Source organism: Collimonas arenae (genome assembly GCF_001584165.1).
In the GTDB taxonomy this organism is placed as follows: domain Bacteria; phylum Pseudomonadota; class Gammaproteobacteria; order Burkholderiales; family Burkholderiaceae_D; genus Collimonas; species Collimonas arenae.
The window spans coordinates 2,931,352-3,162,037 of record NZ_CP013233.1; the positions used below are offsets into that span (position 1 = coordinate 2,931,352).

Annotated in this window: 188 protein-coding genes, 1 tRNA gene and 20 pseudogenes (2 of these 209 running past the window's edge); 83 read left to right on the top strand and 126 right to left on the bottom strand. The window is 56.0% G+C overall.

Annotated features, from left to right (window positions below):
- The 14 genes from CAter10_RS13535 to CAter10_RS13605 form a co-directional block, all read right to left on the bottom strand.
- Window positions 1-62, bottom strand: partial view of a TadE family protein gene (locus CAter10_RS13535; protein ID WP_061533813.1) — the beginning only. Its footprint begins 634 nt before the window's first position; only the first 62 of its 696 coding nucleotides appear in the window; its start codon is at window positions 60-62; its stop codon lies off the left edge, out of view.
- A gap of 10 nt (window positions 63-72) precedes the next feature.
- Window positions 73-480 carry a tetratricopeptide repeat protein gene (locus CAter10_RS13540; protein WP_164840450.1) on the bottom strand — a complete coding sequence of 136 codons (408 nt, stop codon included), beginning with the start codon at window positions 478-480 and terminating at the stop codon, window positions 73-75.
- 130 nt (window positions 481-610) lie between these two features.
- Complete coding sequence (locus CAter10_RS13545; RefSeq protein WP_061533815.1) at window positions 611-1,480, bottom strand: type II secretion system F family protein; 870 nt, start codon at window positions 1,478-1,480, stop codon at window positions 611-613.
- Window positions 1,481-1,504: 24 nt separating this feature from the next.
- A complete protein-coding gene (locus CAter10_RS13550; RefSeq protein ID WP_164840451.1) occupies window positions 1,505-2,446 on the bottom strand; it encodes a type II secretion system F family protein in 942 nt (313 codons plus the stop codon).
- Window positions 2,358-4,190 carry a TadA family conjugal transfer-associated ATPase gene (locus CAter10_RS24680; protein WP_061533817.1) on the bottom strand — a complete coding sequence of 611 codons (1,833 nt, stop codon included), beginning with the start codon at window positions 4,188-4,190 and terminating at the stop codon, window positions 2,358-2,360. The genes CAter10_RS13550 and CAter10_RS24680 overlap by 89 nt, the downstream gene beginning before the upstream one ends.
- A 3-nt stretch (window positions 4,191-4,193) precedes the next feature.
- A complete protein-coding gene (locus tag CAter10_RS13560; protein ID WP_128083077.1) occupies window positions 4,194-5,519 on the bottom strand; it encodes a type II and III secretion system protein family protein in 1,326 nt (441 codons plus the stop codon).
- A 15-nt stretch (window positions 5,520-5,534) separates the two neighbouring features.
- A complete protein-coding gene (gene cpaB, locus CAter10_RS13565; protein ID WP_061533819.1) occupies window positions 5,535-6,596 on the bottom strand; it encodes a Flp pilus assembly protein CpaB in 1,062 nt (353 codons plus the stop codon).
- A 21-nt stretch (window positions 6,597-6,617) separates the two neighbouring features.
- Window positions 6,618-6,800: a hypothetical protein gene (locus tag CAter10_RS13570; protein WP_061533820.1), complete on the bottom strand. Its 183-nt coding sequence runs from the start codon at window positions 6,798-6,800 to the stop codon at window positions 6,618-6,620.
- A 29-nt stretch (window positions 6,801-6,829) separates the two neighbouring features.
- A complete protein-coding gene (locus CAter10_RS13575; protein ID WP_061537294.1) occupies window positions 6,830-7,534 on the bottom strand; it encodes a hypothetical protein in 705 nt (234 codons plus the stop codon).
- Between the two features lie 8 nt (window positions 7,535-7,542).
- Window positions 7,543-8,379 carry a TadE/TadG family type IV pilus assembly protein gene (locus CAter10_RS13580; protein ID WP_061533822.1) on the bottom strand — a complete coding sequence of 279 codons (837 nt, stop codon included), beginning with the start codon at window positions 8,377-8,379 and terminating at the stop codon, window positions 7,543-7,545.
- A complete protein-coding gene (locus tag CAter10_RS13585) occupies window positions 8,376-9,059 on the bottom strand; it encodes a hypothetical protein (RefSeq protein WP_128083078.1) in 684 nt (227 codons plus the stop codon). Before CAter10_RS13585 ends, CAter10_RS13580 begins: the two co-directional genes overlap by 4 nt.
- A gap of 136 nt (window positions 9,060-9,195) precedes the next feature.
- Complete coding sequence (locus CAter10_RS13595; RefSeq protein WP_061533825.1) at window positions 9,196-10,611, bottom strand: pilus assembly protein TadG-related protein; 1,416 nt, start codon at window positions 10,609-10,611, stop codon at window positions 9,196-9,198.
- Between the two features lie 98 nt (window positions 10,612-10,709).
- The gene (locus CAter10_RS13600) at window positions 10,710-10,973 is read right to left on the bottom strand and encodes a hypothetical protein (protein WP_061533826.1); all 264 of its coding nucleotides are present in this window, start codon (window positions 10,971-10,973) and stop codon (window positions 10,710-10,712) included.
- 99 nt (window positions 10,974-11,072) lie between these two features.
- Window positions 11,073-11,327: a hypothetical protein gene (locus CAter10_RS13605; protein WP_061533827.1), complete on the bottom strand. Its 255-nt coding sequence runs from the start codon at window positions 11,325-11,327 to the stop codon at window positions 11,073-11,075.
- A gap of 480 nt (window positions 11,328-11,807) precedes the next feature.
- Here CAter10_RS13605 and CAter10_RS13610 point away from each other — a divergent pair, with 480 nt between their 5' ends.
- Together CAter10_RS13610 and CAter10_RS13615 are read left to right on the top strand one after the other, a co-directional pair.
- Complete coding sequence (locus tag CAter10_RS13610) at window positions 11,808-12,818, top strand: OmpA family protein (RefSeq protein ID WP_082797914.1); 1,011 nt, start codon at window positions 11,808-11,810, stop codon at window positions 12,816-12,818.
- 40 nt (window positions 12,819-12,858) lie between these two features.
- Window positions 12,859-13,263 carry a hypothetical protein gene (locus tag CAter10_RS13615; protein ID WP_061533829.1) on the top strand — a complete coding sequence of 135 codons (405 nt, stop codon included), beginning with the start codon at window positions 12,859-12,861 and terminating at the stop codon, window positions 13,261-13,263.
- A gap of 384 nt (window positions 13,264-13,647) precedes the next feature.
- Here CAter10_RS13615 and CAter10_RS13620 read toward each other — a convergent pair whose 3' ends face one another.
- Window positions 13,648-14,202: a CVNH domain-containing protein gene (locus tag CAter10_RS13620; RefSeq protein WP_164840452.1), complete on the bottom strand. Its 555-nt coding sequence runs from the start codon at window positions 14,200-14,202 to the stop codon at window positions 13,648-13,650.
- A 477-nt stretch (window positions 14,203-14,679) separates the two neighbouring features.
- Here CAter10_RS13620 and CAter10_RS13625 point away from each other — a divergent pair, with 477 nt between their 5' ends.
- Window positions 14,680-16,485, top strand: a complete 1,806-nt coding sequence (locus CAter10_RS13625; RefSeq protein WP_061533831.1) for a M4 family metallopeptidase — start codon at window positions 14,680-14,682, stop codon at window positions 16,483-16,485.
- 98 nt (window positions 16,486-16,583) lie between these two features.
- Here CAter10_RS13625 and CAter10_RS23965 read toward each other — a convergent pair whose 3' ends face one another.
- From CAter10_RS23965 to CAter10_RS13655, 7 genes are all read right to left on the bottom strand, one after another.
- Window positions 16,584-16,910 carry a tetratricopeptide repeat protein gene (locus CAter10_RS23965; protein WP_257722352.1) on the bottom strand — a complete coding sequence of 109 codons (327 nt, stop codon included), beginning with the start codon at window positions 16,908-16,910 and terminating at the stop codon, window positions 16,584-16,586.
- Window positions 16,907-17,047 (bottom strand): tetratricopeptide repeat protein, encoded by a 141-nt coding sequence (locus CAter10_RS23970; RefSeq protein ID WP_164840453.1) that lies wholly within the window; start codon window positions 17,045-17,047, stop codon window positions 16,907-16,909. The genes CAter10_RS23965 and CAter10_RS23970 overlap by 4 nt, the downstream gene beginning before the upstream one ends.
- Window positions 17,048-17,125: 78 nt before the next feature.
- Window positions 17,126-18,325, bottom strand: coding sequence for a trans-sulfuration enzyme family protein (locus tag CAter10_RS13635; RefSeq protein ID WP_061533833.1), 1,200 nt, complete (start codon window positions 18,323-18,325; stop codon window positions 17,126-17,128).
- Complete coding sequence (locus CAter10_RS13640; RefSeq protein WP_061533834.1) at window positions 18,322-19,698, bottom strand: pyridoxal-phosphate dependent enzyme; 1,377 nt, start codon at window positions 19,696-19,698, stop codon at window positions 18,322-18,324. Before CAter10_RS13640 ends, CAter10_RS13635 begins: the two co-directional genes overlap by 4 nt.
- Before the next feature lie 264 nt (window positions 19,699-19,962).
- Window positions 19,963-22,824, bottom strand: a complete 2,862-nt coding sequence (locus CAter10_RS13645; RefSeq protein WP_061533835.1) for a TonB-dependent receptor domain-containing protein — start codon at window positions 22,822-22,824, stop codon at window positions 19,963-19,965.
- A 544-nt stretch (window positions 22,825-23,368) separates the two neighbouring features.
- Window positions 23,369-24,757, bottom strand: a complete 1,389-nt coding sequence (locus tag CAter10_RS13650; RefSeq protein WP_335339673.1) for a sensor histidine kinase — start codon at window positions 24,755-24,757, stop codon at window positions 23,369-23,371.
- Window positions 24,754-25,422: a response regulator transcription factor gene (locus CAter10_RS13655; RefSeq protein ID WP_061533836.1), complete on the bottom strand. Its 669-nt coding sequence runs from the start codon at window positions 25,420-25,422 to the stop codon at window positions 24,754-24,756. Before CAter10_RS13655 ends, CAter10_RS13650 begins: the two co-directional genes overlap by 4 nt.
- A gap of 314 nt (window positions 25,423-25,736) precedes the next feature.
- Between CAter10_RS13655 and CAter10_RS13660 the strand changes: the two genes are divergently transcribed.
- Together CAter10_RS13660 and CAter10_RS13665 are read left to right on the top strand one after the other, a co-directional pair.
- Window positions 25,737-26,132 carry a MerR family transcriptional regulator gene (locus tag CAter10_RS13660; protein ID WP_061533837.1) on the top strand — a complete coding sequence of 132 codons (396 nt, stop codon included), beginning with the start codon at window positions 25,737-25,739 and terminating at the stop codon, window positions 26,130-26,132.
- Window positions 26,133-26,144: 12 nt separating this feature from the next.
- Entirely contained in the window at window positions 26,145-26,558 is a 414-nt protein-coding gene (locus tag CAter10_RS13665; RefSeq protein ID WP_061533838.1) for a carboxymuconolactone decarboxylase family protein, read from the top strand.
- Between the two features lie 506 nt (window positions 26,559-27,064).
- On the opposite strand, the gene CAter10_RS13670 is transcribed toward CAter10_RS13665, so the two are convergent.
- Window positions 27,065-28,003 carry a LysR substrate-binding domain-containing protein gene (locus CAter10_RS13670; RefSeq protein WP_061533839.1) on the bottom strand — a complete coding sequence of 313 codons (939 nt, stop codon included), beginning with the start codon at window positions 28,001-28,003 and terminating at the stop codon, window positions 27,065-27,067.
- A 171-nt stretch (window positions 28,004-28,174) separates the two neighbouring features.
- Here CAter10_RS13670 and CAter10_RS13675 point away from each other — a divergent pair, with 171 nt between their 5' ends.
- The 5 genes from CAter10_RS13675 to leuA all read left to right on the top strand — a co-directional run bounded on the left by CAter10_RS13675 (window position 28,175) and on the right by leuA (window position 33,194).
- The gene (locus CAter10_RS13675) at window positions 28,175-29,473 is read left to right on the top strand and encodes an MFS transporter (protein ID WP_061533840.1); all 1,299 of its coding nucleotides are present in this window, start codon (window positions 28,175-28,177) and stop codon (window positions 29,471-29,473) included.
- A 41-nt stretch (window positions 29,474-29,514) separates the two neighbouring features.
- The gene (locus tag CAter10_RS13680) at window positions 29,515-29,970 is read left to right on the top strand and encodes a GNAT family N-acetyltransferase (protein ID WP_061533841.1); all 456 of its coding nucleotides are present in this window, start codon (window positions 29,515-29,517) and stop codon (window positions 29,968-29,970) included.
- Window positions 29,971-30,063: 93 nt separating this feature from the next.
- Window positions 30,064-30,396: a hypothetical protein gene (locus tag CAter10_RS13685; protein ID WP_061533842.1), complete on the top strand. Its 333-nt coding sequence runs from the start codon at window positions 30,064-30,066 to the stop codon at window positions 30,394-30,396.
- 399 nt (window positions 30,397-30,795) lie between these two features.
- Window positions 30,796-30,936, top strand: a complete 141-nt coding sequence (locus tag CAter10_RS22025; RefSeq protein WP_082797916.1) for a DUF3096 domain-containing protein — start codon at window positions 30,796-30,798, stop codon at window positions 30,934-30,936.
- Window positions 30,937-31,487: 551 nt separating this feature from the next.
- Complete coding sequence (leuA, locus tag CAter10_RS13690) at window positions 31,488-33,194, top strand: 2-isopropylmalate synthase (RefSeq protein WP_061533843.1); 1,707 nt, start codon at window positions 31,488-31,490, stop codon at window positions 33,192-33,194.
- A 212-nt stretch (window positions 33,195-33,406) separates the two neighbouring features.
- Here the strand turns inward: leuA and CAter10_RS13695 are convergent, their stop codons facing one another.
- Complete coding sequence (locus tag CAter10_RS13695; RefSeq protein ID WP_061535353.1) at window positions 33,407-34,024, bottom strand: FMN-dependent NADH-azoreductase; 618 nt, start codon at window positions 34,022-34,024, stop codon at window positions 33,407-33,409.
- 186 nt (window positions 34,025-34,210) lie between these two features.
- On the opposite strand from CAter10_RS13695, the gene CAter10_RS13700 reads away from it, so the two are divergent.
- The gene (locus CAter10_RS13700) at window positions 34,211-35,119 is read left to right on the top strand and encodes a LysR substrate-binding domain-containing protein (protein WP_061533844.1); all 909 of its coding nucleotides are present in this window, start codon (window positions 34,211-34,213) and stop codon (window positions 35,117-35,119) included.
- A 7-nt stretch (window positions 35,120-35,126) separates the two neighbouring features.
- On the opposite strand, the gene egtB is transcribed toward CAter10_RS13700, so the two are convergent.
- Complete coding sequence (egtB, locus tag CAter10_RS13705) at window positions 35,127-36,341, bottom strand: ergothioneine biosynthesis protein EgtB (RefSeq protein ID WP_061533845.1); 1,215 nt, start codon at window positions 36,339-36,341, stop codon at window positions 35,127-35,129.
- A 54-nt stretch (window positions 36,342-36,395) separates the two neighbouring features.
- Entirely contained in the window at window positions 36,396-37,370 is a 975-nt protein-coding gene (gene egtD, locus CAter10_RS13710; RefSeq protein ID WP_061533846.1) for an L-histidine N(alpha)-methyltransferase, read from the bottom strand.
- Between the two features lie 321 nt (window positions 37,371-37,691).
- Between egtD and CAter10_RS13715 the strand changes: the two genes are divergently transcribed.
- Both CAter10_RS13715 and CAter10_RS13720 read left to right on the top strand, forming a co-directional pair.
- Entirely contained in the window at window positions 37,692-39,488 is a 1,797-nt protein-coding gene (locus CAter10_RS13715; RefSeq protein ID WP_061535354.1) for an ABC transporter transmembrane domain-containing protein, read from the top strand.
- Window positions 39,489-39,553: 65 nt separating this feature from the next.
- Window positions 39,554-40,660 carry an NADH:flavin oxidoreductase/NADH oxidase gene (locus CAter10_RS13720; RefSeq protein ID WP_061533847.1) on the top strand — a complete coding sequence of 369 codons (1,107 nt, stop codon included), beginning with the start codon at window positions 39,554-39,556 and terminating at the stop codon, window positions 40,658-40,660.
- An 81-nt stretch (window positions 40,661-40,741) separates the two neighbouring features.
- On the opposite strand, the gene CAter10_RS13725 is transcribed toward CAter10_RS13720, so the two are convergent.
- Window positions 40,742-41,680, bottom strand: a complete 939-nt coding sequence (locus tag CAter10_RS13725; protein WP_061533848.1) for a LysR family transcriptional regulator — start codon at window positions 41,678-41,680, stop codon at window positions 40,742-40,744.
- A gap of 231 nt (window positions 41,681-41,911) precedes the next feature.
- Here CAter10_RS13725 and CAter10_RS13730 point away from each other — a divergent pair, with 231 nt between their 5' ends.
- The 4 genes from CAter10_RS13730 (at window position 41,912) to CAter10_RS13745 (ending at window position 45,605) form a co-directional block, all read left to right on the top strand.
- Window positions 41,912-42,523, top strand: a complete 612-nt coding sequence (locus CAter10_RS13730; RefSeq protein WP_061535355.1) for a TetR/AcrR family transcriptional regulator — start codon at window positions 41,912-41,914, stop codon at window positions 42,521-42,523.
- 98 nt (window positions 42,524-42,621) lie between these two features.
- Window positions 42,622-43,779, top strand: coding sequence for an iron-containing alcohol dehydrogenase (locus CAter10_RS13735; RefSeq protein ID WP_061533849.1), 1,158 nt, complete (start codon window positions 42,622-42,624; stop codon window positions 43,777-43,779).
- A gap of 74 nt (window positions 43,780-43,853) precedes the next feature.
- Window positions 43,854-44,885 carry an NADP-dependent oxidoreductase gene (locus CAter10_RS13740; protein ID WP_061533850.1) on the top strand — a complete coding sequence of 344 codons (1,032 nt, stop codon included), beginning with the start codon at window positions 43,854-43,856 and terminating at the stop codon, window positions 44,883-44,885.
- 42 nt (window positions 44,886-44,927) lie between these two features.
- A complete protein-coding gene (locus CAter10_RS13745) occupies window positions 44,928-45,605 on the top strand; it encodes a type 1 glutamine amidotransferase domain-containing protein (RefSeq protein ID WP_061533851.1) in 678 nt (225 codons plus the stop codon).
- Window positions 45,606-46,254: 649 nt separating this feature from the next.
- On the opposite strand, the gene upp is transcribed toward CAter10_RS13745, so the two are convergent.
- The 9 genes and pseudogenes from upp to thrS form a co-directional block, all read right to left on the bottom strand.
- Window positions 46,255-46,905: a uracil phosphoribosyltransferase gene (gene upp / locus CAter10_RS13750; protein ID WP_061533852.1), complete on the bottom strand. Its 651-nt coding sequence runs from the start codon at window positions 46,903-46,905 to the stop codon at window positions 46,255-46,257.
- A 174-nt stretch (window positions 46,906-47,079) separates the two neighbouring features.
- Window positions 47,080-47,487, bottom strand: a complete 408-nt coding sequence (locus CAter10_RS13755; RefSeq protein WP_061533853.1) for a MerR family transcriptional regulator — start codon at window positions 47,485-47,487, stop codon at window positions 47,080-47,082.
- On the bottom strand, window positions 47,484-47,918 hold the full coding sequence (locus CAter10_RS13760; RefSeq protein ID WP_082797917.1) for an integration host factor subunit alpha: 435 nt from the start codon (window positions 47,916-47,918) through the stop codon (window positions 47,484-47,486). Before CAter10_RS13760 ends, CAter10_RS13755 begins: the two co-directional genes overlap by 4 nt.
- 107 nt (window positions 47,919-48,025) lie before the next feature.
- Entirely contained in the window at window positions 48,026-50,452 is a 2,427-nt protein-coding gene (pheT, locus tag CAter10_RS13765) for a phenylalanine--tRNA ligase subunit beta (RefSeq protein ID WP_061533854.1), read from the bottom strand.
- A gap of 137 nt (window positions 50,453-50,589) precedes the next feature.
- Window positions 50,590-51,605 (bottom strand): annotated as a pseudogene (gene pheS, locus CAter10_RS13770) (phenylalanine--tRNA ligase subunit alpha).
- A 211-nt stretch (window positions 51,606-51,816) separates the two neighbouring features.
- Complete coding sequence (rplT, locus tag CAter10_RS13775; protein WP_061533855.1) at window positions 51,817-52,176, bottom strand: 50S ribosomal protein L20; 360 nt, start codon at window positions 52,174-52,176, stop codon at window positions 51,817-51,819.
- A 23-nt stretch (window positions 52,177-52,199) separates the two neighbouring features.
- Window positions 52,200-52,397 (bottom strand): 50S ribosomal protein L35, encoded by a 198-nt coding sequence (gene rpmI / locus CAter10_RS13780; protein ID WP_061533856.1) that lies wholly within the window; start codon window positions 52,395-52,397, stop codon window positions 52,200-52,202.
- 257 nt (window positions 52,398-52,654) lie between these two features.
- Entirely contained in the window at window positions 52,655-53,179 is a 525-nt protein-coding gene (gene infC / locus CAter10_RS13785) for a translation initiation factor IF-3 (protein WP_082797918.1), read from the bottom strand.
- Between the two features lie 60 nt (window positions 53,180-53,239).
- Window positions 53,240-55,145: pseudogene (gene thrS / locus CAter10_RS13790) on the bottom strand (threonine--tRNA ligase).
- Window positions 55,146-55,642: 497 nt separating this feature from the next.
- Between thrS and CAter10_RS13800 the strand changes: the two are divergent.
- Window positions 55,643-56,035: a YXWGXW repeat-containing protein gene (locus tag CAter10_RS13800; protein WP_061535357.1), complete on the top strand. Its 393-nt coding sequence runs from the start codon at window positions 55,643-55,645 to the stop codon at window positions 56,033-56,035.
- A 56-nt stretch (window positions 56,036-56,091) separates the two neighbouring features.
- Window positions 56,092-56,592 carry a GNAT family N-acetyltransferase gene (locus tag CAter10_RS13805; protein WP_061533859.1) on the top strand — a complete coding sequence of 167 codons (501 nt, stop codon included), beginning with the start codon at window positions 56,092-56,094 and terminating at the stop codon, window positions 56,590-56,592.
- Here CAter10_RS13805 and CAter10_RS13810 read toward each other — a convergent pair.
- On the bottom strand, window positions 56,589-56,999 hold the full coding sequence (locus tag CAter10_RS13810) for a PH domain-containing protein (protein ID WP_061533860.1): 411 nt from the start codon (window positions 56,997-56,999) through the stop codon (window positions 56,589-56,591). The genes CAter10_RS13805 and CAter10_RS13810 overlap by 4 nt on opposite strands.
- A 367-nt stretch (window positions 57,000-57,366) precedes the next feature.
- Here CAter10_RS13810 and CAter10_RS13815 point away from each other — a divergent pair, with 367 nt between their 5' ends.
- Window positions 57,367-57,573, top strand: coding sequence for a cold-shock protein (locus tag CAter10_RS13815; protein WP_061533861.1), 207 nt, complete (start codon window positions 57,367-57,369; stop codon window positions 57,571-57,573).
- A gap of 208 nt (window positions 57,574-57,781) precedes the next feature.
- On the opposite strand, the gene CAter10_RS13820 is transcribed toward CAter10_RS13815, so the two are convergent.
- Window positions 57,782-58,066, bottom strand: a complete 285-nt coding sequence (locus CAter10_RS13820; protein ID WP_061533862.1) for a hypothetical protein — start codon at window positions 58,064-58,066, stop codon at window positions 57,782-57,784.
- A gap of 217 nt (window positions 58,067-58,283) precedes the next feature.
- Window positions 58,284-59,039, bottom strand: coding sequence for a DeoR/GlpR family DNA-binding transcription regulator (locus tag CAter10_RS13825; protein ID WP_061533863.1), 756 nt, complete (start codon window positions 59,037-59,039; stop codon window positions 58,284-58,286).
- Between the two features lie 96 nt (window positions 59,040-59,135).
- Between CAter10_RS13825 and CAter10_RS13830 the strand changes: the two genes are divergently transcribed.
- Window positions 59,136-59,753, top strand: coding sequence for an NUDIX domain-containing protein (locus CAter10_RS13830; protein ID WP_061533864.1), 618 nt, complete (start codon window positions 59,136-59,138; stop codon window positions 59,751-59,753).
- A 72-nt stretch (window positions 59,754-59,825) separates the two neighbouring features.
- On the opposite strand, the gene CAter10_RS13835 is transcribed toward CAter10_RS13830, so the two are convergent.
- A complete protein-coding gene (locus tag CAter10_RS13835) occupies window positions 59,826-60,698 on the bottom strand; it encodes a pirin family protein (RefSeq protein WP_061535358.1) in 873 nt (290 codons plus the stop codon).
- Window positions 60,699-60,819: 121 nt separating this feature from the next.
- Here CAter10_RS13835 and CAter10_RS13840 point away from each other — a divergent pair.
- A pseudogene (locus tag CAter10_RS13840) lies at window positions 60,820-61,736 on the top strand (LysR family transcriptional regulator).
- Window positions 61,737-61,870: 134 nt separating this feature from the next.
- Entirely contained in the window at window positions 61,871-62,488 is a 618-nt protein-coding gene (gene pssA / locus CAter10_RS13845) for a CDP-diacylglycerol--serine O-phosphatidyltransferase (RefSeq protein ID WP_061533865.1), read from the top strand.
- Window positions 62,489-62,603: 115 nt separating this feature from the next.
- Here the strand turns inward: pssA and CAter10_RS13850 are convergent, their stop codons facing one another.
- From CAter10_RS13850 to CAter10_RS13865, 4 genes are all read right to left on the bottom strand, one after another.
- Window positions 62,604-62,807: a Flp family type IVb pilin gene (locus CAter10_RS13850; RefSeq protein WP_061535359.1), complete on the bottom strand. Its 204-nt coding sequence runs from the start codon at window positions 62,805-62,807 to the stop codon at window positions 62,604-62,606.
- Between the two features lie 100 nt (window positions 62,808-62,907).
- Window positions 62,908-63,237: a DHCW motif cupin fold protein gene (locus tag CAter10_RS13855; protein ID WP_061535360.1), complete on the bottom strand. Its 330-nt coding sequence runs from the start codon at window positions 63,235-63,237 to the stop codon at window positions 62,908-62,910.
- 32 nt (window positions 63,238-63,269) lie between these two features.
- The gene (locus tag CAter10_RS13860) at window positions 63,270-63,959 is read right to left on the bottom strand and encodes an aspartate/glutamate racemase family protein (protein ID WP_061535361.1); all 690 of its coding nucleotides are present in this window, start codon (window positions 63,957-63,959) and stop codon (window positions 63,270-63,272) included.
- A 90-nt stretch (window positions 63,960-64,049) separates the two neighbouring features.
- On the bottom strand, window positions 64,050-64,229 hold the full coding sequence (locus tag CAter10_RS13865) for a hypothetical protein (RefSeq protein ID WP_236905355.1): 180 nt from the start codon (window positions 64,227-64,229) through the stop codon (window positions 64,050-64,052).
- 212 nt (window positions 64,230-64,441) lie between these two features.
- On the opposite strand from CAter10_RS13865, the gene CAter10_RS13870 reads away from it, so the two are divergent.
- Both CAter10_RS13870 and CAter10_RS13875 read left to right on the top strand, forming a co-directional pair.
- Window positions 64,442-65,926, top strand: coding sequence for a S41 family peptidase (locus CAter10_RS13870; protein WP_082797919.1), 1,485 nt, complete (start codon window positions 64,442-64,444; stop codon window positions 65,924-65,926).
- A 491-nt stretch (window positions 65,927-66,417) separates the two neighbouring features.
- Window positions 66,418-67,095 carry a methyltransferase family protein gene (locus CAter10_RS13875; protein WP_061535363.1) on the top strand — a complete coding sequence of 226 codons (678 nt, stop codon included), beginning with the start codon at window positions 66,418-66,420 and terminating at the stop codon, window positions 67,093-67,095.
- Between the two features lie 640 nt (window positions 67,096-67,735).
- Here the strand turns inward: CAter10_RS13875 and CAter10_RS13885 are convergent.
- Window positions 67,736-69,256: an FAD-dependent monooxygenase gene (locus CAter10_RS13885; RefSeq protein ID WP_061533868.1), complete on the bottom strand. Its 1,521-nt coding sequence runs from the start codon at window positions 69,254-69,256 to the stop codon at window positions 67,736-67,738.
- Window positions 69,257-69,566: 310 nt separating this feature from the next.
- Window positions 69,567-70,388 carry an alpha/beta fold hydrolase gene (locus CAter10_RS13890; protein ID WP_061533869.1) on the bottom strand — a complete coding sequence of 274 codons (822 nt, stop codon included), beginning with the start codon at window positions 70,386-70,388 and terminating at the stop codon, window positions 69,567-69,569.
- 508 nt (window positions 70,389-70,896) lie between these two features.
- Between CAter10_RS13890 and CAter10_RS22885 the strand changes: the two genes are divergently transcribed.
- The gene (locus CAter10_RS22885) at window positions 70,897-71,064 is read left to right on the top strand and encodes a hypothetical protein (protein WP_156477134.1); all 168 of its coding nucleotides are present in this window, start codon (window positions 70,897-70,899) and stop codon (window positions 71,062-71,064) included.
- Between the two features lie 50 nt (window positions 71,065-71,114).
- Here the strand turns inward: CAter10_RS22885 and CAter10_RS13895 are convergent.
- The 24 genes and pseudogenes from CAter10_RS13895 to epsL form a co-directional block, all read right to left on the bottom strand.
- Window positions 71,115-71,191: transfer RNA gene (locus CAter10_RS13895), tRNA-Val, on the bottom strand.
- A 66-nt stretch (window positions 71,192-71,257) separates the two neighbouring features.
- On the bottom strand, window positions 71,258-71,989 hold the full coding sequence (gene dnaQ / locus CAter10_RS13900) for a DNA polymerase III subunit epsilon (protein ID WP_128083083.1): 732 nt from the start codon (window positions 71,987-71,989) through the stop codon (window positions 71,258-71,260).
- Window positions 71,990-72,201: 212 nt separating this feature from the next.
- Complete coding sequence (locus tag CAter10_RS13905) at window positions 72,202-73,248, bottom strand: acyltransferase family protein (RefSeq protein ID WP_061533871.1); 1,047 nt, start codon at window positions 73,246-73,248, stop codon at window positions 72,202-72,204.
- Window positions 73,249-73,273: 25 nt separating this feature from the next.
- Window positions 73,274-74,224, bottom strand: a complete 951-nt coding sequence (locus CAter10_RS13910) for a DUF535 family protein (RefSeq protein WP_082797921.1) — start codon at window positions 74,222-74,224, stop codon at window positions 73,274-73,276.
- A gap of 30 nt (window positions 74,225-74,254) precedes the next feature.
- Complete coding sequence (locus CAter10_RS13915) at window positions 74,255-75,661, bottom strand: phosphomannomutase/phosphoglucomutase (RefSeq protein WP_061533873.1); 1,407 nt, start codon at window positions 75,659-75,661, stop codon at window positions 74,255-74,257.
- 127 nt (window positions 75,662-75,788) lie between these two features.
- On the bottom strand, window positions 75,789-77,219 hold the full coding sequence (locus tag CAter10_RS13920; RefSeq protein ID WP_061533874.1) for a mannose-1-phosphate guanylyltransferase/mannose-6-phosphate isomerase: 1,431 nt from the start codon (window positions 77,217-77,219) through the stop codon (window positions 75,789-75,791).
- Entirely contained in the window at window positions 77,216-78,370 is a 1,155-nt protein-coding gene (locus tag CAter10_RS13925; RefSeq protein ID WP_061533875.1) for a nucleotidyltransferase family protein, read from the bottom strand. Before CAter10_RS13925 ends, CAter10_RS13920 begins: the two co-directional genes overlap by 4 nt.
- A gap of 88 nt (window positions 78,371-78,458) precedes the next feature.
- A complete protein-coding gene (locus CAter10_RS13930) occupies window positions 78,459-79,205 on the bottom strand; it encodes a WecB/TagA/CpsF family glycosyltransferase (protein ID WP_061533876.1) in 747 nt (248 codons plus the stop codon).
- A gap of 99 nt (window positions 79,206-79,304) precedes the next feature.
- Entirely contained in the window at window positions 79,305-80,786 is a 1,482-nt protein-coding gene (locus CAter10_RS13935; RefSeq protein WP_061533877.1) for a lipopolysaccharide biosynthesis protein, read from the bottom strand.
- Between the two features lie 51 nt (window positions 80,787-80,837).
- Window positions 80,838-81,674 carry a glycosyltransferase family 2 protein gene (locus CAter10_RS13940; RefSeq protein WP_231878979.1) on the bottom strand — a complete coding sequence of 279 codons (837 nt, stop codon included), beginning with the start codon at window positions 81,672-81,674 and terminating at the stop codon, window positions 80,838-80,840.
- A 70-nt stretch (window positions 81,675-81,744) separates the two neighbouring features.
- Window positions 81,745-82,812 carry a glycoside hydrolase family 5 protein gene (locus CAter10_RS13945; protein WP_231878983.1) on the bottom strand — a complete coding sequence of 356 codons (1,068 nt, stop codon included), beginning with the start codon at window positions 82,810-82,812 and terminating at the stop codon, window positions 81,745-81,747.
- Window positions 82,809-83,747, bottom strand: a complete 939-nt coding sequence (locus CAter10_RS13950; RefSeq protein WP_236905356.1) for an acyltransferase family protein — start codon at window positions 83,745-83,747, stop codon at window positions 82,809-82,811. Before CAter10_RS13950 ends, CAter10_RS13945 begins: the two co-directional genes overlap by 4 nt.
- The gene (locus tag CAter10_RS23680; RefSeq protein ID WP_236905357.1) at window positions 83,744-83,890 is read right to left on the bottom strand and encodes a hypothetical protein; all 147 of its coding nucleotides are present in this window, start codon (window positions 83,888-83,890) and stop codon (window positions 83,744-83,746) included. Before CAter10_RS23680 ends, CAter10_RS13950 begins: the two co-directional genes overlap by 4 nt.
- A 61-nt stretch (window positions 83,891-83,951) precedes the next feature.
- The gene (locus CAter10_RS13955; RefSeq protein ID WP_061533879.1) at window positions 83,952-85,073 is read right to left on the bottom strand and encodes a glycosyltransferase family 4 protein; all 1,122 of its coding nucleotides are present in this window, start codon (window positions 85,071-85,073) and stop codon (window positions 83,952-83,954) included.
- A gap of 20 nt (window positions 85,074-85,093) precedes the next feature.
- Window positions 85,094-85,432, bottom strand: coding sequence for a hypothetical protein (locus tag CAter10_RS23685; protein ID WP_236905358.1), 339 nt, complete (start codon window positions 85,430-85,432; stop codon window positions 85,094-85,096).
- Window positions 85,433-85,443: 11 nt separating this feature from the next.
- Window positions 85,444-85,788 carry a hypothetical protein gene (locus CAter10_RS23690; protein WP_236905360.1) on the bottom strand — a complete coding sequence of 115 codons (345 nt, stop codon included), beginning with the start codon at window positions 85,786-85,788 and terminating at the stop codon, window positions 85,444-85,446.
- Window positions 85,789-85,829: 41 nt separating this feature from the next.
- Complete coding sequence (locus CAter10_RS23695; protein WP_236905363.1) at window positions 85,830-86,348, bottom strand: hypothetical protein; 519 nt, start codon at window positions 86,346-86,348, stop codon at window positions 85,830-85,832.
- Window position 86,349: 1 nt separating this feature from the next.
- Window positions 86,350-87,225: a chain length determinant protein tyrosine kinase EpsG gene (gene epsG, locus CAter10_RS13965; protein ID WP_061533880.1), complete on the bottom strand. Its 876-nt coding sequence runs from the start codon at window positions 87,223-87,225 to the stop codon at window positions 86,350-86,352.
- A 28-nt stretch (window positions 87,226-87,253) separates the two neighbouring features.
- Entirely contained in the window at window positions 87,254-88,645 is a 1,392-nt protein-coding gene (gene epsF, locus CAter10_RS13970) for a chain length determinant protein EpsF (protein WP_061533881.1), read from the bottom strand.
- 91 nt (window positions 88,646-88,736) lie between these two features.
- Window positions 88,737-89,525: a polysaccharide export protein EpsE gene (epsE, locus tag CAter10_RS13975; protein WP_061535365.1), complete on the bottom strand. Its 789-nt coding sequence runs from the start codon at window positions 89,523-89,525 to the stop codon at window positions 88,737-88,739.
- A 40-nt stretch (window positions 89,526-89,565) separates the two neighbouring features.
- Window positions 89,566-90,486, bottom strand: a complete 921-nt coding sequence (locus CAter10_RS13980) for an EpsD family peptidyl-prolyl cis-trans isomerase (RefSeq protein WP_164840454.1) — start codon at window positions 90,484-90,486, stop codon at window positions 89,566-89,568.
- A 110-nt stretch (window positions 90,487-90,596) separates the two neighbouring features.
- The gene (locus CAter10_RS22035; RefSeq protein WP_082797923.1) at window positions 90,597-91,124 is read right to left on the bottom strand and encodes a hypothetical protein; all 528 of its coding nucleotides are present in this window, start codon (window positions 91,122-91,124) and stop codon (window positions 90,597-90,599) included.
- 125 nt (window positions 91,125-91,249) lie between these two features.
- Window positions 91,250-92,631: pseudogene (locus CAter10_RS24090) on the bottom strand (undecaprenyl-phosphate glucose phosphotransferase).
- An 11-nt stretch (window positions 92,632-92,642) separates the two neighbouring features.
- Window positions 92,643-93,863, bottom strand: a complete 1,221-nt coding sequence (gene epsL / locus CAter10_RS13990) for an XrtB/PEP-CTERM-associated polysaccharide biosynthesis outer membrane protein EpsL (protein WP_061533883.1) — start codon at window positions 93,861-93,863, stop codon at window positions 92,643-92,645.
- 1,513 nt (window positions 93,864-95,376) lie between these two features.
- On the opposite strand from epsL, the gene CAter10_RS13995 reads away from it, so the two are divergent.
- Entirely contained in the window at window positions 95,377-96,090 is a 714-nt protein-coding gene (locus CAter10_RS13995) for a phosphatase PAP2 family protein (RefSeq protein WP_061533884.1), read from the top strand.
- 139 nt (window positions 96,091-96,229) lie between these two features.
- Here the strand turns inward: CAter10_RS13995 and rnhA are convergent, their stop codons facing one another.
- Window positions 96,230-96,664 (bottom strand): ribonuclease HI, encoded by a 435-nt coding sequence (gene rnhA / locus CAter10_RS14000; RefSeq protein ID WP_061533885.1) that lies wholly within the window; start codon window positions 96,662-96,664, stop codon window positions 96,230-96,232.
- Between the two features lie 117 nt (window positions 96,665-96,781).
- A complete protein-coding gene (locus tag CAter10_RS14005; protein WP_061533886.1) occupies window positions 96,782-97,570 on the bottom strand; it encodes a class I SAM-dependent methyltransferase in 789 nt (262 codons plus the stop codon).
- On the opposite strand from CAter10_RS14005, the gene gloB reads away from it, so the two are divergent.
- The 3 genes from gloB to fabI all read left to right on the top strand — a co-directional run bounded on the left by gloB (window position 97,569) and on the right by fabI (window position 101,164).
- Complete coding sequence (gene gloB, locus CAter10_RS14010) at window positions 97,569-98,387, top strand: hydroxyacylglutathione hydrolase (RefSeq protein ID WP_061533887.1); 819 nt, start codon at window positions 97,569-97,571, stop codon at window positions 98,385-98,387. The genes CAter10_RS14005 and gloB overlap by 2 nt on opposite strands.
- 212 nt (window positions 98,388-98,599) lie before the next feature.
- Window positions 98,600-100,114 (top strand): transglycosylase SLT domain-containing protein, encoded by a 1,515-nt coding sequence (locus CAter10_RS14015; protein WP_061533888.1) that lies wholly within the window; start codon window positions 98,600-98,602, stop codon window positions 100,112-100,114.
- A 267-nt stretch (window positions 100,115-100,381) separates the two neighbouring features.
- Window positions 100,382-101,164 (top strand): enoyl-ACP reductase FabI, encoded by a 783-nt coding sequence (gene fabI / locus CAter10_RS14020; RefSeq protein ID WP_061533889.1) that lies wholly within the window; start codon window positions 100,382-100,384, stop codon window positions 101,162-101,164.
- 95 nt (window positions 101,165-101,259) lie between these two features.
- Here fabI and CAter10_RS14025 read toward each other — a convergent pair whose 3' ends face one another.
- A complete protein-coding gene (locus tag CAter10_RS14025) occupies window positions 101,260-101,772 on the bottom strand; it encodes an OmpA family protein (protein ID WP_061533890.1) in 513 nt (170 codons plus the stop codon).
- 472 nt (window positions 101,773-102,244) lie between these two features.
- Between CAter10_RS14025 and CAter10_RS14030 the strand changes: the two genes are divergently transcribed.
- Window positions 102,245-103,645 carry a DEAD/DEAH box helicase gene (locus CAter10_RS14030; RefSeq protein WP_061533891.1) on the top strand — a complete coding sequence of 467 codons (1,401 nt, stop codon included), beginning with the start codon at window positions 102,245-102,247 and terminating at the stop codon, window positions 103,643-103,645.
- Window positions 103,646-103,793: 148 nt separating this feature from the next.
- Here the strand turns inward: CAter10_RS14030 and CAter10_RS14035 are convergent, their stop codons facing one another.
- The 7 genes and pseudogenes from CAter10_RS14035 to edd form a co-directional block, all read right to left on the bottom strand.
- Complete coding sequence (locus CAter10_RS14035; protein WP_061533892.1) at window positions 103,794-104,654, bottom strand: DMT family transporter; 861 nt, start codon at window positions 104,652-104,654, stop codon at window positions 103,794-103,796.
- A 147-nt stretch (window positions 104,655-104,801) separates the two neighbouring features.
- Window positions 104,802-105,923, bottom strand: a complete 1,122-nt coding sequence (locus tag CAter10_RS14040; protein WP_061533893.1) for an osmoprotectant ABC transporter ATP-binding protein OsmV — start codon at window positions 105,921-105,923, stop codon at window positions 104,802-104,804.
- Window positions 105,920-106,573, bottom strand: a complete 654-nt coding sequence (locus tag CAter10_RS14045; RefSeq protein WP_061533894.1) for an ABC transporter permease — start codon at window positions 106,571-106,573, stop codon at window positions 105,920-105,922. Before CAter10_RS14045 ends, CAter10_RS14040 begins: the two co-directional genes overlap by 4 nt.
- 16 nt (window positions 106,574-106,589) lie before the next feature.
- Window positions 106,590-107,498 carry a glycine betaine ABC transporter substrate-binding protein gene (locus CAter10_RS14050; RefSeq protein ID WP_128083084.1) on the bottom strand — a complete coding sequence of 303 codons (909 nt, stop codon included), beginning with the start codon at window positions 107,496-107,498 and terminating at the stop codon, window positions 106,590-106,592.
- 25 nt (window positions 107,499-107,523) lie between these two features.
- Window positions 107,524-108,240, bottom strand: coding sequence for an ABC transporter permease (locus tag CAter10_RS14055; RefSeq protein WP_061533895.1), 717 nt, complete (start codon window positions 108,238-108,240; stop codon window positions 107,524-107,526).
- A 620-nt stretch (window positions 108,241-108,860) separates the two neighbouring features.
- Window positions 108,861-109,517, bottom strand: a complete 657-nt coding sequence (gene eda, locus CAter10_RS14060) for a bifunctional 4-hydroxy-2-oxoglutarate aldolase/2-dehydro-3-deoxy-phosphogluconate aldolase (RefSeq protein WP_061533896.1) — start codon at window positions 109,515-109,517, stop codon at window positions 108,861-108,863.
- Window positions 109,514-111,404 (bottom strand): annotated as a pseudogene (gene edd, locus CAter10_RS14065) (phosphogluconate dehydratase). Before edd ends, eda begins: the two are co-directional and overlap by 4 nt.
- 318 nt (window positions 111,405-111,722) lie before the next feature.
- Between edd and pgi the strand changes: the two are divergent.
- The 7 genes and pseudogenes from pgi (at window position 111,723) to CAter10_RS14100 (ending at window position 120,474) form a co-directional block, all read left to right on the top strand.
- Window positions 111,723-113,373: pseudogene (gene pgi, locus CAter10_RS14070) on the top strand (glucose-6-phosphate isomerase).
- 145 nt (window positions 113,374-113,518) lie between these two features.
- A pseudogene (gene zwf, locus CAter10_RS14075) lies at window positions 113,519-114,989 on the top strand (glucose-6-phosphate dehydrogenase).
- Between the two features lie 40 nt (window positions 114,990-115,029).
- Window positions 115,030-115,884, top strand: coding sequence for an SIS domain-containing protein (locus CAter10_RS14080; RefSeq protein ID WP_061535366.1), 855 nt, complete (start codon window positions 115,030-115,032; stop codon window positions 115,882-115,884).
- A gap of 41 nt (window positions 115,885-115,925) precedes the next feature.
- Entirely contained in the window at window positions 115,926-117,146 is a 1,221-nt protein-coding gene (locus CAter10_RS14085) for an AGE family epimerase/isomerase (protein WP_061535367.1), read from the top strand.
- A gap of 70 nt (window positions 117,147-117,216) precedes the next feature.
- Window positions 117,217-118,143 (top strand): carbohydrate kinase family protein, encoded by a 927-nt coding sequence (locus CAter10_RS14090; protein ID WP_205630267.1) that lies wholly within the window; start codon window positions 117,217-117,219, stop codon window positions 118,141-118,143.
- A 422-nt stretch (window positions 118,144-118,565) separates the two neighbouring features.
- Window positions 118,566-119,665 (top strand): annotated as a pseudogene (locus CAter10_RS14095) (porin).
- 281 nt (window positions 119,666-119,946) lie between these two features.
- Window positions 119,947-120,474 carry a cytochrome b gene (locus CAter10_RS14100; RefSeq protein ID WP_061533897.1) on the top strand — a complete coding sequence of 176 codons (528 nt, stop codon included), beginning with the start codon at window positions 119,947-119,949 and terminating at the stop codon, window positions 120,472-120,474.
- A gap of 93 nt (window positions 120,475-120,567) precedes the next feature.
- Here CAter10_RS14100 and CAter10_RS14105 read toward each other — a convergent pair.
- Window positions 120,568-122,525, bottom strand: a pseudogene (locus tag CAter10_RS14105) (glucokinase).
- Between the two features lie 114 nt (window positions 122,526-122,639).
- Window positions 122,640-124,114 (bottom strand): annotated as a pseudogene (gene zwf, locus CAter10_RS14110) (glucose-6-phosphate dehydrogenase).
- Window positions 124,115-124,453: 339 nt separating this feature from the next.
- Here zwf (CAter10_RS14110) and CAter10_RS14115 point away from each other — a divergent pair.
- The 5 genes and pseudogenes from CAter10_RS14115 to tal all read left to right on the top strand — a co-directional run bounded on the left by CAter10_RS14115 (window position 124,454) and on the right by tal (window position 130,001).
- Window positions 124,454-125,707, top strand: coding sequence for an ABC transporter substrate-binding protein (locus CAter10_RS14115; RefSeq protein WP_061533898.1), 1,254 nt, complete (start codon window positions 124,454-124,456; stop codon window positions 125,705-125,707).
- Window positions 125,708-125,888: 181 nt separating this feature from the next.
- Window positions 125,889-126,841, top strand: a pseudogene (locus tag CAter10_RS14120) (carbohydrate ABC transporter permease).
- Window positions 126,831-127,724, top strand: a complete 894-nt coding sequence (locus tag CAter10_RS14125) for a carbohydrate ABC transporter permease (RefSeq protein ID WP_061533899.1) — start codon at window positions 126,831-126,833, stop codon at window positions 127,722-127,724. The pseudogene CAter10_RS14120 and the gene CAter10_RS14125 overlap by 11 nt, the downstream one beginning before the upstream one ends.
- Window positions 127,725-127,792: 68 nt before the next feature.
- On the top strand, window positions 127,793-128,938 hold the full coding sequence (locus tag CAter10_RS14130) for an ABC transporter ATP-binding protein (RefSeq protein WP_061533900.1): 1,146 nt from the start codon (window positions 127,793-127,795) through the stop codon (window positions 128,936-128,938).
- A 128-nt stretch (window positions 128,939-129,066) separates the two neighbouring features.
- Window positions 129,067-130,001: pseudogene (gene tal, locus CAter10_RS14135) on the top strand (transaldolase).
- Window positions 130,002-130,107: 106 nt separating this feature from the next.
- Here tal and purU read toward each other — a convergent pair.
- Together purU and CAter10_RS14145 are read right to left on the bottom strand one after the other, a co-directional pair.
- A complete protein-coding gene (purU, locus tag CAter10_RS14140) occupies window positions 130,108-130,977 on the bottom strand; it encodes a formyltetrahydrofolate deformylase (RefSeq protein ID WP_061535368.1) in 870 nt (289 codons plus the stop codon).
- A gap of 201 nt (window positions 130,978-131,178) precedes the next feature.
- Entirely contained in the window at window positions 131,179-131,721 is a 543-nt protein-coding gene (locus CAter10_RS14145; RefSeq protein WP_061533901.1) for a bactofilin family protein, read from the bottom strand.
- A gap of 325 nt (window positions 131,722-132,046) precedes the next feature.
- Between CAter10_RS14145 and CAter10_RS14150 the strand changes: the two genes are divergently transcribed.
- The 3 genes and pseudogenes from CAter10_RS14150 (at window position 132,047) to CAter10_RS14160 (ending at window position 135,010) form a co-directional block, all read left to right on the top strand.
- Window positions 132,047-133,138 carry a YjgN family protein gene (locus CAter10_RS14150; protein ID WP_061533902.1) on the top strand — a complete coding sequence of 364 codons (1,092 nt, stop codon included), beginning with the start codon at window positions 132,047-132,049 and terminating at the stop codon, window positions 133,136-133,138.
- Window positions 133,139-133,163: 25 nt separating this feature from the next.
- Window positions 133,164-134,162 carry a M48 family metallopeptidase gene (locus CAter10_RS14155; RefSeq protein WP_061533903.1) on the top strand — a complete coding sequence of 333 codons (999 nt, stop codon included), beginning with the start codon at window positions 133,164-133,166 and terminating at the stop codon, window positions 134,160-134,162.
- 55 nt (window positions 134,163-134,217) lie between these two features.
- Window positions 134,218-135,010, top strand: a pseudogene (locus CAter10_RS14160) (thymidylate synthase).
- Window positions 135,011-135,038: 28 nt separating this feature from the next.
- On the opposite strand, the gene CAter10_RS14165 reads toward CAter10_RS14160, so the two are convergent.
- The 7 genes and pseudogenes from CAter10_RS14165 to CAter10_RS14190 all read right to left on the bottom strand — a co-directional run bounded on the left by CAter10_RS14165 (window position 135,039) and on the right by CAter10_RS14190 (window position 145,783).
- The gene (locus tag CAter10_RS14165; RefSeq protein WP_236905375.1) at window positions 135,039-136,205 is read right to left on the bottom strand and encodes an efflux transporter outer membrane subunit; all 1,167 of its coding nucleotides are present in this window, start codon (window positions 136,203-136,205) and stop codon (window positions 135,039-135,041) included.
- Window positions 136,091-136,480, bottom strand: a complete 390-nt coding sequence (locus CAter10_RS23710) for a hypothetical protein (RefSeq protein ID WP_236905377.1) — start codon at window positions 136,478-136,480, stop codon at window positions 136,091-136,093. Before CAter10_RS23710 ends, CAter10_RS14165 begins: the two co-directional genes overlap by 115 nt.
- A gap of 11 nt (window positions 136,481-136,491) precedes the next feature.
- Entirely contained in the window at window positions 136,492-137,784 is a 1,293-nt protein-coding gene (locus CAter10_RS14170; protein WP_061533904.1) for an efflux RND transporter periplasmic adaptor subunit, read from the bottom strand.
- Window positions 137,785-137,924: 140 nt separating this feature from the next.
- Window positions 137,925-139,799 carry an ABC transporter ATP-binding protein gene (locus CAter10_RS14175; protein ID WP_197467129.1) on the bottom strand — a complete coding sequence of 625 codons (1,875 nt, stop codon included), beginning with the start codon at window positions 139,797-139,799 and terminating at the stop codon, window positions 137,925-137,927.
- A 218-nt stretch (window positions 139,800-140,017) separates the two neighbouring features.
- A pseudogene (locus CAter10_RS14180) lies at window positions 140,018-141,612 on the bottom strand (OpgD/OpgG family glucan biosynthesis protein).
- 21 nt (window positions 141,613-141,633) lie between these two features.
- Window positions 141,634-144,248, bottom strand: a pseudogene (gene mdoH, locus CAter10_RS14185) (glucans biosynthesis glucosyltransferase MdoH).
- Window positions 144,221-145,783, bottom strand: a complete 1,563-nt coding sequence (locus tag CAter10_RS14190; RefSeq protein WP_082797926.1) for a glucan biosynthesis protein G — start codon at window positions 145,781-145,783, stop codon at window positions 144,221-144,223. Before CAter10_RS14190 ends, mdoH begins: the two are co-directional and overlap by 28 nt.
- A gap of 384 nt (window positions 145,784-146,167) precedes the next feature.
- Here CAter10_RS14190 and CAter10_RS14195 point away from each other — a divergent pair, with 384 nt between their 5' ends.
- On the top strand, window positions 146,168-146,680 hold the full coding sequence (locus CAter10_RS14195; RefSeq protein WP_061533906.1) for a dihydrofolate reductase: 513 nt from the start codon (window positions 146,168-146,170) through the stop codon (window positions 146,678-146,680).
- A 276-nt stretch (window positions 146,681-146,956) separates the two neighbouring features.
- A pseudogene (locus tag CAter10_RS14200) lies at window positions 146,957-149,220 on the top strand (Orn/Lys/Arg family decarboxylase).
- Window positions 149,221-149,300: 80 nt separating this feature from the next.
- Here the strand turns inward: CAter10_RS14200 and CAter10_RS14205 are convergent.
- The 4 genes from CAter10_RS14205 to hrpA all read right to left on the bottom strand — a co-directional run bounded on the left by CAter10_RS14205 (window position 149,301) and on the right by hrpA (window position 155,381).
- Window positions 149,301-149,513, bottom strand: a complete 213-nt coding sequence (locus tag CAter10_RS14205) for a DUF1653 domain-containing protein (protein ID WP_061533907.1) — start codon at window positions 149,511-149,513, stop codon at window positions 149,301-149,303.
- A 37-nt stretch (window positions 149,514-149,550) separates the two neighbouring features.
- Window positions 149,551-150,780 carry a DUF2863 family protein gene (locus CAter10_RS14210; RefSeq protein WP_061533908.1) on the bottom strand — a complete coding sequence of 410 codons (1,230 nt, stop codon included), beginning with the start codon at window positions 150,778-150,780 and terminating at the stop codon, window positions 149,551-149,553.
- A 9-nt stretch (window positions 150,781-150,789) separates the two neighbouring features.
- The gene (dcd, locus tag CAter10_RS14215) at window positions 150,790-151,356 is read right to left on the bottom strand and encodes a dCTP deaminase (protein WP_061533909.1); all 567 of its coding nucleotides are present in this window, start codon (window positions 151,354-151,356) and stop codon (window positions 150,790-150,792) included.
- A 116-nt stretch (window positions 151,357-151,472) separates the two neighbouring features.
- Window positions 151,473-155,381, bottom strand: coding sequence for an ATP-dependent RNA helicase HrpA (hrpA, locus tag CAter10_RS14220; RefSeq protein ID WP_061533910.1), 3,909 nt, complete (start codon window positions 155,379-155,381; stop codon window positions 151,473-151,475).
- A 519-nt stretch (window positions 155,382-155,900) separates the two neighbouring features.
- Between hrpA and CAter10_RS14225 the strand changes: the two genes are divergently transcribed.
- On the top strand, window positions 155,901-157,571 hold the full coding sequence (locus CAter10_RS14225; protein ID WP_061533911.1) for a peptide chain release factor 3: 1,671 nt from the start codon (window positions 155,901-155,903) through the stop codon (window positions 157,569-157,571).
- Between the two features lie 111 nt (window positions 157,572-157,682).
- On the opposite strand, the gene CAter10_RS14230 is transcribed toward CAter10_RS14225, so the two are convergent.
- Window positions 157,683-159,011, bottom strand: a complete 1,329-nt coding sequence (locus CAter10_RS14230; protein WP_061533912.1) for a dicarboxylate/amino acid:cation symporter — start codon at window positions 159,009-159,011, stop codon at window positions 157,683-157,685.
- 600 nt (window positions 159,012-159,611) lie between these two features.
- Between CAter10_RS14230 and CAter10_RS14235 the strand changes: the two genes are divergently transcribed.
- The 4 genes from CAter10_RS14235 to CAter10_RS14250 all read left to right on the top strand — a co-directional run bounded on the left by CAter10_RS14235 (window position 159,612) and on the right by CAter10_RS14250 (window position 164,569).
- Window positions 159,612-160,352 (top strand): acetoacetate decarboxylase, encoded by a 741-nt coding sequence (locus CAter10_RS14235; protein WP_061533913.1) that lies wholly within the window; start codon window positions 159,612-159,614, stop codon window positions 160,350-160,352.
- Between the two features lie 17 nt (window positions 160,353-160,369).
- Window positions 160,370-161,152 (top strand): 3-hydroxybutyrate dehydrogenase, encoded by a 783-nt coding sequence (locus tag CAter10_RS14240; protein WP_061533914.1) that lies wholly within the window; start codon window positions 160,370-160,372, stop codon window positions 161,150-161,152.
- A 134-nt stretch (window positions 161,153-161,286) separates the two neighbouring features.
- On the top strand, window positions 161,287-162,237 hold the full coding sequence (locus CAter10_RS14245) for a hypothetical protein (RefSeq protein ID WP_128083085.1): 951 nt from the start codon (window positions 161,287-161,289) through the stop codon (window positions 162,235-162,237).
- Between the two features lie 43 nt (window positions 162,238-162,280).
- The gene (locus CAter10_RS14250; protein WP_128083086.1) at window positions 162,281-164,569 is read left to right on the top strand and encodes a hypothetical protein; all 2,289 of its coding nucleotides are present in this window, start codon (window positions 162,281-162,283) and stop codon (window positions 164,567-164,569) included.
- A 19-nt stretch (window positions 164,570-164,588) separates the two neighbouring features.
- Here the strand turns inward: CAter10_RS14250 and CAter10_RS14255 are convergent, their stop codons facing one another.
- From CAter10_RS14255 to hemC, 5 genes and pseudogenes are all read right to left on the bottom strand, one after another.
- The gene (locus tag CAter10_RS14255; RefSeq protein ID WP_061533917.1) at window positions 164,589-165,914 is read right to left on the bottom strand and encodes a hemolysin family protein; all 1,326 of its coding nucleotides are present in this window, start codon (window positions 165,912-165,914) and stop codon (window positions 164,589-164,591) included.
- 203 nt (window positions 165,915-166,117) lie between these two features.
- Window positions 166,118-167,313, bottom strand: a pseudogene (locus CAter10_RS14260) (heme biosynthesis HemY N-terminal domain-containing protein).
- A gap of 4 nt (window positions 167,314-167,317) precedes the next feature.
- Window positions 167,318-168,508, bottom strand: coding sequence for a uroporphyrinogen-III C-methyltransferase (locus CAter10_RS14265; RefSeq protein ID WP_061533918.1), 1,191 nt, complete (start codon window positions 168,506-168,508; stop codon window positions 167,318-167,320).
- Window positions 168,505-169,290, bottom strand: coding sequence for a uroporphyrinogen-III synthase (locus tag CAter10_RS14270; protein WP_061533919.1), 786 nt, complete (start codon window positions 169,288-169,290; stop codon window positions 168,505-168,507). Before CAter10_RS14270 ends, CAter10_RS14265 begins: the two co-directional genes overlap by 4 nt.
- A 57-nt stretch (window positions 169,291-169,347) precedes the next feature.
- Window positions 169,348-170,292, bottom strand: a complete 945-nt coding sequence (gene hemC, locus CAter10_RS14275; RefSeq protein ID WP_082797927.1) for a hydroxymethylbilane synthase — start codon at window positions 170,290-170,292, stop codon at window positions 169,348-169,350.
- A gap of 263 nt (window positions 170,293-170,555) precedes the next feature.
- Here hemC and ppc point away from each other — a divergent pair, with 263 nt between their 5' ends.
- Window positions 170,556-173,414 carry a phosphoenolpyruvate carboxylase gene (ppc, locus tag CAter10_RS14280; RefSeq protein ID WP_128083087.1) on the top strand — a complete coding sequence of 953 codons (2,859 nt, stop codon included), beginning with the start codon at window positions 170,556-170,558 and terminating at the stop codon, window positions 173,412-173,414.
- A gap of 97 nt (window positions 173,415-173,511) precedes the next feature.
- On the opposite strand, the gene CAter10_RS14285 is transcribed toward ppc, so the two are convergent.
- A complete protein-coding gene (locus tag CAter10_RS14285) occupies window positions 173,512-173,991 on the bottom strand; it encodes a GNAT family N-acetyltransferase (RefSeq protein WP_061535370.1) in 480 nt (159 codons plus the stop codon).
- A 245-nt stretch (window positions 173,992-174,236) separates the two neighbouring features.
- On the opposite strand from CAter10_RS14285, the gene CAter10_RS14290 reads away from it, so the two are divergent.
- The 7 genes from CAter10_RS14290 to CAter10_RS22890 all read left to right on the top strand — a co-directional run bounded on the left by CAter10_RS14290 (window position 174,237) and on the right by CAter10_RS22890 (window position 179,591).
- Window positions 174,237-174,977, top strand: coding sequence for a GntR family transcriptional regulator (locus tag CAter10_RS14290; protein WP_061533922.1), 741 nt, complete (start codon window positions 174,237-174,239; stop codon window positions 174,975-174,977).
- A 1-nt stretch (window position 174,978) separates the two neighbouring features.
- Window positions 174,979-175,758, top strand: a complete 780-nt coding sequence (locus CAter10_RS14295) for a transporter substrate-binding domain-containing protein (RefSeq protein ID WP_061533923.1) — start codon at window positions 174,979-174,981, stop codon at window positions 175,756-175,758.
- A gap of 31 nt (window positions 175,759-175,789) precedes the next feature.
- Window positions 175,790-176,470, top strand: a complete 681-nt coding sequence (locus tag CAter10_RS14300) for an amino acid ABC transporter permease (RefSeq protein WP_061533924.1) — start codon at window positions 175,790-175,792, stop codon at window positions 176,468-176,470.
- Window positions 176,467-177,123: an amino acid ABC transporter permease gene (locus CAter10_RS14305; RefSeq protein WP_061533925.1), complete on the top strand. Its 657-nt coding sequence runs from the start codon at window positions 176,467-176,469 to the stop codon at window positions 177,121-177,123. Before CAter10_RS14300 ends, CAter10_RS14305 begins: the two co-directional genes overlap by 4 nt.
- Window positions 177,104-177,832, top strand: a complete 729-nt coding sequence (locus CAter10_RS14310; RefSeq protein ID WP_061533926.1) for an amino acid ABC transporter ATP-binding protein — start codon at window positions 177,104-177,106, stop codon at window positions 177,830-177,832. Before CAter10_RS14305 ends, CAter10_RS14310 begins: the two co-directional genes overlap by 20 nt.
- A gap of 88 nt (window positions 177,833-177,920) precedes the next feature.
- Window positions 177,921-178,976, top strand: coding sequence for an adenosine deaminase (locus CAter10_RS14315; RefSeq protein ID WP_061535371.1), 1,056 nt, complete (start codon window positions 177,921-177,923; stop codon window positions 178,974-178,976).
- 360 nt (window positions 178,977-179,336) lie between these two features.
- A complete protein-coding gene (locus tag CAter10_RS22890) occupies window positions 179,337-179,591 on the top strand; it encodes a DUF1488 family protein (protein ID WP_061533927.1) in 255 nt (84 codons plus the stop codon).
- 59 nt (window positions 179,592-179,650) lie between these two features.
- Here CAter10_RS22890 and CAter10_RS14325 read toward each other — a convergent pair whose 3' ends face one another.
- Window positions 179,651-180,091 carry a multidrug/biocide efflux PACE transporter gene (locus CAter10_RS14325; protein ID WP_061535372.1) on the bottom strand — a complete coding sequence of 147 codons (441 nt, stop codon included), beginning with the start codon at window positions 180,089-180,091 and terminating at the stop codon, window positions 179,651-179,653.
- Between the two features lie 109 nt (window positions 180,092-180,200).
- Between CAter10_RS14325 and CAter10_RS14330 the strand changes: the two genes are divergently transcribed.
- Window positions 180,201-181,061: a LysR family transcriptional regulator gene (locus tag CAter10_RS14330; RefSeq protein WP_061535373.1), complete on the top strand. Its 861-nt coding sequence runs from the start codon at window positions 180,201-180,203 to the stop codon at window positions 181,059-181,061.
- 78 nt (window positions 181,062-181,139) lie between these two features.
- Window positions 181,140-181,298 (top strand): hypothetical protein, encoded by a 159-nt coding sequence (locus CAter10_RS22895; protein WP_156477138.1) that lies wholly within the window; start codon window positions 181,140-181,142, stop codon window positions 181,296-181,298.
- Window positions 181,299-181,950: 652 nt separating this feature from the next.
- On the opposite strand, the gene CAter10_RS14335 is transcribed toward CAter10_RS22895, so the two are convergent.
- From CAter10_RS14335 to CAter10_RS14345, 3 genes are all read right to left on the bottom strand, one after another.
- On the bottom strand, window positions 181,951-183,042 hold the full coding sequence (locus CAter10_RS14335; RefSeq protein WP_061533928.1) for an oxidoreductase: 1,092 nt from the start codon (window positions 183,040-183,042) through the stop codon (window positions 181,951-181,953).
- Window positions 183,043-183,217: 175 nt separating this feature from the next.
- Entirely contained in the window at window positions 183,218-183,583 is a 366-nt protein-coding gene (locus CAter10_RS14340; RefSeq protein WP_061533929.1) for a hypothetical protein, read from the bottom strand.
- 90 nt (window positions 183,584-183,673) lie between these two features.
- The gene (locus CAter10_RS14345) at window positions 183,674-184,375 is read right to left on the bottom strand and encodes an aspartate/glutamate racemase family protein (protein ID WP_061533930.1); all 702 of its coding nucleotides are present in this window, start codon (window positions 184,373-184,375) and stop codon (window positions 183,674-183,676) included.
- A 426-nt stretch (window positions 184,376-184,801) separates the two neighbouring features.
- On the opposite strand from CAter10_RS14345, the gene CAter10_RS14350 reads away from it, so the two are divergent.
- From CAter10_RS14350 to CAter10_RS14360, 3 genes are all read left to right on the top strand, one after another.
- Window positions 184,802-186,469 carry a secretin N-terminal domain-containing protein gene (locus tag CAter10_RS14350; RefSeq protein ID WP_128083088.1) on the top strand — a complete coding sequence of 556 codons (1,668 nt, stop codon included), beginning with the start codon at window positions 184,802-184,804 and terminating at the stop codon, window positions 186,467-186,469.
- A 51-nt stretch (window positions 186,470-186,520) separates the two neighbouring features.
- Window positions 186,521-186,901, top strand: a complete 381-nt coding sequence (locus tag CAter10_RS14355; protein WP_061533932.1) for a hypothetical protein — start codon at window positions 186,521-186,523, stop codon at window positions 186,899-186,901.
- A gap of 87 nt (window positions 186,902-186,988) precedes the next feature.
- Complete coding sequence (locus CAter10_RS14360; RefSeq protein ID WP_061533933.1) at window positions 186,989-187,207, top strand: hypothetical protein; 219 nt, start codon at window positions 186,989-186,991, stop codon at window positions 187,205-187,207.
- 122 nt (window positions 187,208-187,329) lie between these two features.
- On the opposite strand, the gene CAter10_RS14365 is transcribed toward CAter10_RS14360, so the two are convergent.
- The 7 genes from CAter10_RS14365 to xylA form a co-directional block, all read right to left on the bottom strand.
- Window positions 187,330-187,641, bottom strand: a complete 312-nt coding sequence (locus CAter10_RS14365) for a hypothetical protein (protein WP_061533934.1) — start codon at window positions 187,639-187,641, stop codon at window positions 187,330-187,332.
- 19 nt (window positions 187,642-187,660) lie between these two features.
- The gene (locus CAter10_RS14370; RefSeq protein WP_082797929.1) at window positions 187,661-188,401 is read right to left on the bottom strand and encodes a 4'-phosphopantetheinyl transferase family protein; all 741 of its coding nucleotides are present in this window, start codon (window positions 188,399-188,401) and stop codon (window positions 187,661-187,663) included.
- 509 nt (window positions 188,402-188,910) lie between these two features.
- Entirely contained in the window at window positions 188,911-190,053 is a 1,143-nt protein-coding gene (locus CAter10_RS14375) for a sugar ABC transporter permease (protein WP_061533936.1), read from the bottom strand.
- Complete coding sequence (gene xylG, locus CAter10_RS14380; RefSeq protein ID WP_061533937.1) at window positions 190,050-191,606, bottom strand: D-xylose ABC transporter ATP-binding protein; 1,557 nt, start codon at window positions 191,604-191,606, stop codon at window positions 190,050-190,052. Before xylG ends, CAter10_RS14375 begins: the two co-directional genes overlap by 4 nt.
- Before the next feature lie 94 nt (window positions 191,607-191,700).
- Window positions 191,701-192,705 (bottom strand): D-xylose ABC transporter substrate-binding protein, encoded by a 1,005-nt coding sequence (gene xylF, locus CAter10_RS14385; RefSeq protein WP_061533938.1) that lies wholly within the window; start codon window positions 192,703-192,705, stop codon window positions 191,701-191,703.
- A 49-nt stretch (window positions 192,706-192,754) separates the two neighbouring features.
- The gene (xylB, locus tag CAter10_RS14390; protein WP_061533939.1) at window positions 192,755-194,242 is read right to left on the bottom strand and encodes a xylulokinase; all 1,488 of its coding nucleotides are present in this window, start codon (window positions 194,240-194,242) and stop codon (window positions 192,755-192,757) included.
- A 13-nt stretch (window positions 194,243-194,255) separates the two neighbouring features.
- Complete coding sequence (xylA, locus tag CAter10_RS14395; RefSeq protein ID WP_061533940.1) at window positions 194,256-195,572, bottom strand: xylose isomerase; 1,317 nt, start codon at window positions 195,570-195,572, stop codon at window positions 194,256-194,258.
- 320 nt (window positions 195,573-195,892) lie between these two features.
- On the opposite strand from xylA, the gene CAter10_RS14400 reads away from it, so the two are divergent.
- The 13 genes and pseudogenes from CAter10_RS14400 (at window position 195,893) to CAter10_RS14460 (ending at window position 213,968) form a co-directional block, all read left to right on the top strand.
- Window positions 195,893-197,104 (top strand): XylR family transcriptional regulator, encoded by a 1,212-nt coding sequence (locus CAter10_RS14400; protein ID WP_061533941.1) that lies wholly within the window; start codon window positions 195,893-195,895, stop codon window positions 197,102-197,104.
- A 34-nt stretch (window positions 197,105-197,138) separates the two neighbouring features.
- On the top strand, window positions 197,139-198,185 hold the full coding sequence (locus CAter10_RS14405; protein WP_061533942.1) for an aldose epimerase family protein: 1,047 nt from the start codon (window positions 197,139-197,141) through the stop codon (window positions 198,183-198,185).
- 163 nt (window positions 198,186-198,348) lie between these two features.
- Window positions 198,349-200,033: pseudogene (locus CAter10_RS14410) on the top strand (MFS transporter).
- Window positions 200,034-200,423: 390 nt separating this feature from the next.
- The gene (purT, locus tag CAter10_RS14415) at window positions 200,424-201,635 is read left to right on the top strand and encodes a formate-dependent phosphoribosylglycinamide formyltransferase (protein ID WP_061533943.1); all 1,212 of its coding nucleotides are present in this window, start codon (window positions 200,424-200,426) and stop codon (window positions 201,633-201,635) included.
- A gap of 87 nt (window positions 201,636-201,722) precedes the next feature.
- On the top strand, window positions 201,723-203,324 hold the full coding sequence (gene nadB / locus CAter10_RS14420) for an L-aspartate oxidase (RefSeq protein ID WP_061533944.1): 1,602 nt from the start codon (window positions 201,723-201,725) through the stop codon (window positions 203,322-203,324).
- Window positions 203,325-203,600: 276 nt separating this feature from the next.
- Window positions 203,601-207,941, top strand: a complete 4,341-nt coding sequence (locus tag CAter10_RS14425; RefSeq protein ID WP_061533945.1) for an O-linked N-acetylglucosamine transferase family protein — start codon at window positions 203,601-203,603, stop codon at window positions 207,939-207,941.
- The gene (gene vioA / locus CAter10_RS14430) at window positions 207,938-209,065 is read left to right on the top strand and encodes a dTDP-4-amino-4,6-dideoxy-D-glucose aminotransferase VioA (protein WP_061533946.1); all 1,128 of its coding nucleotides are present in this window, start codon (window positions 207,938-207,940) and stop codon (window positions 209,063-209,065) included. Before CAter10_RS14425 ends, vioA begins: the two co-directional genes overlap by 4 nt.
- Window positions 209,065-209,808, top strand: a complete 744-nt coding sequence (locus CAter10_RS14435; protein WP_061533947.1) for a WbqC family protein — start codon at window positions 209,065-209,067, stop codon at window positions 209,806-209,808. The genes vioA and CAter10_RS14435 overlap by 1 nt, the downstream gene beginning before the upstream one ends.
- The gene (locus CAter10_RS14440) at window positions 209,801-210,787 is read left to right on the top strand and encodes a hypothetical protein (RefSeq protein WP_061533948.1); all 987 of its coding nucleotides are present in this window, start codon (window positions 209,801-209,803) and stop codon (window positions 210,785-210,787) included. The genes CAter10_RS14435 and CAter10_RS14440 overlap by 8 nt, the downstream gene beginning before the upstream one ends.
- Before the next feature lies 1 nt (window position 210,788).
- Complete coding sequence (locus tag CAter10_RS14445; RefSeq protein WP_061533949.1) at window positions 210,789-211,319, top strand: GNAT family N-acetyltransferase; 531 nt, start codon at window positions 210,789-210,791, stop codon at window positions 211,317-211,319.
- Window positions 211,316-212,101, top strand: coding sequence for a phytanoyl-CoA dioxygenase family protein (locus tag CAter10_RS14450; RefSeq protein ID WP_061533950.1), 786 nt, complete (start codon window positions 211,316-211,318; stop codon window positions 212,099-212,101). The genes CAter10_RS14445 and CAter10_RS14450 overlap by 4 nt, the downstream gene beginning before the upstream one ends.
- 2 nt (window positions 212,102-212,103) lie before the next feature.
- A complete protein-coding gene (locus tag CAter10_RS14455) occupies window positions 212,104-212,841 on the top strand; it encodes a class I SAM-dependent methyltransferase (RefSeq protein ID WP_061533951.1) in 738 nt (245 codons plus the stop codon).
- A complete protein-coding gene (locus CAter10_RS14460) occupies window positions 212,838-213,968 on the top strand; it encodes a class I SAM-dependent methyltransferase (RefSeq protein ID WP_128083089.1) in 1,131 nt (376 codons plus the stop codon). Before CAter10_RS14455 ends, CAter10_RS14460 begins: the two co-directional genes overlap by 4 nt.
- Before the next feature lie 45 nt (window positions 213,969-214,013).
- Here the strand turns inward: CAter10_RS14460 and nadC are convergent, their stop codons facing one another.
- Window positions 214,014-214,892 (bottom strand): carboxylating nicotinate-nucleotide diphosphorylase, encoded by an 879-nt coding sequence (gene nadC, locus CAter10_RS14465; RefSeq protein ID WP_061533953.1) that lies wholly within the window; start codon window positions 214,890-214,892, stop codon window positions 214,014-214,016.
- The gene (nadA, locus tag CAter10_RS14470; protein ID WP_061533954.1) at window positions 214,889-216,028 is read right to left on the bottom strand and encodes a quinolinate synthase NadA; all 1,140 of its coding nucleotides are present in this window, start codon (window positions 216,026-216,028) and stop codon (window positions 214,889-214,891) included. Before nadA ends, nadC begins: the two co-directional genes overlap by 4 nt.
- 288 nt (window positions 216,029-216,316) lie before the next feature.
- Here nadA and CAter10_RS14475 point away from each other — a divergent pair, with 288 nt between their 5' ends.
- Together CAter10_RS14475 and CAter10_RS14480 are read left to right on the top strand one after the other, a co-directional pair.
- On the top strand, window positions 216,317-216,721 hold the full coding sequence (locus CAter10_RS14475; RefSeq protein WP_061533955.1) for a hypothetical protein: 405 nt from the start codon (window positions 216,317-216,319) through the stop codon (window positions 216,719-216,721).
- Window positions 216,718-216,909: a hypothetical protein gene (locus CAter10_RS14480; protein WP_061533956.1), complete on the top strand. Its 192-nt coding sequence runs from the start codon at window positions 216,718-216,720 to the stop codon at window positions 216,907-216,909. Before CAter10_RS14475 ends, CAter10_RS14480 begins: the two co-directional genes overlap by 4 nt.
- Before the next feature lie 120 nt (window positions 216,910-217,029).
- Here the strand turns inward: CAter10_RS14480 and CAter10_RS14485 are convergent.
- Together CAter10_RS14485 and bla are read right to left on the bottom strand one after the other, a co-directional pair.
- A pseudogene (locus tag CAter10_RS14485) lies at window positions 217,030-218,630 on the bottom strand (ABC-F family ATPase).
- 245 nt (window positions 218,631-218,875) lie between these two features.
- Window positions 218,876-219,787, bottom strand: coding sequence for a class A beta-lactamase (gene bla / locus CAter10_RS14490; RefSeq protein WP_061533957.1), 912 nt, complete (start codon window positions 219,785-219,787; stop codon window positions 218,876-218,878).
- Window positions 219,788-219,903: 116 nt separating this feature from the next.
- Between bla and CAter10_RS14495 the strand changes: the two are divergent.
- Window positions 219,904-220,763, top strand: a pseudogene (locus tag CAter10_RS14495) (LysR family transcriptional regulator).
- A 106-nt stretch (window positions 220,764-220,869) separates the two neighbouring features.
- Here the strand turns inward: CAter10_RS14495 and ldcA are convergent.
- From ldcA to CAter10_RS14530, 7 genes are all read right to left on the bottom strand, one after another.
- Window positions 220,870-221,805, bottom strand: a complete 936-nt coding sequence (ldcA, locus tag CAter10_RS14500; RefSeq protein ID WP_061533958.1) for a muramoyltetrapeptide carboxypeptidase — start codon at window positions 221,803-221,805, stop codon at window positions 220,870-220,872.
- The gene (gene tadA, locus CAter10_RS14505) at window positions 221,802-222,269 is read right to left on the bottom strand and encodes a tRNA adenosine(34) deaminase TadA (RefSeq protein ID WP_061533959.1); all 468 of its coding nucleotides are present in this window, start codon (window positions 222,267-222,269) and stop codon (window positions 221,802-221,804) included. The genes ldcA and tadA overlap by 4 nt, the downstream gene beginning before the upstream one ends.
- Window positions 222,270-222,293: 24 nt before the next feature.
- The gene (gene queD, locus CAter10_RS14510) at window positions 222,294-222,743 is read right to left on the bottom strand and encodes a 6-carboxytetrahydropterin synthase QueD (protein ID WP_061533960.1); all 450 of its coding nucleotides are present in this window, start codon (window positions 222,741-222,743) and stop codon (window positions 222,294-222,296) included.
- A gap of 34 nt (window positions 222,744-222,777) precedes the next feature.
- A complete protein-coding gene (gene queE, locus CAter10_RS14515) occupies window positions 222,778-223,413 on the bottom strand; it encodes a 7-carboxy-7-deazaguanine synthase (RefSeq protein WP_061533961.1) in 636 nt (211 codons plus the stop codon).
- Between the two features lie 242 nt (window positions 223,414-223,655).
- Window positions 223,656-224,231, bottom strand: a complete 576-nt coding sequence (locus tag CAter10_RS14520) for a 2'-5' RNA ligase family protein (RefSeq protein ID WP_061533962.1) — start codon at window positions 224,229-224,231, stop codon at window positions 223,656-223,658.
- A 145-nt stretch (window positions 224,232-224,376) separates the two neighbouring features.
- The gene (locus CAter10_RS14525; RefSeq protein WP_061533963.1) at window positions 224,377-225,408 is read right to left on the bottom strand and encodes a phospholipase A; all 1,032 of its coding nucleotides are present in this window, start codon (window positions 225,406-225,408) and stop codon (window positions 224,377-224,379) included.
- 213 nt (window positions 225,409-225,621) lie between these two features.
- Window positions 225,622-225,822 carry a hypothetical protein gene (locus CAter10_RS14530; protein ID WP_061533964.1) on the bottom strand — a complete coding sequence of 67 codons (201 nt, stop codon included), beginning with the start codon at window positions 225,820-225,822 and terminating at the stop codon, window positions 225,622-225,624.
- 612 nt (window positions 225,823-226,434) lie between these two features.
- Here CAter10_RS14530 and CAter10_RS14535 point away from each other — a divergent pair.
- On the top strand, window positions 226,435-226,893 hold the full coding sequence (locus CAter10_RS14535; protein WP_231878986.1) for a VOC family protein: 459 nt from the start codon (window positions 226,435-226,437) through the stop codon (window positions 226,891-226,893).
- 1,071 nt (window positions 226,894-227,964) lie between these two features.
- On the opposite strand, the gene guaA is transcribed toward CAter10_RS14535, so the two are convergent.
- Together guaA and guaB are read right to left on the bottom strand one after the other, a co-directional pair.
- Window positions 227,965-229,545, bottom strand: a complete 1,581-nt coding sequence (gene guaA, locus CAter10_RS14545) for a glutamine-hydrolyzing GMP synthase (RefSeq protein WP_061533966.1) — start codon at window positions 229,543-229,545, stop codon at window positions 227,965-227,967.
- A 106-nt stretch (window positions 229,546-229,651) separates the two neighbouring features.
- Window positions 229,652-230,686, bottom strand: partial view of an IMP dehydrogenase gene (gene guaB, locus CAter10_RS14550; protein ID WP_061533967.1) — the 3' portion only. 426 nt of this gene lie beyond the right edge of the window; only the last 1,035 of its 1,461 coding nucleotides appear in the window; its start codon lies beyond the right edge, outside the window — the gene reads right to left on this strand; the stop codon is at window positions 229,652-229,654.

Sequence of the window (230,686 nt, forward strand, 5' to 3'; positions counted from 1 at the left end):
ATGGTTGCCGCGCCGTTTTGCAAAGGCGACCGTCGAAAGCGTTTCGAAGTGCGTTCGCTCATTGCGTATTCCTCAATGCGTTGCCAGCGATTCCGGCTTTGTTGGCTCAGGCGCAGGAGCGATAGCATGGGCGACATCCGCCTGCAATGACTTCAACGTCACACGATTGCTTTCGCTGAGTTGTTTGCTCGCCAACGCCTTGTTCGCGGCGAAACGGAATTGGGACAAATGAGCGATAGCCAAATTTGGCCATGCTTTCTCCATGGTCGGATCTATGCGCAACGCTTCGCGCAAGGCGACCACCGCCAACTCTGCCTGGTCTGCCCGCAAATAAGCGGTACCAATGCGAAACCATACGGAAGCGTCATTCGGATACGCCGCAACAACCTTGGAGTAAAGTTGTTCAGCTGCGCTGATTTGACCGCCGTTGATCGCACTATCCGCTCTGAACATGAGCATCTGCATTTCGGCATCCGTCATCTGGCCGGTCGCTGCCGGAGTCTCAACAACCGTTGCACAACCGGACATCAGAATACATGCCATAAATGCCGAAGCTACCCATATACGTCTACTTAGTACCACAATCCACCTCACCTGTTTTTAGATAGCGTCAATTAAAAGCATTCATCATCTTCATGCCGATCGGGAAGCCAAGTACTAAAAAAGTACATGGGAAAATACAGAAAATCAGTGGTCCGAGCATTTTCACAGGTGCTTCCATAGCGAGCTTTTCGGCACGCGAGAATCGCTCATTGGTTCTTTGTGTTGATTGCGCGCGCAATACCGTACCTAGACTCGCCCCAGTTTTTTCCGCCTGCACTAGCGCGGTAATAAGGGAAGTAATCGGTGGCATATCGATACGTTCTTCCAGGGCACGCAAAGAATCGATCCGCGAACGGCCTGAGCGAATTTCCCGCAGCACACGCGCAAACGCGCGCTTCAAAGGACTGTCAGGCGATTTCTCCACCGCCACGTTAAGTCCCACCGTCAAGTTACAGCCGGATTCGATCGCTAGAGTGAGCATGTCGAGAAAATTTGGCAAGTTCTTTAGTACATGAATTTCCATCAGCTTGACGCGATCCCGCATCCAAATCTCAAGATAGATGTAGCCTGAAAACACTCCCAACGCTGTCCACACCAAACTATGCACTCCCAGCCAAAGTCCCAGCAGAGTCACAGCAGCACCGATCAGCAATGCATAAACGATCTTCGCAGAAACCCATTGTTGCGGACTCATTGCGTAATCGAGCTCGGCCTTGCGCAGGCGTTGAATCGTCTTTTCCCGATACTCGACCGACAAATACTGGCCGACGTAGTGCGAGACAATTTCTATCAGAAACCAGACTCGCCGAATTAACGATGGTGGCTTGTCTGCATAGGTTCGATCCTCCTCCGGTACAGCCGAAACGATCTGATAAACAAACCAAAACAGCAAGACCGCGCAGATTGCAAACAACGCCGGAAACAATAATTCAATCATGGATAGACACTCTGGTTAATTATGCTAAACATCGATCAACACGATTTTCCGAATCAGAACAAATCCCACTAGTTCGAGCAGGAACACAACCACCAGCACGCCATATCCAATCCAGGTATTAAACAGAGGCGCCATTGCTTCCGGCTCCATTTCGTTAAGGACCCACATCAGGAACAACGGCAGACTACCTACGATCAATCCTTGCAACTTTCCCTGCGATGTCAACGCCTGGATTTTGTCTTCCATTGCCAGCTTTTTCCGCATCGTGTCGGCCAGACGCTCCAGCGATTCGGTCAGATTGCCGCCCACCTCGCGTGCAATTCTCATGCTGGTGGTGAACATCGTGTATTCCTGCGAATTGACGCGCTCTTCAAGCTCCGTCAATACCTCATCGACGCCGACTCCCATCCGCAATTTTCGGACGACTAGGGCGAATTCCTGATTAGATGGTTTTGGCAATTGCTCAGCTAACAATCCCATCGATTGAGTTACGCTCATTCCTGAACGCAGCGCACCCACTAACGAGTCGAGACTGTCGGGCAATTGATGAATCAATTTCTTGCGACGCCGTTTCTTGAGATTTTTGTGGGCAAGAGTCGGCCCAAAAAGACAAATAGCGGCAGTAACCACGACAACCAGCATATTGCGGGTAATAACAAAGGCCAGCAGCGGGAACAAAATCGTTGTGACGATACTGATCTGTTGCAGTTTTGCACCGTCCATGAAAATGAACAGATCGGACAATTGCGCGCTGGTTGAGTCCAGCACGCTGTCGCGATAGCGCGCCATCATCTGTCGACCGGCTGCCCAGGATGCGTAGGCGACGAGCACTGCGGCAACCGCAAACCCGAGCGCGAGCGCGATTTGTATGATCGTATTATCCATTTGCACTATGACTTGCCGCTTGCGCCGCGTGAGGATTCTTCTCTTCAAAAATTGAAAAATCGGGGTTGATGCCGTGATCACGCAACTCTTCGTAGAATGTCGGTACATACCCGCAAGGAGTGAAATAGCCTCGAACCTTGCCGGCATCGTTAAAGCCCGCGCGCTGGAAACGGAATATTTCCTGCATCTGGATCACCCCCCTCTCCATCCCGGTCACTTCAGTGATACTGGTGACTTTGCGCGTACCACAGGCAAACCGCGTCTGCTGCACGATAATCTGCACAGCAGAAGCCATTTGCTCGCGAATGGCGGTAATCGGCAAATCCATTCCGGCCATCAGCACCATTACCTCCAAACGGGAAAGCATGTCGCGTGGTGAATTGGCGTGGCCCGTGGTCAATGAGCCGTCATGCCCAGTGTTCATTGCCTGCAGCATGTCCAATGCCTCACCACCCCGACACTCGCCGACGATAATCCGGTCCGGCCGCATCCGCAGTGCATTCTTTACCAGCTCCCGAATCGACACCAAGCCGCGGCCTTCAACGTTAGCCGGACGCGCTTCGAGGGTCACCAGATTGTCGTGATACAGCTTCAGTTCAGCGGCATCCTCAATTGTGACAATCCGCTCGAATGGTGGGATCAGATTGGAAATCACGTTGAGCAACGTCGTTTTTCCAGAACCGGTACCTCCGGAAATAACGATGTTCTTCTTTTGCTCAACACAGATTTTCAGAAATTTCACCATCGCGTCATCAAGCGAATCGTACTTGATCATGTCCTCAACTTGCAGGCGACGCTTGGCAAATTTACGAATCGAGATGGACGGCCCTTTCAACGCAATCGGCGGAATGACGATATTGACCCGCGATCCATCCTTGAGACGCGCATCGCATAACGGCGACGATTCATCGACCCGCCGCCCGATCGGCGACACAATACGCTCGATCACGCCCATCAAGGCTTTTTCGCTACTGAATGCAATGTTCGAGCGACGCGTTTGTCCGGCACGCTCGATAAAAATCTCGTGAGCGCCATTGACCATGATTTCGGTCACGGAATCATCCGCCAGCAGGCTTTCCAGAACCCCCAGACCAACCGCCTCATCCAGAACAAACTTGCTCAGTTCCTTGGTATCGACACTCTTTGGGAAATGCGATTTTTTAATCAGCTCATCGATCAACTTGCTAGCCATCGCACGCAAGTCGAGATCGGCCATCCGCGTCACGTCTTGGCGGCGCAGGTCAAGCGTTTGAATCAAGTCCGCGTGCAACAATTCGGCGTATTTCGACAGTTCCTTCTGATGCTCGCGCTCAACCTCGGATTGCGGCTGGAACGAATGCGACACTGCGGGCGCCGCGCTATCCTGGCCCAACGCGCCAAGAGCAGGCAAGGACGCAGCAACCTTTTGCGGTTCATCGCGAGGCGCAGCAGCCGCTTGACGCATTATGTCACCATGCTGTCCTTTGTTTGCGGTCCGCACTTCGTCAAGACGTGTCGTGTCAACTTGTTGTGGCGTCTTCTCATGTCCAGACTGGCCGTTCAACGATTTCACGCGCAGTATCTGACCGCAAATGCTGATCGTGTCGTCGGTGCGTAAAGGTCCGTAACGCACAATCCGTTCGCCATTGACGAAAATTCCGGACGGACAACCAAGGTCGGTAATCGAGGTCAAACCTTCATCATCGATCAGGATTTTGGCCGCTCGTTTCCCAGCCATCGCCGGCAACAGGATGGGTGAGTCGCTCTGAGCACTCAGAGTGACGGTCTTGCTCAATACGTGATCGAGCAGTTGTCCGTTTGGCGTCTTTGATTCAATAACCAGCATGGTTTAGTCAGTTACAGTTAGTTTTCCAGGAGCGACTGGCATCGGTGTTTTTTCCTGCAATTTTTTATCGAACTGATACAACGCTTCAGCATTGACGTCTTTCGGCCCGCGATCAATGGTGGAAGTAGGAGTCGAAATGCGCGGTGTGATGACCACGGCTAAATCGCGCGTATCGACCCCGGTGGTTTTGTTACGGAACAACCCTCCAAGCAGCGGAACATCGCCGAATCCGGGCACCTTTTGTGCGTCGGTCGTCGTCTGATATGAATACAGGCCACTCAGCACTACAGTTTCACCATCACGAGAATTGAATTCCGTTGTCGTTTGTCTTTTCAGCAAGCCTGGAATGCCCGCGACTGCGACCGATTGATCGATGCTACTGACCTCGATGTCGACTTTCGCGTAAATCGTGCCTGCTTTATCCGTTACAGGATTGACGGTGACAATAATTCCGTACTCCTTGAACGTGACGGTCACATTGCCGAGCCCGTCTCGTACCGGCAGCGGAAGTTCGCCACCGGCGATAAACTTGGCGGTGCCGCCACTACGCGTCGTCAAATTTGGCGCAGCAAGCATGGCTGCTTCGCCATTCTCAACCAGCAGGTTAATTTTTGAGGTAATGATGGAAGCCAGGGAAATGAACCCCTTTGGCGGCCAAACCTTATTCGGAAAGCCTTGCCCCATATTTATGCCAGAAGTTGTAGGATCGGGAATGTAGCGATACAGCGAATTGCCCACCGGATCGGCCAACACTCCTGCAGCAGGGCCGTTGATTTGCGAATCCCAACGAATGCCAAGATCACGCGAGCCTTTGGAGGACAACTCCAAAACCTTGATGTCGAGGTAGACCATTTTTTCCATCCCTACCTTGCCGACAAAATTAGCCACCATATCGCCATACATGGTAGCAATCGCCTGCACGCGTGCCTGATTCTCGTCACTGACCATGTCACCTTCGAGAACGATCTTGGTGCCGGCAATCCGCGCGGTGACATTGTCGACATTGACCAGTAATTTATTGATGTCATCGAGAATTTTTTTCATACTTGCGTCGTTGACATAGACAGTCATGTCACGTTGCGTTCCATCTTTCAGCCATAAATGCAAGGTCGACGATCCAGCCTTGTTGGCCAATACCAGTATCTGCTTGTTATCCATCGTCGATACGGCGATAACGGTGCCGTTGCCCACAGCAATCCTGGTTGCATCAAGGGGAAAGACCCTAGCTTCTCCGGAGAACATTTCGATCTCCGCATCGGAATTAATAGCTGGTTTTGCTAGCACCAAAGCTGGAAGTGCGCAAAGAATGCATAAAAATAATCTGATCACGTCTTGTTTCCGTTCTTATCGGCTGGTGTTACGACTTGAATAGTTGTTCGCGTTTGTGTTGCCATTTGTATTGCCACCTGTATCTGCGCTGATCCCCAGGCGAGATTTAATATCTCCGGCATTGATCGCCTTGCCCGATGAAGCGATACCCAGTGAATTTTTCGCCAGGCTGCTCATTAAGGCTGTACCTACCTGCTCCTGAGTCTTTTCAACGCCGCTACCACCGCCGACATACATTTCGACATAATTCCCGCGTCCCGACGGACCGTCCGCAACCTGCTTAAAGGTCGTCTCATCAAGTGCTGTTGACCGCATCGGCACCGCATCGTCGGCATTGCGCAACACGGCCGTCAGTTGGCCAACCTTTTGCGCGATCAATACCTTTTCCGCCTGGTCCGGGGTGACTTTCAAGGTAACGGTGGAAAATTCCGCATTTTCTTCGTGCTGCGTGCCGTCCTGCGCCTGGACTACCCGCTTCTTGGTAATCTTCCCGGTCGCCATTACGGTCACCGATTGCAGCAGCGGCCGCACATGCGTCAACTCCTTCGGCTTTGCTTGTTCACCGCCGACCACGTTGCCTGAGCTGGCTAGATAAGAATTGTCAGTCAATCCGGGACCGACAAAGAGCAGATCGATCACGTCCCCAGGTACCAGCATTCCGGAAATTGAACTGACCTCATCGACCGGTACCGTAATCGCACGCTCGCCCTTAGCCACCGTAGTAGACAAAGCAGGACGGTCACTGCCCTCAAGCCCGCCCAGATACAGGGGGTCGCCAGGCTTCAGCGAAGTCACCACACGTTGTCCGGTAACCCGGTCCAAATCATCGGGCGAGAGCGTATTGCTGGACAGGTAGCGAGCCGGTATCTTGCGGACGGCTAGGTTGTCGGCAGAAACAACGGTGCCCGATTCGATTTCTGTTGCAGCAACAATCACCGGCCGTGTCTCATACTCGCCCGCCAGTCGCTTTTCCGCGTTAGTCAGGTAATTATGCAAGTAATATTGAGCGCCAAAGAAGCACAGCAGGCCAAGACCGACCGCACCACCCAGCAGCATGGTATTTTTCGATATCTTCAAGAAATTTTGCCAAATAAAATATTAAAGGACGGAAACGAAGAAACTGAATCCACGAAAAAAATTACGGAAGGCGAATGCCAACTGCTCAGATGGCGAAGGCCCGCCATCAAATGGCAAGAACAGCACCAATGCAACTGCAACGGTAATCAACATGTACTCCATCAATCCCTGGCCGCCGATCTTGGAGCGAAATTTGGAAGGCATTCTCATATGTGGGTCATCTACCAGATTGATCAGGGTTTACCGTCAAATACGGTGTTCATCATGACGGCCGTCCCTTTCTGAGCTGCCGTCAGCACAGCATCAAATTCCTGCTTGCCTTTATCCGCTGACAAACGTGCACTGTTTGCATCGCGCTTTGCCACCTTGATATTCCAGCCGGCGGAGCGCAGAGCGTTCTGCATTGACATGCTGATTCCGTCCAGCGACCGCCGCGACATTGCGGTCACCTGTTGCGAACCACGCCCCTGATCGCTTGACTCCATCACCGAAACCACCTGTAGATCGGATGGCAGGCGCACACGTAACTGCGGCTCCCGCGTTAACGTTGGCGAGGTGAGCGCCACATAACCCTCTACACCGCCGTTAGGAGCCGGACGAACCTGCACGCTGCGATGGGTATCTCCCAACGACTGGTTGAGAACTGCCCATGAACCAAGCTTGCTATCAACTACGCTGCCACGAACATGTCCGCGTTCCCAAGCTTGCTTGAATTGAGCGATCACCTCTTCTGTTGAGCTCGGACTGACAAAGTAGCGCATTGACATTGGTGTACCGTTGAAACGAACATCGTCTCCAACGCTCTGCAAATCAATGCTATCCGGCGTATCAAGCCATCCCGACCAAGCCGGATTACTGAACAGCGTCGCGCCGAGAAAAACGAACAGCGCAATACCCTGCCGAACCGCATCAGGAAGAAAGCCTTGCTTGCTGCGCATTGCTATGCTCAGTAACATGGTGAGCTACCGCTATAGACCTTCAAATTCTCGCCGGAACCTACGCGATCGGCGGGAACCACATCTGGACATATCTGACCGAGATGCAAATCCTTAAAACTCGGCTCAATTAGCGACAATCCCACCTCAAGCGGCCTCAAAAGCGGATTGATCTTCTCGAAGATCGCGGCAGGGGAATAATTACGCGTGACCATCGCGACTTCTTTCGGCCCGCTGGCATCCCAGCTGTCGGTGGCCACGGCATGTTTTTCGTTCAGAGTCAGCTTCATGTCATTCAACGGCGCTGGCAAGGAAGAGACGTCCGTAAGACGAACGCTGACCTGGCTTTGATATAAACCTCCAGTATTAAGCGGTGTCCCGCCGGTAAGGCCACCCGCTGCACTAACGGCTTTAATGGCCTTCAGCGCACCGTTCATGAATGTGCCCCCTGGCAGCGCCGACGACGTAGTGCTGACGGTCACATCACCCGGCTTCCCCAGCAGCTTGCCACCGCCTGTGTGATCGAGCCACATGCCATTTTGGGTTGCCCACTTCCCGCCGTTGCTCATGTTCTGCCCGTCGGTACTCTTGAACGGATCGGTATTCCACGAAAACAATCTTCCGCGGGTCTGCGCCTGCAAGGTAGCGTCGCTCATTGCTGTCGGCTTATGCACGACTCTTTCCCAAGCGGCATAACGTGCGGCCTGGATTGTCGTGGCCTGGATATCCTGAAACTTTCCCAGATACCAGATTCCTAGGAACAGCATGATCATCACACCCGATACGACAACCAGTTCGACCATTGCCTGACCGGACTGCCGACGCAAAGAACGAAGTCGATTTTTCATTTTGTATAAGTTGCGGGGTCAAAAATTTTTCCATCAACCTTGTCCAACTGTTTCAAGGAAAGCGGTTCTTTAATTACGACATAAGGAAACCGTGGATCATTGCCCAGCGGCTTGATACGTGAATAGAGGACCATCGCGTTGCCATCGGTGGTGCTCAACGCTTGATCGCTGCCATCCACGCACAACGCCTGAGTTTCATTGGCGCTGATTAGTCCGCTTGAGGCCGGCAGACAACGCAACTTGACGCCATTGACAGCGAACGAATCAGAATATGACGAGAGATCTTCCTTTTTTGCGGCCAAGGAACCGCCTGCCGCAACACCATCCTCGGTCCTCCATTTGCCATTTGCATCGCGACTGACAGTAGTCATTTTCCCGCCATTCAGGATGGCGATATCGACTTGATTGCTCGGCTCAATCCGGTATTCACAACCGGTTTCCGGACTCATCTTGTCGGTATTCTCGTTATACGGGTGTTCGATCTTACGAACGTAGTTGCTGCCGTCCGTAATTATCGTAGTGCGTTCGGACACGTAGTCGCCCGGCGCTTTCGGGAACGGCTTGACAGGAACGTTGAGCGATTGCGCAGCTAGTGCGCACAGGTTATAAGCGGTCTCGCGTATCATCATGCGCGGTCCGTCGATTGGATCGGGGCGTTCAACTTGTACCAGTTCGCGCACAACTCCACCGTTGGCGCCCCCCCCGTAGCCGCAGAGGCCGCATTATCCCGGCAACCAGCCAGTGAACTTGCCGCCACGACCAGAAAAAGGAGCTTGCCAAACATTTTCTTTTCGCATGCGGATGCGACTAAGGTTGCTAACTGCATGAACTATTTCCTTCAAGTAGTGCTGACTCGGGCAGTTTCTTCACAATATCCACCGCGAGACGGTTTATCCGGCTATTGGTCGCCAGCGAGGCGCGCCAATAGGGATTGAAAAGACTTGGATATTCGGTGCGTCCAGATGCGCGCTCCGAGCCGATAGGCCTAGAAAATCTCACGCATCCGGTCGCGAGTGCGTACACGCCCTCATTGCCGTTTGCAAAATTTGGCGATGGATTAACCACCGTGCCGTTGAACAATATGGCCTGTGCCGGCTTGCCATCTTTGCTCAGCATTTCGTCCGACGTTTTGATCTGATTTTTTGGGATGAACACCTCAACCGCAAACGGCACATGGAGATCGGCATTTTGCACTGCAGGCTTAGCGATATCCCTGTAGTTAGGAAAAGGGAAAAGCATTTTCTTCTGGTTATCGTAATTGGCCGTAGTGTTGGCCTTTCGGCCATCGAAGTGATCCCATTCATTAATGCTTCCGTGTGTGCCAACGCGGGTAACCACATTCGGATTGTAGGCTTGCGCGCCTCCCCAGCCCAATGGGACTCCCTTGCCCCATGACATTTTCTTCGGATTCCACCGTTGCAATTCAGCAGAATCCAGCCCCTTCCAGGAGTCGTAATCGATCAGATCTGTCCCGCCCTGTTTTCGGACATTGAATATGAATGGCAGCATAAATGGCCAACGGTCCTTCCATGCACGGGAATAGGTAAAACCGTCACGGGAATTCAGTGCCACTTCGCGCAAACGCCTAAGATCATTGGAACACGCGAAATTGGTCGTACGGCAATAGGAACTGGTGAGACCCAGCCAACTTGCCTCATTTGACAAAAACAATGTTCCTGTCAGGGGTGTATTTGGACCTGTAAGTTGTGCCCCATTTGCCTGCGCAACGCCGCCAGCCAATTCGGTAGCGGCCTTGACGCCAATTACATTGATCGCCTGCTGGCTGCTGGACGCGACAAAATTTACCCCGCGAAGTATCTGCTCTCCAAGGGGCAAACTCGCTTGCACAAACTTGTCGACGCCTTTTATCGCCTTTTGCACCGCAGTGGTCACTTCGCCGACATAAGGAATAAATTGGGTAATGTCATTGATGTTTGTCATAAATGTATCGACATAAGAAACCCAGGAACGCAAACTCACCGATTGCGCAATCGCGACTTCATTGGCTATCATTGCGCGATTCATATATGCCTGAAAATTCAGCGTCCGCGCTTCCCATACGGCGCCGCTGTAAGCGGCGGCGTCGGCGGCATTCATCGCACGCATCTTGGCGTTGGAAGTTTGCCCAGTATTGAATGCAATAAGAAAAGCACTGACCAAAGCCGCGGCAAATCCGAGAAACAATATCAATGTCTGACCGCGACTGCGGTAGCGACGACGTAGCTCGACCATATCAAGCACGCGCCCGATCTGCCTGCGAAAAAGACGAACACCCCGTGATCGTCAAATGCAGTGCATGCGATTCGCTACCGAAATCGAGGCGCGCCATATTACTTACCTGTCGACTCGAAATTCTTCAAAGTCTTAGCTTGACCTTGCGCATCAGCCATGATGCCTGCCTGGTCCGCAGTGGTACGCCCCTTAGTACCGGTACCGCCTGCCAAGGTAGTGGCCGCTGTCGATGTTTGACCACGCACGACGTCGCCAAATGCTTGATAGACACCAATAGCTGCAATCGCAATCAGCGCAACAATGATGATGTACTCAGTCATGCCTTGGCCTTGCTGGCGCAGGCGGAGATTATGTTTGTTCATGAGAACTCTCCTAAAAATTAAAGATGAAATGAGCCGGCAATCCCGCTAATGACAAATGAAATTCCCGGCCCTTGATTGGTGCTAGGACCGACTCAACGCTTACTTCTCAAAGTCGCTCAGCTTCTTCGACTTACCTGCAGCATCGGCAGCTTTACCGCCAGCATCGGTAGTTGTACGGCCCTTGGTGCCGGTCGCACCGGCAAGCGTGGTTGCCGCTGTCGAAGTCTGACCGCGCACTACGTCGCCAAACGCCTGATACACGCCAATCGCAGCAATAGCAATCAGGGCGACGATGATGATGTACTCGGTCATGCCCTGACCTTTTTGACGACGGATAAATTGGAATTTATGCATGTTCGTTCTCCAGAATGGATTTAACAAAAGAATATTTATTGCAAAAACAACCTTAAAAACTGCTAAGAAACAACATTAGAAAATCAAGATATGACGATGAAAAACATTTTCCAAAACTCACAAAATTGCTATTAAGTTAAAAATGCCGACAGGAAAATGTAAATAGTAGTGCTACCACCTTTAATTTCCATTTCGCAACTGAACTGAGCGGAGGTTTTCCTATCGAAAGAAACAACGTCAAAAAACTTGCAATGGGATAATTTAAAGCACCAAAAGAGGACGTTTGTTTACAATTAATTACATTTGAAACAGAGCGAAACAGTAAACTACAAAATTAGTGCCGTCAAGAAAGTTTCATAAAAACAACAAATGTTAAATTTGGTTAATTTTTTCCCGTGTGGAAATTTTTTTGAGCGTGAAAATTCAGTGATAAATTGTTAGATTATTCAGTTACAAATCAACTCATAGGATCAATAGAACATGCGAATGCAGCTTCGAATCAGTTTCCCATTAGTATTTTTTTGTGTATTGGCGCTTTCGGCCTGTAAACAAAAAAAAGAATCTGTCTCCCCCCCGTTGGTGCCGCCTGCAGTTGCAGCTCAAGTTAATCCGCCAGCCGCAGGAGAAAATAAATTTGATGTCAACAGCGTGCCGTTATCCACTGCGGACTTACCGCCATTCCCCTATCTTGATTGGCCAACCGGACTGGAAGACGGCCGGAAAACAGTCAAAAAGTCGGATTTCGACCGGGTTTTCGTCATTGCAGGAAATCAGCTTTTGGCGGTCGAAGGGCGAATCGAAAACAGAAGCTTCATGAATTCGGCCGTGCAGTTATCCGACGTCGCCGCGCAACGTAATTACGAGGACGCAATTACTGCGTTGGGCGGAGTCAAGGTCAGCAGCGTAGCGCCGAACAATCCAGAACTGGTGGCGCATAACGGTGGGGATTTGGGCGATATCATCGTGAACAAAATGCGCGTTGCAATGAGTCCTGACAACTATGACTACTATTTAATCCGCAAACCCGAAGGGAACATCTGGATCGGTCTTCTGACTGGGGGCGGCTACACACAAATCATTACCGTTGCGGAAGGAAAATTGAAAACGGTTGTGGGTTTTGTGAAAGCCGACGAGATGCAGAAAGAATTGGAAACAAAAGGACGGGTAACGCTGTATATCAACTTTGATACAGATAAAGCCAGCATCCGCCAGGACGGGCAACCGATCGTGAGCGAAATCATCAAATTGCTGGAGAAAGACCCGGCTCTCAAACTGTCGATTGAAGGCCATACCGATAACGTCGGTGATGCGAAACACAATCAGCAATTGTCGTTACAACGTGCTCAAGCCGTGGTAGCAGCCCTCATTGCACAGGGTATTGATAAAACACGGCTGCAAGCAACAGGATATGGGGCCGGCAAACCGATTGCGGACAATAACAGCGATGATGGGCGCAGCAAAAATCGTCGAGTTGAATTAGTGCGCCAATAATATTTTCCTACTATTGTTTCACTCAATATATTGCAGACAAATGAAATCAAACAAAATGCTAAAACTCAGTGCGGCAGTTTGCATCGCCGTGCAACCGATCTTCGCTCTTGCGTTGCAGACCGATCTTAAAGTCAATGTCATCGAACAAAAGAAAAACGCCACAGTGACCATCGATCAAGGCATGGTAGGCGCCATCGGCGGGGGAAATATCATGAATGGCATCACGGCCACGACTACGGATTTCAAGGGGCAGGCGCTTCCCGCTTTCATCCTGTTCGACAAGTCAGTGACTGAGGCGCGGTTGGCGCCATTGGCGAGTTTTCAGGGACGTATCTCGGGCACCGTTGATTGCAAGCTGGTCCAACTCGGAAATAGCCCGGACATACCCTACGTCAAACTGGCTGTACTGGCACAGGATTGTACGATCAAGGCTTTAAACCACTGAGCAAGCAAGCCACAACAAGGAATCCAATGTTTCATGTTTCAGCTGGATTCCTTGGCAAACGCTGGCGGCTGCCAGCACGTTCCCAATCCCCCATTCTCGCTGCAATGCATGGATTCCATGCATTGGAATTTGCTCTCGCACGTCTGTCATCCGGCATCCTATGAACGAAATACTCGGTGCACTGTGTGGGCATTAAAGCCCGACACTTGCGCACGAACGAATTGACCGTGACGGAGCGGTCGCTAATCTTCACCGGCCGATCGGGCGTTCGTACCTGGTCGATTTTGTCAGCACTACGCGCGAGAGCTGTTATGTGAATTTGCTGAGTGTGGATCTGCTTTGATTACGCTCAATGCAATTACCTATCGCATTGCAGATAGCCGTTTATATTACTGAAGCTACCACTTCTGCAGGAAGACAACGATGCTGACGATTGCACTCGGCGATTACCTGGTGCGCCGCAGTTGGCTTCAAGCACATCGCGCCTGACGCGAATTTCCGAGCAGGATTGCAGGTAACTTCCCGCGGCACGTCTCTGCTGGACTGGCCGTAATCACGGCCGCCCCCACCCATGCATTGCAGGTTGCCGTTGATGTTTTCAAAACTGCCGCTGCGGCAGGAAGACAGAGGAATCGACGTCCTTCTACCACCATTATTCCCGCCACAAGTGGCTTCCAGCATGCCGCGCCGCACAACTATATCGCGGCAGGAGTCGCGATAGCTGCCGGGCGGCGTCCAATTGTCGCCGCCGCCATAACGATCGCCGTACGACGGGGCATCGCCATAACCGCTATAGCCGCCATAAGCGACCGCCGGAGCATTGCCAAAGTAGCCTTGAGCGGCAGGTTGATATGAGTTATAGCTGTCGCCATAGGGACTCGCGGCGCAGGCGGCGAACACGCCGCAGGCGATGACGGCAAGCACGGATTTAACGGTCATTTTTTTCTCCTTCAACGAAAGCATTGCAATTTCATCATTATACGTCGGTAAAACGGCACTTTCTTTAAGGTTTCCTCATGTTGCATGGCCACGTTATAGCAACACGGCTGGGAACATTCTCTCAGATTCACCCCAACCCTCAGCATCGCCAGGCACTTGCGCAACCAAGGAAAGTTCCCTGTGAGAAATAACAGCTATTTTGACAATAGAAATCCTTGTATGTTGCTGCATGGCATTTCATATTGTAACAATACGTAACTTAAATGGCGTATTCCAATTGATGAAATCCATCGCCGCCGTCCCTGTCGTCAACGGCACTGTGCGCCCACCAAATCGATGAGAGCAATCCAAGTCCCCTAAATGGAGGTGATTGAATTGGCACGGTGGGCGCTCTGGACAGTCGGTCGTGTTTCCCCGCGAAGTACCTGGTCAATCTTATGAAATATCCACGCATCCTTTGAAAGAGAGTGAGATTCCATGAAACCAGCATTACGCCACGTCGAAGCCCCTTTATTTCTATTGCTGCTGCTCGCAACCTCAAGCGCCGTCGCTGCCGATCGGATTGACCTTGAAAGCTACGTCCCGCAATCCTCCCTGGCAAAACAGGCCGGGCCGGTAACGGCGCAAACCTTTCTTGGACTTAGCAGCGACGAACTGAAACCACTGCGCAGCCAGAACTACGCCAACGGCAAAGTCGTCACCCGTTATCAGCAATACTTCCAGGGCGTGCCGCTGTGGGATCAGGCCATCGTCGAACAACGCACTGCGGCCCAGGCACAACCAGCCATGTCCGGCAGCCTGATCCGCAATATCGACAACGACCTGCCTAACGCCAAGCCGGTCTATACAGCCGCAGACGTGCTGCAGCAAGCCAAGTCGATTGCGCGCGCTGCCGTCACCGAGAACGAACAGGCCAAGTTGTACGTCCAGCTGGGCAACAACAACGTAGCCCAACTGATCTATGTGGTGTCATTCGTCGACAAGAGCGCAGCGAAACCCAGCCGTCCATATTTCATCATCGACGCCAACACCGGCGCCGTCCTGAAAAAATGGGAGGGCATCACCCATTATGACGCCAGCGGACCGGGCGGCAATGCCAAGACCGGACAGTATGAATACCAGCCCGGCGGCAAATACGGCCCCTTGGTCGTCGACAGCAACTGCAACATGGTCACGACCAACGTGGTGACAGTCGATCTGCAAAACGGCAGCAGCGGTAGCACGCCATTTCATTTCACCTGCCCGCGCAATACCTACAAGGCGGTCAACGGCGCCTTCTCGCCGCTGAACGACGCCCACTATTTCGGCAACGTCGTCTTCAACATGTACAAGGAATGGCTCAACCTGCGCCCAATCAGCCAGACCCTGTACATGAAAGTCCACTACGGCAATAACTATGAAAATGCGTTCTGGGACGGCAGCGCGATGAACTTCGGCGATGGCGCGACCACGTTCTATCCGCTGGTCGCATTGGACGTATCGGGCCATGAAATCAGCCACGGTTTCACCGAACAGAATTCCGGCCTGGTGTACAGCGGCATGTCAGGCGGCATGAATGAAGCCTTTTCCGACATGGCAGGCGAAGCAGCAGAAAATTACATGAAGGGAAAGAATGATTTTCTGGTCGGCACCGACATCTTCAAGGGTAACGGAGCGCTGCGCTACATGGCAAACCCGACCCAGGATGGCCGCTCAATCGACAATGCCCGAAATTATTCCAGCAGCCTGGATGTGCATTACAGCAGCGGCGTCTACAACAAGGCGTTCTACCTGTTGGCCACCACATCCGGTTGGAGCACCCGCAAAGCATTTGAAGTGATGGCCGATGCCAACCATCTGTACTGGACTGCTAACAGCACCTTCAGCCAGGGCGCTTGCGGTGTCGAGAAAGCCGCCGCCAACCGCGGCTACAAGGTCGCCGATGTCACGGCCGCATTCAATGGCGTCGGCGTCAGTTGCAGCACCAGCAGCGGCAACGTGCTGATCAAGGGCGTACCGATCAACGGCATCACGCTGGCTAGCGGCGGCAGCAACATCTACAGCATCACCGTTCCGGCCGGCGCCAGGAATCTCAACTTCCAGTTATCCGGCGGCAGTGGCGATGGCGATATCTACGTCAAGTTGGGGGCAACGCCCACGACATCTTCATATGACGGCAAATCCGACGGCAGCACCAACGCAGAAAACGTGACTATCGGCGCGCCAGGAGCAGGAACCTATTATCTGCTGCTGAATGCATATCGCGCCGTCAGCGGCGCTTCGCTGGTCGCCAATTATCAGTAATAGGAAACAAAGGACCCGCCCAGTTGCTTGTGCAATTGGGCGGAGCGGCATTTTGCAAACGAACACTCTTTCTACGGCTGCAGCAATAGCTAAAATAGCTAAGATAGAGACGCACGTTGCATGTCGCCGACCACCGTTTTCCGAAATTCCAAAGCGTTTCCGGCCACCGACCTCTGATACCGAGACAAATGCGGCGCCAGCGTTTCCAGCGCCAGGCAAGCTGCTTCGACAGCACGTCCCTGCGCCAGATAGGTGAGCGCCAGGATAGCTCTGGTTTCGTCGTATAGCGCCCTGCCATACCCTGTTTGCGCGTAGCGATCCAGCTGCGCAGCAAGAAGACGCTCGCTTTCATCGAATTGCCCCAGGATGCGCAATGTGCTGCCAAGCTGTACGAGGCGCGCGCCTGGCGATACGGATCCAGCTATCCGGCGGCCAGCGCGGCCCGATAGAAGCCTTCCGCGCCAGACTCGAAGCCGACGCTGCCTCGCGCGCAAGCGCGCTCGAACAAGGCAGCAGCGTCACCAGCCGAGCGCTCCGCCGCCAGTGCATCAATTGCTGCCACGAACTGTGCGGGGGGGCATCGCATCAATCTGATGCCACATCGCGACGATACGCTGCTCCCAATGTATGGTGTCGTCACTCATGCTTTGATTGCTGCCAGCGCATGACGTAAATCGCTTTTCAAGTCCGCGATGTTTTCAACGCCGACCGACAGTCGCACCAACGAATCGCTGATCCCAAGCGTCGCCCGGTGCTCTGCAGGAATAGTCGCGTGGGTCATGATGGCTGGATGTTCAATCAAACTTTCGACACCGCCAAGGCTTTCGGCTAGCGCAAAAATTTCGCAATGTTCGAGGAAACGCCTGGCGCCGGCGAGATCGGTCTTCAGGTCAACCGAGATGATGCCGCCGTAACCTTGCATCTGCCGCTGTGCCAGTTCGTGCTGCGGATGCGAAAGCAGGCCAGGATAATGCACCCGCGCCACCTCCGGCAAGCTCTCCAGCCAACCGGCAAGTTCCATCGCATTTTCACAATGGCGCTCGACCCGCAACGCCAGCGTCTTGACGCCGCGCAGGGCCAGGAAACTGTCGAACGGCCCGGCAATTGCGCCGACCGAATTCTGCAGGAACGCCAACCGCTCACGCCACTCGGCCTGGCGCGCTTCACGCCCAACCACGGCAATGCCGCCGATGATGTCGGAGTGACCGTTCAGGTACTTGGTGGTCGAATGGACTACCACGTCGAAGCCGAAGCTGAGTGGCTGTTGCACCATCGGGCTAGCGAACGTATTGTCAGCCACCGCAATGATGCCGCGCTCGCGACATATCTTGGCGATCGCCGCCAGGTCGGCCAGTTTCAGCATCGGGTTGGTCGGCGTTTCCACCCAGACCATCTTGGTGTCCGGTCGCAACGCCGCCAACAGATTGTCGGGATTGGTCAGGTTGACGAAGCTGAACGACAGCCCGGCGCTGCGCCGGCGCACTCGCTCGAACAGACGGTAAGTGCCGCCATACAGATCGTCGCCGGCGATCACATGGGCGCCGCTATCCAGCAATTCGAGAACCGTCGCAGCAGCAGCCATGCCGGAGGCAAACGCAAATCCTTGCGCGCCCCCCTCCAGGTCGGCCACGCAACGCTCCAATGCCCAACGTGTCGGGTTGTGCGAACGGCCGTAATCGAGGCCCTTATGGACGCCGGGGCTTTGCTGCACGAAGGTCGAGGTGGCATAGATTGGCGGCATGATGGCGCCGGTGGACGGATCGGGCGATTGCCCGGCGTGGATCACGCGCGTGGCGAAATGCAAACCGCTTTCCTGTTCAGTATCGTTGCCTTTGCTCATGACAAACTCCTGCGTAAATGGTTAAGTAGATCGAAACGGGTAATCAAGCCATAAAATTGCTGGCTGTCGGCGACGATGGCGACCAGGCCACGATCGAGCGTGCTGCGCAATGCATCGATACCGGCGTCCGGCGCCAGTTTTTCGATCGCCCGCGTCATCGTGCTGCTGACTGGCTCGGCGAAATGGGCTGTGTCGGCGGCAACCTTGAGAAGCAAATCGGATTCATCGATAATACCGCTCACAAGCTTCCCTTCTATCACCGGCAACTGTGAAACTTCGGCACTGCGCATGCGGTTGAAAGCAGTCATCAAGGTATCATTCGGCGCCACGCTGATGACGCCGCCCTCGGCAAAGCGGCGGCCGATGATATCGCGCAGATCGCCAAACAATTCGCGCTTCAGCAAACCCTGGTCGATCATCCAGTTATCGTTGTAGACCTTTGACAGATACCGCGTTCCGGTATCGCAGACGATGCTCACCACCCGCTTCGGCTCCGTCTGTTCGCGGCAATAGCGCAACGCCGCTGCCAGCAAGGTACCGGTCGACGAGCCGCCGAGAATGCCTTCGGCGCGCACCAGTTCGCGCGCGCTGCGAAAGCTTTCTTCATCGCTGATCGTGTAAGCATGCTTGACGCCAGAGAGATCGGCAATCGACGGGATGAAATCTTCGCCGATACCCTCCACCGCCCAAGAGCCGGGCGGCGTATCCAGGCGGCCGCTCCTGATATATTCGGCAAGGATCGAGCCTTTCGGATCGGCCAGCACGAATTCCAGCTGCGGCTGTACCGTGCGGAAAAAACGGGTTAGCCCGGTCAGCGTGCCGGCCGAGCCGACGCCGCAGACGATGGCATCAAGCCGATGCTGGCATTGGTCCCAAATTTCGGGGCCGGTAGTCCGCTCGTGCGCCAGCGGATTATTCGGATTATTGAATTGATCGGCGTAAAAGGCACCCGGCATCTCACGCGCCAGCCTGGCCGCGTAGTCCTGGTAATACTCTGGATGACCTTTGCCGACATCGGAACGCGTCATGTGGACTTCCGCGCCCAGCGCCTTCAGATGCTGTATCTTTTCCGTCGACATCTTGTCCGGCACCACCAGGATCACCCGATAGCCTTTGGCGCAAGCCACCAGCGCCAGGCCAAGGCCAGTATTACCGGCGGTCGCTTCGATTACTACGCCGCCAGGCTGCAACCGCCCTTCTTTTTCGGCCGCATCAATCATCGACAAACCGATGCGGTCCTTAATCGAACCTCCGGGGTTTTGCGATTCCAGCTTGAGGAACAACTGGCAAGGACCGGTATCGAGACGCGTTACTTCAATCAACGGTGTGTTACCGATCAATTCCAGCACTGCGGGACGGCTAGACAAGTTCATGAGCAGATCTTCCGTTAGAAAATCGACAGCACAATCGCTGCCTGGATGCATCAAACGACATGTCGGGCTATGTTATCAGTTCTACAGGAAAAGATCGCAACGCGCCGATCCGGCAACGATGGATAAAAATCGGAGGGGGCGAATTCGAACGCGATCTTGCGACCGGTTGCGGAAAAATAAAATGATAGCCGGCACGGGCATCCATGACATGCATCAGATGCCCGGCCGGATCAGCGCTGCCGTGCGACGAGCAGCGCGCTCATCTTAGAACGTGTAAGAGCCAGTCAGGTAAAACTGTCGGCCTAGCGGATCGGTATAGCGGGCATCGTAACCAACCTGATTACCACCGCCTGCTGTCACCAGGGAAAGCGGTGGCGTGCGCGCAAACAGATTCTTGATGCCTGCGGTGACTACCAGACCTTTTTGCAGTGTCGCCTTGGTCTGCCAGTCGAACGTAGTGTAAGAAGCCACGTTGTGATTCGGCATGGCGACATACGGGCCGAACGATCCATCCGGATTGACAATGCGGACCGTGGCATCGTCGGCCGTATAGGTTTCGTCGTGATAGCCGGAACGGTAATTCGCTATCAACGTATGCGTAAACTTGTCCGATTGCTTCCACGACGCTGCCAACCTCGATATCACGCGGAACACCACGTTCTGGTCGGCGCCGTATTTGCCAAGGCTGCTCTGCACGCCAGTCCCCGGGAAATCCTGCTCGGCTTTCAGCATGTAGGTACCGGTCCATTGCAAGCTCAAATCACCGATCGGCGATTTGGTCTTGAAAGTGTGATCCCAGTCTATACCCTGATATTTGGCGCTGGCCAGATTGATCGGCACCTCTGAGAAAGCAACGGTTGGCGATCCAGAAATCGGATCGTTGAACAACGTGAACAAATTCGAATACGTTTGTGGATTGTTGAACGCGATGGCTTCTTGGAGGACGCTGATCTGGTTCTTGATGCTGACCTGCCACAGATCGAAACCTATCGAAATGTTGCGCGTCGGCTCAAGACGGAAGCCGATCGTGCTCTGCTTCGATGTTTCCGGCTTCAGGCCGGATGAGCCGGTGAGCGGATTGCCGCCGGTCAGCACATCGTACTGGGTCACGCCTTGGCAACCGGCAGCCCTTGGGTCAGGTGCCGAGAACGGGCAAGCGTAGGTGCCGGCCGTGTTGCCATTAAAGGTAACTGGCGAGGTGATCTGCGCCAGCGTCGGCGCCTTGAAACCGGTGCCGTAGGAACCGCGCAACAGCAGCGAATCCACCGGCTGCCAACGCGCAGAGATCTTGTACGTGGCTTTGCTGGCGGAGTTACCCTGTGTCGACGAGCCGAGCGGATTGCCGGCGTCGTCGAACGTATTATTGTTTTTGGCGGCTTCGTAGCTGTCATAACGCAGCGCTCCGGTGAGGTCTAAGGTCTTCGTCACTGGCACCAGCAATTCCGCGAAGCTGCCATAGTTCATACGGTTTGCAGAAAATGGCAGTGCTCCGGCATTGCCGCCGATAATGGAATCGGTATAGTCCGGCTGAAGCGCATTCGTACTCTGCAAAATCGCACTCGGACTATCAGTGTGCGCCTCTCTGGTCGCCTCCACCCCGAGGCCGATTTGCGCCATGCCGCCTGGCGCCTTGAACAAATCGTGCGAAGCATGGGCATTCAGGATATCGAGCTTGGAAGTTGCCTGATCGAGAGTTTGGTGCAACACGGCCGGCGCCAATACGCTGACCGAAGATCCTGGCGGTTGGAACGGATCATAGGCGCCGGAGGCAACGATGCTTTGAAATGTATTGTTGCTGGCATAGCCGCCCAGGGCATTATCGTAAGTCCTGTTCTGAGAATGAGTGTACGAGGCGTTGTAGTCCCACCCCTTGAAACTCCCGTCCACGCCGAATGCCAAATGCAAGGCGTCGGTCCGGTACTCATCCTGGCGGCCACCGGTATCAAACAGGCGCAAACCCATTGTTGCGCTTGATACATTGGCAGGATCAACGCCGAGCTGGGCCAGATACGGTGTCACATACTTCGCATACAAAGGGCTGCTCAGCGATAACGACAGTGGCTGCGCCGGAGGGGCATATTGCGGGAAAATCGAGTACTTCGACAACATGGCCTCGGCGAACAGCGTGGTGTCGCTATTGAGTTTCCAATTACTCGACACAACAAAACTGTCGCGCGTCGATTTGGGAATCAATTCAACTGTTGATGCATAGTTGTATTTGCAGTAATTCCCTGACTGAAAAGTATTGGCCCCGCAAACACCATTCTTCAGAAAATCCGGCGAGAACTGGGTTGTCGAACCATCCTTGCCAAGCAGCGTAACGCCAGCCGGCGCCGTATTGTTACTCAACTGATACAACGCGTAATTCTGGCCGCCGACGCTGAACGGCACAATGCCGCTGTTGGCAAATCCCCGTTGCGTGGCGTTGAGGGATTGCTGCTCGTCGTGGCTGTATGCCAGCAATACGTTATAGCCGTCTTTTTCCAGATCGCCGAAGCCCTTGGAAATGCCAACGTTGTAGCTCTTGCCGGCCGCCTTGAGCGGTGCATTGAAGTTACCGGTGATCGTGGTTTCGGTTGAATTTTTCTTGAGGATGAAATTGACGACCCCAGCAATGGCGTCAGAACCATATAGCGCCGAAGCGCCATCAGTAAGAATTTCAACACGCTCAACCGCTGATAGCGGAATACTTGCCAGATTCACTGCATAGTCGTTGTTGGCGATAGCCGATTTGGCAATCCGCCGGCCGTTGAGCAGCACCAGTGTGTATCCCGAACCAATGCCGTGAATGGAAGCTGTTTCAACCCCGGCGCCACCGCCATTGACTGAGCTCGATGCGGGAATGAAACCCTGCATCGCGGGCAACGCCTGAATCAGATCGGAAACACTGGTGGCGCCGGTCTTGGCGATATCTTCCTGGGTCAACGTCTGGACGGGCAAGGCGCCTTCCTTGGTGATTCGCTTGATGGATGAGCCGGTAATTTCGACGCGTTGTACCTGTTGTGGTGCATCTTCGGCCGCTGTCTCCTGCGCGTGCACCGATTGGGCCAGCAAACCCAGTCCCACGGCTACGCTGCTGGAAAACATCAGTCGCAGCGAACGATGCAGCACTCTTTCTTTTATCATAACCAAACTCCCTGTAGGTAAGTAATAGAGCGGATATTTAAGTTTTGTAACGGTGGACATCAACTTGTTAATCGCCTTCTGGGCGATGCATGAAAAACCCATTCCAGACATGCTCAGGAGAACGGATTTTCTTTGCAGGTGCAGCCATTTCGCATTGCCGGAAATTTCTCAAATGGCAATTGATAAGCGCCATTCAAAAATATTTCCGCAAACACACTGAGCAACAAACATGCCACGTGGAAATGCGATGTTTCAGCGCATTGCGGCTTGATCAGCCCGTCAAGATTCCGGGCATAGATAGGCTTACGACAACATGTCGCGCACAAATATAGGAACAGGAATGGGAGAAGGAACGGGAGAAGGAAGACTGCCAGCACTTGCAATGCACCGTTTCGGATTCGGCTTGTGCGGGCAAAGCGCAATCGAAGAGAGAGATGCGCAGCAATCTAAGCAAAGACGGATAGTGAGCGATGGCCGAACATCCCCTCCATCAAGACCAGAGGCCGGGGCTTTGCTCAGACAGGGATACTGATCCGCCCTGCTGTCAGGACGGCAATTTCGAAGGAGTGCCGAGAATCGGAAATGGAAAATATACCGAAAAAATCGTGCCGCCAGATGCCGCAGATTCGACGGTTATCCTGGCACCGTGATCCTTGGTGATGTCGCGCACGATCGACAATCCCAAGCCGTTGCCGGCGACATTGTCGTCGAGTCGGTGGAAACGGTCGAAGATCAGTTCCTGCTCAGAAGGTGCTATCCCGGGACCGGAATCCTCCACCGAAAAAATGCCGCCGTCCTTGCCATGCAGCGAACTGACGGTCACCGTGCCGTTGGGCGGAGTGTAGCGAATTGCATTGTCGATCAAATTATCGATCAGGTCGCGCAGCAGAAAGTGATCGCCCATCACCCGTGTCGGCTGCAAATTGAAACCCAGATCGATATTCTTCTTGTGCGCCTCTTCGACAAAATGCTGGACCGACTCCTCGACCAACTTGTTGAGCTCAACCACGCGCAGGCGCTCTTTCTCGAATTTGGCTGGTTCAGCCCGCGCCAGCGTCAGCAGCTGGTTGGTTTGGCGGATCATCCTCTCGGTCGACGACGCCATCAGAGTGATCGAATGCGCACTTTCCGGTTCATCGGCATGTTTCTGCAGCAGCCATTCCAGCTGGGTCCGAAAACCGGCCAGCGGCGTGCGTAATTGATGCGCGACATTGGCAAGAAAACTCTGTTGCACCTTGGCATCCAGCCGCACCTTATCCAGCAAGGCGTTGATGGCGTTGACCACCGGACGGAGTTCCAACGGTACATCTTTCTCATTCAGCGTCGACAAATCGTCACGGTTACGTGCATTCAGGCCAGCTTTCATTTCCTTTAACGGCAACAGTCCCTTGCTGACTGCCAGCCAGATCGCGATAATCAGGGTCAGCGCCAGCACACCTTCCAGCAAAGCCAGCGCCAGGAAAATCACGGAACGGATATGCATGCGCTTACGCAGTGTTTCAGCCACACCGATGAAGACCGGCTGGTTGCCAATCATGGTTCTCAGTGCCACGATACGCACCGGTTCACCGCGCATGACACCGTCGTAAGGGGTCGGATCGTTAAGCTCCTCGCGCTGAGGCAATACCGGAAAATCGCCATCACCAGCCAGCAATTTTCCTTGTCGGTCGCGCACCACCAAAAAAATAGCGTCGAAATGGTCGACCCGCAAGACCTGCTCAGCCTGTTTCGACAGATCGATCTCCACTTCGCCGCCAGCTTCATGCAAGCGCGGGATCATCGCCCAGCCAGCGTCTGCCAGACTCTGGTCGAAGGCAATCTGAGCCGGAATCCAGGCCAGCCAGTAAGTCAGGCCGGCGCCAATGAGATTGACGATCAGCAACGGCACGATCAGCCACTTCAGCAAACTGATGCGGATGCTGGGCATGCTCATGAATCGGCTTTTTCCAGCATGTAGCCAAAGCCGCGGATAGTCCGGATCTCGATTCCGGCATCAGCGATCTTCAGGCGGATTCGGGATATATAGACTTCCACCGCGTTCAACGTCAGTTCCGCCCCCCATGGCAGGATGGCGTCGATGATCTGCTGCCGCGACACCACCCGCGACGCCTGCTGCAGCAAATATTCCAGCACGGCCCACTCGCGCACCGAAAGATCGATGACCTTGCCATTGATTTTTGCGCGGCGTGAAGACGTGTTGAGCGACAATCCGCCCAGATGGATCTCCAACGGTTGTGGCGCACTACGGCGCAACAACGCACGTACGCGCGCCACCAGTTCCTGGGTGGCGAATGGCTTGACCAGATAATCGTCGGCGCCCAGCTCCAGGCCGTACACCCGGTCCTGCACAGAGTCGCGTGCTGTCAACAACAACACCGGCACCTGGCTACCGCGTGCCCGCAGGCGCCGGATCACCTCGAAACCGTCGATGCCAGGCAAGCCGATATCCAGCACCACCACGGAAATCTCCGTGCGCTGCAACAGTGCATCGGCCTCATTGCCGTTCTGCACCACATCGACCACCATCCCATGCCCGCGGAAGATGCGCAAAATCCCGTCTGCCAGCACCGAATCGTCTTCCACCAGAAGAATATGCATTTTTACTTCACCAATCCTGAGAGCTATCGCAAGCCCGACCGCATTTTCCACCGATCGATCTTGCTTTTATTTTAATTTTCAATAAGTTAGCGCTAATTTTAATCGGTCGCCGCAGAGTTGCGTTGACTCAATTGCACCTCGCGGCTCGGCGGACAGGACAATTGGCGAGTTATAAGCGTGGCTAAAAATGACGCCATGAAGATGCAATAGCACTCATGCCTTGAGTCAGCTCCGGATCGCCGCCCCGTTCCCTGAGTTTCAACGCATAATTAATGCTTGACCTAGAGCGCACTCTAACTTTTAAGCTTGATTCCATGACCACTTCCATATCCATTCAACAAGCTGCCGCAGCCACCGGACTGAGCATCCATACTTTGCGCTATTACGAAAAGATCGGTTTGATCGATCCGGTTCCGCGCCAAAGTAATCAGCATCGCTTGTATCGCCAGGAAGATTTGCGCTGGATTGAATTCCTGCTCAAATTGCGCGCTACCGGCATGTCGATCCAGCAGATGCTGCGTTATGCCGAACTGCGCAGGATGGGAGAGCAACTTGGTAGTGTGTCTGAGCGCAAGACGTTGCTGGAACGGCACACCGAAGCGCTCGAAGCAGAGCTTTTGGTACTTCAGGACACGCTGGCGATGCTGCGCGACAAAGTCGCACTGTACGCCGACATGGAAGAAAAGCTGAAAGCGACCCTCAACGCATAACCGGAGAATCGCATGGAACAAAACACAACCAGCACATACGAAAGAGGCTTGAAACGCTTAAAGGAAGTCGACGACATCGCCGGCGAAAAGGTCATTGCCAGCTTGGCCGACATTTCGCCGGATCTCGGGCGTTACGTCATTGAGTTCGGTTTCGGCGAAATCTATTCGCGCCCTGGCTTGACCCTGCAACAACGCGAGCTGGCAACGGTGGCGGCGCTAACCGCAATGGGCACCGCCCAGCCCCAGTTGAAGGTGCATCTGGCTGCGGCGCTGAATGTGGGCCTGTCGCGTCTGGAAATCACTGAAACCATCATGCAGATGGCGCTGTACGCCGGCTTTCCGGCGGCGCTGAACGGCATGTTTGCCGCGAAAGAAGTCTTTGCTGAACACGATCAGCTCGTGCACACGGAAGTAGCCGCGCATTGAGTGAGTGCCAGGCTTCCCGGCCGCTCCGGCTCGCTCCGCTTGATCAGGGCGGAGCCGCAGCGCAGATTCCTCGAGAACGTCCGGCAGCCGATAACGCAGCATGTGCAAATTTTCCTGTCGTCTCAGATGGATAACCTGAAATGCGCCTGCCATGTGAACACCAGATAAGGCGTCCGACTGCCAGACGATGAGGCCATGATGGCGGCCCTTGCAACACGTGCTGAAACCTGCTGTGAATGAAGTCTAAGTGAGTTGCGCGTCGCGCAGGAAATACCGATTCAGGATAGGGATATAAGAAAAAACGATAACCTGATTCTCACAGGAAAATCCCCCCAGTTCCGCACCACCTTGAAAAAGGCGTAAACCACTGGTGCAACCTGGCGCGATCTCCTGCCAGGAATACGTTTTCAATCAGATCAATCAATGCGGAAGCGGCAGGATTGCTGACTTGAGGTGAACGACTGGAAGTACGGCGCAGGCCTGGCAAACCGGTACTGCCACAGCGATCAAGGCCGCGCCAGAATTTTGGCGTGCAGCCACTGCCCGCTGCGGCACAATTCGTCGGTCACCTCCAGCACCAGCCGCTCCACCGCTGCCGCCGCCGTAGTCAGCGGAATATTTTTCGAAGCGCATAATGTCAGCGTGCGCGACAGCTTTTCTCCGCTGATCGAATAGGCGGTCATTTCCCCGCGCTTGATCTCCGGCAGCAACGGCGCCACCGGCAGGATGGTGGCGCCGATGTCTGCCAGGATGGCTGATTTCATGATGGTCACCGAACTGATTTCGATCACGTTGTCGAGCGCGATGCCGGCCGCTCTGGCGACGCTTTCGATACGCGGTCGCACGCCGTGCTGCAAACCCGGCAATATCAACCTGGCCTTGGCTGCGCGGGCGAAAGTGATAGAGCGACGTGCCGTCGCATATTGCGAGCCGGCGCGCGTGATAAACATCATTTCCTCTTCCACCAGCGGCGTGGTGGCAAACGAAGTCAGTTGGCCGTCATCGAACAGAATCGCCAGATTGATGCGGCCAGTCTTCAATTGTTCGATCAGGTTTCCGGTCAACTCCTCCGTCAATTGCAGCGAGATATCGGGATACCTGGCGCGCATCGCCGTCAGCAACGGCAAAGCCAGGATGCCGGAAGCGCTTTGCGGGATGCCCAACGCGACGGTGCCGGTCGGCTTGTCGGTCGATTGCGCAACTGCTGATCTGGCGTCGATCACCTGCTTCAGGATGGCCTGCGCATGTTCGTAAAAGGTCTTGCCGGCATCGGTAGCCAACACGCCCTGCGCCGACCGGTGCAACAGCTGTGCGCCGAGTTCATCTTCCAGTTGCTTGATCTGTTGGGTCAAGGCCGGCTGGGCGATATGCAAAACCTTTGCCGCGCGCGACAGTGAGCCATGATCGACAATGGCGACGAAATAACGCAGTTGACGCAACTCCATATGGAAATAACCTCGACATAGTGAGTGGAACGGCGCTTACCCTGGCGCCTGCCCGACAAGTGTAAACGACGTAGCCATCCGAAGGGCGTGCGGCTACAATGCTTTTCAATTAAAAGGCGAGCCGAGGTTTCCACCGTCGTTTCTTATAACTACACAAAAAGGTAGAGAGACATGTCCGATAATTCAGCCCCATCCAAACCCAGCAGCTTCGAAGCCGCGACCTACGCCAAAGTCACCTGGCGCCTGCTGCCGCTGCTATTCCTGTGCTACGTTGCGTCTTACCTGGACCGCGTCAACGTCGGTTTCGCCAAGCTGCAGATGCTCAACGACCTGAAGTTCAGCGAGACCGTCTACGGCCTCGGCGCCGGGATTTTCTTCCTCGGCTATTTCATCTTTGAAATTCCCAGCAACATGATCCTGCACCGGGTCGGCGCCCGCCTCTGGATCGCGCGCATCATGATCACCTGGGGCATCATCTCGGGCGCAATGATTTTCGTCGATAGCCCGGGCACATTCTATGTGATGCGCTTCCTGCTCGGCGTTGCCGAAGCCGGCTTCTTCCCTGGCGTAATCCTCTACCTGACCTATTGGTATCCGGCCCATCGACGCGGCAAGATGACAGCATTGTTCATGACCGGCGTACCGCTATCGGGCGTCATCGGCGGGCCACTTTCGGGCTGGATCATGAAAGCCATGCCGGGCGTCCACGGGTTAGCCGGCTGGCAATGGATGTTCGTGCTGGAAGCCATTCCTTCGCTGATACTCGGTGTAATCGTGATCTTTTATCTGCAGGACCGGATCCGCGGCGCCAAATGGTTGAGTGAAGAAGAAAAGGTGTTGCTGGAAACGCAGGTACAAGCTGAAACCAACCAGAAACAGGAAGTCTCGCTCGGCCAGATGTTTGCCAATCCAAAAGTATGGCTGATGGCGCTGATCTATTTTTGTTTCGTCATGGGATTGTATGGTGTCAGTTTCTGGCTGCCTACCATCATCAAGACCACTGGCGTCACCGACACCTTCAACATTGGCCTGCTGACCGCCATCCCTTATGCGTCTGCGGCGATCGCCATGATCCTGATCGGCCACAGCGCCGATAAACGGCGCGAACGGCGCTGGCACGTGGCGATCCCGGCGCTGCTGGGCAGCATCGGCCTGGTCATGAGCACGGTCTACGACCACAACACGCTGCTGGCAATGTCGGCGCTGACGCTGGCGACGATCGGCATCATCACCGTGCTGCCTCTGTTCTGGAGCCTGCCGACCGCGTTCCTCGGCGGCGCGGCGGCAGCGGCCGGGATTGCGCTGATCAACTCGTTGGGCAACCTTGCTGGCTTCGTCAGTCCCTATCTGGTCGGCTGGCTCAAGGACCAGACGCACAGCACCAATAGCGGCATGTTCGTGCTGGCGGCGTCGCTGTTGCTCGGCGCGATGCTGACGCTGTCGCTTTCGCCGCGGCTGGTGAATAAATAAATTGAGGAAAACCGGCTGCAACCTTATCGGAAAGGAAACGCATGGCGCCAAACGCACTCGCATTCACGCCAGCGACCGAGGAGGACCTGTCCTTCCTGCTGGCGCTGCGCGATGCCACCATGACCCCACATTTGATACGGGCAGGCGCGGCGATTGACGAAGCCTCTCAATTGGCGCGTATTCGATATCGCTTTGAACACGCGCAGATCGTTTCCCTCAAAGGCCGCAAGATCGGCCTGTTGAAAGCCTGCAAGGAAGAAGCGCAGTGGTACATCGTGCAAATCCAGATCATGCCGGAATGCCAAGGACAAGGATTGGGCCGGCAAATCGTCGAACACATACTGGCGCAGGCCAGCCGTGACCGTTTACCGACGGCACTGAAGGTATTGGAAGGCAATCCGGCGCGGCGCTTGTATGAAAAACTGGGCTTCAAGGAAGCGCGCCAGGAGGGCATCGAATACCTGATGGTCTGCCCTCCCCGATTGGCCATTGTGTAAAAAAATCGCAAAGTGCTTGCATTCGCGTTCTCGATGATTAATAATTTAAATGAGAATCATTACTATTTAAATCAATCGAGCAAGGAGCATCTGATGGACGGTTCGCACCACGCGGCAGCCTCGGTCCCGCCCGGCGCAGAGGAATACCAGACCCCGCCTGAGCTATTGATCTCGGCGGTGCTGCACCTGATCTCCCAATACAATCGTCACCATCTGGCGCACGGTGCCTGTGTGCAGTCGGCCACCGCCATCGAGCGGCATTTGCGCACGCTATCGGACTGGCCTGGATTGGCGCCCGTGCTGCGCGCCACTTGCCAGCAGTTGTCCGATCAATGGACGCTGATGATCGAGCAGGCCCTGCCCAAGCCGAAATCCGAGCGCTCGACCTTTATCACGCGGCTGCTCGTCGGTCCGCACGCAACTTAGCAGATGGTTTAACCGATAACGCAAGCCGTCTTTTACTGCACGCTTTGAGTGAACTCCCTCTGAGCATGCATTTGAATTCCCCGGGAAGGGAGTGAATCCGCCTCGCTAACGACCTGGAAATGATCATCGCCAACGACCTGCCCGTTGCTGACGCTGACCGCAGTATTTCCAGTTCCGCTGCCTGTCGGATAGTGTGTCCTTGTCGGCATTAGCCAGTACCGTTGCAGTATCTCCTCCTGCTGCGGTTGATAGCCAAGCCGTTTTTTTCTGCCCTCAAATCTCGCGATCCGCCCACTTCCTACAGCGCGCAACGAATTTGTCCTACAGCGCGCAACGCCTCCGCCGACGTATCATTAAGCCGGATATACAAGATTCCCTACGGCAAACAAAGGAGCGCACATGTTGACCTACTTACACCTGACTCCCATCGTTTCACTGATCGCTGGCGTGCTGATCCTGGCGATTCCACGGCTGTTGAACTACATCATCGCCTTGTACCTGATTGTCATCGGCATGATCGGTCTGTTTGGCACGAGATAATGATTGCGGCCAATTTGCATCGATTTACAACTATTTTGGCCAATGTCGTCACTCGTGCTTGACAAGCCCGGACTGTATCTCATACATTAAGTGTATGTTTTCCACACGCATCCAATCCTGCTCACTACTACACGTTGCTGGCGCCCTGCCAGCGATGCTGCTAGTGCCGCTACTAGCGCTATCGCTACTACGCGCACTATGATCCTGGCCCCGTTCTGACGGGGCAACCTTGGCAAAGCTTCACAGCAACATCGCCAGCCAGACAAATCAATAGTAGTAAAACTGGGGTTCCGACAACGGATCCCGATGTTTAAAAGCAGAATTTCATGTACACCAAGCCGCTTTCCCGCACCATCCGTGTCACATTCCGCAATCGCACCGCGCTTGCGGCGACCGTTCGCTCCCCTGCTCTACCCCTACTACCGCTAACCACCGGTTGACTGGCCTCGCGTTGATTTTCGAGTGGCAGCCAGCAACCTTCGCGCCGCCACCGAATCCGTTTTCCCTTTTTGTTCATCAGTACATTTCAACAGCTTCAGGAGATCTCTATCATGATGTTGCATAACCCTGCGTCCAAGTACCGCCCGTTCCCGCCAATTCCATTGAGCGACCGCACCTGGCCCAACCAGATCATCAGCGCGCCGCCGATCTGGATGAGCACCGATTTGCGCGACGGTAACCAGGCATTGATCGAACCGATGGACGCCGACCGCAAATTGCGTTTCTTCAAATTGCTGGTGAAAATCGGCCTCAAGGAAATCGAAGTCGGCTTTCCATCCGGCTCGCAAACCGATTTCGATTTCGTGCGCAAGCTGATCGAAGAAAAGCATATTCCTGACGACGTCACCATCATTGTATTGACGCAATCGCGTGAAGACCTGATCCGCCGCACTGTCGATTCGCTCAAGGACGCCAAGCAAGCCATCGTCCACCTGTACAACCCGATCGCTCCGGCCTGGCGCCGCATCGTGTTCGACAAGAGCCGCGATGAAATCAAGGAAATCGCCGTCTCCGGCACCCGCCTGATCAAGGAATTGACCGATGCGCGTCCGGAAACCCAATGGCGCTACGAGTATTCGCCAGAAACCTTCAGCATGGCTGAACTGGATTTCTCCAAGGAAGTCTGCGACGCCGTCGTCGATGCCTGGCAAGCCACGCCAGCACGTAAAGTCATTCTCAATTTACCGACCACGGTCGAATGCAGCACCCCGAACGTGTTCGCCGATCAGATCGAATGGATGCACCGCAACCTGGCCCGTCGCGACGCCGCCATCATCAGTGTCCATCCGCATAACGACCGCGGCACAGGCGTCGCCGCTGCTGAACTGGCCGTAATGGCCGGCGCCGATCGCGTCGAAGGCTGTTTGTTCGGCAACGGTGAACGCACCGGCAACGTCGACTTGGTCACACTGGCCTTGAATTTGTACACCCAGGGCGTCAATCCGGGACTCGATTTTTCCGACATCGATGAGGTACGCCAATGCGTTGAAGACTGCAACCAGATTCCGGTTCATCCGCGCCATCCATATGTCGGCGACCTGGTCTTCACCGCTTTCTCCGGCTCGCACCAGGATGCGATCAAGAAAGGCTTCGCAGCACAAAAGGCCGATGCCATCTGGGAAATCCCTTATCTGCCGATCGACCCGGCCGATCTCGGCCGCAGCTACGATGCTGTGATTCGCGTCAACAGCCAGTCCGGCAAAGGCGGCATGGCATATCTGCTGGAACAGGAATACGGCCTGGCCATGCCGCGCCGCCTGCAGATTGAATTCAGCCGCGCGATTCAGAAAGCCGCCGACGCGACCGGCAAGGAAATCGCCGCCAGCGACATCTATCAGATCTTCAAGCAAGAATATCTGGACAAACAATCGCCCTACGTTTATCGCGGCCATCGCATGAGCGAAGATTCAAACCAGCCGCAACCTGTGAGGATCGACATCGACATCCGGCGCGACGGCCAGGCGCATACGCTGAGCGGCCATGGCAACGGGCCGATCGACGCCTTCGTCAATGCGTTGGGGCTGGATATCAAACTGATGGATTTCCATGAACACGCAATTAGCGCCGGCGCTGATGCGCAAGCCGCAAGCTATATCGAATTGCGTCTCAACGATGCGCCGACCGGGTTCGGCGTCGGCATCGATGCCAATACACTGACGGCGTCGTTCAAGGCGATCCTGAGCGCAGTGAACCGGCAAATTGAAATCGCCGGTGAAGCAGCCAACCAGGAAATCGCCAACAGCGCCGCAGCGGCGTAACGCGTCAACGCTTTGCAGTTGTTACCGTGGCGATCACACGGCGACGACTCCATGCAGCCCAGTATTACCGTACGGCCGGCCAGCATCAGCGTAGCCAGGCACCAGCAACCAGCTAGTGTCTGCGCGCTACAATATTCTGCGATTACCGAATGCATGCAGACGAAAAAAACCGCTACCTGGTAGCGGTTTTTTTCGTTCCAATCCGACTGCAATCAAGCCGCTGCCAATGCGCTCGTCAGGTTGACGATGCTTGCACGGGCGGCGGCAAAGCCGGCGTCCTTGGCGTCAGGGCCGTAGTTCAGGCCATCGGCGCGAATGACTTCGATGTCGGTAATGCCAAGGAAGCCGAACACGACTTTCAGATAGTCTTCGTGGCCAACGCCAGTCGCGCCGCCGGCATGCTTGCCGCCGCTAGTCGAGACGATGATCACTCGCTTGCCCTTGGCCAGACCTTCTGGGCCCTTTTCGCTGTAACGGAAAGTCACGCCAGCGACGCTGATCTGGTCGATCCAGAACTTGAGCTGGGTCGGCACTGAAAAATTGTACATCGGTGCGCCGATCACGATTACGTCGGAGGCCATGAATTCGTTGAGGATCGTTTCGCTCAATTCCACTTCCAGCTTTTGCGCCAGATTGCGCTCTTCCGCCGGCGTGCCTTTGGCAGCGAAAGTACCGCCGCTCAGGTGGGCAGTGACGTCCTTGCTCAGGTCGCGATAGGTCAGTTGCAGGTCGGCATCCGCGACTCGCAGGGTTGCCACGACTTCACGGGTCAATTGGCGGGAGGCCGAAGCGTCGCCGAGAATGCTGGAATCAATATGTAAGAGTTTCATGATGTGTCCGTTCGATAAATTGAGATATTGCTCAAAATCCATAGCGATCCGTATCCATCGATGCCAACAGAGTTTGAGGTAACTGGTTCGTGAACCATTGAAGCGATCATACCCACTTACCGAAAATAGAACTAGACATCAAAATTAAGATATATTGTTCCATACATAGAACAATGGAAGGCAGCCATGCAAGACCTGAACGATCTGTATTTCTTTGCCAGCGTGGTGCAGCAAGGCGGGTTTACCGCTGCCGGACGCAGCCTGGGCATTCCCAAGTCGCGCCTGTCGCGCCGCATCTCCGAGCTGGAAACCCGGCTTGGCGCACGATTACTACAGCGCAATACGCGCGGCATTTCGCTAACCGATCTCGGCAACCGCTACTACCAGCATTGCCAGGTGGTGATTGCCGCGGCCGAAGCAGCAGAGCTGGCCGTCACGAGTTCCCTGGCAGAGCCGAGCGGCACCGTCCGGGTCAGTTGTGTGGTGGCGATTGCGCAATCGGAAGTCACTGCGGCGCTGCCGGCGTTCCTGGAACGCTACCCGAAAGTCAATATCGACCTGATGTTTACCAATCGCCGCGTCAATCTGCTGGAAGAAGGCGTGGACGTCGCGGTGCGGGTCAGGGCCACCGACGACGAAGACCCCAACCTTGCCACCAGACGATTACGCGCCGCATCAGGATACCTGGTTGCCAGCCCTGAACTGATGGCCAGATATCCGACCCCGCAGCATCCGCGCGACCTCGTCAAGTTGCCATTCCTGGGTGCGGCAGAACAAGACCGGCGCGTCCATCTGCCGCTCGATGGCCCGGAGCGAGAACGTTATGAACTGGTGGCGCAGCCGCGACTGGCTGTGGAAGACTTTCCGCTGCGCAAGCGTGCCGCTCTACGCAACCTCGGACTCACCATGCTGCCGACAGAGTATTGCAGCGAAGAGTTAAAACAGGGAACGCTGGTGCGCGTGTTGCCTGAGTGGTCGATGCCGATCGGCCATGTGCAGGTGGTGTATCCGACGCAACGCGGATTGCTGCCCGCAGTGCGGGTCTTCGTCGATTTCCTGATCGAGCATTTGTCCAAGGTACAGCCGGCTGGTTGAAGTCGGGTTAGCCGCCTGAGCGCGCCAATCGGACTCCACTGAACTGCCAGCGTGCGGTGGCCGGGAAGAAGTTGCGATAAGTCAGGCGCGCATGGCCGCCCGGAGTGGCCGATGAGGAACCGCGCAGCACGTACTGGTTCACCATGAACTTGCCGTTATATTCGCCGACCGCGCCCGGTAACGCAAGATAGCCGGGATACGGCGCATAACTGCTGCTGGTCCATTGCCAGGCTACGCCGAAATAATCCTGCCCCAACGTCGCAGCGGCGCACTCCCATTCGGCTTCGGTCGGCAAACGCGCCTGTGCCCAGCGCGCGTAGGCCTCTGCCTCAAAGTAGGAAAGATGCGTGACCGCCTCGTGCAAAACCAGCGGCTGCAATCCATGCAAGGTGAATTCGCGCCATGACGAATCGAATTGTGCGTGCGCCTTTTGCCAGTATAACGGTTGCGTCAGCTTCTGCTGTGTCACCCAATCCCAACCGGCCGACAGCCATAGCAACGGATTCCGGTAGCCACCGTCTTCAATGAATGCCAGGTACTCACCATTGCTGACGAGCCGCGAGGCCATCGAGAACGGCTCGACAAATTGCCGGTGCCGCGGCGTCTCATTATCGAAAAAAAACCCCGGACCGGCATGCCCAATTTCAATCACCCCGGCATCAAATTGCTGCCAGCGCACGGCGGCGGCCGCTCCGCCTATCTCGCTCGCGTCCGATATCGCATTGGACGCCAGGTACGGCGGCTTCAAGGGATTCATCGACAGCAGATGCTTGATATCGGTCAGCAGCAATTCCTGATGCTGCTGCTCGTGCTGCAATCCTAGTTCCACCAGCGCGTACAACTCGCCGACAGCGCTGTCGTCGACTGCCGATGACTGGGCGAGCAAATGCTGCATACGTTGATCGACATTCTGCCGATAAGCCTGCACTTCAGCCAGCGAAGGCCGCGTGATCAAGCCACGCTGCGCCCTTGGGTGCTGCTCGCCGACGCCTTCGTAATAGGAATTGAACAGCACGCGAAAAGCCGGATGAAACGGTTGGAAATCGGGTTCGAAGCGCTCCAGGATGAAGGTCTCGAAAAACCAGGTGGTATGCGCCAGGTGCCATTTTGCCGGGCTCGCATCGGGCATCGATTGCACGCAGCAATCCTCGTCCGACAGCGGTTGCACCAGCCGCACGGTTTCGTCGCGCACGGTGGAAAAGAGGCGGGCCAACTTACGCATCAGATTATCCGTTCTTGCAATTGTTGTTTGTACAGTCTGCATTCTGCATCGGGCTCACGCTGCCTGGGCATGACACACCATGAACCATTTGCGCGGATCGTGCCAGATCTGGACCTGACCGAAGCCGGCCTGATGCAATAATTCGATGAAACCTTGCTCCGTATATTTGTAACTGCTTTCGGTATGAATGCGTTCGCCGCGTGCAAAGCGCCGGATACCGCCGTTCTGCCAATGCACGGTGACATCGTCGCGTGCTTCCAGATGCATCTCGATGCGATGCTGCTCGGGATTGTAGAAACCGCGATGACGCCATTCGGAGGGCCGGAAATCGGCGTCCAGCAAACGGTTGACGTGATGCAGCAGGTTCAGGTTGAAGGCAGCAGTGACGCCCAGCGAATCGTCGTAGGCCGCATTCAGGATCGCATGGTCCTTGATCAGGTCGACCCCGATCAGCAAGCCGCTGTGACTGTCGCCGCCGGGTATCGCTTTGCGGATCCGGCGCAGGAACTTCAGCGCTTCGAGTGGAGAAAAATTGCCGATCGACGATCCCGGATAAAAAAACTGGCGGCGCTGCTCCGCTACGGAAGGCGGCAATTCCAGCTCGGTAGAAAAGTCCATGCCAAGGCAGGTCATCTCGATCTGTGGGAACTGCTGTCGTAGTGCATTGACCGACTCCTGCAGGAATTGCACAGAAATATCGATCGGCACATATTGCCTCGGCTGCAAGGCCGGAAACAAACGCGCCGCCTTTGAACAATTGCCGGCCCCCAGATCAATCAGGATTGCATCGCGCCCCACCGCTGCGGCGATGTGATGTGCATGCTTTCTGAATATCGCCGCCTCAGTGCGAGTCGGATAATACTCTGGCAACTCGCAGATCGCTGCAAACAGCCTAGAGCCGAGCACATCGTAAAGATATTTTGGAGAGGTATGTGCATGTGTCGCCAGCAGGCCAGCGACCAGTTGGTGTTGGATCTCGTCTTCTGCTACGCAATTTTCCGGATGCGCCGATTGCTGCAATTGGGCCAAAGGATTCTCCTGGGGTCATAAGAATTAGAAATCATTGAATTGATTGAATCCACGTCACTCCCATTGAGATCCTGCGTCTTGACGCAACATCCACTACACTAGCAAGCTTCTATCGGCCGCCATGCGATGAGCAAAGTATATCGATATTCGATAAATGGTTGTAGTTTCATGCCAGAAGAATCTGCGTGGCAACGCTGCTCTTACCGCATCGCAATGCAGATACATATAAAATTGCCAAAAAATTAATTTCACAAACTGCCGGTGATACACCTATCGATCGGCGAGAAATTGTCCAACGACCAGCACGCCAACCTAAGCAACATGACAACCATCTCTTCCAAAGAACCTCCAAAGCGCAGTTTGGGCGCACTCGTCGGACTCCTGCCTTTTCTGGCGCCATACAAGCGCCAGTTCGTGATGGCCAGCATCGCGCTGCTGATCGCGGCCGGCGCTACCCTGGCGATCCCGTACGCATTCCGGCAAATGATCGACCTCGGTTTCAGCACCGGCGGCATCCAGGGAGCCAGCCATATCGACCTGTATTTCCTGGCCCTGTTCGGCGTTGCCTGCATATTGGGCGTCGCGACTGCAGCCCGCTTCTACATGGTGTCGTGGCTCGGCGAACGCGTCACCGCCGACTTGCGCAGCGCAGTGTATTCGCATGTGGTAACGCAAAGCCCGCAATTCTTTGAAACCACCAAGACCGGTGAAGTGCTGTCGCGCATTACTACCGACACCACCCTGATCCAGGCGCTGGTCGGCACCAGCATCTCGATGGCACTACGCAATGGCCTGCTGTTCATCGGCGGCCTGGCGATGCTGTTCATCACCAGCGTCAAGTTGAGTTCGATCATCATCGTCATGCTGGCGTTGGTGGTGCTGCCGATCGTATTTTACGGCCGCCGCGTGCGCAAACTCTCGCGCGCTTCGCAGGACCGAGTGGCCGACGCCTCGGCGATGGCTGGTGAAATCCTCAATGCGATGCCGACCGTGCAAGCCTTCACGCACGAGAATATCGAAGCGCAACGTTTCAGCGTTTCAGTGGAAAATGCATTCGGTACGGCGATGGAACGCATCCGCGCTCGTTCGGTACTGACCATGATGGTCATCCTGCTGGTGTTCGGCGCCATCGTGTTCGTGTTGTGGCTGGGTGCGCACGCCGTGGTCCAGGGTCGCATGAGCGGCGGCGAACTCGGTCAGTTCATCCTGTATGCAGCGCTGCTGGCCGGTTCCATCGGCGCCCTGGCTGAAGTGATGGGCGATGCCCAGCGCGCCGCCGGCGCCACGGAAAGGCTCTTGGAACTGCTGTCGGCGCAATCGCCGGTGCAATCGGTGCTGTTGCCGGATACCCTGCCGCCGCGCACCGCGCAAGGCGCGGCGCTGACGCTGGAAAACATCGGCTTCCGCTATCCATCGCGGCCGGAAAGCGCCGCGCTGCATGGCTTGTCGCTGGATATCAGACCTGGGGAAACGGTCGCCGTGGTTGGTCCGTCAGGGGCCGGCAAGACCACCCTGTTCCAGCTGCTGTTGCGCTTCTATGATCCACAGCAAGGCAGCATCAAGCTCGACGGCGTCGATATCAAATATCTGGATTTGCATACCCTGCGCGGGGCGATCGGCATCGTTCCTCAGGACACGGTGATTTTCTCTGCTAACGCAATGGAAAATATCCGTTACGGTCGGGTCGGCGCCAGCGATGATGAAGTGATCGCTGCGGCAAAAATGGCCGCAGCCGATGAATTCATCGTGCGCCTGCCGGAAGGCTATCAATCGTTCCTGGGCGAACGCGGTGTGCGCCTTTCCGGCGGCCAGCGGCAACGCATCGCGATTGCGCGCGCATTGTTGAAGAACCCGCCACTGTTGCTGCTGGATGAAGCCACCAGCGCCCTCGATGCCGAATCGGAGCGCGCGGTACAAGGTGCGCTGGAAGCGGCGATGGTCGGCCGGACTACGCTGGTCATCGCACATCGCCTGGCGACTGTACAACGTGCCGACCGCATCATCGTGCTGGAGCATGGGCATGTCGTCGAATCCGGCACGCACACCGAGTTGGTGGCACAGAATGGGTTGTATGCCAGTCTGGCCGCATTGCAGTTCAACATCAACACCGAATCTTAACCAACCCGTGCAGCAGTTGAGACATGCAAGCTCTCCCGGCTGCGCATCGGCAACAGGAAATAGACATGAGCAAATTATTTTCACCTCTTACCTTGCGCAGCGTGACGCTGGCCAACCGCATCGCCGTCGCGCCGATGTGCCAATACTCGGCGCAAGACGGTTTCGCCAACGACTGGCATCTGGTGCATCTCGGTGGCCGTGCGGTCGGCGGCGCCGGCCTGGTGATTTTTGAAGCCAGCGCTGTCTTGCCGCAAGGCCGCATTTCGCCGCAGGATCTCGGCATCTGGAAAGATGAACACATCGCGCCGTTGCGCCGCATCACGCATTTCATCGAACAGCAAGGCGCAGTCGCCGGTATCCAGTTGGCCCATGCCGGCCGCAAGGCCAGCGTCTGGCGCCCATGGGAAGAGAAACAGGGGCGCGTCGAACCGGAACAAGGTGGCTGGCAAACCGAAGGCCCGTCGGCCATACCATTTGATGCCAGCTACACCATACCAACTGCGTTGACTGCCGATGGCATCAAAATCGTGGTCAAGGCCTTTGCTGATGCTGCCGTTCGTGCACATAAAGCCGGCTTCAAGGTCGTGGAAATCCATGCCGCGCACGGCTATCTGCTGCACCAGTTCTTGTCGCCGATCAGCAATCACCGCACTGACCAATATGGTGGATCATTCGAAAATCGCACGCGCCTGGTGCTGGAAGTGGTGGCTGCCGTGCGTCAGGTCTGGCCGGAAGAATTGCCATTGCTGGTACGGGTATCGGCGACAGACTGGATCGAAGGCGGCTGGAATGCGGATGAAACCGTAGCGCTGAGCCGCTTGCTGAGCAAGGCTGGCGTCGATCTGGTTGACGTGTCGAGCGGCGGCAATATCGCTGCCGACATTCCGGTCGGACCTGGTTATCAAACCCAGTTTGCCGCCCGCGTTCGCAACGAAGCCGACATTCCAAGTGGTGCAGTTGGCATGATTACCGATGCCATCCAGGCCGAGCACGTGTTGCGTACAGAACAGGCCGACTTGGTCCTGCTGGCGCGTGAGCTGTTGCGCGACCCTTACTGGCCGTTACATGCAGCCGAGGCACTGAAGGATGTCACGTCGTGGCCGCCGCAATACATGCGGGCGACCTCGCGCACGTCGCGGCAGCGGCCGACCGTCGATTACAGTGAAAAATAATGTAGTTTTTTGCACTTCCGCCAGGCCAGTACCGACATCACTCAATGATCATCGATGCTGGCCAGGGCCTCCGGCGCAACATCAGCGGCCGGTCGACATACCAAGGCCGGCCGATACTTCGGCAATCAGGCGGCGTAGCCAGACCACATCCGGCGCCACGTGCGAGCGCGCATGCCATAGCATGTAGAAACGCATTTTCGGCATGTCGAAAGGTAGTGGAAACACGCCGATCGGCCACTCTTCAGTGATATGTTCAGCAAACTGCCGGCCGGTAGTGAAGATCAGGTCCGATTTCGCCAGCACGTGCGGCACCAGCGCAAAATATGGAATCGTCACCTGCACGTTGCGCTTCAAACCCTGTTCGGCCAGCGCCGCATCGATACCGCTGCGATGCCCTTCGATGTAAGGTGTCGGCGCCAGATGCGGCATCTCCAGGTAATACTTGAGAGTCAACCCCTTCTTTGCCACCGGATGATCGCGATGCATCATGCACACCACGTCGTCGTCAAACAATTGCGCCAGGTGCAAGTGCTCAGGCGGATCGGGCCAGTTGCCGATCACCAGGTCAAAGCGGCCAGTTTCCAATGCATTCGCATAATCCAGGTTGGCGTCCAGCGCATGCACCATCAGGCTGGCGCCCGGCGCCCGGCGCCGCAATTGCTCGATGATGGATGGAATGAGCAGTACGTTGAGGTAGTCCGGCGTTCCGATATGGAACACGCGCGCCGTGCTGTCAGCCTCGAAAGCGGCCACCGGCGCTGCGATTTTCTCAATCACTTCCAGCCCTTGCTTAGCCAGCGCCAGCAATTCCTGTCCGCGCTCGGTCGGCACCATCCCTGTCTTGCCGCGCACCAGGATCGCATCGCCAGTCAGTTCGCGTAGACGCTTGAGCGTATTACTGATGGTTGGCTGCGACTGTCCCAGCTTGATCGCAGTGCGCGACACGCTTTTTTCCACCAGCAAAGTGTGCAAAACACGCAGCAAGTAAGTATCAAGGTGGTGGTTGGTACGGGATGTCATGGGCGCACTAAAAAATGTGGGGAAATATCAACTTTCGTACAAATATGAAAATTGGATAATAAACCTCACCAGCATAACGGATATGCGTAAACATGAATAGTCGTCGGGAAAGCATGACTGGACAACGCAGAAGTATCGAATCAACCCGGTTTTGCCGAATTTTCATACTAGATTGTCAGTTTTTTATTTTCTAGACGACCGGTCTAATTTTGATTTACAATGATCGACATCATGCGAACCAACTACCACACCACCAAACGCCACATCCTCGACGCAGGGCAGAAAATCATCGCTGTCAAAGGCTTCTCTGGAGTCGGACTGAGCGAGATTCTGAGTGCTGCGGCGATCCCCAAAGGTTCGTTCTATCACTACTTCGGCTCGAAAGAACAATATGGCCGGGCGTTGATGGAACAATATGTTGAAGATTATCTGCAAGCGCTCGAACAGCTCTTGCAGCATGCAGACCACTCGGATCAGCGGGTCCATGATTCCGCACGGGAACGTTTGCTGCGTTACTGGAGCAACTGGCGCGAGACCCAGGCCGGCGCCGAAGCCATGGACAAGTGCCTGGTGGTCAAGCTCAGCGCCGAAGTAGCCGACCTGTCAGACGATATGCGCCTGGTCTTGTGCGAAGGCACCCAACAGGTCATGGCCCGTCTCGCCGACTGTATCGAGGAAGGTATCGGCGATGGTTCCCTGAAACCCGAACTGGAACCCCAAAAAACCGCGCAGATGCTTTATCAGCTATGGTTAGGTGCAAGCCTGCTGGCCAAGCTTCAGCGCGATAGTAGCCCACTCGACAACGCCATGGAAACCACCCTGGACGTGCTTGCGTTACCCTGACTCATCCAGACATCATCACACACGCCTGCGTACTTGCAAGCGCATACATTTTTTACCGCTCGAACTAGTTGAGCGGTCTACTTGCCAAAGGAAATCTCATGTTGAACTTTGAATTCTACAATCCAACCAAAATCGTCTTCGGCCGCGACACCATCGCCAAACTCGACCATCTGGTGCCGCCAACTGCACGCGTACTGATTTTGTTCGGCGGCGCCAGCGCAAAAAAGACCGGCACGCTCGATGAAGTCAAAGCTGCACTCGGCAAGCGTGAAATCCATGAATTTGCCGGCATCGAGCCGAATCCAAGCTATGAAACACTCATGCAAGCGGTTGAGCAAGTGCGCAGCAAGAACATTGATTTCCTGCTCGCAGTGGGCGGCGGCTCGGTAATCGACGGCACCAAGTTTGTCGCCGCAGCCGCAAATTTTGAAGGCGAAGCGTGGGACATCGCGGTCAAGCGCGGCGCCAATATCACGAGCGCCCTGCCCTTCGGCAGCGTGCTGACCTTGCCGGCGACCGGCTCGGAAATGAATAACGGCGGCGTCGTCACCCGCAAGTCAATCCAGGCCAAGCTGGCCTTCCATAGCCCGCTGGTGTTCCCGCAATTTTCGATCCTCGATCCGAGCAAAACTTTCACGCTGCCAACTCGCCAGATCGCCAACGGCGTGGTCGATGCGTTCGTTCATACGGTTGAGCAGTACCTGACCTATCCGGTGCAAGGCATGGTCCAGGATCGCTTCGCCGAAGGCTTGTTGCTGAGTCTGATTGAAACCGGACCGCGCGTATTGGCCGAGCCGAACGACTACGATGCCCGCGCCAACCTGATGTGGGTTGCCACCCTCGCGTTGAACGGCCTGATCGGCGCCGGCGTACCGCAGGACTGGGCCACACACATGTTGGGCCATGAACTGACTGCGCAATACGATATCGACCATGCGCGTACCCTGGCGATCGTCTTGCCATCCTTGCTATCCGTACGCCGTGAGAGCAAACGTGCCAAACTGCTGCAATATGCGGAACGCGTCTGGCAGATTACCGAAGGCAGCGAAGATGCGCGCATCGACCTCGCCATCGAACGCACCCGTGATTTCTTTGAAAGCATGGGCATCAAGACCCGCTTGTCGGACTATGAACTGGGCCAGCCTGCGGTCGAAACGGTGCTGGTGCAACTCGAACAGCACGGCATGACCCGGCTCGGCGAACACCAGGACCACACCCTCGCAGTCAGCCGCAAGATCCTCGAAGCGGCGCTGTAAAACAGACACTTCACCGATTCTGTCCGCGCCGGCAAAGCAATGCCGGCTTTCATCCCACTCAAGGAGTAGCGAACATGTCACAAAGCAAAACCATCAACCGCCGTATCCTGCTGGCCTCGCGCCCGAACGGCGCCCCGACTGTAGAGAATTTCAAGCTGGACCAAAGTCCAGTACCTGTACCCGCTGCCGGCCAGGTGTTGCTGCGCACGGTTTATCTTTCGCTCGATCCGTATATGCGCGGCCGCATGAGCGATGCGCCTTCGTATGCGGCCCCGGTTGAAGTCGGCGGCGTCATGGTCGGCGGCACGGTAGCGCGGGTAGAGGCCTCGGAAAATCCAGCCTACAAGGTCGGCGACCTGGTGCTGAGCTACAGCGGCTGGCAGGACTATGCGCTGTCCGACGGCAAAGACCTGGCCAAGCTTGATCCCAAGCTGGGCAAACCATCCTACGCGCTGGGCCTGCTCGGCATGCCCGGCTTCACCGCCTACATGGGCTTGCTCGACATCGGCCAGCCCAAGGCCGGTGAAACCGTGGTGGTGGCAGCAGCCACTGGCGCAGTCGGCTCGGTGGTTGGGCAGATTGCCAAGCTCAAGGGTTGTCGCGTAGTCGGCATCGCTGGCGGCGCCGACAAGTGCAAGTATGCAGTGGCAGAATTGGGCTTCGATGCCTGCATAGATCACCGCGCCACAGACTTTCCGCAACAGCTCGCGGCCGCCTGCGACAAGGGTATCGACGTGTATTTTGAAAACGTCGGCGGCGCCGTATTCGACGCCGTTCTGCCTTTGCTGAACCTGCACGCTCGAGTACCGGTGTGCGGCCTGATCGCCAACTACAACGCTACCGGCAAACCGGAGGGCCCTGACCATCTACCGGGGTTGATGGGCAGATTGCTGGTACGCCGCATCAAGATGCAAGGCTTCATCATCTTTGACTACCAACCGCGCTACATGGAATTTTTCAAAGAGATGAGCAGCTGGGTCGCCGCCGGAAAATTCAAATACCGCGAAGATGTGGTCGACGGCCTTGAGAATGCACCGCAAGCCTTTATCGGCCTGCTGGAAGGAAAAAATTTCGGCAAGCTGGTGATACGCGCCGGCGAAGAATGAACGATCTTAGTATCGCTTATCGCTAAACCAAAAGGAATCCGCATGAACATATTATTGGTACTAACCTCGCATGACAAACTGGGCAACACAGGCAAGAAAACCGGCTTCTGGCTGGAAGAATTCGCCGCCCCCTATTATGCTTTCCTGGACGCCGGCGCCAAACTGACCTTGGCCTCTCCGCAAGGCGGCCAACCGCCGCTCGACCCGAAGAGCGACGAACCCGATGCCCAGACCGAAGCCACCGAACGCTTCCGCAAAGACAGCGCCGCACAAGCCGCGCTGGCCTCAACCATCAAGCTGTCGACGGTGCAGGCGAAAGACTACGACGCCGTGTTTTACCCTGGTGGACACGGCCCACTTTGGGACCTGGCGGAAGACAAGGATTCGATCGCACTGATCGAAGCCATGTACGCCGCAGGAAAACCAGTATCCGCCGTATGCCACGCCCCAGGCGTATTGCGCCATGTCCGCGCAACTGACGGCACACCGCTGGTCAAAGGAAAAAAGGTCACCGGTTTTTCAGACAGCGAAGAAGCAGCGGTACAACTGACCGATATCGTGCCGTTCCTGGTGGAAGCTGAATTGAAACGACTTGGCGGCGATTACAGCAAAGGCGCGGATTGGGGCAGTTATGCGGTAGTTGATGGCAACCTGATTACCGGACAAAATCCGGCGTCTTCAGTTGCAGTGGCTGAGCTGGTGTTGAAAATGTTGGCTTAAGGTTGCTGCAGGCAAGGTATCGACCACAATCTGATGTACTCCGTGGTCCGTTAAATGGGGTCAGAGTAATTTTCGCAAAAGACCGCGAAAAAAAACTCTGACCCCATTTAACTGCTCGGGGTTGGTTTTGATGTTGCTGTTGGTTTTGATGTTGCTGTTGGTTTTGATGTTGGTTTTGATGTTGCTTTTGACTTCTCGCATGCTGACGTTGCCTTCCCTTCGGTCCCCGACGGGTGACAGTCGGGAATGATGGGACACATGTTTGAGCGAAGCGAGTTTGTGTCCCATCCGACTGGCGCACGGCTCATTTGGGGACCCGCCGAAGGCGGGCAACGGCTGTGCGATCGCCTTTCTTTGCTTACTTTCGGGCGCCCGGCTAGGGGCGAAGCAAAGAAAGTGAGTAGCTGCCGGGCTACCCCGGCTAGCATCCACGGAGTAGCAACCGCTTTAATTAGAATCAGACAAACAAAGCTGATGCACCACAGCACTCACTCCGTGGCCCGTTAAAAGGGGTCAGAGTAATTTTCGGCAAAACCCCGCCGAAAAAAAACTCCGACCCCATTTAACTTCGTTTCAGATGGTATCAAGCGCAATCGATCGCAAGTCTGTGGCGCCTACGCCGCCAGCGCCATCTCGCTACCGCAAAAAATTACTTTGTCCCGAAAATACGATCACCCGCATCACCCAGGCCCGGCACAATGTACGCATGCTCGTCAAGATGCGAATCCAGGCTAGCCACATACAACTTGACCCCAGGATGCGCATCCTGGAACACCTGAACACCCTCCGGCGCAGCCACCAGCGCCAGGAAAATGATCTGCTCGTCGCCGACGCCACGCTTCTTCAGCACATCCACCGCATGCACTGCGGAATTACCGGTCGCCACCATCGGATCGCAGACAATAAAAATCCGTTCCGCCAGATCAGGCAAACGTACCAGATACTCCACCGGCTGATGCGTATCCGGATCGCGATACACGCCAATGTGTCCAACCCGCGCCGACGGCACCAGATCCAGCAAACCATCGCTCATGCCGATCCCGGCCCGCAACACCGGCACCACCGCCAGCTTGCGCCCCGCGATCACCGGCGCGTCCATGCTCTGCATCGGCGTTTCAATCAACTGTGTGGTCAACGGCAGGTCACGCGTGATTTCATAGCCCATCAGCAGCGTGATCTCGCGCAGCAACTGGCGGAACGTGCGCGTCGAGGTTTCCTTGCTCCGCATGTGCGTCAGCTTGTGCTGGATCAAAGGATGGTTAAGGATGAAAAGATTCGGGAAGCGTGGGTCGTTAAGCATAAGTAATTTTTGGTGTGACAAAATTCAAAGCCGCTGCAGCCTGTCGAATTGCCTGTTCCTTGCGGCACTCTCTTCAATCGGCTCGGCAAGAAAAGGAAGGCATTGAACGAAACTGACAGCGCTCGGTATTTCAAATAAAAAAGGGGAGATTTCTCTCCCCCGCTTGTTCAGCATCTATTCAACAGCCTGCACCTGCTCTGTCTTGGGTTTCAGCAGCGCCAATATTTGCTCCAGTTCATGGCGCACTTCAACCAGGTTGACTTCGTTTTTCCTGGCCTCCGGCGCAGCTTCAATCTCGGCACCAAGGCGGCCATCGAGCTTGTTGCGCGCGCCGCTGATGGTGAAGCCATGCTCGTACAACAGCTCGCGGATACGGCGAATCAACAGCACTTCATGGTGCTGGTAATAGCGACGGTTACCGCGACGCTTGACGGGCTTGAGCTGAGTAAACTCCTGCTCCCAATAACGCAGCACGTGTGGCTTGACGCCGCACAGTTCGCTGACTTCGCCGATGGTGAAATAACGCTTGGCCGGAATCGGCGGCAATACGACCAGTTCGGACTTACTAATGCGATCGTTCATGAATTAGCTTGAAGGGCGGTAGTAAATTGTTGGATCGGCTGCAGGCTTGCAGCATCGACCATGCCTTTGAGTTTTTGGCTGGCGTGGAAAGTGACCACGCGACGAGCGGTGATCGGAATTTCTTCCCCGGTCTTCGGATTACGGCCCGGACGCTGCGGCTTGTCGCGCAACTGGAAGTTGCCGAAACCCGACAACTTCACCGATTCACCACGTTCCAACGCATTGCGGATTTCATCGAAAAACGTCTCGACCATGTCCTTCGCTTCGCGCTTGTTGAGGCCGACCTGTTCAAACAGGAGCTCGGCCAATTCCGCCTTGGTCAAGGTCGGCAAATTCTTTTCTGCCTGCGAACGGGCTTGCGCTTCGCGCATGGCCCGGTTCAGGTCGGCGTCCAGAACGGATTCAAATTCTACAGTCTGCATATTGTTCATTCTATGGCTACGCCCCTGTCTTTTTGGAATTGCTGCTGCCGGAGCGCAACGCGCACCGGCATTTTGCTGCAGGTTTTTATCATCAATTAGCGCTGCTCAAATGCAGATCAAGCTCGCAATTTTGCTGTTGGCACCTTGCTGACAGCAGCGATTAAAGCTGACATTGCGGCGTCCACTGTGTCATCTTGAAGGGTATTTTCAGTATCTTGCAAGGTAAAACGGAAAGCAAGACTTTTTTCGTCATTTTCCAGTCCCTTGCCATGATATTCATCAAATAAAACAATGGCTTGCAGAATTCGGCACGCAGGATTTTGTTGCTGCTCAGCAGCAAAAACGTCCATTAAATCCTGTGCATTGACCACTTGTTTGACCACCACTGCTAGGTCACGCACAACTGCCGGGAACTTGGAAATCTCGACGTAAGCAGGTACTTGCCTTTGCTGCAACGCCAGCGCATCGACTTCAAACAAGACCGGCGCCAACGGCAGATCGTACTTCTGCTGCAGACGCGGATGCAGTTCGCCGATAAAGCCGACTACCTGATCGCCCAACAGCACTTGCGCCGAACGCCCAGGGTGCAAGGCCGGATGCTCCAATTTGGCAAAGCGCAATGCTGCCGGCGCAAACAGCGCTTCCAGGTCGGCCTTGACGTCGAAGAAATCGACATTGCGGCTGGCCTGCCCCCACTGCTCTTCCGCTTGCGGACCATAGGCCAGCACAGCTACACGCTTCGGCTGTTCGAAACAGGCCACTGCCAGCGGACCGTTCTGCACGTCCGGATTACGCGAATAGACCGCACCGGTTTCAAAGATCCGGACCCGGTTCAGCTTGCGATTCAGGTTGTACTTGACGTTGGCTACCAGGCTGCCAACCAGCGACGAACGCATCACGCTCATCTGGCTGGCGATCGGGTTGAGCAACTTGATCGGCTGCAGGTTGCCGGCGAAATCGGCTTCCCAGGCTTCTTCGACAAAGCTGAAGTTGATCACTTCCTGATAATCCAGATCGGCCAGCTGGCGGCGAATCGTGAACAGCGAACGCTGCTGTTCCGGCGCGATATACATCGCGTTCGGCGCCACCGGCGGCAACGCCGGAATATTTTCAAAGCCATAGACGCGAGCGATTTCCTCGATCAGGTCTTCTTCGATTTCGATATCGAAACGGTAGGAAGGCGGCGTCACCGAAAACACGCCATTCTCTTGCGTGAATGCCAGGCCCAGGCGCGTGAAGATATCGGCGATCTGGCTGTCCGACAAAGGCACGCCGATGACCTTGATGGCGCGCGCGGTGCGCACGCTGACCGGATCGCGCTTCGGCAGGTTGACACTTTGATCGTCAATCGGACCGACCTTGGTTTCCGGCGTACCGCAAATTTCCAGCAGCAATGCGGTGATGCGTTCGATGTGCTCGACCGTGGTAGCAAAATCGACGCCACGTTCGAAGCGATGTCCGGCATCGGTCGAGAAATTGAAGCGACGGGCGCGGCCCTGGATCGCCTGCGGCCACCAGAACGCTGCTTCCAGATAGATGTTTTGCGTCTCCAGCGACACTGCAGTGGCGTCACCACCCATGATGCCGGCCAGCGATTCGATCTGGCGCTCATCGGAGATCACGCCGATCCAATCGTCGACCGCAACTGTATTGCCGTTCAACAGTTTCAGCGATTCGCCCGGCTTGCCCCAACGTACATCAAGGCTGCCATGGATTTTATCGAGATCGAACACGTGGGTCGGACGACCCAATTCCAGCATCACGTAGTTGGAAATATCCACCAGCGCCGAAATCGGCCGCTGGCCGCTGCGCTCCAGGCGCTGCTTCATCCATTGCGGTGTCGCAGCCTTGGCGTTCAAGCCGCGGATCACGCGTCCGGAAAAACGGCCGCACAGGTCCGGTGCCGAAATCTTGACCGGCAATTTCTCGTCGATCGTGGCGCTGACTTTCTTGAATGTCGGTTGCTTCAACGGCGTACCAGTCAAAGCTGAAACTTCACGTGCGACACCCAGCACCGACAGGCAGTCAGCCTTGTTTGGCGTCAGCTTGATGGTGAACTTGAGGTCATTCAGTTGGTAGTAGTCGCGGAAATTCTGGCCGACCGGCGCATCTTCTGGCAATTCCAGCAAACCGCCATGGTCTTCCGACAATTTCAATTCACGCGCGGAGCACAACATCCCTTGCGATTCAACACCACGCAATTGGCCGAGCTTGATCTCGAACGGCTTGCCGTCTGCGCCCGGCGGCAATACTGCACCGACCATTGCGCAAGGCACTTTCAGGCCCGGGCGCACATTCGGCGCACCGCAAACGATATTCAGCAAAGCGCCGGTGCCGACATCAACCTGACAGACATTCAGGCGATCGGCATTCGGATGCTTGGCGGTCTCGACCACCAGGCCGACCACGATATTGGTAAAAGGCGGCGCAACCGGCTCGACCTCTTCCACTTCAAGACCCGACATCGTCAGCAAATGGGACAATTCGTCCGAAGTCATCTTCGGATCGACCATGGAACGCAGCCAGCTTTCAGAGAATTGCATAGGTAAAACCTTCAAAAACCTGTATCAGGATTTTAGGTGACCATTCAGCGCACAGAGAGAGCTACACCTTCTGTATCACTCCCGCACACGCGAGGATGACGAAGTCGATGCTCCTGCGAATGCTGAACGGCGACAGTTTAGTTAAATTGTTTCAGGAATCGCAGATCGCCTTCGTAGAACAGGCGCAGATCGTTGATGCCATAACGCAGCATCGTCAAGCGTTCGATACCGGAGCCGAACGCGAAACCGATGAACTGCTCCGGATCGAGGCCCATATTGCGCACCACGTTCGGATGCACCTGGCCGGCGCCCGACACTTCCAGCCAGCGGCCTTTCAGCGGACCACTGCCGAAGGCAATGTCGATCTCGGCCGATGGCTCGGTGAATGGGAAGTACGACGGACGGAAGCGCACTTGCAGATCGTCGGTTTCAAAGAACGCCTTGACGAAATTCAGGTACACACCCTTGAGGTCGGCAAAACTGATGTCTTCGGCAATCCACAGACCTTCGACCTGGTGGAACATCGGCGAGTGCGTAGCATCGCTGTCGACGCGATAAGTGCGGCCCGGCGCGATCACCTTGATCGGCGGTTTGTTCATGCGCGCATAACGGACTTGCATCGGGCTGGTATGGGTACGCAGCAGCAGTTGCTTGCCTTCGCTGTCCTTGCCGTCGATGTAGAAAGTATCCTGCATCGAACGCGCCGGATGGTTTTCCGGGCTGTTCAGTGCGGTAAAGTTGGTCCAGTCGGTCTCGATTTCAGGGCCGTCGGCCACATCGAAACCGATCGAGCGGAAAATTTCTTCGATACGCTGCCACGAGCGCATCACCGGATGGATGCCGCCGACACTGCGGCCGCGGCCCGGCAAGGTGACATCAATCGCTTCTGCGTTCAAACGCTCTTGCATCTGCGCGTTAGCCAAGGCGTCACGGCGCGCATTCAGCGCAGCTTCGATCTGTTCCTTGGCCTGATTGATGACTGCGCCTGCGTCTTGCGCTCATCAGCAGCCAGCTTGCCCAGTCCCTTCATTTGCTCGGTGATCTGGCCGGTCTTGCCCAGATATTTGGCTTTCGCATTTTCCAGCGCGGCGGCATCAACTGCGGCGGCAAAATCGGCTTGGGCTTGCGTTACTAGTTGTTCTAGGGAGTTCATGCAGTTTTCCTGCTAGTTTTTTAGTACTGAGAATAGAGTTTAAAAGCCAGCGAAGCGTGGCGAATTACACGGTCTGTGCGGCTCTGTCCCCAACTGACTAAATAAAACAGAATATTAAAAACAGAAACGGGGCACAAGGTATTGACCTCTGCCCCGCTCGGGATTGCCACGCTGCAAAATTCCGCAGCGTAGGCAAAACTACGCAAATAATTTACGCAGCGATTTTGGCCTTGACTTGATTGACAATCGCAGCAAACGCTGGCTTGTCCATCACTGCCATGTCAGCCAGAACCTTACGGTCCAGCTCGATCGAAGCACGCTTCAGGCCATTCATGAATACGCTGTATGTCACGCCATGCTCACGGGAAGCAGCGTTGATACGGGCGATCCACAATGCACGGAATACGCGCTTCTTGTTACGACGGTCACGGTACGCGTATTGACCAGCGCGCATGACTGCTTGCTTGGCAACACGGTAGACTTTACTGCGGCGACCGCGGTAACCCTTGGCAAGGGCTAGAACTTTTTTATGACGGGCACGAGCTGTAACCCCACGTTTTACTCTAGGCATAATAACTCCTTAATAGTGTGAGGTTAAGCGGTTGGCATCATGCGGGTAACGGATGCCATGTTTGTTTCATGGACACCGACGGAACCGCGCAATTGACGTTTGTTCTTGGTAGTTTTCTTGGTCAGGATGTGACGTTTGAACGCTTGACCGCGTTTAACAGTACCACCTGGACGCACACGAAAGCGCTTTTTGGCGCTGCTCTTCGTTTTCATTTTTGGCATGACACTATCTGTCCTCTGAGGACAGCTCCTTTTTTAACATGATTGCAGGTGGCAACAATTCGTTGCGCTTGGATGCCTGCTCTCACTTGTTTAAACCCAGCTGCACAGCAGCCACAACTGGATTTCGCAGCGGGATCTGGCCTGCTGCTCTTTGGATGTTTTGCCAAGGTAACTTGGCATCCACCACAAAACTTGATCAGTTGAGGACAGAGTAATTCGCCACGCTGCGGTGGCTCTTAAACTCTGTCCCCAAATTATTATTTTTTCTTCTTAGGCCCAATGATCATGATCATCTGGCGCCCTTCCATCTTCGGCCACTGCTCGACCTGGCCGTACGGCTCCAGATCTGCCTTCAGACGTTCCAACATGCGCATGCCGATGTCCTGGTGGGCCATTTCACGACCGCGGAAACGCAGCGTGATCTTGACCTTGTCGCCGTCTTCGTCCAGGAAGCGAGTCAAATTGCGCAGCTTGATGTTGTAATCGCCATCATCGGTACCCGGACGGAATTTGACTTCCTTGACCAGAATGACCTTCTGCTTCAATTTGGCTTCGTGCGCCTTCTTCTGCTCCTGGTACTTGAACTTGCCGTAGTCCATCAAGCGGGCTACCGGTGGCTGCGCCGTCGGTGCGATTTCCACCAGATCAACGTTTGCCTCTTCCGCCAAGCGGAAGGCCTCAGCCAGACTGACGATACCGAGTGCTTCGTTCTCGACACCGGTTAAGCGCAATTCTGGCGCAGTAATTTCGCCGTTGATGCGATGTGACTTGTCCGTAGCTATTGCAGTTTCCTTTAAAAATCAAATAATTAAGCCGTGCTCTTGCGCTCCGGGTCTCCCCGTTCAGGCTTTGGTTTCAACCTCATTCTTGAGGCGCTCCACCAGTACGTCGATAGGCATCACACCCAGATCGACATTGCCCCGCGCTCGCACGGCCACTGTGTTTGCATCACGCTCTTTATCACCGACAACCAGTATATAAGGCGGCTTCTGCAAAGAATGCTGCCGTATTTTATAGGTAATCTTCTCATTACGCAAATCGGTCTCTACTCTAAACCCTTGTTTCTTCAGCGTTTGTGCAACATTTTGAACATATTCGGCTTGCGCGTCGGAAATATTCAAAATAACAACTTGCACAGGAGCAAGCCACAACGGCATCGCACCAGCGTGGTTTTCAATCAACATGCCAATAAAACGCTCCAGCGAGCCGACAATAGCACGATGCAGCATGACCGGTACTTTACGGCCATTATCTTCAGTCACATATTCCGAGCCGAGGCGGCCCGGCATCGAAAAGTCGACTTGCATGGTGCCGCACTGCCAGGAGCGGCCGATCGAATCCTTCAGGTGATACTCGATTTTCGGACCATAGAAGGCGCCCTCGCCCGGCAACTCTTCCCACTCAGCGCCGGAAGCGCGAATGGCTTCACGCAAGGCATTTTCCGCCTTGTCCCAAACCTCTTCCTCGCCAACCCGCTTTTCTGGACGCAGGGCCAGCTTGACCGCCACTTCAGTAAAGCCGAAATCGAGATATACCTTGCGCACCAGCTTATCGAAGATGGCAACCTCTTCCTGAATTTGCTCTTCTGTACAGAAAATATGGCCGTCATCCTGGGTAAAGCCGCGCACCCGCATCATGCCGTGCAAAGCGCCGGACGGCTCGTTGCGGTGGCATTGGCCAAATTCACCGAAACGCAAAGGCAGGTCGCGATAGCTGTGCAGGCTGGAATTGAAAATCTGGATATGACCAGGGCAATTCATCGGCTTCAACGCGTAGCTGCGGTTTTCCGATTCAGTGGTGAACATGCTTTCGCGATAGTTCTCCCAGTGACCAGTCTTTTCCCACAGGGAACGATCGAGAATCTGCGGCGCCTTGACTTCCTGATAACCATTGTCGTTATAGACACGGCGCATGAACTGTTCGACCTGCTGCCAGATCGTCCAGCCCTTGGCATGCCAGAAAATCAAGCCCGGCGCTTCGTCTTGGAAGTGGAACAGATCCAGCGCACGACCCAGTTTGCGGTGGTCGCGTTTTTCCGCTTCTTCCAGCATATGCAGGTAAGCTTCCTGCTCATCCTTCTTGGCCCAGGCAGTGCCGTACACGCGCTGCAGCATTTCATTCTTGGCATCGCCGCGCCAGTAGGCGCCGGCCAGCTTCATCAGCTTGAACACTTTCAGCTTGCCGGTCGACGGTACGTGCGGGCCGCGGCACAGGTCAGTAAATTTACCTTCGGTGTAGAGCGAGACTTCCTGGTCTTGCGGAATCGAGCCGATCAGCTCCGCCTTGTAGGCTTCGCCAATCGATTCAAAATAGGCAATCGCTTCATCGCGCGCCACGACTTTACGTGTGACAGGCTCATCCTTCTTGGCCAGCTCAGCCATCTTCTTTTCAATTCCAGCAGGTCTTCCGGAGTGAAAGGACGCTTGTAGGAAAAATCGTAGTAAAAGCCGTTTTCAATCACCGGACCGATCGTCACCTGCGCATCGGGAACAGTTCCTTGACCGCATAAGCCAGCAAGTGGGCAGTCGAGTGGCGGATGACTTCCAGGCCATCGGCATCCTTGTCGGTCACGATCGCCAGATCGACATCCTTCTCGATCAGGTAGGAAGTATCCACCAGCTTGCCATCGACCTTGCCGGCCAGAGCCGCCTTGGCCAGACCGGCACCAATGCTGGCGGCGACCTGTGCCACTGTCAGTGGCGCATCGAATTGACGCTGTGAACCATCAGGAAGTTTGACTGCTATCATTTTGAGCCCCATATCGGCGGTCACCTGGACCACGCCGGATTAAATTGAATGAACGTGTACTTTACAAAAACGCGGACGAAAAAAAACGCGGACCAGCCGCGCTTTTTTCATCATGCAGGTAGAAAAAGGCCTCGACTAGTGTCGCTCACAGATTGTGGTGGTAGTTCGCGGTGTCATAACCGGGATGCCTTTCTCGCTCTTACAGATGTTGAATTCGTTTTAGTTGACCGGCCGTGAACAGCGGCAACAGGATGCTATCGATCATACCAGAAAATCCTGTAAATATGGCGGCAGCGCAACCTGCCGTGTTGCTAATTTGCCTAACCGCAGCGCCGACATTGTTGTCATTGAGGTGCAACGAACGATGATTCTCGGCGCGACTTCCCACAGCAAGCAAGCGATCTCCATATAGATGTAATTGATTGCATCTTCGTTTGTCATAATGGCAATGACATGTATAGTTCATGCCACCAACCAAACAACAGCGAGAAATGAACATGAAACGTATTTTCTGCGCGGCGGCACTCGTCGCAGCCAGCGCTGCAATCTTCATTCCCACCCAGGCCATGGCGCAAGTCGGCGTGAGCATTTCGATTGGCGTACCGCCACCGCCACCAAGATATGAACCAATGCCGCCGCCACGCTATGGCTATGTCTGGGCCCCTGGTTACTGGAACTGGGTCGGCGGCCGCCATGTTTGGGCAGGCGGCCACTGGGAACGCGCGCGCAGCGGCTATATGTATAACCGTCCAGAATGGCGCCAAGGACCGCGCGGCTGGGAGCTCCGACGCGGCGGCTGGCAGCGCGGCGGCGGTCGAGGAGGATATGATCATCGCCGCGACGACCACCGTCACCATGGTCGCGGTCACGACGATAGATATCGCCGCTGATTCAATGCGGGCCAACCAGCGGTTGGCCTCCTCACCAATTCCCTGCACTTCCATTGATGAAATTACGTCCCGCGCATATCGACGATGCCGCAGCCATCAATGAGCTGATTCTACAGTTTCTAAGCGAATTCATGATCAGCCCTGATGACAGCGGTGCCGAGCGTTTTCTGGATTCCGTGTCAGTCAGCGCGAAAGCCGCCTACATGTCGGATTCACGCTATCGCTACATCGTAGCAACCGAAGACACGGTGCTGGCGGGGTTCATCGCGCTTCGCGACGACAGTCATATATTCCATCTGTTTGTCGCCAGAGAATTCCAGCGCCAAGGTTTGGCCAGGCAGCTTTGGAATGCGGCAACGGCGGCTGCCGAATCAACTAAAAGCCGCACTGAATTTACGGTCAACTCATCACCTTCCGCATCGCCGATTTATGAACGCTTCGGCTTCAAAAAAAATGGCCCGCCGGTTGAAAAGCACGGCATCCGTTTTGTGCCCATGCATCGGCCATGCACATCTTCCGGTTCCGTCGATAGCGACGCACAAACACCACTCGCTTAGTCAGCTCGGCGCACCTTGTCGCGCAACATACGGATGAAGCGTTCGCGCTCTATCGGCGAAACCAATTGATATGCATCGCCAAAAGACACCTTCACCCGCTGCAGCGACAAGGCCGGTGCGGAACGAGGATTGGAACTGATATCTATATGAGTAATCTGCCGATAAGGGATGCACTGACGGATGAAACCCGCCTGAATCAACAGATGATCCGCTTCCAGCACATATTTGCAGGGTACGCAAAACGCCCAGACGATCAGCGCCATCAGTGCGGCCACGCCAAAGCAAATAAATTTTGCGGCCGGCACCGTATGCGCCACGGAAAAACCGATGCTGATAACGAAGGCGACGGTGCCCGCCAATACCAGCACCAGCCACAAATCAATTTTCGATGGAAATTCTTGACTCACTCCCCCGCCCCTCCCTTGTAACCAATTTAAAAGCTGCCACCTTCCGGCCACACTTTAACGGCGCGAAAAAACTACAGGCTGCAGCATAAGGCGAAACTAATTATCCATTGTTAGCGCTAACCTGGCATAGGCGGCGTTGTTTCTTTCTCAAAATCAGTCAAATAACCCAATCCTGTCAAATTTGGCACTAGTGTAAATCCATGGATTGTCTAAACTGGTGAGTGGTTGAATGGGTCGCCAACCGGCATGAGGCCAGGTAAGAACATTCGCCTGGATGGCTCGCAGTAACAAGGTAAGCAAGTAGATTGGCGATCTGCGTTTCTCGCTTCTACGGCTAGTTCAATGTGCATTTACTAGAAAGAACATCATGGCAACAGGTACCGTCAAATGGTTCAACGACTCCAAAGGCTTTGGCTTCATTACTCCGGATGACGGTAGTGAAGATTTATTCGCCCATTTTTCTGCTATTCAGATGGGTGGTTTCAAGACTCTCAAGGAAGGTCAAAAAGTCAAATTCGATGTCACCGAAGGCCCCAAGGGTAAACAGGCTTCAAATATTCAGGAGGCCACCTGATCGGCGATTGGGAAAGCCTGGATAAGCGGCAGTGAATTTGCGCTGTGGCGTCCAGGCATTGAAAGACTCAGCAAAGCTCGCAGCCTGTTACGGTCCGCGAGCTTTTTTATTGCGGCATTTCCGCACGATGAGCCCGCGGGAAAATCACAGGCTTTCCGGGAAACCGAAAGCCGCCATTAATCCGAAGCCGGTACGTTGCCGCAAAATTTCAGGCAGCTCCGCGATAAGACGCCAGATCAGGAGCAGGACGCAACGGGTGCTGTATCGCAGTAGGCAATTGTGGTCTTTGACTCTCAGCAACACTCTCCACACCATCCGCCGATATGGCCTCCAGGAAGGCCAGTACATTACGATGGTAGTCAACCCGCATCTCCGCTTCCAGTAACTGCCTTTCCGCTTGGAACAATGCAAGGCGCGTATCGCGTAATTCATTTTCAGCCAGTTTTTCCGGCGTCAAAATATACTTCGTCGCCAATCTGTTAAGCCATCCCATGTCAGCACCTCTTTTGTCAGGAGACGATTTGATATTAAATCTTTCCACGCGACAGAATCGATATTTGACATCATTTAATTATATTGTTGCAAATATCCTACGACCCGCTATTCAAATGAAAAAAGCGGATTTATGATGGTGAATCAGTCGGCGCCACCACAGCAATTCCACCTGGCAACTATCACCAAATTTTCCAAATCAACGTGCTCGCCAACAGCTAAGCGAGGGTGATCGTTATGCCCATTTTCCGATACGGCGCAATCAAGGTTTCCGCAACGGCGGCGTTGACCACGATCCCGTTCACCTGACTCAGCGGTGCGATCTGGTATGGCGAGGCCGTATTCAGTTTCTCCGGCGACGCCAGCACCACTGTTTGCAGCGCCGCCTCGCTCAACGCACGCTTGACGCATGCCTCTTCAAAATCGCCGGTGCTGATACCCGCTTCCGGATGCAAACTGCACACCCCCATGAAGTACAGGTCGGCACGGACGCGTCCTATCGCCTCAATGGTTGCGGCGCCGACGCCAACGATGGAATGCTTGAACAAGCGGCCACCGATCATGATTACGTCGACATGCGGGTGCTCAACCAACTCAACAGCGATGGAAGGACTGTGCGTAATCACAGTTGCCTTCAGCGTCCGCGGCAAATGCCGCGCCAGTTGCACCGCAGTTGTACCGCCGTCGACGAACACCACCTGCCCTGGCTGGATCATGGCGGCAGCGGCGCGCCCGATGGCTGGCTTGGCGTCGCTGGAAATCTGTTGGCGCTCGGCGAAAGTGCCGATTGCCGGAGAGACCGGCAATGCGCCGCCGTGCACGCGTTGCAATAATCCCTCTTCAGCAAGTTGACGGAGATCGCGCCGGATCGTGTCCTCCGACAGGCCAAGCTGTTCGCTGAGCGACTTGGCGACGATCTGGCCATCTTGCTTCAGGACTTCCAATAGATGTTGCTTGCGTTGCCGAGTTAGCATGGCCTTCCTTTTGCACGTTTTTTCTTGATATTTCACGATATTGCATGATAAATTAAGAAAACACAATCCCGCCTAACCAATCCCAGAAGGGCCGCTATGCACGATGACAGAGTCAGAATTCACAATGTCGAGATATTGTCGGATGACTGGTACCTGCTGAAGAAAACCACGTTCGACTACTTGCGCGCCGACGGCGCCTGGCAAACATTGACGCGTGAAACCTACGATCGCGGCAATGGTGCCACGGTGTTGTTGTATAACCGTGAACGCCGCAGCGTAATCCTGATTCGGCAGTTTCGCTTCCCGACCTACGGCAACGGGCACGACGGATTCTTGATTGAAACCGCCGCTGGATTGCTGGACCAGGCCAGTCCTGAAGAACGCATCAAGGCAGAAGCGGAAGAAGAAACCGGCTATCGCGTAACCGATGTGCGCAAGATATTCGAGGCCTTCATGAGTCCAGGTTCAGTCACGGAAAAACTGTACTTTTTCATTGCCGAGTACGAGCCTAAATTGCGTGCAGGCGACGGCGGTGGATTGGAAGAAGAAGGAGAAGATATCGAAGTGCTGGAACTGCCGTTGGAGCAGGCACTGCAAATGATCGCCGATGGTCGGATTGCTGATGGCAAGACCATCATGCTGCTGCAATACGCTCAACTGTATTTATTTCCTGGAGCCGGCACCAGCACCGATGCGAGCATGTCGGGGAAATAAAAAAATACATGATGCTACCGGCCCCTTGCGGCCAGTAACATCATCTTATCCACTGCGTCGTGGAAGCTGTCGTCACTTCTGATGGATAGCCTGTCCGAAACGCCCGTTATTGAAATCCAGTATGGCCTGGGCAATTTCCTCCTTGCTGTTCATCACGAACGGGCCGTGACCGACGATCGGTTCGTCAATCGGCTCGCCACTAAGCAGAAGTATGACCGCATCGTTGTTGGCTTCAATCGATACCTTGTTGCCGTCTCGATCCAGCAAAACCATTTGCGCATCGCGTGCGATGGTTTCCCCATTGACCAATACCGTGCCATGCAACACCACGACCGCACCAGTCCAGCCTTGCGGCAGCGCCAAATCGGCAATGCCGCCCTGGTTCAGACGCAGGTCCCAAACGTTCATGGCGCTGAAGGTGTGCGCCGGTCCTGCGTGGCCATCGAAATTGCCGGCGATCACGCGCACCGAACCAGCACCTTCCGGCAAGGCGACGGACGGGATATCGCGGTCACGAATCGCCTGATAACCAGGTTCCGCCATCTTGTCCTTGGCCGGCAGATTGACCCACAGTTGCACCATTTCCAATGCACCGCCGGAACGCGTGAACTGCTCGGAGTGAAACTCTTCGTGCAGGATACCTGCGCCTGCCGTCATCCATTGCACGTCACCCGGACCGATCACGCCGCCCTGCCCGGTCGAGTCGCGATGCGCCACCTCGCCTTTATAGACGATCGTCACGGTTTCGAAGCCGCGATGCGGATGCTGGCCGACGCCGCGTGGCCGCTCGGCAGGGCCGAATTCAGCCGGGCCTGCGTAGTCAAGTAACAGAAATGGGCTGAGTTGCTTGCCGTGGCTTTGATAAGAAAACATCGAACGAACCGGAAAGCCATCGCCAACCCAATGTGGGCGGGGTGCGCTATAGACGCCAAGAACTCTTTTCATTTCCTTCTCCTTGCCAAAATTCGAAATATGCTGCAGGAATAAGAATACGACAGGAACAATAAGCTCGGCAGATAGTAAAATTGGCATTCAGCGTTCTATTTTGTGAACGATAGGAGTTGCCATGCAGGATTTGAACGATCTCTACTATTACGTCCAGGTGGTCGATCAAGGCGGCTTCGCGCCCGCGGGACGCGCGCTCGGCATGCCCAAATCCAAACTGAGCCGGCGCATTGCATTGCTGGAAGAGCGGCTCGGAGTACGGCTGTTGCAACGCACTACCAGGCATTTCTCCGTGACCGAGGTTGGACAGACTTATTACGAGCACTGTAAGGCCATGCTGGTGGAAGCCGACGCCGCGCAAGAAGCGATTGAAGTGACCCGTGCAGAACCGCGCGGCATCGTTCGCATCAGTTGTCCGATTGCACTGCTACACGCGAATGTCAGCACAATGCTGGCCGATTTCATGATCGATTATCCGCACGTCAATGTGCAGCTGGAAGCCAGCAACCGGCGTGTCGATCTGGTCGGCGAAGGCTTCGACATCGCCATTCGCGTGCGGCCGCCGCCACTGCCAGACAGCGACCTGGTCATGCGTGTGCTGGCCGAGCGCGGCCAATGCCTGGTCGCCAGCCCGCGCTTTTTTCCGGGCGCGACCAGCCGCAGATGCCGGCCGATCTGGCGGATTGGCCGAGCCTGGCGCTGGGCGCTTCACAACAAAGCCATGCCTGGAATCTGTACGGGCCGAATGGCGCTCAAGTCATGCTGCCACACACTCCGCGCTTCATCACAGGCGACATGATCGGCTTGCGTGATGCCGCCGTGGCCGGTGTCGGCGTCGTGCAGTTGCCGACCATGATGATCCAGGATCAACTCGCCCAAGGCCAGTTGATACGCTTGCTACCGGACTGGCGACCGCGGCCAGAGATTATTCACGCCGTATTTCCATCGCGGCGCGGCCTGTTACCGTCGGTCCGTACCTTGATCGACTATTTCGCGCAGCGCTTCAAGGTATTGAACGAAGACTGCCCGCCAGCTTAGCGTGCGAGAACGCCAGCGCAAAACTGCGCTCCATCGACACCTTGTTTGCCGCTGCGCTTACGTGATGTGATAAATTCGGCCACTGTATTTCGCTTTTTTCACCTTATTTATTCAAAAATCCGCGGATTGATTCAATGACCAAACCCAAGCCTTTTTCAATGATTCGCGAGTTCCATCTCGCCGATTGGTTCACACTCAGCAACGCCTTTTGCGGCGTCGGCTCCTTGTTTTCCGTGATGACCTATCTGCAAACACGCGAAGTGCTGCATATTTTCCTGGCATGCGGCCTGATTCCGATAGCACTGATATTTGACGTGCTCGACGGCCGCATTGCACGCTGGCGCGCACAAAGTTCGGCCATGGGACGCGAACTGGATTCGCTGGCCGACGTCATTTCCTTCGGCGTGGCGCCCGCCATCATCGCTTACGGCTGCGGCATGCAAGGCCTGGTGGATCGGATCATTCTGGTGTTTTTTGTCGCCTGCGGTGTGTCGCGCCTGGCGCGCTATAACGTCACGTCCGAGAAATTGTCGGATGGCGGCGACAAGGTAAAATATTTTGAAGGTACGCCAATCCCGACATCGCTGGCGCTGGTGATGGTACTGGCCGCCGCCGCATGGCATGACGCATTGGGCCAGCAACTATGGTTTGGCGTGGTGTATGTCGCGGGCTTTCAATTTCACCCATTGGTCTTGATGTTTGCCGCGTCGGGAGCCTTGATGGTGAGTCGCATCCGCATCCCAAAACTGTAACGTTCAAGGAAAGGGGATCACGCATGAGATGGTTACGGACGCAATCCAAAGATTAGGCGTAAAGCGCGTTGAGTTGACCGTTGAAAGAAAGGTGCAACGCGCGCTCCCCCCGCTCTCATGAACCAACCGCTGTGCCGACGCCCGTCAATTTCGTCCCAAGCGCGTGATATATCCCCTTCAAGCCGCTGGCATTATCGGAACCAGTAAGGAATCCGACTGCGACAAACAGCGCCACCACGATCAGCCCTCCGATGATGCCGTATTCGATTGCAGTAATGCCATCTTCGTCCCGCAGAAATTGCATCAACTTGGCGTTCATTGTGATCTCCCCAAAAAAGAAATCGTCGAATTGAAGCAGTAGCCGTACCAGCATAGCCCCACTGAAAAATTAGCTCAAGACAATTTTTTCAGGCGCACAACTAGTCCACCACAAACAACTTTGCTCCGGTCGCCGTAAACGATCGATGCGGCTCGGCCCCGTCGGCAACCTGATAGCTCATGCCAGGTTTGAGCACGAACTTGCGGCCATCCTCCAGCTCCGTGTGCAGCTCGCCCTCCGTGCAAAACAGGATATGCCCTTTGCTGCACCAGTGATCCGCAAGATAACCGGGGGTGTACTCGACAACTCTTACCCGAATGGCGCCGAAATGCCGGGTCTGCCAGTAGGCAATGCCATTCTCCCCTTTGTGCTCGGTGCGTTCAACCGTTGCCCAATCCGTCGTGCCAAACGGTATATCCGCCATCTGCATAGTCTGTCCTCTGTTGATTATGATTGGATGGATCAAACTCCGGCTCGCTGCAAGGCAGCCCGGGCCAGCAAACGTGTGGAATCGAGCGTCTTCAGCGGCGAATTCGCTTCGTTGATGATCAACGGTATCTCGGTACAACCCAGCACCACGGCATCGCAGCCTGCATCCTTCAGTCGGCCGATTACCTGCTGGAAGTAAGCTACCGCTTCGGGCTTGAATTCACCGTAGACCAGCTCGTCCATGATGATGCGGTTGATCCCGTCCCGATCGGCGACCTCGGGCCGCACATACTCCAAACCGAGCGCTGCCAGTTTCTCCGGATACGTCTCGCTGTCGACCAGATAACGCGTCCCGGTCAAACCAAGACGCTTGTATCCTCGCTGTGCCGCATGCGCCGCGACAACTTCGGCAATGTGTAGCCAAGGCAACGGGGAGCGCGACGCAATGTAAGGCAGCGCCTGGTGAATGGTGTTATCCGGACAAATCAGAAAATCGGCGCCGATTTTCGCGAGCTTTTCAGCAGATGCGAGCATTAGCTCGCTCACACCCTGCCAATCGTCACGGTAGATGCAATCCATGTAATCGGAAAGCGATGGCGTATGCATCGAAATTTCAGGATGCGCATGGGCGCCGAAACGTTGCGCGCCTTCGGCGCAGATGGTCCGATAGCACAATGCTGCGCCTTCGGCTGAACAAGCAACAATACCTATATGTAGAGGCATGATTTGAATATTGAAATAAATCTCATACTGATTGATATCAAACAGGCTGAACCAGCAGCAAACCAATCTTGCGATTCTTGAACAATGTCCCTAGATGGGATTCTGATCAATCCAGTCGCCCGAAAAATCCAGAATGTAGCCAAGCGCCTCATCTTCGGAATCGAACTCGATGGTCGGCACGCCACGCGCGTAACGAATTTCACCAGTTCTATCTTTACCGGCATGAATCGTAAAACATGCGGCGTACTTGCCGTTGGCCTGTTTTTCCAACCGCGGAATCACCGCTTGCCCTTATACGGATAACTCTTTTCCTCACCCACAGCACATCTCCTTCACGAGAGGAACAATCCTACCACCATGTGCGAAACCTGCACTGACTGTATCTTGTACGACTCTTGCACGTCCCTCATCCGACGCAAAAACTGTTGTTCGGCAAACCCGGAGACTGATAGAGTGACACGTCAATCAGCAAGGGATACGCTATGTTCGATATTTGGTCCACGCCGGCAAAACTGCTGGCGCCGCTCGCACTCGCTGCGTCCGGGTTCTGCCCATCCGTCCACGCGACCGACAGTTCGCCATGCCCTCCTGACTGGGAGCCACAAATCTGCGAACTCAAATCAGTGGTGGACGTGCTCAAGAAAGATCACATCACCGAAATTGATGTACCCGCCTTTCTCGACGAAACCATACGTCTTGGCGTCAAGACGCTACCTTACGCCACTTTTCGCAACGCGAAAGAGCAGCAGGAGCGCGCCAAGGAAGACGAGCGCACGCGCAACGGCACCCCGGGGATCGGCATCATCTTTGAGAACCGGCCAGACGGCTTGCAAATCATTGACGTAGTGCCAGACGCGCCGGCGGCGCAAGCCGGAGTGCGCAGCGGCGACCTGGTGATCGCCATGGATGGCAACAACTTGGTCGGCGTAGACAATACAGAGGTTGCCAAGTACGCCAAAGGTGAAACCGGTGCGCCACTCAAGATCACGCTACTGCGCGGCAAACCGCAGCAACGGCTGGAGCTCACACTGGTGCGCGCCATCATCAAGCCGCGTCCGGCAACTGCCAGGCGGCTAGATGGCGACGTGCTGTACACCCGGCTCGCCAGCTTTCCCGAACCGGCCATCGGCGACTATATCGATGCAGTACAGGCAGAGCGCAAAAAGGGAGCATCCATCAAGGCGGTCATTCTCGATTTGCGTGTCAACGGCGGCGGAGCGCTGAACGCCGCGATCGGCATCACGGCGCTCTTCACAGGCCGCGACAAGACGGCCATGGTAACGCTGCAACGCGATGACAAGATGCAGCATCGCATCACCACCAATTGGCCCGACTACGAACTACCGGTAATGCGCGGCCAGGATCCTCTCGCTCCACTGCAGGCGGACGACTGGTGGCGCAGGGTGCCGCTCGTCGTGCTGGTCGACGGTCAAAGCGCCTCGGCTGCCGAAGCCACCGCCGCCGCACTGAAAGACCTGGGCCGCGCCAAACTGCTTGGCACGCCTACTTATGGCAAGGGCATGGCGCAAACCGGCATCGCTACGCGCGACGACACCTACCTGGTCTGGAGCAATGCACGTAACCTGCGTCCGAACGGCTGTCCGATGGAGGGTTACGGCGTAGTGCCTGACTGGATCGTGCCGCCGCGTAAAAACGCCGACATGGATGGCATTCTGCTCGGTTACCGCGAGGTGGATATTCCGCGCCCTGCCTATGCCAGCAAGATGTCGCCCGATCCCTTTGCCGATCTACGGAAAGAGCGCCAACGCCTGCGCGACCAGCGCACCCAAGCCAAACTGGATACGGCCAGGAGCGCGCCGCTACCGCAGAAAGAATTTGGCAGTGACAAGGATTGGCAGTTGAAGCAGGCGCTCAACGCACTGGCGGGAAAACCTGTGCAGCAAATGACCGTGAGTCCAAAGCTCATGCCGACGCAACCTATGTGCGTAAAACTCGACCAATCGTAAAAACATCGATGATCGATCGATGTGCGCGAAAAATTCCGTATCGACAAGCAGGTCACGTACGTATGAATGCAATAATTCCTACAAAACAAATACCAATGACCTGTGAATTTTCCTGCTGTTTAGCAGGCTTCAAACCGTGACCTGCTCGGCGCTTGTTACCATTAGCCTAGCGCTCGCTCTAAGCACTTCAGTATGCGATGCGCAGGCCACAGATACTGTCGCCCCGGCTCCCTGTGACGCCGTTGACCTTTCAATAGCTTGCCTCGTGTTTGATCTCGACGCCTCAGTGAGGCGTCCATGACAATACTGCCCTGACAACCAGGTAGCGGGAAACACCTTCCCAGCACTAGTTAAATCCGTATGTAGTAAGCTGGTAGAGCACAGCGCTGCCAATCCGCGGCTGAACGCGACTCCAGTTCAAATCGCTGGAATTGCGCCAACAATCGGCGGTCAAGGCTGGCGCAAACGTCCACACTGACATGGATTGCGGGATGAACAGCCTGAACATTCGAGCACTTCGATCAAGTCTTCTTGGCACTGTCGCCTTGGCGGCCCTTCTTTTCATTCCGGCCGGAACCGTCGACTACTGGCAAGGATGGTTGTTCACGCTCGTCTTTATCGGCTCCTCCGCCTCCATCACCGCCTACCTCGCCATCAAAGATCCCAAACTGCTCGAACGCCGCATGAACGCCGGACCGCGAGCAGAAAAGGAGCCGACTCAAAAGGTCGTTATTTTTATCGCGATAGCGGGCTTCATTGCCATGCTGGTTTTTCCTGCATTGGATCACCGCTTCGGCTGGTCTCCAGTACCAACCTATATATCCCTGGCAGGAGATGCACTCATCATCGTCAGCTTTCTCGCATTCTTTGTCGTGCTCAAGACCAATACCTACGCCGCCTCCACGATTCAAATCGCCGAAGATCAACAGGTCATCTCGACCGGACCGTATGCGCTGGTAAGACATCCTATGTATGCCGGAGCGTTCCCACTCCTCGCAGGTATTCCGCTGGCGCTTGGCGCATGGTGGGGTTTATTCATGCTCGTGCCGGTCATGCCCGTGCTTGTATGGCGGCTTGTGGATGAAGAAAGGTTCTTGCGGAAGAACTTGCCCGGCTATGCGGAGTATTGCCAAAAGGTGCACTACCGCCTGCTGCCTTTCATTTGGTAGGTCTTTTACAATCAGAAGGCGTAGCATGGGAGTTCCGACAGGACAAAAAGAGGCAGACATGAAATCGTCACTTTGGAACGTGATAGCAATCGCCTTATTGCTTGCTGCGACTGCAAGTTCTTACGTTCAATATCAACATGGGGAGCTGCGCAACGATGCCCCATCTGCTCACTGGAGCAGGCCAGATTGACCAGATGCTTGCCTCGGCAATCAACACATTTTCCGATGTGACGCCCTCAAATTCGATGCCTGCCAAATGGTTTCCATCGCGCTCGATATCCGGCAAATCCTGCGACGGATCAAAAATGACACAGCGCCCCACCGTCGCAAACGAAGAACCACACTCCCAACCCGCAAATTCCTTGCTATCCGCACAACCAAGCAACGATAATGCAGGGCAATATTGTCGATGTAGGGGACTTCTCTCCACTTGAACATCATTTGATCATGCGGAGACTCATCATTCTCGGAGCTAACCAGCCCAGGTTCTAACTGCCGAACACGTCATAGCTTATTCACGATAGGCGTACGTACAATATCCGTGCCAAGTACCCAGAGCCACTAAAAAATATACAAGATTGGACCGAACGCACACACCCGCTTTCACCGGTCTCAGGGGATGTACCGCTCGTCACGCGTTCTAAGCTTTGATGAAGTATCGCGACGCGGCCTGTGCAAGCTCCTCCTGGTCAGGCGCGACCTCACAGGCCCAAGCAACGATACCGTCTGGACGCACCAGCACTGCGCTCAAGCCGAGCTTGTCCCTGGCATCACTGGCGACATACGACACCCCGCCACTCCAGCCGCTTGCCAGCGCTTGAAGTGGTCCGGCGGGATCAAAGCCCAGCAAAAGGCCTTTGCCATTTCTGAGGCGTTCGCCGAGCCTGGTCCCGTCGGCCAGTTCAAAGTCGGGAGCACTGCGACCGACCAGCGGATGACAGCCGCCCAGATCGTAGCGCAGGGACAGGCCCCAGACACGCTCGGCGAAGTATGTCGCACCGTCGCGTGTCTCGATGAGATCACGCATGATGGCTTCGAGTGCGCGTGAACTCCGGCTCGGCCGCATGACCGCAACCTGGGCGCGAGACCAATCGAGTATCTGCGATCCCAGTGGATACCGTTCGGTGCAGTAACTGTCGAGCAAACCCTCAGGTGCATCGCCGCGGATAGTCGCCGCCAGCTTCCATCCTAGATTCATCGCATCACCCAACCCGAGATTGAGCCCCTGGCCGCCAAGCGGGGAATGGATGTGCGCAGCATCGCCGGCGAGTAGCACGCGTCCGTTGCGATAAGTCGTCGCCTGAAAGGCACGATCCGTCCAGGTAGTGGCAAGCTTGAGAGTGGTCACGGTCACATCGGCGCCGGAAATATGCCGTAATACCGACTGCACATGCTCCAGCGTAATCGGCCTTGTGCGGTGAAAAGCGCCGCCGTCAAAATCGACCATCGCGACAGTGCCAGGCTGTTGGTAGGTATACATGCCGGTAGGCGTGTAGTGCCGGCCTGGAACGAGTTTATCCGGATCGGCCATTTCGACTTCAACGGAATAACCGGTGAATTCGGGTTCAGTGCCGACAAACTCAACGCCACCAGCCTTGCGCACGATGCTGCGGCCGCCATCGCATCCGACCAGCCAGCGCCCATGAAAAGTTTCGCCACCAGCGCGTATGGTCACGCCACTATCCGACTGGTCTAAGCCTTCTACGCTATAGCCGCGCATGATCTCAACCCCCATCGCGTGTGCGCGAACAGCCAGGACGGATTCGATGTGCTCCATGGTGGTCGCCATGCTGGCGCCGGCCGGACTTTGCAGGCGATATGGCCACTTCGCAGTGTCGATATTGTCTTCATAGAACTGGATGCCGGCAAAATGGCCACCCGGACGGCGCGGCTGTTGCATCCAATGTGCAGTCGAAGCACCACCATGGCCCAATGCATTTTTCATGCGTTGCGGTGCCGTGAGATCGTCCAGCAACCCGCGCCGGTATAAGGCTTCAACGGTGGGAACAGAAAGGCCGCGCATCCCGAACGGGACCTGCTTCAAGGGTGAATGTGGATCTTCGGCTTGCTCCAGCACCAACACCGAGATATCTGCGAGGCGTAACTCACAGGCGAGAAACAAACCAACCGGGCCGGCACCGGCAATGACAACATCATGCATAAACTACTCCTATGTGGTCGTTCGACCGGAGCGGTTCGTCGATTTTGAGAACCACACGGACGAACGATGGATGCTTGGACAGCATCCGACGTTCGTCGTGGGACTCATGCACGAGGCAGGGACAGAGCTTCCATTTCTGGAAGGACTTGGGCTTACCAAACCAAGTCTGCCTTTTCCGACATACGTAATATAGCGTCAGGGCGATCAACCTGCAACTACAGATGTGATCGTCTCCTGAAGTCTGCAATTGGTTGAATTGATCCGATCATAATCGACTCAAATTCCCTCTCGGCGATCGACGCCCAATCTATCACCGAGCGCCAGAACAACGATTAATGAACTCCACGATTAGTTTCGTAACTTCTGCCGGCTGTGCCAGGCTGGGCAAATGCGCGGCGCCGCTCAACGCATGGTACGACGCGTTCAACATGGCATCCACGGCATGACGGCATCGTTCTTGAATGTGAGGAAAATCACGGTCACCGCAAATCACCAGCGACGGTGCCGATATCTCTCCCAAACGATCGAAAGCGGCCCCGGAATCAAGATTCACCCCGACCGTCGGGGAGCGAAGCGCAATGGCATGCATGTCCAAGAACAGCTGGCGAACCGCTCCGGTCACGCGTCCCTCCGGTTCTAGCGGGCCATCCAACAAAAGACGCGCTTTCATCGCGCTCACTAGATCCAGATCGCCGACCACTTCAGCTTTCTTTAGTTGATCCATCAAATCATTGATTTCAGGCGGATAGACTGCCTCGGGTGCACCGGATATATTGGGCGCAATGACAATCAGGGCACGGACACGAGACGGATATTGAAGGGCGAAGTCGAGCGCGATTTGCCCACCCAGCGAGCATCCGACAAGAACCGCAGGCCCGCCATCCGCCATCGCATCAATCACAGCCTTCAAGTCTGCGACAGCAGAAAAATGCTCCTCCTCGTATCGCGTCTCACCAAAACCTCGCCGATCATAGGCGATAGCTTTATGGTCAGTGGCGACACCATCCATTTGCCCACGCCACATACGGCTATCGCAAACGTTGGCATGCAAAAAGACGACAGGTTCGCCAATGCCGATGACTTCTATCGCAAGAGTAGCGCGGCCAGATACGATTCGATGATTGGCGCTCATGGTTCATCCTCACTAGCGTTAGTCGCAAGGCAATTCTAATGTTGATATTATGCAATAATTAATAAAGTTTGCATGGCATGCACCAAGCCCCCCTCCTCACAGGTGATCCACTGCAGGCGAGTCCTCCCTAAACAATATCCGGATGAATTATCAATCAGAGAGAACAATGAAAAAACTATTCGTCGCAGCACTCGCACTGTCGCTTGCCTTTCCTGCCCTCGCCCGCAGCAACAGTCACGCAACTAGTCACGGAGCAGACTCGCCGCTTACGTCGGTTGGCCCCAGTGGCACAGGGACCAATTCGAAAATCACTCACGTCAGGGGATATACAAAACGGGATGGGACGCACGTGAAGGCTTATGATCGGACAAGCAAAGATGGCACTACGGCCGACAACTGGTCAACTAAGGGAAATGTGAATCCTGAGACTGGCAAACCTGGTTCGAAATAGCCAGCACCTGGACGCATGAGAAATGAGTAAAAGCGGCCAGCGCTGCTTGAGTGACGAATGGAAAACGCCGCCATCACCTTGGCGATGCAGCAAGTTGAGAGACGCAATCGCAAAGAAACTATTGAAGTGGACTCTGATTCCGCGAACGCGGGAGGAAGAAAGCAAAAATGGAAGCCATACTGCGCTTCCATTCATGATTTGCTGCTAACGATTTTCATAAAATAAATTCGGGCTCAACCCCAATTTATCCCAGCATTCCACAAACCTGAGAATACTGGTAGGCACGATTGGACTCGAACCAACGACCCCTACCATGTCAAGGTAGTGCTCTAACCAGCTGAGCTACGCGCCTAAAGAAGCGAAATTATAAGGGCATTTTCTAATTATGGCTAGTGTCTTGTCGAAATTTTTTACAAGATTAGTTTTGCGCCGGATTTTCAGTCGCCTCTACAGGGACTTGGCGCCATATGCAGGTGCCCTTTGCGTCCTTGTCCAAGCCGTTCAATACGAGTTCATGCTCGGCAAGTTCTTCGGCGCTGGCTGCGCGAACCGTGATTTCGGCCAGCGGTAGCAATTCCAGGGTGACGCCCTCGCTGTCGGCGTCATTATGACTGCCGCCATGGTCGATGCTGAAGCTGTTCTGGCCGCGGGTCATGGCGAGATACACTTCGGCCAGCAATTCCGAGTCAAGTAGCGCGCCGTGCAGGGTCCGGTGCGCGTTGGAGATGCCATAGCGATCGCACAGGGCGTCAAGGGAGTTGCGCTTGCCGGGGTACATTTCCTTGGCTTGGACCAGGGTGTCGATAACGCCGCTGATGTCGCTGCTAAACGGTCCATGTCCCAACAGCTTGTATTCGGCGTCGAGGAAGCCCAAATCGAATGGTGCGTTGTGGATGATGACTTGGGCGCCGCGGATGTATTCGCGCAGCTCTTCGAATATTTCGGCGAACTTCGGCTTGTCGCTGAGGAATGCGGTGGTCAGGCCGTGGACTGCCAGCGCGCCCTCTTCCGAATCGCGCTCAGGATTGATGTAGCGATGAAAGTTATTGCCGGTCAAGCGTCGATTTATCAACTCGACACAACCGATCTCGATGACGCGGTCGCCAGTGCGCGGGTTCAGACCGGTGGTTTCGGTATCCAGAACTACCATCCGATCCCCTGTATTTTGCAACCTCATTCGCCTTACTCCCTATGTGTTTTCACTCCAAATTGTAGCAAATAAGGTAGTCGCCCAATCCAAAAAACCATGGGAGGCCGCAAACACTTGATTCATGCTACCGAACTGCAGGACGATGCGAAAAGCGAGCTCCGCTCTTTATGCACCAAAATTTATTACCCAAAGACAACAAACCAGTGCCACCCTCAAGAGCGATTTCCGGCTATTGAAAAGGGCAAACGGCGCAAAAAATACACGAGCGGGACACACAGCAGAATCGCGAAAGCGCTGCTACCCAAGCTCCATGCGAGGCCATAGATGTAGTCGTTGGAAATCAAATGCAACGAGATCATGACGCCACGTATCAGGCTCAAGAAAATGAAATGCACTGGAAAAATTGTCAGTGTATTTTGCGAAATCCAAGAGGCTATTCTAGACACTGGAAACAGTGCGGATACAGCAAATGTAGCGATAATTCCCAGTAATGCGGTCAGCAAATACAGCGAAGGCAATCGACCGAAATGCATGTTAGCGAGATCGACCTTGTTGTTGATTCCCACCGCACAAAAAAACAACGCCGTCGCAATCAACAAAATAACGAACAGATAGCTTGGCTTTATATTGTTGAAAAAATTCTTTTCACGAACGTATTGTCCGATCGCATAGAACGATAGCGCGATCCACATGCTATCCAGACCCAGGGGAAGTCTGTATGGCGAATATTTCCAGAACAGTGTAATGGCAAAGGCGAGCGCTACAAATATGCAGGTCGCCGCCGTCAATGTGAGGAATTTTCGTGCAGCGTGATAGCTTATCGCCGTCATGATCAGACAAGGAAAAAACCAGAGTGGCGGATCGACAAAGAGATCAGATTCCAGCCCCGTAAACAGGCCGACAATGGGGATATACCATGCCTGACCGGCAGACAACAAAGCCTTCACGCCAATGTTGCGCGTAGCGAGCCAGTACAAAAAAGCAAGCAGGAAAAACAGAAGATAAGGGATGGTCAAGGTTCGCAATACCTTTTTTGTATTGCGGAACATGCTCACGTCCAGCTTGCTTGATTTGATCAGGAATCCGGAAATGAAAAAAAATAACGGAACGTGAAAGCTGAATATCAGCGTCACAAGATAATCCGGCAACCCTCTGCTATGACCGAGAACAACCAGGACCATGCCGATGGCCTTGGCGTTATCGATAAAACCGTAGTGATCGAAAGAATCCTGATTGCTTGGTGAACGATAGATCGACAAAAATTTGACCTTTATTTAGGGCGTGTTACCACTCATGTTTTTGCTGCTGAACAGTAAGCCGGTTCTCCAACAAGATACTGCTCAATGGAAGATGCCACCTTGTCCCTGATTTCATTTTTAAAAGCACGTTTTTTTGCGTCCTTTTGCGATGACGTGCATGAATTAAATCGAGCGCGCTTTCTGCGTAAGGCAGTGGAATTCTGTAAAAATTCTTTTGCGGGACAAGATCGCCGTATTTTCCAAAGAACTCGTCATACGAAAAGTAAAATTTTTCGCTCTGACAAATCTGACTTTTGGTGGCAATCCCCACTATCGTAGTGAAACCGAGGGCCTGCCCAACGCCATTCAATGCGGCCATCAGCAACTGAGCCGGTTGAATGTCATGGCAAAGTTTTGTTGCCTGCTGAATACCCTGAAAACCATGTATTCCCTGGACACTGGATACGCACATCACATGTGCGTCGGGAAGCTCAAACAAACTCCCATCGGCTATGACAAAAATCACGCGATAGATACTCACCAGATCGCTCTTGAAGATCAGGCATAGATCTCCCTCATGGTCGACTGTGTGCGGAAAATCCATCACTATTTCAAATGATATACCTTCGATATATTGTCCCCAAAGCACGACGGGGGTAGTTGAAATGTTTTCCAAGAAATCAATTTTGAAATTCTTCTGAAGATATGAATAGTGCGAAATCAGTATCAACAAGCCGGTTCTTGCAGAAATATTAAAGGAAATGTAGTTTCTCAAATACTTGTAGGTCAACTCCGGCTTACTGATAATCAATTGTTTGGTTTGCGGGTGACTAAGGATGCGGATGAACTTCAGATGCTGCCGGATATTCAATATAAGCAGCATCCCTCTATGCCATGTCTTCAGTTTCAGCATCGACCCTCGCATCACAATATTGCGTGTAATTCTTGATGTGTTTGCGAAGAAAAATTTTAATGGCAGTTTTGAGATAGAGTTCATGTGGGTCTCCGCTTCGAAATTTTTATTGATCTAAAGAAGTACTTGAAAAGGTAAGAGCGCTTCCGGCTTCGCCGCCAGAATCACTCGCTTGAACTCCGACTGTATGCGCGCCAAGGCGGCGTCCGATTCGGCCTCGAAACGCATTACCACCACCGGTGTAGTATTGGACGAGCGCGCCAGCCCAAATCCATCCACATATTCGACGCGCAGGCCGTCGATCTTGATGATTTTCTCGGCTCCTGGAAATTCTGCATCTTCCTGCAGTTTCTCTATTAGTGAGAAATTTTCGCCTTCAACCAACTGCAGTTGCAGCTCGGGTGTGCTGATGGACTGGGGTAATGCGTTCAACGCTGCTGACGGATCATTTTCGCGGCTCAGCAGTTCCAGCAAACGGACGCCCGCATACAAGCCGTCGTCAAAGCCGTACCAGCGATCCTTGAAAAACACGTGGCCACTCATCTCGCCGCCAAGTGGAGCTCCCGTCTCGCGCATCTTGGCTTTCACCAGCGAATGCCCGGTCTTCCACATCAATGGCGTACCGCCGTGTCTTGCGATCCACGGCGCCAAATGGCGCGTGCATTTGACGTCGTACAGAATGCTCTGACCAGGATGACGCGTCAGCACGTCGGCGGCAAACAGCATTAGCTGGCGATCCGGATAGATGATCTGACCGTCTTTCGTGACGACACCGAGACGATCGCCATCGCCGTCGAAAGCCAAACCGAGTTCTGCGTCGCCGCTTTGCAAGGCACGAATCACATCCTGCAAATTCTCAGGATGGGCTGGATCGGGATGATGGTTGGGGAAAGTGCCGTCCACCTCACAGAACAACTCTTGCACCTCACACCCGAGTGCGCGATACAACTCGCCGGCAAAGGCGCCCGCGACCCCATTGCCACAGTCCACCACTATCTTCATGGGGCGCGCCAATTTGACATCGCTGAGGATGCGTTGCAGATAAGCTTCCTTGATATCATGCGTGCGGTAATCTCCAATCCTGCCAACCTGCGGCGGCACCGCACTGCCGACGGCGCGGACGATCTCCCTATACAGCGCCTGTATCGTTTCGCCATATATCGCCTCACCGGCCAACACCATCTTGAAGCCGTTGTAGTCAGGCGGGTTATGGCTACCAGTTATCATTACGCCGGATTGGGCGCCAAGGACGTGGGTGGCGAAATACACCATCGGGGTGACGACCATTCCTAAATCAATCACATCCACGCCGGCTTCCTGTAACCCGATTGCCAGTGCAGCGGTCAATTCGCGGCCGGACAAACGGCCGTCCCGACCGATAACAACCGTCTTTTCGCCCAAGGCGCGGGCAGCACCGCCAAAAGCCAGACCGATATGATGCGCAATACCTGCATCTAACGTTTTTCCGACAACACCGCGGATGTCGTAAGCTTTAAATATCGATTTTTCGAGTGGGAGCATAGCCTCAATCTCACTGTGATAAAAATTGGTTTGTAGCGCTGCGGGACGCCACAGCAAGAATCGCTCAGCTGTTGATCCATCCAGCCGACGGATTGAATATATTCAGCACGTGTATGCGATTGCGTTTTCAGCTGCGTTTATATATATCGTCGAAGCGAACGATGTCATCCTCTCCCAGATAGCCTCCGGATTGCACTTCGATAAGATGCAAGGGCATCTTTCCGGGGTTTTCCAGGCGGTGCCTGACACCGATCGGGATGTAGGTGGATTCATTCTCGGTAAGCAGCTTTTCCTCCTCACCGCAAACAATCCGCGCCGTTCCCGTGACGACCACCCAATGCTCGGCGCGGTGATGATGCATTTGAAGGGACAGTTTCCCGCCGGGATTGACGGTAATGCGCTTGACCTGGAAGCGCTCGCCGGCGTCGATACCTTCGTAATGCCCCCAAGGCCGATAGACGCGCGTGTGATTCATGTGCTCGGTGCGGCTATTTTTCTTGAGGTCATCGACGATTTTCTTGACACTCTGAACCTGATCCTTGTGCACCACCAGTACCGCATCCTTGGTTTCCACCACTACCAGGTCCTGGACACCGATCACCGCGACAAAGCGATTCTCCGCACGAATCATCGAGTTCTGCACATCGTCCATATACACGTCACCGCGCAGCACATTACCTTCGGAATCACCCTCTTTTTCTGCCAGTATTTCCCACAGCGCAGACCATGAACCGACATCGCTCCAGCCAATTTCAGCCGGAACCACTACGGCGTGACGCGTATTCTCCATCACGGCGTAATCAATCGATTCCGCTGGACAAACGGCAAAAGAAGCTTCATCCAAACGACAAAAATCGAGATCGTGGTAAGCACCATCGAAAGCCTTTTTGCAGCTCTCTGCGATGGCTGGCCGAAATTCCCGCAGCTCGTCGAGATAGCGGTCTGCTTTGAACAAAAACATGCCGCTGTTCCAGCTATAGGCCTTATCGGCGACAAACACCTCGGCTGTAGCGCGGTCTGGCTTTTCGACAAACTTTTCGACGGCATAACAACCTTCGCCCCCTTGCGACGCAGCTTTACCTCGACGAATATAGCCATAGCCAGTTTCAGGGCCGGACGGCACGATGCCGAATGTCACCAACGCACCGCTTTCGGCGGCAGATATCGCGCGCTGGACCGCCATATGGAAAGCCTCGACATCGCCAATCACGTGATCGGCAGGCAGCACCAGCATCGCCGCATCTTTATCCTTTTGCAGCAGATAATGCGCCGCCACCGCGACTGATGGCGCGGTATTTTTGCTTTGTGGCTCCAGCAAAATATCGAGCGGCACAATGCCGATTGCGCGCATTTGTTCAGCCACCAGAAACCGGTGCTCATCGCCGCAGGTCAGCAGCGGCGGCATCAATTCCGGCCACTCAGACAGGCGCAACAATGCTTCCTGCAACATAGAGCGATCCGAACATAACGGCAGCAATTGCTTCGGCAATGCCTCGCGAGACAAAGGCCACAAGCGCGTTCCGGAGCCTCCGGCAAGGATGACGGGATAGATGTTCATAGATCACTCAACGATAAAGAGGCTTTATCTTCCGCGTATTTTTCCGGCAACCTGTCACGTGCGTCGCCCCAATTATCAGTGCCTGCGTCCGGCAACTTGCGCATATTGCCGGCACGGTCAACGCTGTATTCCTTGACCACAATGACCTCGTCCAGATGCGCGTTATCAAGTATGCGGGTGTATTCAAACAACACACTCCGCACTACCTCCGCTCCGGAACACAGATGGCTGCCATGGCCGATCCAGGTCGGGCCGATGATCTTGCAACCGGCCTCGATCTTGCATCCTGAACCGATATAGACCGGCCCTTCGATGGTCGTCCCATCCCAGTCTATGCTGGTGTTGAGACCGACCCATAGACCGTCGGCAATTTGCGTTCCCGGAACTTCCAGCTGCGCCACTTCGCCCTGCAATACGCTTTGCAGCACACTCCAGAAATCGGTCACTGTGCCGATATCGATCCAGTTGAAAAAGCGCTGCTGCGCATAAAACGGCATACCTTTTTGCGCCATCAGCGGGAACAGCTCGGAGCCGATGTCAAACGTTGTGTTCGCAGGGATCAGATCGATGACTTCCGGTTCGAAGATATATATGCCGGTGCTGGCGAAATTGGATAAGGCATCGTCCTTGCGTGGTTTTTCCTGGAACGACTGTACCCGGCCCTCCTGATCTACCACCACCACACCATAGTTGTGCACTTTGTCCCAAGGCACTTCCTTGGTAATGACACTGGCCAATGCACCCTTCTGCTTGTGCTCGAACAACGCGGAGGTCAGATCGAGATCAATCAAGGCATCGCCGCAAATCACGATGGTGGTTTCGTCAAAGAAATTTGCAAACTCCTGAATCTTCTTGATGCCGCCAGCCGAGCCCAAAGGTTCAGGCACCACTTCGCCGCTGCTGTTGACATAGCCTTCGAAGGAATAGCCGATCTGTACCCCGAACTGATTTCCGTCGCCGAAATATTCTTCTATCTTTTGGTGCAAGTAACTGACGTTCACCATGATGTCACGTACACCGTAACTTGCGAGGTACTCGACCAGGTAAGCCATGACAGGTTTGCCCAGGATCGGAATCATCGGTTTGGGGAGATCGTAGGTCAACGGTTGAACTCGCGTGCCTTTACCGGCAGCTAAAATCATTGCTTTCATGTTTCCTACCTCATCAAATGGAATAAGTTAATAAGATTCGACGGCGTCGGCTTCTATCGATCTGCCGGCAAGCGCCTGACCAGTCATTTCAAGCCTGTCGTTTTCCTTCGCGATATTTGCGGCACAAAATCAGGAATCTCATGATGTCGACGGTATAACGGCGCAGCAATCGACGTGGCTCAAGACACAGTCGATACAGCCATTCGAGTCGGGTACGTTGCACCAGACGCGGTGCGCGCGGCTTATCGCCGCTCCAGAAATCGAACAGAGCGCCAACACCGATAACCACATTGGCAGTCAGGGCCTGACGATTGGCGAGAATCCATTCTTCCTGAATCGGATTGCCAAGCGCCACCAAGACAATTTCCGCCCGCGATTTGTTGATCGAGTCCACCAGCATTGCGTGATTGCTTGCCATGCCGTCGTAACCGTCGCAGCTGCCAACTACCTCCTGATTCAACATATTGTTGACGTGCTCAACCGATCTTTTGAGTATCTCCGGCTTACCGCCCAGCATGAACACGCGCAAGGGTTTTCTCGCAGCGGAAAATAAGTGCGGTACAAAATCAGTGCCATTCAAATTCTCCGAGAACGCTTCTCGGAGAAACAGATATGCCGCGATATCCATGCCGACACCGTCGTTGACAATCGTCACGGAGCCCCTCTTGATCTTGTCAAGCAGATAGCGGCATTGAACAATGAAATTCGTGTTGGCGAACAGTAGTGTCGCCTTTTTATTGGCACGCACTGTGCGCAACAAATATCTGCTCAATGCCGGTGACGTCGTGTTAACGACGGGGAACCCGGCGATCGGAATGATCTTTTCGACACTCATCGACAACTCCTTCCTAACTGCAATATCCGAAACAAACAAATGCAAAATCCTCGTCGTCGCATTTCCCTTGCCTGATCATCGCTCGACAGATGCACGCATCTACCGCGCGCAAAACCAACGCAGCCGAATCACCGACAGAGATAATTCATGCCAGGAACCGTTGACCGCCCTGATATGCCATCCGGTGGCAATCACCATCAACGGATACAGCAAACAGGCGACAAGAACCCCTCCTCCAACCACGATCACATTGGTAAAATGCTGCTGCATCAGCAATAGATAAGCGCCCAATCCAAGAAGTAGAATGAGGCTTCCCACCAAAGGCGGCGCCAGCGCGTACCAGGTCATGCGCAAATCCAAGCCGAGCTCTCGGCTCAACAGCGATTGCGACACCGGAAATACCATGAGATAGGCAGCGCAGAAGGACAGACTCATGCCCAGCAGACCGAAACGGTAAAAGATGGCCGCCAGGCCGGTCGCGAGCGTCAATTGGGCGATGCCAAGCAACACTGGGACGCGGTTTTTTCCCAGTGCGAAGAACAAGTAGTCATTCAGTTGCACAATCGACGAGATCAGATATAGCAACGCCAAGGCACCAATGATCGGCGCCGCCGGCAGCCATTTTTGGCCGAAAACCGTGACCACCAGAGGTGTCGCCAGTACGGCCTGGAAACACAGCAAGGGCGCTACGCAAAACAGCGTAATACCGAGAATCTTCAAATAGCCACGACGCAGTGCCGCCAGATCCATCCCCGCATCGGAAAACACCGGCAGTGCGACCCTGTGCATCGAACTGGAGATGACCAGATATACGGACGAGGTCACCCGCTTTGCCAGGTTGTACAGACCGGTGGCATACGGTCCCAGGAAAATCCCCACCAAAAGCGAATCGCCATTGGTGTTGGCGAATCCCAGCACGCCGGTCAGCCCCACCTGCCGAATATCATGCCAATATTTGCGCGTCAGCGCGACATCAAACACCATGCTCGGCAACCAGCGGCTCTGCAGCACCACCAGCACCAGCGCCAAACCGGACGCTGTCACCTGTTGCACCACCAGCGACATCGCCCCCCAACCGCTGGCGGCGAGTGCGATTCCGATAGCGCCGCCGATCGTTACTGAAAAAATCGAACGGATTGCAAGCTGACGGAACATCATGTTGCGCACAAGCCGCGCCTCATAAGCACGTACCAGGCCGAAGAACAGGATCGAAAGGCTCATCCCCTGCAACACCGTTTTCAGTTCCGGCGCTCGAAACATGGAAGACACCACGCCGGCCGAAAAAAACATCGCGCCGGCAAGCAACAGGCCAACCGTAGCGCAACACGTAAACACCCATGAATAAAGCCTGTCGTTCGGGATGGCAGTACGCACGATAGGCATGGCAATCGCGTCGAAGACCACCAATCGGGTAAACAAGATGAACAAATGCGCAATAGTCAGCAAGCCAAAAGCATCCGGCGCCAGAAAGCGCGCAAGAACCGCAAAAACGGCAAATGACAGCACCTGCTGCGCGAGGTTATCCACGATCGACCAGATCGATCCCGATGCCAAGCCGCCGCTGATCCTCTTCTGATTCATGCTGCCCTTGATCTGGTAGAAAATTCAAACATGATTACGCGCTCCGTCGGCTTAACCACGCCAACCCTGCATACGCGCCAGTACGCTGACGTACTTGAATCGGGCTTTTGGAAAATCCCCCTTCGCCATGGCCAATACAATGCCTGCGCATGTCCGCAGGCAGGTGCCTGGGAAATACCAGGGCGGATAGTCGTTGATGCGCATCACATGGCCGATTCCAGTTTCATATTTCTTCTGCCTGCTGCAAGCGCCGTCGTCGAAATTGGTGGTCTTGACTGGATGATGCAAAGTCAAATCGACCAGAAATTTCAATTTGAAGCCGTGCCGCAGACTGCGCAAGAGATAATCGGTGCCCTCCGCAGCGCCCCAAGCCGTTCCAGCGCCAACGCCTAGCGATTCGTTGAATTTTCCCACCGCATCAACCACGCGGCGGCGCAAGAAGATACTGAATTCGATCGCTCCGCGCCACACATTAAAGCGATTCAGCAGCGTGCTGCTTTCTAGCCAACGCCCCTCGGTGAGGCCGTCGCCGTCGGTAAAACGCCCGGTAATTCCGTCCAACTCAGGATGAGTGTTCAATATAGTGACGACCTTTTGCAACAGGCCCTCCGGATACCAGCAATCATCGTCCGGAAAAGCAATTACGTCTCCATCCGCCAATTCCAGACCAACATTGCGCGCACGCGACACGCCATGCGCAGCCGATCGCACATGTCGAATTGCAAATTTCTCGCGATACGATGCGAGCATCGACACCAGCCTGTCGTCTTGATTTTGATCAACCACGATCAATTCGAAGTTGCGATAGTCCTGCGCATCCAGCGAGGCCAATAACCGTGCAACTTCTTCCGAGCGCCCTACCGTTGCCAATATCAATGAAATTTTCATTCGAATCCCTCTTTGTTATCTGCTACAACGAATGCATAAAAACAAAATCTGCGCCCTGCCTCGCATCTCACTAAGGCATGTAATTTTTCAAAATCGCCATTTGCGGCTTGTCACCGTTATCATCTGGTTCGATACTGAACGGATAGCTCCCTAGCCACTTGCCAGCGGACCAGTAGGTCCAGCCGCCCCAGGCAGAACTGCCTTTCATGCCTTCCATGATTGCCATCAACGCCTTTAAGCAGGGACCATTGACGGCAACGCCGAATTCACCGAGAAACAATTTCTGCTTGGTCGAATTGGCCCATACCGTGACGTTTGCCATCACCGCACTCAAGCGAACGGGATCGACACAAGTGTTGCTGGTACCGGAGGAATCGGCGTCAGCGTACTGATGCATTTCAATCATGTAATTGTTTTCGGGATCGCGAAATGACCGGAAAGCATCGGCATTCGACACGCCGATATCTTTCGTATCCCAGGAATGCGCGCCACTCCAGCCACCGCCCGGAATCATGATCAAATGCTTGGAACCGCGTTTACGCAAAACGTTAAGCGTCTCCTGCGCGGTCGATGCCCAGGCCGCCACTGACATTTTTGCAGGTTCATTCATCAAATCGAACGCAGTGTTGGCAGGATCCTTGAACGTTGTCAGCAGACGCGCCCACAAATCGATAAAGGCAGCACGCGGCACGCCGGACGAACCAATAGGATTGCCGCGATACTGTCCGAAATTATGTACGTCGAGAATAATGCACACTCCGAGCGATTGCGCAGTCGCGACAGTGTCTTTTATCCGTTGCAATTCTCCCGGATCAAGCGCGCCGAATAATTGTGGCTGTATCCGCTCCCACAGAAAAGGCAGGCGAAAGGTATTCATGCCCAGCGATTGGAAATGACGCATGTCGGCCGGATCGGGATAAACGTAATCCTTAAAGACTGTTCCCGGCAATTTTTCCGCAGCGAACTCGGCGCCGCTCAGGTTGACGCCGACCCTGCGCTTATCATCGAGGCAACCGGCAACCGCCAGATTGCAAAACAAGACGCATCCGACAGTCACCACGACGGCCAGCGCCCGCCGCCACATGTCGGAGGACGGACTGGCGTCGCCACGCGCTCTCATTGGCAGGATCTTGATCATCTGGTTTCACTTTCAACGGAGAGGGATTGAGGGCGGGACGCCAGCGGATAGATCGGAATGAGTTTCTGTTTAACTGCATTTCCCACAAACCTGATTAGCCGCGCCCCCGGCTTTTCAACCAGCTGATAGTTGAGCCACGAAAACGCCAGGATAAGAACCATAAAAGGAATGAGGAACACCATCTGAAACGGCGATGGAAGAAATTTATGAAATAGATAAATGATCGGCATATGCAGCAAATAGATCGAGAAACTGCATTCCCCGCATAAAACGATGAACTTGTTTTCAAAGAAAAATTTTCCGGGCACGGATGGGAAAGAAAACCCGAAGACAAGGAAGGAGCCGAAAACGGCGGTCAAGATGCTGTTATAGAATTCCTTGTTGCTCGAAAAAGGAAAGGCCACCCATCCGCTTTCCATCAACACCATCGACGCAATCAGCAGCGCATGCAAGACGGTGAGTGATTTTTCACTCTGGTTCTCCGTCCTGATTCTCGAACGAATTATTCCGGCAATCACCCCAAACACGAAATAGTGAAGCTTTGAGCCAACAAAAGTTCCAGGAAAGATATCCCGATACGACAGCACAATCAAGGCGCCGAATGTCAGGAATGCGAGGCCGACCATATCGTGACGTGTGGTATAGCGACTGGCTGCGGCCCAGACCAGAACGAATAGAAAATAGAATTCGACTTCAGGTGTGATGCTCCAGAACACTGACACGTTGCCGGAGAAAAAAATGTGGCGAAGGATGTTGTTGCTGGAAATGCCGTACACGAAATTCGGGTCCAGGTATGTGTAGATCAGGAATGAGAACAACAGAATGACCAGATAAGCAGGCGCGATGCGTGAGAATCTAGCTATCGCATAGTCGGCCACGCTCTGGACCGAAAATGTCTTTCCAAGATAGAGATAGGCCATGAGAAAGCCGCTCAACGAAAAGAAATCATCACGCCGATTTCTCCGGAAGAATTGATCTTCCAGGGAAGAGAAAACCAGTCCACCGAATGGCCGTACACAACCAGCAGTGCCGCCAATCCGCGCAAACCCGTGATTGCGTCAATTCGCGTCTTATTCATGGCTGGCACCAGATAATTTCAAAGCAATCCTCATGATCCGAATCCATCCATTCAGTCGGGTTCAATCCGTCAGGTCTCTGTAAACGTCAACATATTTGTCTGCAATACGCCGCCAGTTATAGCGATCCGCGAACTGCTGGACCTGTATCCGTCTTTGTGCATATGCCGCCTGCGTCTCTTCGTGCAATTTCAACAGACCGACCATGTTGTCTGCGCCGTTCCCTGCCGAAAGCAGAAGCCCGATCCCTGATTGCTCGATCAAATGGCGAAATGGTGGAATGTCGCTCAACACCGGCGTCAATCCGGCGCTCATCGCTTCAATTGGCGCAATGCCGAAGCCTTCATGCCGCGACAGGCATATGAAATAGCTGGATTGTCCGATCAGGCAGGCCAGTTCGTGATCGGTGGGATTTGGCACTATCTGCACAGATCTCGTCAGATGCTGCTGTTCCACCGCAACTCTGAGTTCGATTGCGGTGTGATCGTATTCACGGCCGGCGATGATCAGTTTCCAGTCTGGCTCGCGTGCGACCAGGTGTTTGAACAGAGCCAGCGTTTCCAGCAGGCCTTTATTGACAGACCAGCGGCCGAAATAAATCATCGTTTTCGAGGACACAGACGCAGCCTGGCCACTGTACTTTTCCACATTGACGCCGTTTTCAATGACAGCCAATTTCGGCGGGCTGACGATCTTGGTGAAAATGTCGCCATCGTTATCGCTGGTGGCAATGATCTTGTCGTAAGCCATGGAAGAAGCGCGCGTTACCGTATTAAAGTAGATCTTCTTTAATTTCGACGCGAACTTGGTGTGAAAAAAGCCGCCATGGGTGGAGGCAACCAGGGGGCGTCGATGCAGTGGTTTGGTGACCGCCAGATAGTCGAAAAAGAAATCAATCCCATGCACATGAATTACGTCGGCGTCCGCCACGTGCTGTAGCACCTGCGGACAAAGTGGGTATCTGCTGGTGCCGTGAAACGGTAACCGGACTACGCCGATGCCGTTGATCTGCGCTTCAGGAGCAAGAAATTCGTCGGAATTTCTGAACAGGCGGTTGAGCGTGACGATCTTGGGAATCTGATCGTGGTGCTCGCGCTGTTGCCTGGCGATGTTCTGGACCACATCTTCCATGCCTCCTATCGAAGGAGAATACTGACGCACAATGTGCACAACTTTAATAGGCATTTTTGGATTCCTTTTTCATTTCAGATGCTGGACGGCTGCGATACGTTTGCGGATGACGCCGCCTGCATTTCTTTCGGACGGCCCACGGTGCAGCCCACCAGGAACCACAGAATTCCGGCTGTTTTCAAGGCAAAGAGAGAGGTCCCGCTCACACACAGGATCAGGGACATGTACAGCGTGATATACGTGCGGAATCGATTGCCTCTCTCGTCCGCCATTTTCAGCATCCAGAACGCGCTCCATAGGAAAATGCACAGCAGCAGACCGAGCCGCGTAAACAAGGATGGATATCCCATGTCGCCGAAACTGGTATTGAATCCGTCCAGACCGAATATCATTCCCAGGTCCAGATTCAGCAATGTTTTTCCGCTCACAAAAAGCCGGCCGAGAACACTGTCGCTATATTGGCGCCAAAGAACGCCGCAAGAAACAGCAACAGCAACACGCTAATCAATGGCAGAGCAATCATCCAGATATTCGCTTTGTGCAGCGGCAGGCAACGCATTACGACCAGCGCGGCGACGGTGATCATGCCGTAGCGGGAATCGCTCAAGGTAATCATGATGGCGGCCGCCAACAGGAAAAAAACCATCTCCTTGATCTCGTCTCTGCGCTTCGACAAGCCCCATGCCGCGATAATGACGGCGAAATTTCCTAGCGAAACAGGTTCCAGAAAGATCGATGAGATCCGGTGGTTGCCAATCAGTGAAGGCAAAATCGTGCGGCCAATCCCTTCCGGCCGCATCCCGTTCAGCCCTAACACACTATCTTTCGCCCAGTTGGAGCCGGCGGCAAGATTGCCTTGGCTGACGTAGTAGGAAAAATATTGAAGATCCGCGAAAACGCATCAAGAAAGAACAACTCGAAAAATCCGAATGCAAGCACGACCAAGACCATCAGCTTAAGCAAGCTGTCTGCGTATTTGACGTTGCCGATTTCCCGTCCCACTCCGTAGAACAAGATGGGAATCATCACGTCTCTGAATCCCTTCGGGTCCAATTGATTGCGAAAAATCGCCATCAGGAACAGGTACGCGGCCACCAAAGTTGCAAAGGCCACAAACTCAAGCCGGATGCGTTTGATCAGGACCGTAATGCATGCGATGTAGATGACGGCTTCCGTCAGCCCTACGCCGGCAACCGAAATGGCATGAACATTGGTGTGAATTGCGCATAGCACCGCCTGATAGATCAACGCGACCATCAGGATCCAAAACACCATTCTTCCGGCTGGCAGTGAAACACCGGCTTGTCGCGGAAAAATGAAATTCTTCATCTCAGAAACTCACCATTACCGAGCCGACCACTTCAGTACCGCTACGGCGTAGTTGATCGCTAAAAGCGCTGAGATCAGCCATCCGGGTATGATCCTTGCGGACCACCAGCAACACGCCTCCAGCGCGTGCAGCGATCGTCAAGGCATCCGCTGCGCTTGAGAACGCCGGAGTGTCATACAAAATGATGTCAAAGCGCTCGCACAACGTTTTGTTCGTTGCGACGAAGCTTGCGCGGCTGATCAATTCCTGGGGATTGGGCACCGGCGATCCGGCCGGTAACAACGACAGGTCGACGAACGATTCAGCCATCTCCAGCATGTCCAAACCGGCACGTCCAGCCAAGACATCGGCCAGTCCACGACCGGCATCCAGATTGAATATCTTGTGCTGACTTGGATTACGCAGATTTGCATCGACCAGCAACGTCTGCTCGCCGAGCTGCGAAATCACAACGGCGAGATTGGCCGCCAGCAGGCTGGCGCCGTCGCCGGGGTTGGCGCTGGCAATCGCCAGGCTCTTGCGCCCCGGTCGGAACCAACGCAGCATCAACTCGCTGCGTACTGAACGCAGCATTTCGACTTCCGCACTGAACGGCTGGTAAGCAGCCATGAGCTCCGGCGAATAGTTTCCTCCGCCAGCCTGCAGATAGGGATAATCGAACTGGTGCGCCAGCACCTGTTGAATATCCGCCTCGGTAACCAGGCCAAGCCGTTGCGCCGCTTCGCCGAAGCGCAGTCCCTCGGCCTTCTGCAGGCGACGCACGCTTTCCACTTCGTCCGAAGTCATCTTTCCCTGCTCAACCAGCATGAGCCCCATGTTGGCGTCTTTCCGAGACGCCGTAGGAACGCCGACGATAGAACTTACCGGATTACTCATTTGCTTGACCTTTCCAGTTTGCGCGCGATCATCGCGTTAAAAGTAGATTAAAGAAGGGAAATCTGCGGACGGGCTTGCCCCACTCGATGGTGCCAAGCACCGGCGCTTTCAGTACATTGACCAGATCGACACTGGATCTCACGCGACGATTCGCCAACTCAGTCAATATCGCCAAAGCCAGTCCCAGCATGCAGCCGAACAGTATCGACAGCACCACGTTCAGCGGTATATTGGGACTTGCAGGAAACATCGGCGCCGCTGCCGGATTGAGGACCGAGACATCCGATTGATGCGACTGCCCCTCGAGCTCTGTTTGCGTCAAGCGCAAAGCAGCGGCATCGTATGCATGCTGCGCACTTTCCACATCCTTGACGAGCACCGACATCTCGTCGCGAGCGCGGTTGAGTTGCAACACTTTGGCCGTCTGCGCCGTCAACGCGGCGCGCACTTCCGCCTCGCGCTGACGCAAGATACGGCCGTTATTGGCGGCGCCGTTATTGGTCGCACTGATGTTGCTGTTCAACTCGGAACGCAACCTGTCCACTTCGGCTTTTGCGGCCTGGTACTGTGGATGATTTACGTCCAGGTTCTGGGACAGCAGCGCAAATTTTCCTTCCGCCTGCGCCAACGACGCTTTCAGATTCTGAATCAGCGTGTTCGATATCACGTCCGGCGAATCCCTGCCGCCGCTGCCCATCGCCTGACCGCCGCGCGAAGATGCTTCCATCGCTTGTCCCTGCGCCTGCACCAACTGGCTGGACAGTTCGCTCAAGCGTGTCGTTTCAACGTCGAGATGGCTGTCTGTACTGACTATTCCCTTGTCCTGCTGATACTTTGATAGTTTTCCTTGCGCCTCTTCCAGGTTGGCGCGCAAGGTCTTTACTTGATCGGTGAAGTAAGTGGCAGCCTGCTGTAAAGGCTCGACCTTGATTTGCAGGTTGAGCTGTTGGTAGGCGGTGGCAAAACCATTCGCTACTGTTGCGACGAACGCAGGGTCGCGTCCCTTGGCGGTGATTTCGATCATGCTGCTTTCGCGTGACGGCGACACCTCAACCATTTTCAGCAAAGAGTCGGCCAGCCATTCCCGAATCGAACCATTGCCATTCGTGAGCTTCTGGAAGCGCTGCTTGAACTCGGGCTGGTTCGCCAACCCGAGATTGTCGACCGCCTTCAAGGCTACTCGTCTGCTGGTGACAATATCGACCTGCGTGGCCATATAGCCGGACACCAGTTGGGCCGGCAAGACATTGCCAGATACAGGATCGGTGCCTTTGTAGTTGAGCAGCAGCGTGGTAGAGGTTTTATACATTTTTGGTAAGGCCAGACTGACCGCTGTCGTGGCAACTACGGCGACAAGCAGTGTCCATACAATGACCTTGTAACGGGCCTGCAGAATGCTTAAGAGCTGAGAAAAATTCATGGAAACTCCTCTCGGGCAAGAGCATCAAAAGACAACGGAAAATGGGATAGAAAAAAATCAGGCTGCAATCCATCGGCTTGAATGAAACAGATCAAAAGAAACTCTCTTTCACATACACGACATCGTCAGCCTGCAGCAGCTCCTCGTGTTTCGCGTCTATCTCCACCAGGTTGCCTTTGGCGTCGCGGCGCTTGATGCGTACCCCGCGTTCAGTTCCGCGCGGAGTAAGGCCGCCACCAATCGATAACGCCTGGATCACGGTCATGTTGTGCTCCAGCTTGTAACCGCCCGGATGCTGCACTTCACCGTAGATATAAAATTTGGGCGCCCTATCCACGTAAACCACATCGCCGTTGGCCAGGTCAAGATTCGATTTCATGTCAGCAGACTGAATCATCTCAACCAGATTAACGACTTGCTTGGTAGTTTTTCCATTTCGCGTGCGGACAACGGTGGCGGTATCACCGCCTTCAGGTCCAACCCCACCTGCCACGGCCAGCATGTCGGTCACGCTGCGCTTGCCGCCTACGGGATAGCGACCGGGATGCAATACCTGGCCGAGCACCGACACCTGCTGGCTCTGCAACTCGGTGACCAGTATGTTGACCTCCGCTTTGCGCAGGAATCCGCCTCCAGTCAACAGACCGGAAATTTTCTTTTCAGCGTCCGCCGCGGATAGACCGCCGATATTGACATCACCGATGAGCGGGAACGTGATGCTTCCCGCTTCGCTTATCTTTGTTTCAAGGCTCAAATCCGGGTTTCCGAATACGGAGATTTTCAACCCATCTCCTGGCCCGAGCGGCGTGTCGGCCGCCAGGGAGGAAATGCCGTAAATTGCGAACATCATCGCCAGCAAACAAGCGCAGATTCGTTTCATCATTTTCGTCATCCTGTTAAATTGCATATCTCGGTCTTGCTCATTTGATTTCAGCCAGCTCGTGCCTGCCGCTTCGGTTCTGCGCAGATGGCGACGCATCTTCCACAATCAGGTTTTCACTCTTATCGATGTATTCAAGTTTTGCCAAAGAACGCAAGCGTGCGATTTCTGCAGTAGCAACTTCCTGTATCTTTTTATTGAGCAGATAACGCTCAATCTGGGCTGTGGCGACCTCTCTCGAAATCGGACTCTCTCTTAATTCAGTCAGCGCGCACAGCAAATCCTGTTGGCCGTCTTCCAAGACAAATAAATGATTCTTTCCCAATTTCCTGATTTGCCCGACAATTTCAGCCGGCAGATCAGCACTGGTGTAGGTATGCTGCGTCCTCGCATACCCCACCCTTTTTTTCTTGAGCCATGTCGTCATTTGACTCAACGATGTCGCAGAGTCCATCTCTGACCTGAGCGGCCCATCAAAATCGTGTGCGGCGATGATCAACTGCTCGACATCCAGAATCTGGCGATGCGCGAATAATTCCGGATGTTCTTCAAAGTAAGCATCAATTTCAGATTTGCTTGGCTTGCTTAAATTGCCTTCTTTCGACTCCAGATAAGCTTGCACAATCGCCTGCGTCTTGAACCGCTCGACGATCTGAATCAGTTTCGGGTCGCGATCGATTTTGTTGCGCACCGCTTCCTTCAGCAAAATCTGCCGGTTGATCAACGCATCCAGGGCCTGCTTGCGCAGCGTTTTTTTCTGCACACTATTTTCTTCCGTCGCGCCATTTACATGCTGCAACTCCGCATCGAGCTGAAGCGCTGTGATCTCATTGCCATCGACCGTGGCAAGCACCTTGTTGGTCTTCTTTTTCTGATCCCCACAAGCCGATAGAGTCATGGCTGCCAACAACATTAAAATGCCGACACCTTTTATGCGCGATGCGCCGCCGATGGCGCGCATGCGGTCGAACCGTTCAAAGCAATTCAAAATCCGACTCCCAGAAATAGTGCAAATTCCATAGATACGCTTTCGATGCTTACGGCTACCGAGAACGGCGACCCGGCGGAACATCAGCTACCAAATTGCCAGGCCGGCCTTGACGTCGAAAAGAAGCCGATAGATGCCCGCATGGGGCGACGACGCACCTGATACAGAACGAAGCAGAGCCCCACCAGGAGTAGCGCCCAACGCCCGGGCTTCTGCTGTGGTTTCGCTTCGAAATCCCTGAGAAAATAAAACAGCATGTCGTCCGAATTGTTCACAATGGAAGACACCTTCTGCGAAAGATGAGCAGTAGGTAGATTTGATGAAAAACTCACAGGAACAACATTTCCCACGCTCCAGGATGCAAGCGACTCTCCCGCTTGACTGACGCCAGGCGGGACTGCCGAAACAGTCGCGGCCTGACGAGATACGAGCGTCGTTAGCAGCGCCTGATCCGAATCGGTGCCCCCTGCGCTTGACGGATAGGCATCGATTGCCAGCGGACGCTGGGCGTCGCTTTCGGATGTATTGAGTTGAAAAATCGGTGTAGCCGCTACAGCTGCGCCACAATAAACTGCAAATGAAAGACTAATTAGTAAGGCAGCTCTTCGCATGATCTTTCTCCTAAAAAACTCATCGGTCAGACATTGACTTGTGTTGTAGGACACCAATGAAAATGAGGGTTCGCCACTGAAACACTTGTTACATCTGGTCGTGCAGGCCGTACAACATCTACCCATCAGTAGGCACTGTCTTTTTTCAACACTTCCTTGACGGTGCGAACGATAATCCACAAGTCAAGCGCCAATGACCAGTTACGCAGATACTCCAGATCGAACTCAATCCGCGAGCGCATTTTGTCCAGGGTATCGGTCTCGCCACGGTAGCCATTCACCTGCGCCCATCCGGTGATTCCCGGCTTCACTTTGTGACGCAACATGTACCCTTGAATCAACTTGCGATATTGCTCGTTATGAGCGACAGCGTGCGGCCGCGGTCCGACGATGCTCATGCGGCCTTGCAGTACGTTGAAAAACTGGGGCAATTCGTCAAGCGAGGTACGGCGCAGAAAGCCGCCGAATCGCGTCACTCTCGCATCGTTCTTTTTCGCTTGATTGACGACTGCGCCATCTTCGGTGACAGCCATCGACCGAAATTTGTAGACGATGATTTCCTCTCCGTTCAATCCATATCGACGTTGGGCAAAAATGATCCGGCCAGGAGAGGAGAGTTTTACCCCTATTGCAATCGCCAACATGATCGGCAGCAAAAGGATCTGGATCAGCAGTGCCAGAACAATGTCGCTGCCGCGCTTCACCACGCCACGCAAACCGGTGAACGGCGTTTCACAAATCCCAATTACCGGGACGCCGCCAACATGATCCAGACGCGCCTGAATCAATCCGAAGGTATAGATGTCGGGCACGAAATAGACTGAAGCCGTGGTATCCCGCAATTCCTCCATTAAAGCCAGCACTCTCGGCTGTGCCGACATCGGCAAACAGATAAAGATTGTCTTGATTTTGTGTTCGCGCACATAGGACCGACATCTGCAATGGCGCCGAGATGCGGCCCCTGAAGCTCCGCAGGCCTGCTGGCTTGATCGCGATCATCGAAGAATCCGCGCATATCCATGCCGGTGCTGCTGTCGGATTCGAGTCGCTTGAGAATATCAATCCCCGGCTCGTTGCAACCTACGATGACTGCGGAGCGTACTTCAGGTGTTTTTCCGAGATTGAATGCCAGCATGTGTGCCGTCAGGCGGCTCAGCAAAAGCGCGAACGGCGCCAGCGCAAACCAGGTCCATATAACGCCATCGGAAAACTCGTAACGCAATCCGGTAACCTGCCCCACCAAAGCCAGAATAACCACGACAATCATCCATCCAAAGAAAATGTCGCCGGCGTACCCGAGATGTTTCCCGATGTGCAAGGTGCGATACAGGTCTATTTGCTCGTAGACATAAGAGGAAATGAAGAATGCGATAATCATCAAAACCAGATAATCGCCGGTGAACACTTCATCCTTTGCCATGATGACCAGATACAAAGAGCCGAGAATAATGGCCGGATCAAGCAGGCGCTTGAAGAAGGAAACTAGGGGGATGTCATTCTCGGTCATTTTGACTTGCCTCAATATGCATAGCGTGCATTGAGCATCACGCCATTGTTCACAAAGCCGCCGGGTGAACTGGTCAAGGTTTGCGTACTGCGGATGGCGGCCAATTGAATCCGCCAATGCAATGTCGGGTCGTACACCAGCGTCAGCGCCGCATTGCGCAGCACATCGTTTTGATTTGGAGAGCCGGGAGCGACCGACGCCAGCGACTGGCTGAAATCTCTTTTCTGATATTTGAATTGCGCCACCATCCGAATTTTTTCTGAGTACTTCCACGCCGAAGCAATGCTGGCGCCATGATTCAGGGAATAGATGGTAGACAAATCATCAACGGCGCCAATCTCACGCCACGCAGCGACGGTGACATCGATTTTCCCGGTAGGTGACCAGTCTGCGGAGATGCGTGAATTCAAGCCGCTAAAATCCCGAGCAGAAAATTCATCCTGCTTTCTGCTGACCCATCCACCCAGAAAGTGCAGCTGCGTCTTTCCAGTCAGCAGCCAGTCAATCTTGGCTTTTACTTCGTCCTGGTTATAACCATTGAATATCGACGAGCCGGTATCCAACTCCGGATTGGGAAAATCGGCGCGCGTGTGGCGTAATTGGACGCCGATCTTGCTGCCACTGGCAGCGAGATAATCGAGCCCTACTTCGCTTTGATTCTGCGAGTTGTTGCCCGGCTGTTGCGATACCAGGTCGTACCATAATTTGCTGTGCACCAGACCGGCATGTATGCGCCAGCTCGGATGAAACAGCCACGAGCCATCGACATAGGCACTTTCCTGGGTGCGTATATTTCGTTCCAGCAAATGGAAATCGATGAACGGAGTAAGTCCTTGAGAGTAAGTGACGCCTACATTGCCTTCAACATGTGGCCCAGCGTGCCAATTCCAATTGGCGGCCAGATTTTTATCCATATGATCGAGTTGCTGGAATCTATCGTATTCGACGTTTGTGAAATTCAAATTCGCCGTCAGATGCTGTTGGCTGATTGTCTTGTCGGCTGCCAGTCCCACCTGCAGCCTGCGCGTGAAATCCGACAGATTGCTGCCAATCCCCATGGCATCCGCAGCTGCGGAATTTTGCAATCCAAGCAAATTGCTATCGTAATTGATTCCATAACTCGCATACGGCGTGAAGGAATCGGGCGCCGGCACAATCACATCAGGTGGCGGCATGACGTCTGTTGGAACCAGATCGTTGGCGACGGCGAATGCCGGCACGCATGAGCACATTGGAATCAAGAAAAAGCTCCTCCATCGCTGTCGGAAGACCTCTCCACGATGTGTCGGTCGTCTGTTCATTACAAGCCTTTTCCAGCGCATCGATTTGCACAATAATTGATAGATCCAATTTCAATGAATGCTTGATTAACTTCTTTCTCTTGCCTGAATCGCGACAGAAATAATCGTTTAATCAGATGAGTTCATTTTTTTGGAGGGTTGGTAACGGACAACATCACCGGATAACGTCATGCCTCTTTTAAAAGAGGTAGACAGGCGTCGAGCACAGTAAGCAAGGTAAACTAATAAATCAATGGGTTCAGTACGCTAACGCACTTAACATCAAATACCGGTATTGCTATTTGCCTTCGCAAGACTGAAATTGCGTAAAATCCATGCTCCCTTTTCCATCAAAATGTGCCAAAGGAAACTAAAGAAATGGAAAGAAAATGGTGGGCATGATGCAAGAATTTTTACAAGATCTCTTGCGCGACGTTTGTCACACGAGCATCTGTTTTCCAGGAACGCCCAGCGTTCGTCCATGGACTACAGGCATGTGCTTTTTGCTCTAACAGAGCTGCAATCAAAATTTGACGGATGGCGCACTAAGGCGGCACTTTTCTTGCATGTTCCTCCTCCTCGGCGAAGCACTTGCCAACCCCAAAACTGGTCGATATCGGCAATCTGAGTAAGGCCGCGTTCCTGACGAATAAAAAAAGAGAAAGTGATCCGATTTCTCGGCATCAAAGGGACTAAAAGAGGTCCAAAATATGCGCGCTGCAATGCAACATAAATTCACTAAAAGAGACTTCAATTTATGTCACGAATTGAATCAGGGCCAAATTTTTTACATCCTGTAGCACTTCGGTGTTCACATTGACAACGCCGGCACCGATTCTTTGAAATTGTATAAATAAAAAAAATTTCGTAAAAAAAATGCGCGACTTGACACCGTCACAACCAGATTATTTAACTATCTACCTTGTCAAACCCATATAAAACGCTGGTTACAAAGGGATCACATAATTTGAATAAAAAACATGAATTAGAAGAATCAGTAAAATGTGTGCAATATTCTTTGTCCAACTTCAACATATCTGGGTCATGATGATTTACAAAAATGATGCGACGTCGATATTTTTGAGCGATTTGGACCATTGCCATTAGTCCTTAGTATTGCCCAAATATTTAATTGTGCAAGGCACAAATTAACAATTTTCAACAATTGATGCGCAATGTTTTCATGCGGCAACCAAAACATATTTTACTGTTGCCTTGCAGCACTTAAAAAGCAGGGAAAGATCAAGTCGAATGGTGAAATTTCCAGCCTTTTTGCACCCAATCAATCTGCTTTTTTCTTGTGATTTTTTCTGACGAAATTGGCGTGGCGATAGCCGCATGAATTGTGGCCATCCCCAACCCGACAAGACTAGCTGTTGACGAAAAAACGCGAAGAAAAACGCGTTATGCAACCAATGCATTCGGGCCCGATAACCAAACAGTGTGATCAAAGAGAGGCGGTATCATGTGGAAAAATATTGTGGACATTTCCGTGATGAATTGGCTAGGACAATTCACATTAATGTCAGCACCTTTCAACCAGATCGTTCACTATATTTCCGGCTCGGATCTATTCAAAGGCCTGCCCATCATGGGCGTACTTTGGTACTTTTGGTTCAGAGATACGGAGCCGAAATCAAACACCAGAAAGACCATAATCGCGACGCTGATCGGCTGCGTAGTTGCTGTCTTCATTGCCAGGGCAGCGAACAATATGGGGGCGTATCAGCCACGTCCATTTGCAAACGCTGCGCTGGCGCATCACACGTACATTGGCTTACCGATACCGGAGAGCCAGGCTTTATATATCTGGAATTCTTTTCCCAGCGATCACGCCGCTTTGTTTTTCAGTCTCGCCACCGGCATCTTTCTGATTTCAAGAAACGCCGGCGCCCTGCTCTATCTCTATGTTCTGGTTTTTATTGCCTTGCCGCGGGTGTATCTCGGTTTGCATTACCCCACCGATATTCTGGCCGGCGGAATGTTAGGGATCGCATGTGTCGTTCTCAGCACCCGGGCGGGCGTGATCAAGCTATATGGGAATCGCTTCGACGTGCTGTTGGCTCGATACCCGGCTGCCTTTCAGGCAGCACTGTTCATCATCACCGTTGAAATAGGAACGTTGTTCTACGACGTTCGACTGCTTCTTGAGGGAATAGTGAAATACTTTCCCCGATAGGATTGCGTGCGAGTTCTGCTCAACTTTGGCCCAGCCCGAAGGCATGAGTCCATGGCGGATCAGTTTTCACGCAAATTAAAATAGCCAACAAAAGTAATTCGAAATGGCCGCAAACACGCGGCCAGCAATGCGGGTGGCTTTACAGGACGGTCGTCACGCCACGGTTGGCGAGCTGATCGGCGCGTTCGTTGCCGACGTGGCCGGCGTGTCCCTTGACCCAGCGCCATTCGATTTTGTGCTGTGCCTGGGCGGCATCGAGTGCCTGCCACAGGTCGACATTCTTTACCGGTTCACGCGCCGCGGTTTTCCAGCCACGCGCTTTCCAGCCGTGTATCCATTCGCTGATGCCCTTTTGTACGTACTGGCTGTCGGTGAACACTGTGACTTCGCAAGGCCGGGTCAACGCTGTCAGCGCCTCGATCACTGCTTTCAATTCCATCCGGTTATTGGTCGTATTGCGCTCGCCGCCAAACATTTCCTTTTCCTTGCCGTCGGCAACCAATAACGCACCCCAGCCGCCAGTGCCGGGATTGCCCTTGCATGCGCCATCGGCGAATATTTCCACTTTACTCATGCTTGTATGACTCGCTTTCACTACTGAATTGATATGACCGGCCAGACACGACTTGCTGTCCGACGGGCTAAATTATAAGTCTTGGGAGAGCATCGGTTTTTCCCTGCACCTTGCCGACTACTGCTCCACGCCGTTCCGGTCTGCCTTGTGAATCTTGTTGGTAGCCGGGACGCCTCGCCCCGCCTTGATGACCTGCTTGCTGAACGCCGGGCCGATCAGATGCATGCCCTTGACGCGCTTGATTGCCTGCACCATGTACACCGCACCGAAATATGGCCACCAGCGGTTACCGGCTTTTTCCATGAAGGCAAAGCGATGCAGCCATTTGCTACTGGTAAAAGGCGGAGCATAACAGCCGAAGTGGCCGCGATTGACTTCCATGTTGAGCAGCTTCAGCCAATCCTTCAGGCGCAGCAAACTGATGAACTCGGCATTCTGCGGCAGGAAATGCACGCCAGACATGCGCCCAGCCGTTTGCCGGATGCCCCATAGGCTGGCCGGATTGAAGCCGCAAATGATGACTTGACCTTCCGGAATCAGCACGCGCTCGACTTCCCGCAAAATCTGGTGAGGCTCTGCGGCAAACTCAAGCACATGCGGCAACACCACGAGATCCAGGCTCTGCGACGCAAACGGCAGCTCAGCAAAATCATGCGTCACGACCACGCTGGTTTGCGTATCGGCGGCATCCGGCACACGACTGTCGGTCAGCCATTTGTGGCGCATGCGGTTTGCCTGCAACGCCTTGATCTGCGGCACGCCGATCTGCATCGCATGGAAGCCGAATATATCAGCTGTCATTGCGTCCAGACGCGCCTGCTCCCACTCCAGCATATAACTGCCTGTGGGCGTCTGCAGCCAAGGGCCGAGCGCTATAATGGACTTTTGTGACGACGGATATTCCATGCCTGCCTTAATAGATAAATCACTGGGTCAATCATTCAATACGTCGTTGAACGTATTGGCGGTGCCGGCATTTAACGACAACTATCTCTGGCTGATTCATGACGGCATCCATGCGGCAGTTGTCGATCCCGGCGATGCCCAGCCGATCCTGGCTGCGCTTGATGCACATGACCTGGTACTTGTCGCTATTTTACTGACACATCACCATGCTGACCATGCGGGCGGCGTACAAACTTTGCTCCAGCACTTCAACGTGCCGGTATTCGGCCCCGCCGGCGAGGCGATCGCCGGCGTCGACATGCCCCTCAGCGAGGGCGATCTCGCCAGTATCCCGCAACTCGGGCTGACCCTTTCCGTGCTCGATGTCCCTGGTCACACCAGCGGTCATATCGCATATGTGGCGTCGGAACAGCACTGGCTGTTTTGCGGCGACACGTTGTTTGCCGGCGGTTGCGGCCGCCTGTTCGAAGGGACGCCACAGCAGATGGTGAATTCGCTGGCTAAACTCAGTCAGCTGCCGGATGACACACTGGTGTACTGCGCACATGAATACACGATGTCCAACCTGCGCTTTGCGCTGGCCGCCGAGCCGGACAATACCGCGCTGATCGAGCGCATTGCTACGGAACAGGCCAAACGCGACCGCCAACAACCGACAGTGCCGTCCACCATCGGCCTGGAAAATGCCACCAACCCCTTCTTGCGTTACCGCCAGCCAACTATTCTTGCCACCTTGCATGCCCATGGTCGCCTGCAGCAAGCCGATCCCGTTGCTGCATTCGCCGCGCTGCGGGAATGGAAAAACAATTTCAAGTGATGCCGCAGGTCAGGAAATGGCAATGACGGTTGATTGTAAATGGCCGTCAGATAGCTTGTGCATATCGATTTATTGAAAGTAATATCCAATAAATCAAACACTTACCCCTTGTATTAGTGCAATTTCCGCTTGACGCGGGAAAACTGCGTTACGTACACTGCGTCTATTCCTTTATTACCGGTTTATGACAGCCGGTCACGCAAATCGAACCCATGTATCAGCTAAAACTCAAGACATTAGCCATTGCCGCGCTCGCTTTTTTCGGCACCCCGCTCTTGGCCCAGGCCAACGACATTACGATGTACACCCCCACTTTCAGCTTGATCGACCCGAACGACCCCAGTGCAGGCATGCTCGGCATGGAACAGGTCGATATCTGGGCGCGCATCCGCAAGGGCTTTGGCATCCCAGACCTGGACAACGCACAGGTGGTCAGCCAAACCGAGTTTTACAGCGCCCGCCCGGAGTATTTCGAGCGCACCACGGTGCGCGCTTCGCGCTATTTGTTTCACGTAGTGCAAGAACTGGAAAAGCGCGGCATGCCGACCGAACTGGCGCTGCTGCCATTCATTGAGTCAGCGTTCAATCCGCAAGCCCTTTCCAGCGCAAAAGCCGCCGGCATGTGGCAGTTCGTACCTTCTACCGGACGCGACTTCAACCTCAAGCAAAACATGTTCAAGGATGAACGCCGCGATGTTCTTGCCTCGACCGATGCTGCGCTGACTTACCTGCAAAAACTGTATGGCATGTTTGGCGACTGGCAATTGGCGCTGGCAGCTTACAACTGGGGCGAAGGCTCGGTACAGCGCGCCATCAACAAGAACCAGGCCGCTGGCCTGCCGATCGACTTCAATAGCCTGGCGCCGCTGATGCCGGCGGAAACCCGCAACTACGTGCCGAAGTTGCAAGCGGTCAAGAACATCATCTCTGCGCCGGACATGTACAACATTGCGTTGCCGAAGGTGGACAACCAACCGTACTTCGTCACGATCGGCAAGACTCGTGATATCGATGTCAAGGTTGCCGCCCAACTGGCCGAATTGTCGCTCGACGAATTCAAGGCTCTGAACCCGCAATTCAACCGCCCGGTCATCATTGGCAGCGCCGACACCAAGATCCTGCTGCCGGAAAGCAATGCGGAAAAATTCAAGAACAACCTGACCAAATGGACACAAACGCTATCGTCCTGGACCTCGCACACCGTCAGCGGTGCGCGTGAACGGATCGAAACCATTGCCGCCCGCTTCGGCACAACGCCGGCAGTGATCCGGGAAGTCAACCACATCCCGCCAAAAATGCTGCTCAAGGCTGGCTCGACCATCCTGGTGCCGAAGACCGAGGAAGCCAATAGCGATATCACCGCCGAAGTGGCAGACAATGCAACCATGGCGGTCACCCCGGATGCCCCGGAAACCCGCCGCATCTATGTCAAGGTCGGCAAACGCGACACCCTGGCGTCGATTGCCGCGCGCTACAGGGTCAGCGTGTCGCAGGTCAAGGCATGGAACGGTTTGCATCACGATGGCGTCAGCCGCGGCCAGAGCCTGCAATTGCAGGTGCCTAACCGCTTGGTGGCATCAAGCGCCGGCGCCAAATCAGGTCATAACGTCCGCTATCACAAAGCCAGCGCGACGGCCAGCCGCAACACCGGCAACAAAAACAAGGTGGCCGCCAAGAAAAACAGCCGCCCGGTAGTCCTGGCCTCGTCCAGGGGATCGCACAACTAAGGCTTTTGCAGCCTTGCTGCACAGGCCAAGTGTGATGAATGGGGGTTGATGCTGCCGGGCTGTTGGTGTCTTCTAGCACATGCAAAATTACCGCGATATCAAAAAGGCATGAACACCGCAGAATCAGCCTAGTTGCCCTCGCCGCGGCGAACCCCTACAATCTTGCCCTGTTCAGACAGAACTTCAAACAGAACATCCGGTGCAAAAACATCGCACTAGCAACCCTCGCCGCCTGCAATACACACGGCGTGCACATCTGGAGTCAATATGGCATTCCTGCAAGGCAAAAAAATTCTGATCACCGGCTTGCTGTCCAATCGCTCGATCGCCTACGGCATCGCCCAGGCTTGCAAGCGCGAAGGCGCCGAGCTGGCCTTTACGTATGTCGGTGAGCGCTTCAAGGAACGCATCACCAATTTTGCGAAAGAATTCGACAGCGAACTGATTTTCGACTGCGACGTCGGCAGCGACGAGCAAATCAACGCGTTGTTTGCCGACCTCGGCAAGTCCTGGGATCACCTGGACGGCTTGGTGCACGCGATCGGCTTCGCGCCAAGCGAAGCGATTGCCGGCGACTTCCTGGACGGCTTGTCGCGCGAAGGTTTCAAAATCGCACATGACATCTCTGCCTACAGCTTCCCGGCAATGGCCAAGGCCGCCCTGCCGCTGCTGCGGCCGAATTCGGCACTGCTGACCTTGACGTATCTCGGCTCCGAGCGCGTAGTACCAAATTACAACACGATGGGGCTGGCCAAGGCCTCGCTCGAAGCCAGCGTGCGCTACCTGGCCGGCTCGCTCGGCCCAAAGGGCGTTCGCGTCAACGGCATTTCGGCCGGTCCGATCAAGACCTTGGCCGCCAGCGGCATCAAGGGCTTTGGCAAGATCCTCGGCTTCGTCGCCGAACATGCGCCGCTGCGCCGTAATGTGACGGTGGAAGATGTCGGCAATGCCGCTGCATTCCTGCTGTCCGACCTGTCGAGTGGCATTACCGGTGAAATCACTTACGTCGATGGCGGCTTTTCACATGTCGTTGGCGGCATCGCCGAATAAAGCGGCTGTCGCATTCCTGCATACAGCCTGAATTCAAGTAAAAAAAGCCCGGTACGTCGCCCGGGTTTTTTTATTGCTTCGGCAATATTAACGACTTACTGGTGAACAGTAACCTCTACCCGGCGCGCATCGGCGTCGTTACCGCCCAGCGATACCTGCGGTTTATCGAGCGTCACCCGGGCTTCCTCTACGCCGGACATAACCAGCAGGGCACGCACCGATTTGGCACGCTCCTTCGACACTTCTGCATTCACGTCTGCATTGCCGCTGGCATCGTGGTAACCGGAAATTGCCACTGTCGCAGCCGGATTGGCTTTCAGGAAAGCCACCACTGCCGACACGTCGGCAGCAGCGTTGGCCGGCACTTCGGATTTACCGGTTTCAAAGAAAATCTTGACTGTGGGCGGTACGGCCGGCTGCGCGGCAACGGCAGCCTGCGAAGCCGCAGCTTCCTGCACCACCGGCGCAGCCAATGCTGGCTGCTTGACGCCCTTGCCTGCCGTGATGCCGAAGTAACCCGCCAGGAACAGCATGGCAATCACCACCACACCGACAATGGTCCAAATGATGCCTAGAGCTGCCTTCTGTTCGCTGTCGTTATTATCCATACACCTCTCCTGTTGTTGAATAGTAAATATTAAATTGTATCCGAATCCCTGGCAGTCTCGAATGTTGCACCAACAAACAACGCCCGAACAGCAATCAGTAGCGCTATTTGCATGAAGCTGGTGCATCAAATGCAAAACTCATGTATTATTCTGTGCTGCGTTGCAATAACGAACGCAGACAGCGAATTACCGGATACCGATCATATCGATTTCCACGCTCGCTGTAAAAAACAATAAGTAGCTGCGCAAGCCTAAGCATGTTCTGGCCTCAAATTGGGACATTGCATTGTAAAAGCCCTCCCGCCTTGTGTGTCGATCCTGACACCGTCCCGGCGCAAAGCTTTTGTGCCGAAATTTCTTTGTATTTGTTTCTTAGTCATTTCGTTGGTTGGCGTTGCTTTTTTGCGTTCACTGCATTTGTCGCGTGTCGACTATTTGCAGTATATGACGCTGCACTTTACGAAAGAAAATAATGACTTTTGAATCACTAGGCCTCCACTCGTCCATCATCAAAGCACTGACCGACGCTGGCTACACAAAACCGACAGGCGTTCAAGAACAAGCTATCCCCGCAGCCATCGAAGGCCGCGACCTGCTGGTTTCCTCGCAAACCGGTTCCGGCAAGACCGCAGCATTCATGCTGCCGGCGCTGCACAAATTCGCTTCCGAGCAGCCAGTTGCTGCTGCCAGCAAGACACCTAACCAGGAAATGCAGGCTTCCCGCGCACGCGGTGAGCGTCCACGCTTCAAGCCTGCACAACCGAAGATGCTGGTCCTGACCCCGACCCGCGAACTGGCCCTGCAAGTGACTACTGCAACCGACAAATACGGTTCGCAAATGAAGCGCATCAAGGCCATCTCGATTCTGGGCGGCATGCCTTACCCTAAGCAAATGCAATTGCTGTCGAAGAATCCTGAAATTCTGGTTGCTACCCCAGGCCGTTTGATCGACCACATGGAATCGGGCAAGATCGACTTCTCGCAACTGCAAATCCTGGTGCTCGACGAAGCTGACCGCATGCTCGACATGGGTTTCATCGACGACATCGAAAAGATCGTTGATGCAACACCTGAGTCGCGTCAAACCATGCTGTTCTCGGCGACGCTGGATGGCGTTGTCGGCAACATGGCAAAGCGCATCACCAAAAACCCGATGATCATCCAGATCGCCGGTTCGGCCACCAAGCACGAAAACATTCAACAGAAGGTTCACTTCGTCGACGACCTGTCGCACAAGAACCGCCTGCTGGATCACCTGCTGCGCGATGTCACCATGGACCAGGCAGTCGTTTTCACTGCAACCAAGCGTGACGCCGACACCATTGCTGACCGCCTGAACATCGCCGGTTTCGCTGCTGCAGCACTGCATGGCGACATGCATCAAGGTGCGCGTAACCGTACCCTGGACAGCCTGCGCCGCGGTCAAGTTCGCGTTCTGGTTGCAACCGACGTTGCCGCCCGCGGTATCGACGTTCCAGGTATCACGCACGTATTCAATTACGATCTGCCGAAATTCCCGGAAGACTACGTCCACCGTATCGGCCGTACCGGTCGTGCCGGCCGTAACGGCGTGGCGGTATCGCTGGTGAACCATGCTGAAGGCATCAACGTCAAGCGTATCGAACGCTTCACCAAGCAATTGATCCCGGTCGACGTCATTGAAGGCTTCGAACCAAAGCGCAGCGCATCGGCGCCACGCTCGAACCACAAGCCAGGCGGCTGGAAGCCAGGCGACAACCGCGGCGGCCCGAACAAGCCAGGCCGTAGCTTCAGCAAGCCAGGTGCTCCACGCAAAGAAGGCGGCGCTGGCGGCGGCTACAAGGGCAATCGTTCGAACGACAGCGGTGCACGTCGCTCGTTTGGCGATCGCTAAGCAAACCCGGCGCTCAGCATGAGCGTCACGTAACAAAAAAAGGCCGCTGGAATTCTCCAGCGGCCTTTTTCATTGCGACATGCGAACAGCGTGTAACGCCTCACTCACATTCATTACTCGCCTTACCTGCTGATTCAATGCATCTCGGCTACGCAGCCCAGCCGAGCATCACAGCGCCTCCTGCGATGACCAAACAGGACAGCAGCCTGCGCGGCGTCAGCGACTCACCCAGGAACATGCGGGCAATCAGGGCGGCAAACAAAACCGATGTCTCACGCAACGCAGATACCGGCCCCATCGGCGCCAACGTAATCGCCCAGATCACAATCCCATAGGCCAGTAGCGACATCGCACCGCCCCCCAATGCATTCCAGGTCGCCCGCTCGCGCAGTGAAATCCGCAAACGCCCGTGCAGCGACAGATAAATCACCAGCAACGGCACCCCGTCAAGCAGGAACATCCAGCCCGAATAGGCCGCCGCGCTACCTGCAAGACGTGAGCCAAGGCCGTCGACCACGGTATACCCGGCGATGAATACCCCGGTAGTGAACGCCGACAACGGCGCATCCCAGCTGCGCTCGCTGCTCGATTTTTTACTTTTGCCAAAGCTAATCTGCGCCAGGCTGATAATGCCGGCGGAAATCAAGGCAACTCCGGCCAGTGTCAGGGTACCCAGCTGCTCGCCGGCAAACAGCGCCGCGCCCAACGAAACCAGCAACGGCGAAGAACCACGTGCGATCGGATAGGACTGACCGAAATCACCAGCTCGATAAGCGCGGACAAGGAACAGGTTGTAGCCGGCATGCAATACCACCGACGTCAGGATATAAGGCCAACTGGCAAGCGCCGGAAGCGGCGCCCAGATGACGATCGGGATCGCGGCGACGGCCGAACCAATGGTCATCAATGTGATGGCCCACAAATGGTCGCCGCTACTTTTCAACATCGCGTTCCAGGATGCATGCAGCAATGCCGCACACAACACCAAAGCAATCACGCCAGCCGTCATACGGAGGCTTTCTGGTACCGCCTTGGGTGCTCAATCATAAATATACGGTCAATGTTGCTTCTGGAAAACCGTACATTGTAGAGGAATGGGCGAAAATCGGTGCAACGTCCACTGACGCAAAGAAGTGAGCGGCGGATGGACTCTCTGTTACTGGCGGCGCGTGCGGCCGGAACTCAGGTAGTCGGCAATGGAATCCTGCGTGACCTCCCCCAGGTAGCTTTCGTCCTGGTCGATCACCGGCATCCAGCTGGTGCTGTGCTTGTACATTTTCGATAGTACGACGCGCAGGTTTTCATCTGGCGCCGCGCTAACGGAGAACCGCCGCAGCTTTTCGATGCACGCGCCCTGTGCACCACGCGCATCGCGTCGCGCCACGTAACCCAACGCACGATTATCGGCGTCAGTGACCGTGACGTAACGGTAATCGTTTTCATCCATCACGCCATATGCCGCCGCCAGACTGGCATCTTCCTGCACAGTTGCCGAATTGGCCGCCGCATCGCCAGCCCGCACCAGCAACAAACGTTTCAAGGTCGCGTCCTGACCGACAAATGAACCAACGAACTCATCCTTCGGGCGCGCCAGCAAGGTATCCGGATGATCAACTTGGACCAGCTTGCCGGCACGGAAGATGGCGATCTTGTCGCCCAGCTTGATCGCTTCGTCGATGTCATGACTGACCATGATGACGGTCTTATTGAGGGCTCGCTGCATCTGGAAGAACTCATTCTGGATCGATTCGCGATTGATAGGATCGACCGCGCCAAACGGTTCATCCATCAGCAGTACCGGCGGATCTGCTGCCAGCGCGCGGATCACGCCGATACGTTGCTGCTGACCGCCAGACATCTCACGCGGATAGCGACTCAGGAAACGCTTCGGATCGAGCGCCACCATCGCCATCAGCTCGGTAGCGCGCTCATGGCAACGCTTCTTGTCCCAGCCTAGCAAACGCGGCACCACGGTAATGTTTTCTTCGATGGTCATGTTGGGAAACAGACCCACTTGCTGAATCACATAGCCGATTTTCCGGCGCAAGGTAACTTCGTCGATACCGGTGGTATCTTCGCCATTGAGCAGCACACGGCCAGAGGTCGGCGCGATCAAGCGATTGATCATTTTCAGGGTGGTCGTCTTGCCGCAACCCGAAGGCCCGAGGAACACACAGATTTCGCCTTCCGCAACCGTCAGGTTGATGCCATCCACCGCCTTTACTTTGCTGCCGTCTTTTTGGGTGAATACTTTACTGAGTTGGTCGAGTTGAATCATGATTTTTGCATTCCTTTCGGTGTAAGCAGTCGTTGCAGCCATTGCAGCAGCATGTCGGCAGCAATCGCCAGCACGCTGATCAAGACCGCTCCAACCACCAGTTTTTGCAGGTTACTTTGACTGATCGCGTGCAAAATCAGCACGCCCAGACCGCCGGCGCCGATAATTGCCGCCACGGCCATCACCCCAATGTTCATTACCACGGCGGTACGCACGCCGCCCAATATCACCGGCACTGACAACGGCAAATCGACCAGGCGCAAGCGCTGCCAGAAGGTCATGCCGATGCCGATGCCAGCCTCCTTGATGCCGCTCTCGATGCCATCGAGAGCCAGATAGGTATTGCGCATGATCGGTAGCAGCGAGTATAGAAATACCGCAGTAATCGCCGGCAATGGCCCCAGCCCCTCGCCGAAGCGCGAGAACAGCGGAATCATCAAGCCGAACAGGGCGATCGACGGCAGCGTCAGGATGACGGTCGCCAATCCCATCATCGGACCGGCCAGCCAGCGATGCCGGACCATGACGACACCCAGCGGTACGCCGATCAAAATGGCCAGGCCAACTGCAATACCAACCAGCATCAGATGCTGCATGGTCAGATGCAGGATTTCCGGCCACGCGCTTAACAGATAGTCATACAGTGTCATTTAGCTCTCCCGTTTTTCACAGCAAGCCTTCGGCCCGAAGGAAATCGGCGGCAACTTGCGCAATCGGCTGCTGATCGATATCAACCTTCTTGTTCATCTCGGTCATCTTGGCGGTATCGATCTTGGCAGACAGCGTATTCAACTGATCCGCAAGCTGTGGATTGGCATCGAGGATCTCTTTGCGCACCACCGGCGTCGCACTATAGAACGGGAAGAAATGCTTGCTGTCTTCGAGCAGCTTGAGATTGAAACCCTGGATCCGGCCATCGGACGAGTAAGTCAGCCCGACATTCAATTGATCATTGTGCAAAGCGGTGTAGATCAACCCCGAATCCATCTGCTTGATTTCACTGCGGTCGAGCGTAAAACCATACAACGCCATCAGCGGCTCCAGACCATCCGGACGCGAAGCAAATTCAAAGTCGACCCCCATCGGGTATTTTTGCGGCGGATTCTGCTGGTGGGCCTGGTTGATTTTGTTGGCCAGGTCTTCGATCGTGTTCAAGCCATCTTCGTCTGCGCGCTTTTGTGGCACCGCCAGCGCATAGGTGTTGTTCAGCGCCGACGGATTGAGCCAGATCAGATTGCGCGCAGCGTCCAGTTCCTTGACTCGTTGGTACGACTCATCCATGTCCAGCTTCTCATCGATCTTGTTGTATACGATCAGCGCAGTGCCGGTGTAATCCCAGACGATATCGAGCTGGCCGCTTTCCTGGGCCTGGCGCATGATGGTGGTGCCAAGCCCATTCTTGAGATCGACGGTGTAGCCCTTGGCGCTCAGGTACTGCGCGGTCATCGAGGACAGGATCAGTTGTTCAGTGAAATTCTTGCCGCCGACGACCAGGTTGGTCGCCCGGCCTGCGACGTGCCCAGCAAGCCGACTGCAAATGCCAGTAGCGCGGCGATACGTAAATTTTTCATGCATGTTCTCCTTCGAAGAAGATGGGATATCAGCGCAGCAGGCCGCGTTTGCTCAGGTAGGCATTGCTGCCCAACGAGACGATCGCATCCAGCGCCAATGCCAGCACCGCGGTGGCAGTGGCACCGAGCAGCAGCAGATCCTGGTTATTCAGATAGATGCCGGGGAAGATCAGGCCGCCCAGGCTTTCGCCGCCGATCAGGACTGCCAGCGGCGCCGTACCGACATTGATGGCCAACGCAGTGCGCACGCCGCCGACAATGATCGGCAACGCATTCGGCAATTCGACCCGGAACAGCACCTGCAACGGCTTCAAGCCAATACCCTTGGCCGCCTCTTTCATCGATGGCGACACCTGCTTCAGACCCTCATAGGTATTGCGCACGATCGGCAGCAGCGACGCTAGCCACAAGGCAATGATGGCCGGCTTGTCGCCGATACCGAACAAGGCCAGCGCCAGCGCCAGCACTGCCATCGAAGGAATCGTGTTGCCGATGTTGAAGAGTTGCATCCATTTTTCGGCATGCCGCGTGAAATACGGACGGCTTAACAGGATGCCGGCAGGAATGCCGCATAGCAGCGCCAGCGACATCGAACAGCCGACCAGATACAAATGGCGTTCGGTGTAATAGATCAGGTCGCCCTGATAATGATGGATAACCGCGGGGCCAATCGACCAGCCAATTGCGACAACGACCAAAATGGTAATGGCTGCGCCGACGATGGCGTTGCGATAGCGATTCGTCATGCTTACTCCCTTTTGTTCCATGAACATCGGCGGCAAGACGCTGGTTGCGTAATCACGGGCGCATGAATGCCCGCGATTACGCAACCGACTGCTTTGCCGATGCTTAATTGAATGCCCGCCAAGCACGAACCGACACAGCCGGGACCTGCCAGGGCGACACACAAACTGTCAATTTTTTATGATCCCGTCCGGCCTTCCCGCTGGGATGGCATTGAACGAGCCGACTACCGCATGGGGCGGTAACTGAATGCGAGGAATTCCTCGGCGTTTGATGAAACTCCGGCGTAGCCGAAGCATGAGACAACCCGCTGACGCGAGTTACGAAACCCAAAAATGTGCCGTTGAGGCAGCACTATGTTGTTGAGAGCCTGCCATTCTAACAAGTTTCCTTGATGACGTCCAGTAATGGGATTATCAAAAGCTATTACCGCAATATCTGAAGGCTAGAATAACATGCGTTTTTACTAACGAATATAGGAATATTCCGAGGTAAAAATAAGATGAATGGAAGGGTTAGCAGACAGGAAGGAGTGCGTGGAAGCGCCACGAAAAAAAGCGCCGGAGTGGTTCAAAAACCATTCCGGCGCCTTGGCAAAGAAGGACGTTGAAGCGAAGAGAGATCAGAGTGCCTTGCGCAACTTGCTGGCGGCGGCAGCCAATGCCGTGATGCGAGCCCAGTCACCGGACTTCAGCACGTCTTTTGGCGTCAGCCAGGAACCGCCGACACAGGCGACGTTCTTGCAAGCCAGGAAATCCGGCGCCGTTTCCAGCGAAATACCGCCTGTCGGGCAGAAAGTGACATCGCCCAGCGGGCCGGCAATCGCGTTCAGCATGCCGACGCCACCCGCCGGCACCGCCGGGAACAGCTTCAATTGACGGAAACCGGCTTCACGCGCCGCCATCACCTCCGAAGGCGTCATCACGCCCGGCAGCAATGGCAAACCGCTCGACTTGGCTGCAGCGATCAAGGCCGGCGTCAAACCTGGCGACACGCCGAACACTGCGCCAGCGTCGCGAGCGGCGACGAATTCATCAGCCTGGGTCAAGGTGCCGACACCGACAATCGCGCCTGGCACCTGCTCTGCTATGGCGCGAATCGCCGGCAAACCATGCACCGTGCGCAAGGTCACTTCGAGGACGCGAATCCCACCAGCGACCAGAGCCTTGGCCAGCGGCACCGCATGGTCGATGTCATCGATGGCGATCACAGGGATCACCGCCGATGCACGCATGATGTCCAGTAGTTGGTTGCCGTAAAGAAGATTTGCTGATGTCATATCGTAGCTTTCTGTGGTTGTTCAGAATGATTGGCTTGCTCCTGCGTCGGCAGCACCGGCGGCAAGGCGAAACTGGTAGCGCCCTCTTCCGCTGCGCTCACTGTGTTGCGGAACATCGCAAACAGTTCGCGGCCCATGCCGACCTGGTTCGCCGACAGGTCAATCGCCAGCGGCTGGCGCTGCGCCCACTCCGCGGCAGGCACCAATGCTTCCAGTATACCTTTCTCGGCATCCAGGCGGATCATGTCGCCAGTGCGCACCAGCCCCAGCGGTCCGCCGGCCAGCACTTCCGGCGTGATGTGGATCGCCGCCGGCACCTTGCCGGAAGCGCCCGACATGCGACCATCGGTGACCAGCGCAACATGGCGGCCGGCATCCTGCAGAATGCCCAGCGCTGGCGTCAATGCATGCAATTCCGGCATGCCGTTGGCGCGTGGCCCTTGATGGCTCAGGACCGCAATGAAATCGCGATCCAGTTCGCCGGCACGGAATGCCTTCATGAATTCGTCCTGTGAATGGAACACCACGGCAGGCGCTTCTACCACCCAGTGCTGCTGCTTGACAGCGGAAATCTTGATTACCGAACGTCCCAGGTTGCCGCTCAACAGGCGCAAGCCGCCATCGGCAGAGAATGGTTCGCTCGCGGTGCGCAGCACCGAGTCGTCGCCGCTTTTTGCCGGAGCCGGCTTGAACACCACTGCCTCGCCTTCCAGGAACGGTTCGGCGCAATGCGCGCGCAGGCTGTCGCCGAGGATGGTCTTGACATCTTCGTGCATCAGGCCGGCATCCAGCAGTTCACGGATCACGAAACCGGTACCGCCGGCAGCATGGAAATGATTGACGTCGGCATCGCCGTTCGGATAGATGCGGGTGACCAGCGGCACTACGGCCGACAGTGCGTCGAAATCATTCCAGTCGATGACGATGCCGGCAGCCTTGGCGATTGCCACCAGATGCAACGTGTGGTTGGTCGAGCCACCGGTCGCCAGCAAAGTGACGATAGCGTTGACGATACTCTTTTCGCTGACCACATGACCAACCGGCAGATACTTGTCGCCGCGGTCGGTGATTTTCAGGGCCTGGCGTGCCGCTTCAGCAGTCAGCGCATCACGCAGTGGCGTGTTCGGAGTAATGAAAGCCGAGCCAGGCAAGTGCAGGCCCATCGCCTCCATCAACATCTGGTTGCTGTTGGCGGTGCCGTAGAAGGTGCAGGTGCCGGCGCTATGATAGGACTTGGCTTCCGCTTCCAGCAATTCGGCGCGGCCGATCTTGCCCTCAGCATACAACTGGCGAATCTTGACCTTTTCCTTGTTGGTCATGCCGCTGGTCATCGGCCGCCGGGGATGAACACGGCCGGCAGATGGCCGAAATGCAAGGCGCCGATCAACAGCCCTGGGACGATCTTGTCGCAAATCCCGAGGTAGACCGCAGCATCAAACATATTGTGCGATAACGCAATCGCCGTAGCCATGGCAATCGCATCGCGCGAAAACAGCGACAACTCCATGCCCGGCTGCCCTTGGGTAACGCCATCGCACATGGCCGGCGTGCCGCCTGCAAACTGGGCGACGCCGCCAGCAGCATGGACTGCATCCTTGATGATCTGCGGATAGCGCTCGAACGGCTGGTGCGCCGACAGCATGTCGTTGTACGAAGAAACAATGGCGACAGATGAACTTTTATCCTGCTTCAGCCTCAACTTGTCATTCACCGGAAATGCTGCGAAACCGTGTGCGAGATTGGTACATGACAATGCCCGCGCTGCACATCCTGGCGGCGTGCATGCTCCAGGCGCGCCAGGTAGGCGCTACGGTATGGCTGGCTGCGGGCAACGATTCTCTCGGTGACCTTGGCAACGCTGGCATGTATGGAGACAGGTGCTGACATGATTGGCTTTCCTTGAAACAGTAGACGAAATGAAATTTTACTACAAAAATAAACCGAGAACGCTAATTTATGCACTTCTCCCGGCATCACCAGGGCAATTTTCGAAACAGCGCAGCATCGTCACCAAATAACAACATTACGCATACGACAAGCCAGGACAGCACAAACAAGAGGGAAAAAGTCATGTTTCACCACCGCGACACCCAAGCCTGACGCCAAGCACTTCAACGCAAAAAGATCGCAAAATAATTTGTAGTGAAATTACCTTCAAGTGTTGTATAGTCGTATAAATTCCCGACCGCCAATAAAGACCAGGATATGTCGCAACCATCGTTCAATACTACCGCCGCCTTTCAGGCTTTGCATGCCCATCACGCAGCAATCAAGGATAAATCGTTGCGCGAACTGTTTGCGGCCGATCCGTCCCGTTTCGAACAATTCTCGATCAAGGCCGCTGGCCTGTTCCTTGATTACGCAAAAAACAATGTCACCGCCGACACCATGGCGCAGCTCTTCGCTTTGGCGCGCGAACGCCAACTTGAAGCGCGGCGCGAAGCGATGTTTCGCGGCGAAAAAATCAACACCACCGAACATCGCGCCGTGCTGCACACTGCCCTGCGTGCGCCAAGCCTGCCGGCGCTGGAAGTCGACGGTCAGCAAGTCAGCGTCGATGTGCATGCAGTGTTGCAACGGATTCAGGCCTTCACCACCGCAATCCGTTCCGGAGAATGGCTGGGCACAGCGGCAAACCAATCACCGATATCGTGAACATCGGCATCGGCGGCTCCGACCTCGGCCCTAAAATGGTATGCCAGGCGCTGCGCCCTTACCAGCATGCCCACCTGAACATGCATTTCGTCTCCAACGTCGATGGCGACGACCTCGACGCCGTGCTGACGCAGGTCGATCCGCAAAGCACGCTGTTCGTGATTGCCTCGAAAACCTTCACGACCGCGGAAACCATGATGAACGCCCATTCGGCGCGCAACTGGTTCCTGCGCACCGGCAACGACGTTCAGGAAAGCGATCTGCGCAAGCACTTCGTCGCAGTATCAACCAATCTCGAAGGCGTCACAGCGTTCGGCATCGATCCAGCGAATATGTTCCCGTTTTGGGACTGGGTTGGCGGCCGCTATTCAGTATGGTCGTCAATCGGCCTATCGGTAGCGCTGGCAATCGGCTTTGAACGGTTCACGGAATTCCTGGCCGGCGCCCACGCGATGGACACGCATTTCCGCAATGCGCCGCTGGAACAGAACATGCCGGTGATCCTGGCTTTGCTGGGCGTCTGGTACCGCAACTTCTTTGACTATCGCTCGCTGTCGATTGCTCCTTATCACCAGGACCTGAGCAATTTCCCGTCCTACCTGCAACAGCTGGAAATGGAAAGCAACGGCAAGCGCGTCAGCCTAGACGGCAGTATGCTGGATGTCGCATCTTGCCCGATCATCTGGGGCAATGTCGGCACCAACGGTCAGCATGCATATTTCCAATTACTGCATCAGGGCAGCGACATTACCCCGGTCGACTTTATCGCGACGCTGACCGCCAGCAATCAGTTGCCAGGTCACCAAGCTGCGCTGCTGGCCAATTGCTTCGCTCAATCGGAAGCATTCATGCGCGGCAAAAGCGCCGAAGAAGTGCGGGCCGAAATGCAGGCCAAGAACGTGCCGACCGAGGAAATCGACGCCCTGCTGCCGCACCGCACCTTCCCCGGCAACCGCCCCAGCAACACCATCCTGATGACGGCGTTGACGCCGGCCAGCCTGGCGCACTGATTGCCTTGTATGAACACAAAGTGTTCGTCCAGGGTGTGATCTGGGACGTCAACAGCTTCGATCAGTGGGGCGTGGAGCTGGGCAAGGTATTGGCGAGCAACATCCTGGGCGAACTGACCAGCACACCCGCGCCACTCAGCCACGATAGCTCGACCAACGGTCTGATTGAAATGGCCCGCGCAGCTTTATAGGTTCAGCTTACCCGAAAAAAATCAGGAAATTGGGCGATTGCAGTGGCGACGGGTGTTGTCTCGCAATTTTTTCATGGCAGTTTAAACATCTTATTCAATTAGTTGGAGACAGGACATCACTCCTCCTGTCTTGCAAAGGAAACTCATGGCTCTTGCAGAATTCGATTTGGCAATTTTGGCGGCACCGGTGATCTGGCGATGCGCAAGCTGCTGCCGGCAATGTATGCGCGCGACCGCGCCAACGACCTGCCGCCGGATGCGCGCATCCTGTGCATCGGCCGGCACGACAGCAGCGACGAGGATTTCATCAAGATCGTCGAAAAGGATTCCAAACCGCACATCGGCAAGGATGCCATGGACGCTACCATCTGGAAGCGCTTCTGCAAACGCATCAAGTATGTCGGCATGGATGCCACCGACGGCGCCACCTATAAGGCGCTGGTCGCCGCCATGCGGCCGGACCCGGCAATTACCAATGTATTTTATCTGGCGACGCCACCCAGCCTGTTCTCGCAGATTTGCAACAACCTTTCCGCCAGCGGCCTGGCAACCCCGAACTCGCGCGTCGTGCTGGAAAAACCGTTGGGCCGCGACCTGGCCAGCGCTAAGCAGATCAACGCCGAAGTCGCACAGGTATTCTCCGAATCGCAGATTTTCCGCATTGACCATTACCTCGGCAAGGAAACTGTACAGAACCTGCTGGCGCTGCGCTTCGGCAACGTGCTGTTCGAACCGCTGTGGCGCCGCGAGTGGATCTCTGACGTGCAGATCACAATTGCCGAAGAACTCGGTGTCGGCAACCGCATGGGTTACTACGAAAACTCAGGCGCCTTGCGCGACATGCTGCAAAACCACCTGCTGCAACTGCTGTGTATCGTTGCGATGGAGCCACCGGCATCGATCACCCCCGATGCAGTACGCGATGAAAAACTCAAAGTATTGCGCTCGCTGAAACGCTTCACGCCAGTGTCGCTGGCACAAGATGTGGTGCGCGGCCAGTACCGCTCCGGTCACGTCGAAGGCGTCGCCGTGCCGGGCTATCGCAAGGAAGCCGGGGCCAATCCGCATTCGCGCACTGAAACCTTTGTCGCAGTCAAAGCCGAAGTCGATACCTGGCGCTGGGCCGGCGTGCCATTCTACCTGCGCACCGGCAAGCGCATGGCCGATCAACTGGCCGAAATCGTGGTGCGCTTCAAACCGATTCCGCACTCGATCTTTGCCCAGCCGAACAGCAGCTTCGAACCCAACTGCCTGGTGATCCGCCTGCAACCCGACGAAGGTCTGCATCTGAACCTGATGGCAAAAACGCCTGGCGACGGCATGCGCCTGAAACCGGTTGAACTGGAGCTGGATTTCCGCGAAAGCTTCAAATCGCCGCGCATGGAAGCCTATGAACGGCTGCTGCTGGACGTCTTGCGTGGCCAACTGACATTGTTCATGCGCAGCGATGAACTCGAAGCGGCATGGGAGTGGGTTGAACCTATCCTGGAATACTGGGACCGGGAAGAAGATGATCCAATTCCGTACACGGCCGGCACTTGGGGCCGGCTGCAGCCAGCGCACTAATCGCACGCGACGGTTTGCAGTGGCGCGAAGAAGCGTTGCCCGAGCTGTGAACGGACCTATCAACTTGACGTGGCAGGATACCGAATGACCATGCTGCTGGATTCGATCAAGACCCAGATCGACTTGCTGTCAAAGTCGGAGAAAAAGGTCGCGCTGACGATTCTCGACAATCCGCAACTGGCGCTGGCCGAAAACATCACGGCGCTGGCCAAGAATGCGCAGGTATCGGAGCCGACGGTAGTGCGTTTCTGCCGCGCCATCGGCTATGAAGGCTGGCACGACTTCAAGTTGAAATTGGCGCAAAGCCTGGCGGTCGCGCTGCCGGGCGCCAATGAAATGCTGGCGCAGGACGACATTGCGGCAGACCTGGTCAACAAGATTTGCAGCCGCTCGATCAACACCTTGCTCGATTTGCGCAATCACCTGAGTGCGGACGCTATCCAACAGGCGCTGGATGTCCTTCTCAAGGCCAACAAGATCGAGTTCTATGGTCAAGGTACTTCAGGTATCGTGGCCGCCGATGCGCAGCATAAATTCTTCCGTTCCGGTGTGCCGACCGTGGCTTACTCAGATCCGCATATCCACAGCATCGCCGCCTCACTGCTACAGCCGGGCGATTGCGTGGTCGCCATTTCCCAACGCGGCGGCAACGCCGCATTGCTGCGCAGCGTGCAGTTGGCCAAGAAAGGCGGTGCCGACATCATCGTGCTCGGCCCGAGCGGCACACCGCTGGCAGAGCTGGCAACGGTGCTGGTACCGATCGATTTGAGTTTCAACATCGACCCTTACACGCCGATCTCGGCGCGCCTGGCACATCTGGTAGTGATCGATATCCTGGCGGTCGGGCTGGCACTCAAGCGCGGCCCGGAATTCCGCAAGAAGATGCAGAACGCCCAAAAAGCCTTGCAGCAGTTCGATATGCAATTCGATTCATTCTTTCGTTGACGGTACGCGCTAGCGGCAGCGCCTTGATAAAAAAGACAAACATGAGACCAGACAACTCCTCTATCGATTATCGAGATCCCGAATTTTTGCGCGACCGGATGCGGCGCGACATTGCCTTTTTCCACCCTCGCGCATTCGATCCCGATGGTGGATTTTTCCACTATCTGAACGACGACGGCAGCATCTATGATGCCGCCAGCCGGCATCTGGTCAACAGCACTCGCATGGTGTTCTGCTACGCCTTGGCTTGGCGCCTCGACGGCAAGGAAGAATATCGTGAAGCGGCGCGGCACGGCTTGCGCTTCCTGCAGCAAAAGCACTGGCAGCCATCCTACGGCGGTTATGCCTGGGTGCTCGAAAACGGCGTAGCGGTTGACCGCACCCAGCATTGCTACGGCCTGGCGTTCGTACTGCTGGCACATGCCCATGCACTGCGTATCGGCATCAGCGAAGCCGCTGACGGCATCGCCAGCACCTTCGATTTGATGGAAAAATTGTTCTGGTCGGAACAGGACGGCCTGTATGCCGACGAAGCCACACCGGAAGGCCTCGTCTCGTCGTATCGCGGACAGAACGCCAACATGCACAGCTGCGAGGCATTGATCGCCGCATTTGAAGCTACCGGCGAGACGCGCTACCTGCACCGCGCCGAACGTCTTGCACGCAACATCACCGTGCGCCAGGCGGCGCTGGCGACCGGATGGATCTGGGAGCACTATCACGCCGACTGGAGCGTCGACTGGGACTACAACCGCCACGACAGCAGCAACATGTTCCGTCCATGGGGATTCCAGCCCGGCCACATGACAGAGTGGGCCAAGCTGCTGCTACTGCTGGAGCGTCATGCCCAACATCTGCAGGGAGACGCCGACTGGCTGCTGCCACGCGCCTGCGCGCTGTTCGAAGTCACCATCCCGGCAGCCTGGGATCGCGAACACGGCGGCCTGGTGTACGGCCTGGCGCCGGACGGCGGCGTCTGCGACGGCGACAAATACTTCTGGGTCCAGGCGGAATCGCTGGCGACCTCAGCGCTGCTGGCGCAACGCACCGGCGACCAGCGCTATTGGGACAGCTATCAGGGGCTATGGGAATACAGCAGCGCACATCTGATCGACCAAGAGCGTGGCGGCTGGTATCGCATCCTGCATCAGGACAACCGCCGTTACGGGCCGGAAAAGCCGCCGCATGGCAAGACCGATTTCTACCATCCGATGGGCGCCTATCTGGAATGCCTGGCCGCGGTCGGCAGCCCGCTGCCGTAACTAATCGGCCACCCACAGTTGAAGCAACAACAAGTTTGACGCAAGAAAATCATTGAGCAAGGACGCAGTCATGTCAGCAAGCACACCAATCGACCAAGCCGTTTCATTCCCTCAATTCGTCAGCGCCGGCGAAGCGCTGACCGACATGATACGAGTCGGCGGCGACCAATGGCTGAGCAAGACCGGCGGCTCAACCTGGAACGTCGCCCGCGCCGCCGCCAGCCTTGGCGTACCGTCAGCCTTTGCCGGCGCCATCAGCCAGGACTGGTTTGGCGACGAACTGTACAACGCCAGCCGCGATGGCGGACTTGACCTGCGCTTCCTGCAGCGTGCAGCACGCTCGCCGCTACTGGCCATTGTCTACGAGACCGCACCGCCACAATACAATTTCGTCGGCGACAACAGCGCCGACCTCACCTTCGATCCGACCGCCTTGCCGGATGGCTGGCAGCAGACCGCACAATGGGCACACTTCGGCGGCATCAGCCTGACGCGCGCGCCGCTGGCGGAGCGCCTGATCGAGCTGGCACAGGATCTGCACCGGCGTGGCGTCAAGATCAGCTACGACCCCAATTTCCGCAACGTGATGGACCAACGCTATGACCAGGTGCTGAAAAAGATGGCGCAACTGGCCGATGTGATCAAGGTATCGGACGAGGATCTGGTTGGTCTGTTTCGCACCGAAGACACCGCTGCAGCACTGGCGACGCTACGCAATTTCAATCCGGACGCGACCGTGTTGCTGACCCTCGGCTCCGAAGGTGCGGCAATTCACGCCGGCCAGCGCCAGTGGCAGGTGATGCCGCCGCCGATTGAGATCGTCGATACGGTCGGCGCCGGCGACGCCGGCATTGCCGGGCTGATTTACTCACTGATCCAGGAAGCGGCTGCTGCACCGCAATCAATTAACTGGGAGCAACATTTGCGCTTCTCAGTCGCCTGCGGCTCAGCTGCTTGCCTGAATGCCGGGCCAAACCGCCGCAATTACATCAAGTAAAAATGCTGCTGGAAAAAACTGGAATTTGACGCCAGATTGCGGCAGTGCGCCATGCGATATCAAATAGTATGTAATGTGATATCCAAAAATGTATCTAAATTACTTGTAGTAAAAATACAGATAAAAAGACCATCAAACTAAAATAAATACAAAAACCGTCCTGTAGCCCTATCTTTGCTAGCAAACCACCTGCCATAACTACTACAAACACGTATAGAAAATCTACCAGTGCTGTAAATTAGCAACAGAAATATAGTAAAACTACACAAATAAAACAAAAAAGTCACAAACAGGTTTACCATCATCAACAACAAAGAAATCGGCAATACAACAAGTAATTACGAAAGTCCGGTTCAAGAATTTCGAGCTACCAAAGACTCGGAAAGCAGTGGTCAACGCCACATTTTTACTTAGGAGATGAAATGAGAAAAACAGTTTTGAAAGCCATGCCGTTGGCAAAACCACTCGCGGTTGCAGCTGTTCTGGCTTGCGCCTTCGCTAGCCAAGCCCAAGCGCAAACCAACGTGACCATCTATGGTCGCGTTGACGCCGGCATCAACTACCAAAGCAATCAAAACGGCGGCAAAGACGCAAACGGCAACACCATTCGTGGCGGCCAATGGGGCGTCGGCGGCAATGAATGGGGCACCAGCATGTTCGGTATCAAGGGTACCGAAGATCTGGGCGGCGGTTTGAAAGCAATTTTCACTTTGGAAAACGGTTTTGACGCCAGCAATGGCCGCGTCAATGGCGGTTCAGGCTTGTGGACTCGTCGTTCGTGGGTTGGTCTGACCGGCGGTTTCGGTACGATCAAGGCTGGTCGCGACCTGACTCTGCCAAGCGATATCGTCTGGAGCCTGGATCCAACCGGCCAACAGGCACTGGGTTCGGCAACATTGGTTAACGGACGCAACTGGCCACAAACCAGCAATCAAGTCCAATACATCACACCTAACATGGGCGGCTTTGTAGCCCAAGGCGCATACGGCGCCGGCGAACAAGCCGGCTCGGCCAAGAAAGGCAACAGCGGCGGTCTGGCACTGGCTTTCATCCAGCCGAACTATGAATTGCGTGCGATGTATGACGTTGCAAACGATCCAGCAAACGGCCAGTACGACTCGCTGTGGCAATACTCGAAGGAGTTGACAGTCGGCGGTACAGCCACTTTCAACAACCTGAAACTGTTTGCTGCTTACCAGAACCTGTCGGCGCCAGCAGTCCTGACCGGCCGGACAAGGCAAACCACTTCTGGCTCGGCGCGAACTACCAGCTGACACCAGCCCTGACACTGATCGGCGCGGCATATCACGTCAAACTGAATCATGACAGCGGCAGCGCCAACCTGTTCATGGTCGGCTCCAACTACAGTCTGTCGAAGCGCACTCTGCTGTACGTCAGCGTCGGTACGCTGCGTAACGGTTCGCAAACCGACTTCCAAGTTGAAACCGGCGGCCCTAACGGCAACGGTCTGACTGGACAGAACCAAACTGCGTTCTACACTGGTATCAGCCACTCGTTCTAAAGATAGCAAGCACTGATGGGCGCGCCGCTTGAGCTCGGCGCGTCAGTCGGTCTTGTTAAGTACTATGTTGTGCTTGCTGCGTGAGTGGCATTAGTGAGAGACGTCCCTGGGTAACTCCCAGATTTTGCCCATTCGCGTGCGAATGGGCATTTTTTATGGCGCGCCGTTTGCAATCACACCCCGCAATCGCGCATATCCCAGACGAACGCTGGCGAACAACGTTGTTTTTGCTGTACCCCTGTGACAGAATCGCAGGATTCAAACCCATACCGGCTGAAAAAATGGTCCGACTTTCTTCCCAAGAACGATTTTCCCGGCCAGCGGTCTGGCTTCACTGGGCCATTTTCCTGCTGGTTGCCTTGGCCTACCTGGCGATCGAGATACGCGGCCCCAAGGGGAGCGAATCACGTGCATTCTGGTCTGCCACCCACTTCTGGGCCGGCTTTGGCGTACTGATACTATCCGTCGTGCGCGTCGCGTGGCGTAGCTACCAAACCCCGCCGCCGCCTGAACCTGACCTGCCGTTCCTGCAGTTTCTCTCGAAGGCCGCGCATCTACTGCTCTACATCTTCATCATCGCGCAACCGATACTCGGCATCCTGACAATCAACTTCGGCGGACATCCAGTCACTTTGGCCGGACTGGGGTCGTTCACCATCGTCGGCCCCGATCATGATCTAAGTAAACTCATGAAGCAAATCCACGAAACGCTGGGCAATATCTTCTATTGGGTGATCGGCCTGCACGCGCTGGCCGCACTCTGGCATCACTTCGTCAAGCGCGACAATACCTTGCGCCGGATGTTCTGATTGCATCGCCGATACGGGCAGGATTGAAATGAGAAAGGGCGCCAAAGCGCCCTTTCCGTTTTAACGGCCTAAACCTAAATGGCCAAAAACCGCCTACTTGATATGCGAAATCACATTCGGCGACAAAGTCACCTCATGATCGCCATGCGCCGAGCGCTCCGCCTTGCTGCCGTCTTCAGCCGTGATCTTGTCACTGGCCGACTCACCGTGCAACGAAGCGATGTGGGTCAGGATGCCGCGTTTCGCCTGGCGCTGCAATTCCGCAAACGGGCTGGAGCGGTTGAGTGAAACCCCCACCGCCAGCACGTCAATCAACAGCAGCAACAGAATTCGCGACACCATCGGGATGTGCATCATGCTGCTTTCGTCGTGCTCGACCGCCAGCGTGTAGTGAGCGCGCTTGGCCAACTGCGAATTACTCGGCGCCAGTGCAATGATGGTGGCGCCGGAATGGACCGCCACCTCAACCGCAGGCGCCAGATGGCGCAAGCGCCCGGAATTCGAGATGACCACCACGACGTCGCTGCTCTTCAGCATGGCAGCGGATACTTCCTGCAGTTGCGGATCGGTATAGGCTGATGAAGGAATGCCTAGCCGGAAGAATTTTGCTGCGCATCTTCCGCCACCAGGCCGCAACTGCCGAAACCGTAGAACTCGATGCGGCTGGCCTGGCTCAATACCTCGATCACGCGCGACAACGTATCGGCATTGAGGTTGTCGCGCACTTCCATCATCGCCGATATGGTGTTGTCAACGACCTTGACGCCGACATCCAACGACGAATCGCCAACGTGTACCTGACTGTGGGTTACCGGCACGGTGCCGGTAACACCGGAAGCCAGCTTCAATTTAAAATCGGCCAAACCCTGGCATCCCATGGTGCGGCAGAAACGAATCACCGTCGGCTGACTGACGTCGGCACGCCGCGCGATCTCCGAAATCGGTTCGCTCATTACGACGCGCGGATGTGCGAGGATCAAGCTGGCAACCTTTTGCTCGGCCGGTGAAAACTGATCGCGCGCCTTGCGAATTCTTTCCAGGATAGGCACCGCATTGCCGCCACCAAGATGCTCGGAGAGAATCGCCGCGACACCAACAAAGGCCGGATACGGCGCGGTGATCACGAAGGTCGGAATTTTGGCAAGATAGCTGCCGAAACGCCCCTTGCTCTCAAAACGGGCGCGGAATGGCGACCGGGCAAAATACTCGCCCAGGCGAGGCACAACGCCGCCGCCGATGTACAAACCGCCCAGCGTTCCCAGCGTGACCGCGACATCGGCTGCGACCGTTCCCAGCATCGCGCAAAAACACTCAACCACTTCCATGCACAAAGGATCATCGCCCTGCATGGCGCGTTCGACGATTTGCGCGGTGTGCAACGGCTCCGGCTTGGCAATTCCCTTCAGATCGGCCAAGGCCTGATAAATCATTTCGATACCGGGACCGGACACCAGACGCTCCGCCGACACATGTGAATAGGTGCGCCAGCAAAAAGCCAGCACCGCCGCTTCGCGCGCATCACCCGGAGCAAAAGTGACGTGACCGCCTTCGCTGCCCAACGCAATCCAGCGTCCTTCAGTAGGAATCAAGCCGCCGACGCCGAGACCCGTGCCGGCGCCGACCAGGCCGATCACGCTCCCGCTGAGCGCCCTACCGCCACCGACCTGAACGCAATGCGATTGCTCCAGATGCGGCAATGACATAGACAGAGCCGTAAAGTCGTTGACCACCAGCAAGGTATCCAGATTCAGGCGTCGCCGGGTTGTCTCAATCGAAAATTCCCAATGGTGATTGGTCATCTTGATATCGTCGCCCTGCACCGGATTGGCAATCGCAATCGCGGCGTGGCGCACCGGCGGACGGCCGCTGGCGGTCAGGTAGGCTTCGACCGCCAGCGCGAATTCGGCATAATCGGCGCAGCGCAAGGTCTGGATCGTATCGATCTGTCCCGGTGCGCGTTCCAGCGCAAAACGGGCATTGGTGCCGCCTACGTCTGCGAGCAGGCGCGGACCATCCAGATAGCTAGTTGCTGAATTCTCACTAGCGTTCATGATCGTGGATGAAGACATGGTGTAAAACTTTCACTTGAATACAGTTAGTAGGATAGGCTCCGGCGATTGACCTGGCCATGCCTTGCTTCTCAAAAATCTCAAATACCGGACTGCTCAGCGGTCTTCCGGCCATTGCGCTCCGGCCCGCTCCATCATCGCAAACGATGCGGTCGGCCCCCAGCTTCCTGCCATATAAGGTTTCGGCGGCGTCGACGTCGCCTGCAGTGGCGCAATAGCGGCTCGACCCAGCGCCAAGCAGCCTCTTGTTCGTCACGCCGGACAAATAACGACAAATTGCCGCGTATCGCATCCAGCAGCAGGCGTTCATAGGCCTCCGCCCGACGCTGCTTGAAGGCCTGGTCAAACGCCAGGTCAAGCGCAACCGGTTGCACCGTCATGCCGTCGCCGGGCTGCTTGGCCAGGCAATGCAATTGGATCGATTCATCCGGCTGCAAACGGATCACCAGGCGATTGCTGCTGCTTCCCGACTGACCGAACGGCATCGGCAGAATGGCGTGAGGAATCGGCCGAAAAGTGATCACGATTTCGGCGGTACGCTGCGCCAGACGCTTGCCAGTGCGCAAGAAAAATGGCACGCCGGCCCAGCGCCAGTTGTTGATCTCGGCATGCAGCGCGACAAAGGTCTCGGTCTGCGACTGCTCGGAAACGCCGGCTTCCTGGCGGTAGGCGACAACCGACTTGCCGTCGACGGCGCCCGACACATACTGGCCGCGCACCGCCCTGAGCTCCATGTCTTCGGCCGAAAACGGCTTCAGCGCGCGCAGCACGCGCAATTTCTCGTCGCGCACGGCATTCGCATCCAGCGAAGTCGGCGGCTCCATGGCCACCATGCACAGCAATTGCAGCAGATGGTTCTGCACCATGTCGCGCATGGCGCCGGTGCCATCGTAGAATTCGCCGCGCCCCTCGACGCCAATCTGCTCGGCAATCGTAAGTTGCACATGCGCCACCGATTCGCGCCGCCAGAGCGGCTCAAACAACGAATTGGCAAAGCGCAAGGCCAGCAGGTTCTGCACAGCTTCCTTGCCGAGATAATGGTCGATGCGATAAATCTGGTCTTCGGCAAATACGCGCGCCACCGCATCGTTGATCGCATGCGAAGACAGCAGATCATGGCCGAGCGGTTTCTCCAGCACTACGCGCGCCTGTGACAAATCGATGTTGCTTGCGGCAAGATTGGCGCAAATCGGCTCGAATAACGAAGGCGAGGTCGCCAGGTAAAACACCGAGACCGCCTTGCTGGCCGCCAGTGCACTGGCCAAAGCCTGATAGCCGGCGGCATCAAGCAGATCCATCGGCAAATAATTGATGCGCGCCAGGAAGCTTTGCCAGAGCGCTTCGTCCGCCTGGCCCACAATTCCGCCCTTGACATAGTGAATAGCACTTTTGCTGACCCAGGCCAGGTAATCATCGCGGCTGAAATCCTGTTTGGCGACGCAAATGATCCGGCCGTCCTGATGCAGTTTCCCTTCACGATGCGCAACAAACAACGCAGGAAGAATCTTCCGCATCGACAAGTCGCCGGTTGCGCCAAACAACGTAAAGGTGAAAGGAATATGTGGAGGCATCAAAATTTTGTAATAAATAAAAAACTTATATTGCAATATTAATGTAGCATTACTACAATTACAAGCGGCGAAGGGATCAAAACCTTCATATTTACAGTGAAATCCAAGATAACATGTAGTTTTACTAGTTTTCACATGATACACAGGAGCGATGGGGGACGTGCGTCGCTTAGCAATTTCCCTCGGCTACGGTGCAATAACAGTTGCAACAGCATCGCAGCGGGTTTGAAAGCTGAAGTAGGAAGGTAGAAGTCCGGCAGGCCGGCAAATGCATCATGTTGCCGGCCACCATCAAGAAGCGTTTTCATCACAGGCAATTTCTCAACACAGGAGACAAGAATGAAACTGAGTCAAATAATAAAATCGGTATTCGCAACCACTGCATTGCTGTCCAGCGCTGCGGCAGTCCACGCCGCTGAAGTTGAAGTGCTTCACTACTGGACTTCCGGCGGCGAAGCGAAATCGGTCGCCGAACTGAAGAAGATCATGGAAGCCAAAGGCGTTACCTGGAAAGACTTCGCCGTCGCCGGCGGTGCCGGTGAAAACGCCACGACTGCATTGAAAGCCCGCGTCATCGCCGGCAGCCCTCCGACAGCGGCCCAGATCAAGGGTCCATCGATTCAGGAATGGGGCCAAGAAGGCGTGCTGGCGAATATCGATGCTGCCGCTACCGCAGGTAAGTGGGATTCGTTGCTGCCTAAAGTCGTTTCCAACACCATGAAGTACCAAGGTCACTACGTCGCTGCGCCGGTCAACGTGCACCGCGTCAACTGGCTCTGGATCAACCCGGAAGTCCTGAAAAAAGCCGGCGCAAAAGTGCCGACCAACTGGCCTGAATTCTTCGACGCAGCGGACAAGATCCAGAAAGCCGGCTTCGTTGCTATCGCTCACGGTGGCCAACCTTGGCAAGATGCGACCGTATTTGAAACCGTGGCGCTGGGCGTCGGCGGTGCCGACTTCTACAACAAGGCCCTAGTCAAGCTCGATCCAGCCACCCTGACCAGCCCAACCATGATCAAGACCTTCGATACATTGGGCAAGATCAAGGGCTACATCGACAAGAACGCTGCAGGCCGCGACTGGAACCTGGCGACCGCCATGGTCATCAACGGCAAGGCCGGCATGCAGTTCATGGGCGACTGGGCCAAGGGCGAGTTCACTGCCGCTGGCAAGGTACCGGGCAAGGATTTCCTGTGCGTAGCAGCGCCTGGCACCGACAAATCGTATACCTATAACATCGACTCGATCGCCATGTTCAAGGTCAAGAACCCTGATTCGCAAAAAGCGCAGCTGACGCTGGCAACCGCGATCATGAGCCCGGAATTCCAGGAAATCTTCAATCTGAACAAGGGTTCGATCCCGGTTCGCCCTGATATCCCGCGCACAAAATTCGACAGCTGCGCCATCAAGTCTATGGATGACATGGCGGCTTCCAGCAAGGCTGGCACGCTGGAGCCAAGCATGGCGCACGGCATGGCTGTCAATTCGGCAGTGCAAGGCGCGATTCTTGACGTGGTATCCAAGTTCATGAATTCGAACATGACCTCGCAGGCCGCAGTTCAAGCGCTGGCAAAGGCAGCGAAGACGCAATAAGCTGGTCGTAGCTTATCTATATCATTTGTTTAAATAGCGTAATGAGAGCAGGGGCCGAAGGGAGTAAGATCAACTTCGGCGCCCGCCGCGTCTGGCAACAGCTGCGGTGCCACAATGCAACGATTGCGGCACCGCAGCTTCTCTCGCCACACCGGCTCTGATCCTGCTTCAGGAGACTTGCATGTCCGATCACACCCTCCCCTATACAGCAGCCGCTGTCGGGAGTCCAAGCCACACGCCCAAGCAGCAAGGGCGAATTGCGGCAATCGCCGATGCCTGGCTGCCACGCCTGGTATTGTCACCCACTATCATCCTGTCACTGGTCTTCGTATACGGCTTCATCGGCGTCACCGCCTGGCTGTCGCTGACCAATTCACGGATGCTGCCGAATTACGAAATTTCCGGCTTCAATCAATATGTCGAGCTGTTTGGCCTGGATCGCTGGTGGGTTGCTGCCGCCAACCTGGGCATCTTCGGCGGCTTGTTTATCCTGTTCTGCCTGACCATCGGTCTCATCATGGCAATTCTTCTGGACCAGAAAATCCGGCGGAAGGTGCGCTGCGCGCGATCTACCTGTATCCGATGGCGTTGTCGTTCATCGTTACCGGCGCCGCCTGGAAATGGATCTTGAATCCTGGTCTCGGCCTGGAAAAGATGATGCACGACTGGGGCTTCGCCAATTTCCATTTCGATTGGCTGGTGAATTCCGATTTCTCGATCTATACCGTGGTGATCGCCGGCGTCTGGCAGTCATCCGGCTTCGTGATGGCCTTGTTCCTGGCCGGCCTGCGCGGCATCGACGACAGCATCATCAAGGCTGCCATGGTTGATGGCGCCAGCCTGCCGACCATCTATCGCCGCATCGTCATTCCGGCGCTGCGCCCGGTATTCTTCAGCGTATTGCTGGTCTTGGCGCATATTGCCATCAAGAGCTTCGACTTGGTGATGGCCCTGACTGCAGGCGGTCCGGGCACCTCTTCGGACTTGCCGGCAATTTTCATGTATCAATTTTCTTTCTCACGTGGTCAGCTTGGATTGGGTGCGGCGTCGGCAATGATGATGTTGGCAACCGTACTGGCAGTGCTGGTGCCCATGATGTACCTGGAAACCAAAGGAGCACGCAATGGCCGCTGACAGCACTAGCAATACCATCTATAACGAAGGCAGCAAGCTGACCGCTGGTCGCGTGGTGATTTACGCGCTGCTGGTGCTGTGTGCGCTGTACTACCTGGCGCCGCTGTATGTCATGCTGAGCACTTCGGTGAAAACGCTGGATGAAATCCGCTCCGGTAATTTGCTGTCGCTGCCGATGTCGCCCACCGGCGCCGCCTGGAGCAAGGCCTGGAGCAATGCCTGTACCGGCGTTGATTGCAACGGCCTGCAGCCGTTCTTCTGGAACTCGATCAAGATGGCGGTGCCGGCGGTGCTGATTTCCACTCTGATCGGGTCACTCAACGGTTACGTGCTGGCGCACTGGCGTTTCCGCGGTTCCGAGATCCTGTTCACCGCGCTGATGGTCGGCTGCTTCATTCCGTTCCAGGTAGTGATCCTGCCGATGGCCCGTTTGCTGGGCTTGGTCGGCATGGCCAATACCACGCCCGGTCTGGTGTTTGTGCACGTGGTCTACGGCATTGCCTTCACCACTTTGTTCTTCCGTAACTATTATGTGACGGTGCCGGAAGAACTGGTCAAGGCAGCCCGCATCGACGGTGCTGGTTTCTTCATGACCTATCGCAAGATCATCTTCCCGCTGTCGCTGCCGATTTTCATGGTCTGCTTCATCTGGCAGTTCACGCAGATCTGGAATGATTTCCTGTTCGGCGTGGTATTCGGCGGTTCCGATGCCAAGCCGGTGACAGTGGCCCTGAACAATCTGGTGAACACCTCGACCGGCGTCACCGAATACAACGTCAACATGGCGGCCGCCATTATCGCCGCGCTGCCGACCTTGGTGGTGTATCTGCTGGCAGGAAAATATTTTGTGCGCGGGCTGACTGCGGGTGCGGTCAAAGGCTAAATTGAAGCGACTGGCCGCTGCCTTGGGCGCGGCCACGTGATGAATAAAATTTAAGGAATCAGTTAAAGATGGCAAGCTTATCAATTCGCAATGTGCGCAAGGTCTACCCGAACGGCAACGAAGTCTTGAAGGGTATCGATCTCGAAATCGAAGACGGCCAGTTCCTGATCCTGGTGGGCGGTTCCGGTTGCGGCAAATCGACCCTGCTGAACATGATCGCAGGGCTGGAAACAGTTTCCGAGGGGCAGGTCATGATTGGTGACCGTTGCGTCAACGACGTCGCGCCGAAAGAGCGCGACATCGCCATGGTGTTCCAGTCCTACGCGCTGTACCCGACCATGACAGTCCGTGAAAACATTTCGTTCGGCCTCGGCATCCGCAAGGTACCGAAAGCCGAGCAGCAAAAGATCGTCGACCGCGTCGCCACCACGCTGCAGATCACCCACCTGCTGGACCGCAAGCCGGCCCTGCTGTCGGGCGGCCAACGTCAGCGTGTCGCCATGGGCCGCGCTATCGCACGCGATCCTGCGCTGTTCCTGTTCGATGAACCGCTGTCCAACCTGGATGCCAAGCTGCGCGTCGAAATGCGCGCGGAAATCAAGCTGATGCATCAGCGTCTCGGCAGCACCATCGTCTACGTGACGCATGACCAGATCGAAGCGATGACGCTGGGCGACCGCATCGCCGTGATGAAGGATGGCGTCGTACAGCAGTTCGGCAGCCCACAGGAAATCTACGACAATCCGAGCAACCTGTTCGTAGCTGGCTTCATCGGCTCACCATCAATGAATTTCATGCGCGGCAACCTGGTGGCCAATGGCCATGGCCCGGCATTCGAGCTGGAACATGGCGGTCAGAAAACACTGTTGCCACTGGCCCCAGTGCAAGCGCAAAGCCCATCGATCGGCAGCTGGATCGGCAAGGAAGTGATCCTCGGCATCCGTCCGGAACACGTCACTGACGCCCAGAGCGCACGCATCTCGGACGCCAACGGCGCGCATGACGACTATCATCCGACCGAAGTCGGCTGCACCGTCGAACTGACCGAACCTACCGGCCCCGATACTCTGGTATTCACCACCTTCAACAATGCTCGCGTAACCTGCCGCACCCACCCGCGCGCAGCGGCCAAGCCGAAGGACCAGATGCAACTGGCGTTCGACCTGTCGAAGGCTGTACTGTTCGATGCCAAGACCGAAGAACGGATTGGCTAAACACCAACTCGACAACTTATAACGCTGCCCGGCGACGTTGGTGCTGCCAACAATGGCACGCACCGATAAATTGCGTAGAATGGCGGGAAGGCATTTCCGATTAACAGTTCCTGCTTTTCTACGCTGCCATGAACCAACTCGAACAACTCAAGCAATTCACCACCATCGTCGCGGACACCGGCGACTTCCAATCTATCAAGGCGTTCGCGCCACGCGACGCCACCACCAATCCGTCGCTCATCCTGAAGGCGGTGCAGAAACCCGAGTACGCGCCGTTACTGAGCCAGACTGTCAAGGAACATGCCGGCCTCGCCACCGGCGACATCATCGATCGCCTGCTAATTACTTTTGGCCAGGAAATCCTGAAAATCATTCCGGGCCGCGTCTCGACCGAAACCGATGCACGTCTGTCATTCGATACCCAAGGCACCATCGACAAGGGACATGCGCTGATCAAGCTGTATGAAGCCGCTGGCATCGACCGCGAGCGTGTGCTGATCAAGATCGCCTCGACCTGGGAAGGCATCCGCGCTGCCGAGGTCCTGCAAAAGGCCGGCGTACATTGCAACCTGACCTTGCTGTTTTCGCTGCCACAGGCGATTGCCTGCGCCGAAGCCAAGGTACAACTGATCTCGCCGTTTGTCGGCCGTATCTACGACTGGTACAAGAAATCGACCGGTCAGGAGTACACTGGCGCCGACGATCCCGGCGTGCAATCGGTCAAACAGATCTACAGCTACTTCCGCAAATACGGCTACGCCACCGAAGTGATGGGCGCCAGCTTCCGCAACACCTCGCAAATCATCGAACTGGCCGGCTGCGACCTGCTCACCATCAGCCCTGATTTGCTGCAGAAACTGGCTGAAAGCGATACGGCCGTTACCCGCAAACTGAGCCTGGAAGATGCGCAACAGAGTGATATCAAAAAATCAATCTCGACGAAACCACATTCCGCACCATGCTCAACGATGACGCGATGGCTACCGAAAAATTAGCCGAAGGAATCCGCCAGTTCAGCGCCGATGCGGTCAAGCTGGAGAAGATGGTCGACGCACTGCGCTAGAACCTGACTCACCACACCGGCGCTGGACGCAAGTTAAAAAAATGGCCCCAACGAAATGGGGCCATTTTTTATTTCCGGGTGAAACATTTGAACGCTTCAGATTGCCTTATTTGAACACCACGGTCTTGTGGCCATTGAGCAGGATCCGATGTTCGATGAAACACTTCACCGCCCGCGCCAGCACCACGCATTCGACATCGCGCCCTATTGCCGTCAAGGTTTCAGGATCCATCGCATGATCAACCCGTGCCACGTCCTGTTCAATGATCGGACCTTCGTCCAGATCGCCCGTGACGAAATGCGCGGTGGCGCCGATCAGCTTGACGCCTCGGTCGTGCGCCTGATAGTAGGGCTTGGCGCCCTTGAAGCTCGGCAAGAATGAGTGATGAATATTGATCGCGCGGCCGGTCAGCGCCGTGCACATCGAAGGTGACAAAATCTGCATGTAACGCGCCAGCACCACCAGATCGATATTGTTGGCTTCAACGATCTCCATGACCCGCGCCTCTTGCGCCTGCTTGGCCTGCGCCGATGCGCCGGCTGCCAATGGCAGATGATGGAACGGAATGTTGTAACTCGCTGCCAACTGGTAGAAATCGGTATGGTTGGAGACGATGGCCGGAATCTCTACCGGTAACAGGCCGCTCTTGTAGCGGAACAACAGATCGTTGAGGCAGTGGCCGATCTTCGAGACCATCAGCATCATGCGCGGCTTCTTGCCGGCGTCATGCAATTGCCAATGCATTTGCATCGTATCGGCCAGTGTCGAGAACTGCGCTCGCAAGTCCTGATCGCTGATCGAGGCGTCGTCGGACGAAAAATGCACGCGCATGAAGAACAGCTGCGACTGGGCATCGCCAAACTGCGCGGAATCGATAATGTTGCAACCGTGATCGGCCAGAAAGCCCGAAACGCGGTGAACGATTCCACGCTGATCGAGGCAGGACAAGGTGAGGATGTATTCTGGATAGCTCATGTGATATGTTGTGTAGGCGATAATCTGGCGCTGCAGCCGCAGGCTAAAGGCGCTATTGTCGCATGCCTGCATGCACAACATACAAGATAGACAAAAAACCGGGATGGGCATGAATGCCGTCCCGGCTGGCAGCAACAAACGGCACTCCGACCAAACCCCACTGCCGGGCAGGCCGGAATACCGCCGTGCAGCGGTTATGACTTACACAACAGCGGTAGCTGGCGCGGTTGAGCTGGCCGTAGCCGGCTTGACGCTGGCAGCCGTGCCAACCTGAACTTCGCCTGTCAGTTGGCCACCTTCTTCGATCACCACTTTGCCGTAACGAATCTTGCCGGAAACCTTGCCGGTCGAATAAATCACCAGTTTTTCGCGGACGGTCAGGTCGCCGTCGAACTCACCATAGATTTCAGCCAAGTCGATTTCTGCCGAACCCTTGAAGGCGCCCTTTTCCGCGATATGGATCACGCGCGAATTCATTGTTGCTTCAACACGTCCTTCAACCACCAGTGTGTCGCAATCGGTGATCTCGACGCCCTTCAACTTGATGTTTGGGCCGACAATCAGTTTGCTGCCGACTTCATTGGTGCTGGATGACGAAACATGACTGGCAGGAGTGCTCACAGGATTGCTCGCCTTCGGAATGGAGGAAGTACTGCCGGAAGTCAGGTTGCTGCCGGTGCTGAAAGGAGAATTAGGGGTCGGTGTCTCGCGCTTGCCGCCGAAAAATGTATCTGATTTAAGCATGTGATCTCCTGGAAAATGCTGTCTAGCTAATGACAACCCTATGGGCTGATTCAGTAATGAAAACATCGCCGGCGCTACGCTTTACACACCAGAACTCAAGTGGTGTTCGCAACGACAACGATATGAATAACAAGTGTGCCTGAGAGATGAAAGTCTCCAGCTTTCGAGGATTCCCCTCCGGAAAAGTTCAGGGCAAAAATCATTAATTTGTAACCGCGCTCAAAACAACGGAAGGCTAGGACAACCTGCTATTGACTTTCGATTGTCAATCATTCATCTTGTTGTCCAACAACAATGTCAAATATCACACAGGGAGAAAACTGGAATGAGCATACCACCTGCAGATGCGCAGTCGTTAGACTTTGCGGCAAGCCCAGCGCCATCGCAACCGACAATCGCGCCATTTTCTTTTACGGGACGGGGCGGCGAATATTTCCGCATATGGATAGTCAATCTCTTGCTTTCCATCGTTACGCTCGGCATCTACTCGGCCTGGGCCAAGGTCCGTCGCACCAAGTACTTCTACGACAACACCAATATCCACGGTAGCAGCTTCGAATATCACGGCAATCCGATTGCGATCCTGAAAGGACGCATCATCGCTGTGGTGCTGATCGGCGCCTACAATATCGCATTCAAACTTTCGCCAGTAATTGGCCTGCTGGCGCTGCTCCTGATGATGGGGGGCATGCCATGGCTGATCTGGAAAAGTTACCAATTCAAGTTATACAACTCAAGCTACCGCGGCATCCGCTTCGGTTTTCGCGGCAGCGCGGGACAGTCCTACGTCAAATACCTGCTGCTACCGATCTTGGCCGGCATCACCTTCGGGCTGCTGTTGCCGTTCGCACATCAACGCAGCAAGAAGTACCTGCATGAGGAAAGCAAATTCGGCACGACGCATTTCTCGTTCGATGCCGGCGCCGGTTCCTTTTACAAAGCCTATCTGATCGCCGCCGCTGTCGCCTGGCTTGGCTACGCTGCCATCCTGGTGATGTTCGGTGGCACACTGATGGCGATGTTGGCTGGCCTGAAGCATGCGGGTGCTGCTACCTTGATCAACCTCAGCCTGATGTTCTTCTGCATGTATGCGTGGACATTCCTGATCGTGCCGCTGTTCCTGACGATGATCCAGAATCTGATCTGGAGCCATACCAAGCTGGGACCGCATCAGTTCCACAGCAATCTTAAATGGTCGAAAATGGCGTTCATCATGATCACCAACCTGCTTGGCATTGTTTTCACGCTGGGGCTATTCACTCCCTTTGCCCAGATTCGCGCGCTCAAGTATCGGGTCGAATCGGTCACCCTGCACGCTGCGGATTCGCTCGACAACTTCGTCGCCGATGAAGAGGCTCATGGCTCTGCAACCAGCGAAGGGATGTCGGATCTGCTGGATTTCGATCTGTCGCTGTAAAACGCATCTGGCAAAAGCACACACTATGCAATCCAGGACGGTGTCCGCCTTTTATTTCGATGGCAAGACTTCACGCAGATATGCGGTAGAGCTGACAGTCGATGCGGGCATCGCCTATCTCTCCGGAGAGGTGCAAAGGCAGGCGCCGATTACCGAGCTGCGTGTCTCTGAACGCGTATCAAGGGCCGCGCGCAAGGTAACGTTCCCCGACGGCGCCTATCTCGAAATCGCCGACGTCGATGCATTTGCCGAGTTACTGGCCAGTACCGGATACCAGGATTCGCTGGTAGTACGCATGCAGCAAAGCTGGCGCACTACCCTGCAAGCAACCGCAGCGTTGATCGTGATCCTGGTGCTCGGCTATGTATATCTGCTGCCGGCCGCCTCGGGCGTGATTGCCAACGCGTTGCCTGAGTCGGTGGAAAGACGGATTGGCGCCGACACACTGGAATTTCTCGACCAGCGCATGTTAAGCGCCTCCACGCTGCCCAAGTCAGAGCAAGATGCAATCATCAGCCGCTTCCGCGCTCTGCGGCCGCCGGCACAAGATGCTCCTGACTACCAGATCATTTTCCGCAAAAGCAAAATCGGCCCCAACGCGTTTGCCCTGCCTTCCGGCGAGATTGTCGTGACCGATGAACTGGTGCGCCGACTGGATGATGACGACGCGTTGATGGGTGTGCTGGCGCATGAGCTGGGACATTTGCATCGACGTCACTTGATGCGACGCCTGATCCAGGCATCGGCGGTTGGTACTGCTGCTGCCGTGCTGTTCGGCGATGCCTCGACATTGATCGCCACTATTCCGCCGCTGGTGCTGGATCTGAAATACTCGCGCGATATCGAACTGGAAGCGGACGACTATGCCATCGCCATGTTCAAGGCAAATGGCATCAGCTTGAAAAAACTGGCTTATACCTTCGAAAAACTCGATAGCGAGCCAACCGGCTTCTCGCCTTACCTGTCGACCCATCCGCCCAGCAAGGAACGCATTGATCGCATATTGAAGGCGCAGGCGGAATAAGAGTGGCGGGCAGATGCGTTACAATCTTGCCATCCGCCTAGCAATTACGACAAAAATGCAACAATACCTCGATCTCATGCGCCATGTGCAGCAACATGGCAGCGTCAAAACCGACCGCACCGGCACCGGCACCCGTTCGGTGTTCGGCTATCAGATGCGTTTCAACCTGCAAGACGGCTTCCCGCTGCTGACCACGAAGAAACTGCATCTGCGCTCAATCATCCACGAACTGATCTGGTTCCTCAACGGCTCGACCAACATCAAGTATCTAAAAGACAACGATGTCAAGATCTGGGACGAATGGGCTGACAGCGACGGTAACCTGGGACCGATCTACGGTTATCAGTGGCGCTCCTGGCCGGCGCCGAACGGTGAGCATATCGACCAGATCAAGCAAGTCGTCGAGCAGATCAAGAACAATCCGGATTCGCGCCGCCTGATCGTCTCCGCCTGGAATGTGGCCGACATCCGCAGATGAAACTACCGCCCTGCCACGCCTTCTTCCAGTTCTATGTGGCCGACGGCAAGCTGTCCTGCCAGTTGTACCAGCGTAGCGCGGACATTTTCCTTGGAGTGCCGTTCAATATCGCATCCTATGCGCTGCTGACGCACATGATGGCGCAGCAGTGCAACCTGGATGTCGGCGATTTCATTTGGACCGGCGGTGATTGCCATCTCTATTCCAACCATGCGGAACAGGTCGAATTGCAACTATCGCGCACTCCAGGTCCGTTGCCGAAGCTGAATATCACGCGCCGGCCGGAGTCGATCTTCGATTATCGTTTCGAGGATTTTGAGATCAACGACTATCACCGCAAGCCCATATCAAGGCGCCTGTCGCGGTATAACAGCGTGGGGTGGGCACCTCCGTGCCGCCTACGATTTCTCCGTGGCGGGGGTGCCAACAGGTACATCCTGCCAGCCACCACCCAAGGCTTTGTACAGCGAGACTGTCGCCTTCAGGCGCTTCAGCTTGAGCTGGCCCAATTCATTCTGGACTTCCGACAAGGTGCGCTGGGTATCAAGCACCGTCATCAAATCCTCGGCGCCGACGCGATACCGGATTTCCGATAATTCGAAAGCAAAACGCGCCTGCTCCATTTCGGTGTTCTTCAATTTGCTCTGCTCATCCAGGCTGCGAATTTGTCCCAGCGCTGTATCGACCTCGGACAATGCGTTGATCACGGTAGAACGATAGACCTGTACCAGCTCCTGCTTCTGGGCGATCGCCAGATCGCGTTCGCTGTTCAGCCGCCCAGCGTCGAAAATCGGCGCCACCAGCCCGGCCCCCAGGTTCGCCAACATGTTCGGGCCGTTAAACAGGGACAGCAACGCATTGCTCTGGCCTCCGGCAGATCCGGTCAGGCGAATACTCGGAAACAGAGCAGCACGCGCTACGGCAACATTGGCATTGGCAGCAGCGAGTTGCGCTTCGGCGTGACGGATATCCGGTCGCCGCGACAGCAACTCTGATGGCAAGCCCGGTGTCACCTGCGGCAACAGAATCTTGGCCAGACCTGGCTCGTTGACGGTGAATGTCTGCGGCGGACGCCCCAGCAGAATCGCCAGCGCCGTCTGCGCCTCGCGTTCTTGTTGCATCAGATCTGGAATCACCGCTTTCTGGCCAGCGACAGCAGACCGCTGGCGCGCCAGATCAAGCGGCGACGCCGCACCGGCACGACTTTGCGCGGCCACCAGGTTAAGCACGCGCTCCGCATTGGCGACGTTCTGCTGGGCGATTTCCAGGCGATCGCGCAACGACAGCACCTGCAAATACGTCGACACGATACCGCTGGTGACAGTCAGCGCGACTGTCTCGCGGTCATAACGATTGGCCTGCAGTGAAGCTTCCGCCGCCACCAGGCCGGCCTTGTTTTTCCCCCAAAAATCAACTTCGTAGCCGATCTCCAGCAGTCCGCTGGTGGATGTCACGGCGCTGCCGCTGGACGCCAGCGGCAGCGCACGATTGATGCTGGTGGAAAAATCTGCATTCGGCAGCAATGGCGCACCAGCGATACGCGCCTGCGCTTCGGCCTGATGCACGCGCGAAATAGCGGCGGCGATTTCCAGGTTACTGGCTTGCCCTGTGCCACCAACTGGCTCAGTTCATCACTACCGAAACGTTTCCACCAGCTGCTGTCCGGCCAATCCTGCTCACCGTTATTGGCAGATAGATCCCAGCCGGACGGTATCTCCACGCTGGGCGTTGCCTCCTTGGTCTCGATCTGTTGACTGGCGCAACCGGACAGCAGCAACAGCAGCAATGCGCTGGAACACAGTGCCAGCGGCGAAAAAAAACGAACGGGGCTTCGGCTCATACGCATCTTCATCAGTGCACCTTGACCGCTGCCGACACTGCTGATGCAGACGCTGCTGCCGATGCCGCTGCGTTTGGCGCGCTGGCAACCGGGGTCGCGACTTTACTCAACGTTGCCGGTGCCGCTGCTGCACCCGGCACCACCACTTGATCGCCTGGCGCCAACCCGGCCAGGACCTGCACCATTTTCTGGTTGCGAATACCAATCTTTATATTGCGTGCTACAGGCTGCTGATTGGCGCCGAGCACCTTCACGTTGTAGCTGCCGTCAACCTCCGGCTTACCCAGCACGGCAACCGGCACGACGACTGCATCATGTGCCTGCGCCAGCACGAAACTAACCTGAGTGCTCATCCCACTCATCAGCTCCTGTTGCGGATTGTCGACTTCAAACAAGACGTTATAGAAAGTTTGCTTGCCCTGCTCTCCCGAGCCGTCGGCAGGAACCGGGATGACTTGCCGCAACTTGCCTGACCAGCGCTTGCCGGGATAACCCGGGGTGCTGAAGTACGCGGTCATGCCCTTGTGCAGCAGCGGCACGTCAATTTCTGCAACACGTGCCTGCACTGTCAGACGGCTCAGGTCCGCGATGCGCATCAGCGATGCGGTCGGCTGGCCAGCATTCACCGTCTGGCCTGTGCGCGCCGCTACCGACACCACGGTGCCGCTGATGGGCGCCACCACCTGGGTATGGTTACGAGTTTCCTCGTCGTCCTTCAAGGTCGATTCGGTTTGGCGAATCTGGGCATTGATCGCCTCGACCCGGGCGGCGGCGGAATACATGCCCATCCGGCTCGATTCAAACGATTCTTCACGTGTGGCGTTCTCCGCTTTCAACTGCGTCTGACGCTTGAACTGCAGTTCTGCAAAATCCAGTTGCGCGCGCTGGTCGGCCAATTCCGCCTGCAGTCTCGCCAGCTGGGCGCGATTGCTTTCCACGCGCGCCACCGGTAGGGTCGGTGTAATTTCGACCACCATCTTGCCTGATTTGACCTCATCGCCCACCATCACCAGCACATCCTTGATCTGTCCCGAGACTTGGGCCACCACGTCACTGTATTTATGTAATTGCAATTTACCGTTGGCAAATACAGCCTGTTCGATGTCGCCGCGCCCGACAGGAACAGTCTGCAGGCGCACCGGCGCAACAACAGGCGCAGGCGGCGGCCGGTGCCAAAAGGTCTTCCAAAGCAGAAGCCCTGCTCCCAACGCGATCAACAACGCCAGGACAGCGATCAACCAGCGTCGGCCCGTGTGGCCGAAGGTTGTTGCAGAAGTGGAAATATCAGTCGATTCAACAGTCATTGGTGCGAAATCAGGAATGGTCAAATATCGGTCGTTACGGGCAATTGCCCATAGGAGAAAAGGACGCACACTGCCGTATGGCAACGGCAGTGCAACGTATGAACAAGCTCGGTCAATGCATTCAGTCGCTATAAGGTCAATTATGCCAGCACGGCTTGCGTGTCCCCTTCTTGCACGTCGTCATCGTCGATTTCTTCACCAAGAAAACCGCCACTCTGATGCGCCCACAACCGCGCATACAAGCCACCGCGCTGCAGTAAGCTGTGATGATCGCCTTCTTCAACGATGCGGCCTCTATCGAGCACCACCAGCCGATCCATCGCAGCGATGGTCGACAAGCGATGCGCGATCGCCACCACGGTCTTGCCTTCCATCAGGCGATACAGGCTAGCCTGGATCGCTGCTTCGACTTCCGAATCGAGCGCGCTGGTAGCTTCGTCCAGCAACAGGATCGGCGCATCTTTCAACATGACGCGAGCGATTGCAATGCGCTGCCGCTGACCGCCAGAAAGCTTGACGCCGCGTTCGCCGACATGCGCGTCGTAGCCGGTCCGTCCCTTGGGATCAGTCAGGGTCAGGATGAAATCGTGCGCTTCGGCGCGCTTGGCGGCAGCCAGCATATCGGCATCGGTTGCATCTGGGCGTCCGTACAGCAGGTTGTCGCGGACTGAACGATGCAACAGCGAGGTATCCTGGGTCACCATGCCAACCTGAGCGCGCAAGCTGTTCTGCGTCACCTGCGAAATGTCTTGGCCGTCGATCAGGATGCGGCCTTGTTCAACATCGTAGAAACGCAACAGCAAATTGACGATGGTCGACTTGCCGGCGCCGGAACGACCGACCAACCCAATCTTTTCACCGGGACGGATATTTAGCGACAGCTGCTCGATCACCGGACGCTGGCCTCCATAGGCAAAGCTGACACGATCGAAGGCCAGTTCGCCACGCGTCACCTGCAACGGCTTGGCATCGGGCTGGTCCAGTACGGCGTGCGGACGCGCCAACGTGTTGATGCCGTCCTGCACCGTACCAACTTGCTCGAACAGCGAAGCCATTTCCCACATGACCCAATGCGAGATGCCATTCAGACGCAAGGCCATTGCCGTCGCCGCCGCCACCGCGCCGATGCCGACCTGGCCCTGGGTCCATAACCAGAGCGCGGCACCTGCGGTGCTCAGGATCAGCAGCATGCTCAACGTGTGATTGACGATTTCAAAACCAGTCACCAGACGCATCTGGCCATGCACGGTCTGCAGGAACTCCTGCATCGCCGAGCGCGCATAACCGGCTTCTCGACCGGCGTGCGAGAACAGCTTGACTGTCGCGATATTGGTATAGGCATCGGTGATGCGGCCGGTCATCAGCGAACGCGCATCGGCCTGGGCCTTGGCGACCTGGCTCAGGCGCGGTACAAAGAACCACAGCGCCAGGCAATACAGCAGCAGCCAACCGAGGAACGGCACCAGCATCCAGCCACTGAAACTGCCGACCACCGCTACCATGGTGACGAAGTAGATCACCACGAACACCAGGATGTCGCACAGGATCATGCAGACATCGCGCACCGCCAGCGAAGTCTGCATGACTTTGGTGGCAACGCGACCGGCGAATTCATCCTGATAAAAATGCATGCTCTGGTTCAGCATGAGGCGATGGAATTTCCAGCGCAGCATCATGGGGAAGTTGCCCGCCAGCGCCTGTTGCTTGAACATGCTCTGCAAGGCGACGACGATCGGGCTGGCCAGCAATATACCGACCAGCAGTAGCAAATTGCCGCTTTCATGGGTCCACAAGGTCGACGGCTGGACATGTCCCAGCCAATCGACAATCCGTCCCATCATGGCAAACAGCAAAGCCTCGAACGCACCGGTAACCGCGGTCAGCAAGGTCATCGCAACGATGTAGGGACGCAAACCCTTGGTGCAACTCCAGACAAAGGCAAAAAAGCCGCGCGGCGGCGGCGTCACGGCGGTGTCCGGATACGGATGCACCAGCCTTTCAAACCAACCAAACATGGGAATACTCCAAAAATAAGCAGTGCGCAAGGCGCAACCAAGCTACACAGTATATTGCAAATGTGTAAAAAACCTGAGGCCCCGCCGGCTTTTTGGACCACGTCGACAACCAGAGTAGCCAAGACCAGAATTGCCCGGCCCAGCCACTAGTTGTAGCGGCGGTTTGTCAGTCAGCGATGCCGGGCCGATTGCGGTCGGCATATCGCTGCCGCAACCAGCTAGAAAGTACGCTGCGCCGGCGCTGGCGGCGTCCATTGATACAGCCAGGTCTCGCTCAACGGCTGGCCGTCGGCCGCCAGGTACACGCGTATGTCCATCGGTTCGACGCTATCGTCGACGGGCTTCAAGTCAAACATGGCGCGATAACCCTGAATTGCATCGAGTGGACGAGCCGACGTGATCTCGACCTTGCCGCGAGAAGCGCTGATCATGACCTGCACCTTGGCGTCCTTGCCCAACAAGGCCAGATCGCCGCCGGCAAAGTCGATGACAAAGCGGCGCGAATAATAAGCGCGCTTCTGGCCGATCACGCCGCCCATGCCGGTGCGGGTGGCAACCACCTGCGCCAGCGGCGATGAGAACGGCATCTTGCTGCCCCAGTGCAGGCGATAGGCAAACAAGCGCTCCTGCCCTGGCTGCGGCTTCTCGGCAGGATTCCAGAATGCCACGATGTTGTCGAAGGTTTCATCGAGCGTCGGAATTTCCACCAGTTGCACTGCACCTTTGCCCCACCCTGCTTTCGGTTCGACCCAAAGGCTGGGACGGCGATCGTAGAACACGCCGTCGTCCTGGTAGTGGTCGAAATTCCGGTCACGTTGCAGCAGACCGAAGCCGCGCGGATTTTCATCCTGATAGGCATTGAAACGCAGATGTTCGGGATTGACCAGCGGGCGCCAAACCCATTCGCCATTACCGCGCTGCAGGGACAAGCCATCCGAATCGTGGATTTCCGGACGCCAGTCATCGCTGGCGTTCAGGCGGCGATCATTCTCGCCGTACTGGAACATGCTGGTCAGTGGGGCGATCCCCAATCGCTCAATCGTCTTGCGCGGATACAGTGCGACATCGACATCCATCACCATCGTCGCCGACGGCTGAATCTCGAAGCGGTAAGCGCCAGACACGCTGGGCGAATCGAGCAGCGCATACACCACCAGCTTGCCCGAATCCTTGGCCGGACGTTCCAGCCAGAAGCTGGTGAACAACGGGAATTCTTCCGGCCGATCCATACCGCAATCGATTGCCAGGCCACGCGCCGACAAGCCGTATTGCCACTCGGCGCCGACAGCGCGGAAATAACTGGCGCCGAGGAAAGCGGTAATGTCACGCTCCAGGTCGGTATGGAAATTCACCCGGAATCCGGCAAAGCCAAGATCCTTTGGCATATGATCGGCCTTCAAGCCGCTCTTGCCGTAATTGAACATGGCCGGATCGTAGGCCAGTTCCTGTGCCTGGCCGTCCTTCAACTCATAGATCTGCACCGGGCTCTTGAAAAACAGGCCGAGATGGAAGAACTTGACCTGGAAACGCAACTGATCCTTGGCCCACAACGCATGGTCGCCACGATAACCGATGGCTTGATACTGATCCCAGTCGAGCGCCTTGACCTCGGGCGGGATATGATTTTCCGGCAGCCTATATGGCTGGCTGGCCAGTTGCCTGGCGTGCCCTTGAGCCAGGCGTAATCGAAAGCCTGTGGCTGTCCGAGGAATTTCAAATGCTCCGGCGCAGCCGCTGCCGCCAACAGCGAACTTGCAGGAAACCCGGCGGCGGCAAGCGCCGCCGACGCTTTCAGAAAATCACGTCGTAACATGCTACTCCTTGTTTGATTGTTTCAGTGAATCGGGTCAGGTGCGGCCAGCAATGCCTGCCAGCGGCGATTGACTTGTTCCGAGTTCCAGATATCGAAATGCAGCTGTGACAGCATCAGCGGATCGTCCAGCAGCGCATTTTTTTGCCGCGATGTCAGGCTGTCGGGACCGCCCTTCAATGCACTCTGAACCAATGCGTTCCGCGCTGCCACAGTCGCCGCGGGCACACCCGGGCGCGCCGTCACGGCGGCGCACAGCAAAGCATTGAATACCGGATCGATCACCGCGTCATTAAAATTCGCCAGCGCCTTGCCGTTGTCGTTATAAGCGGTAGTCGCCGCCAGTTCAGGCGGCAAATCAACCTCTTCCGGAATCACGAACAAACGCGCGTGACGGAAGCTGCGACCGAGCGTGACGCGGCTGGAAAACACCGACAATGGAATCGACAGCACCAGCGAACCCACGATCGGCAACAGCCACCACAAGAAACCCGGCTCAAGCCAATACACGGCGCCGCCCCAAACCAATCCCAGCAAGGTATGGCCGCCATGACGTCGGCAGGCTTCGCCCCAACTGGTCTCGGCATCCTCACGCGGCGGCGATTTCCAGCTAATGGTCCAGCCAAGAAAGGCGCCGATCACGAAACGCGTGTGAAACAGCATGCGCACCGGCGCCAGCATGACCGAGAACAGCAATTCCATGACCATGCTGGCAGCTAGCCGCAGTGCGCCGCCAAACTCACGTGCGCCCTTGACCCAGATCAGCACGACACTCAACACCTTTGGCAGGAACAGCAAGGTCGCCGTCGCGGTGAAGAGCGCCAGCGCGCGTTCCGGATGCCATTCCGGCCAGAGCGGAAACAACTGCCCGGTGCAGAAAAATATTCCGGCGCCACCAGCGTATGTACAGCCAGCAGCACCGTTGACAACAATAGCGACAAGAACCATAGCGGCGCCGACAGGTAGGCCATGACACCAGTCACGAACACAGCCCGATGCACGGCATGCATGCCGCGCGCCAAGAATAGGCGGAAATTCATCAGGTTGCCCTGGCACCAGCGGCGATCACGCTTCAGTTCATCCAACAGATTAGGTGGCATTTCCTCATAGCTACCGGCCAGGTCATAGGCAATCCACACACCCCAGCCGGCGCGCCGCATCAGCGCCGCCTCGACAAAATCGTGCGACAGGATTTCACCAGCCAATGCGCCTTCTCCGGGTAGCGGCGCCAGTGCGCAATGCTGCATGAACGGCTGCAAGCGGATGATCGCATTGTGTCCCCAGTAGTGCGATTCGCCCAGCTGCCAGTAGTGCAATCCGGCGGTAAAAAGCGGGCCGTACACGCGCGTTGAAAACTGCTGTATACGCGCATACAAGGTGTCGCGGCCAGCCGCGCGCGGCGCGGTCTGGATGATGCCTGCGGTAGGATTGGCCTGCATCAGGCGCACCAGCGTGGTCAGGCAAGTGCCGCTCATGACGCTGTCGGCGTCGAGCACAATCATGTAGCTGTACTGCGATCCCCAACGGCGGCAGAAGTCATCGATATTACCGCTTTTGCGCTTGACCCGGCGTCGCCGATGCCGGTAGAAAATCCGGCCGAAGCCGCCAACCTTGCGGCACAGCGTCGACCAGGCATCCAGTTCGGCAGTACAGATATCGCTGTCGCCACTGTCGCTCAGTACGAAGAAATCGAAACGATCCAGTTCGCCGCTGGCCTGAACCGATTCGTAAGTCGCGCGCAATCCGGCAAACACCCTGGTCACGTCCTCGTTACAGATCGGCATCACGATCGCCGTCCTGGCTTCAGCCGGAATCGGTCCGGGTGCAGCATCTTCGCGCGAAATCACGTAACGGTCGGTGCCACGCATCAGCACTAGAAACCCAGCCATCGCGGTCCAGAAACCGGCCGACACCCAGCAAAACAAAAGGGCGAACAAGCCCAGCGTCACCATTTCGAGCGGCTTGGCGCCGTGATACGGTAATACCGCGCTCATGAAATAGGTTGCCAGTGCGGTCTGCGCCAACATCAGCATCAACAACACGATGCGGCGCAGATTGCCGCGCGACGTGCTGCGGTGCTGATCCTGGCTGTCGACGGTGGGAACTGCTTGCGGCTCCGGCTGCGGCAGCGCGGTCGAGCGAGCGGCCTTTTTATGGCGCCGCTGCTTGGCGCGCGGACGCAGATCGAATTTGCGATTGGCGCTTTCGATCCAGCGCACCAGCGGATTCAGGGTTCCCCACGGATGGGCGACTATCGGCGTACGCTTCAGCGGCGGCGCGATCTCAATTCGGGTTCGACCGCTGGCATCGGTACAAATGGCTGGCGTATGCTGCGGCATCGCTGCCTTGACCGGCTGGCCTGACGGCGGCTGGCCGAACGCCAGTTGGAGCCGGGCAGCGATAGAAGCATAGGCAGGATTGGCGGCCGCGGGCAGCGCTGTGCCAGCACCTATGCTACCGGCCAGTGCCTGGTGCAACGCAGCCATCGGCGCCTTGTCATTCTCTCCAAGGCGCTCCGACAAGGCGGCACGTCGCTCGGCCGACAAAGGCAAGCGATCAAGGTAGCGTTCGCATATGTCCGGCACGGCCGACGGCGATTGCAATTCGCGTTCTAGTTGGGCGGTAATATGTAACTCCAGGTTTCCGATAAAGTGGTGCTGCCGCCGCGCAGGAAGCCGCGCAGCTCAACCGGCTTGTTGTCTTCATTACGACGCACACGCAGTATCATGCGCCAGCCTCCGGTGGCATCGTTGCGGATCACCTTGGTGTCCAGCAGCTTGCCATTGTCGTCGACACTGACCACGCCTTCCGGCTGGACCTTGTCCGACAGTTTCTTGAATACCGGCCCTTCAAAGTCGACGATCAGGCCGACGCTGTTATCGTCATTCTTCTTTTGATAACCTTGGCCGCGCCTGGTCTGCGTCACCCACGAAAGCGGCGGCCTCTTTTCCGCATCCTTCTGCCAAAGCAAGGTGTATTCCAGGTTGAACGGCTGGCCAACCTTAGGCGGCGTTTCCGGCACCCAGAATGCAACGATGTTGTCGTTGGTCTCGTCGGGCGTTGGAATCTGCACCAGTTCTACCCTGCCGTTACCCCAGTTGCCTTTCGGTTGGATCCAGGCGCTCGGGTGTTTTTCAAACCTCGCATCGAGATCCTGATAGCTGGCGAAATTACGATCACGCTGCATCAAGCCGAATCCGGCCGGATTACTGAGCGCATAGGAAGTGACCAGCAGGCGCTTCGGGTTGACCAGCGGACGCCAGATCCATTCGCCGGTGCCGGAAGCCACCGACAGGCCATCAGAATCGTGCACTTCGGGGCGGAAATCTTCGTTCGCCGAGCGCTGGTTGTCGCCATGCAGGTACATGCTGGTCAGCGGCGCCAGCCCCAGTTTGCTGACATTTTCACGCAAATACAGCTGCGCCTTGACATCGATTGCGGTATCCACGCCGGGCTTCAACACGAAGCGATAGGCGCCGGTGACGCGCCGCGAATTCAGCAACGCGTAGATGGTCAGCTCTTTGGCGCTCGTGGTTGGCCGTTCAACCCAGAATTCCGTAAAGCGCGGAAATTCCTCGCCCGAACTCAAGCCGGTATCGATCGCTAGGCCGCGCGCCGACAGACCATAGGACTGATCCTTGCCAAGTCCGCGGAAATAGCTGGCGCCGAGAAACGACAGCACCTCATCCTTGTATTTGGGGGTATTCACCGGGTAGTGCACACGGAAACCGGCAAAACCAAGGGAGCGCAGCTTGCGCAGATCGACCTTGTTATCGCCAAATTCGAAATCGTTCGCATCGAAGCGGATTTCACGTACGCTCTGACCGTTGATCTCATTGATCTTGACCGGTTGATCGAACGCATATCCTTCATGAAAAAAGGCCAGTTCAAACGGCAGTTTCTGGCTGCGCCAGAGCGATTTCTCTGGCTTGAAGCGGATGTCCTTGTACTGCTCGTAGCTGAGATTGCCGATATCCTTCGGCAAAGTGGTGTCCGGCTTACTGTATGAGGTGTCGGCCAGTTCCTTGGCGCGCCTGGCGACGGTATTGAAATCGAACGCAAATGCATTGTTGCCGATGCACGGCAGTAACAAGGCAAGCGAAATAGGTAAGGCCGCTAGGCGCACCCGCGCGGGGATGCAAGACGGCGTCCGCTGAGACAAATTTAAATGCATTGGATTCCCATCTGACACTGCTGAGATTGACCTGCTCAACCCTGCCGCGTTGGCAGTGCCGAGAGTAGGCGGTAGTTTATCAGTGTTCTATAATTTTTTATGTCCATCAAGCAATGATTTGGCGGCAATTTGCGCGCTTTCAACAATCAACAAACAAGGCTGCACGTGGCTTGGGGCATAGGATCGGCATAAACTTGCCAAGTTGGCAGCACTATTTCGCCATTGAATGCCCCAGGAAAAGAATTCCTCGCCAAGATATCAGGCCATGGCGGTTAAGAGCCACGACGAGCCGACAAAGTTCCATCTGAAACTTTATAGTAAGATCAGCGTTTTTTAACCAAGCTGAATTTAAGCTGAACAATTCAGGCCAAGCCGCCAGCGCCCATGACATCTCGCCTTACCATTATCGTCGCCACCGACGCCCGCAACGGCATTGGCATCAACAACACGCTGCCCTGGCATTTGCCGGAAGACCTGGCGCATTTCAAGCGCACCACGTCGGGCCATCCCATCATCATGGGCCGCAAGACATTTGAATCGATCGGTCGGCCGTTGCCGGCGCGGCGCAATATCGTCATCACCCGCAATCCCGACTGGCGCCATGACGGCGTCGAGAGCGCTTCCTCGTTGGCCGCCGCAGCGGCCCTGGTGGGCGATGCCGAAGCGTTCATTATCGGCGGCGCCGAGATCTACGCCGCAGCACAGCCGCTGACACAGCGCCTGATCGTGACCGAAATCCAGCAAAGCTTTGATTGCGATGCATTTTTCCCCGCACGCGACCCGCAGCAATGGCAGGAAATTTCACGCGAGACCCATCATTCCGACGCCAACAGCTTTGACTACGCTTTTGTGGTCTACCAGCGCCGCTCGCCCGCTTCGAGCGAGGCCAACAGCTAACCCGATCAGATGACGGAATGACATCTGTTGTTTTCTGCAGGAATTCCCTCATCTTTATCCCCAATTTCGTGCATATCTGCGAAAATTCGACTTTCTTTTTTTGAGTGGCTGCTACCGGCTGCCACGCAAAAAGCAGCAGGCTGCATGCCCTACCCAGGCAACGCCCGGCAGCACTTCCAGTGCCAACCGGGATAACGACTTTTTTTAATCGCCACTTCGATTGGCCCGACACTTGTCCGCAGCCTTGTTATCAACAACCGTCTCTTGGAGACCTCAATGAAATTCCGTTTCCCGATCGTCATCATTGACGAAGACTTCCGCTCCGAAAACACTTCCGGCCTTGGCATCCGCGCGCTTGCCGACGCCATGGAAAACGAAGGCATGGAGGTCTTGGGCGTCACCAGTTACGGCGACCTGTCGCAGTTCGCCCAGCAGCAATCGCGGGCGTCAGCCTTTATCTTGTCGATTGACGATGAGGAATTCGGCGGCGGCTCGTTCGAAGAAACCGACCACGCGCTGAAGTCGCTACGCGCCTTCGTCGAAGAAATCCGCCATAAGAACGCCGACATCCCGATCTATCTGTACGGCGAAACCCGCACCTCGCGTCACATTCCGAACGACATCCTGCGCGAACTGCACGGCTTCATCCACATGTTTGAAGACACCCCGGAGTTCGTCGCGCGCCACATCATCCGCGAAGCGAAATCCTATCTGGACGGCCTGTCGCCGCCGTTTTTCCGGGCGCTGGTGCATTACGCGCAAGATGGCTCCTACTCGTGGCACTGCCCAGGACACTCGGGTGGCGTGGCTTTCCTGAAATCGCCGATCGGCCAGATGTTCCACCAATTCTTTGGTGAAAACATGCTGCGTGCCGACGTCTGCAATGCGGTGGAAGAACTAGGCCAGCTGCTTGATCACACCGGCCCGGTGGCCGATTCGGAACGCAATGCGGCACGCATCTTCAACGCCGACCACTGCTACTTCGTCACCAACGGCACCAGCACCAGCAACAAGATGGTGTGGCACTCGACCGTCGCTCCCGGCGACATCGTGGTTGTCGACCGCAACTGCCATAAATCGATCCTGCACTCGATCATCATGACCGGTGCGATTCCTGTGTTCCTGATGCCGACTCGCAATCATCTCGGCATCATCGGCCCGATCCCGCTGGAAGAATTCACGCTGGAAAGCATCCAGAAGAAAATCGAAGCGAATCCGTTCGCGCGCGAAGCCCTCAACAAGAAGCCGCGCATCCTGACCATCACGCAATCGACCTACGACGGCGTGATCTATAACGTCGAAACGCTGAAGAACATGCTGGACGGCGAAATCGATACCCTGCACTTCGACGAAGCGTGGCTGCCGCATGCGACTTTCCACGATTTCTACAAAGACATGCACGCCATCGGCAAGGACCGTCCGCGCGCCAAGAAATCGATGATCTTCTCGACCCAGTCGACCCACAAGCTGCTGGCCGGCCTGTCGCAGGCATCGCAGATCCTGGTGCGCGAATCGGAAAGCGTACAATTGGACCAGGACGCCTTCAATGAAGCCTACCTGATGCACACCTCGACATCGCCGCAGTATTCGATCATCGCCTCCTGCGACGTCGCCGCTGCCATGATGGAAGCGCCGGGCGGCACCGCACTGGTGGAAGAAAGCATCCTGGAAGCGCTGGACTTCCGCCGCGCGATGAAGAAGATCGACGAAGAATGGGGCAAGGATTGGTGGTTCCAGGTGTGGGGCCGAACAGTTTCTCGGAAGACGGTATCGGTAGCCGCGAGGATTGGGTCATCCGTGCTGAAGACGACTGGCACGGTTTCGGCAACCTGGCGCCGAACTTCAACATGCTCGATCCGATCAAGGCCACCATCGTTACCCCCGGCCTGTCGCTGGAAGGCAAGTTCGGCGAAAGCGGAATCCCTGCTTCGATTGTCACCAAGTACCTGGCCGAACACGGCGTTATCGTCGAGAAGTGCGGCCTGTACTCGTTCTTCATCATGTTCACCATCGGCATCACCAAGGGCCGCTGGAACACGCTGCTGACTGCACTGCAGCAGTTCAAGGACGATTACGACAAGAACCAGCCGATCTGGCGCATCCTGCCCGAATTCGCCGCAGCTAACCACGGCAAGAATGCACGTTACGAGCGCCTCGGCCTGCGCGACCTGTGCCAGCAGATCCATGAAACCTACAAGGCCTACGACGTGGCGCGCCTGACCACCGAAATGTACTTGTCCGACATGCAGCCGGCGATGAAGCCATCCGATGCATTTGCCAAGATGGCGCACCGCGAAATCGACCGGGTGCCAATCGACCAGTTGGAAGGCCGCGTCACCTCGATCCTGCTGACGCCTTACCCACCAGGCATTCCGTTGCTGATCCCGGGCGAGCGCTTCAACAAGACCATCGTCGACTACCTGAAGTTCGCGCGCGATTTCAACGAGAAATTCCCGGGCTTCGAAACCGACGTGCATGGGCTGGTGAAACGTGAAGTGAATGGCAAGCGCGATTACTTCGTTGATTGCGTACGGCAGTAAATTGCGCAGCAGGCATGGCTAATAAAAAACCGGGAGGCTCGATCGAGCTTCCCGGTTTTTTTATGCCACTGATTTTGGCTTTACAGCGGTGCGAAGCGCCGTGCACCGTTCTCCAGCAAGCCGTTGAACAGCTCTGCCGGCCGCACCCACAAGCCTGGCGTATGCGGCCACAAATGTTCGTACACCACCATCGCTTCATCGGTTTCCGAATGGCGAGCGATGCCGATGTAGCGATACAGGCCGCCCTTGTAATGGCGATGAGTCGCGATTTTTTGTGCGTCTTCTTCAGTCATTGCATTTTCCAGAATACAAATAGCCGGCCAGGTTATATCAAACCGGGTACGCTTGCACGTCAAGCGGCTGGCCGTCTGCATCGAACTTCATGGCGACCGCCAGCGACGTGATGCCGATGGTGGTCAGCGCGTCATACACATCGTCGATCTCGGCCTGCAAATCGCCTGTAGCGCCCAGCGGCTTTTCCGCTGAGACCAACAGTACGCCATCATGGCCATACAGGCTGACGCGCAACAGCATCTCGCCGCGCACATCGGCCGGGCCGACCACTGCCCTGGCGTCGTATGGCGCGCAACCCTTCTGCTCCAGGCCGTGGTTCAGCTCGGACATCATCAGCAGCATGAAGTATTCAGCCATGCCGCGCTCCTTGCCGCCATGGAACAGGTCCTGGTACAGGAAATGGATCGCGATTTCACTGCCGTCGGTCACCAGGCAACGCTGTACCAGTGGCGCGACTCGCTCGGCCCACTGCTGAAAACGCTCCTGGCGCGCCGCGAAATAGGCATCGGCAGCAGCCTCGTCGGCAGGCACCAGGTAAAACGGATCGTCGGCGCTCTTGAGCGCGAAACCGAGCAGGAAGCGCAACTCCAGCGCCTCGTCGTCGGCAGCAAACTGGTTGTCCGGCCAGGTCCCGAAACTGCGCTCAATTGCTGTTGCCGGCGCCAGCTTCTTGTCGGCCATCGCGGCGAATGCGTCGCGATTCATTTCAAACAGATCGCTGTAGCGGATGCTGTCTATCTCGTCCATGTGGTAAGCATGGCTGACCAGAACCACGCTCGCGTCCGGGCTCTCCAGTTGCGCTTCCTTGATGCTGGCGCTTAACGCTGCGAATGCCTCGTCGTCCTGGAAGCATTGCTCACGCTTGAGGCCGCCGGCGACACGGGCGAACAACGGGATGACGAATACATTCAATTCCAGCGCCTTGCCGTTATCGCGTCGCACCAGCAACACTTCCGAGGCTTCTTCGATGGTGGTTTTCAGGAACTGAAAGGCATCGCTGTCGGCATACCTGGTGCGCTCGATGGCGTCGTACAGGATCTCGTCCTTCTTCTGCTGCAGGCTTTTCCGGATGACCTTGTGCAGATCGGCATGAGATTGCCGCCGCGCTTCAATCTCGGCGGCGTCTTCGCTGTCATCCTGTTCGGCCAGGACAATCGCCAGGTCGCACAGCGCCTGGGTCTGGATTTCATCCTTGTCGTCCGCCCATTCGTTCGACTTGTTCGATTCGCTTGCTTTGCGCGGGACCGGCCGCTTGTTCTTTGGCATGTCTGGTCTTCAGGTCTTTGGAAGGGTGACGCCGTGCTGGCCCTGGTACTTGCCGCCGCGGTCCTTGTAGGAAGTCTCGCAGATTTCGTCGCTCTCGAAAAACAGCACCTGGGCACAACCTTCACCTGCATAAATCTTGGCTGGCAGCGGCGTGGTGTTGGAGAATTCCAGCGTCACATAGCCTTCCCATTCCGGCTCGAACGGCGTGACGTTGACGATGATGCCGCAACGCGCATAGGTCGATTTGCCGAGGCAGATGGTCAGTACGCTGCGCGGGATGCGGAAATATTCCATGGTGCGCGCCAGCGCAAACGAGTTGGGCGGGATGATGCACACATCGCCGGTGAAATCGACGAACGATTTCTCATCGAAATTCTTTGGATCGACAATGGTCGAGTTGATGTTTGTGAAAATCTTGAATTCATTGGCGCAGCGGATATCGTAACCGTACGACGAAGTGCCGTAAGACACGATCTTCTGGCCGTTAGCCTCGCGCACCTGGCCCGGCTCGAACGGCTCGATCATGCCGGTTTCCTGCGCCATGCGGCGTATCCATTTGTCGGATTTGATGGTCATTGTTTTCTATCAGAAATAGTTTGTGGTCGGTATTTGGCGCAATTTTACGCGAAAACCCCTTTAAATCCGCGACTTCAGGCGTTGGTAACGTTCTGCCAACACCACTCCAGCCATCCTTATCGCTGCATCGACTCCCATACCTTTTGCAGGCGCTTGACCGATACCGGCATCGGTGTGCGCAACTCCTGCGCAAACAGCGACACCCTCAGCTCCTCCAGCAACCAGCGGAACTCGGCCTGCTTCGGATCGGCCTTGCCGCCCCGATCCTTCTGCGCGCGCTGCCACGGTGTGCCGACCTGCGCCCATTCCGCCATCAACTTGGCGTCACGAGCCGGATCGGCGCGCAGTTTTTCAAGCCGTACATTGATCGCCTTCAGGTAACGCGGGAAATGCGTCAGGTTGGCATAATCGTTGTCGGCAATGAAACGCTTGCTGACCAACGACTGCATCTGCGCCTGGATATCGGCGACCGATTGCGGATGTCCCTTGGCGCCTTGCAGCTTCTTCGGCAAGCCGTAATACTCGGCCAGGATCAGCGCGGCTAGCCGGGCAATTTCATTGCACAGCAAACCCAGGCGCGATTTGCCTTCATCCTTGCGCTGGTTGAACTCAGTAGCATTCTTCGGCAGGGGCTGCTGCAGGCAGGCGCGCTCCAGACCGGCGTGGATGATCTGGTCGCGCAGTTCTTCCTGCGAACCGAGCGCCAGGAATTGCATGCCCATCTGCTGCAAGCCGGGAATATTTTTCTCAAGGAATTTCAATTGCTCCTTGAGTTGCAACGCAAACAGCCGGCGCAGGCCAAGATGATGGACACGCGCCGCCTCGTTCGGATCGTCGAATACTTCCAGGTCGCAGTGACTCTGGCGATCCACCAACGCAGGGAAACCGATCAGGGTCTGTTTGCCCTGCTGGATTTCCAGCAACTCCGGCAGTTCGCCGAAGGTCCAGCCGGTCAGATTGGTGAATTGCGCGTTGGCGTTGTCGCCGGCTTTGGATGGCGCCTGCTGCGCGGCGCGGACAGCCTGCGCCGGCGCGGCTTTGGCGGTTGATGCCGTGCCACCGCCCGGAGCCGCAGGTGCGTCCGCAACGGCAGTCGCCACCGCCAGCTTCTGGAAACTCTCACGCGCCTGGCCGCCGAACTCAGCCTGCAAGGCAGGCAGATTACGCCCCATATCGAGCTGGCGACCGTGCTCATCGACAATCTTGAAATTCATCGAATGATGCGCAGGCAGCGTTTCCAGTTTGAAATCGGTGCTGCGCGTGGCGACGCTGGTTTCATTGCGGATATCCGCCATCAACGCATCCAGCAGATTGCCATGACCGAAGACGTGGCGTGACTGGATACGTTCGCAAAATCCGGCGGCATAGTCTGGCAGTGGCACGCAGTTGCGGCGGATCTTTTGCGGCAATGACTTCAGCAGCAAATGCACCTTTTCTTTCAGCATGCCAGCCACCAGCCAATCGCAGCGGTCGACATAGACCTGGTTCAGCGCGAACAACGGCACCGTCAGCGTCACGCCGTCACGCGGCGTACCCGGCTCGAAGTGATACGACAGCGCCATTTCGATGCCGGCCACGCGCATCACTTTTGGAAACAGTTCGGTGGTAATACCGGCTGCTTCATGACGCATCAAATCGTCGCGGTTCAAGAACAGCAGCTTGGGCGTCTGAACACTGACATCCTTGTGCCATTTTTCAAACGTGATGCCGTTGCAGATATCGGCTGGAATCAGCTTGTCGTAGAACGCCGCGATCAGGTCATCGTCGACCAGCACGTCAAGTCGGCGCGACTTGTGCTCCAGGTTCTCGATCTCGCGGATCAGCTTCAGGTTATGTGCGAAGAACGGTGCTCTCGTTTCGAACTCTCCACCGACCAGCGCGTCTCGAATGAAAATCTCGCGTGCTTCCTGCGGATTGATCAAGCCGAAATTGATGCGACGCTGGCTGTACACCACCAGCCCGTACAAGGTGGCCCGTTCCGACGCCGATACTTGCGCCGTGCGCTTTTCCCAGCGCGGTTCGCCATACGACTTCTTCAGCAGATGAGCACCAACCTTCTCCAGCCATTCCGGCTGGATCTGGGCGATGCAGCGCGCATACAAACGGCTGGTGTCGACCAGTTCGGCCGCCATCACCCATTTTCCGGCCTTTTTCGACAAGTGCGAACCAGGCCACAGATGGAACTTGATGCCGCGTGCTCCCAGGTAATGCGGATCGTCGTCGGCCTTGAAGCCAACGTTGCCGAGCAAGCCGGTCAGCAATGCGCAATGCAACTGTTCGTAGGTAGCCGGCGCTTCGTTCAGGCGCCAGCCCTGCTCGCGCACGATCGTCAGCAACTGCGAATGGACATCGCGCCATTCGCGCAGGCGCAGCTGCGACAGGAAATTGGCGCGGCAGTTATCCATCAGCTGGCGATTGGTTTTCTTGTGCTCGATGGCTTCCTCGAACCATTTCCAAATCTTCAGGTAACTCAGGAATTCCGATTTTTCATCGGCGAATTTCTTGTGTGCCTGGTCGGCAGCGCCCTGCGCTTCCATTGGCCGGTCGCGCGGATCCTGCACCGACAAGGCGGCAGCGATGATCAGCATTTCGCTCAGGCAGACATTATCCAGCGCCGCCAAAATCATGCGGCCGACGCGTGGATCCAGCGGCAGCTTGGCCAACTGACGACCGGTCTTGGTCAGCTGATTATTGTCGTCGACCGCACCCAGCTCCTGCAGCAGCTGGTAACCGTCGGCAATCGCCCGGCCTGGCGGCGGCTCGATGAACGGGAAAGTCTCGACATCGGTCAGATGCAACGACTTCATCCGCAAGATGACCGAAGCTAGCGACGAGCGCAGGATTTCCGGCTCGGTGAATTTCGGCCGCTGCAGATAATCCTGTTCTTCGTACAAGCGGATGCAAACGCCGGCAGCAACCCGGCCGCAACGGCCGGCGCGCTGATTAGCGGCCGACTGTGCAATAGGCTCGATCTGCAGCTGTTCAACCTTGTTGCGGTAGCTGTAGCGTTTTACCCGTGCCAGGCCGGCATCGACCACGTAGCGGATGCCCGGTACCGTCAGCGATGTTTCGGCGACATTGGTGGCCAGCACGATGCGGCGCGCATTCGACGACTTGAATACCCGTTCTTGCTCCTGCGCCGACAGCCGCGCGAACAGCGGCAATATCTCGACATGCGCCGGATGATGCTTGCGCAGCGCTTCCGCGGCGTCGCGGATTTCGCGTTCGCCCGGCAAGAACACCAGCACATCACCGGAACCGATGCGCGCCAGTTCGTCGACCGCATCGACCACCGCGTCCATCAGGTCGCGTTGTTCGCGGTCGCGCTGGGCTGCACTTTGCGGCGCATTCGGCTTGGCGGCAGCAGTCCCGGCCGCAGGATTGACGCCGCTGCGGTCGGCATTATCGACCGGCCGATAGCGCACTTCGACGTCATACAGACGACCAGAAACTTCGATGACAGGCGCCGGCTTTTCTGGCGTGCCGAAATGGCGGGCGAAACGGTCGGCATCGATGGTTGCCGACGTAATGATGACCTTCAGGTCGGGACGTTTCGGCAGCAACTGCTTCAGGTACCCCAGCAGGAAATCAATGTTCAGGCTGCGCTCGTGCGCTTCGTCGATGATGATGGTGTCGTACTGGCGCAGCAGCGGATCGGTCTGCGTCTCGGCCAGCAGGATGCCGTCGGTCATCAGCTTGATCCAGGCGCCCTTGGTCAGGGTGTCGTTGAAACGCACCTTGTAACCGACGTGTTCGCCCAGCGGCGAGTTAAGTTCCTGCGCGATGCGCTTGGCAGTCGAGGAGGCGGCAATCCGGCGCGGCTGGGTATGGCCGATCATGCCGTTCAGGCCACGGCCTAACTCTAGGCAGATCTTCGGTAACTGAGTGGTCTTGCCGGAGCCGGTTTCGCCGCAAACGATGATGACCTGATTGGCAGCAAGCGCCGCTGATATTTCCGCGCGCTTGCCTGATACCGGCAACTCTTCAGGGAAAATAATAGGCGGCAGCGGATTGCGTTCCGGCACCTGCCGCGCAGGCTCGGGACGTGACGACCCGGAGCGCGGCTGAGATGGGCGGCTGGCAGTGCTCTGGGGCTTGGGCGATCAGTGGATCGCGGTGGTTTGTTGGATTCGGATACGGACATGAGGAAGGAATTATACAGAGCGCCACCCACAAATCTGTTGCTAATTCCACTGCTAATTTCATTCCCGATTTTGAAACGCCTGACGCCGATGTGGAGTAATCGACCCAGACAGCGCAAAAAACATGGGGATATTAATAAATTAATATCGAATTTCTTACATTGACCAGCCAGGCAACAGCCACTCCTTCATCTTCGGCGTCCGCCTGCATTTTAGTGATTCATATAGGCGACAACCATGGTCGACAACGCCACATACGTTATAATCGCGGGTTATCGAAACTGCCCACATGCCAACAAGCCATCGCAACAACGGCCGCCGCAGGCAGGTTTCCCGTTTTCCTCGCATTCACGCATTCATTATTCTCAAGGCAGGCGACCGAGATCGCCTGAACCACGCATCATGCAAGAGCCTATTTCCGAGCAGCCGAACGCCATTGGCGAAGATGCCGACATCGTTGCCAACACCGTTTCCAGCGAGCAAATCGCCAGCGAAGTGGCGCGCCGCCGCACTTTCGGCATCATTTCCCACCCCGACGCCGGTAAAACCACGCTGACCGAAAAACTGCTGCTGTTCTCGGGCGCGATCCAGCTGGCCGGCACCGTCAAGGGCCGCAAGAGCGGCCGTCACGCGACCTCGGACTGGATGGACATCGAAAAGCAGCGCGGCATTTCGGTCGCCAGCTCGGTCATGCAGTTCGAATACCGCGACCACGTGGTCAACCTGCTCGACACACCGGGCCACCAGGACTTCTCGGAAGATACCTATCGCGTGCTGACGGCCGTTGACTCGGCGTTGATGGTGATCGACGCCGCCAAAGGTGTGGAAACGCAGACCATCAAGCTGCTCAACGTCTGCCGCATGCGCAATACGCCGATCATCACCCTGATGAACAAGATGGACCGCGAAACCCGCGATCCGCTGGAATTGCTCGATGAGCTGGAATCGGTACTGAAGATCCAGTGCGCGCCGGTGACCTGGCCGATCGGCATGGGCAAGACCTTCCGCGGCGTGTATCACCTGCTGCGCGATGAAATCCTGCTGTTTGCCGCCGGTAACGACAAAGCTGACCAGGACTTTGAAGTCATCAAGGGCATCGACAATCCGCGCCTGGACGAAATGTTCCCGCGTGAAATCGAACAACTGCGGATGGAAGTCGAACTGGTGCACGGCGCCTCGCATCCGTTCGACCAGGAGGCATTCCTGGCCGGCGTGCAAACCCCGGTGTTCTTCGGCTCCGCCATCAACAACTTCGGTATCCGCGAAATCCTCAATGCACTGATCGACTGGGCGCAGCCGCCCGGCGCACGCGACGCGACCGTGCGTACCGTGCAGCCGAAGGAAGCGGCCTTCACCGGCTTCGTGTTCAAGATCCAGGCCAATATGGACCCGGCGCACCGCGACCGCATTGCTTTCCTGCGCGTCTGCTCCGGCCACTTCCAGCGCGGCATGAAAATCAAGCATCTGCGCCTGAACCGCGAGATCAAGGTATCGAGCGTGGTGACCTTCATGGCATCGAGCCGCGAACAGGTCGAAGAGGCTTACGCCGGCGACATCATCGGCTTGCCGAATCACGGCAACATGCAGATCGGCGACAGTTTCTCGGAAGGCGAACTGCTGCAGTTCACCGGCATTCCCTACTTCGCGCCGGACTTCTTCCGCTCGGTGCGCATCCGCAATCCGCTCAAGATCAAGCAACTGCACAAAGGTCTGCAACAGCTGGGGGAAGAAGGTGCGATCCAGGTGTTCAAACCGGTCACCAGCAGCGACCTGGTGCTGGGCGGCGTCGGCGTGCTGCAGTTTGAAGTGGTGGCCAGCCGCTTGCTCAACGAGTATGGCGTCGATGCCGTGTTCGAAGGCACCAGCATCAGCAGCGCGCGCTGGATCACTTGCGACGACAAGAAGATCCTGGCCGATTTCGAGAAATCCTCCGCCGGCCACAACGTCGCCTATGATGCCGCTGGCAACATGGCCTATCTGGCGACCTCAGGCGTCAACCTGCGCCTGACGCAAGAGCGCTGGCCGCAGGTGGTGTTCCATGAGACACGGGAGCATGCTGCCAAGCTAAGCTAATAAGCTAAGCGGCGATTTCAGCAAGCCAGACATAAAAAAAGGGGATGCACTTTGCATCCCCTTTTTCATTTGCGCCCTACATCGCGTGGGCACGCATGCCCACCCGATAAATTAAGCGTGATCGCGCTGATCAGCCTGAGCAACTGCTGCGTCGTGCATTGCCAGCTCCTGCTCGGCATCAATCGCCTTGCCATCCAGTTGGTTGTGCAAGCGCTGCTCGTCCAGCTCACCGGTCCATTTCGCCACGATCAGAGTCGCCACGCCATTGCCGATGGTGTTGGTCAGCGCGCGGGCTTCCGACATGAAGCGGTCGATACCCAGGATCAGCGCCAATCCGGCTACCGGCACATGGCCGACTGCCGACAAGGTCGCCGCCAGCACGATAAAACCACTGCCGGTCACGCCTGCAGCGCCTTTGGAAGTCAGCAGCAGGACCGCCAGCAAGGTCAGCTGTTGCATCAGCGACATCGGCGTATCGGTGGCTTGGGCGATGAATATCGCGGCCATGGTCAGGTAGATCGAGGTGCCGTCCAGGTTGAAGGAATAACCGGTCGGAATCACCAGGCCGACCACAGACTTCTTGGCGCCGAGGTTTTCCAGCTTGCCCATCAGGCGCGGCAGCACCGATTCCGAGGACGAGGTGCCCAGCACGATCAGCAGCTCTTCCTTGATGTACTTGACGAACTTCCAGACGCTGAAGCCGTGTATCCGGGCGACCACACCCAACACGCCGAAAATGAACAACAGGCAGGTCAGGTAGAACGCACCCATCAATTGGCCCAGCGACAACAAGGAACTGATGCCGTATTTGCCGATGGTGAAAGCCATCGCGCCGAAGGCGCCGATCGGTGCGACCTTCATGATCAGGCCAACCATGCCGAACAGCACATGCGAGAACTTCTCGATGAAATCGAACACCAGCGTACCGCGGCCACCGAATTTATGCAGCGAGAAACCAAACAGGATCGCGATCAGCAGCACCTGCAGGATTTCGTTCTTGGCAAACGCATCGACAAAGCTGCCTGGAATGATGTGGAAGAAGAAATCGACCGTCGACTCCATTTTGCCTGGCCCCGTATAGGCAGCGATGCTCTTGGTGTCGAGCGTGGTCAGATCGATATGCATGCCGGTACCCGGATGCCAGACGTTGACCACGATCATGCCGAGGATAAGGGCCACGGTGCTCATGATTTCAAAGTACAGCAACGCCAGACCGCCGGTCTTGCCAACTTTCTTCATGTCTTCCATGCCGGCGATGCCGATCACGACGGTACAGAAAATGACCGGCGCGATGATCATCTTGATCAGTTTGATGAAGCCGTCGCCGAGCGGCTTCATTGCAGCCCCGGTTTCCGGATAGAGATGTCCAAGCACGACACCGATCACGATGGCGGTCAATACTTGCACATAGAGCGATTTGTACAGCGCTGGTTTTGCCATTTGTCCTCTCCGTTTTTACTACGTTCTTTTTAGAATATCGTCACGACTCGCTACCCTCACAAGCGCAGTAGAGCCCGCTCTGATCATAACAGGTTGCTTTTTTTATCTCTATCGATTCAGCTGCCGATTCCTCCCCGAATCCTGAAGATGAAAAGATATAAAAAAGAGCGCAACTTTAGCTGATAACGCTACCATGACTCAAGTAAATTACAACAAACAACAAAGAATTGCATTTTATGCAATCATTGTAAATACGGCTGCCTTGGATTATCGACAGCCGTATTAAAACTCAGCTACGGTGCACTGCCAGTATCGATCCTTTGATAAATCTGTCAGGAGATATTTTTATCGAACGGGATTTGAGATGGTCTTGTCACAATTGTTATGTATCGTTAAAGATGCCGGACATGTATCTTTATCTGCCGACGCATTCGTGCACCTGGCATTCGTTACTCGATAAAGTTAAAAATGGACGGCCGGTTCTCTAATGCATGTTGAAAAATATTAAACCTTTGATAGTCTCCGCGGTCCCAAACAAGCGATGCATGCAGCCTCAGTTGCCGCATTGCCACCAGCAAGTCTTTTCATGAAGGAAGATATATGACTGAAAACGATGTACGCCGCAATGCCTTTGCGATGCCGCTCCACAATCCGGCCTTTCCTCCCGGCCCTTATCGTTTCGTCGATCGTGAATTCCTGATCATCACCTATCGCACCGATCCGGAAGCACTCAAGAAAATTATCCCTGCCCCGTTGCAGTTTGTCGAACCCATCGTCAAATTCGAATTCATCAAGATGCCCGATTCCACCGGTTTCGGCCATTACTGCGAATCGGGACAAGTTATTCCTGTGACGCTGGACGGCGTGGCTGGCGGCTACGTACACAGCATGTACCTGAACGATCATCCACCGATCGCCGGCGGCCGAGAACTGTGGGGCTTCCCCAAGAAACTCGGCAATCCGGAACTACAGGTTCATACCGATACCCTGATGGGCACACTGGACTACAGCGACTTCCGTGTCGCCACCGGCACCATGGGCTACAAGCACAAGACGCTCGACAACGACACCATCAAGAAGTCACTGGAAACGCCGGCCTTCCTGCTGAAGATCATTCCGCACGTCGACGGCACTCCGCGCATCTGCGAACTGGTACAGTACAGCCTGACCGATATCACCGTCAAAGGCGCCTGGAGCGGCCCCGGTGCGCTCGACCTGCATCCACATGCGCTGGCGCCTATCGCCGACCTGCCGGTGCTGGAAGTCATTTCCGCAGTACATATTTTGTCTGACCTGACTTTGCCATTAGGCAAGGTCGCTTACGATTATCTTGCCAAGTAACCAAAAAAGGAAATGCCATGTCACTCAAAGATAAAGTTGCACTGATTACCGGTTCCGCCAGCGGCATCGGCAAAGAAATCGCCATTGAATACGCACGCGCCGGCGCCAAGGTCGTGATCGCCGACCTGCAGCTCGATGCCGCCACCGCTACCGCCAATGAAATCACCCAGTCCGGCGGTATTGCGATGGCCGTCGCGATGAACGTCACCGACGAAACCCAGGTAGACAAGGGCATCGCCGACACTGTCGCCGCCTATGGCAGCATCGACGTACTGATCAGTAATGCGGGGATCCAGATCATCGCCCCAATCGTCGACTCGACGCTGGACAACTGGAAGAAGATGCTGGCAATCCATCTGGACGGCGCCTACCTGACTACTCGCGCTGCAATGCGCGAGATGATCAAGAAGGGCAATGGCGGCTCCATCATTTACATGGGCTCGGTCCACTCGCACGAAGCGTCGCCACTGAAAGCGCCGTATGTGACCGCCAAACATGGCCTGATCGGCCTGGCCAAGGTGGTTGCAAAGGAAGGCGCAAAAAACAAGATTCGCGCCAACGTCATCTGCCCTGGTTTCGTGCGCACACCGCTGGTGGAGAAACAGATTCCGGAACAAGCCAAGGAACTGGGCATCACTGAGGATCAGGTCGTCAAGAACGTGATGCTGAAGGATACCGTGGACGGCGAATTCACCACTACCCACGACGTCGCGCAGACCGCGATCTTCCTCGGCGGCTTCGAATCCAACGCGCTGACCGGCCAGTCCATCGTGGTCAGCCACGGCTGGTTCATGCAATAAGCGACGCCACGCAATAGCGGGTAGCCGAGAACATCGGTACAAGGGCAGGAAGCCATTCCTGCCCTTTTTGTTACTTGGCGCATTGCTATTCGTTACCCGCGACACTCTTGTCTTATCCGATCCAGGACATCATCTTGAAGCAAACTCTCCCGATCACTAAGCCAGCGCGGCGCTTCGGCTTGAAACATTGGCTGGCGTGCGCGTTGCTGCTCGCCGGCAGCAACGATATCCTTGCCGGGAACGTCGATGTACCGACATCAATGACGACGACGGCGCCATTCGCCAGCCGCCAAGCGGCGCTGGCGGCGCTGCCGCCGCTGATGCTATGGGTATGGGAACGGCCCGACGATGTCCGCACCTGGCTCAACAGTAATGACATCACCGCAAAAGCAGCGGAATCGCCGGCCAAATCGATCCCTTCCTTGCAAGACCAACGCATCGGCATTGCCGTGCTCGACACCACCGTCATGCTGCGCGATGGCGTCGCCAATGTACGTCGGCGCCAGCAACCCCTACAGCTGCCGGCTGCCTGGTATTCGAAAACGGGTTTGCAGCACAAGGCGCCGGTGGTGCCTATCGTACATATCGACTTGGCACGCGGCAAACACAAACCAGCCTTGAATGAAAAGCAGAAAAAGACGATCGTCGGCGCGGTGCTTGCCGCCGCCGCACGCAGTCCGAGTCAGGTAGTACAGCTCGACTTCGAGGTCATGCATAGCCAGAAGCCGTTCCTTGCCGATGTCGTCAGAAGTACCCGCGCAGCACTGCCGGCAAATGTGGCGCTGTCGATCACCGCCCTGGCGTCCTGGTGCGTCGGCGATGCCTGGCTGAGCGACCTGCCGGCAGATGAAGTGGTGCCGATGGCGTTTCGCATGGCCGGCGATACGCCGCACATGCGCAACATACTCGAAGAAGACGGCCGGTTCCCGCGCCCGGAATGCCAACCAAGCCTGGGCCTGTCGCTCGACGAGCAACCATGGCCCGGCAAGCTGCGTAGCCAACGGCTGTACCTGTTCAACCGCGAGGCCTGGTCGGCCACGCCAATGGCTAGCTGGTCCGTGCGCCTGGGGTCGCTTCTGCCGTAAAATCTGCTGCTGTCGATTCTCTGTCCTTTGCCATTTGACGAATATGAAAATACTTCCGCCGACGCAGTCTCAATTAAGCCCACCATCGCTCCACCGCAGGCTAAGCGCATGCGTACTGCTGGCGCTGGCGCCGCTGTTGGCGCACGCCAGCGGCGGCGATGAAGACAGCTACAATCGTTTTGCGCCTGACAACTTTGTTTCGCAACCGGAATTGGGGCGCTATGCCGCTGGCACACTAGGCATCGTCGGCAACGGCTATTGGCGGGTCTACCTGTTCATGGCCTACCGTGCTTTACACAACCAGCCGATCGGCGCCGCCGCGCCGGAAGCGCTCGGCATCGCCGGCTGGGGCACCGCGCTGCTGCAAGACCGGATGTATAGTCACGACGGCGTCGATGCGTGGCTGCAGGCACGCCAGCCATATGCAGACGCCGCCATCACCACGCTCGATCCGTGGCGCGCCGTGGGGCCAAAGGACAGCTTTCAAAGCTACCTGAACTGCCCGAAAGATGCGTTCGACAATGCCACCCAGACACTGGAGGCCCGCAAGAAATCGGATGGCGCTCAATGGCTCAAGACATGGGTGAAGAATCAGGATGTCGTGTTCAGCCAATGCGCCGGCGGCAACGCCACGGTGCTGGCGCCGCTACCAGACGCCGCCCCGGCCTGGCTGAAGGCCGACTACGCTTATCAAAGCGCGGCCGCCCTGTTCTATAAGCAAGACTTCATCACGGCACGCAAGCTGTTCCAGGCAATCGCCGCCGACAGTAAATCGCCGTGGCAGCGCATCGCCCCCTATCTCGCCGCCAGATCGCTGATTCGCCAAGCCGAATTGAATGAAAGCGCCGGCTCGCCAGCCTACATCAGCAACTTGCAGACCGCGCGCAACGAGCTGCGTACCATCGCCGGCAAATATGCACCGGCACAAGGCATGCTGGCGCGCCTGGAGATCCGGCTGAATCCGGAGCAGCGCCTGCCGGAACTCGGCAAGAAGCTGGCGAACGCTTCGTTCAACCCGCCTAGCGGCCAGACAGCCCAGGACCTGTCTGACTACCTGAGCCTGCTCGACCGATTTGAGAATGCAGATAGCACCTTGTGGTCCAGGTTCGATCCGATGACGCTGTGGATCCTGACCATGCAGCAACGCAGTCCCGCCATGCCGGCAAGCGCCGGCAAGCCGAGCGCCGAAGACATCAAGCATGCTGCATCGGTGGCTGAAGCCTACACACAGGCGCAAAGCCGCTGGCAAAAGGAAAAGAGCCCAGAATGGCTAATCGCGGCGCTGAGCAGCGCACCGCTCGGCAAGGCAGCGCCGGATTTGATGAAAGCCGCCGACAGTTTGCCGGCCGACTCGCCGGCCTATCAAAGCGCACGCTATTACACGAGCCGCCATCTGCAGGCGCAGAAACAGGATGCCGCGGTCTGGCGTAGTTCAGCGCCGGAAATAAAGGGCAATGACAAGACACTGGCGAGCAGCGTCAATCTGTGGCGCGCATTGGCCTTGCCGGTAGCGCCGAAGCGCAGCGACTTCATCGCAGCCCTGTGGCGCCATCCAGTTGACCAATCGGAAAGTTACGTCAAAAGCTATGCCATCGAGGCGCGCAAGAACGCCGCCGCAAAACCGAACGATGCCGCCGCAGCGGCGGAAGCCGATGCCGCTCAACGGCGCTGGTTGGAAGTCAGCAGCGACGGCCTCGACGATGACGGCTTCGCCGCACTCAACAACGCTTTGCCGCTCAGCGAATGGATGATGCTGGCGCAGGACGCCAACACGCCGAAAGTCTGGAAAACCCGCTTGGCGGAAAGTATCTGGATGCGCGGGCTGGTGCTGGGCGATTACGCTAGCGTCGATCAGGTCAGCGCTACCATCGCCCAGGACAAGAAAACCACCGCCAACCTGTGGCAACGCTACCAGCAAGCGCGCACGCCCGCCGACAAGGAAAATGCGGCGCTGATAATCTGGGCCAATAGCCCGGAATTGCAGCCGGAAGTGGCGAACTGGCAGAACTTCGGTGACTGGTGCGCACGTCCCGCCACCACCCCTACGAGCCTGTCATACCTGAACAGCGACGAGCAACAGCGGGCGCGCAGGGAATCCCAGCAAATCGCCAAGGCCGGCGGCGGCGTCAATTACTTCGGCGACAAACTGTTGAGCTACGCCAAAAAGAATCCGGCCGACGCTGACGTACCGAAGGCGCTGTACTTCCTGATCCAGCGCACCCGCGGCGCCTGCAGCAGCAACGCCAGCCGGGTCTCGAAAGCGGCATACCAGTTACTTAAGAGCCAGCACCCCAACGAACCGTGGGCGCAAAAGGCCAAATACTGGTACTAGCAATAATGCGGAAATAGTCCTATTCGGCGTCAGCCACACGCTGCGCCGGATAGACTTTCACCAACACGATCCGCGGTCCGTTCATTTTCTTGACGACGATATCGAAGCCGTCGAACGCTATCTTCTGGCCTTCGTGCGGCAGATCGCCCAACTTGGCCATGATCAGCCCGCCGACCGAATCGACATCCTCATCACCATCAATCACGACGTCGATACCGAGGATGCGTTCAAGGCTAAAGATCGGCAGGCTACCCTTGCCGAGCAAGGTGCCGTCATCCAGGCGGCTCCATTCGTTGTCGTTGCGACGGAATTCGTCGCGAATCTCACCCACCATCGCTCCCAGCAGGTTATCGAGCGTGATGAAGCCTTCCGGCTTCGTGCCCTTCTTGCCAATGATCGCGAAGTGCGGCGCGCCGGTACGGAAGCGACGGAACAGCTCCAACGCGGCCATGCGCGGTGAAACGTATTCTACCGGCCGCAAATAGGCGTTCAGGCTTTCAATCGACTTGCCTTCCTGCTGCGCGATGAACAAATCTTTCAAATGGATGATACCCAGTACGTTGACGCCGCTCTGGTCGAAATAGGGATAACGGCTGAAACGATGGCGATAGATGGTTTCCAGGTTTTCCGCCAGGCTGCGCGACTGGTGCAGCGCCGTGATCTCATTGATCGGACGCATCAGGTCGGAAACTTCGAGCTCGCTGAAGTCGAGCGACTGCGCCAGAACGTTCCATTCGTCGCGATTGAACTTCTGGCCGGCGCGGCTGCTGCCGCGCAAGATCAGCTTCAATTCGTCCGCCGAATAATGCGCGTCATGGCCGTGCGCGCCAGCCAGGCCAAGCAGGCGCAACAACCAGTTGGCGCTCGCATTGAGGGCCCAGATGGCCGGATACATGGCCCAGTAGAAGCCATACAACGGCACCGCACACCACAAACCGATCACTTCGGGATTACGGATGGCGACAGTCTTTGGCGCCAGCTCGCCTACCACGATGTGCAAAAATGAAATCAGGAAAAAGGCAAAGAAGAATGAGATGCCGTGGATCAGTTCAGGGGTGCCGATACCGAGCAGATCGAACACGGGATGCAACAGGTTGGCAAACGCCGGTTCGCCGATCCAGCCGAGTCCCAGCGAAGCAAGCGTGATACCGAGTTGACATGCGGACAGATAGGCGTCCAACTGGCGATGCACTGTGGCTAGAATCCGGCCGCGCAGGCCTTGAGTCTTGGCGATGGCACGGATGCGGGTCTGGCGTAATTTGACTAAACCGAATTCGGCAGCAACAAAAAAACCATTGAGTGCTACCAAAAATAATGCTGCGATAACCAATAACAGGTTGTTCAACGAATCTCTTCCATGATAAAGACGGACGATAAGTATAGGGTAGGATTGGCATTTTTTACAAAGCCGCCGCAAATTGAGGCAGTTACGCTCTCCATCTGCGATGTCATTGGCATAAAAACGGGGCCGGGATTGACGCGCAAACACCGCGTCAATCCCGGCCCCGTTTTATTCCCTGTCGCAGGCAACGAGAGGAATTTGCTGCCCTACAACATCGTCGCCAACGCACACTGCCGATAATGTTCAGCAGCCAGTTCCGGTTGCTCGATGGCTTCGTGCAATTGCGCCAGCTTCAGATGTGCTTCGCGCACCGTGCCTGGCGATTCGGCATCCGACAGGGCCTGCTCCAGATGACGCTGCGCCTTGCCCATAATTTCTGCTTGAAGCAGAATGTTCCCAAGGTCAAAGCCAGTTCAGCATTATTCGGCGCCTTAGCCATCCAATGTTCGCAATGCTCGATTTGCGCCAGCAGCTCAGGCGAGGCTTCTGCCGCTGCCGCGTCGCGGTAGACCGGCAACAGACGCACATCCCATTCCGCCGCCAGGGATTTCTCGACAATGGCTCGGGCTTCGTCGTGCAAACCACGTTTGTTGAACGCGCTGGCACCACGCATCGCGATGAACGGCTTGATCCGGTCTTCATTCGGCACGGTAGCCCACAGACGGGCGATCGACTCGGCATCGTGCGAATCGTCCGACAGCAAACCATCGTAGGCCAGTTCGCGCAAACGCGTCGACAGCGCAGGATGCAAGGCATCATGCTTGTTCAGCGTGCGCACCAGGCGCAACACTTCCGGCCAGTTCTTGGCTTGCTGATTGGCTTTCAGCGCCAGCCGCAACGCATGGATATGGCGCGTGCCGCTGGCATTCAACTCATTGACGGCTTCCAGCGCCGCCTGCGATTTATGCTCATCAACCAACAGATCCAGCGTAGTGATCAGTCGCGCGGTTTTCAACGGTTCATTATCTTCGATGCTGGCCAGCCAGATATCACGCCGCTCAGGTTGCCCCATGCGGTGTGCGGCGCGAGCGCCGATCAATGCCGCCACGCCAAGGTTATCAGGCAATTCCGCAGCGCGCGTAGCGGCCTTTTCAGCCTGGCCGAAACGCCCTTCGAACAGCGATTTCAGGGAGTCGCGCAGCGCATTGTTGGACGTTGTTTCGCGCTTGTGGCGGCGATAGCCGATCACGCGCGCAGGCAATTTCTGCGTCACACGAATCGCCCGGATCACCACATACAGGAGTATGAACAGGATCAGCAGCAATACGACAAAGAAATTCAGCGACAGGTCAATCCGGTATGGCGGGAAAAACAGCACCACGTTACCGGGGTTATAACGCGCCACCACAGCCAGACCGATGGCGACCGCGAACAGGGCAACAAGCCGGAGAAAGAATCGCATATGACTATGGCTTGCCTTTATAAGTACGGATCGCCACGGGGCTATCCAGCGCCGGCATGGTGATCGAGAGATTGCTGTTCTGCACCTGTTTCAGCATTGTTTGCACAGTCTGGGTCTGCTTGGCACGGGTATCGAAATATTTGGTGATGGTTTCCTGTGCGGCGATCAGGTCGCTACGGAAAGCCGATTCGTTACGCGACAGCAGGCCAAGGCGCGCGTTGAGCAAACGCAGTTTCAGGTTTTCCCGGGCGTAATAGGCCTGGGTTGGCGACAGCAGCAAAGCATCCGGATTGTCGACGCTGCGCACACGAATCAGTTGGCTGATCTCGGTCCACATCTCGGTGCTCCAGCTTTGCCAGGTATTTTTCAGGCTGATCTTCCAGTCGCTTGCGGTTGTATCGGCTGCGGCCGACGCTGACGCACCGCTTGTTGCCGCAGACTTGCCAGGCTTGGATTTGACAAGCGCCTGGTTGTTCGGCTGGCTGACGCCGACGATCGGCTTTTCATCCGACAATAGCGGCATGCTGTCGACCTGGCTGATCACGCTATCCAGGCGTACTGCAATCCCGGTGACATCCAGTGTCGGCAAAGCCTTCAACTTCTCGATGTCATGCGCAATCGCGCGGCGGACGATAATGAATTGCGGCTTGTCGGAACGCGACAGGCTCTTGTCGGCATTCTGCAATGCAATCAGCGCGCCTTGGACGTTGCCGGCCAACTGCAATTGCTGACTGGCAGTCGACAAGACATTCTCGACTTCCGAGAGCGCCTGCTCGTCGCTGTTCTGCGACAAATCCTTGTACAGCTGTTCCAGCGCCAGTTGCTGACTCTGCGCCTCGACCTGCTTGTTCTCCAACACGCTAACCTTGCCTTGCAGTTCCTTGGTATTGTCCTGCACCGACTTCACCAGCACCTTGGTTTCGGTATTGGTGCTGTCGCCGACCTGCAGACGGTGTGCGATTTCCTGGCGCAGGCGGGTATTCTCAGTGTGCATCGACCACCATTGCGCGGCCAGCAACAAGGCCAGCAGCAACAGGATCAGATAGACCAGGCCAAGCTGTCGCCCCGGACTCTTGGCCTCATTGACCTTAAATGGCGGCAGCACAGGTTGCGGCGCCGCAGACGCCGAAGCCGTCGCACTGACGGCAGGACCAGCTTGCTGGCTCGATTCTGGAATAGGTTGCGTTTCGTTCATAGCGGGAATTGTAACGCGTCGAGTAGTCGTTCGTCGCCTGAGCCGGTGAGTGTGACGTCGGTAAATCCAAGCGCATATGCTGTTTCGGCAATACGGGCATGTGGGACAACGAGTTTCTGCTGTTGGATTTTTGCAACATCGCCACCGTTTTCGACTTGCCGGACCAAGTCAATCAGATGCCTGAGCGCTTCCGAACTGGTCACGATCCAGTCGTTGCGGCTGTCCAGCAGCAACTGCAGCTGTGCTTTCAGCGCAGTATCGAGCCGCGGCGCCCGACGTCGGTAGGCGGCGATCGGCATCACCTCGATATCGGCGGCACGCAAAGCATCGGCCAGCAGTTCGCGGCCGCTTTCGCCGCGTACCAGCAATACCCGGCGGCCACGCAGGGCAGCCAGGTCAAGCGCTTGCAGTAAACCCTCGGAATCTGACCTGGTCGGATCGGGCGGATTGAAGATCGTGACGTTCTGAGCTGTCAGCCCATGCCGGGCCAGCGCAGCCCGACTGCCTTCGCCGACAATGCCGATCGGCAGTTGCGACGGCCATTGGGAGATATGGCGAAACGCGGCGTCGACCGCGTTGGGACTGACAAAAACTGCCAACGCGTAGTCGTCGAGCCGGGCCAGCGCGGCTTGCAGCGCCGTATCGTCATCCAGCGGCAAGATTTCCAGTAGCGGAAAAATGACCGGCTGGCGGCCGCGGGCCGCAATTTGCCGAGCCAATGCGGCAGCTTGCGCCGCAGGCCGGGTAATGACGATGGGAGGCAGAGATGGATCAGGCTGCATGGCCGCCTTGTAGAACTAGTAATGGTATGGGACTCGCAACATCTTTGCGCGAGGACACTAACTATCCTCTTTACACAGCGTCAGGATCGCCGCGGCGCCCTGAGTTTCCAGCGCTTCCGCAATCTTCCGGCCCAGCGCATCCGGCGCATCCGCCGCACCACTGGCATCAGCAGTTACAACTTGTTTGCCATCCGGCGTGCCGATCATCGCGCGCAAACGCATCTGATCGCCAGCGATCGTCGCAAACGCCGCCAGCGGAATCTGGCAGCTACCACCGAAGGCGCGCGACAAGGTGCGCTCGGCGGTAACTGCCTGCGCGGTCGGCAGATGGTTCAACGGCGCCAGTATTTGCTGCAGGTCAGTACGGTCAGCGCGAATCTCGATAGCCATCGCACCTTGCCCTGGCGCCGGCAAACTCTGTTCGGGTTCGATCAACGCCTTGATGCGATCGGCCAGACCGAGCCGTTTCAAGCCGGCCGCGGCCAGGATGATGGCGGCATATTCGCCGCGATCGAGCTTGGCCAGACGGGTGTCGAGATTGCCGCGCAACGGCTTGATTTGCAACTGTGGAAAACGCGCCGCAATCAGCGCCTGGCGGCGCAGGCTGCTGGTGCCGACCACGGCGCCGGCGGGCAGCGCATCCAACGACGCATAGTCATTCGAGACGAAAGCATCGCGCGGGTCTTCGCGTTCCAGCACGGCGGTCAGCGCAAACCCCGACGGCAACTCCATCGGCATGTCCTTGAGCGAGTGCACCGCCAGGTCGGCACGGCCTTCTGCCATCGCCACTTCCAATTCCTTGACGAACAAACCCTTGCCGCCGACCTTCGATAAGGTACGATCAAGAATTTGATCGCCGCGGGTGGTCATGCCGAGGATTTCTATATTACAGTCTGGATATAATGCAACTAACCGGGCGCGCACGTGTTCCGCTTGCCACATGGCCAGCCGACTTTCACGCGACGCAATGACTAACTTTGACGGGGAGGATATTTTCGACACAGGTTCTTTCAGATATTAGCCATGCCCCTGACGCAGCAGATGTCGCCGGAACGGAGTTATCCGAACGCCAACAAGCCATACCAGAACGCACAGCGAAACGCATCATTTTCGCGGCGGATTTTACCATGCGCTCCCTGCAGCCTCAGTTGTACATCCTATATCGAAATAGTTATATCGCAAGCGTTTAATCTCTTGCTAACTCTTGGTAACTCTGTTTCACGCCCTCTTCCCTCACCCCAGAAAAGCTGATTGCACTCGTTAAAATGGCAAAACAATTGAATTCTGCTGTCCAGGTTAAAAAATCCCCTCCCAACAAAGATGCGCCGCTGAAAGAAGATATTCGTCTTCTGGGCCGTTTGCTGGGCGACGTGTTGCGCGAACAAGAGGGCGATGCGGTATTTGAAGTGGTAGAAACCATTCGCCAGACAGCGGTTCGCTTCCGCCGCGAGTCGGACCCCCAAGCCGGCGCAGATCTCGATAAGCTGCTCAAGAAACTGACCCGCGATCAGACCAATTCGGTGGTGCGTGCGTTTTCCTATTTTTCGCATTTGGCCAATATCGCCGAAGACCAGCACCATAACCGCCGCCGCCGCGCCCATTTACTGGCAGGTTCGGCACCGCAAGCCGGCAGCGTTGCCCATGCACTGAGCAAGCTGGACGATGCCGGCGTCTCCGGCGCAACAGTGCGCAACTTCCTCAAGGATGCGCTGATTTCACCAGTGTTGACTGCCCATCCGACCGAAGTGCAACGCAAGAGCATCCTCGACGCGGAACGCGAAATCGCTCGCCTGCTGGCCGAGCGCGACCGCCCGCTGACCGCCAAGGAGCTGCGCGACAACACCGAGCTGCTGCGCGGCCGTATCGCCACCTTGTGGCAAACCCGCATGCTGCGCTATACCAAGCTGACCGTCGCCGACGAAATCGAAAACGCGCTGTCCTATTACCGCATCACTTTCCTGCGCGAACTACCGGCGCTGTATGACGACATCGAAGGCGAAATCGCCACCCAATTTCCAACGCGCGCCCGTCAAGGTAGCGCCAATGCCGAACTGGCACCGTTCGTGCAGATGGGAAGCTGGATCGGCGGCGACCGCGACGGTAATCCCAACGTCAACGCCAGCACCATGCAACGCGCATTGACTCGGCAATCGACCACCATCTTTGATTTCTACCTGGAAGAAGTACATGCATTGGGCGCCGAATTATCGGTGTCGACCTTGATGGTCAGCGTCAACCAGGAGCTGCTGGCATTGGCAGAAAGTTCGCCGGATACGTCGGATCACCGCTCCGACGAGCCGTACCGACGAGCATTGATCGGGATCTACGCCCGCCTGGCTTCGACCGCACGTGAACTTGGCGCGACCAACATCCTGCGCCAGGAAGTCGGCGCCGCTGCACATTACGCAACACCGCAGGAATTCACGCAGGAATTGCAAATCGTCGAAGATTCGCTGCGCGCCCACCATGGCAGCGCATTGATCAAACCGCGCCTGGCGACACTCAAGCGCGCGTCCGAAATTTTCGGCTTCCACCTGGCATCGCTCGACATGCGCCAGAGTTCCGACGTGCACGAGCGCGTTCTGACCGAACTGTTTGCGCAGGCACAGGTAGAGGGTGCATATGACAAGCTTAGCGAAGAACAGAAGATCGAGCTGCTGCTTGCCGAACTGGCCAAGCCACGCCTGCTGTACTCGCCATATATCGACTACTCCGACGAGACCGTTTCAGAGCTGTCGATCCTGCGCGCTGCGGGTGAAATGCGCCAACGGTACGGCGCCCGCTCGATCCGCAACTACATCATCTCGCACACCGAAACCGTCTCTGACCTGCTGGAAGTCTTGTTGCTGCAACAGGAAACCGGTCTGCTACGTCCGGAAGCCAAGGGCGGCAAAGACACGGGCGCCCTAGAAGTGATGGTGATCCCGCTGTTTGAAACCATTCCCGACTTGCGCCGCGCCGCCGCCATCATGGAGCAGTTCATGGCGCTGCCGCCGGTGGCGCGCCTGATCGCCAAGCAAGGCAAGTTGCAGGAAGTGATGCTCGGCTATTCGGACTCCAACAAGGATGGCGGCTTCCTGACCTCCAACTGGGAACTGTATAAAGCTGAAATCCAGCTGGTGCGCGTGTTCGACCGCGCCGGCGTCAAACTGCGCCTGTTCCATGGCCGCGGCGGCACCGTCGGTCGCGGCGGCGGCCCGAGCTACCAGGCGATCCTGGCGCAGCCGCCAGGCACTGTCAACGGCCAGATCCGCCTGACTGAGCAAGGCGAGATCATCGCCTCGAAATTCTCCAATCCGGAGATTGGCCGCCGCAACCTGGAGCTGCTGGTGGCGGCAACACTGGAAGCGAGCCTGATGCCGAACGACGCCGACGCCAAGCAAAGCAAAAAGTTGGGGGAATTCGAGGAGTTGATGGATGGCCTGTCGGAACGCGCCTACCAGTCGTACCGCAACCTGGTCTATGAAACCCCAGGCTTCACCGATTACTTCTTCGCCGCAACGCCGATTGCCGAAATCGCCGAATTGAACATCGGCTCGCGCCCTGCTTCACGCAAGGCAACCCGCCGCATCGAAGACTTGCGCGCAATTCCGTGGGGCTTTTCATGGGGTCAATGCCGCTTGCTGCTGCCAGGCTGGTACGGTTTCGGCAGCGCCATAGAAAGCTGGCTGCAGGAAGGCAAGGACAGCAAGCTGAAAGCGCAAAAACTGGCGACCCTGCGCGCGATGTACAAGGAATGGCCGTTCTTCGCCACCCTGCTGTCGAACATGGACATGGTGCTCTCGAAGACCGACCTGGCAGTGGCTTCGCGCTACGCCGGACTGGTCACCGACCGCAAGTTGCGCAACAGCATCTTCAAGCGCATCGTCGATGAACATGAACGCACCAGCAACGTCCTGTCGGCCATCACCGGCGCCAAGGATCGTCTGTCAGGCAACCCGCTGCTGGCGCGTTCGATCAAGAACCGCTTCGCTTACCTCGATCCGCTGAATCACTTGCAGGTTGAACTGATCAAGCGCCATCGCAGCGTGACCGCGGCAGGACGAACCACAGAGGAAAGGGTCAAGCGCGGCATTCACCTGAGCATCAACGGCATCGCTGCGGGCTTGCGCAATACCGGGTAAGCTTCGCGTCCCCTTCTGCGATCAACCTCGCCGTGCAATGAAAAAGACCGGACGGATCAACGATCTGTCCGGTCTTTTTTAATCCGCTTATGAAACCTTACAGCTTCTTCTGCAGCAGCACCGCCTGCCCCATCGCCGGATTCAGCTCGTAGCCGACAAACCCGGTCGACTGATACAAGGCACGCGCCGGCTGATTGCCGCTCAGGACTTCCAGCGTGATTTTGCAACATCCAAGGCCGAGCGCGACTTGTTCGACCTGTCGGATCAACAAGCGTGAAATGCCGCGGCCACGAAATTTCCCTGCCACCGTCAGATCGTGGATATTCAACAGCGGCTGGCAGGCGAACGTCGAGAAACCTTCGATGCAGATCGCCAGGCCGGCAGGCTCATCGTCGACAAAGGCCAGCACCACATGAATATCGCTGCGCCTGGCTAGTGTAGCCACCAAATTTTCCTTCGCGAACGCCGACAGCGGCTGTCCGCCGCCCATCGGGTCCATCGCGTAACCATTCAACAGCGAGACAATCGCTTCGGCGTGCTGCGGATGAGATAAATCGGCATTGCATATCTGAGTCATGTCTTCGATCTTCATCATGTTCATGTGTATCGGCGGATGAAACGATCCGGCCGCTGGCAATTCTATCCCACGCGCCTGTCCAAGCCTGTTGCCGATATGCCAAAAAAGTGCATCACCGCCCCTTTTTAGTGACAATTATCGGCACCGCCAAACCAATTTGGTGAACTGGTACATCAAACTTGTATATCAGATTGGTCCACCAGTCCCAACAGACATGCTGGCATACGACTTGCTGATACACCTGCATGACAGCCCAGACCAAATCATCGACCCAGATTGCCGAACGCATCACAGAAGCGATGCTGGCGCGCAAATTAGCACCTGGCACGCGGCTGGGAGAACAGCAATTGGCGGAACTGTTTGGCGTCAGCCGTACCCAGATCCGCGAAGCCTTGACCCGGCTGGTGACGCGCGGCATCGTCACGGTCAGCGCACGGCGTGGCTGGTACGTGATCGAGCCGACCCCGGAAGATGCGCGCGATGCGTTCGAAGCGCGCCGGGTGCTGGAACTGGGCTTGCTGCGCCACGCGCGGCCGATCAGCGACGACGCCATCCGCAAATTGCGCCAGCATGTGGAGCGTGAGCAAGCGTCGCTTGAGGATGAAGATGTGGCGACCCGCAGTTTTTTACTGGGCGACTTCCATGTCTGCCTGTGCGAATCGTTCGGCAATGCCTTGCTGGCCGATACCCTGCGCGACCTCACTACGCGCACCACGCTGACCGCGATGCAATACCAATCTTCGCATCACGCCAAGCAGTCCTGCGCCGAACATGTCGGTATCGTCGCCGCGCTGGAAAGCGGCGACCTGGCGCAAGCCGAACAACTGATGCATGAGCATCTGTGCAATGTCGAAGCCGGCCTCAACCGTTCCGTCCGCAGCGATCCCCTGTCGCTGCTGCAAAAAGCGCTGGCGCCACTGAACGACAGCGCCACCCAGATTCATCAACCGTTATTTCCAACATCACCCCAGCTGAAGGAGTCTTAACATGAAATTCCCGAAAATCCTGTTCGCCATGTTCGCCGCAGCAACCCTGTTCAGCACGACTGCGCGCGCCGACGCACTGGATGATATCGTCAAGAGCGGCGTGCTGAAAGTGGCAGTGCCGCAAGACTTCCCGCCGTTCGGCTCAGTCACCGCCGATCTCAAGCCGCAAGGCCTGGATATCGATGTGGCGACGCTGATCGCCAAGAAAATGGGCGTCAAGATCGAACTGGTGCCAGTCACCAGCGCCAACCGCGTGCCTTACCTGCAAACCAAGAAGGTAGACCTGATCATTTCCAGTCTCGGCAAGAATCCGGAACGTGAAAAAGTCATCGCGTTCAGCGACGCCTACGCACCGTTCTATAACGGCGTGTTCGGCGGCGCCGATCAACAGGTTCACAGCGCAGCCGACCTGGCCGGCAAGACCGTGGGCGTGACCCGCGGTGCCGTGGAAGATCTGGAGCTGACGAAGATCGCGCCGGCCAGCGCCACCATCAAGCGCTACGAAGACAACAACGGCACCATCAGCGCCTTCCTGTCCGGCCAGGTGCAACTGGTTGCAACCGGCAATGTGGTTGCTGCCGCGATCATCGCCAAGAATCCGCCGAAAAAACCTGAAACGAAATTCCTGATCAAGAATTCGCCATGCTCGATCGGCCTCAATCAGGATGAGCCAAAACTGCTCGCCAAGGTCAACGCCATTCTGGCGCAAACCAAGAAGGATGGCGAACTCAACGCGATCAGCGTGAAATGGCTGGGAATGCCGCTGCCTGCCAACCTGTAATCCGTCCCCCATTCCGGACAGAAAGCAGCACATGAGCTACCACTTCGATTTCCTGGCGCCGTTCGACTACCCTGCCGTGCTGATCAAGGGCGTGCTGGTCACGATCGAACTGATCGCGATCGGCGGCGTGCTCGGCATCGCTGTCGGCATTTTCGCCGCCTGGGCCAAGACCCAGGGGCCGCGCTGGCTGCGGCCCTTGATCAACGCCTATGTTGAATTGATCCGCAACACGCCGTTCCTGATCCAGCTGTTCTTCATTTTCTTCGGTTTGCCCGGCATCGGCCTGCAGATCACCGAAATGGAAGCGGCAATATTGGCGATGGTGATCAATCTTGGCGCCTACAGCTGCGAAATCATCCGCGCCGGCATTGCCGCCGTCGCCCGCGGCCAGATCGAAGCCGGTCTGAGCCTGGCCATGACGCGGCTGCAGATCTTCCGCCACGTGATCCTGCCGCCGGCCTTGCAGAAAATCTGGCCGGCACTATCGAGCCAGGTGGTGATCGTGATGGTGGGTTCGGCGGTCTGCTCGCAGATTGCAGTGGAAGAACTGGCGTATGCCGCCAATTTCATCCAGGGCCGCAATTTCCGCTCGTTTGAATCGTACCTGTTGTCTACCGCAATCTATCTGGTACTGGCGATCGGCCTGCGCCAATTGTTGCGCATGCTCGGCAACTGGCTGTTTGGTCGTCCTGTCGCCAAGGAGGCTGCATGATTTCATTCTCGCTTTGGGATATCGTCCGCAACCTGTTGCTGGCGCTGCGCTGGACTGTGCTGCTGTCGCTGGCCTCGTTTGCCTTGGGTGGCCTATTGGGATTGATCGTACTATTCCTGAGAACGTCAAAGCACGCGTGGTTGCGCACCATTACCAAGATGTACATCGAACTGTTCCAGGGCACGCCGCTGCTGATGCAATTGTTCCTGGCCTTTTTCGGGCTGGCGCTGTTCGGTTTGGAAGTACCGGCCTGGCTTGCCGCCGGATTGGCGCTGACTTGCTGGAGCAGCGCATACCTGGCTGAAATCTGGCGTGGCTGCGTCGAAGCGATCCCGCGCGGTCAGTGGGAAGCGTCGTCCTGCCTGGCGATGAGCTACATGCAACAGATGCGCCACGTGATCCTGCCGCAGGCGCTGCGAATCGCCATTCCGCCGACGGTTGGCTTCAGCGTGCAGATCGTCAAGGGCACCGCAGTCACCTCCATCATCGGCTTCGTCGAACTATCGAAAGCCGGCACCATGATCACCAACGCCACATTCCAGCCGTTCACCGTGTACGCGCTGGTCGCCCTCATGTATTTTGCGCTGTGCTGGCCGTTGTCCAAATACAGCCAGTCTCTGGAAAGGAAATTCAATGCCTCTCATCGCCATTGATAACGTCAAGAAAAGCTTCGGCGACAACCAGGTGCTGAAAGGTATCCGGCTCGACGTCGAACCCGGCGAAGTGATTGCCATCATCGGCAAGAGCGGTTCCGGCAAGAGCACCCTGCTGCGCTGTATCAACGGCCTGGAAAGCATCGACGAAGGCAACATCAGCGTCGCCGGTTCGCACCTGGGCAAGACCGAACTGGAATTGCGCGCATTGCGGCTCAAGGTCGGCATGATCTTCCAGCAGTTCAACCTGTTCCCGCACTTGACGGTTGGACGCAACGTGATGCTGTCGCCAATGATCGTCAAGGGCACCAGCGAGAGCGAAGCACGCAAGTCGGCGCAGGAAAACCTGGCGCGCGTCGGCCTGGCGGAGAAATTCGACGCCTACCCTGATCAACTATCCGGCGGCCAGCAGCAACGGGTAGCGATAGCCCGTGCATTGACGATGCAGCCGCAGGCGCTGTTATGCGATGAAATCACCTCGGCGCTCGATCCGGAACTGGTGAATGAAGTGCTGACGGTGGTGCGCGGCCTGGCGGAAGAAGGCATGACGCTGCTGATGGTGACGCACGAGATGCGCTTTGCGCGTGAAGTGTGCGATCGTGTAGTGTTCATGCATCAGGGAAAAGTGCATGAAATCGGACCGCCGGAAGACATTTTTGCCAATCCAAAAACACTGGAACTGCAACAGTTTCTCGGCGCCTCGCACTGACGCATCACGGATGCATAAATCGGCAAACGGGGGCATGCGATTGCAATTCTGTAAAATTGCGGATTAGTTTCAATAAATGGAAGCATACATGAATTCAATCAGCACCACCCCGCCGCTCGCTGCCGACCTGGTCTCATTCATCGAAGGTTTGCCGAAGGCGGAACTGCACCTCCATATCGAAGGCACACTGGAACCTGAATTGCTGTTTGCGTTGGCCCAGCGCAACAATGTCGCACTGCCCTACGCGTCGGTGGAAGAACTGCGCGCCGCCTATGCCTTCACCGACCTGCAATCCTTCCTCGACCTGTACTATGCGGGCGCCGCTGTGCTACAGACCGAACAGGATTTCTATGAAATGACGATGGCCTACATCGTGCGTTCACGCGCCGATAATGTGCGCCACGCCGAAATTTTCTTCGACCCGCAAACCCACACCGAACGCGGTATCGGCATCGATGTCGTGTTCTCCGGCATCGCCCGCGCCTTGCGCGAAGCGCGCGACAAGCATGGCTTCAGCAGCGCCATGATCATGTCGTTCCTGCGCCACATGTCGGAAGAAGAAGCGTTCGCCACCTTGGAACAAGCCTTGCCGCTGCGCGCCGAATATCGCGACCTGTGGATAGGCATCGGCCTCGATTCCGCCGAGCGCGGCAACCCGCCGGAAAAATTCGCCCGTGTCTTTGCCCGTTGTCGCGAACTCGGTTTCCACCTGGTGGCGCACGCTGGCGAAGAAGGCCCGCCGGAATATGTCCGCGACGCATTGGATGTACTGCATGTGGAGCGCATCGACCATGGCGTGCGCAGCGAGGAAGATCCGGTCCTGATGAAACGGCTGGCGGCAGAACGCATTCCGCTGACTGTGTGTCCGCTATCCAACCTGAAGCTGTGCGTGGTCGACGACATGCGCAAGCACAACTTGGCGCGCCTGCTGCACGCCGGCCTGGCGGTGACCGTCAACTCCGACGATCCCGCCTACTTCGGCGGCTACATGAATGCCAACTTCCTGGCGGTAGCGGCATCGCTACGCTTGAGCCGTACCGAACTGGTGATGCTGGCGCGGAACAGTTTCGAGGCGACTTTCCTGCCGGCCGCCGCCAAGCAGCAGTTGCTGTTGGAGCTGGATGGCTACTGCATGGCGCACTAAGCCAGCGATCCGCCAGCAGCCTCTTTGCAAAATCCGTCTCATCGTTTCGGTGAGACGGGTTTTTCATATTTAATCCAATAAACAAAAAAAAGCCCGCAGAACCTTACGGTTGCGGGCTGAATCCAAACCTAGGAGGTGTTGGAGGAGACAGGGCGAACTATAGCAACCTAGCCGTTGCCTGTATGCTTTATTGTTCGCATACCTGATATTCGACAGATGTATATCAAGTCCCGACGCCATGGTGGCGCGGTATTCTCCTTGCCAGCCAGCGTGTTTCCGTGCAACATGGGGAGGCAGCCAGATAGCCTGCTCTATCGATCCCGTCTGACTCTGCGCAACCGTATTATCGTGGAGACCATGATGGACAACGTACTTGCCGCACCTCGCCTGACCAACGCCGGCATCCTGTTTTCGGTAGTAGTCGAATTCCAGCAATACCAGTGCCTGGTGCCCCGAGCCACTCTCTCGGATCTGTCGCATTCGAAGGACCCGAAACTCGACCTGCTCGGCACCTACCGGGCATTCCAGACCAAGATCGAAGGCGTCGCACGACGACTGATCGGCGCCGGTATTGTCGGCAAGCCGCTGGTGATCGGCAGCGGCTACTTCCAATAATCCCCTAACTGGGTCTACTGTTGAATCGCATCGCGTGCCCAACGGCACGCGATGTCGGCTTACGCGTTGAGCAATCCGCGCCGCTTCAGCATTGCATCGCGCAATTTGTCGTACACGAGGTTGAACACGAAGGTGTAAGGCAAGAAGAAAAGGACCAAGCCGATATCGAGAATCAAAGCGTCGAGCAGGCTCATGTCTAGCCACCATGCGACAAGCGGCACCACGGTCGCCACCAGGCCGGCTTCAAATGCTATTGCGTGCACCACCCGCATGCTCATGGTGCGGACCAGGCGCCAATGCCGCTCGACGCGGTCGAACAGCGCATTGAAAATCATGTTCCAGGTCATCGCGACCGATGAAATCATCAAAGTCAGCAGGCCCGCGTGCGCCATCGGCACCTTCATGACCCAGGCCAGTACAGGAGCGGTCATCGCCACTGCCAGCACTTCAAAAATCAGCGCGTGGGTAGCGCGCTCGATCCAGGTTTTCTTGGTATTCATATTGCCTCCATTGTTTAGCTTGTATTCAATGAGGCTATTTTCTTCGTTTATTCTGATACTATCAAAGCAATAACCATCGGATAAACCGATGCATTCGAGCGAAATCGCCATGCGCCACTCCCTGGAAACCCTGTTCATGTTCGTCGAAGCCGCCACCCAAGGCTCGTTTTCGGCGGCGGCACGCAAACTCGGCAAACAGCAATCTACCGTCAGCGAAGCAATTGCCAATTTGGAGATTGACCTCGGCCTGCCCCTGTTCGATCGCAGCACTCGCCGTCCCACCCTGACCGAACAAGGGAGGGCGATGCTGGTGCATGCGCAGCAGGTAATCGAAGCTAGCGACCGCCTGGAACGTTCGGCACACCGGCTGGCCGGCGGACTGGAGCCACAACTGACGCTGGTACTGTCCGACACTTACCAATCGGATCGCTTCGAACTGATACTCACCAGTTTCGAACAGCGTTACCCCGAACTGGAGCTGGAATGCATGATTGCAGAGCGCAACGACGTCGTCTCACTGGTGCAGAAAGGCCGCGCCAACCTCGGGCTGGTTGCCGCACAGCCGGACTACCCGCCGGATATTGGTTTCGAATCAGTGCCCGATCGCTCCGCCATCGGCTTGTATGTTGGCAAGCAGCACCCGCTCGCCAAGGCCGAGCACATCACCACTGACATGCTGCACAGCGCACGTGAATTACGACTAAGTACTTATGTCGACGATGTCGTCCAGCGCCGCCGCGGCAAATGCTGGACGGCCTCCAGCTACCTTCTGCTGCTGGAAATGACGGAACTGGGCTTCGGCTGGGCCGAACTGCCGTACTGGCTGGCCAAGCGCTTTGCTGCCAACAGCCTACTGGAACTGCAGGTGCGCGGCTGGCCGAAAAGCATACAGGTTGATGCAGTGTGGTCACGCCAGCGCGGACTGGGACCGGCCGGCAGCTGGCTACTGGATACCTTGATGGCGCGCTGAAACCACAGGCCCGCAGAAAAAGGGATATCTGGCGCGAATTTTGCTGATATCGGATAACCCTTTTGAAAGCGACAAAAAATGTTAGTTATCCTCACCTCCGTCAGCTTCGCCACCGTGCTTGCCATTTTCCTGTTGCGCAAGGAACTCAAGGCGCGCGGCTTCCTGTCTAGCTACAACCGGAATGCGCGCTCGAATGCCAGGCTGCAACGCGGCCGGACCACCAAATCGCACCTGTAGCACGGTTGCGCAGCATCGGCAGCAAATACGCGCCACTTTGCGGCGCTGATTGAGAGCGCTCGCCAAGCGCGATCACGCAATCAGACAGTCTCGCGCCCTTGCTATGGACAAAAAAAAGCCCACTGGACCTTACGGCGCGGGCTGAATCCAAACCATAGGGGTTGGAGGAGACGAATCAACTATATGCCAGAGTATGATGCACTGCAATATAGTAAAAATACGGTACCAGAAACAAAAAAACCTGCGACCGTGAGGTAGGCAGGTTTTTATATTCATCAATACAGGAGAAGATTCCCGAAACCCAGTCCTATCTGGAAAGTGGCCCCGACGTGTAACGAATCCACTCTTATATTGATGCCTTTCGCACAAGAAACACCTTATGCGATTCGTGAATTATACGCCGACTGAGTTATAACGCAAGACATATCGTAGCTGTTGCTACATATTTACAACACATGCCGCAATTCCCCAACCTCGCCGCCTAAGCCTGGATGTTCAACAGGACAAAAAAAAGCCCGCTGAACCTTACGGTGCGGGCTTGAATCCAAACCTTAGGAGGTGTTGGAGGAGACAGGTGTAACTATATAGAGCCGGTCACTGATCGACTACTTTATTTAACGCATATCAGTTATTCACATAAATGATAGCGCTATCACACAATCTCCGTTCCATGCTGCATGGTGCGCGAATCCTTTGCCACGGTAAAGGCCAAACGGTGCCCTTCAACGGCGCTCCGGCGCGCCAGATCCAGGATTTCCAGTACGGTTACCGCCTCGCTCGCCGCGACAGGAGGAGGTAGACCATCCTTGATAGATGCCGCCGCCATCCGATAAAACTCCTGGTAAGCGCCATCCAAAGTCGCCAGTTCGCCACGCACATCGAGTTCGCCGTCGACCTGCCGAAGTACGCCCGGCAAGTTTTTACCCCATCCCTGTTGTCCTGGACGCAAGCCGGCCTTGAGCTGATCTTCCTGAACATCCAGTCCAGCCTTTTGATAGCTGCCACGGGTCCCGTGCATCGTAAAGCGCGGCACATCCAGCGCACTTAACGCGCTTGCGTGCAATACGACCTGCTTGTCGGCGTAACCGAGTTGCAAGTGCACATAATCGTCCGCCTGGGCGCCATCGCGATAGGCACCGACGGTCGCATTGACGGTTTCCGGCACGCCGAACAATACCAGCGCCTGATCGACCAGGTGCGGTCCAAGGTCAAACAGCAACCCACCACCACTATCGGCATTTTCCCGCCAACGCTGCCGCACTTCAGGCCGAAATCGATCGAAATGCGACTCGAAATGCGTGATACGACCAAGCCGGCCACTGGCTACCAGCGCCTGCACGGTACGGAAATCACCGTCCCAACGACGGTTATGGAATGGCGCCAACAGCAGTTGGCGCTGACTTGCCAAAGCAGTCAAAGCGCGCGCGTCGGCCGCATTCAAAGTAATAGGCTTGTCGACGACGACATGCTTGCCAGCTTCGAGCGCGCGGCGTGCAAACGCGAAATGGGTGTCGTTCGGCGTGGCGATGACCACGCATTCGATACCGGGATTAGCCAGCATCGCATCGAGATCCGCATAGATCCGCGCTGTCGGCCAGTCGCCGACAGCGCGCTCGGCCTGGCTGCTGACAATCGCTGCGACCGCAGTGCGCCCTGAATGCCCGATCAACGGTGCGTGAAAGGTGGCGCCGGCAAAGCCATAACCGACCAGGCCGACTTGCAATAAAGAACTCGTTTTTTCCATGGATCACTTCGCAGGTTGTTAGCCGTCAATCACGCCGCAAATTAGCATTTCACAAAAAGTTACCCACAGAAATTGTGGACAGTCCTGTGGATAACCCTCAAGAATTTTAATCAAGTCATTGATTTATATGCGTTTTTACCGACCGCCTAAGGTTAATACCAGGCGCGTAACTTGATCAGGCAGTTGAAGAATCAATGTCGGCCAGCGATTCGCGGCCTTTTTCGGTGATATCGAAACCATCTCCGCCTGCCCTGACGCTTATGTGGCCTTTCTTTCCAAGGAACATGGCAACATCAGCAGCCAGCTTCGCTCCCGGGTCATTCGCCACGGCACGCAAGCCGTCTATGCAACTCCTGATGAACAAGGTCTGCTTACCCTTGTCGGTCAGCACCAGGGTTCCGTTGCGTTCATGTGAGATGTACTTCAAGCCAATCAGGCGTTTGGTATTGCGCGCAACACATGCGCTCACCCGCCCATGTTGCGGCCCGCTGCCGATTTGCCCCAAAGCGTCGAATTCATCTCTTGTTAAACCGTCGTTCATTGCTGCTTCCTCTGAAAATACTGCCAATACCGGCGTCGGCCCCCATGGTACGCGCCGCAACCGTTCGCAGCAAGGCAGGCGTACCCAGCCCTAGCCATCCACTGCCAACGCGAAATCGACCGCCGCTTGTGCATGGAGCGCCGTCGTGTCGATCAAAGGCAGCGCACTGTCCTGCGGTTTGACCAGCAGACTGATCTCGGTGCAACCAAGGATGACCGCCTCGGCGCCGCGCTCGGCCAAGGAGGCGATGACCTGTTGATAGACTTTTCGGGAGGAATCCCGCACCACACCAACACACAATTCATCGTAGATGATTTGATGAACGGCTTCACGCTCCGTCGGCGATGGCACCAGTACAGTCAAACCGTACCGGCCCGCCAGCCGTTCCCGCAGAAACGGCTGCGTCATGGTAAAGCCGGTCCCGAGCAATCCCACCGTGCGCGCGCCGATCTGTACCGCGGCACGCCCCGCCGGATCGGCGATGTGCAAAAACGGAATCGGCACCGCAGCCTGGACACGGTCGGCCACCAGATGCATCGTATTCGTACACAGCACGATGCACTCAGCACCACCCGCGTGCAGTCGCCGCGCGGCATCTTCCAGCACGCGCGCCGCATCATCCCAGCGCTCTTCATGCTGCGCGCGCTCAATCGGGCCGAAATCAACGCTGTACATCAACAGCTGCGCCGACCGCAAAGGCCCCAGCCTGTCACGCACCATTTGATTGATGATCCTGTAGTACTCAACGCTGGATTCCCAGCTCATGCCACCGATCAGTCCTATAGTTCTCATCACATGTTCCTCGCGCAATCTTGCGCATATTGTTGCAAGTATCCCACGTCGTTTGCGGCTGCTCACCAACGAGCAACCGGCTTGTACTATTTTCCAATGAAGAAGTGTATAGGCAAGTTTGGTGGTTCTCACACTTCTGGATGCCAGACGGGGGAGCAACGTCATTAGCGCCCACCAACTCCATGATTGCCCCTTGCGCGAAAAGCGAGAAGAGATTGCTCGCCACATGCATACCCGGCCGTCGCATTACCCTCTCCAACGATCACTTTGCGAAAGCACAAAATTCAACAGGCATCAAAAAATTAAGACACCCCCTATATCTCTCAATGCCAATGACGACAAAAATCGAGTGATTGAAATTTGACAAATCGGTCAGAGTCGCAGAGCAAAAACATCTGGCGACAGTGGAACAGTCAGGGACAGAGATTGAAAAAGCAACCTACAACCATATCCGGCAACGCCATCAAGATACTTCTTTCTCTACTCATTGCTACGCAACAGTTCGGGTTCGTGGGAATCACAGCGCAGGCCGCGTCGTTGCCGACGGCAAAAAACAAACAGGTCAAGATTACTGCCCACAACCAGAATTTACCCGACTTTCTCAGGGCCGTTTTTGGCAATAATCAGATACCTGTAATTGTCAGTCCGCTGGTCACCGGAAATATCAGCGGGAGCTTCAATCAACCGCTCGAATCGCTGCTGAACGACTTCGCGTCCAGCTTTGGCTTCACCTGGTTCTACGACGACCATACCCTGTACATAAACTCACTGTCCGAAATCAGCAGCCGGACGATCAACTTATCCTCTGACAAATTCGACCGCATGCAGATGTTGTTGAAGGATTTTCATTTGGAAGAGCCGCGTTTTTCAATTAGCTGGATGGCCTCTGAAAATAGCCTTCTGGTTGTTGGCCCACCCCGCTATCTGAGCGCGGTAGAGGAACTGGCGCAACTGCTTGATTCAGCGCAGGAGGACACGCAATCACCGACGAAAACCAAGGTCTATCGCCTGCGCCATGCCTGGGCCAAGGATATCAAAAACGGCCCGGCTGGAAGCGTGATTCCCGGCGTAGCAAGCTTACTGAAAAATATCATGAAAGTGCGTCAGCAAACGCGGCTTCCGGAAAGGACTACTGCACCAGTAAAAATACAAGAAGTGGCACAAATTGACAGCGATGCAATCACTCTTCCTGTTGATAAACATGGACTGGCAGACGCCACCTGTCAACTACCAGAAGAAGGCTCCACTCAAGGCACTGAACCGCGCATTGAAGCCAACCCACACATCAACGCCGTCGTAGTGCGCGACACCTGCGCCAGGATGGCTATGTACGACAAACTGATCAAACAACTTGACGTCAAAAACGATCTGGTAGAGATCGAGGCGACGGTCATTGACCGGGATGCGGAGAACGCGGAAAAAATTGACATCGACTTGCGTTCGTTCACCGAGGTGCATCACGACCTGAGTAGCGGATCGGCCACAACTAGCAACAATGCCGCTATCAACCTGGGCGCCATCTCCAACACCTTCATGGACAACCGGGCCGGACTGATGACGTCAATTGTATTCGACGACCGCCACCACCATTTCTCGGCCACGCTGGACGCTCTGATACGCCAAGGCGTCGCAAGAATCGATACGCGCTCACGCGTGATAACTCTGAACAATACTCAAGCAGTGTTGGAAAACCAGCAGGATGACGCTGTGCGAACCGCCAGCCAATACAATGTCACCCCGTACCGGTTGAAGGCTGGACCGACCTTGTTGGTCACCCCGAAAATCATCAAAGAAGACGGATCAGACAAGATCAAGCTATTTGTGACAATTGAAGACGAGGCGATTTCCGATGTTGCACAGGTCAATCCGCCCCGCATCGTTTCCCGCAAAAGAATCGACACCCGGGCCATCATCAACGGTGGCGACAGCCTACTGATTGGCGGCTACATCGTCGACGAAACCACGATCGACAATTCGAAAATTCCTCTGCTCGGAGATATGCCATTTCTGGGTTGGCTGTTCCAGCATAAATCCGAAAAAAAACACCAGATTGAACGCATGATCGTGATCACGGCACGCCTGCTCAATCCCTAAGAAGATGCACTCGCCATCAATCAGCGACATTTGAGAAAATGGAACAAGACCTTGAAACCTTTGCTGAACCTGGAAAGTCGACGCCACCTGTGGTGGCATGCCCTGATTGCGATCAATCAGCAGCACTGGGAGCGCGCCGAACTGATCTTGTCGGCGCTGTCTCCTGAGCCTGATCCCTCGCTCAATAAAAAAATCGCCGCAGCGCGCTGGTTTCTTCTGTGGCGCCGCGATGGCTCAACACTCGCCATCGAGAAAATTACGGCGTTGAATCTTGACTGCCAATGTCTCGAAGCCGACATCATCATCGCTTATTTGCTTACCCAGATTGACATTGATCGCAGTTTGACGGGACGCGCTACGGATAAAATCAATGCACTGCCAGACATTTCCAACCCGCACGCCTTCTGGTTTGGCCACTCGCTCGGACATTGATCGCAACCCACATTATTCGATTAAAGATTCTCGTCGATATGGTATTGTTACTTCCGGCATGCCAACCTCAATCATAAGGAGACTCATATGGACTTGATAGAAAAGTTCGATGCGAAAGACAAATCAGGAAATGGCTATCATGTCGAGGGATATGAAAGCCCGATTGAAATTGCCGCGGCTGGCGGCGTCATCAGTTCCATGCCGGGACCGAGGACCTACCGGCTGGCCGATGGACGGGCGCTGACACAGATTACCGATGGGAAATTCGTGATCGTCCAGACCGGCGACAAGATTTATAGAATATAAACTGCAGCCATCAAGATAAGCACACAAGCGCAAAAAGCCTGCCTCCAGATGGAGGCAGGCTTTTTTATTAATACAATTTTAATTATTGATATTTTGTGAACGGATTGCCAGGGGATTCGCTGTCAGGCCCGCCCACCTTCTCGCAGAGTCCTGATCAACAGATCGGCCATGCTATTGCTGTCAAATTCGCGGAAGCCGCGCTGATACACCAATGCGCCGACTGCGATCAGCCGATACAGCTCTTCTTCCGTGAGCTTGTATGACAATTTTGCAATCTCGTTGGCAAACATCTGCACTATTTCGTCGTCACTGGTGAGCGGTACCTGGCAACTGGCCCTGCCCCACATCTCGATAATCTTCGATGCTTTCATAAACACCTCCCGGGGAGTTTCAGTATAGATGCCGATCAGCAAATATCCAGCCCGCAGGCGCATCTTTTCGCTATCGTAAAACTCAACCTGACGTGGCCACCAGTGTCAGACCGGATGGTGCTAGCAAGCATAGTGTCACAATATTATTGTCAAAATAATTAATGCGAATCGGATAGCGACTTCCCTTGATGCACTGCGGCGAAAGCGTCGTCGCCAGTTGCAGCGTAAGACCGTCGCCACCAGGCTGGAGCGCGCGCACTTCTGCATCAAGGAAATCGAAATATCTGCCGACATAGGGATAGAGCGCCTTGAACAGGCTTTCCTTGGCGGAGAAAACCACCGTCAGCCAACGTTCGAGAGACATTCCGGCGGCGCTGCCGATGAGGAGTTCCGCAGTTGTCATCAGATAGGGCACTAATGGCCGAGCCGCGTCATGATCGAGGAGGCGTTCGACATCGATGCCAATACCGTCCCAATCCCGACTTGCCGCCGCCACAGCGAGCGCCTGGCCGTCGCCGTGGCTGATCGAACCGACGAAGCCATCGGGCCAGAGCGGCGCCCTATGCTGGCCGATAGGCAGGGTTTCCCGACCGCCGTAGCCGAGCGCCTTCAAAGCCTGCATTGCACAATATCTACCGGCGGCGAACTCCACCTTGCGCTTCAACACCGCGTTCGCCAAACCGGGCGGCAGCACGACGCCATTCTGTTCCAGTAGCGCCAGTTGCCCCGGATTGATCCCATAGCGTAGGCCGGCCTGGTGAATCGATGCCGGCAGATCCAAAAAAAACAATGGGGGAACGGCTTGTGGAGAGGAAATCGGCATATTCAACTGGATGGACGACGCCAGGTAAGCCCCGCAGCAGCAGGATCACGCCTTTATGGCTACAGGAAAGAGCCATTATAGCGTTCATGCTATTGCATCAGCGACAAGCGTTTGCAACGCAAAAAAACAAAACCCGCTCACCTTGCGGTTGCGGGTCATTCAATGGGCATGAATCTGGTGCCGGTGATCGAGGCTACCGGCCAACCTGTCGATGCGCTGGCCACTCACGGACCAGCCAATTCCCGAACGGGTTGCAGCTGAATCGAGTGCGCGATAAATCAACATTGCGGATATTACACAGCGAACATGACAATAGTATGACCGCCGCATGACGCTGCAAAAATCGATGTGCATGCCATATTCCAGTCCCAAGTCGAAAAAAAACCCGCAAACCTTGCGGTTGCGGGCTAAGTCCAAACTCGGGGAGAGTTGTAGAAGACGGATTCATTGTAGCTCGTTGGCAATTCTTGCACAGCTGTCACAAATAACAGGCTGTGTCGGGAGATACGTTATTGACGACTGCCACGCGTACTCACGTCTACCCATACTGCCAGCATCAAAATGCTGCCCTTGACGATCATTTGCCAGTAGGTATCCACATCCAGCATCGACATGCCATTATCCAGGCTGGCCATCACCAGCGCCCCGATCAAGGCGCCGTAGACCGTGCCCGAGCCGCCGCGCATCGAGGTGCCGCCGATAAAACAGGCAGCGATGGCATCGAGCTCACCCATGTTGCCGGCCGATGGCGAGCCGGCCGCCAGGCGCGCGGTATTGACGAGGCCGGCCAGTGCGCACATCACACCCATGATGCCGAAGATCCACAACTTGACCGCTTGCACATTGACGCCGGAAAGACGGGTCGCCTCCATATTGCTACCAACCGAGTAGACGCGGCGGCCGAACACGGTTTGGGTGGTGACATAGCTGAAGACGCCGAGGAGTGCCAGCAACAGCAGCACCGGCACCGGAATCCCGTCATAGTTGTTGAGCGTGCGGACAAAAGCGAACAGCACCGCGCCGATAGCCAGCACACGTACGGCGTCGCGCCACAGTGGCGGCACCGTCAGCGCATGGCTGAGACGGTTGCTGCGCTGACGCCAGGTCAGGAACACGGTAAGCACAAACAAACCCGCGCCGAGCAGCAAGCCGAACTGTGTCGGCAGATATCCCTGCCCCAGATACACCAGGTCGCTCGACACTGGAGCGATGGTCAGGCCACCGGTCACGCCCAGCAATATGCCGCGAAACGCCAGCATCCCACCAAGACCGACGATGAACGACGGAATCTTCATATAGGCAGTCAGATAACCGTTGAACAGGCCGATCAGCAGACCGCAGAGCAGTACCAGCACCAGATTGAGCGGCAGCGGCAGATGGTAGGTGACGTTGAGCACCGCCGCAATCCCGCCCAGCAGGCCGAGCAGCGAGCCAACCGACAGATCGATTTCGCCACCGATGATGACCAGCACCATGCCGCAGGCCAGGATGCCGGTAATCGACATCTGCCGCAGCAGGTTCGAGAGATTGCGCGGCGTCAGGAAGCCACCCTCCGTTTTCCAGCTGAAAAAGGCCCAGATGATGGCGATGGCGATCAGCAACGCGAGGATTTTGTAGCGACTGAATAGTTGTTTGAGATTGATGGATGTCATGCGAATTCCCGATGAATGTTGTCGCTCTGCGGCGACTGGCTGATGGCGGCGGCCAGCACGGTTTCCTGCGTCAGGCCCTGGTTGACGAAATCGCCACGCAGCTTGCCTTCGCCGATCACCAGGACACGGTCCGACACGCCCAATACCTCGGCCAGTTCGGAGGACACCATGATGATGGCCACACCCTGCTCTGCCAGGTCGAACATCAATTTATAGATCTCATACTTGGCGCCGACATCGACGCCGCGCGTCGGCTCGTCGAGGATCAGCACCCGCGGCTTGGCCAGCAGCATTTTGGCGAGCACCGCCTTTTGCTGATTGCCACCGGAGAGGCTGGTGATCGGCAGGAAAGGACTGGCCGTCTTCAGGCGCAGCTTGCCGATCTGCTGCTGGATGGTTTGCAGTTCGGCCTCGGCATCGATGCGGCCAAACCGCGAAAATTCCTGCAATACAGTCAGCGTGATGTTCTGGCCGACGTTGAGATCGGCGACGATGCCGTGGCGCTTGCGATCTTCCGGCACCATGCACAAGCCGAGCCGCAGCGATTTCATCGGCGAGCCGGTGTCGACTTGCTTGCCGTCGAGCCAGACTTCGCCTTCCTGGCGGCCCGGATAAGCGCCGTACAGTGCGGACACCAACTCGGTGCGCCCTGCTCCGACCAGCCCGGCGACGCCAAGGATTTCTCCCTTGCGCAACGAGAACGAAATATCGTCGACTTTTTTTCTGGCAGGGTTGTCGACATCGTAGCAACTGATATGGCGCGCCTCGAACACCACTTCGCCGATCGCATGCTCCTGCTTCGGATACAGATTGTTCATTTCGCGCCCCACCATCTGGGCGATGATGTACTCCACGTTCAACTCCTGCATCGGCGTGGTGGCGATATGCTGGCCGTCGCGAATCACCGAAACGGTGTCGCAGATCGCCGCGACTTCGTCGAGCTTGTGCGAGATGTAAACGCAAGCCACACCCTTGGCCTTGAGGTCGCGGATGATATCGAGCAGCACCGCAATTTCTGACGTGGTCAGCGACGACGATGGCTCATCCAGGATCAGCAATCTGGCTTTCTTGTTGAGCGCCTTGGCGATCTCCACCAGTTGCTGGTGGCCGCCACCATATTGCATGACAGGCAGCGCGACGTTCATTTCCGGCATCTTCAATTCGCGTACCAGTTCATCGGCGCGGCGATACATGGCGGGATAATTCATGCGCCCGCCCGGCAGCGTCAGTTCGTGGCCCATGAAGATGTTTTCAGCCACTGACAGCTCCGGCACCAGCATCAGTTCCTGATGGATGATGACGATGCCGGCGGCTTCCGTATCGCGAATCGACTGCGCTTTCAACGGCTGGCCATCCCACAGGATTTCGCCTTCCCAGCTGCCATGCGGATAGACACCCGACAACACCTTCATCAGCGTCGATTTACCGGCACCGTTTTCACCGCACAGACCAACACACTCTCCAGCACGAACCTTCAGCGCGATACCATCGAGCGCCCGCACCGCGCCGAACTGCTTGACGATGCCTTTCATTTCCAGCAAATAATCGGACATGCTTGTTCCTGTTGAAACGATTGAGGAAAAAGATCAGGGGACGTGACAGTAATGCCGGATTCCCGGCTTGCCGCCACGCCCGCCCGCGTCGCGATTATTTGCCGGAGATCTGCGCCTGAGTATAGAAACCGTCTTGCACTAGCAGCCCGACGTTATCCTTGGTCAAGGTGGTCGGCTTCAGCAACACCGTGTCGACCTTCTTGATGCCGTTGTCATATTGCGAGTTGTAATCCGGCTTTTCATTGCGGACCAGTTGCACCGTCAACTTGGCGGCTTCCGACGCAATCAGCTTAAGCGGCTTGTAGACGGTCATTACCTGGGTTCCTGCAACCACGCGCTTGACTGCCGCCAGATCGGCGTCCTGGCCGGATACCGGTACCTTGCCGGCCATCTTTTGTGCAGCCAGGGCCTGGATGGCGCCGCCCGCAGTACCATCATTGGACGCGACGATGGCGTCGATCTTGTTATTGTTGGCCGTCAGCGCGTTCTCCACGATCGTCAGTGCTTCGGTCGGACTCCAGTCCTTGACCCATTGCTGGCCGACGATCTTGATGTCGCCCTTGTCGATGGATGGCTTGAGTATCTTCAGTTGCCCCTCTCGCAGCATCTTGGCGTTGTTGTCGGTTGGCGAGCCACCCAACAGGTAGTAATTGCCTTTCGGCTGGGCCTTGAGCACGCCCTCGGCCTGCATTTCGCCGACCTTTTCATTATCGAAAGAGATGTAGGCATCGATATCGGCGTTCAGGATCAGGCGGTCGTAAGACAGCACCTTGATGCCGGCTTTCTTGGCTTCCTTGACGGCATTGTTCAGCACTGTCGCATTGAAAGGCACGATTACGATAGCGTCGACGCCGCGTGAAATCAGGTTTTCAATTTGCGAAATCTGGCGCTGCTCGCTGGCGTCGGCTGACTGGACGTACACCTTGGCGCCCAGTTTTTCTGCCGCAGCGGTGAAGAAATCACGGTCGCGCGCCCAGCGCTCGACGCGCAGATCATCAATCGAAAAACCGATCTTCGGATTCTTGGCATCGGCCATTGCTGCATTGCTGATGACGGTCAATGCAGCCGCGATCAGCGTCGTTTTCAGATACTTGTTCATGCTTGTGTCTCCTTCGTTGTTATTAAGTTTGGACTGTTGACTTCGGGCTTTAAAACAAGGATTTCAACTGCTGGTAAACCTGCTTGAATTTTTCTCTACGCACCGCATAACGCGCATGACGTTGCGGGTCAGGCTGATAGACGGCGATCGTTTCCGGCACTGCGCAAATCTGTTCCAGCGTCGCCTGGTCGCCGCTTTCCTCCGCGACGCCAAGCCGCGCCAGTCGTGCTGCACCGAGCGCCGGACCGACATCGCCGCCGTGGCGTCGGGTCAGCGTACAGCCACTGATGTCGGCCAGCATTTGCGCCCAGAAAACACTGCGCGAACCGCCACCGATCAAGGTGACATCGGTCGGTACCAAGCCGGTCGATTGCAAGGCATCGATACCGTCGGCCAGGCCGAAGCCGACGCCTTCCAGCGTTGCATAGGCCAGGTCGGCAGGCAGTGTTGTCGCCTGCAAGCCAAAGAACACGCCTTTTGCCGCCGGGTCGTTGTGCGGCGTGCGCTCGCCGTTCAGGTAAGGCAGGAACAGCGGCGCATCGTCATCCAGCTGTCTGGTGGTGCGTTCTTCTGCAGCGGCCAGCAATGCCGCCACATCCGAATAACCGGTCAGGCGCGCCGTGAAATCAAGACAGGATGCCGCCGACAACATCACCGACATCAGGTGCCAGGTGTCCGGCAGCGCATGGCAGAAGCTGTGCACCGCTTTTTCCGGATTGGCATGAAAGCCGTCGCTAGCGGCAAAGAAAACACCGGATGTCCCAAGCGACAACATGGCCTGCCCGGCGTGCGCCACACCGACGCCGATTGCACCGGCTGCGTTATCGCCCGCACCGGCCACAACGGGAATCGATTTCAAACCCCAGCGCTGCGCCAGTTCAGGTTTCAGATGTCCGGTGATTTGCGTTCCCTCGTAAAGCGCCGGCATTTTCCTGCGATGCAAACCGGTGGCATTCAACAACTCGTCACTCCAGTCGCGACGGGCGACATCGAGCCACATGGTGCCGGCGGCGTCCGACATGTCGCTGGCGTAGCGACCGGTCAACCGGTAGCGCAGCCAATCCTTGGGCAGCAGCACCATGGCGATGCGCTCAAATACTTGCGCTTCATGGCGCGCCAGCCACAACAGCTTGGGTGCGGTAAAGCCCGGCATCATCAGGTTGCCGGTGATACGACGCGATGCCGGCACACGTTTTTCCAGTTCGGCGCATTCGGCAAAGCTGCGGCCGTCATTCCACAAAATGGCCGGGCGCAGCACTTCACCATCTTTATCCAATACGGTAGCGCCATGCATTTGCCCGGTCAGGCCGATTGCTTCGATGTCGTCAGTGCGAATGCCCTCTTTGGCGGCTGCCGCCAGCAAAGCTTCCAACGCCTTCTCGCAGGCCGCCCACCAGTCGGCCGGATCCTGCTCGCGCCACATGGCTTGCGGCTGCGTGACCGCAAGCGGCATGGTGACGCTGGCGCGAACCTGGTCCTGGCGATCCAGCAAGATCGCCTTGAGGCCGGAAGTGCCGAGATCTATTCCTATGAACATGGGTGCGCCCGAGTCATTTGTAGATGGCGCGATTGACCAGGTTTTCCAGCATCTCCTGGCGGCCGCTGACAGCTTGCGGATTCAACTGCTTGCTGAATGCATACTCGGCGACATCGGCCAGACTGAAGTTACCAGCCAGGACATCGCGGCCGAACTGGCCGTCCCAACCGGCATAACGTTCGGTCTTGAACTTCGCCAGAAAATCATTTTCAATCATGCCGGCGGCACGCTCCAGCGATAGCGCAAGCACATCCATTGCGCCCACATGGCCATGAAACAGGTCGATCTCGTCCATACTTTGGCGGCGCACCTTAGAGTCGAAGTTATAGCCACCGGTGGTGAAGCCGCCAGCCTTGAGGATTTCATAGGTGGCCAGCGTCATCTCTTCAATGCTGTTCGGGAACTGATCGGTGTCCCAGCCGTTTTGCGGGTCGCCGCGATTGGCGTCAATGCTGCCAAGGATGCCGAGCGATGCCGCCGTAGCGATTTCATGCTGGAAGCTGTGGCCAGCCAGGGTTGCATGATTGGCTTCAATATTCACCTTGATCTCTTGCTCCAGGCCGTATTGCTTGAGAAAGCCGTAGACTGTGGCGCTGTCATAATCGTATTGATGCTTGGTCGGCTCCTGCGGCTTCGGCTCTATCAGGATCGTGCCCTTGAAGCCGATCTTGTATTTATGATCGACCACCATGCGCATGAAGCGCGCCAGTTGTTCGCGCTCGCGCTTGAGATCGGTGTTTAGCAAAGTCTCGTAACCTTCGCGGCCGCCCCACAATACATAATTGGCGCCGCCCAAGCGATGCGTCGCATTCATCGCGCTGAACACCTGCGCTGCGGCATAGGCAAACAATTCAGGATTCGGGTTGCTGGCGGCGCCGGCGGCATAGCGCGGATTGCTGAAGCAGTTTGCGGTCCCCCACAACAAGCGCACACCCGTCTGCTCCTGCTTGCGTTCGAGCACATCGATCATCTCGGCAAAGTTGTTGCGGTATTCGGCCAGGCTGGCGCCTTCCGGCGCGACATCGGTATCGTGGAAGGTGTAATAGTCGATGCCCAGTTTTGAGAAAAATTCAAAGGCAGCATCGGCTTTCTTGTGCGCCATCGCCAGCGGCTCTCCGCTTGCATGCCAGGGACGTTTGAAGGTACCGGCGCCAAACACGTCGGAGCCAGGCCAGACAAAGGTGTGCCAGTAGCAGGCCCCCATCCGCAAGTGCTCGCGCATCGGCTTGCCGAGGATGATTTTATCGGCATCGTAATGGCGGAATGCCAGAGGCGATGCGCTTTCAGGGCCTTCAAAACGTATCGGTTCGACATTCGGGAAATAGGACATGCTGGTCTCCTGTGTTGATTCGGTTGGACTTGCCTGGCTCGGCAATATCGCTGCAAGGGGTTAAAGATATGAGTGACATGGCTGAATAAGCGTGGCTGAATACTAGCAACCAGTGCCCTCGCCGAACAATTACGAAATCCACCAACGCCGATAGCGATTCTTTCTATTGCAACCGCACATAAGACGATTTGGCCTGACGCCGGGGCGCATGCTGGGTACAATCTGCTGACCGGATTTCGCTAATACGGCAATAGAATTGCGCCACAGCGAAAATAACGAAAAAACAAGAGAATCCTCGTGCATGCCATCAGGAGACGCCGATGAAAAAACTGCCGACCACGCATCGTATTGCGTTGCTGTTCAACGCCAACAAGATCTACGATCGCGGCATCATCACGGGCATCGGCAATTACCTGAGTAGCACCCGGGCGTCCTGGGACCTGTTCCTGGAAGAGGATTTCCGCTGCCGCCTGCCGGGCATCGAACGCTGGCATGGGGATGGGATCATCGCCGACTTCGATGATCCGGCAGTCTGCGAGGCGCTCTCGGGCAGTCGCCTGCCAGTGGTTGCAGTGGGCGGTTCGTATCAGGACGAGGCCGACTATCCGCAGCATATTCCGTATGTCGCAACCGACAATTTCAAGCTGATCAAACTGGCCTACGATCATCTGATCGAAGCAGGACTGACGCGCTTTGCCTGTTTTAGCCTGCCGGAGGCGCCAGTCAACCGCTGGGCGCAGGAACGCGAAAGAGCCTTTCAGCGGCTGATGCAAAGAGATGGCATGGCGGCTGAAATTTATCGCGGCGTCAGCACCAGCGCACCGGCCTGGGATACCGCAGTGGAACAGCAGATCGCGTGGCTGCACAGCCTACCCAAGCCAATCGGCATTATTGCCGTCAGCGACGCGCGCGCGCGGCAATTGCTGCAGGCTTGTCTGAGCGCCGGCATCGCGGTGCCGGAGCAAGTAGCGCTGATCGGCATCGACAACGATCCGCTGGCGCGCACGCTGACGCGGGTGCCGCTCAGTTCAGTAATCCAGGGCACCGAAGAAATGGGACGCACCGCTGCCCACTTGCTGCATCAGATGCTGCATGGCGTGCAGCTCGGCGGCAGCTGCATCCTGGTGCCTCCGATCGGCATCAATGTGCTCGCCTCAAGCCAGCATGAACCGCTCAGCCATCCGCACGTGATGCAAGCTCTGCATTTCATCCGCCAATACGCCTGCCAGGGAATCAAGACCGAGCAGGTAGCCGACTATGTCGGCGTCTCGCGCTCATCGCTCGAATCGTATTTCCGACGCGAACTCGGGCGCAGCGTACACGATGAAATCCTGCGCTTCAAACTTGACGCGGCGAAGACCATCCTCGAGCACGAAACCCGCAGCATTGCCGAGATCGCCGTCAGTTGCGGCTTCACCTCTGTGCAGTACATGCACGCGGTATTCAAGCGCGAACTCGGCTGCACCCCCCGCGAATACCAGGAGCGCGCTGCACAGGCTTCATTACAGGCCGTCAAGCAGCTGCAATCATGATCAACCAATCGGCCACCACCTCATCTTTCCAGCCATGATCCAATTTCCCATTACCAGCAGCGACACCGACAACGGCGATACTTTGTACACGCTGCAAAATGCGCAAGACATGCGTATTACCATCAGCAATCGCGGAGCGACGCTGATCTCGTGGTTCGCTCCTGATCGCTACGGCCGCATGGCCGATATCCTGCTCGGGTATCCCGACGCCCAAGCCTACGTCGGCAACAAGGAGTACTTCGGCGCACTGGTCGGGCGCTGGGCCAACCGCATTGCCGGCGGCCGCTTCGCGGTCGATGGCGCCGATTACCTGGTTGACCGCAATGAAGCCGGCAACCACCTGCACGGCGGTGACAGCGGCTTCCACCTGGCGCGCTGGCAGGCCCGTCCGGAAGAAGACGGTTTGCGCCTGACGCTGATGTCGCCCGAAGGCGAAGCCGGATTTCCCGGCAACCTGCAGGTTACAGTTCTGTACCGGCTGGACGATCAGGGAAGCCTGTCGATCGACTACCAGGCCATCACGGATGCACCGACGCCGGTCAACCTGACTTCTCATGGCTATTTCAATTTGAATGGCGGCAGCAGCGGCATAGGCGATCATCTGCTAACGATCGATGCCGATCATTTCCTGAAGATAGACAAGCAACTGATTCCGGTGGAAGCAGCCGAAGTCGCCGGCACTGCCTTCGATTTCCGCCAACCGGCCCCGATCGGCCCGCGACTGTCCTGGCCGGACGCACAAATTGCGCTGGCCGGCGGCTTCGATCATTGTTATTGCCTGGATTGGGACGACGACAAACAGCGTGGCAACTTGCGCACAGTGGCCAATGTCTATGACCCTGGCTCGGGACGCGAGCTGTCGCTCGCCACGACCGAAACCGGCTTGCAGTTCTATAGCGGGAATTTCCTGGGCGGCGTACAGGGGCGCGGCGCCACACCGTATGCCACCCACGACGGCTTCTGCCTCGAAGCGCAGGCCTACCCCAACCAGGTCAACGGCCCCGACGCCGAAGCAGTCATACTGCGGCCGGGCCAGGTCTATCGACAAACCACCGTCTACAGCCTGGGAGTGAGGCGCTGAGCCGATCTTTATGTAAGTTTCCCGTAAGTTTCAAGCAAGTCCTGCGTAAGGTTTCAATTGCACACTCCAGTAGAACCCATTTCATCAATATCCGGATTTGCACCTACGAGCATTGATTAAATGGGTTCTGGCAATACAAATATAAATAATCTAGGAGACAGGCATGGCCACATTACAACCGACCGCAGGTGGGCTTAAACCGGCCGCACGCGGCATTACTCCAGAGGAACGCAAAGTCATTTTTGCGTCATCCCTCGGCACCGTTTTCGAATGGTACGACTTCTACCTGTACGGTTCGCTGGCGGCAATTATCGCCAAGCAGTTCTTTTCCGGCACCGATCCGAATACCGGCTTCATCTTTGCCCTGCTGGCATTTGCGGCGGGCTTTATCGTGCGGCCGTTCGGCGCACTGGTGTTCGGCCGCCTGGGCGACATGATCGGCCGCAAATTCACGTTCCTGGTGACGATCCTGATCATGGGGCATCGACCTTCATCGTCGGCATCCTGCCGAACTATGCAAGCATCGGCATTGCCGCGCCAATCATCCTGATTACCCTGCGCATCTTGCAGGGCCTGGCCCTGGGCGGTGAGTATGGCGGCGCTGCCACTTATGTGGCCGAGCATGCTCCGGATGACAAGCGCGGCGCGTTCACTTCCTGGATCCAGACCACTGCAACAATGGGCCTGTTCCTGTCGCTGCTGGTGATCCTGGGAGTGCGCAGCGCAGTTGGCGAAGAAGCGTTTTCGTCGTGGGGTTGGCGCATTCCGTTCCTGGTTTCGGTGATCTTGCTGGCGGTGTCGGTCTGGATCCGTCTGTCGATGAATGAATCGCCTGCGTTCGCCAAGATGAAAGCAGAAGGCAAGACCTCCAAAGCGCCGCTGACCGAAGCCTTTGGCCAATGGAAAAACCTGAAACTGGTGATCCTGGCCCTGATCGGCCTGACCGCCGGCCAGGCTGTGGTTTGGTACACAGGCCAGTTCTACGCGCTGTTCTTCCTGACCCAGTCGCTCAAGGTCGACATGTCGACCGCCAACATCCTGATCGCGCTGGCCCTGCTGCTGGGGACACCGTTTTTCGTGATCTTCGGCTCGCTGTCGGACAAGATCGGCCGTAAGCCAATCATCATGGCCGGCTGCCTGATTGCAGCGCTGACCTACTTCCCGATCTTTTCCGGCCTGACCCACTACGCCAATCCGGCGCTGGAAGCCGCACTGAAAAACGCTCCGGTGATCGTGACTGCCGATCCGGCTACCTGCCAGTTCCAGTTCAACCCGACCGGCACCAAGAAATTCACGTCATCCTGCGATATCGCCAAGGCCAAGCTGTCGGCTGCTTCGGTGAATTATGAGAATGTGGCTGGTGCGCCAGGTTCAGCCGCCACCATCAAGATCGGCGACAAGATTCTGACATCGTACGATGCCAGCGGTCTGTCGAAGGAAGACGCTGCGGCCAAGGACAAGGCCTTCTCGGCTGAACTGTCGGCCGACATCAAGGGTGCAGGCTATCCGACCAAGGCCGATCCAGATCAGATGAACAAGCCGATGGTATTGCTGCTGTTGTTCATCCTGGTGATCTACGTGACCATGGTGTACGGTCCGATTGCGGCGATGCTGGTGGAAATGTTCCCGACCCGCATCCGCTACACTTCGATGTCGATGCCTTACCACATCGGTAACGGCTGGTTCGGCGGTTTGCTGCCAACCACGGCGTTTGCGCTGGTGGCGTTCAAGGGCGATATTTACTACGGCCTGTGGTATCCGATCGTGATCGCTGCCGCCACTTTCGTGATCGGCATGCTGTTCGTCAAGGAAACCAAGGACTACGATATTTACCAGGCCGAGCGCTAATGAAATAAATGGCATATGCTTACGGCTGTGCCTGAGCTGCAAGACAAGCCGCCAGATGGTTCTGGCGGCTTTTTTCATTGTCCGGCGGTAAAGAGGATCCGACAGACCGTAGCGGACCTTGCATGGCCGGCAGAAGAGGCGTAACCGTACGAAAATACGGCACGCATCGTAGCGTCGACATTGTGGCGTGTAGCAGGTTTTTCGCGGCCCCTGTCCATGACCCGCATTATTTGGTATTGTCAGCCCCCTGGCCGCGAATACCGGTGGCGAGTTCCATGGCCAATTGAAATTAACAAAACAACATCAACCATTACGTACTGCCGCTGCCATCATCCTTCTCATCTATCAACGATTATTGCGATGCATCCATCGTCGCAGCCCCTTTCCACTATGAAGACACCAATCAGACTCGGTACCCCGCTCTCTCCTTCCGCCACCAAAGTCATGCTGCTGGGTTCCGGCGAACTCGGCAAGGAAGTCATTATTTCGCTGCAACGGCTTGGTGTCGAAGTGATTGCCGTCGACCGTTATCCGAATGCCCCGGGCCATCAGGTTGCACATCGTTCGCACGTCATCAACATGGCCGATGGCGCCGCGCTGGAGGCATTGATTGCGCAAGAGAAACCGGACCTGATCGTGCCGGAAATCGAAGCCATTGCCACCGAAACCCTGGTCGCTCTGGAGGCTGCCGGCAAAGTCACCGTGATTCCGACCGCTCGCGCCGCGTGGCTGACCATGAATCGCGAAGGGATCCGCCGCCTCGCTGGCGAGACGCTGGCCTTGGCGACCTCGCCTTACCGTTTTGCCAATAACCTGGCAGAACTGAAAGCAGCTTGCGCCGAAATCGGCTTTCCCTGCGTCATCAAGCCGGTCATGTCTTCATCCGGCAAGGGCCAGTCGAAGATTGACGGCGCCGACGAAGTGGAAGCCGCCTGGGCCTATGCCGCTGCCGGCGGCCGGGTCGATTCGGGCCGGGTCATTGTTGAAGGCTTCATTGATTTCGATTATGAAATCACCTTGTTGACCGTACGCGCGCTGGAACAGGACGGCAGCATCGCCACCCATTTCTGCGAGCCGATCGGCCACGTCCAGGTGCAGGGCGACTATGTCGAATCCTGGCAGCCGCATCCGATGCATCCCGACGCGCTGTTGAAAGCGCGCGATATCGCCAAGAAAGTGACCGACAACCTGGGTGGCCTGGGCTTGTTTGGGGTTGAATTATTCGTCAAGAACGACATGGTCTGGTTCTCCGAAGTCAGCCCACGTCCACACGACACCGGCATGGTGACCATGGCCAGCCAGCAGCAAAGTGAGTTCGAACTGCATGCCAAGGCGATCCTCGGCTTGCCGGTCAACGTCGCTTTGCGTAGCCCGGCAGCGTCGGCGGTGATCTACGGTCAGCACGATGCCAAAGGGATTGCGTTTGAGGGCGTGGCGGATGCCATGCGCGGGCCGGGCGTCGATATCCGCCTGTTCGGCAAGCCGGAATCGTTCGCACGCCGACGCATGGGCGTTGCGTTGGCCACCGCGGATGACGTCGAGACTGCACGCACGCGGGCGAAACAGGCTGCCGCCAAGGTCAAACCGGTGGTGGTCGGCTAATCACCAAGACAGAAGCATTTGCAGCAAATGAAAGAGACATCGCCCCGAGCGGGGCGATCCCAATAGAAAAACAACCAACAACTTGCCATGAAATTCGATGTCGCCATTATCGGTAGCGGGCTAGCCGGCCTTTCAGTCGCACTGCACCTTGCGGAAAACAACAAGGTCGCGGTGATTTCCAAACGCGCGCTGCTCGACGGCGCCAGCAACTGGGCCCAAGGAGGGATTGCCGCCGTGCTGGATTCGGGCGACAGCCACCAGCAGCACATTGACGACACGCTCATTGCCGGCGCCGGCCTGTGTGACGAAAGCGCGACCCGCTTCATCGTCGAAAACGGCCGCGCCGCGATCGAATGGCTAATCGAACAAGGCGTGCCGTTTACACCCGACGCCAGCGCCGAACTGGGTTTCCACCTGACCCGCGAGGGCGGCCACAGCCAGCGCCGCATCATCCACGCTGCCGATGCTACCGGTCATGCGGTGCAGGTCACGCTGGAACAGAAGGTACGCGCCCATCCGAACATCACGCTGCTCGAAGATCATTACGCCATCGACCTGATTACGTCGAAAAAGGTCGCCACCGGCGATACCGAACCGCGTTGCCTTGGCCTGTACGCCAAGAACGTCAAGACCGGCAAGGTGCTGACCCTGGCGGCCGATCATACGGTGCTCGCCACCGGCGGTGCCGGCAAGGTCTATCTGTACACCACCAACCCGGACAGTGCTACCGGCGACGGCATCGCCATGGCCTGGCGCGCCGGCTGCCGCATCGCCAACATGGAATTCATCCAGTTCCATCCGACCTGCCTGTATCACCCGTATGCCAAATCCTTCCTGATTACCGAAGCCATCCGTGGCGAAGGCGGCGTGCTCAAGTTGCCGGATACCGAAGGCGCCGACGCCGGCCAGCGTTTCATGCCAGCCCACGATGAGCGCGCCGAACTGGCGCCGCGCGACGTGGTCGCCCGAGCCATCGACTTCGAGATGAAGAAGCGCGGCCTGGATCATGTCGACCTCGACATCACCCACAAATCGCCGGAATTCCTCAAAGAACATTTCCCGACCATCTACGCACGCTGCCTGGAACTCGGCATCGATATCACCAAGCAGGCAATTCCGGTGGTGCCCGCGGTCCACTTCACCTGCGGCGGCATCGTCACTGACCTCAACGGCCGTACCGACCTGCCGGGCTTGTATGCGGTCGGCGAGACCGCTTACACTGGCCTGCACGGCGCCAACCGCCTGGCCAGCAATTCGCTGCTGGAATGCGTAGTGGTCGGCCGCGCCGCCGCCAAGTACATCGAACAGCAGGAAAAGCCGAAAGCCGTGCCGCTGCCAGCCTGGGATGAAAGCCGGGTGACCGACGCCGACGAGGAAGTGGTGATTTCCCACAACTGGGATGAGCTGCGCCGCTTCATGTGGAACTACGTTGGCATCGTCCGCACCAACAAGCGCCTGGAACGTGCACAGCATCGCATCCGTCTGCTCAAGGAAGAGATCGACGAGTACTACGCCCACTTCCGCATAAGCCGCGATCTGCTGGAGTTGCGCAACCTGGTGCAGGTGGCGTCGCTGATCGTCGAAAGTGCGCTGTCGCGCCATGAAAGCCGCGGTTTGCATTACAGCCAAGACTATCCTGAAACCCTGGCAAAGGCACTGCCGACCGTATTGACCCCGCAACGCCGGTAATTCAATCCACCTATCACACCACGCCGGAGCGCCGTCCCCGGCGTGTCTCCCGCCTCGCAAGCATCCTCTGCCGCCACTCAATCGTCAGCACAAGTCATTCCATCCCATTGCTCAAAGTAAGCGTTCTTATCGCGTATCTTCACGCGATTGAATAGCGGTTGCCAATGAGAGCATTCAAAACCATGGGGAAATCCCATGGTTTTTTGCTTTTCGCCATCAGCAAGGGCTCAGCTTCTTGCCGGCACATCAACCCTCATTTGGAACTACCTGGACAATATGACTGCGTCTTCCGCGCCACAGCATTTAGCTGATGCCTCTCAACGCAAGCAGAGGCCCATCGCCGTCGGCGCCGGGCCGTCCGCCAAGCAAATCGACAAAGTTCAATTGCTGCTTGGCCGCCAGCGCCTCGATGAAGCAGAATCGGCCATCCGCTCGCTGCTTGTACATTTTCCGCGCAATGGATTCTGCTGGAAATTGCTTGGGGTAGCACTATGGAATCAGCAGCGGCCGGCCGATGCATTGCTGCCGATGCAGGAAGCGCTCAGGTTGATGCCAACAGATGCCGAAGCGCATAAAAACCTCGGCGTCGCGCTCCTGGAATTGCGTCGCTACCCCGAGGCGGAAACGTGCCTGCGTGAAGCCCTCAGACTGGCGCCCAACTCCGCTGAAATCCACATGAGTCTGGGCAGCGTCTTGCAGCAAAGCGGAAGGCCGGACGAAGCGGAAGCGATCTATCGCAGTGCGCTGAAGTGTCATACGGTGCTGGCAATTCCAGCCGGCTCACTAGGCGACATTTACAACAACCTGGGCAATACACTACGTGTCAAAGGCTGCTTGACAGAAGCCGAAGCGAGCTATCTGCGTTCGCTGGAACTACGACCTAACGTTGCGCAGGTATACGACAATCTTGGCAGTGCGTTGCTGGAACTGGGAAAATTTTCGGCGTCGCAGGCGAGCTTTCGCCAGGCGCTGCAGATTGCACCGGCCATGGCATCTGCCCACAGCAACCTGCTGTTCTGCGCCAGCAACAACGCCGATGTCTCTCCGGCAGAATTGTTTACCGAACACCTGCGCTTCGCCGAACAATTCGAGGCACCTCTGCGCCCGCACTGGCCCGCGCACACCAATTCGCGCGAGCCAGAACGCCGCCTGCAAATCGGCCTGGTCTCCGGCGACTTGCGCAACCATGCCGTCGCCTTCTTCCTGGAACCGATACTGGCCAAGCTGGCTTCGAACACCGCATTGTCGATCCATGCCTATTCGAACCACGTCATCCACGATGCCGTCAGCCAGCGCCTGCAAAGCCACGTCGCACACTGGCACGCTATTGCCGACCTCAGCGATGCCGCACTCGCAGAAAAAATCATTGCCGATCGCATCGATATCCTGATCGACCTGTCCGGCCATACCGGCTCCAACCGCCTGCTGACATTCGCTCGCAAGCCCGCACCCGTGCAGGCCAGCTGGATCGGCTATCCGGGCAGCACCGGCTTGCGTGCCATGGATTATTTCTTCAGCGATTCCTGTCTGCTGCCGCCCGGACAATTCGACGATCAATTCACCGAGAAACTTGCCTATTTACCGGCCAGCGCGACGTTTCTGCCCAATCCCGACGCACCACCGGTCAATGCCCTGCCCGCACTCGGCAACGGTTACCTGACCTTTGGCAGCTTCAACCGCCCCAGCAAACTCAATCCCGGCGTCATCGCCCTCTGGTCGCAATTGCTACGCGCCATACCGAATGCCCGCATGCTGCTCGGCGCCATGCCGACCGATGGCGATAACACGCAATTGATCTCCTGGTTCGCGGCTGAAGGGATTGCAGTTGACCGCCTCGATTTCCATCCACGTGCCGGTATGGCTGACTACCTGGCTCTGCATCAACAAGTCGATTTCTGTCTCGATACCTTTCCCTATGCCGGCGGCACCACTACCCTGCACGCATTATGGATGGGTGTACCAACCTTGACGCTGGCCGGTAACACCGTAGCAGGACGGTCTGGCGCAGGCATCCTGGCGCAGGTTGGACTGGATCAATTCATCGCACAAAGTGCAGAGGAATTCGTACGCAACGGCTTGACGTGGGCCGGCAACCCGGCAGCACTGGCCGAGATCCGCAGCAGTTTGCGTGAACGCTTCATCAGTTCACCATACAGTCAACCAGCAACCGTCGCCAATGGTCTGGCTGCTGCTTTGCGCACCATGTGGCGGCGCTGGTGTAACGGGCAACCGGCCGAAAGCTTTCACGCCGAAACATCACATTCCCCGAATATCGAACAAGAACTGCAAAACACACTGGAAACTGTTTTGCAACAAGCGATGCAACTGCATCAGGCGGGGCATGCGCAGGAAGCTGAAATGGTTTGCCGCGCCATACTGGAATCGCAACCCGCTCATGCAAAAACCAATCATCTGCTGGGATTACTGGTCGCCCAAAGTGGCGACATTGCTCATGCACTTCGGCACTTCCAGGCGGCCTTGGAGGCTGACCCGGTACAGGGCCAATACTGGTTGAATTTTATCGATGCGTTAATCCTGGATGGTCAGATTGAAAAAGCTGAACAGTACTTCCGCCTGGGTCGCGACAATGGACTGGAGGGCGAAGAAATCGATAAGCTGGAGCAACGCATTTCAGCCGCCGATATCTCGACACATAGCTTGACAGAATTGATACCCCCGTTACAACTACCGCGGTTGTCGACAGCGCAACAATATATCGAGCACGTCCAGCGCCTGCTTTCTGAAGAGCGTCACGCCGAAGCAGAAAAAATCATTCATTGGTTGCCGTCGCAATTTCCGCAGGACGGATCCTGCTGGAAGCTGCTGGGCTTAACACTATGGCAGCAGCGCCGCTTTGAACAAGCGCTACCGCCGATGCTGAAGGCGGTCAAACTACTGCCCCGCGATGCTGAATCGCAACGCAATCTGGGCATTACGCAGTTGGCATTGAAACGCTATGGTGAGGCCGAAGCCAGCCTACGCTCATCCATAGAAATTTCACCTACTTACGCCGAGGCACACAATAGCCTGGGTATCACCTTGTATGAAACAGGCCGACTGGATGAAGCGCAAGCCTGTTATCGCCGCGTACTGCAGCTACGGCCCGATTTTGCCGATAGTTATAACAACCTGGCCAATATTTTGAAGGAAACTGGGCATCTCAGCGAAGCTGCCGAGATGTACAGCCGCTTTCTGCAGACGCATCCGGATCATGCTGGCGTGCATGACCATGTCGGCTGCATTCTGTTCGAACTGGGTCGCTTCGACGAGGCGGAAGTGAGTTTTCGTCAGGCACTCGACATTGCACCTGGCTATGCCTGTGCCCACAGCAACTTGCTGTTCTGCACCAGTAACAACGCCGATGTCTCTCCGGCAGAACTGTTTGCCGAGCACCTGCGCTTCGCCGAACAATTCGAGGCACCTCTGCGCCCGCACTGGCCCGCGCACACCAATTCGCGCGAGCCAGAACGCCGCCTGCAAATCGGCCTGGTCTCCGGTGACTTGCGCAACCATGCCGTCGCCTTCTTCCTGGAACCGATACTGGCCAAGCTGGCTTCGAACACCGCATTGTCGATCCATGCCTATTCGAACCACGTCATCCACGATGCCGTCAGCCAGCGCCTGCAAAGCCACGTCGCCCACTGGCACGCTATTGCCGACCTCAGCGATGCCGCACTCGCAGAAAAAATCATTGCCGATCGCATCGATATCCTGATCGACCTGTCCGGCCATACCGGCTCCAACCGCCTGCTGACATTCGCTCGCAAACCCGCACCTGTGCAGGCCAGCTGGATCGGCTATCCGGGCAGCACCGGCTTGCGCGCCATGGATTATTTCTTCAGCGATTCCTGTCTGCTGCCGCCCGGACAATTCGACGATCAATTCACCGAGAAACTTGCCTATTTACCGGCCAGCGCGACGTTTCTGCCCAATCCCGACGCACCACCGGTCAATGCCCTGCCCGCACTCGACAACGGTTACCTGACCTTTGGCAGCTTCAACCGCCCCAGCAAACTCAATCCCGGCGTCATCGCCCTCTGGTCGCAATTGCTACGCGCCATACCGAATGCCCGCATGCTGCTCGGCGCCATGCCGACCGATGGCGATAACACGCAATTGATCTCCTGGTTCGCGGCTGAAGGGATTGCAGTTGACCGCCTCGATTTCCATCCACGTGCCGGTATGGCTGACTACCTGACTCTGCATCAACAAGTCGATTTCTGTCTCGACACCTTTCCCTATGCCGGCGGCACCACTACCCTGCACGCATTATGGATGGGTGTACCAACCTTGACGCTGGCCGGTAACACCGTAGCAGGACGGTCTGGCGCAGGCATCCTGGCGCAGGTTGGACTGGATCAATTCATCGCACAAAGTGCAGAGGAATTCGTACGCAACGGCTTGACGTGGGCCGGCAACCCGGCAGCACTGGCCGAGATCCGCAGCAGTTTGCGTGAACGCTTCATCAGTTCACCATACAGTCAACCAGCAACCGTCGCCAATGGTCTGGCTGCTGCTTTGCGCACCATGTGGCAGCGCTGGTGCAAGGATGAGGCAGCTACCGTGATTCCATCAATCCCGCCAGACAACCGTCGTCCAACCGGGGGCAACCCATGAACAGCCTCACAAAGCCGCCACAGATATATGTGACGCAGCCGCTGCTACCGCCTTTGGCAGAGTTCATGCCCTATCTGGAACGGATATGGGGCAACAAGATCCTGACCAACGGCGGCCCATTCCACAAGCAGCTGGAACAAGCCCTATGTGAATACCTTGGCATCAAGCATATTTCGCTGTTCACCAATGGCACACTGGCCCTGATCACTGCCTTGCAAGTACTGCGCATCACCGGAGAAGTCATTACCACTCCCTATTCATTCGTGGCAACCGCGCACTCGCTGCTTTGGAACGGCATCAAGCCGGTCTTTGTCGATATCGATCCGGTGACGCTGAATCTGGACCCGGCAAAAATCGAAGCCGCGATTACTCCGCAAACAACTGCAATCATGCCAGTACATTGCTACGGCAATCCCTGTGACGTCGAGCGTATACAAAACATCGCAGACATCTATGGCTTGAAAGTGATCTACGACGCTGCCCATGCCTTTGGCGTGAAATCTGGCGATCAAAGCACGCTCAACCATGGCGATCTATCGGTGTTGAGTTTCCATGCCACCAAGGTATTCAATACCTTCGAAGGCGGCGCCATCGTTTCACAGGACGCCAAAACCAAACAGCGCGTCGATCATTTGAAAAATTTCGGCTTTGTCGATGAAGTCACCGTGGTAGCACCAGGTATCAACGGCAAGATGAGTGAAATCAACGCGGCATTCGGCATGCTGCAATTGCAAGGCATCGACCTCGCCCTGCAGCAGCGTCGAGCAATCGACCTCCGTTACCGGGACGGCCTGGCGCGTGTGCCTGGTATTTCTTGCCTGCCGCTGATGGAAAACCTGCAGCCAAATCACGCTTATTTCCCGATCTTCGTACAGAATGATTTTCCGCTGAGCCGCGATGCCCTGTATCTCAAACTGAAAAACCACGACGTCTATGCGCGTCGCTATTTCTATCCGCTGATTACCGATTTTCCGATGTACCGCGGGCTACCTTCCGCAGCGCACGAAAATTTACCGGTCGCACGAAAAATATCGGGCCAGGTCATCTGCCTGCCTATCTATCCGGGATTGGCCGAAGAGCATGTCGACTTCATCGTTGAACTGATCGCTGACGAGCGTGGCTGATGCGTAGCCTGGCGATCATGCAACCCTATTTTTTCCCGTATATCGGCTATTGGCAGCTGATACGGGCAGTCGATCGCTTCGTGATCTACGACGACGTGAACTACATCAAGAGCGGCTGGATCAATCGCAATCGCATCCTGATCAACGGTGCGCCAGCCTATTTGACGCTACCGCTGGAGCAGGCATCGTCCCATCGACGCATATGCGACATCAACCTTCAACAATCCGGAATATGGCGAAGCAAGCTGCTCAAGACATTGGAACTTACCTATCGGCGAGCCACCTGTTTCGATGAAGTCTTTCCTGTTCTGGCAGAGATCATCGGCAATCAAACAGATAATCTTGCCGAATTCCTGACGCATCAACTGCAAGCCCTTTCTGCTTTCATGGGCATCACAACGCAATTCATCGTCGCCAGCAGGGATCATCAAAAAGCCAATCATGAAGGCCAGGCGCGCGTTATCGATATCTGCCGCCGCGAGAAAACAAGCATCTACATCAATCCACAGGGCGGCCAGAATCTATACGATACCGCAATGTTTCTCAAGCAAGGCATCGATCTGCACTTCATCATCATGCAAGCGCTACCGTACCGGCAGGCTTCGCCAGAATTCTTGCCTTACTTGTCCATTGTCGACGCCTTGATGGCACTTGGCCCAGATGCCATCAAAACGCATCTTGATGCCTATCATCTGATCAGTCGCGAGCCGTCCAACACCTCTCAGGTTGCCTGCCATGCTTAATACAAACCAAGATGCCATAGGCGGCTATCTCGAACTTGAGCTGCCGCAAGCGGTTCATCAATTACATCGCGATGCGATTAAATTTCAGTCGGCCCGCGCAGCACTTCATGCGCTGCTGCTGGCGGGAAGACCCAAGCGCGTCTGGTTGCCGAAATACATTTGCAATGCGATTCCGGAAGTACTGTTCACGTTGGACATCGAATGCTGTTTCTATGATCTGGATCCGCAAATGGGCGTCGCCGCTTCGGTCAACATTGCTGACAATGACTGGCTGTTGCACGTCAACTATTTCGGCATCTGCGGGCAGCAGCAACAGCTACTTGCAAGCCGCTTCGATCCTTCGCAACTGATATTCGATCACTCCCAGGCTTATTTCTCACCACCAGGGAACGGCTTGGCGACGATCTATTCACCGCGAAAATTTTTTGGCATGCCGGATGGCGGATTATTGCTAACGTCGTTAGCTGTGGCAGAACCTGAGCAGTTGGATACACATTCACTGACACGTTGCGCCCACCTTCTGGCGCGGCTGCACTCCGTTCCTGAAGCCGGTTACGCCGCATTCCAGCAAGCTGAGCGTACGCTCAGCGATAGCCGGCCGCTCGGCATGTCTCCCTTGTCGCGCCGCCTGCTCGATAGCATCGACGGCGAAACAGTGCGACATCGTCGCAACAGCAATTTCCAATTTCTGCATAGCCGTCTGAAACACCTCAATCGCCTGCCCATCGAGCCAAAAAATATCGATGGTCCATTGTGTTATCCACTCCTTTGCAGCGCTACCGGCGTGCGCGAAACGTTGCTCGCCAAGCGAATTTTTGTTCCTTCGTACTGGCCGGAAGTAGCGGAGAGAACTGTGGCTGGTTCGATTGAACAGGATCTACTCGCAAACTGCTTACCGCTTCCCTGCGATCAGCGTTACGACCAGACAGAACTGCTGAGAGTGGTTGATACCTTGCTCGATCAGCTGAGAGAAAATTGACATGACACCCTATTTCAGAGAACTAGGCCATTCCGACCTGATACAGATCAACCGCTGGCGCAACACCCCGGAAACGGTGGCGCAATTGGGTTCGGCGTTTCGATTCGTCGGCATGGCCATCGACGAAAAATGGATGGAACACTATCTTTCATCCAGAAGCAACAACGTCCGTTTGGCAATTTGCGACAGCACCACTCAGCAGTTGGTTGGCGCGATGTACTTACTGAATATCGACTGGCTGCACCGCAACGCCGAATGCGCCATCTGGATTGGTGAAACTGAAGCGCAGGGGAAAGGAATCGGCCAACAGGCGATGCGGCGTCTGCTGGCCCATGCATTTGACGATCTCAACTTGCACCGTATCTATCTCAGTGTCTTATCCAACAACATCCGGGCGCTCAATCTATACAAGAAAATCGGCTTCAGCGAAGAAGGCAAGTCGCGCGACGCAATATTCAAAAACGGCAGCTATGACGATCTTATCCAGATGGCGATTCTGTCGAACGAATACCACGATCTGGGGACGATATGAAGCTTAGCATCATCGATTTCGAGCGGCAGATCGCAGAAACCGGCTTTGTCATTTTTGATCAAGTTGTTGCTCCCGATCTGGTCAAACGGCTACGCGCCGACATTCCGAGGAAACAAGATATTTGCCGTCATTGGCAACGAAAAAACGGTTTGGAAAGCGGCATGGACGGCGCCGCCCATCATATCGTCGGTGGCGCAGACGGCCTGGATGAGTATCTGTCCCATTTCTATCTCGATGTCTATATTCGCGCCTATTTCGACGGTGAATACATACTCAACTCATACGGTGCACTGAATAATATGCCGCGTTCAGAAAACGCCTATAGGCACGGGCAAAATTTCCATCGCGACGTCAGGACCTATTCGCGTGATTTTCGCCTGATGCTCAACATGCTGGTCATGGTGGACGACTTTACCGTCGAAAACGGCGCAACCAAGCTGCTTCCCGGTAGCCACCTGAAAAAGGAAAGACCGGAAGAAGAACATCTGTTTGCCAACGCCGTACGCGCGATCGGCAAGGCCGGTAGCATCCTGTTGTTCGATTCCAATTTGTGGCATTCCGCAGCGCCCAACTTCACCTCACTGCCGCGCATGGCACTCACCTTGACATTCACCCGTCCATTCTTCAAGCAGCAAATGGACTATCCACGCATGTTGGGTGAAACATTTCCCGTCAACGAGAAAATGCGCCAGCTGTTGGGCTACAACGCGCGCGTGCCGAGCAGTTACGACGAGTGGTATCAACCACCGGAAAAACGCATGTACAAACCAGGTCAAGGTTAATTATGGAAAACATTTCAAGAGATCACAGCAACGAATATCAAGATAACGACGCTAGGCTATACGCCTACGATTTCGATTATGTAGTGCGCCGCTACATGATGCGCACGCTCTCGCCCTACTTCACCAAGGGCAAGGCGCTGGAACTGGGTTGCTTCGAAGGCGAGACGACCAAGCTGTACACCGAACATTTCGATGACCTGAGCGTGGTCGAAGCTGTCGATAGCCTGATTGCGGTGGCAAAGCGCAAGGTGCCAGCGACGGTCCGTTTTATCCATTCAACCATCGAGACGGCAGAATTGGAACCGGTCTACGACGCCATTTTCCTGGTGCACACGCTGGAGCATCTGGATCACCCTGTGAGCGCGCTGACGCGCATGCGCCAATGGCTGAGCCCGAACGGCCGCCTGTTTGTCGTCGTTCCCAACGCCAATGCGGCATCGCGCCAGATCGCTGTGAAAATGGGGCTAATCGATAGCAACAGCGCAGTCACCGCCGGAGAGCTGGCACACGGCCACCGCTGTACCTATAGCTTGGATACGCTGGAACGCGACGTCCGGCAGGCCGGCTTGCACATTCAGGCTCGAGGCGGCGTATTTTTTAAACCATTCGCGAATTTCCAGTTCGACCAGTTGCTGGAGCATAAAATCGTCGACCAGGCTTATCTTGACGGCTGCTATGCTCTCGGCATGCAGTATCCTGATCTGTCGGCCAGCATTTACATGGTGTGTGGCCGCTCATGAAAATCACCACAATCCCCCCTCGCTCCACCGCCAAGCCAGTTCTGATTTTCCCGGCGGGCATGCCTCGCTCGCTGGAGTATCTGCGCAAGTCTCTCTCTGACGGCCGCGCGGTGATCGGCGCTTCCTCGCTGAACCTGGATCCGTCGCAAGACAAGTACCCCGCATGGTTAACCCTGCCCTATATCACCGAGCCCAATTTTCCCGCTGAACTGCAGCAGGCAATTGCGCAATTCGATATCGGCGGCATTTATACACCTAACCTTGTGGCCTGGGATTTCCTGAATCGAACGCTGCAAGAATTGGCGCCGGGAGTCACACTGGTGAACGCGTCACCTTCGGATACCGAGTTGCACGGCTACCGCGCCGCCTTCCAACAAGCAGGACAGTTATTGGAAACAACATTGACTCTAGCTTCCAATTTGCCCGCCAAGCAAGCAGCAACAAAGATCGAGCTGGCGGCATTATTGCGCCACGCCGATGTCATCCCCGGCATGTGCGATCATGAGAAATTGCGCGCCCTGTGTGAAATTGCCCGCCACAGCCGGGGCGGCGACATCGTCGAAATCGGCAGCTGGTGGGGCAAGTCTGCCTTCATCCTGGCACGGCTCGCGCGCTTGTACCAGATCGGCAAGTTGCTGTGCGTTGATCCGTGGTCCAATCAGCATCTGGTGCAAAACGATGAACAAGGCATGGTGGATATCGTCTCGGCGCAAGTCGATGCCGACGAAGCGCTGGCCGTATTCGAGATGAATATTCTTCCGTATAACGCCAACCACGTCAATTATCTGCGCCTGCCATCGGTGGATGCGGCAACTCGATATCGTTCCGATACCACCGTCAACACCGCGACTTTTGGCTGTACCGATTACAGCGGCCGGATCGCCATCCTGCATATCGACGGCAATCACAGCTATCATGCCGCAAGCGCCGATATCGCCGCCTGGAGCGGCTTGGTGCTGGCCGGCGGCTGGATCATCGTCGACGACTATATCTGGCCATACGGCGACGGTCCGCAAAGAGCCGGTGACGAATTCATGGCAGCGCATCAGGACAAGATCGACAGTGCTTTCGTCATGGGCAGCGCGCTGTTCATTCAATTGTCGTCGCCGCCGGACGGCAACGCCTAGGGCGTCAGGAACTTGACCATCGGCTGATGGTCAAGCCGGCCCAACTCACTCGATAATCCGCAAGGAATAATCGGTTGCCCGGATATCCTTGGTCAAGCTGCCGATCGAAATCCGGTCGACCCCGGTTTCGGCAATGGCGCGAACGGTGTCCATATTGATGCCGCCGGAAGCTTCCAGCAATGCCCGGCCCGCATTCAGATCGACTGCGTCGCGCATGGAGTCGAGGCTGAAGTTGTCCAGCAGGATCGACGTAGCGCCGGCGCGCAGCGCTTCATCGAGCTGCACCAGGCTTTCCACTTCAATCTGGATCGTAACGCCGGCATCGAGGCTGAGTGCGGCCTTCATGGCGGCAGAAATGCCGCCTGCGGCGGCGATATGATTTTCCTTGATCAGGATGCCGTCGTACAAGGCCAGCCGCTGGTTGTGGCCGCCGCCGACGCGCACCGCGTATTTCTGCGCCAGACGCAAGCCCGGCAAGGTCTTGCGCGTATCGAGGATATGCGCCTTGGTGTGGGCAATCGCGTTGACGTATACACGAGTAGCACTGGCTACGCCGGACAACAGCTGCAGGAAATTCAAAGCGCCGCGCTCGCCGGTCAGCAAAGCCCGGGCCGGGCCGTCGATGATGCAAACTTCACTGTCGGCGCTCATCAGGTCGCCCTCGGCATAACGCCACTCGATGCGGATGCCGGCGTCGAGTTGCTGCATCACGGCTTCAAACCAGGGCGCGCCGCATAGCACGGCTTGTTCACGTACGATCACCCTCGCCCGCACTTGCTCCTGCGCAGGAACCAGCTTGCCGGTCAGGTCGCCGCTGCCGACATCTTCAGCCAATGCAGCGCGGATATTGTTGTCGAAGGCCGCTTGCAATGCAGCGTCAAAAGGTGCGAAACGATTTTCCAAGTTGCTGATAGATGTACTCATGCTGGGCCGATTCCTGAAAACAGTTTTTGTTCTTGCGCCAGATCGCTGGACGGGCGCACATTGGCTTTGCGTTGCGCTGCAAAGTCGAGCATGCGGTCGATACAGACGACAGCCTTGCGGCCAATCTCTGCGTCAACATGGATTTCATTGCTGCCGGATTCCAGTACATCGGCCAGGTTCTGCAAGCCGTTCATCGCCATCCACGGGCAATGCGCGCAGCTCTTGCAGGTGGCGCTGTTGCCGGCAGTCGGCGCATCGATGAAACGCTTGCGGGGCGCCGCCATCCGCATCTTGTGCAGAATGCCATTGTCGGTCGCAACGATGAATTCGTCGGCATCGAGGTTTTGCGCCGCAGTGATCAGTTGCGTGGTCGAACCAACCACATCGGCTTGCGCCACCACTGCTTCCGGCGACTCCGGATGAACCAGGACCTTGGCGTTAGGATGCTGTTGACGCAGCAGTTCCAGTTCAACGCCCTTGAATTCGTCATGCACCAGGCAAGAGCCTTGCCACAACAGCATGTCGGCGCCGGTCTGTTTCTGGATGTAGCCGCCGAGGTGTTTGTCCGGCGCCCACAGGATCTTCTTGCCCTGCGCGTGCAGGTGGGCGACGATGTCGAGCCCGATTGAGGAAGTGACCATCCAGTCGGCACGCGCTTTGACTGCAGCGCTGGTATTGGCGTACACCACTACGGTGCGATCCGGATGGGCATCGCAAAAAGCGGAAAACTCATCGGCCGGGCAACCCAGGTCAAGTGAACAGGTGGCGTCAAGATCGGGCATCAGCACGCGTTTGTGCGGGCTGAGGATTTTCGAGGTCTCGCCCATGAACTTGACGCCGGCCACCACCAGCGTCTTGGCTGGATGGTCGCGGCCGAAACGCGCCATTTCCAGCGAATCGGAAACGCAACCGCCGGTCTCCTCCGCCAGGTCCTGCAGATCGGCATCGACATAGTAGTGCGCCACCAGCACGGCTTGCTGTTCTTTCAACAAGCGCTTGATGCGCTCTTTAAGCGCGATTTTCTGTTCTGGCGAAGGGACGTCAGGGACGCGAGCCCAGGCATGAGCGGTACAGCTATTGCCTAGGTCCATTTGCGGCCGCTCGAATTCAACGGTTTTGATGGCTTGGGTTTGCATGACAGTGATGGCTACTGTAGGTAAATGAATGTGGTGCGCTAAGAGCGCAATGATACGACAGAAGGCAGGACAAGATATTTGAGGCGCGCTTTATCCTGTTTGGACTCGGACCGGAATTTTACCGTCATCTTTGGAAGCAGGTGTCAACATTACCTTATTGCAAGCTGGAATGAACTCCCGTACTATCATTTAACAATTGTCATAAAAGGCTGTAACTGAAAAGCCGCCGGGCAACTGATTGGAAAAGCTCCGGCATTTTCAGGGCAAAGATAAGAACACAGGGACATCATGATCATTTTTGACAAGACCGAACAAGGCCGCGCTGAAATCGCCACCCGTGGCCAAACTGTCGGACCGCGCCTGCGCACATTGCTGCTGCTGGTAGACGGGAAGACTGCCGATGATGAACTGCTGAGGAAGGTGGCGGGCCTGGGTCTTGGGCAAGAGCATCTGGATGAGCTGCTGCAGGCCGGCCTGATCCAGATCAGCAGCAGTCCCGCTACACATGCCGCAGCGCCCATAGCAACAGCCAGCATTACCACGACAACGCCCCCGCTGCGCCTGCTGCGACAGCAAGCACACCAAAAACAGCAGCAGTGGGTACAGCGCTTTCTGCAGAACAGATTTTGCCGCCAGGGCAAACCCAGTTCGAAGCGATTTATCATTTTTACAACGATACAATCAAAAGCATGATCGGCCTGCGCGGCTACGGCCTGCAACTGAAAGTCGAACGCGCCAGCAGCGTCCAGGATTTCCGTGAACTGCGTCAGGCCTACCTGGAAGCCGTGCTCAAGTCCAAGGGTGAAGAAATTGCCCGTAGCCTGCGTGGCCGGCTCGATCAGTTGCTATACCTCGGCGAGCGCGGACCGACCGGCGTGTAGACCGAACCCATCGAATATGCAACGGTGGGCAGCACCAGCGGACATAAAAAAAGCGTGGCGGAAAATCTCCGGCACGCTTTTTTTCACACTGTGCGCTAACCTTTTGCGCCGTGCTCCGACTTATTCAATACCCTGGCTGCTCAGGTAATCCTCATAGCTGCCCTGGAAATCGACCACTTCGTTTTCCTTGACTTCCAGCACCCGGGTCGCCAGCGACGATACGAATTCGCGGTCATGCGAAACGAAGATCAGCGTGCCGGCATATTTTTCCAGCGCGATGTTGAGCGATTCGATCGATTCCATATCCATGTGATTGGTCGGTTCGTCGAGCAGCAACACATTATGGCGGCCCAGCATCAGCTTGCCGTACATCATGCGCCCCTTCTCGCCACCAGACAGCACCTTGACCGACTTCTTGACATCGTCGCCGCTGAACAGCAGGCGGCCCAGGCTGGAACGCACGGCTTGGTCATCGTCGCCTTCCTGGGTCCACTGGCCCATCCAGTCGGTCAGTGTCTTGTCGGTCGCGAAATCTTCGGTTGGATCCTGCGGCATGTAGCCGACGTTGGCGTTTTCCGCCCACTTGACCAAACCGCTGTCGGCTTCGAGGCCGGCGATATCGGCGCCGCCGATGCTGCGCAACAGCGTGGTCTTACCGGCGCCGTTGGCGCCGATGATCGCGATCTTCTCGCCAGCTTCAACCATGATGTTGAAATTCTTGAAAATCGGCCGGTCGTAAGTCTTGCTGATGCTTTGCACTTCAACCGCCAGACGATGCAACTTCTTCTCGCCGTCGAAACGCACGAAAGGATTGGCACGGCTGGATGGCTTGACATCCTCGACCTTGATTTTTTCGATCTGCTTGGCACGCGAAGTCGCCTGGCGCGCCTTCGATTTGTTGGCCGAGAAGCGGCGCACGAAATCCTGCAGTTCCGCGACCTTGTCCTTGGCCTTGGCATTCGCCGACAACTGCTGCGCCCGCGCTTGCGAGGAAGCCAGCATGTAGTCGTCGTAATTGCCCGGATAAACCTTCAATGTGCCGTAGTCCATGTCGGCCATGTGGGTACAGACCTGGTTCAGGAAGTGGCGATCATGGGAAATGATGATCATCGTGGAGTTGCGCTGGTTCAGCACATCTTCCAGCCAGCGGATGGTATTGATGTCGAGGTTGTTGGTCGGTTCGTCGAGCAACAGGATATCCGGATTTGAGAACAGCGCCTGCGCCAGCAACACGCGCAGCTTCCAGCCCGGCGCAACATTGCTCATCGGCCCCTGGTGCTGTTCGATCGCCACACCCACACCCAGCAACAGCTCGCCAGCGCGCGCTTCAGCTGTATAGCCGTCGTATTCGGCAAAGCGTGCTTCCAGGTCGGCGGCCTTCATGTAGTCGTCGTCGGTTGCATCCGGATTAGCGTAGATTGCATCGCGCTCGGACATCGCAGCCCACATTTCGGTATGCCCATCATCACCACATCCAGCACGCGCATCTCTTCGAATGCAAACTGGTCTTGGCGCAATTTACCCAGGCGTTCGTTCGGATCGAGCATCACGTTGCCAGCCGACGGCTCCAGGTCGCCGCCCAGAATCTTCATGAACGTGGACTTGCCGCAGCCGTTCGCGCCGATCAAACCGTAGCGATTGCCGTCGCCGAATTTGACGGAAATGTTTTCAAACAGCGGCTTGGGGCCGAACTGCATCGTGATATTTGCGGTGGAGAGCATCTTAAAATTAAACTTTTCTTAATTAAATCAGTAGTTTATGGTGCAGCCCAGCATTATACACCACAGACAAATATCCACTGAATAGCTCTATATAAAACAACGACTTACCACTGCATATCCCATAAAATCAGTCACCCGGAAGATTGGTAAAAGTACCGAAATACTGTCACCAAGGCAGAACAGATACCCGGCTCTCTGTCCTGCCTGCGGGCTTTGGCGCATCGTTTAGCGCATCATTTTGCTCATCAATTGCCGGCGATCATCGACGCCGTCAGATGACCTACTTCCGCCAGCGCCACCTCGCGCGTCGCAGCGTTGGCCTTGGTTCCGGTCAGATAGCTGGCCACCAGCACCGGCGCACGGTTCGGCGGAAACAGGACGCCGATATCGTTGGTTGAGCCATGGGAGCCTGAACCGGTCTTGTCCGCCACGCGCCAGCCGGACGGCAGCAATGCGCGCAGGCGCTTGTCGCCTGTTTTATTAGCGAGCAACCAATTTGTCAGTTGCTCGCGCGAGCCTGGGGCCAAAGCCGTTCCCAGCACCAGTTGGCGCATCGTGGACAACATCGCCTTAGGCGATGTCGTATCGCGCGGATCACCCGGCGTCGACTCGTTCAAGTCCGGCTCGATGCGGTCGAGGCGGGTTACCTTATCGTCCAGTGAACGAAGATAAGCCGTCAGCAAAGATGGGCCGCCGAAGCTGTGCAGCAACAGGTTGGCAGCTGTGTTGTCGCTCAGCGTGATGGCAGCCTCGCACAGTTCTGCCACCGACATGCCATCGCCACCGACATGTTTCTCGGTAACAGGGGAATAAGACATCAGGTCAGCAGCATTGAAACGGATGCGCCGCGTCAGTTGCTCCTGGCCCAGGTCTACGCGTTTTAGCGTGAACCCCGCCGCCAGCAGCTTGAAAGTGCTGCACATCGGAAACCGTTCGTCGCCGCGATAAGAGTGCGCCAGCCCAGTTTGGGTATCGAGGATAGCGACACCAAGCCGGCCACCGCTTTGCGCTTCTATCTGACGCATTTTTTTAACGAATGAATCGGAATCGGATTTGACCTGACCTACCGAAGAGGCCCAGGATTTCTGTATATGCCCGCCCACGAGCAATGCTCCGATGCCCGCTGCCAGGTTTCCCGCAAACTGACGTCTTTTCATACTTTACCTCTGAGGTTGATGAACAAGGCATCGACGATAACTTCGTTAAAGTTATCTTTCAAGCTACAATATCCAAGTGCACCAATAAGAAAAACTATCCCATCTGGAGTAACTGCATGCATCTGCCCTTGAACGCATTGCGCGCTTTCGAAGTCTCGGCGCGCTTCCTTAGCTTTACCCGCGCCGCCGCCGAGCTGAATGTCACGCAGGCGGCGATCAGCCAACAGGTCAAGAATCTTGAGGAGAGAATGGGCGTCCAGCTGTTCCGCAGGCTGCCGCGCGGGCTGGTGCTAACTGATGAAGGCATTGCCTTGCTGCCGGTGCTGGCTGAATCGTTCGGCCGCATCGCCGCCGTCCTGCAGCAGTTCGAAGACGGCCGTTTCCGTGAAGTACTGACGGTGGGCGCGGTCGGCACATTTGCGGTCGGCTGGCTGATCCCGCGCCTGCGCGATTTCCAGCAAGCCCACCCGTTCGTTGATTTGCGCCTGCTGACCAACAATAACCGGGTCGACATTGCCGGCGAAGGCCTCGACTACGCGATCCGCTTCGGCGATGGCGCCTGGCACGGCACCGAAGCGGAAGCCCTGCTGGTCGCCCCGCTATCGCCAATGTGCTCGCCGGCCATCGCCGCCTGCCTGCGCGATCCGGCCGACCTCGCCGGACAAGTGCTGCTGCGCTCATACCGGGCCGACGAATGGGCCAGCTGGTTCGCCGCCGCCAACCAACCCTGCCCTTGCTGAGAGGCAGCGTGTTCGATTCGTCGCTGACGATGGCGGAAGCCGCCGCCCAAGGCGCCGGCGTAGCCCTGCTGCCAACCCTGATGTTCACCCGCGAACTCCAGCAAGGCCGCCTGGTACAGCCATTCAACATCGAAATCGCCAGCGGCAACTACTGGCTCACGCGTCTCAAGTCAAAGCAGATGACACCAGCCATGCAGGTGTTCCGGGAATGGCTGCTCAAGACGACCAGCATCTAAACCCAAAATTAGCAAAATTAGGGTCAGAGCAAAATTAGAGAAATTAGGGTCAGAGTCAAATTAATTGCAAGCTGCCGGCACGCGCGTAACCGGCAGAGCAATGCAATCAGGATATCAAGGTGAGGGGGTGCTGAAAACTCAGCTGAAACCCGTTCGACTCCGAACGCAGCTCAGCCTGTACGCCAACCGGCAGCGTTACCTTGTCGCGGATATGGCCGAATGGCAGGCCGGTGAGGACCGGCACCGATACATGGGCGCGCAAAAAAGCCAGCATGGCGTCGAAGTCGTAGCCATTGTCATGCGGCGCCAAGCGATACTCGGAAAAATCGCCCAGTACGACCGCCTGCTGGCGGCCCAGGATACCGGCATACTGCAGCTGCAGCATCATCCGCTCAATGCGGTAGGGATGTTCGCCGATATCTTCCAGGAACAGAATGCCGTCTTCGATTTGCGGCAAATAAGGCGTGCCAAGCAGATGCGTCAGCATCGCCAGGTTGCCGCCCCAGAGCGTGCCGCTGACGCGCACATCGGGATTGTTGGCAGCCGCAAATTGCAATACTTGATCCGGTTGGCGCACGCATTGCCAGAAATGCCACATCGTGAACTCGCTCAGCTCGGCAGCGCCAAAATCGCTGCACAACATCGGGCCAGCCAGGCTTGGCGCTCCGGTCTGCGCGAGCAGTGCCAGGTGCAACGCCGTGACATCGCTATGGCCGACGAAGATTTTCTTGCTGGCGGCAAGGCGGCGCATGTCCAGCAGCGGCAACAACCGCGACATGCCGTAACTGCCGCGCAACGCCAGCACGATCTGCACTTGCGGATTATCGATCGCCTCGTAAATCTGCCCTACGCGCGCCGCATCGGTGCCGCCGAAGCGTTGATATTTTGCCGCTGGATCGTAGTAGTCGTAGACCACGCAACCCTGACGCTGCAGAGCCAGGATGCCGCGCGCCAGCGCCTGTTCGTCGGGGGCGTAACCACCAGGGGCAATCAGCGCCACGCCGATGGATTGTTTTGGTTGTGCTTGAATGGATTCGGTCACGATTGTTTTTGTTGGGCTTGCCGACGTTCGGCGAAAAATTCCTTGAGTAGTGTGCCACACTCGTCGGCCAGCACGCCAGCGGTCAGCTCGGTGTGATGATTCAATTTTTCCTGTTCGAACAAGTTCAGCACCGAACCGCAAGCACCGGTCTTCGGATCGCTGGCGCCGTAGATCACGCGCGCTAGACGCGCATGCATCATGGCGCCGGCGCACATCGCGCAGGGCTCCAATGTCACATACAGTTCACAACCAGGGAGGCGATAGTTGCCGAGAATGGTCGAAGCTGCGCGCAACGCCATGATTTCGGCGTGCGCAGTCGGATCGTGGTTGCCGATCGGCTGGTTGAAGCCAGTCGCGATGACCTGGCCATCTTTCACCACTAGTGCGCCTACCGGCACCTCCCCCAGGGCCCACGCATTACGGGCTTGGGAAATGGCTTGTTGCATATAAATCGCGTCACGCATGGGCAGTGTAAAAATAATCAGCTATCAACGGTCTTCGGAAATCTCGGCCCAGCAATTCGGGGTTTCGTGCAGCACCAGTTTTTGCAGGTGCAGGCCGGTGCCGTAGTGATCCTTGTACGCGGCCTTGAGGATATCGTATGCAGTGCGCGCCAGGTTTTCGACGGTCGGTATGCGATCGATAATGACGGTTTTGTGATTCGGCAGCGTCGCCAGGAAATCGCGCACTGCCGTGTCTTTTTCGTAGACCAGGAAAGCATGGTCCCAGACATCCACCAGATGCTGCTTGGCCAGTGTCTTGATGTCCGAGAAATCCATGATCATGCCGTTGTCGGAACTGCCCTCGACTTCGATGACGGCGCCGACCAGCGTGATTTCCAGCGTATAGCGATGGCCGTGCAGATTGCGGCACTGGCTCTTGTGATCGGGAATCCGGTGGCCGGCGTCAAATTCGAGTTTGCGGGTGATGGTAAGCATAAATAATGGGTTCTCAATAAAATCTGAAATCGGTTCAAGGAATCTGCAGCAGCTTGTGGGTCTGCAAGCTCAACTTCCATTTCGGATTGCGCTTGCAGGTTTCGATCGCCAACTCCAGATTGTGCGCCAGTTGCGGGCCATCCATTGCCTGCACATAGAAATGTTCGAAATCAAGCGATTCGTATGCAGCCAGCGATTGGCCGATTTGCGGAATCACCACTTTCAACTCATTGCCCTTGCGCAGCTTCAACACCGAACCCATCTTCGGACTGACGCAAATCCAATCAATACCAGACGGCGGCTCCAGCGTGCCATTGGTCTCGATCGCAATCTCGAAACCTGCTGCATGCATGCTGTCGATCAGCGCAGCATCCAGCTGCAGCAAGGGTTCACCGCCGGTGAACACGACGAATTTGCTGGCAGCGTAGGTAGCCGGCCACAATGCATTGATCGTTTGCGCCAGCGATTCGCCATCCTTGAACTTGCCGCCGCCCTCGCCGTCTGTACCAACAAAATCGGTATCGCAAAATTGGCACACCGCGCTGCTGCGATCTTCTTCGCGGCCAGTCCACAGATTGCAGCCGCTGAAGCGGCAAAACACTGCAGGACGGCCGGCGTGGGTGCCCTCGCCTTGCAATGTGTAAAAAATTTCCTTGATGCTGTAGGTCACGGCGCTTCTCGCATAGTTTCGTCAGCCTCGGCTATCCGCCTGGATATCGGGTTAGACACAGTCAATACTCGCAGTTTTTCGTCGTTTTCACTATCAAAAACAACGTTTTTTGCTGGTGTGGGAGATAGGTCGAGTAGCAGGAAAGCCGCTTTTCTGCCAAAAATCCTCGGCAATTTTCGACCCAACCCTCAATTTTAGCGCAAAACGGCTATTTCCGCGTTACCAAGACCGGATCCGAAATCTCAGGACTGTAGCGGCCAGCGTGCCAGTGTCACGTGGCGGCTACGTCCAAGCAGGCTGTGCACCAGCGCAAATTCTTGCACCGTCCAACGGATAGACTCGACGACACGTGGCGGAACCCTATACTTGTTGTACAACAAAGTGATGTGAGGCGTGTAATGCGAATTTGCGCTTCTGATGCCCGCTTTTTGCAAGACTTTGACGAGCGTCCGCTGGAACGCTGTCAACGTTGCATTGCTATCGCTATCCCCATCGCCGCCCACCAGAACCAAAGGGTAATTGCGCGGCCGGCCATGGAAACTCACCACACGTTCAAACACCACATCGAACGGCTCCGCCCTGACGTTTGCCGCTGCGCTCATCGCGGTAGCAACGACATCCTGAGGCAACTCTAGGTAATCGCCCAGGTGGCTCAAGGTGACATGCACGCGGTCGACGCCGATCAAGCGGCCTGTGAGTCCCAACTCCTCCCGCAGCAGCCGGCCCTGCCTGACGATGGCAGTCCCTGCGTCGGCAGCGGGGATCAGCGCAAAGAACAGGCGATCTGTCGGCCGCGGCGGCGCATCGAAACCTGGCAAAAAAACTGTTCATGCATATGGCGTACGCCTTCGCGAAACAGACGACATGAAAGAAAAGGAATATTAGTTTACGCTTTTCTCGCGCAGCGACGGCAGGCATCAGAAATCCTACTTACACAAGATCGGCCATATGCAACCCCGCATACTAGAAATCGATCAGGAAACCCGCTCCAATGGATTTTTGTGAATAGTTGTAATCGATCAGGCTTTCGCCATAACCGGAAAACAGGTGCACGTACCCCTTCAGGTTAGTCGTAACCGGAAATGCCCAGCTCGCGTCAAGCGCACCGTGTCCAGTCTGGAAATTGCGCCGCGCAAGCAATGAGTACTCGTAACCGTCCTGACGATATGTGGCGCGCACATCACCGTGCCCCATGTAGTCAACAATGTCGATATTGTCGTTGTTCGCTACCGCATTATCCAGCCGCTTCCAGATTCTGGCCGACAGGGCCAGGTTGCCGTATTCGGCGCCCAGCTCAGTATAGAAGCGGTTCCAGCTGCGCGATAACGTCGAGGATTGGCCGTTGGACTGATGCACCAGTCCAACATTGAGATAGCGCAAATTGAAATCGCCGATACCGGCATGCAATGGCAGCACCGCGATCAGTTCGGGCTGGTAATTGGTTTCGCGAAACGGGCTGGAATTGGCGCGGTTGTAGGCTTGCCAAAAGCTTTGCTGGGTATAGGCTAGCCACAGGTCAACCGGACTATTGGCGATATCTTCCGCCATCTTCATCTTGAAACTGAGTTGATATGTCAGCTCAGTGCGCTGCGGCTTGAGCCCATTGGCCTCACCATTGGCGAACGGCGCGTCATTGGTCGACGTGCTGTAATTCGCCAGCAGCACATAATTGTTCAAATAGGATTTCAGCGCGAACACGCCGCGCTTGGAATCCGGATCAAGCTCCCAACGTTGCACCGTCTGCGAAATCGGTGATGCACTCGGCTTTGCTGCGACAACCGCCGATGGCGGCACAATTGGCGCAACGTTGGCTTCGACGGCAGGAACCGGCGCTTCCGCCGTTGCCTTGGCCAAGGCATCAAAGCATCCCAGGCGCGCACTGGCGTCTGCCAAAGCTGAGCAATGCGCCAACTGCTGCTCCAACTCGCCTGCATGCGATAATGCCGAGGAAACGCAAGCTAGGGAAAACAGGATTTTTTTTATGTTCTTTGTCATGGTAATTTCAAAAAAACTACGCGACCATCGGCACGACAGTCGCATTCCAAGAAACCAATAAAAAGCCCGCATTCACGCGGGCTTTCAGAAACTTTTTACTTTTTTTCCATTGGAAATATCAAGCACCCAGCATTTAATTAGCCTTTACGCTCGGCGCTATCGCAAATACCGTCGCCAGTTTTTTGAACGTTGATCCCAAGCGATAGCATTGACTTAGCCCTCTTTGACTTCAGAACCAAGAACCTCCGTGGAACAGAGCGAAGAAAAACAAAAAAATCCGCCAAGTGAAATGAGGCCAAATGCTTTCGCAGTAAAACTCGGCATCAAAAAATACCAAGTAACCGCAACCAGCAATGTGACGACAAATACAGCAATCGCACAATTTGTATCGCGCTGCTTCTGTCCGCCGCCCATTTTTCCTCTTTCATGAGGCGTGTTGAGCAAGCACGATACACCAATTACATATGATTCGAAAGAATGGGATGTGAGATCGCGATGTATTCTGGCTCAGAATAGTACTGCTTCCCTCTGGCTGAACCATAGCCAAAGGGCTCGCCTCCAAACTGGGGCAGTTTTCGGCGTGAATCAATAATAGACAACGATAACGAACGAGGAAAAGCAATCAAATGGCCAGCATTGAACGCCGGTTAGAGCGTAGACAATTAAAAAACGACGTCCCGAATGTATAGCTAACCCACACGCGACATAAAAACGTCTCGATATCAACGTCGAGCATTAGTAAACGCCACCGAGATGTGCCATTGGCAGCCCGCGGCAAGAAGCGTGACGCACGAATTTTCGCTTGTATCGCGCCAAATGCCCGTGCTATATTTCAAACCGCTGCACCGCAGCCGTAAGCGTTTACGTCAACCAACGCCCATAGGACCATTCCCATTCACCAATGGAGGGATGCGTTCCGGGGCTTGCGTTCGTACTTCGCTTGCAACGGTTTTGCCGCAATCACCTCGCGGCGCGCTCCTCGCCCCCATCGTTCGGGCATGGCTCCTCATTTATCAGAGGTCAATCATGTTTTCCGTAAATCAGACGATGAAATTCAATCACATCAGTTTCCCATCCTCGGACGTGGACGCGACGGCCAAGTTCTTCGAACAGCATCTCGGCTGCACCATTTCTTCATTCGGCGGCTCCAGGATTGTCAAGCGGCACGACTTCGACATCGTCGTTGACGGCAGCGGCATGCGCGCCGTCGAATGGCCCGAGAATTTCCACATCGGGTTCGAAGTGCCAACAGCGCAGGACGTTGTTGATCTTTACGAGCAGTTCCGTGCTGCCGGTGCGGAGCTCGCTACCGGCGTGTTACGGCACGCCAGGGGTTCGCGGTTCTTCTGCGTGATCCCCGGCGGCGTGCAGGTTGAAATCAATACGAGGGAGGATGCTGCCGAACAGTATCGTGCTTCGTTCGGTCGCTATCAAACGGCAGAGGGCAGCGATCTTTCAGAAAATCAGGCGGCAGAAAAGTCTTAAAATCGAGCAAGGCGAAACCAGCCATCCGCCGGCTTCTTTGGACGTGTAGCGCAAATTGCCTGCGTACATCAAGAGGGAAAGATCGGCCGGTGTATCACTACACGGCCCGGCCTCTGCTTGGTTTTAGTGTGGCCGATCAAACATTGATTCGCGCCTCATTGCTGCGTCATTTGAACACGTTCTGATGACCGAATCAAACCGTCTCGACGGTCTTAATACTCGCACCGTCGAGTCCCTCAATTTCTGCCATGCAAATGTAATTGACTTCGGAAATTCAACTGTTTGATGCGGCTATTTATTAACGTATGCCCAACGGTTAGATATATTGAGCGGCTTATTATGCGATAAAGCTCTTGTACGAATGGCAGCGTAGCGCACTGCGTTTTTATAGCTGATACAAACATTCGGCGAACTATCGATTAGTGTCAGCAGACTCTTTCGAAATGCTCGCAAACTAACAAAAGAATCATTGTCGTCAAGAACGATCAACGTCTCAAATGCTTCATTTACGATGTTGTTGATTTGGACGGTAGTCTCAATGCCGTTGAGTGCCATAACTGCGGCCCTGTGAATTTCCACCGTATACCTATGGATTAAATTCCTGTTTAAATGTTTCATTACGAAATCCCCCCAAATATGGCAACAAACCGTCAAGAAACTTTTGCTTTTATTGAGTGATATCGTAGGAGATGAGATTTACTTCGCATAGCAAAAAATTGCTCATTTTTCAATAGTTATCAATTCCCGCTTGGCAACAATTCATATCTTTCCATCAAGGAAGACTAGGGTCAGGTTTTGCAATGACACATCACCACAACTCCGCGTCAAAAATTGAGCGCTGATTGTTCACTCTGAAACATAAAATGTGTGATTGCAAAACCCGACCTCTCAGGACGTTGCTCCGCAGCGCCTACTACCTAAGCCGGCGGCCGTAAACAACGCCTGATCAGCCATTTGAATACCCCCACGTAGGCGCCACTGCGAATGCCGAACAAAAGCAAAAAAGCCCGCATTTACGCGGGCTTTCAAGCATTTTCTACTTTTGAGTGCTAGCGAGTGCTAGACATCCGATCATTCCCACTCAATCGTCGCAGGCGGCTTCCCGGAAATATCGTAAACCACACGATTGATGCCACGTACTTCATTGATGATGCGGTTCGATACACGACCCAGCAACTCGTGCGGCAGATGCGCCCAGTGTGCTGTCATGAAATCCTGGGTCTGCACTGCGCGCAGCGCCACTACGTATTCGTAGGTGCGGCCGTCGCCCATCACGCCGACTGATTTGACCGGCAGGAAAACCGCGAAGGCCTGACTGGTCTTGTCGTACCAGGATTGGTCGTTGTCGTCCTTGGTGTTGCGCAACTCTTCGATGAAGATGGCATCGGCACGGCGCAGCAGGTCAGCGAATTCCTTTTTGACTTCACCCAGGATGCGCACACCCAGGCCTGGGCCTGGAAATGGATGGCGATATACCATCGCGTGCGGCAGGCCGAGCGCGACGCCCAGCTTGCGCACTTCGTCCTTGAACAGTTCGCGCAACGGCTCCAGCAGCTTCAGGTTCAGGGTTTCCGGCAAGCCGCCTACGTTGTGGTGGCTCTTGATGGTGTGTGCGGCGTTCTTGCCCTTGCCGGCGCTTTCGATCACGTCGGGATAAATCGTGCCTTGCGCCAGCCATTTGGCATTCTTCAGCTTGGCCGATTCGACCTGGAACACTTCGACAAACTCGCGGCCGATGATCTTGCGCTTGGCTTCCGGATCGGTCACGCCGGCCAGGTGGCCCATGAACTGTGCGGTAGCGTCGACGTGGATCACTTTGACGCCGAGATTCTGGGCGAACATCTCCATGACCATCTTGCCTTCATCGAGGCGCAGCAGGCCGTGGTCGACGAATACGCAGGTCAGCTGGTCGCCGATGGCACGATGGATCAATGCTGCGGCAACGCTGCTGTCGACGCCGCCGGACAAGCCCAGGATCACTTCGTCGCTGCCAACCTGCTTGCGGATCGACTCCACCGCTTCAGCGATGTAGTCAGGCATGTTCCAGTCTGGCTTACAGCCGCAGATATCGACCACGAAGCGCTTCAGGATCGCTTCGCCTTGCTCGGTGTGGGTCACTTCCGGATGGAACTGCACCGCATAGAATTTGCGCTCTTCGTCAGCCATGCCGGCGATCGGGCAATTCGGGGTTGAGGCCATCAACTTGAAGCCTGGCGGCATGTCGTTGACCTTGTCGCCATGGCTCATCCAGACCTTCAGCATTGCATGCGAATCCGGTGTGACGAAGTCGCTGATATCCTTCAGCAGCGCGGTGTGACCACGTGCCCGTACTTCGGCGTAGCCGAATTCCCGGACCTTACCCATCTCGACCTTGCCGCCCAATTGCTCAGCCATGGTCTGCATGCCGTAGCAGATGCCGAATACCGGCACGCCCAGCTCGAATACCGCCTGCGGCGCGCGCGGCGTGTCGCCATCGGTGACGCTGTTGGGACCACCCGACAAAATCACGCCGGCAGCACCGTAGCTGCGGATGAATTCGTCGGACACATCGTAAGGATAGACCTCAGAAAATACGCCAGCTTCGCGCACGCGGCGTGCGATCAGTTGGGTTACCTGGGAGCCGAAATCGAGGATGAGGATTTTTGAGTGCATGGTGGCTGATTTAGCAAAAAATGAGAATCTTTAAAGTGCTCGCGCCACCGGCGGTATTCCCGCAGGTGGCGCGTTCCTGGACTAGATCAAGGCGCAAATCCAACTATCAATCGGTCCGATAGTTAGGTGCTTCCTTGGTAATCTGGACGTCATGGACATGCGATTCGCGCATGCCGGCCGAGGTGATTTCCACGAACTCGGCTTTTTCGCGCAACTCGTCGATCGTCGCGCAACCGCAGTAACCCATGGAAGAGCGCACGCCACCGATCAATTGATACAGGATCGTCAGGACGCTGCCTTTGTAGGGAACCCGGCCTTCGATACCCTCAGGAACGAACTTGTCAGCCTTGTTGGCGGAGTCCTGGAAATAGCGGTCAGCCGAACCATCCGACATCGCGCCCAGGCTGCCCATGCCGCGATACGACTTGTAGCTGCGGCCCTGGAACAGGATCACTTCGCCTGGCGCTTCTTCAGTGCCCGCGAACATGCTGCCCATCATCACGGTCGATGCGCCGGCGGCCAACGCCTTGGCGATGTCGCCCGAGAAACGGATACCGCCGTCGGCGATACATGGAATACCAGTGCCCTTAAGCGCTTGCGCCACGTTGGAGATCGCAGAAATCTGCGGCACGCCTACACCGGCGACGATGCGCGTGGTGCAGATCGAACCAGGACCGATACCGACCTTGACGCCGTCGGCGCCGTGGTCTGCCAACGCCTTGGCGGCAGCAGCGGTAGCGATATTGCCGCCGATGACTTCAACCTGCGGGAAATTCTGCTTGACCCACTTGACGCGATCCAGCACGCCCTTGGAGTGGCCATGCGCGGTATCAACCACGATGACGTCGACGCCGGCTTTCACCAGCAGTTCGATGCGTTCTTCGTTATCAGCGCCGACACCAACTGCCGCGCCTACGCGCAGCTTGCCCTGGCTGTCCTTGGAGGCCAGCGGATGCGATGTCGATTTCTGGATATCCTTCACCGTGATCAGGCCGCGCAGCTCGAAAGCATCGTTGACCACCATTACGCGTTCCAGGCGGTGCTTGTTCATCAGGCGCTTGGCTTCCGATAGATCGGCGCCGTCCTTGACGTAGACCAGCTTATCGCGCGGGGTCATCTTGGCGCTGACTTCGGCGTCCAG

Coding starts and splice junctions, on each gene's coding strand:
- CAter10_RS14035 (WP_061533892.1), bottom strand. CDS start 104,654: ATGACGGCTGGCGTGATTGCTTTGGTGTTGTGTGCGGCATTGCTGCAT.
- CAter10_RS14335 (WP_061533928.1), bottom strand. CDS start 183,042: ATGGAAAAAACGAGTTCTTTATTGCAAGTCGGCCTGGTCGGTTATGGC.
- CAter10_RS13545 (WP_061533815.1), bottom strand. CDS start 1,480: ATGATTGAATTATTGTTTCCGGCGTTGTTTGCAATCTGCGCGGTCTTG.
- dnaQ (WP_128083083.1), bottom strand. CDS start 71,989: ATGGTAGTTCTGGATACCGAAACCACCGGTCTGAACCCGCGCACTGGC.
- CAter10_RS13650 (WP_335339673.1), bottom strand. CDS start 24,757: ATGAGCATGCCCAGCATCCGCATCAGTTTGCTGAAGTGGCTGATCGTG.
- CAter10_RS14145 (WP_061533901.1), bottom strand. CDS start 131,721: ATGCTTAAATCAGATACATTTTTCGGCGGCAAGCGCGAGACACCGACC.
- CAter10_RS13660 (WP_061533837.1), top strand. CDS start 25,737: ATGACCACTTCCATATCCATTCAACAAGCTGCCGCAGCCACCGGACTG.
- xylF (WP_061533938.1), bottom strand. CDS start 192,705: ATGAACAAGTATCTGAAAACGACGCTGATCGCGGCTGCATTGACCGTC.
- egtB (WP_061533845.1), bottom strand. CDS start 36,341: ATGCGTAAGTTGGCCCGCCTCTTTTCCACCGTGCGCGACGAAACCGTG.
- CAter10_RS13890 (WP_061533869.1), bottom strand. CDS start 70,388: ATGAGCGCCAATCATCGAATCGTATCTGGCCGCGCTACTCTTGCGATA.
- CAter10_RS13830 (WP_061533864.1), top strand. CDS start 59,136: ATGCACGATGACAGAGTCAGAATTCACAATGTCGAGATATTGTCGGAT.
- CAter10_RS14435 (WP_061533947.1), top strand. CDS start 209,065: ATGCGTAGCCTGGCGATCATGCAACCCTATTTTTTCCCGTATATCGGC.
- CAter10_RS14030 (WP_061533891.1), top strand. CDS start 102,245: ATGACTTTTGAATCACTAGGCCTCCACTCGTCCATCATCAAAGCACTG.
- CAter10_RS13740 (WP_061533850.1), top strand. CDS start 43,854: ATGTCACAAAGCAAAACCATCAACCGCCGTATCCTGCTGGCCTCGCGC.
- CAter10_RS14305 (WP_061533925.1), top strand. CDS start 176,467: ATGATTTCATTCTCGCTTTGGGATATCGTCCGCAACCTGTTGCTGGCG.
- CAter10_RS14190 (WP_082797926.1), bottom strand. CDS start 145,783: ATGCATTTAAATTTGTCTCAGCGGACGCCGTCTTGCATCCCCGCGCGG.
- CAter10_RS13755 (WP_061533853.1), bottom strand. CDS start 47,487: ATGAACGATCGCATTAGTAAGTCCGAACTGGTCGTATTGCCGCCGATT.
- CAter10_RS13875 (WP_061535363.1), top strand. CDS start 66,418: ATGAACAGCCTGAACATTCGAGCACTTCGATCAAGTCTTCTTGGCACT.
- CAter10_RS13540 (WP_164840450.1), bottom strand. CDS start 480: ATGACGGATGCCGAAATGCAGATGCTCATGTTCAGAGCGGATAGTGCG.
- nadB (WP_061533944.1), top strand. CDS start 201,723: ATGAAATTCGATGTCGCCATTATCGGTAGCGGGCTAGCCGGCCTTTCA.
- CAter10_RS13695 (WP_061535353.1), bottom strand. CDS start 34,024: ATGAAACTCTTACATATTGATTCCAGCATTCTCGGCGACGCTTCGGCC.
- tadA (WP_061533959.1), bottom strand. CDS start 222,269: ATGCGTGACGCGATTTATATGCAACAAGCCATTTCCCAAGCCCGTAAT.
- CAter10_RS14445 (WP_061533949.1), top strand. CDS start 210,789: ATGACACCCTATTTCAGAGAACTAGGCCATTCCGACCTGATACAGATC.
- CAter10_RS13855 (WP_061535360.1), bottom strand. CDS start 63,237: ATGCAGATGGCGGATATACCGTTTGGCACGACGGATTGGGCAACGGTT.
- CAter10_RS13945 (WP_231878983.1), bottom strand. CDS start 82,812: ATGATCAAGATCCTGCCAATGAGAGCGCGTGGCGACGCCAGTCCGTCC.
- CAter10_RS13625 (WP_061533831.1), top strand. CDS start 14,680: ATGAAACCAGCATTACGCCACGTCGAAGCCCCTTTATTTCTATTGCTG.
- CAter10_RS14315 (WP_061535371.1), top strand. CDS start 177,921: ATGAATTCAATCAGCACCACCCCGCCGCTCGCTGCCGACCTGGTCTCA.
- CAter10_RS14330 (WP_061535373.1), top strand. CDS start 180,201: ATGCGCCACTCCCTGGAAACCCTGTTCATGTTCGTCGAAGCCGCCACC.
- CAter10_RS14090 (WP_205630267.1), top strand. CDS start 117,217: ATGTCAGCAAGCACACCAATCGACCAAGCCGTTTCATTCCCTCAATTC.
- queD (WP_061533960.1), bottom strand. CDS start 222,743: ATGCTTACCATCACCCGCAAACTCGAATTTGACGCCGGCCACCGGATT.
- bla (WP_061533957.1), bottom strand. CDS start 219,787: ATGAAAAGACGTCAGTTTGCGGGAAACCTGGCAGCGGGCATCGGAGCA.
- CAter10_RS13825 (WP_061533863.1), bottom strand. CDS start 59,039: ATGCTAACTCGGCAACGCAAGCAACATCTATTGGAAGTCCTGAAGCAA.
- pheT (WP_061533854.1), bottom strand. CDS start 50,452: ATGCAATTCTCTGAAAGCTGGCTGCGTTCCATGGTCGATCCGAAGATG.
- epsG (WP_061533880.1), bottom strand. CDS start 87,225: ATGAGTAATCCGGTAAGTTCTATCGTCGGCGTTCCTACGGCGTCTCGG.
- CAter10_RS13805 (WP_061533859.1), top strand. CDS start 56,092: ATGAAATTACGTCCCGCGCATATCGACGATGCCGCAGCCATCAATGAG.
- rplT (WP_061533855.1), bottom strand. CDS start 52,176: ATGCCTAGAGTAAAACGTGGGGTTACAGCTCGTGCCCGTCATAAAAAA.
- CAter10_RS14475 (WP_061533955.1), top strand. CDS start 216,317: ATGATCATTTTTGACAAGACCGAACAAGGCCGCGCTGAAATCGCCACC.
- CAter10_RS14005 (WP_061533886.1), bottom strand. CDS start 97,570: ATGGAATATCCGTCGTCACAAAAGTCCATTATAGCGCTCGGCCCTTGG.
- CAter10_RS13835 (WP_061535358.1), bottom strand. CDS start 60,698: ATGAAAAGAGTTCTTGGCGTCTATAGCGCACCCCGCCCACATTGGGTT.
- CAter10_RS13745 (WP_061533851.1), top strand. CDS start 44,928: ATGAACATATTATTGGTACTAACCTCGCATGACAAACTGGGCAACACA.
- nadC (WP_061533953.1), bottom strand. CDS start 214,892: ATGAGTACATCTATCAGCAACTTGGAAAATCGTTTCGCACCTTTTGAC.
- CAter10_RS13955 (WP_061533879.1), bottom strand. CDS start 85,073: ATGCCTATTAAAGTTGTGCACATTGTGCGTCAGTATTCTCCTTCGATA.
- CAter10_RS14365 (WP_061533934.1), bottom strand. CDS start 187,641: ATGCGCCTGCGGGCTGGATATTTGCTGATCGGCATCTATACTGAAACT.
- CAter10_RS13910 (WP_082797921.1), bottom strand. CDS start 74,224: ATGAACTCTATCTCAAAACTGCCATTAAAATTTTTCTTCGCAAACACA.
- CAter10_RS14240 (WP_061533914.1), top strand. CDS start 160,370: ATGTCACTCAAAGATAAAGTTGCACTGATTACCGGTTCCGCCAGCGGC.
- CAter10_RS14250 (WP_128083086.1), top strand. CDS start 162,281: ATGAAAATACTTCCGCCGACGCAGTCTCAATTAAGCCCACCATCGCTC.
- CAter10_RS13720 (WP_061533847.1), top strand. CDS start 39,554: ATGAGCAAATTATTTTCACCTCTTACCTTGCGCAGCGTGACGCTGGCC.
- CAter10_RS14125 (WP_061533899.1), top strand. CDS start 126,831: ATGGCCGCTGACAGCACTAGCAATACCATCTATAACGAAGGCAGCAAG.
- CAter10_RS13615 (WP_061533829.1), top strand. CDS start 12,859: ATGAAATCAAACAAAATGCTAAAACTCAGTGCGGCAGTTTGCATCGCC.
- gloB (WP_061533887.1), top strand. CDS start 97,569: ATGCCTGCCTTAATAGATAAATCACTGGGTCAATCATTCAATACGTCG.
- CAter10_RS14100 (WP_061533897.1), top strand. CDS start 119,947: ATGGTCCGACTTTCTTCCCAAGAACGATTTTCCCGGCCAGCGGTCTGG.
- CAter10_RS14265 (WP_061533918.1), bottom strand. CDS start 168,508: ATGAACGAAACGCAACCTATTCCAGAATCGAGCCAGCAAGCTGGTCCT.
- eda (WP_061533896.1), bottom strand. CDS start 109,517: ATGACATCAGCAAATCTTCTTTACGGCAACCAACTACTGGACATCATG.
- CAter10_RS13760 (WP_082797917.1), bottom strand. CDS start 47,918: ATGAACAATATGCAGACTGTAGAATTTGAATCCGTTCTGGACGCCGAC.
- CAter10_RS14310 (WP_061533926.1), top strand. CDS start 177,104: ATGCCTCTCATCGCCATTGATAACGTCAAGAAAAGCTTCGGCGACAAC.
- CAter10_RS14345 (WP_061533930.1), bottom strand. CDS start 184,375: ATGAGAACTATAGGACTGATCGGTGGCATGAGCTGGGAATCCAGCGTT.
- CAter10_RS23695 (WP_236905363.1), bottom strand. CDS start 86,348: ATGAAGAATTTCATTTTTCCGCGACAAGCCGGTGTTTCACTGCCAGCC.
- CAter10_RS13680 (WP_061533841.1), top strand. CDS start 29,515: ATGGCGCCAAACGCACTCGCATTCACGCCAGCGACCGAGGAGGACCTG.
- CAter10_RS13575 (WP_061537294.1), bottom strand. CDS start 7,534: ATGCGCAGCAAGCAAGGCTTTCTTCCTGATGCGGTTCGGCAGGGTATT.
- CAter10_RS14210 (WP_061533908.1), bottom strand. CDS start 150,780: ATGCCAAAGAACAAGCGGCCGGTCCCGCGCAAAGCAAGCGAATCGAAC.
- CAter10_RS13675 (WP_061533840.1), top strand. CDS start 28,175: ATGTCCGATAATTCAGCCCCATCCAAACCCAGCAGCTTCGAAGCCGCG.
- CAter10_RS14050 (WP_128083084.1), bottom strand. CDS start 107,498: ATGCATGAAAAATTTACGTATCGCCGCGCTACTGGCATTTGCAGTCGG.
- CAter10_RS13725 (WP_061533848.1), bottom strand. CDS start 41,680: ATGACATCCCGTACCAACCACCACCTTGATACTTACTTGCTGCGTGTT.
- CAter10_RS14480 (WP_061533956.1), top strand. CDS start 216,718: ATGATCGGCCTGCGCGGCTACGGCCTGCAACTGAAAGTCGAACGCGCC.
- CAter10_RS13915 (WP_061533873.1), bottom strand. CDS start 75,661: ATGCTCCCACTCGAAAAATCGATATTTAAAGCTTACGACATCCGCGGT.
- CAter10_RS14450 (WP_061533950.1), top strand. CDS start 211,316: ATGAAGCTTAGCATCATCGATTTCGAGCGGCAGATCGCAGAAACCGGC.
- CAter10_RS14535 (WP_231878986.1), top strand. CDS start 226,435: ATGTTTTCCGTAAATCAGACGATGAAATTCAATCACATCAGTTTCCCA.
- CAter10_RS13800 (WP_061535357.1), top strand. CDS start 55,643: ATGAAACGTATTTTCTGCGCGGCGGCACTCGTCGCAGCCAGCGCTGCA.
- CAter10_RS13935 (WP_061533877.1), bottom strand. CDS start 80,786: ATGAATCAGAAGAGGATCAGCGGCGGCTTGGCATCGGGATCGATCTGG.
- CAter10_RS14440 (WP_061533948.1), top strand. CDS start 209,801: ATGCTTAATACAAACCAAGATGCCATAGGCGGCTATCTCGAACTTGAG.
- CAter10_RS22885 (WP_156477134.1), top strand. CDS start 70,897: ATGGAAAACGCCGCCATCACCTTGGCGATGCAGCAAGTTGAGAGACGC.
- purU (WP_061535368.1), bottom strand. CDS start 130,977: ATGAGCTATCCAGAATACATCCTCACCTTGTCCTGCCTCGATCAGCGT.
- CAter10_RS13995 (WP_061533884.1), top strand. CDS start 95,377: ATGTGGAAAAATATTGTGGACATTTCCGTGATGAATTGGCTAGGACAA.
- CAter10_RS13930 (WP_061533876.1), bottom strand. CDS start 79,205: ATGAGTGTCGAAAAGATCATTCCGATCGCCGGGTTCCCCGTCGTTAAC.
- CAter10_RS22035 (WP_082797923.1), bottom strand. CDS start 91,124: ATGCGAAGAGCTGCCTTACTAATTAGTCTTTCATTTGCAGTTTATTGT.
- CAter10_RS23710 (WP_236905377.1), bottom strand. CDS start 136,480: ATGAGCCGAAGCCCCGTTCGTTTTTTTTCGCCGCTGGCACTGTGTTCC.
- CAter10_RS13595 (WP_061533825.1), bottom strand. CDS start 10,611: ATGGTCGAGCTACGTCGTCGCTACCGCAGTCGCGGTCAGACATTGATA.
- CAter10_RS14325 (WP_061535372.1), bottom strand. CDS start 180,091: ATGAATACCAAGAAAACCTGGATCGAGCGCGCTACCCACGCGCTGATT.
- CAter10_RS14425 (WP_061533945.1), top strand. CDS start 203,601: ATGACTGCGTCTTCCGCGCCACAGCATTTAGCTGATGCCTCTCAACGC.
- CAter10_RS13580 (WP_061533822.1), bottom strand. CDS start 8,379: ATGAAAAATCGACTTCGTTCTTTGCGTCGGCAGTCCGGTCAGGCAATG.
- CAter10_RS22025 (WP_082797916.1), top strand. CDS start 30,796: ATGTTGACCTACTTACACCTGACTCCCATCGTTTCACTGATCGCTGGC.
- vioA (WP_061533946.1), top strand. CDS start 207,938: ATGAACAGCCTCACAAAGCCGCCACAGATATATGTGACGCAGCCGCTG.
- rpmI (WP_061533856.1), bottom strand. CDS start 52,397: ATGCCAAAAATGAAAACGAAGAGCAGCGCCAAAAAGCGCTTTCGTGTG.
- fabI (WP_061533889.1), top strand. CDS start 100,382: ATGGCATTCCTGCAAGGCAAAAAAATTCTGATCACCGGCTTGCTGTCC.
- CAter10_RS13635 (WP_061533833.1), bottom strand. CDS start 18,325: ATGAGCAAAGGCAACGATACTGAACAGGAAAGCGGTTTGCATTTCGCC.
- CAter10_RS13850 (WP_061535359.1), bottom strand. CDS start 62,807: ATGAACGCCAAGTTGATGCAATTTCTGCGGGACGAAGATGGCATTACT.
- CAter10_RS14170 (WP_061533904.1), bottom strand. CDS start 137,784: ATGACTGTTGAATCGACTGATATTTCCACTTCTGCAACAACCTTCGGC.
- CAter10_RS14195 (WP_061533906.1), top strand. CDS start 146,168: ATGACATCTCGCCTTACCATTATCGTCGCCACCGACGCCCGCAACGGC.
- upp (WP_061533852.1), bottom strand. CDS start 46,905: ATGCTTAACGACCCACGCTTCCCGAATCTTTTCATCCTTAACCATCCT.
- CAter10_RS14525 (WP_061533963.1), bottom strand. CDS start 225,408: ATGACAAAGAACATAAAAAAAATCCTGTTTTCCCTAGCTTGCGTTTCC.
- CAter10_RS14025 (WP_061533890.1), bottom strand. CDS start 101,772: ATGGATAATAACGACAGCGAACAGAAGGCAGCTCTAGGCATCATTTGG.
- CAter10_RS22895 (WP_156477138.1), top strand. CDS start 181,140: ATGTTAGTTATCCTCACCTCCGTCAGCTTCGCCACCGTGCTTGCCATT.
- CAter10_RS14530 (WP_061533964.1), bottom strand. CDS start 225,822: ATGGGCGGCGGACAGAAGCAGCGCGATACAAATTGTGCGATTGCTGTA.
- CAter10_RS13715 (WP_061535354.1), top strand. CDS start 37,692: ATGACAACCATCTCTTCCAAAGAACCTCCAAAGCGCAGTTTGGGCGCA.
- CAter10_RS14370 (WP_082797929.1), bottom strand. CDS start 188,401: ATGCCGATTTCCTCTCCACAAGCCGTTCCCCCATTGTTTTTTTTGGAT.
- CAter10_RS13870 (WP_082797919.1), top strand. CDS start 64,442: ATGTTCGATATTTGGTCCACGCCGGCAAAACTGCTGGCGCCGCTCGCA.
- CAter10_RS14460 (WP_128083089.1), top strand. CDS start 212,838: ATGAAAATCACCACAATCCCCCCTCGCTCCACCGCCAAGCCAGTTCTG.
- CAter10_RS14270 (WP_061533919.1), bottom strand. CDS start 169,290: ATGCAGCCTGATCCATCTCTGCCTCCCATCGTCATTACCCGGCCTGCG.
- CAter10_RS14405 (WP_061533942.1), top strand. CDS start 197,139: ATGATCCAATTTCCCATTACCAGCAGCGACACCGACAACGGCGATACT.
- CAter10_RS13670 (WP_061533839.1), bottom strand. CDS start 28,003: ATGGAGTTGCGTCAACTGCGTTATTTCGTCGCCATTGTCGATCATGGC.
- CAter10_RS14130 (WP_061533900.1), top strand. CDS start 127,793: ATGGCAAGCTTATCAATTCGCAATGTGCGCAAGGTCTACCCGAACGGC.
- CAter10_RS13620 (WP_164840452.1), bottom strand. CDS start 14,202: ATGACCGTTAAATCCGTGCTTGCCGTCATCGCCTGCGGCGTGTTCGCC.
- nadA (WP_061533954.1), bottom strand. CDS start 216,028: ATGCAAACCCAAGCCATCAAAACCGTTGAATTCGAGCGGCCGCAAATG.
- pssA (WP_061533865.1), top strand. CDS start 61,871: ATGACCAAACCCAAGCCTTTTTCAATGATTCGCGAGTTCCATCTCGCC.
- epsE (WP_061535365.1), bottom strand. CDS start 89,525: ATGAAACGAATCTGCGCTTGTTTGCTGGCGATGATGTTCGCAATTTAC.
- CAter10_RS13730 (WP_061535355.1), top strand. CDS start 41,912: ATGCGAACCAACTACCACACCACCAAACGCCACATCCTCGACGCAGGG.
- CAter10_RS13700 (WP_061533844.1), top strand. CDS start 34,211: ATGCAAGACCTGAACGATCTGTATTTCTTTGCCAGCGTGGTGCAGCAA.
- CAter10_RS14115 (WP_061533898.1), top strand. CDS start 124,454: ATGAAACTGAGTCAAATAATAAAATCGGTATTCGCAACCACTGCATTG.
- CAter10_RS14225 (WP_061533911.1), top strand. CDS start 155,901: ATGCAAGAGCCTATTTCCGAGCAGCCGAACGCCATTGGCGAAGATGCC.
- CAter10_RS13885 (WP_061533868.1), bottom strand. CDS start 69,256: ATGCATGATGTTGTCATTGCCGGTGCCGGCCCGGTTGGTTTGTTTCTC.
- guaA (WP_061533966.1), bottom strand. CDS start 229,545: ATGCACTCAAAAATCCTCATCCTCGATTTCGGCTCCCAGGTAACCCAA.
- CAter10_RS14235 (WP_061533913.1), top strand. CDS start 159,612: ATGACTGAAAACGATGTACGCCGCAATGCCTTTGCGATGCCGCTCCAC.
- CAter10_RS14045 (WP_061533894.1), bottom strand. CDS start 106,573: ATGACACTGTATGACTATCTGTTAAGCGCGTGGCCGGAAATCCTGCAT.
- CAter10_RS13815 (WP_061533861.1), top strand. CDS start 57,367: ATGGCAACAGGTACCGTCAAATGGTTCAACGACTCCAAAGGCTTTGGC.
- CAter10_RS14155 (WP_061533903.1), top strand. CDS start 133,164: ATGCAATCCAGGACGGTGTCCGCCTTTTATTTCGATGGCAAGACTTCA.
- CAter10_RS14040 (WP_061533893.1), bottom strand. CDS start 105,923: ATGATTCAACTCGACCAACTCAGTAAAGTATTCACCCAAAAAGACGGC.
- CAter10_RS14375 (WP_061533936.1), bottom strand. CDS start 190,053: ATGACATCCATCAATCTCAAACAACTATTCAGTCGCTACAAAATCCTC.
- CAter10_RS14015 (WP_061533888.1), top strand. CDS start 98,600: ATGTATCAGCTAAAACTCAAGACATTAGCCATTGCCGCGCTCGCTTTT.
- xylA (WP_061533940.1), bottom strand. CDS start 195,572: ATGTCCTATTTCCCGAATGTCGAACCGATACGTTTTGAAGGCCCTGAA.
- CAter10_RS14055 (WP_061533895.1), bottom strand. CDS start 108,240: ATGACGAATCGCTATCGCAACGCCATCGTCGGCGCAGCCATTACCATT.
- CAter10_RS14230 (WP_061533912.1), bottom strand. CDS start 159,011: ATGGCAAAACCAGCGCTGTACAAATCGCTCTATGTGCAAGTATTGACC.
- CAter10_RS13685 (WP_061533842.1), top strand. CDS start 30,064: ATGGACGGTTCGCACCACGCGGCAGCCTCGGTCCCGCCCGGCGCAGAG.
- CAter10_RS23680 (WP_236905357.1), bottom strand. CDS start 83,890: ATGAATAAGACGCGAATTGACGCAATCACGGGTTTGCGCGGATTGGCG.
- epsL (WP_061533883.1), bottom strand. CDS start 93,863: ATGTGCTCATGCGTGCCGGCATTCGCCGTCGCCAACGATCTGGTTCCA.
- CAter10_RS13940 (WP_231878979.1), bottom strand. CDS start 81,674: ATGAAAATTTCATTGATATTGGCAACGGTAGGGCGCTCGGAAGAAGTT.
- dcd (WP_061533909.1), bottom strand. CDS start 151,356: ATGACCATCAAATCCGACAAATGGATACGCCGCATGGCGCAGGAAACC.
- CAter10_RS24680 (WP_061533817.1), bottom strand. CDS start 4,190: ATGCTGGTTATTGAATCAAAGACGCCAAACGGACAACTGCTCGATCAC.
- CAter10_RS14290 (WP_061533922.1), top strand. CDS start 174,237: ATGACAGCCCAGACCAAATCATCGACCCAGATTGCCGAACGCATCACA.
- CAter10_RS13645 (WP_061533835.1), bottom strand. CDS start 22,824: ATGATAAAAGAAAGAGTGCTGCATCGTTCGCTGCGACTGATGTTTTCC.
- CAter10_RS13600 (WP_061533826.1), bottom strand. CDS start 10,973: ATGAACAAACATAATCTCCGCCTGCGCCAGCAAGGCCAAGGCATGACT.
- epsF (WP_061533881.1), bottom strand. CDS start 88,645: ATGAATTTTTCTCAGCTCTTAAGCATTCTGCAGGCCCGTTACAAGGTC.
- CAter10_RS14400 (WP_061533941.1), top strand. CDS start 195,893: ATGAAAAAACTGCCGACCACGCATCGTATTGCGTTGCTGTTCAACGCC.
- CAter10_RS14340 (WP_061533929.1), bottom strand. CDS start 183,583: ATGAACGACGGTTTAACAAGAGATGAATTCGACGCTTTGGGGCAAATC.
- rnhA (WP_061533885.1), bottom strand. CDS start 96,664: ATGAGTAAAGTGGAAATATTCGCCGATGGCGCATGCAAGGGCAATCCC.
- xylB (WP_061533939.1), bottom strand. CDS start 194,242: ATGTTCATAGGAATAGATCTCGGCACTTCCGGCCTCAAGGCGATCTTG.
- CAter10_RS13570 (WP_061533820.1), bottom strand. CDS start 6,800: ATGCCTTCCAAATTTCGCTCCAAGATCGGCGGCCAGGGATTGATGGAG.
- CAter10_RS13860 (WP_061535361.1), bottom strand. CDS start 63,959: ATGCCTCTACATATAGGTATTGTTGCTTGTTCAGCCGAAGGCGCAGCA.
- CAter10_RS14080 (WP_061535366.1), top strand. CDS start 115,030: ATGCTGCTGGATTCGATCAAGACCCAGATCGACTTGCTGTCAAAGTCG.
- CAter10_RS13920 (WP_061533874.1), bottom strand. CDS start 77,219: ATGAACATCTATCCCGTCATCCTTGCCGGAGGCTCCGGAACGCGCTTG.
- CAter10_RS14150 (WP_061533902.1), top strand. CDS start 132,047: ATGAGCATACCACCTGCAGATGCGCAGTCGTTAGACTTTGCGGCAAGC.
- CAter10_RS14360 (WP_061533933.1), top strand. CDS start 186,989: ATGGACTTGATAGAAAAGTTCGATGCGAAAGACAAATCAGGAAATGGC.
- CAter10_RS14175 (WP_197467129.1), bottom strand. CDS start 139,799: ATGTTTGGTTGGTTTGAAAGGCTGGTGCATCCGTATCCGGACACCGCC.
- CAter10_RS13925 (WP_061533875.1), bottom strand. CDS start 78,370: ATGAAAGCAATGATTTTAGCTGCCGGTAAAGGCACGCGAGTTCAACCG.
- CAter10_RS14085 (WP_061535367.1), top strand. CDS start 115,926: ATGAGACCAGACAACTCCTCTATCGATTATCGAGATCCCGAATTTTTG.
- CAter10_RS13605 (WP_061533827.1), bottom strand. CDS start 11,327: ATGCATAAATTCCAATTTATCCGTCGTCAAAAAGGTCAGGGCATGACC.
- purT (WP_061533943.1), top strand. CDS start 200,424: ATGAAGACACCAATCAGACTCGGTACCCCGCTCTCTCCTTCCGCCACC.
- CAter10_RS13640 (WP_061533834.1), bottom strand. CDS start 19,698: ATGAACTTGTCTAGCCGTCCCGCAGTGCTGGAATTGATCGGTAACACA.
- CAter10_RS13610 (WP_082797914.1), top strand. CDS start 11,808: ATGCGAATGCAGCTTCGAATCAGTTTCCCATTAGTATTTTTTTGTGTA.
- xylG (WP_061533937.1), bottom strand. CDS start 191,606: ATGTCCGATTATTTGCTGGAAATGAAAGGCATCGTCAAGCAGTTCGGC.
- CAter10_RS13655 (WP_061533836.1), bottom strand. CDS start 25,422: ATGCATATTCTTCTGGTGGAAGACGATTCGGTGCTGGCAGACGGGATT.
- CAter10_RS22890 (WP_061533927.1), top strand. CDS start 179,337: ATGGACAACGTACTTGCCGCACCTCGCCTGACCAACGCCGGCATCCTG.
- CAter10_RS14295 (WP_061533923.1), top strand. CDS start 174,979: ATGAAATTCCCGAAAATCCTGTTCGCCATGTTCGCCGCAGCAACCCTG.
- CAter10_RS14285 (WP_061535370.1), bottom strand. CDS start 173,991: ATGACTCAGATATGCAATGCCGATTTATCTCATCCGCAGCACGCCGAA.
- CAter10_RS14300 (WP_061533924.1), top strand. CDS start 175,790: ATGAGCTACCACTTCGATTTCCTGGCGCCGTTCGACTACCCTGCCGTG.
- leuA (WP_061533843.1), top strand. CDS start 31,488: ATGATGTTGCATAACCCTGCGTCCAAGTACCGCCCGTTCCCGCCAATT.
- CAter10_RS13980 (WP_164840454.1), bottom strand. CDS start 90,486: ATGCGCGCCATCGGCGGCGCATCGCGCATAAAAGGTGTCGGCATTTTA.
- CAter10_RS13820 (WP_061533862.1), bottom strand. CDS start 58,066: ATGGGATGGCTTAACAGATTGGCGACGAAGTATATTTTGACGCCGGAA.
- CAter10_RS14455 (WP_061533951.1), top strand. CDS start 212,104: ATGGAAAACATTTCAAGAGATCACAGCAACGAATATCAAGATAACGAC.
- CAter10_RS13735 (WP_061533849.1), top strand. CDS start 42,622: ATGTTGAACTTTGAATTCTACAATCCAACCAAAATCGTCTTCGGCCGC.
- CAter10_RS13665 (WP_061533838.1), top strand. CDS start 26,145: ATGGAACAAAACACAACCAGCACATACGAAAGAGGCTTGAAACGCTTA.
- ppc (WP_128083087.1), top strand. CDS start 170,556: ATGGCAAAACAATTGAATTCTGCTGTCCAGGTTAAAAAATCCCCTCCC.
- CAter10_RS14205 (WP_061533907.1), bottom strand. CDS start 149,513: ATGACTGAAGAAGACGCACAAAAAATCGCGACTCATCGCCATTACAAG.